The 214,819-nt window shown below is 57.2% G+C and carries 219 protein-coding genes, 3 tRNA genes, 1 pseudogene and 1 riboswitch (1 of these 224 only partly in view); of the genes and pseudogenes, 130 read left to right on the top strand and 93 right to left on the bottom strand.

The genetic code is table 11. From position 1 onward, the window contains the following. Positions 1 to 331: 331 nt before the first annotated feature. Entirely contained in the window at positions 332 to 661 is a 330-nt protein-coding gene (locus NHF56_RS09305) for a pentapeptide repeat-containing protein (protein ID WP_252803632.1), read from the bottom strand. 147 nt (positions 662 to 808) lie between these two features. Between NHF56_RS09305 and NHF56_RS09300 the strand changes: the two genes are divergently transcribed. The 10 genes from NHF56_RS09300 to rpoC all read left to right on the top strand — a co-directional run bounded on the left by NHF56_RS09300 (position 809) and on the right by rpoC (position 14,328). After that, positions 809 to 1,702 (top strand): NAD(P)-dependent oxidoreductase, encoded by an 894-nt coding sequence (locus NHF56_RS09300; RefSeq protein WP_252803631.1) that lies wholly within the window; start codon positions 809 to 811, stop codon positions 1,700 to 1,702. 275 nt (positions 1,703 to 1,977) lie between these two features. Then, positions 1,978 to 2,053 (top strand) — tRNA-Trp (locus tag NHF56_RS09295). Between the two features lie 194 nt (positions 2,054 to 2,247). After that, a complete protein-coding gene (secE, locus tag NHF56_RS09290) occupies positions 2,248 to 2,448 on the top strand; it encodes a preprotein translocase subunit SecE (protein ID WP_252804938.1) in 201 nt (66 codons plus the stop codon). Positions 2,449 to 2,467: 19 nt separating this feature from the next. After that, positions 2,468 to 2,998, top strand: coding sequence for a transcription termination/antitermination protein NusG (gene nusG, locus NHF56_RS09285; RefSeq protein WP_252803629.1), 531 nt, complete (start codon positions 2,468 to 2,470; stop codon positions 2,996 to 2,998). A gap of 110 nt (positions 2,999 to 3,108) precedes the next feature. Next, positions 3,109 to 3,537, top strand: a complete 429-nt coding sequence (rplK, locus tag NHF56_RS09280) for a 50S ribosomal protein L11 (RefSeq protein WP_252803627.1) — start codon at positions 3,109 to 3,111, stop codon at positions 3,535 to 3,537. Between the two features lie 4 nt (positions 3,538 to 3,541). Beyond that, positions 3,542 to 4,237 carry a 50S ribosomal protein L1 gene (gene rplA, locus NHF56_RS09275; RefSeq protein ID WP_252803626.1) on the top strand — a complete coding sequence of 232 codons (696 nt, stop codon included), beginning with the start codon at positions 3,542 to 3,544 and terminating at the stop codon, positions 4,235 to 4,237. 334 nt (positions 4,238 to 4,571) lie between these two features. Continuing rightward, the gene (gene rplJ, locus NHF56_RS09270; RefSeq protein WP_252803625.1) at positions 4,572 to 5,090 is read left to right on the top strand and encodes a 50S ribosomal protein L10; all 519 of its coding nucleotides are present in this window, start codon (positions 4,572 to 4,574) and stop codon (positions 5,088 to 5,090) included. A 60-nt stretch (positions 5,091 to 5,150) separates the two neighbouring features. Then, positions 5,151 to 5,525, top strand: coding sequence for a 50S ribosomal protein L7/L12 (gene rplL / locus NHF56_RS09265; protein WP_252803624.1), 375 nt, complete (start codon positions 5,151 to 5,153; stop codon positions 5,523 to 5,525). Positions 5,526 to 5,834: 309 nt separating this feature from the next. Further along, entirely contained in the window at positions 5,835 to 9,980 is a 4,146-nt protein-coding gene (gene rpoB / locus NHF56_RS09260; protein ID WP_252803623.1) for a DNA-directed RNA polymerase subunit beta, read from the top strand. 139 nt (positions 9,981 to 10,119) lie between these two features. Further along, entirely contained in the window at positions 10,120 to 14,328 is a 4,209-nt protein-coding gene (rpoC, locus tag NHF56_RS09255) for a DNA-directed RNA polymerase subunit beta' (protein WP_252803621.1), read from the top strand. Positions 14,329 to 14,409: 81 nt separating this feature from the next. On the opposite strand, the gene NHF56_RS09250 is transcribed toward rpoC, so the two are convergent. Continuing rightward, positions 14,410 to 15,273 carry a dienelactone hydrolase family protein gene (locus NHF56_RS09250; protein ID WP_252803619.1) on the bottom strand — a complete coding sequence of 288 codons (864 nt, stop codon included), beginning with the start codon at positions 15,271 to 15,273 and terminating at the stop codon, positions 14,410 to 14,412. Positions 15,274 to 15,406: 133 nt separating this feature from the next. Between NHF56_RS09250 and NHF56_RS09245 the strand changes: the two genes are divergently transcribed. Further along, positions 15,407 to 16,021: a TetR/AcrR family transcriptional regulator gene (locus NHF56_RS09245; RefSeq protein ID WP_252803617.1), complete on the top strand. Its 615-nt coding sequence runs from the start codon at positions 15,407 to 15,409 to the stop codon at positions 16,019 to 16,021. A 55-nt stretch (positions 16,022 to 16,076) separates the two neighbouring features. On the opposite strand, the gene NHF56_RS09240 is transcribed toward NHF56_RS09245, so the two are convergent. Together NHF56_RS09240 and NHF56_RS09235 are read right to left on the bottom strand one after the other, a co-directional pair. Further along, positions 16,077 to 16,364: a transcriptional regulator gene (locus NHF56_RS09240; protein ID WP_252803615.1), complete on the bottom strand. Its 288-nt coding sequence runs from the start codon at positions 16,362 to 16,364 to the stop codon at positions 16,077 to 16,079. Positions 16,365 to 16,444: 80 nt separating this feature from the next. Further along, positions 16,445 to 16,699: a hypothetical protein gene (locus NHF56_RS09235; protein WP_252803613.1), complete on the bottom strand. Its 255-nt coding sequence runs from the start codon at positions 16,697 to 16,699 to the stop codon at positions 16,445 to 16,447. Positions 16,700 to 16,846: 147 nt separating this feature from the next. On the opposite strand from NHF56_RS09235, the gene rpsL reads away from it, so the two are divergent. The 31 genes from rpsL to rplQ all read left to right on the top strand — a co-directional run bounded on the left by rpsL (position 16,847) and on the right by rplQ (position 36,079). Next, a complete protein-coding gene (rpsL, locus tag NHF56_RS09230; RefSeq protein ID WP_252803611.1) occupies positions 16,847 to 17,218 on the top strand; it encodes a 30S ribosomal protein S12 in 372 nt (123 codons plus the stop codon). A 65-nt stretch (positions 17,219 to 17,283) separates the two neighbouring features. After that, the gene (gene rpsG / locus NHF56_RS09225) at positions 17,284 to 17,754 is read left to right on the top strand and encodes a 30S ribosomal protein S7 (protein ID WP_252803609.1); all 471 of its coding nucleotides are present in this window, start codon (positions 17,284 to 17,286) and stop codon (positions 17,752 to 17,754) included. A gap of 24 nt (positions 17,755 to 17,778) precedes the next feature. Beyond that, positions 17,779 to 19,878, top strand: a complete 2,100-nt coding sequence (gene fusA, locus NHF56_RS09220) for an elongation factor G (protein ID WP_252803608.1) — start codon at positions 17,779 to 17,781, stop codon at positions 19,876 to 19,878. A gap of 69 nt (positions 19,879 to 19,947) precedes the next feature. Continuing rightward, positions 19,948 to 21,123 (top strand): elongation factor Tu, encoded by a 1,176-nt coding sequence (gene tuf, locus NHF56_RS09215; RefSeq protein ID WP_252803607.1) that lies wholly within the window; start codon positions 19,948 to 19,950, stop codon positions 21,121 to 21,123. Between the two features lie 112 nt (positions 21,124 to 21,235). Then, on the top strand, positions 21,236 to 21,544 hold the full coding sequence (gene rpsJ / locus NHF56_RS09210) for a 30S ribosomal protein S10 (protein WP_003547547.1): 309 nt from the start codon (positions 21,236 to 21,238) through the stop codon (positions 21,542 to 21,544). 28 nt (positions 21,545 to 21,572) lie between these two features. Beyond that, the gene (gene rplC / locus NHF56_RS09205) at positions 21,573 to 22,262 is read left to right on the top strand and encodes a 50S ribosomal protein L3 (RefSeq protein ID WP_252803606.1); all 690 of its coding nucleotides are present in this window, start codon (positions 21,573 to 21,575) and stop codon (positions 22,260 to 22,262) included. A 13-nt stretch (positions 22,263 to 22,275) separates the two neighbouring features. Further along, the gene (gene rplD, locus NHF56_RS09200; RefSeq protein WP_252803605.1) at positions 22,276 to 22,896 is read left to right on the top strand and encodes a 50S ribosomal protein L4; all 621 of its coding nucleotides are present in this window, start codon (positions 22,276 to 22,278) and stop codon (positions 22,894 to 22,896) included. Then, positions 22,893 to 23,186 carry a 50S ribosomal protein L23 gene (locus NHF56_RS09195; protein WP_252803604.1) on the top strand — a complete coding sequence of 98 codons (294 nt, stop codon included), beginning with the start codon at positions 22,893 to 22,895 and terminating at the stop codon, positions 23,184 to 23,186. The genes rplD and NHF56_RS09195 overlap by 4 nt, the downstream gene beginning before the upstream one ends. Before the next feature lie 11 nt (positions 23,187 to 23,197). Then, the gene (gene rplB, locus NHF56_RS09190) at positions 23,198 to 24,034 is read left to right on the top strand and encodes a 50S ribosomal protein L2 (protein ID WP_252803603.1); all 837 of its coding nucleotides are present in this window, start codon (positions 23,198 to 23,200) and stop codon (positions 24,032 to 24,034) included. Positions 24,035 to 24,049: 15 nt separating this feature from the next. Then, a complete protein-coding gene (gene rpsS, locus NHF56_RS09185; RefSeq protein WP_252803601.1) occupies positions 24,050 to 24,328 on the top strand; it encodes a 30S ribosomal protein S19 in 279 nt (92 codons plus the stop codon). Between the two features lie 2 nt (positions 24,329 to 24,330). After that, positions 24,331 to 24,720 carry a 50S ribosomal protein L22 gene (gene rplV, locus NHF56_RS09180; protein ID WP_252803600.1) on the top strand — a complete coding sequence of 130 codons (390 nt, stop codon included), beginning with the start codon at positions 24,331 to 24,333 and terminating at the stop codon, positions 24,718 to 24,720. After that, positions 24,721 to 25,431, top strand: a complete 711-nt coding sequence (gene rpsC / locus NHF56_RS09175) for a 30S ribosomal protein S3 (RefSeq protein ID WP_252803599.1) — start codon at positions 24,721 to 24,723, stop codon at positions 25,429 to 25,431. Positions 25,432 to 25,465: 34 nt separating this feature from the next. After that, a complete protein-coding gene (rplP, locus tag NHF56_RS09170) occupies positions 25,466 to 25,879 on the top strand; it encodes a 50S ribosomal protein L16 (RefSeq protein WP_252803598.1) in 414 nt (137 codons plus the stop codon). A 12-nt stretch (positions 25,880 to 25,891) separates the two neighbouring features. Then, positions 25,892 to 26,092 carry a 50S ribosomal protein L29 gene (gene rpmC / locus NHF56_RS09165; protein WP_252803597.1) on the top strand — a complete coding sequence of 67 codons (201 nt, stop codon included), beginning with the start codon at positions 25,892 to 25,894 and terminating at the stop codon, positions 26,090 to 26,092. Positions 26,093 to 26,104: 12 nt separating this feature from the next. Then, complete coding sequence (gene rpsQ, locus NHF56_RS09160) at positions 26,105 to 26,338, top strand: 30S ribosomal protein S17 (RefSeq protein WP_252803596.1); 234 nt, start codon at positions 26,105 to 26,107, stop codon at positions 26,336 to 26,338. Positions 26,339 to 26,632: 294 nt separating this feature from the next. After that, positions 26,633 to 27,001, top strand: coding sequence for a 50S ribosomal protein L14 (gene rplN / locus NHF56_RS09155; protein ID WP_252803595.1), 369 nt, complete (start codon positions 26,633 to 26,635; stop codon positions 26,999 to 27,001). 12 nt (positions 27,002 to 27,013) lie between these two features. Next, positions 27,014 to 27,325 carry a 50S ribosomal protein L24 gene (gene rplX, locus NHF56_RS09150; RefSeq protein ID WP_252803593.1) on the top strand — a complete coding sequence of 104 codons (312 nt, stop codon included), beginning with the start codon at positions 27,014 to 27,016 and terminating at the stop codon, positions 27,323 to 27,325. Then, positions 27,318 to 27,875: a 50S ribosomal protein L5 gene (rplE, locus tag NHF56_RS09145; protein ID WP_252803591.1), complete on the top strand. Its 558-nt coding sequence runs from the start codon at positions 27,318 to 27,320 to the stop codon at positions 27,873 to 27,875. Before rplX ends, rplE begins: the two co-directional genes overlap by 8 nt. A 33-nt stretch (positions 27,876 to 27,908) precedes the next feature. Next, positions 27,909 to 28,214, top strand: coding sequence for a 30S ribosomal protein S14 (rpsN, locus tag NHF56_RS09140; protein WP_252803589.1), 306 nt, complete (start codon positions 27,909 to 27,911; stop codon positions 28,212 to 28,214). Between the two features lie 12 nt (positions 28,215 to 28,226). Further along, positions 28,227 to 28,625 (top strand): 30S ribosomal protein S8, encoded by a 399-nt coding sequence (gene rpsH, locus NHF56_RS09135; RefSeq protein ID WP_252803587.1) that lies wholly within the window; start codon positions 28,227 to 28,229, stop codon positions 28,623 to 28,625. Positions 28,626 to 28,667: 42 nt separating this feature from the next. Further along, positions 28,668 to 29,201: a 50S ribosomal protein L6 gene (gene rplF, locus NHF56_RS09130; protein WP_252803585.1), complete on the top strand. Its 534-nt coding sequence runs from the start codon at positions 28,668 to 28,670 to the stop codon at positions 29,199 to 29,201. A 12-nt stretch (positions 29,202 to 29,213) separates the two neighbouring features. Further along, positions 29,214 to 29,576, top strand: coding sequence for a 50S ribosomal protein L18 (gene rplR / locus NHF56_RS09125; RefSeq protein ID WP_252803583.1), 363 nt, complete (start codon positions 29,214 to 29,216; stop codon positions 29,574 to 29,576). 150 nt (positions 29,577 to 29,726) lie between these two features. Beyond that, the gene (rpsE, locus tag NHF56_RS09120) at positions 29,727 to 30,296 is read left to right on the top strand and encodes a 30S ribosomal protein S5 (RefSeq protein ID WP_252803580.1); all 570 of its coding nucleotides are present in this window, start codon (positions 29,727 to 29,729) and stop codon (positions 30,294 to 30,296) included. A gap of 14 nt (positions 30,297 to 30,310) precedes the next feature. Next, on the top strand, positions 30,311 to 30,517 hold the full coding sequence (gene rpmD / locus NHF56_RS09115) for a 50S ribosomal protein L30 (RefSeq protein WP_252803578.1): 207 nt from the start codon (positions 30,311 to 30,313) through the stop codon (positions 30,515 to 30,517). A 14-nt stretch (positions 30,518 to 30,531) separates the two neighbouring features. Continuing rightward, positions 30,532 to 31,014 carry a 50S ribosomal protein L15 gene (gene rplO / locus NHF56_RS09110; protein ID WP_252803575.1) on the top strand — a complete coding sequence of 161 codons (483 nt, stop codon included), beginning with the start codon at positions 30,532 to 30,534 and terminating at the stop codon, positions 31,012 to 31,014. A 356-nt stretch (positions 31,015 to 31,370) separates the two neighbouring features. Continuing rightward, positions 31,371 to 32,711: a preprotein translocase subunit SecY gene (secY, locus tag NHF56_RS09105; RefSeq protein ID WP_252803573.1), complete on the top strand. Its 1,341-nt coding sequence runs from the start codon at positions 31,371 to 31,373 to the stop codon at positions 32,709 to 32,711. Beyond that, positions 32,708 to 33,358, top strand: a complete 651-nt coding sequence (locus NHF56_RS09100) for an adenylate kinase (protein ID WP_252803571.1) — start codon at positions 32,708 to 32,710, stop codon at positions 33,356 to 33,358. Before secY ends, NHF56_RS09100 begins: the two co-directional genes overlap by 4 nt. Before the next feature lie 220 nt (positions 33,359 to 33,578). Next, positions 33,579 to 33,947 carry a 30S ribosomal protein S13 gene (gene rpsM, locus NHF56_RS09095; protein ID WP_252803569.1) on the top strand — a complete coding sequence of 123 codons (369 nt, stop codon included), beginning with the start codon at positions 33,579 to 33,581 and terminating at the stop codon, positions 33,945 to 33,947. Between the two features lie 166 nt (positions 33,948 to 34,113). After that, complete coding sequence (gene rpsK / locus NHF56_RS09090; RefSeq protein ID WP_136657421.1) at positions 34,114 to 34,503, top strand: 30S ribosomal protein S11; 390 nt, start codon at positions 34,114 to 34,116, stop codon at positions 34,501 to 34,503. Between the two features lie 95 nt (positions 34,504 to 34,598). Next, positions 34,599 to 35,609: a DNA-directed RNA polymerase subunit alpha gene (locus tag NHF56_RS09085; RefSeq protein WP_252803567.1), complete on the top strand. Its 1,011-nt coding sequence runs from the start codon at positions 34,599 to 34,601 to the stop codon at positions 35,607 to 35,609. Positions 35,610 to 35,656: 47 nt separating this feature from the next. After that, the gene (rplQ, locus tag NHF56_RS09080) at positions 35,657 to 36,079 is read left to right on the top strand and encodes a 50S ribosomal protein L17 (protein WP_252803565.1); all 423 of its coding nucleotides are present in this window, start codon (positions 35,657 to 35,659) and stop codon (positions 36,077 to 36,079) included. A 463-nt stretch (positions 36,080 to 36,542) separates the two neighbouring features. Here the strand turns inward: rplQ and msrQ are convergent, their stop codons facing one another. The 3 genes from msrQ to NHF56_RS09065 form a co-directional block, all read right to left on the bottom strand. After that, positions 36,543 to 37,214 (bottom strand): protein-methionine-sulfoxide reductase heme-binding subunit MsrQ, encoded by a 672-nt coding sequence (gene msrQ, locus NHF56_RS09075; protein ID WP_252803563.1) that lies wholly within the window; start codon positions 37,212 to 37,214, stop codon positions 36,543 to 36,545. 79 nt (positions 37,215 to 37,293) lie between these two features. Beyond that, positions 37,294 to 38,235, bottom strand: a complete 942-nt coding sequence (msrP, locus tag NHF56_RS09070) for a protein-methionine-sulfoxide reductase catalytic subunit MsrP (RefSeq protein WP_252803561.1) — start codon at positions 38,233 to 38,235, stop codon at positions 37,294 to 37,296. Between the two features lie 159 nt (positions 38,236 to 38,394). After that, the gene (locus NHF56_RS09065; protein WP_252803559.1) at positions 38,395 to 38,625 is read right to left on the bottom strand and encodes a hypothetical protein; all 231 of its coding nucleotides are present in this window, start codon (positions 38,623 to 38,625) and stop codon (positions 38,395 to 38,397) included. Between the two features lie 216 nt (positions 38,626 to 38,841). Between NHF56_RS09065 and ilvD the strand changes: the two genes are divergently transcribed. Beyond that, positions 38,842 to 40,686: a dihydroxy-acid dehydratase gene (ilvD, locus tag NHF56_RS09060; protein ID WP_252803557.1), complete on the top strand. Its 1,845-nt coding sequence runs from the start codon at positions 38,842 to 38,844 to the stop codon at positions 40,684 to 40,686. 87 nt (positions 40,687 to 40,773) lie between these two features. On the opposite strand, the gene NHF56_RS09055 is transcribed toward ilvD, so the two are convergent. Both NHF56_RS09055 and NHF56_RS09050 read right to left on the bottom strand, forming a co-directional pair. Beyond that, positions 40,774 to 42,675, bottom strand: coding sequence for a methyl-accepting chemotaxis protein (locus tag NHF56_RS09055; RefSeq protein ID WP_252803555.1), 1,902 nt, complete (start codon positions 42,673 to 42,675; stop codon positions 40,774 to 40,776). Positions 42,676 to 42,970: 295 nt separating this feature from the next. Then, positions 42,971 to 44,236 (bottom strand): MFS transporter, encoded by a 1,266-nt coding sequence (locus NHF56_RS09050; protein ID WP_252803553.1) that lies wholly within the window; start codon positions 44,234 to 44,236, stop codon positions 42,971 to 42,973. Between the two features lie 400 nt (positions 44,237 to 44,636). On the opposite strand from NHF56_RS09050, the gene NHF56_RS09045 reads away from it, so the two are divergent. The 5 genes from NHF56_RS09045 (at position 44,637) to NHF56_RS09025 (ending at position 49,530) form a co-directional block, all read left to right on the top strand. After that, positions 44,637 to 46,037, top strand: coding sequence for a DegQ family serine endoprotease (locus NHF56_RS09045; protein ID WP_252803551.1), 1,401 nt, complete (start codon positions 44,637 to 44,639; stop codon positions 46,035 to 46,037). Beyond that, positions 46,034 to 47,347: a replication-associated recombination protein A gene (locus tag NHF56_RS09040; protein WP_252803549.1), complete on the top strand. Its 1,314-nt coding sequence runs from the start codon at positions 46,034 to 46,036 to the stop codon at positions 47,345 to 47,347. The genes NHF56_RS09045 and NHF56_RS09040 overlap by 4 nt, the downstream gene beginning before the upstream one ends. Before the next feature lie 70 nt (positions 47,348 to 47,417). Further along, entirely contained in the window at positions 47,418 to 48,275 is an 858-nt protein-coding gene (locus NHF56_RS09035) for a GyrI-like domain-containing protein (protein ID WP_252803548.1), read from the top strand. Beyond that, positions 48,272 to 48,895: a GyrI-like domain-containing protein gene (locus NHF56_RS09030; protein ID WP_252803546.1), complete on the top strand. Its 624-nt coding sequence runs from the start codon at positions 48,272 to 48,274 to the stop codon at positions 48,893 to 48,895. The genes NHF56_RS09035 and NHF56_RS09030 overlap by 4 nt, the downstream gene beginning before the upstream one ends. Positions 48,896 to 48,975: 80 nt before the next feature. After that, a complete protein-coding gene (locus NHF56_RS09025; RefSeq protein WP_252803544.1) occupies positions 48,976 to 49,530 on the top strand; it encodes a flavodoxin domain-containing protein in 555 nt (184 codons plus the stop codon). A 2-nt stretch (positions 49,531 to 49,532) separates the two neighbouring features. On the opposite strand, the gene NHF56_RS09020 is transcribed toward NHF56_RS09025, so the two are convergent. Next, entirely contained in the window at positions 49,533 to 50,540 is a 1,008-nt protein-coding gene (locus tag NHF56_RS09020; protein WP_252803542.1) for a DUF1883 domain-containing protein, read from the bottom strand. A 137-nt stretch (positions 50,541 to 50,677) separates the two neighbouring features. Further along, on the bottom strand, positions 50,678 to 51,886 hold the full coding sequence (locus tag NHF56_RS09015; protein ID WP_252803540.1) for an NADP-dependent isocitrate dehydrogenase: 1,209 nt from the start codon (positions 51,884 to 51,886) through the stop codon (positions 50,678 to 50,680). A gap of 257 nt (positions 51,887 to 52,143) precedes the next feature. Here NHF56_RS09015 and NHF56_RS09010 point away from each other — a divergent pair, with 257 nt between their 5' ends. Then, positions 52,144 to 52,677: a hypothetical protein gene (locus NHF56_RS09010; protein WP_252803538.1), complete on the top strand. Its 534-nt coding sequence runs from the start codon at positions 52,144 to 52,146 to the stop codon at positions 52,675 to 52,677. 19 nt (positions 52,678 to 52,696) lie between these two features. Here the strand turns inward: NHF56_RS09010 and NHF56_RS09005 are convergent, their stop codons facing one another. Continuing rightward, positions 52,697 to 53,404: an MBL fold metallo-hydrolase gene (locus NHF56_RS09005; protein WP_252803537.1), complete on the bottom strand. Its 708-nt coding sequence runs from the start codon at positions 53,402 to 53,404 to the stop codon at positions 52,697 to 52,699. A 96-nt stretch (positions 53,405 to 53,500) separates the two neighbouring features. On the opposite strand from NHF56_RS09005, the gene NHF56_RS09000 reads away from it, so the two are divergent. The 5 genes from NHF56_RS09000 (at position 53,501) to dksA (ending at position 56,883) form a co-directional block, all read left to right on the top strand. Then, positions 53,501 to 53,854 (top strand): helix-turn-helix domain-containing protein, encoded by a 354-nt coding sequence (locus tag NHF56_RS09000; RefSeq protein WP_252803534.1) that lies wholly within the window; start codon positions 53,501 to 53,503, stop codon positions 53,852 to 53,854. A gap of 51 nt (positions 53,855 to 53,905) precedes the next feature. Then, positions 53,906 to 54,751 (top strand): RNA methyltransferase, encoded by an 846-nt coding sequence (locus NHF56_RS08995; protein WP_252803532.1) that lies wholly within the window; start codon positions 53,906 to 53,908, stop codon positions 54,749 to 54,751. A gap of 4 nt (positions 54,752 to 54,755) precedes the next feature. Then, entirely contained in the window at positions 54,756 to 55,541 is a 786-nt protein-coding gene (gene murI / locus NHF56_RS08990) for a glutamate racemase (protein WP_373456270.1), read from the top strand. Positions 55,542 to 55,930: 389 nt separating this feature from the next. Further along, on the top strand, positions 55,931 to 56,167 hold the full coding sequence (locus NHF56_RS08985) for a hypothetical protein (RefSeq protein ID WP_252803528.1): 237 nt from the start codon (positions 55,931 to 55,933) through the stop codon (positions 56,165 to 56,167). 296 nt (positions 56,168 to 56,463) lie between these two features. Continuing rightward, positions 56,464 to 56,883 (top strand): RNA polymerase-binding protein DksA, encoded by a 420-nt coding sequence (gene dksA / locus NHF56_RS08980; RefSeq protein WP_252803527.1) that lies wholly within the window; start codon positions 56,464 to 56,466, stop codon positions 56,881 to 56,883. A gap of 107 nt (positions 56,884 to 56,990) precedes the next feature. On the opposite strand, the gene NHF56_RS08975 is transcribed toward dksA, so the two are convergent. Then, entirely contained in the window at positions 56,991 to 57,959 is a 969-nt protein-coding gene (locus tag NHF56_RS08975; RefSeq protein WP_252803525.1) for a flagellar biosynthetic protein FliO, read from the bottom strand. A 302-nt stretch (positions 57,960 to 58,261) separates the two neighbouring features. Here NHF56_RS08975 and cckA point away from each other — a divergent pair, with 302 nt between their 5' ends. Further along, the gene (cckA, locus tag NHF56_RS08970; RefSeq protein WP_252803523.1) at positions 58,262 to 60,868 is read left to right on the top strand and encodes a cell cycle histidine kinase CckA; all 2,607 of its coding nucleotides are present in this window, start codon (positions 58,262 to 58,264) and stop codon (positions 60,866 to 60,868) included. 99 nt (positions 60,869 to 60,967) lie between these two features. Here cckA and NHF56_RS08965 read toward each other — a convergent pair whose 3' ends face one another. The 9 genes and pseudogenes from NHF56_RS08965 to moaA form a co-directional block, all read right to left on the bottom strand. Continuing rightward, positions 60,968 to 61,798 (bottom strand): ABC transporter permease subunit, encoded by an 831-nt coding sequence (locus NHF56_RS08965; RefSeq protein WP_252803521.1) that lies wholly within the window; start codon positions 61,796 to 61,798, stop codon positions 60,968 to 60,970. Further along, positions 61,795 to 62,571 (bottom strand): ABC transporter permease, encoded by a 777-nt coding sequence (locus NHF56_RS08960; RefSeq protein ID WP_252803519.1) that lies wholly within the window; start codon positions 62,569 to 62,571, stop codon positions 61,795 to 61,797. The genes NHF56_RS08965 and NHF56_RS08960 overlap by 4 nt, the downstream gene beginning before the upstream one ends. A gap of 107 nt (positions 62,572 to 62,678) precedes the next feature. Beyond that, positions 62,679 to 63,455 (bottom strand): transporter substrate-binding domain-containing protein, encoded by a 777-nt coding sequence (locus NHF56_RS08955; RefSeq protein ID WP_252803517.1) that lies wholly within the window; start codon positions 63,453 to 63,455, stop codon positions 62,679 to 62,681. A 163-nt stretch (positions 63,456 to 63,618) separates the two neighbouring features. Then, on the bottom strand, positions 63,619 to 64,143 hold the full coding sequence (mobB, locus tag NHF56_RS08950) for a molybdopterin-guanine dinucleotide biosynthesis protein B (RefSeq protein WP_252804937.1): 525 nt from the start codon (positions 64,141 to 64,143) through the stop codon (positions 63,619 to 63,621). A gap of 30 nt (positions 64,144 to 64,173) precedes the next feature. Further along, positions 64,174 to 64,743: pseudogene (gene mobA, locus NHF56_RS08945) on the bottom strand (molybdenum cofactor guanylyltransferase); the annotation flags it as partial. A 4-nt stretch (positions 64,744 to 64,747) separates the two neighbouring features. Continuing rightward, a complete protein-coding gene (locus NHF56_RS08940) occupies positions 64,748 to 65,965 on the bottom strand; it encodes a multidrug effflux MFS transporter (protein WP_256995391.1) in 1,218 nt (405 codons plus the stop codon). 10 nt (positions 65,966 to 65,975) lie between these two features. After that, the gene (locus NHF56_RS08935) at positions 65,976 to 66,884 is read right to left on the bottom strand and encodes a DMT family transporter (RefSeq protein ID WP_252803515.1); all 909 of its coding nucleotides are present in this window, start codon (positions 66,882 to 66,884) and stop codon (positions 65,976 to 65,978) included. Positions 66,885 to 66,988: 104 nt separating this feature from the next. After that, positions 66,989 to 67,642, bottom strand: a complete 654-nt coding sequence (locus NHF56_RS08930; RefSeq protein ID WP_252803513.1) for a DUF1176 domain-containing protein — start codon at positions 67,640 to 67,642, stop codon at positions 66,989 to 66,991. Between the two features lie 21 nt (positions 67,643 to 67,663). After that, complete coding sequence (gene moaA / locus NHF56_RS08925) at positions 67,664 to 68,662, bottom strand: GTP 3',8-cyclase MoaA (protein WP_252804936.1); 999 nt, start codon at positions 68,660 to 68,662, stop codon at positions 67,664 to 67,666. 167 nt (positions 68,663 to 68,829) lie between these two features. On the opposite strand from moaA, the gene NHF56_RS08920 reads away from it, so the two are divergent. After that, entirely contained in the window at positions 68,830 to 69,186 is a 357-nt protein-coding gene (locus NHF56_RS08920) for a gamma-butyrobetaine hydroxylase-like domain-containing protein (protein ID WP_252803510.1), read from the top strand. A 15-nt stretch (positions 69,187 to 69,201) separates the two neighbouring features. Here the strand turns inward: NHF56_RS08920 and NHF56_RS08915 are convergent, their stop codons facing one another. After that, a complete protein-coding gene (locus NHF56_RS08915) occupies positions 69,202 to 69,669 on the bottom strand; it encodes a MarR family winged helix-turn-helix transcriptional regulator (RefSeq protein WP_252803509.1) in 468 nt (155 codons plus the stop codon). A gap of 139 nt (positions 69,670 to 69,808) precedes the next feature. Between NHF56_RS08915 and NHF56_RS08910 the strand changes: the two genes are divergently transcribed. From NHF56_RS08910 to NHF56_RS08900, 3 genes are all read left to right on the top strand, one after another. Continuing rightward, on the top strand, positions 69,809 to 70,690 hold the full coding sequence (locus NHF56_RS08910; RefSeq protein ID WP_252803507.1) for an alpha/beta fold hydrolase: 882 nt from the start codon (positions 69,809 to 69,811) through the stop codon (positions 70,688 to 70,690). 74 nt (positions 70,691 to 70,764) lie between these two features. After that, positions 70,765 to 71,373, top strand: a complete 609-nt coding sequence (locus tag NHF56_RS08905; RefSeq protein WP_252803505.1) for a pyridoxamine 5'-phosphate oxidase family protein — start codon at positions 70,765 to 70,767, stop codon at positions 71,371 to 71,373. A gap of 6 nt (positions 71,374 to 71,379) precedes the next feature. Further along, entirely contained in the window at positions 71,380 to 71,943 is a 564-nt protein-coding gene (locus tag NHF56_RS08900; RefSeq protein ID WP_252803503.1) for a nucleoside 2-deoxyribosyltransferase, read from the top strand. Positions 71,944 to 72,127: 184 nt separating this feature from the next. Here the strand turns inward: NHF56_RS08900 and NHF56_RS08895 are convergent, their stop codons facing one another. From NHF56_RS08895 to fumC, 3 genes are all read right to left on the bottom strand, one after another. Continuing rightward, on the bottom strand, positions 72,128 to 73,198 hold the full coding sequence (locus NHF56_RS08895) for a GGDEF domain-containing protein (RefSeq protein ID WP_252803501.1): 1,071 nt from the start codon (positions 73,196 to 73,198) through the stop codon (positions 72,128 to 72,130). A gap of 201 nt (positions 73,199 to 73,399) precedes the next feature. Continuing rightward, the gene (locus NHF56_RS08890) at positions 73,400 to 75,007 is read right to left on the bottom strand and encodes a fumarate hydratase (RefSeq protein WP_252803499.1); all 1,608 of its coding nucleotides are present in this window, start codon (positions 75,005 to 75,007) and stop codon (positions 73,400 to 73,402) included. Positions 75,008 to 75,144: 137 nt separating this feature from the next. Next, positions 75,145 to 76,530, bottom strand: a complete 1,386-nt coding sequence (gene fumC, locus NHF56_RS08885; RefSeq protein ID WP_252803497.1) for a class II fumarate hydratase — start codon at positions 76,528 to 76,530, stop codon at positions 75,145 to 75,147. Between the two features lie 140 nt (positions 76,531 to 76,670). On the opposite strand from fumC, the gene NHF56_RS08880 reads away from it, so the two are divergent. Continuing rightward, positions 76,671 to 76,841, top strand: coding sequence for a hypothetical protein (locus NHF56_RS08880; protein WP_373456269.1), 171 nt, complete (start codon positions 76,671 to 76,673; stop codon positions 76,839 to 76,841). Between the two features lie 311 nt (positions 76,842 to 77,152). Then, positions 77,153 to 78,979 carry a murein L,D-transpeptidase gene (locus NHF56_RS08875; RefSeq protein ID WP_252803495.1) on the top strand — a complete coding sequence of 609 codons (1,827 nt, stop codon included), beginning with the start codon at positions 77,153 to 77,155 and terminating at the stop codon, positions 78,977 to 78,979. A gap of 91 nt (positions 78,980 to 79,070) precedes the next feature. On the opposite strand, the gene NHF56_RS08870 is transcribed toward NHF56_RS08875, so the two are convergent. Further along, on the bottom strand, positions 79,071 to 79,751 hold the full coding sequence (locus NHF56_RS08870; protein WP_252803493.1) for an HAD family hydrolase: 681 nt from the start codon (positions 79,749 to 79,751) through the stop codon (positions 79,071 to 79,073). 153 nt (positions 79,752 to 79,904) lie between these two features. On the opposite strand from NHF56_RS08870, the gene rpiA reads away from it, so the two are divergent. The 4 genes from rpiA (at position 79,905) to NHF56_RS08850 (ending at position 83,264) form a co-directional block, all read left to right on the top strand. Continuing rightward, entirely contained in the window at positions 79,905 to 80,597 is a 693-nt protein-coding gene (rpiA, locus tag NHF56_RS08865; RefSeq protein ID WP_252803491.1) for a ribose-5-phosphate isomerase RpiA, read from the top strand. 19 nt (positions 80,598 to 80,616) lie between these two features. Then, positions 80,617 to 81,201, top strand: coding sequence for a DUF2059 domain-containing protein (locus NHF56_RS08860; protein ID WP_252803489.1), 585 nt, complete (start codon positions 80,617 to 80,619; stop codon positions 81,199 to 81,201). Between the two features lie 173 nt (positions 81,202 to 81,374). Further along, a complete protein-coding gene (gene gor / locus NHF56_RS08855) occupies positions 81,375 to 82,763 on the top strand; it encodes a glutathione-disulfide reductase (protein ID WP_252803487.1) in 1,389 nt (462 codons plus the stop codon). 108 nt (positions 82,764 to 82,871) lie between these two features. After that, complete coding sequence (locus NHF56_RS08850) at positions 82,872 to 83,264, top strand: hypothetical protein (protein WP_252803485.1); 393 nt, start codon at positions 82,872 to 82,874, stop codon at positions 83,262 to 83,264. On the opposite strand, the gene NHF56_RS08845 is transcribed toward NHF56_RS08850, so the two are convergent. Continuing rightward, positions 83,249 to 84,118 carry a hypothetical protein gene (locus NHF56_RS08845; protein ID WP_252803483.1) on the bottom strand — a complete coding sequence of 290 codons (870 nt, stop codon included), beginning with the start codon at positions 84,116 to 84,118 and terminating at the stop codon, positions 83,249 to 83,251. The two genes, NHF56_RS08850 and NHF56_RS08845, sit on opposite strands and share 16 nt — an antisense overlap. 227 nt (positions 84,119 to 84,345) lie before the next feature. On the opposite strand from NHF56_RS08845, the gene NHF56_RS08840 reads away from it, so the two are divergent. After that, positions 84,346 to 85,725, top strand: a complete 1,380-nt coding sequence (locus NHF56_RS08840; RefSeq protein ID WP_252803481.1) for a class II 3-deoxy-7-phosphoheptulonate synthase — start codon at positions 84,346 to 84,348, stop codon at positions 85,723 to 85,725. A 91-nt stretch (positions 85,726 to 85,816) separates the two neighbouring features. Further along, complete coding sequence (locus NHF56_RS08835; protein WP_252803479.1) at positions 85,817 to 86,215, top strand: GFA family protein; 399 nt, start codon at positions 85,817 to 85,819, stop codon at positions 86,213 to 86,215. A 25-nt stretch (positions 86,216 to 86,240) separates the two neighbouring features. On the opposite strand, the gene NHF56_RS08830 is transcribed toward NHF56_RS08835, so the two are convergent. Further along, positions 86,241 to 87,032: a hypothetical protein gene (locus NHF56_RS08830; RefSeq protein WP_252803478.1), complete on the bottom strand. Its 792-nt coding sequence runs from the start codon at positions 87,030 to 87,032 to the stop codon at positions 86,241 to 86,243. Positions 87,033 to 87,284: 252 nt separating this feature from the next. Between NHF56_RS08830 and NHF56_RS08825 the strand changes: the two genes are divergently transcribed. From NHF56_RS08825 to bluB, 3 genes are all read left to right on the top strand, one after another. Further along, positions 87,285 to 88,967, top strand: coding sequence for an NAD+ synthase (locus NHF56_RS08825; RefSeq protein ID WP_252803476.1), 1,683 nt, complete (start codon positions 87,285 to 87,287; stop codon positions 88,965 to 88,967). Next, the gene (locus NHF56_RS08820; RefSeq protein ID WP_252803474.1) at positions 88,964 to 89,548 is read left to right on the top strand and encodes a cytochrome b; all 585 of its coding nucleotides are present in this window, start codon (positions 88,964 to 88,966) and stop codon (positions 89,546 to 89,548) included. The genes NHF56_RS08825 and NHF56_RS08820 overlap by 4 nt, the downstream gene beginning before the upstream one ends. A gap of 29 nt (positions 89,549 to 89,577) precedes the next feature. Continuing rightward, positions 89,578 to 89,772, top strand: a riboswitch (cobalamin riboswitch). A 50-nt stretch (positions 89,773 to 89,822) separates the two neighbouring features. After that, positions 89,823 to 90,515: a 5,6-dimethylbenzimidazole synthase gene (gene bluB / locus NHF56_RS08815; protein WP_252803472.1), complete on the top strand. Its 693-nt coding sequence runs from the start codon at positions 89,823 to 89,825 to the stop codon at positions 90,513 to 90,515. On the opposite strand, the gene NHF56_RS08810 is transcribed toward bluB, so the two are convergent. From NHF56_RS08810 to NHF56_RS08800, 3 genes are all read right to left on the bottom strand, one after another. After that, positions 90,512 to 91,468: an AEC family transporter gene (locus tag NHF56_RS08810; protein ID WP_252803470.1), complete on the bottom strand. Its 957-nt coding sequence runs from the start codon at positions 91,466 to 91,468 to the stop codon at positions 90,512 to 90,514. The two genes, bluB and NHF56_RS08810, sit on opposite strands and share 4 nt — an antisense overlap. Before the next feature lie 76 nt (positions 91,469 to 91,544). Next, positions 91,545 to 92,672, bottom strand: a complete 1,128-nt coding sequence (locus NHF56_RS08805; RefSeq protein ID WP_252804935.1) for a DUF2865 domain-containing protein — start codon at positions 92,670 to 92,672, stop codon at positions 91,545 to 91,547. A 184-nt stretch (positions 92,673 to 92,856) separates the two neighbouring features. Next, positions 92,857 to 92,931: transfer RNA gene (locus tag NHF56_RS08800), tRNA-Asn, on the bottom strand. 150 nt (positions 92,932 to 93,081) lie between these two features. Between NHF56_RS08800 and NHF56_RS08795 the strand changes: the two genes are divergently transcribed. The 5 genes from NHF56_RS08795 (at position 93,082) to NHF56_RS08775 (ending at position 96,943) form a co-directional block, all read left to right on the top strand. Further along, positions 93,082 to 93,360, top strand: a complete 279-nt coding sequence (locus tag NHF56_RS08795) for a hypothetical protein (RefSeq protein ID WP_252803469.1) — start codon at positions 93,082 to 93,084, stop codon at positions 93,358 to 93,360. Between the two features lie 80 nt (positions 93,361 to 93,440). After that, a tRNA-Cys gene (locus tag NHF56_RS08790) sits at positions 93,441 to 93,514 on the top strand. A 221-nt stretch (positions 93,515 to 93,735) separates the two neighbouring features. Next, complete coding sequence (locus NHF56_RS08785; protein WP_252803467.1) at positions 93,736 to 94,389, top strand: protein-L-isoaspartate O-methyltransferase; 654 nt, start codon at positions 93,736 to 93,738, stop codon at positions 94,387 to 94,389. 204 nt (positions 94,390 to 94,593) lie between these two features. Next, the gene (locus tag NHF56_RS08780) at positions 94,594 to 95,964 is read left to right on the top strand and encodes a TolC family outer membrane protein (RefSeq protein WP_252803464.1); all 1,371 of its coding nucleotides are present in this window, start codon (positions 94,594 to 94,596) and stop codon (positions 95,962 to 95,964) included. A 202-nt stretch (positions 95,965 to 96,166) separates the two neighbouring features. After that, positions 96,167 to 96,943 (top strand): PopZ family protein, encoded by a 777-nt coding sequence (locus NHF56_RS08775; protein WP_252803462.1) that lies wholly within the window; start codon positions 96,167 to 96,169, stop codon positions 96,941 to 96,943. A gap of 66 nt (positions 96,944 to 97,009) precedes the next feature. Here NHF56_RS08775 and NHF56_RS08770 read toward each other — a convergent pair whose 3' ends face one another. From NHF56_RS08770 to folE, 4 genes are all read right to left on the bottom strand, one after another. Next, positions 97,010 to 97,966, bottom strand: coding sequence for a patatin-like phospholipase family protein (locus NHF56_RS08770; protein ID WP_373456268.1), 957 nt, complete (start codon positions 97,964 to 97,966; stop codon positions 97,010 to 97,012). Positions 97,967 to 98,123: 157 nt separating this feature from the next. Beyond that, a complete protein-coding gene (locus NHF56_RS08765; RefSeq protein ID WP_252803460.1) occupies positions 98,124 to 99,278 on the bottom strand; it encodes a PQQ-dependent sugar dehydrogenase in 1,155 nt (384 codons plus the stop codon). A 157-nt stretch (positions 99,279 to 99,435) separates the two neighbouring features. Next, positions 99,436 to 99,879: a phosphoribosyl-AMP cyclohydrolase gene (gene hisI / locus NHF56_RS08760; RefSeq protein ID WP_252803458.1), complete on the bottom strand. Its 444-nt coding sequence runs from the start codon at positions 99,877 to 99,879 to the stop codon at positions 99,436 to 99,438. A gap of 7 nt (positions 99,880 to 99,886) precedes the next feature. After that, a complete protein-coding gene (folE, locus tag NHF56_RS08755) occupies positions 99,887 to 100,504 on the bottom strand; it encodes a GTP cyclohydrolase I FolE (protein ID WP_252803456.1) in 618 nt (205 codons plus the stop codon). A 329-nt stretch (positions 100,505 to 100,833) separates the two neighbouring features. Between folE and NHF56_RS08750 the strand changes: the two genes are divergently transcribed. Together NHF56_RS08750 and yidD are read left to right on the top strand one after the other, a co-directional pair. Beyond that, positions 100,834 to 101,283 (top strand): iron-sulfur cluster assembly scaffold protein, encoded by a 450-nt coding sequence (locus tag NHF56_RS08750; RefSeq protein ID WP_252803454.1) that lies wholly within the window; start codon positions 100,834 to 100,836, stop codon positions 101,281 to 101,283. After that, on the top strand, positions 101,276 to 101,653 hold the full coding sequence (gene yidD, locus NHF56_RS08745; RefSeq protein ID WP_252803452.1) for a membrane protein insertion efficiency factor YidD: 378 nt from the start codon (positions 101,276 to 101,278) through the stop codon (positions 101,651 to 101,653). The genes NHF56_RS08750 and yidD overlap by 8 nt, the downstream gene beginning before the upstream one ends. A 17-nt stretch (positions 101,654 to 101,670) precedes the next feature. Here yidD and NHF56_RS08740 read toward each other — a convergent pair whose 3' ends face one another. After that, positions 101,671 to 102,723, bottom strand: coding sequence for a class I SAM-dependent methyltransferase (locus NHF56_RS08740; RefSeq protein WP_252803450.1), 1,053 nt, complete (start codon positions 102,721 to 102,723; stop codon positions 101,671 to 101,673). Positions 102,724 to 102,958: 235 nt separating this feature from the next. On the opposite strand from NHF56_RS08740, the gene NHF56_RS08735 reads away from it, so the two are divergent. Both NHF56_RS08735 and NHF56_RS08730 read left to right on the top strand, forming a co-directional pair. Beyond that, positions 102,959 to 104,953: a bifunctional diguanylate cyclase/phosphodiesterase gene (locus NHF56_RS08735; RefSeq protein ID WP_252803448.1), complete on the top strand. Its 1,995-nt coding sequence runs from the start codon at positions 102,959 to 102,961 to the stop codon at positions 104,951 to 104,953. A gap of 122 nt (positions 104,954 to 105,075) precedes the next feature. After that, entirely contained in the window at positions 105,076 to 105,864 is a 789-nt protein-coding gene (locus tag NHF56_RS08730; RefSeq protein ID WP_252803446.1) for a GGDEF domain-containing protein, read from the top strand. Between the two features lie 50 nt (positions 105,865 to 105,914). Here NHF56_RS08730 and NHF56_RS08725 read toward each other — a convergent pair whose 3' ends face one another. The 4 genes from NHF56_RS08725 to NHF56_RS08710 all read right to left on the bottom strand — a co-directional run bounded on the left by NHF56_RS08725 (position 105,915) and on the right by NHF56_RS08710 (position 109,608). Then, entirely contained in the window at positions 105,915 to 106,283 is a 369-nt protein-coding gene (locus NHF56_RS08725; RefSeq protein WP_252803444.1) for a hypothetical protein, read from the bottom strand. Between the two features lie 1,132 nt (positions 106,284 to 107,415). After that, a complete protein-coding gene (locus NHF56_RS08720; protein ID WP_256995390.1) occupies positions 107,416 to 107,775 on the bottom strand; it encodes an endonuclease domain-containing protein in 360 nt (119 codons plus the stop codon). A 235-nt stretch (positions 107,776 to 108,010) separates the two neighbouring features. Beyond that, positions 108,011 to 108,370: an endonuclease domain-containing protein gene (locus NHF56_RS08715; protein WP_256995389.1), complete on the bottom strand. Its 360-nt coding sequence runs from the start codon at positions 108,368 to 108,370 to the stop codon at positions 108,011 to 108,013. A 509-nt stretch (positions 108,371 to 108,879) separates the two neighbouring features. Further along, on the bottom strand, positions 108,880 to 109,608 hold the full coding sequence (locus NHF56_RS08710) for a GIY-YIG nuclease family protein (RefSeq protein ID WP_252803438.1): 729 nt from the start codon (positions 109,606 to 109,608) through the stop codon (positions 108,880 to 108,882). Positions 109,609 to 109,819: 211 nt separating this feature from the next. On the opposite strand from NHF56_RS08710, the gene thrS reads away from it, so the two are divergent. After that, on the top strand, positions 109,820 to 111,850 hold the full coding sequence (thrS, locus tag NHF56_RS08705) for a threonine--tRNA ligase (RefSeq protein WP_252803437.1): 2,031 nt from the start codon (positions 109,820 to 109,822) through the stop codon (positions 111,848 to 111,850). Positions 111,851 to 112,053: 203 nt separating this feature from the next. Here thrS and NHF56_RS08700 read toward each other — a convergent pair whose 3' ends face one another. Beyond that, positions 112,054 to 112,920 (bottom strand): hypothetical protein, encoded by an 867-nt coding sequence (locus tag NHF56_RS08700; protein ID WP_252803435.1) that lies wholly within the window; start codon positions 112,918 to 112,920, stop codon positions 112,054 to 112,056. Positions 112,921 to 113,081: 161 nt separating this feature from the next. On the opposite strand from NHF56_RS08700, the gene NHF56_RS08695 reads away from it, so the two are divergent. The 3 genes from NHF56_RS08695 to NHF56_RS08685 all read left to right on the top strand — a co-directional run bounded on the left by NHF56_RS08695 (position 113,082) and on the right by NHF56_RS08685 (position 114,992). Further along, positions 113,082 to 113,660: a nitroreductase gene (locus tag NHF56_RS08695; protein WP_252803433.1), complete on the top strand. Its 579-nt coding sequence runs from the start codon at positions 113,082 to 113,084 to the stop codon at positions 113,658 to 113,660. Between the two features lie 6 nt (positions 113,661 to 113,666). Continuing rightward, a complete protein-coding gene (locus NHF56_RS08690; protein WP_252803431.1) occupies positions 113,667 to 114,272 on the top strand; it encodes a flavin reductase family protein in 606 nt (201 codons plus the stop codon). Between the two features lie 120 nt (positions 114,273 to 114,392). Continuing rightward, a complete protein-coding gene (locus NHF56_RS08685; RefSeq protein ID WP_252803428.1) occupies positions 114,393 to 114,992 on the top strand; it encodes a hypothetical protein in 600 nt (199 codons plus the stop codon). A gap of 350 nt (positions 114,993 to 115,342) precedes the next feature. Here the strand turns inward: NHF56_RS08685 and NHF56_RS08680 are convergent, their stop codons facing one another. Next, positions 115,343 to 115,912, bottom strand: coding sequence for an aldolase/citrate lyase family protein (locus NHF56_RS08680; RefSeq protein WP_252803426.1), 570 nt, complete (start codon positions 115,910 to 115,912; stop codon positions 115,343 to 115,345). Between the two features lie 186 nt (positions 115,913 to 116,098). Between NHF56_RS08680 and NHF56_RS08675 the strand changes: the two genes are divergently transcribed. From NHF56_RS08675 to NHF56_RS08665, 3 genes are read left to right on the top strand one after another with little or no spacing between them, the layout of a single operon-like run. Then, a complete protein-coding gene (locus tag NHF56_RS08675) occupies positions 116,099 to 117,232 on the top strand; it encodes a DUF2336 domain-containing protein (RefSeq protein WP_252803424.1) in 1,134 nt (377 codons plus the stop codon). Positions 117,233 to 117,242: 10 nt separating this feature from the next. Then, entirely contained in the window at positions 117,243 to 118,001 is a 759-nt protein-coding gene (locus NHF56_RS08670) for a carbonic anhydrase (RefSeq protein ID WP_252803422.1), read from the top strand. A gap of 14 nt (positions 118,002 to 118,015) precedes the next feature. Further along, positions 118,016 to 118,777 carry a carbonic anhydrase gene (locus NHF56_RS08665; protein WP_252803421.1) on the top strand — a complete coding sequence of 254 codons (762 nt, stop codon included), beginning with the start codon at positions 118,016 to 118,018 and terminating at the stop codon, positions 118,775 to 118,777. A 13-nt stretch (positions 118,778 to 118,790) separates the two neighbouring features. On the opposite strand, the gene NHF56_RS08660 is transcribed toward NHF56_RS08665, so the two are convergent. Then, positions 118,791 to 119,228, bottom strand: coding sequence for a hypothetical protein (locus tag NHF56_RS08660; protein ID WP_252803419.1), 438 nt, complete (start codon positions 119,226 to 119,228; stop codon positions 118,791 to 118,793). Positions 119,229 to 119,305: 77 nt separating this feature from the next. Beyond that, positions 119,306 to 121,387, bottom strand: coding sequence for a DNA topoisomerase IV subunit B (gene parE / locus NHF56_RS08655; RefSeq protein WP_252803417.1), 2,082 nt, complete (start codon positions 121,385 to 121,387; stop codon positions 119,306 to 119,308). Between the two features lie 171 nt (positions 121,388 to 121,558). Here parE and NHF56_RS08650 point away from each other — a divergent pair, with 171 nt between their 5' ends. After that, positions 121,559 to 122,458: an alpha/beta hydrolase gene (locus NHF56_RS08650; RefSeq protein WP_252803415.1), complete on the top strand. Its 900-nt coding sequence runs from the start codon at positions 121,559 to 121,561 to the stop codon at positions 122,456 to 122,458. Positions 122,459 to 122,475: 17 nt separating this feature from the next. Here NHF56_RS08650 and NHF56_RS08645 read toward each other — a convergent pair whose 3' ends face one another. Further along, positions 122,476 to 123,213 (bottom strand): hypothetical protein, encoded by a 738-nt coding sequence (locus NHF56_RS08645; RefSeq protein ID WP_252803413.1) that lies wholly within the window; start codon positions 123,211 to 123,213, stop codon positions 122,476 to 122,478. A gap of 49 nt (positions 123,214 to 123,262) precedes the next feature. After that, a complete protein-coding gene (locus NHF56_RS08640) occupies positions 123,263 to 124,768 on the bottom strand; it encodes a caspase family protein (protein ID WP_252803411.1) in 1,506 nt (501 codons plus the stop codon). A 234-nt stretch (positions 124,769 to 125,002) separates the two neighbouring features. Between NHF56_RS08640 and tpiA the strand changes: the two genes are divergently transcribed. The 7 genes from tpiA to NHF56_RS08605 all read left to right on the top strand — a co-directional run bounded on the left by tpiA (position 125,003) and on the right by NHF56_RS08605 (position 133,512). Beyond that, complete coding sequence (gene tpiA, locus NHF56_RS08635) at positions 125,003 to 125,770, top strand: triose-phosphate isomerase (RefSeq protein WP_252803409.1); 768 nt, start codon at positions 125,003 to 125,005, stop codon at positions 125,768 to 125,770. Positions 125,771 to 125,911: 141 nt separating this feature from the next. Continuing rightward, entirely contained in the window at positions 125,912 to 126,400 is a 489-nt protein-coding gene (gene secG / locus NHF56_RS08630) for a preprotein translocase subunit SecG (RefSeq protein ID WP_252803407.1), read from the top strand. A gap of 380 nt (positions 126,401 to 126,780) precedes the next feature. Then, a complete protein-coding gene (locus tag NHF56_RS08625) occupies positions 126,781 to 128,418 on the top strand; it encodes a CTP synthase (protein WP_252803405.1) in 1,638 nt (545 codons plus the stop codon). 212 nt (positions 128,419 to 128,630) lie between these two features. After that, positions 128,631 to 129,017, top strand: a complete 387-nt coding sequence (locus tag NHF56_RS08620; RefSeq protein ID WP_252803403.1) for a response regulator — start codon at positions 128,631 to 128,633, stop codon at positions 129,015 to 129,017. 25 nt (positions 129,018 to 129,042) lie between these two features. Beyond that, complete coding sequence (locus NHF56_RS08615; protein ID WP_252803401.1) at positions 129,043 to 129,585, top strand: biliverdin-producing heme oxygenase; 543 nt, start codon at positions 129,043 to 129,045, stop codon at positions 129,583 to 129,585. A gap of 14 nt (positions 129,586 to 129,599) precedes the next feature. Next, positions 129,600 to 132,140, top strand: coding sequence for an HWE histidine kinase domain-containing protein (locus NHF56_RS08610; RefSeq protein ID WP_252803400.1), 2,541 nt, complete (start codon positions 129,600 to 129,602; stop codon positions 132,138 to 132,140). A 211-nt stretch (positions 132,141 to 132,351) separates the two neighbouring features. After that, positions 132,352 to 133,512, top strand: a complete 1,161-nt coding sequence (locus NHF56_RS08605; protein ID WP_252803398.1) for an acetyl-CoA acetyltransferase — start codon at positions 132,352 to 132,354, stop codon at positions 133,510 to 133,512. Positions 133,513 to 133,548: 36 nt separating this feature from the next. On the opposite strand, the gene NHF56_RS08600 is transcribed toward NHF56_RS08605, so the two are convergent. The 5 genes from NHF56_RS08600 to NHF56_RS08580 all read right to left on the bottom strand — a co-directional run bounded on the left by NHF56_RS08600 (position 133,549) and on the right by NHF56_RS08580 (position 137,435). Further along, positions 133,549 to 133,848 (bottom strand): hypothetical protein, encoded by a 300-nt coding sequence (locus NHF56_RS08600; RefSeq protein WP_252803396.1) that lies wholly within the window; start codon positions 133,846 to 133,848, stop codon positions 133,549 to 133,551. Beyond that, complete coding sequence (locus NHF56_RS08595; protein ID WP_252803394.1) at positions 133,832 to 134,128, bottom strand: DUF1883 domain-containing protein; 297 nt, start codon at positions 134,126 to 134,128, stop codon at positions 133,832 to 133,834. The genes NHF56_RS08600 and NHF56_RS08595 overlap by 17 nt, the downstream gene beginning before the upstream one ends. Positions 134,129 to 134,282: 154 nt before the next feature. Then, a complete protein-coding gene (locus NHF56_RS08590) occupies positions 134,283 to 135,524 on the bottom strand; it encodes a D-alanyl-D-alanine carboxypeptidase (RefSeq protein ID WP_252803392.1) in 1,242 nt (413 codons plus the stop codon). Positions 135,525 to 135,642: 118 nt separating this feature from the next. After that, positions 135,643 to 135,990 (bottom strand): arsenate reductase (glutaredoxin), encoded by a 348-nt coding sequence (gene arsC, locus NHF56_RS08585; protein WP_252803391.1) that lies wholly within the window; start codon positions 135,988 to 135,990, stop codon positions 135,643 to 135,645. Between the two features lie 26 nt (positions 135,991 to 136,016). Continuing rightward, complete coding sequence (locus tag NHF56_RS08580) at positions 136,017 to 137,435, bottom strand: PLP-dependent aminotransferase family protein (protein ID WP_252803388.1); 1,419 nt, start codon at positions 137,433 to 137,435, stop codon at positions 136,017 to 136,019. A 92-nt stretch (positions 137,436 to 137,527) separates the two neighbouring features. On the opposite strand from NHF56_RS08580, the gene NHF56_RS08575 reads away from it, so the two are divergent. Continuing rightward, positions 137,528 to 137,752, top strand: coding sequence for a DUF1127 domain-containing protein (locus NHF56_RS08575; RefSeq protein ID WP_252803386.1), 225 nt, complete (start codon positions 137,528 to 137,530; stop codon positions 137,750 to 137,752). An 85-nt stretch (positions 137,753 to 137,837) separates the two neighbouring features. Here the strand turns inward: NHF56_RS08575 and NHF56_RS08570 are convergent, their stop codons facing one another. The 5 genes from NHF56_RS08570 to purC all read right to left on the bottom strand — a co-directional run bounded on the left by NHF56_RS08570 (position 137,838) and on the right by purC (position 140,390). After that, entirely contained in the window at positions 137,838 to 138,227 is a 390-nt protein-coding gene (locus NHF56_RS08570; RefSeq protein WP_252803384.1) for a hypothetical protein, read from the bottom strand. 27 nt (positions 138,228 to 138,254) lie between these two features. Next, positions 138,255 to 138,926 carry a phosphoribosylformylglycinamidine synthase subunit PurQ gene (purQ, locus tag NHF56_RS08565; protein ID WP_252803382.1) on the bottom strand — a complete coding sequence of 224 codons (672 nt, stop codon included), beginning with the start codon at positions 138,924 to 138,926 and terminating at the stop codon, positions 138,255 to 138,257. 103 nt (positions 138,927 to 139,029) lie between these two features. Further along, positions 139,030 to 139,290, bottom strand: coding sequence for a hypothetical protein (locus tag NHF56_RS08560; protein WP_252803380.1), 261 nt, complete (start codon positions 139,288 to 139,290; stop codon positions 139,030 to 139,032). A 17-nt stretch (positions 139,291 to 139,307) separates the two neighbouring features. Continuing rightward, positions 139,308 to 139,550: a phosphoribosylformylglycinamidine synthase subunit PurS gene (gene purS / locus NHF56_RS08555; RefSeq protein WP_252803378.1), complete on the bottom strand. Its 243-nt coding sequence runs from the start codon at positions 139,548 to 139,550 to the stop codon at positions 139,308 to 139,310. A 75-nt stretch (positions 139,551 to 139,625) separates the two neighbouring features. Then, a complete protein-coding gene (gene purC, locus NHF56_RS08550) occupies positions 139,626 to 140,390 on the bottom strand; it encodes a phosphoribosylaminoimidazolesuccinocarboxamide synthase (RefSeq protein WP_252803376.1) in 765 nt (254 codons plus the stop codon). A 219-nt stretch (positions 140,391 to 140,609) separates the two neighbouring features. On the opposite strand from purC, the gene NHF56_RS08545 reads away from it, so the two are divergent. Beyond that, on the top strand, positions 140,610 to 140,945 hold the full coding sequence (locus tag NHF56_RS08545) for a DUF1476 domain-containing protein (RefSeq protein WP_252803374.1): 336 nt from the start codon (positions 140,610 to 140,612) through the stop codon (positions 140,943 to 140,945). A gap of 13 nt (positions 140,946 to 140,958) precedes the next feature. On the opposite strand, the gene NHF56_RS08540 is transcribed toward NHF56_RS08545, so the two are convergent. Further along, on the bottom strand, positions 140,959 to 141,516 hold the full coding sequence (locus NHF56_RS08540) for an alpha/beta hydrolase (protein WP_252803372.1): 558 nt from the start codon (positions 141,514 to 141,516) through the stop codon (positions 140,959 to 140,961). Positions 141,517 to 141,951: 435 nt separating this feature from the next. Between NHF56_RS08540 and NHF56_RS08535 the strand changes: the two genes are divergently transcribed. Continuing rightward, the gene (locus NHF56_RS08535) at positions 141,952 to 143,583 is read left to right on the top strand and encodes a long-chain-fatty-acid--CoA ligase (protein WP_252803370.1); all 1,632 of its coding nucleotides are present in this window, start codon (positions 141,952 to 141,954) and stop codon (positions 143,581 to 143,583) included. Positions 143,584 to 143,685: 102 nt separating this feature from the next. After that, positions 143,686 to 144,489, top strand: coding sequence for a DUF2189 domain-containing protein (locus tag NHF56_RS08530; RefSeq protein WP_252803368.1), 804 nt, complete (start codon positions 143,686 to 143,688; stop codon positions 144,487 to 144,489). Between the two features lie 17 nt (positions 144,490 to 144,506). On the opposite strand, the gene NHF56_RS08525 is transcribed toward NHF56_RS08530, so the two are convergent. The 5 genes from NHF56_RS08525 to purL all read right to left on the bottom strand — a co-directional run bounded on the left by NHF56_RS08525 (position 144,507) and on the right by purL (position 150,563). After that, positions 144,507 to 146,540: a TRAP transporter permease gene (locus NHF56_RS08525; protein ID WP_252803365.1), complete on the bottom strand. Its 2,034-nt coding sequence runs from the start codon at positions 146,538 to 146,540 to the stop codon at positions 144,507 to 144,509. Positions 146,541 to 146,616: 76 nt separating this feature from the next. Beyond that, positions 146,617 to 147,630 (bottom strand): TAXI family TRAP transporter solute-binding subunit, encoded by a 1,014-nt coding sequence (locus tag NHF56_RS08520; RefSeq protein WP_252803363.1) that lies wholly within the window; start codon positions 147,628 to 147,630, stop codon positions 146,617 to 146,619. 170 nt (positions 147,631 to 147,800) lie between these two features. Further along, positions 147,801 to 148,058: a hypothetical protein gene (locus NHF56_RS08515; protein WP_252803361.1), complete on the bottom strand. Its 258-nt coding sequence runs from the start codon at positions 148,056 to 148,058 to the stop codon at positions 147,801 to 147,803. A gap of 6 nt (positions 148,059 to 148,064) precedes the next feature. After that, positions 148,065 to 148,304, bottom strand: coding sequence for a BolA family protein (locus tag NHF56_RS08510; protein ID WP_252803360.1), 240 nt, complete (start codon positions 148,302 to 148,304; stop codon positions 148,065 to 148,067). A gap of 24 nt (positions 148,305 to 148,328) precedes the next feature. Next, the gene (gene purL / locus NHF56_RS08505) at positions 148,329 to 150,563 is read right to left on the bottom strand and encodes a phosphoribosylformylglycinamidine synthase subunit PurL (RefSeq protein ID WP_252803358.1); all 2,235 of its coding nucleotides are present in this window, start codon (positions 150,561 to 150,563) and stop codon (positions 148,329 to 148,331) included. Between the two features lie 294 nt (positions 150,564 to 150,857). Here purL and NHF56_RS08500 point away from each other — a divergent pair, with 294 nt between their 5' ends. Next, positions 150,858 to 152,654: a methyl-accepting chemotaxis protein gene (locus NHF56_RS08500; protein ID WP_252803356.1), complete on the top strand. Its 1,797-nt coding sequence runs from the start codon at positions 150,858 to 150,860 to the stop codon at positions 152,652 to 152,654. A gap of 211 nt (positions 152,655 to 152,865) precedes the next feature. After that, entirely contained in the window at positions 152,866 to 153,297 is a 432-nt protein-coding gene (locus tag NHF56_RS08495; protein WP_252803353.1) for an OsmC family protein, read from the top strand. A gap of 7 nt (positions 153,298 to 153,304) precedes the next feature. Here the strand turns inward: NHF56_RS08495 and NHF56_RS08490 are convergent, their stop codons facing one another. From NHF56_RS08490 to NHF56_RS08480, 3 genes are all read right to left on the bottom strand, one after another. Then, on the bottom strand, positions 153,305 to 153,751 hold the full coding sequence (locus NHF56_RS08490) for a hypothetical protein (RefSeq protein ID WP_252803351.1): 447 nt from the start codon (positions 153,749 to 153,751) through the stop codon (positions 153,305 to 153,307). A 1,589-nt stretch (positions 153,752 to 155,340) separates the two neighbouring features. Continuing rightward, complete coding sequence (locus tag NHF56_RS08485; RefSeq protein WP_252803349.1) at positions 155,341 to 156,399, bottom strand: hypothetical protein; 1,059 nt, start codon at positions 156,397 to 156,399, stop codon at positions 155,341 to 155,343. Between the two features lie 108 nt (positions 156,400 to 156,507). Next, positions 156,508 to 160,302 (bottom strand): vitamin B12-dependent ribonucleotide reductase, encoded by a 3,795-nt coding sequence (locus tag NHF56_RS08480; RefSeq protein ID WP_252803347.1) that lies wholly within the window; start codon positions 160,300 to 160,302, stop codon positions 156,508 to 156,510. 726 nt (positions 160,303 to 161,028) lie between these two features. Here NHF56_RS08480 and NHF56_RS08475 point away from each other — a divergent pair. Next, complete coding sequence (locus tag NHF56_RS08475; protein ID WP_252803345.1) at positions 161,029 to 161,406, top strand: cbb3-type cytochrome c oxidase subunit I; 378 nt, start codon at positions 161,029 to 161,031, stop codon at positions 161,404 to 161,406. Between the two features lie 98 nt (positions 161,407 to 161,504). On the opposite strand, the gene NHF56_RS08470 is transcribed toward NHF56_RS08475, so the two are convergent. Further along, on the bottom strand, positions 161,505 to 162,179 hold the full coding sequence (locus tag NHF56_RS08470) for a L,D-transpeptidase (protein WP_252803343.1): 675 nt from the start codon (positions 162,177 to 162,179) through the stop codon (positions 161,505 to 161,507). Positions 162,180 to 162,353: 174 nt separating this feature from the next. On the opposite strand from NHF56_RS08470, the gene NHF56_RS08465 reads away from it, so the two are divergent. Next, positions 162,354 to 162,641, top strand: a complete 288-nt coding sequence (locus tag NHF56_RS08465; protein ID WP_252803341.1) for a hypothetical protein — start codon at positions 162,354 to 162,356, stop codon at positions 162,639 to 162,641. A gap of 18 nt (positions 162,642 to 162,659) precedes the next feature. Further along, on the top strand, positions 162,660 to 162,944 hold the full coding sequence (locus NHF56_RS08460) for a hypothetical protein (RefSeq protein WP_252803339.1): 285 nt from the start codon (positions 162,660 to 162,662) through the stop codon (positions 162,942 to 162,944). Positions 162,945 to 162,986: 42 nt separating this feature from the next. On the opposite strand, the gene NHF56_RS08455 is transcribed toward NHF56_RS08460, so the two are convergent. Beyond that, a complete protein-coding gene (locus NHF56_RS08455; RefSeq protein ID WP_252803337.1) occupies positions 162,987 to 163,598 on the bottom strand; it encodes a TetR/AcrR family transcriptional regulator in 612 nt (203 codons plus the stop codon). A gap of 74 nt (positions 163,599 to 163,672) precedes the next feature. Here NHF56_RS08455 and NHF56_RS08450 point away from each other — a divergent pair, with 74 nt between their 5' ends. Together NHF56_RS08450 and NHF56_RS08445 are read left to right on the top strand one after the other, a co-directional pair. After that, complete coding sequence (locus NHF56_RS08450) at positions 163,673 to 164,017, top strand: darcynin family protein (protein WP_252803335.1); 345 nt, start codon at positions 163,673 to 163,675, stop codon at positions 164,015 to 164,017. Then, entirely contained in the window at positions 164,007 to 164,756 is a 750-nt protein-coding gene (locus NHF56_RS08445) for an SDR family oxidoreductase (protein WP_252803333.1), read from the top strand. Before NHF56_RS08450 ends, NHF56_RS08445 begins: the two co-directional genes overlap by 11 nt. A gap of 35 nt (positions 164,757 to 164,791) precedes the next feature. On the opposite strand, the gene NHF56_RS08440 is transcribed toward NHF56_RS08445, so the two are convergent. From NHF56_RS08440 to NHF56_RS08425, 4 genes are all read right to left on the bottom strand, one after another. Then, a complete protein-coding gene (locus tag NHF56_RS08440) occupies positions 164,792 to 165,367 on the bottom strand; it encodes a hypothetical protein (RefSeq protein ID WP_252803331.1) in 576 nt (191 codons plus the stop codon). Positions 165,368 to 165,599: 232 nt separating this feature from the next. Continuing rightward, on the bottom strand, positions 165,600 to 166,301 hold the full coding sequence (locus NHF56_RS08435; RefSeq protein WP_252803329.1) for a TIGR02281 family clan AA aspartic protease: 702 nt from the start codon (positions 166,299 to 166,301) through the stop codon (positions 165,600 to 165,602). Continuing rightward, complete coding sequence (locus tag NHF56_RS08430; RefSeq protein ID WP_252803327.1) at positions 166,298 to 166,519, bottom strand: DUF1289 domain-containing protein; 222 nt, start codon at positions 166,517 to 166,519, stop codon at positions 166,298 to 166,300. Before NHF56_RS08430 ends, NHF56_RS08435 begins: the two co-directional genes overlap by 4 nt. A gap of 9 nt (positions 166,520 to 166,528) precedes the next feature. After that, positions 166,529 to 167,314 (bottom strand): adenosylcobinamide-GDP ribazoletransferase, encoded by a 786-nt coding sequence (locus NHF56_RS08425; protein WP_373456266.1) that lies wholly within the window; start codon positions 167,312 to 167,314, stop codon positions 166,529 to 166,531. A gap of 151 nt (positions 167,315 to 167,465) precedes the next feature. On the opposite strand from NHF56_RS08425, the gene cobT reads away from it, so the two are divergent. Together cobT and NHF56_RS08415 are read left to right on the top strand one after the other, a co-directional pair. After that, positions 167,466 to 168,482, top strand: a complete 1,017-nt coding sequence (gene cobT / locus NHF56_RS08420) for a nicotinate-nucleotide--dimethylbenzimidazole phosphoribosyltransferase (RefSeq protein ID WP_252803323.1) — start codon at positions 167,466 to 167,468, stop codon at positions 168,480 to 168,482. A gap of 5 nt (positions 168,483 to 168,487) precedes the next feature. Continuing rightward, positions 168,488 to 168,865, top strand: a complete 378-nt coding sequence (locus NHF56_RS08415; protein WP_252803321.1) for a diacylglycerol kinase — start codon at positions 168,488 to 168,490, stop codon at positions 168,863 to 168,865. 35 nt (positions 168,866 to 168,900) lie between these two features. On the opposite strand, the gene NHF56_RS08410 is transcribed toward NHF56_RS08415, so the two are convergent. Next, on the bottom strand, positions 168,901 to 170,439 hold the full coding sequence (locus NHF56_RS08410; RefSeq protein WP_252803319.1) for a HAMP domain-containing sensor histidine kinase: 1,539 nt from the start codon (positions 170,437 to 170,439) through the stop codon (positions 168,901 to 168,903). 116 nt (positions 170,440 to 170,555) lie between these two features. Here NHF56_RS08410 and NHF56_RS08405 point away from each other — a divergent pair, with 116 nt between their 5' ends. From NHF56_RS08405 to NHF56_RS08375, 7 genes are all read left to right on the top strand, one after another. Beyond that, positions 170,556 to 171,161, top strand: a complete 606-nt coding sequence (locus NHF56_RS08405) for a thermonuclease family protein (protein WP_252803317.1) — start codon at positions 170,556 to 170,558, stop codon at positions 171,159 to 171,161. Next, on the top strand, positions 171,148 to 171,762 hold the full coding sequence (locus NHF56_RS08400) for a glutathione S-transferase family protein (protein ID WP_252803315.1): 615 nt from the start codon (positions 171,148 to 171,150) through the stop codon (positions 171,760 to 171,762). Before NHF56_RS08405 ends, NHF56_RS08400 begins: the two co-directional genes overlap by 14 nt. Continuing rightward, positions 171,759 to 172,397 carry a uracil-DNA glycosylase family protein gene (locus tag NHF56_RS08395; RefSeq protein WP_252803313.1) on the top strand — a complete coding sequence of 213 codons (639 nt, stop codon included), beginning with the start codon at positions 171,759 to 171,761 and terminating at the stop codon, positions 172,395 to 172,397. The genes NHF56_RS08400 and NHF56_RS08395 overlap by 4 nt, the downstream gene beginning before the upstream one ends. Before the next feature lie 67 nt (positions 172,398 to 172,464). Then, positions 172,465 to 172,953 carry an Lrp/AsnC family transcriptional regulator gene (locus NHF56_RS08390; RefSeq protein WP_252803311.1) on the top strand — a complete coding sequence of 163 codons (489 nt, stop codon included), beginning with the start codon at positions 172,465 to 172,467 and terminating at the stop codon, positions 172,951 to 172,953. 253 nt (positions 172,954 to 173,206) lie between these two features. Further along, a complete protein-coding gene (locus NHF56_RS08385; RefSeq protein WP_252803309.1) occupies positions 173,207 to 174,238 on the top strand; it encodes a glycosyltransferase family 2 protein in 1,032 nt (343 codons plus the stop codon). Beyond that, positions 174,235 to 174,675 carry a GtrA family protein gene (locus NHF56_RS08380; RefSeq protein ID WP_252803308.1) on the top strand — a complete coding sequence of 147 codons (441 nt, stop codon included), beginning with the start codon at positions 174,235 to 174,237 and terminating at the stop codon, positions 174,673 to 174,675. Before NHF56_RS08385 ends, NHF56_RS08380 begins: the two co-directional genes overlap by 4 nt. Next, positions 174,579 to 176,357 (top strand): hypothetical protein, encoded by a 1,779-nt coding sequence (locus NHF56_RS08375; RefSeq protein ID WP_252803306.1) that lies wholly within the window; start codon positions 174,579 to 174,581, stop codon positions 176,355 to 176,357. Before NHF56_RS08380 ends, NHF56_RS08375 begins: the two co-directional genes overlap by 97 nt. Before the next feature lie 141 nt (positions 176,358 to 176,498). Here NHF56_RS08375 and NHF56_RS08370 read toward each other — a convergent pair whose 3' ends face one another. The 3 genes from NHF56_RS08370 to NHF56_RS08360 all read right to left on the bottom strand — a co-directional run bounded on the left by NHF56_RS08370 (position 176,499) and on the right by NHF56_RS08360 (position 178,769). Beyond that, positions 176,499 to 177,749 carry a cytochrome P450 gene (locus NHF56_RS08370; RefSeq protein WP_252803304.1) on the bottom strand — a complete coding sequence of 417 codons (1,251 nt, stop codon included), beginning with the start codon at positions 177,747 to 177,749 and terminating at the stop codon, positions 176,499 to 176,501. 32 nt (positions 177,750 to 177,781) lie between these two features. After that, positions 177,782 to 178,171: an acyl-CoA thioesterase gene (locus NHF56_RS08365; RefSeq protein WP_252803302.1), complete on the bottom strand. Its 390-nt coding sequence runs from the start codon at positions 178,169 to 178,171 to the stop codon at positions 177,782 to 177,784. Positions 178,172 to 178,274: 103 nt separating this feature from the next. Next, entirely contained in the window at positions 178,275 to 178,769 is a 495-nt protein-coding gene (locus NHF56_RS08360; RefSeq protein WP_252803300.1) for a hypothetical protein, read from the bottom strand. Between the two features lie 89 nt (positions 178,770 to 178,858). On the opposite strand from NHF56_RS08360, the gene NHF56_RS08355 reads away from it, so the two are divergent. Further along, entirely contained in the window at positions 178,859 to 180,004 is a 1,146-nt protein-coding gene (locus tag NHF56_RS08355; protein ID WP_252803298.1) for an extensin family protein, read from the top strand. A gap of 225 nt (positions 180,005 to 180,229) precedes the next feature. Further along, positions 180,230 to 181,048, top strand: a complete 819-nt coding sequence (locus tag NHF56_RS08350) for a sulfite exporter TauE/SafE family protein (protein WP_252803296.1) — start codon at positions 180,230 to 180,232, stop codon at positions 181,046 to 181,048. Here NHF56_RS08350 and NHF56_RS08345 read toward each other — a convergent pair. The 4 genes from NHF56_RS08345 to NHF56_RS08330 form a co-directional block, all read right to left on the bottom strand. Continuing rightward, complete coding sequence (locus tag NHF56_RS08345) at positions 181,035 to 182,186, bottom strand: rhamnan synthesis F family protein (protein ID WP_252803294.1); 1,152 nt, start codon at positions 182,184 to 182,186, stop codon at positions 181,035 to 181,037. The genes NHF56_RS08350 and NHF56_RS08345 overlap by 14 nt on opposite strands. Positions 182,187 to 182,197: 11 nt before the next feature. After that, positions 182,198 to 182,695: a xanthine phosphoribosyltransferase gene (gene gpt, locus NHF56_RS08340; RefSeq protein ID WP_252803292.1), complete on the bottom strand. Its 498-nt coding sequence runs from the start codon at positions 182,693 to 182,695 to the stop codon at positions 182,198 to 182,200. 98 nt (positions 182,696 to 182,793) lie between these two features. After that, positions 182,794 to 183,636 carry a universal stress protein gene (locus NHF56_RS08335; RefSeq protein WP_252803290.1) on the bottom strand — a complete coding sequence of 281 codons (843 nt, stop codon included), beginning with the start codon at positions 183,634 to 183,636 and terminating at the stop codon, positions 182,794 to 182,796. 102 nt (positions 183,637 to 183,738) lie between these two features. Beyond that, complete coding sequence (locus tag NHF56_RS08330; protein ID WP_252803289.1) at positions 183,739 to 184,512, bottom strand: competence/damage-inducible protein A; 774 nt, start codon at positions 184,510 to 184,512, stop codon at positions 183,739 to 183,741. A 191-nt stretch (positions 184,513 to 184,703) separates the two neighbouring features. Here NHF56_RS08330 and wrbA point away from each other — a divergent pair, with 191 nt between their 5' ends. Then, positions 184,704 to 185,303 (top strand): NAD(P)H:quinone oxidoreductase, encoded by a 600-nt coding sequence (wrbA, locus tag NHF56_RS08325; RefSeq protein WP_252803288.1) that lies wholly within the window; start codon positions 184,704 to 184,706, stop codon positions 185,301 to 185,303. 58 nt (positions 185,304 to 185,361) lie between these two features. On the opposite strand, the gene NHF56_RS08320 is transcribed toward wrbA, so the two are convergent. Continuing rightward, the gene (locus NHF56_RS08320; protein WP_252803287.1) at positions 185,362 to 186,795 is read right to left on the bottom strand and encodes a deoxyribodipyrimidine photo-lyase; all 1,434 of its coding nucleotides are present in this window, start codon (positions 186,793 to 186,795) and stop codon (positions 185,362 to 185,364) included. 49 nt (positions 186,796 to 186,844) lie between these two features. Then, positions 186,845 to 187,282 carry an Lrp/AsnC family transcriptional regulator gene (locus tag NHF56_RS08315; RefSeq protein WP_252803286.1) on the bottom strand — a complete coding sequence of 146 codons (438 nt, stop codon included), beginning with the start codon at positions 187,280 to 187,282 and terminating at the stop codon, positions 186,845 to 186,847. A gap of 125 nt (positions 187,283 to 187,407) precedes the next feature. Between NHF56_RS08315 and rocF the strand changes: the two genes are divergently transcribed. Both rocF and NHF56_RS08305 read left to right on the top strand, forming a co-directional pair. Next, positions 187,408 to 188,337: an arginase gene (gene rocF / locus NHF56_RS08310; RefSeq protein ID WP_252803285.1), complete on the top strand. Its 930-nt coding sequence runs from the start codon at positions 187,408 to 187,410 to the stop codon at positions 188,335 to 188,337. A 2-nt stretch (positions 188,338 to 188,339) separates the two neighbouring features. After that, complete coding sequence (locus NHF56_RS08305; RefSeq protein ID WP_252803284.1) at positions 188,340 to 189,395, top strand: ornithine cyclodeaminase; 1,056 nt, start codon at positions 188,340 to 188,342, stop codon at positions 189,393 to 189,395. Between the two features lie 27 nt (positions 189,396 to 189,422). On the opposite strand, the gene NHF56_RS08300 is transcribed toward NHF56_RS08305, so the two are convergent. Then, complete coding sequence (locus tag NHF56_RS08300) at positions 189,423 to 191,720, bottom strand: NADP-dependent malic enzyme (RefSeq protein ID WP_252803283.1); 2,298 nt, start codon at positions 191,718 to 191,720, stop codon at positions 189,423 to 189,425. A gap of 177 nt (positions 191,721 to 191,897) precedes the next feature. On the opposite strand from NHF56_RS08300, the gene NHF56_RS08295 reads away from it, so the two are divergent. The 5 genes from NHF56_RS08295 to NHF56_RS08275 all read left to right on the top strand — a co-directional run bounded on the left by NHF56_RS08295 (position 191,898) and on the right by NHF56_RS08275 (position 196,896). Then, on the top strand, positions 191,898 to 192,722 hold the full coding sequence (locus NHF56_RS08295) for a UDP-2,3-diacylglucosamine diphosphatase (RefSeq protein WP_252803282.1): 825 nt from the start codon (positions 191,898 to 191,900) through the stop codon (positions 192,720 to 192,722). A gap of 171 nt (positions 192,723 to 192,893) precedes the next feature. Further along, positions 192,894 to 194,039, top strand: a complete 1,146-nt coding sequence (locus NHF56_RS08290) for an ABC transporter permease (RefSeq protein ID WP_252803278.1) — start codon at positions 192,894 to 192,896, stop codon at positions 194,037 to 194,039. An 8-nt stretch (positions 194,040 to 194,047) separates the two neighbouring features. Further along, positions 194,048 to 194,842, top strand: a complete 795-nt coding sequence (locus NHF56_RS08285) for an ABC transporter ATP-binding protein (protein ID WP_252803276.1) — start codon at positions 194,048 to 194,050, stop codon at positions 194,840 to 194,842. Positions 194,843 to 194,884: 42 nt separating this feature from the next. Next, on the top strand, positions 194,885 to 196,255 hold the full coding sequence (locus tag NHF56_RS08280; protein ID WP_252803274.1) for an MlaD family protein: 1,371 nt from the start codon (positions 194,885 to 194,887) through the stop codon (positions 196,253 to 196,255). A gap of 32 nt (positions 196,256 to 196,287) precedes the next feature. Next, positions 196,288 to 196,896, top strand: coding sequence for an ABC-type transport auxiliary lipoprotein family protein (locus tag NHF56_RS08275; RefSeq protein WP_373456292.1), 609 nt, complete (start codon positions 196,288 to 196,290; stop codon positions 196,894 to 196,896). Between the two features lie 119 nt (positions 196,897 to 197,015). On the opposite strand, the gene NHF56_RS08270 is transcribed toward NHF56_RS08275, so the two are convergent. Further along, entirely contained in the window at positions 197,016 to 202,145 is a 5,130-nt protein-coding gene (locus NHF56_RS08270) for a hypothetical protein (RefSeq protein WP_252803269.1), read from the bottom strand. A 488-nt stretch (positions 202,146 to 202,633) separates the two neighbouring features. On the opposite strand from NHF56_RS08270, the gene NHF56_RS08265 reads away from it, so the two are divergent. After that, positions 202,634 to 203,002 (top strand): Hpt domain-containing protein, encoded by a 369-nt coding sequence (locus NHF56_RS08265; protein WP_252803268.1) that lies wholly within the window; start codon positions 202,634 to 202,636, stop codon positions 203,000 to 203,002. A gap of 132 nt (positions 203,003 to 203,134) precedes the next feature. Next, positions 203,135 to 203,455, top strand: coding sequence for a 2Fe-2S iron-sulfur cluster-binding protein (locus NHF56_RS08260; RefSeq protein ID WP_252803266.1), 321 nt, complete (start codon positions 203,135 to 203,137; stop codon positions 203,453 to 203,455). A gap of 292 nt (positions 203,456 to 203,747) precedes the next feature. Here NHF56_RS08260 and NHF56_RS08255 read toward each other — a convergent pair whose 3' ends face one another. Then, a complete protein-coding gene (locus NHF56_RS08255) occupies positions 203,748 to 204,374 on the bottom strand; it encodes a DUF922 domain-containing Zn-dependent protease (protein WP_252803264.1) in 627 nt (208 codons plus the stop codon). Between the two features lie 120 nt (positions 204,375 to 204,494). Between NHF56_RS08255 and folP the strand changes: the two genes are divergently transcribed. Genes folP through folK form a run of 3 tightly spaced genes read left to right on the top strand, consistent with a single transcriptional unit; the run spans position 204,495 to position 206,249 of the window. Next, positions 204,495 to 205,349 (top strand): dihydropteroate synthase, encoded by an 855-nt coding sequence (folP, locus tag NHF56_RS08250; RefSeq protein ID WP_252803262.1) that lies wholly within the window; start codon positions 204,495 to 204,497, stop codon positions 205,347 to 205,349. A gap of 19 nt (positions 205,350 to 205,368) precedes the next feature. After that, complete coding sequence (folB, locus tag NHF56_RS08245) at positions 205,369 to 205,734, top strand: dihydroneopterin aldolase (RefSeq protein WP_252803260.1); 366 nt, start codon at positions 205,369 to 205,371, stop codon at positions 205,732 to 205,734. A gap of 8 nt (positions 205,735 to 205,742) precedes the next feature. Beyond that, a complete protein-coding gene (gene folK / locus NHF56_RS08240) occupies positions 205,743 to 206,249 on the top strand; it encodes a 2-amino-4-hydroxy-6-hydroxymethyldihydropteridine diphosphokinase (protein WP_373456265.1) in 507 nt (168 codons plus the stop codon). A gap of 9 nt (positions 206,250 to 206,258) precedes the next feature. Here folK and NHF56_RS08235 read toward each other — a convergent pair whose 3' ends face one another. From NHF56_RS08235 to NHF56_RS08220, 4 genes are all read right to left on the bottom strand, one after another. Continuing rightward, positions 206,259 to 206,750, bottom strand: coding sequence for a hypothetical protein (locus NHF56_RS08235; RefSeq protein ID WP_252803256.1), 492 nt, complete (start codon positions 206,748 to 206,750; stop codon positions 206,259 to 206,261). A 243-nt stretch (positions 206,751 to 206,993) separates the two neighbouring features. After that, on the bottom strand, positions 206,994 to 208,028 hold the full coding sequence (locus NHF56_RS08230; RefSeq protein WP_252803254.1) for a YcjF family protein: 1,035 nt from the start codon (positions 208,026 to 208,028) through the stop codon (positions 206,994 to 206,996). Continuing rightward, positions 208,025 to 209,497 carry a YcjX family protein gene (locus tag NHF56_RS08225; RefSeq protein ID WP_252803252.1) on the bottom strand — a complete coding sequence of 491 codons (1,473 nt, stop codon included), beginning with the start codon at positions 209,495 to 209,497 and terminating at the stop codon, positions 208,025 to 208,027. The genes NHF56_RS08230 and NHF56_RS08225 overlap by 4 nt, the downstream gene beginning before the upstream one ends. 55 nt (positions 209,498 to 209,552) lie before the next feature. Further along, positions 209,553 to 210,077, bottom strand: coding sequence for a histidine phosphatase family protein (locus NHF56_RS08220; protein WP_252803251.1), 525 nt, complete (start codon positions 210,075 to 210,077; stop codon positions 209,553 to 209,555). Between the two features lie 201 nt (positions 210,078 to 210,278). On the opposite strand from NHF56_RS08220, the gene NHF56_RS08215 reads away from it, so the two are divergent. Continuing rightward, a complete protein-coding gene (locus NHF56_RS08215) occupies positions 210,279 to 211,787 on the top strand; it encodes a helicase HerA domain-containing protein (protein WP_252804932.1) in 1,509 nt (502 codons plus the stop codon). Between the two features lie 3 nt (positions 211,788 to 211,790). On the opposite strand, the gene NHF56_RS08210 is transcribed toward NHF56_RS08215, so the two are convergent. From NHF56_RS08210 to pepT, 4 genes are all read right to left on the bottom strand, one after another. After that, the gene (locus NHF56_RS08210) at positions 211,791 to 212,120 is read right to left on the bottom strand and encodes an SMR family transporter (protein WP_252804930.1); all 330 of its coding nucleotides are present in this window, start codon (positions 212,118 to 212,120) and stop codon (positions 211,791 to 211,793) included. A gap of 127 nt (positions 212,121 to 212,247) precedes the next feature. After that, complete coding sequence (locus NHF56_RS08205) at positions 212,248 to 212,592, bottom strand: multidrug efflux SMR transporter (protein ID WP_252803250.1); 345 nt, start codon at positions 212,590 to 212,592, stop codon at positions 212,248 to 212,250. A gap of 14 nt (positions 212,593 to 212,606) precedes the next feature. Further along, positions 212,607 to 213,431 (bottom strand): D-alanyl-D-alanine carboxypeptidase family protein, encoded by an 825-nt coding sequence (locus tag NHF56_RS08200; protein ID WP_373456291.1) that lies wholly within the window; start codon positions 213,429 to 213,431, stop codon positions 212,607 to 212,609. A 165-nt stretch (positions 213,432 to 213,596) separates the two neighbouring features. Beyond that, positions 213,597 to 214,819, bottom strand: partial view of a peptidase T gene (pepT, locus tag NHF56_RS08195; RefSeq protein WP_252803247.1) — the 3' portion only. Its footprint extends 13 nt past the window's final position; 1,223 of the gene's 1,236 nt are visible here — the last part of the coding sequence; the start codon falls outside the window, past its right edge; its stop codon occupies positions 213,597 to 213,599.

The following is a 214,819-nucleotide window of genomic DNA, read 5'->3' as shown; positions in this document are numbered from 1 at the left end:
CGTCGCTTCGATTATTGAATAATAATCGCTAGCGCCGATCCGAAAGCTGCCGACGTCATTAAAGTTGTCCAATTGGCGCGCGAGCGCGAATTGGACCCGGCGCCGGCATCGTCGCTTCGATTATTGAATAATAATCGCTAGCGCCGATCCGAAAGCTGCCGACGTCATTAAAGTTGTCCAATTGGCGCGCGAGCGCGAATTGGACCCGGTGCCGGCATCGTCGCTTCGATCATCGAGTAATTCGATCCGAATGGATTGAGGAGGGCCCCGCTGGCAACGGCGGGGCTTTTTCGTATTGGAAACTGTGGTCGTGAAAAGTGAGCCGAACCTCTTATTGACTCTCTGCCAGCTTCAACAAATCGCTGACCAGATACCCATTGATCCGCATGCCTTCTATATTCGCACCATCAATCTGCACATGACTGAAGTTGACATCGTGAAAGGCGGTATGGCTCAAATCGACGTTCTTGAAGCGTGAGCCCTTCAGGTCCACGTCCTGGAAGGAATTGGACGACATGGCCAGCCCGTGGAAGGTTGCATCGCAAACGCTGGCGTTCAAGACCTTGATCTTGTCGAGGTTCACATTGGTGAAGGTGGATTCTTCCAAGTCCACGTCATCGAACTGCGATTTGGCAATCATCTGGTCTCGGATGCGCAGCATCACCATGCCCTCCGGCTGATTTCGAATCAGCGGTGATTCTCGCCTAAGTCGAAGAAATCTCCAAATTTTCAGGAAAACGTCGCAGGGGGTGACAGCTTCGCTTCAGCAGGGTAGGACCGGGCAAACAGAAAGATGCGGGAGAGTTTTATGAAAAAGCGGATTTTGTTTACCGGCGGGGCAGGCAAGGCAGGACGTCATGTTATTCCCTGGCTGATCGACAAGGGCTATCAGGTCCACAATATCGACCTGACGCCGCTTGATGTCCCAGGTGTGACCAACCTGAGCGCTGACATCACCGATTCCGGACAGATGTTCAACGCACTGTCCATGCACACGGATTTTGCTGAACTGGAGCACGGACGCGGTGTCCAGCCCTTCGATGCAGTGGTTCACTTCGCCGCTCTGGCGCGCATTCTCATCAAGCCCGACAATGAAACCTTCCGGGTCAATGCGATTGGCACCTATAATGTCATCGAAGCGGCCGTGAAGCTCGGCATCAAGAAGGTCATCATCGCTTCCAGCGAAACCACCTATGGCATTTGTTTTGCAGAAGGCGACAAGCAGCCCCATTATCTGCCATTCGACGAAGAATATGATGTCGATCCGATGGACAGCTATGGGCTCTCAAAGGTGGTCAATGAAAAGACCGCACGTGCATTTGCCGCGCGAACGGGAGCTGATATTTACGCGCTGCGCATCGGCAATGTGATTGAGCCACACGAATATGAAAATTTCCCCGGCTATCTGGATCACCCGGAAACGCGCCTGCGCAATGCCTGGAGTTATATTGATGCGCGCGACCTTGGCCAGATCGTGCACCGCTGCATTGAAAAGAACGGACTTGGTTTTCAGGTTTTCAACGCGGTCAATGACACCATTACCACACGTGAGACCGCAACTGAGATCGCCAGCCGCTTCTTCCCCGGTGTTCCGCTCAAGCACGAATTGAAACCCCGCGAGGCTTTGATCTCCAACCAGAAGATCCGCGACGTTCTGGGCTTTGAGGAAGAGCACGACTGGCGCAAATACGTTGATGCCTGAAGCCGGAGACGCTCGGCCTGCAATGGACGATCGGCCTTGCTCAAAGGCCGGTTCCGCGCGCCCGGTTGGCATGGGTTCACCAAGGGCTCTTCGGCCTGAATGCGTAGGCGGCGCTCCATGGGCTGAAAGGACACCAACCGTACCTGGGCGCGTGAAATACCGAAGGCAGTGGTAAAGCCGCTGACAAAATAATCTTTGAATTGCATTGAAAGCGCTTGTCTTTCGCAAACAAACTGAATAGAACGCGCTCGTTCCGGCCAGCGGCCAGGAACGCTAGGGGTATAGCTCAGTTGGTAGAGCGGCGGTCTCCAAAACCGCAGGTCGGGGGTTCGAGCCCCTCTGCCCCTGCCATTTCCTTAAGGCGCGCGCGTGTCGCTGCCGGGAGATGGAGACGCTGGAATGGCCGCGGTCGTTCGGCAAAAAACAGCATTAACGCAGATTGGGTCTTGTTAAACGAAGATTCGGCGTTTATGTAAGGCAAAAAACAGACACGCGGTGCGTGGGGCTGAGGTAACAGCTTTACGCGCCGTAAAGGCGTGGCATTAATGGCATCAAAAACGAACCCTTTCACGTTTCTGCAGCAAGTGCGCAATGAAACGGCAAAAGTAACTTGGCCTTCTCGGCGCGAGACGATGATCTCCACCGTGATGGTTTTTGCTATGGCCTTCATCGCCGCCGCGTTCTTTTTCGGCGCCGACCAGCTTTTCGGCTGGTTGATCGGTCTGATTTTGAACGTTGGCAGATAAATTACGGCGGAGATAGAAGATGGCGGCGCGCTGGTACATCGTCCACGCATATTCGAATTTTGAGAAGAAGGTGGCTGAGGCTATCGAGGAGAAGGCTCGCCAGAAGGGGCTTGAGCATCTTTTCGAAAAGGTTCTGGTGCCAACCGAGAAGGTTGTTGAAGTGCGCCGTGGCCGCAAGGTTGACAGCGAGCGCAAGTTTTTCCCGGGCTATGTTCTGGTGAAGGCAAACCTCACGGACGAGGCTTTCCATCTCATCAAGAACACGCCGCGCGTGACGGGCTTCCTCGGTTCCGAGTTGAAGCCGGTTCCGATCCCGGACTATGAGGCCGAGCGCATTCTCGGCCAGGTTCAGGATGGCGTTGAGCGTCCCAAGCCTTCCGTCTCGTTCGAGATCGGCGAGCAGGTTCGCGTTTCCGACGGTCCGTTCGCATCGTTCAACGGCGTCGTTCAGGATGTCGACGAAGAGCGTTCGCGCCTGAAGGTGGAAGTTTCGATTTTCGGCCGGGCAACCCCGGTTGAGCTTGAATACGGTCAGGTAGAGAAGCTCTAGCTAAACCGTCAAATCGCGTGGGAGGCGAGGGGTCTTTAGCCGGGTCTTCTTCAACCGAACCACGCAACCGCAGCCGCCGGAAGTATCCGGCATAGTGAAAAGGCAGAGAAATGGCTAAAAAAGTTGCAGGCCAGCTCAAGCTGCAGGTACCGGCAGGATCGGCAAACCCGTCCCCGCCGATTGGTCCCGCACTTGGTCAGCGTGGCATTAACATTATGGAATTCTGCAAGGCGTTCAACGCCGCGACGCAGGAAATGGAAAAGGGGATGCCGATTCCGTGCGTCATCACCTATTACCAGGACAAGTCCTTCACCTTCGCGATGAAGCAGCCGCCGGTTTCCTACTTCCTGAAGAAGGAAGCGAAGATCAAGTCCGGCTCCAAGACGCCTGGCAAGGCATCTGCCGGTTCCATCACCTCGGCTCAGGTTCGCACGATCGCTGAAGCCAAGATGAAAGACCTGAACGCTGCCGATATCGAAGGCGCAATGCGCATGGTTGAGGGCTCTGCCCGCGCCATGGGCCTGAGCGTGGAGGGCTGAGAACATGGCAAAGCTTGCAAAGCGCATTCAAAAGAATGTTGAAGGTGTTGACGCCAAGACGCTTTACGCCCTGACCGATGCAATCGGCATGGTGAAGGCTCGCGCAAACGCCAAGTTCGATGAAACCATCGAAGTGGCAATGAACCTCGGCGTTGACCCGCGTCACGCTGATCAGATGGTACGCGGCGTTGTCAATCTGCCGAACGGCACCGGCCGTTCTGTTCGCGTTGCTGTTTTTGCACGTGGCGCCAAGGCTGATGAAGCCAAGGCTGCAGGTGCAGATATCGTTGGCGCTGAAGATCTTCTCGAGATCGTTCAGGGCGGTACGATCGATTTCGATCGCTGTATCGCGACCCCGGACATGATGCCGCTCGTTGGCCGTCTCGGTAAGGTTCTCGGTCCCCGTGGCATGATGCCGAACCCGAAGGTTGGCACTGTGACCATGGACGTCAAGGGCGCTGTTGAAGCCTCCAAGGGCGGTGCAGTCGAATTCCGCGTCGAAAAGGCCGGTATCGTGCACGCCGGCATCGGCAAGGCTTCGTTTGACGCCAAGGCGCTGGAAGAAAACATCCGCGCATTTGCGGACGCGGTTATCAAGGCAAAGCCGACCGGCGCGAAGGGCAACTACGTCAAGAAGGTTGCTATTTCTTCGACCATGGGTCCGGGCGTTCGTATCGACGTTTCGTCGGTTACGGCCTGATTTTAAAGTTTTGCGGGGCGATAAGCTCTGCTGAAAAGTTTCCAGCCCTTGAGGTTAAGGGCTGGGAAATCCGGATGAAAATCCGGAAATCCTGTCCGAGATTGCGGGTGGTTTCGACCTTAATCATTGAAACCTGCATGAGACGGGTAAGAGCGAAATTTTTCGGTGCGCATGCACCAATGTTTCGGTTCGAACCTCGGTTGCCTTGTGTCTGCTTTCATGCAGCGCGAGGGGGCAGGATCCTCAAGCGTTGCTGAGGATCGACACGATCCTCGGTGGCAAAGGCAAACCGGCCAATTCTCGATAAAGAGATGCGGCCAACTGGAGATAGGCAGTGGATAGAGCGGAAAAACGCGAATTCGTCACAGAGCTGAACGAAGTCTTCAAGACATCGGGTTCAGTTGTTGTGGCCCACTACGCCGGTATCACGGTTGCGCAAATGAACGATTTTCGTTCGCAGATGCGCGCAGCCGGCGGCACCGTCAAAGTCGCGAAAAACCGCCTGGCCAAGATCGCTCTTCAGGGTACGGAGTCGGAATCTATGTCCGAACTCTTCACGGGGCAGACGATCCTCGCTTACAGCGAAGATCCCATCACCGCTCCTAAGGTTGTCATGGAATTCGCCAAGAAGAACGACAAGCTCGTTGTTCTCGGTGGTGCCATGGGCGCAACCGCGCTCGACGCCGATGGCGTGAAGTCTCTGGCTTCGCTCCCGTCGCTCGACGAGCTGCGTGCGAAGATTGTTGGCATGATTCAGACGCCGGCAACCCGCATCGCACAGGTTGTCAACGCGCCTGCAGGTCAGCTTGCTCGCGTGTTCTCCGCGTACTCAAAGAAAGACGAAGCCGCTTAAGGCGGAATTTCGCTGCTTATAAATTAACTCAGTTCGAACCGAACATAAGGAACTAGAAAAATGGCTGATCTCGCAAAGATCGTAGAAGACCTGTCCAACCTGACCGTCCTGGAAGCTGCTGAGCTTTCCAAGATGCTCGAAGAAAAGTGGGGCGTTTCTGCAGCTGCTCCTGTAGCTGTTGCTGCTGCTGGCGGCGCTGCTGCTGCTGAAGCTGTCGAAGAAAAGACTGAATTTGACGTGATCCTCGCCGACGCTGGCGCCAACAAGATCAACGTCATCAAGGAAGTCCGCGGCATCACCGGCCTGGGCCTGAAGGAAGCTAAGGACCTCGTTGAGTCCGCTCCGAAGGCGATCAAGGAAGGCATCTCCAAGGGCGAAGCTGAAGAGCTCAAGAAGAAGCTCGAAGAAGCCGGCGCTAAGGTCGAAGTCAAGTAATCTTCGGATTGCTTTGGGAGACGGTGTTTTCACCGTCTCCCATCTGCAATTTCAAAGCAATTCCTGAGAAGGCCCCAATGGTTTTCGATGGAAATTGCGGAAGAAAAGCGAAGAACGTTTTACCCAAAAGTCGTTAATTCGGCTTTTGGGTAATGGGTTCTCAAGAGGATGGTTCTCTTCTCATGGGTCAGGCAATCCGGCCTGTCGGCATGAGCGGAAAACGAGATTGGAACTCATATCGGCGGTGCTGCCTGGCCAGTGGTGACCGTCCGTTGCAGGCCCGGATGTCAAGATATTGAAGGAGCGACGATGGCTCAGACCCTTTCGTTTAACGGTCGCAGGCGCGTACGCAAGTTTTTTGGTAAAATCCCCGAAGTAGCAGAAGTTCCGAACCTCATTGAGGTTCAAAAGGCTTCTTACGACCAGTTTCTGATGGTCGACGAGCCGAATGGCGGCCGCCCCGAAGAGGGCTTGCAGGCCGTTTTCAAGTCGGTTTTCCCGATCACGGACTTTTCCGGCGCCTCCATGCTGGAATTCGTGTCCTATGAGTTCGAACAGCCGAAGTTCGACGTTGACGAATGCCGTCAGCGCGATCTGACCTATTCTGCGCCGCTGAAAGTGACGCTGCGTCTGATCGTGTTCGATATTGACGAAGATACCGGCGCGAAGTCGATCAAGGACATCAAGGAACAGTCTGTCTACATGGGCGATATGCCGCTCATGACCGACAACGGCACCTTTATCGTCAACGGTACGGAGCGTGTTATCGTTTCGCAGATGCACCGTTCTCCGGGCGTGTTCTTTGACCACGACAAGGGCAAGAGCCATTCTTCCGGCAAGCTGCTGTTTGCTGCCCGCGTGATCCCGTATCGCGGCTCCTGGCTGGACATCGAGTTCGATGCCAAGGATATCGTGCATGCGCGTATCGACCGCCGCCGCAAGATCCCTGTCACATCGCTTCTGATGGCGCTTGGACTGGACGGCGAAGAAATCCTGTCCACCTTCTATGGCAAGTTTGATTACAAGCGCGACGGCGATGGCTGGCGTATCCCCTTCAAGCCGGAAGCCCTGAAGGGCCAGAAGGCTGTTTTCGACATGGTTGATGCCGATACCGGCGAAGTCGTTGTTGAAGCAGGCAAGAAGCTGACGCCGCGCCTTCTCAAGCAGCTGAGCGAAAAGGGTCTGAAGGCTCTCAAAGCCATGGATGAGGACCTTTATGGTTCTTACCTTGCTGAAGACCTGGTCAACATGGAAACGGGTGAAATCTTCCTCGAAGCCGGCGATGAGCTGGACGAGAAGACGCTCGCCACCATTCTGGATGCCGGTTTTGATGAAATCCCGGTTCTCGACATCGACCACATCAACGTTGGCGGTTACATCCGCAACACGCTGGTGGCCGACAAGAACGAGTCCCGCCAGGATGCGCTGTTCGACATCTACCGCGTGATGCGTCCGGGTGAGCCGCCGACCATGGAATCGGCTGAGGCCATGTTCCAGTCGCTGTTCTTCGATGCTGAGCGTTACGATCTGTCCGCCGTTGGTCGCGTCAAGATGAACATGCGTCTTGATCTGGATGCCGAAGACACCGTTCGCGTTCTGCGCAAGGAAGACATCCTGGCTGTCGTCAAGATGCTCGTGGACCTGCGCGACGGCCGTGGCGAAATCGACGACATCGACAACCTCGGCAACCGCCGCGTTCGCTCCGTTGGCGAGCTCATGGAAAACCAGTACCGCCTTGGCCTGCTCCGCATGGAGCGCGCGATCAAGGAGCGTATGTCTTCCATCGAGATCGACACGGTGATGCCGCAGGATCTGATCAACGCGAAGCCGGCAGCCGCTGCCGTTCGCGAATTCTTCGGTTCCTCGCAGCTCTCGCAGTTCATGGATCAGGTCAACCCGCTGTCGGAAGTCTCTCACAAGCGCCGTCTTTCGGCTCTTGGTCCGGGTGGTCTGACACGTGAGCGTGCAGGCTTTGAAGTCCGCGACGTTCACCCGACCCACTATGGCCGTATCTGCCCGATTGAAACGCCGGAAGGCCCGAACATTGGTCTGATCAACAACCTGGCAACCTTCGCCCATGTCAACAAGTACGGCTTCATCGAAAGCCCGTACCGCAAGATCGTGGACGGCAAGGTGACGGACGAGGTGATCTACCTCTCCGCCATGGAAGAAGCCAAGTACTATGTGGCACAGGCCAACGCCAACATGGACAAGGACGGCTCGTTTGTTGACGAGTTCGTGGTTTGCCGCCATGCCGGCGACGTGCAACTTGCTCCGCGCGAAATGATCAACCTGATGGACGTTTCGCCAAAGCAGCTCGTGTCCGTTGCAGCCTCGCTCATTCCGTTCCTGGAAAACGATGACGCCAACCGCGCGCTCATGGGCTCGAACATGCAGAAGCAGGCTGTGCCGCTCTTGCGTGCAGAAGCACCATTCGTCGGTACAGGCATGGAATCGGTTGTGGCCCGTGACTCCGGTGCCGCTATTGCCGCCCGTCGTGGTGGCGTGGTGGACCAGGTGGATGCGACCCGTATCGTTATCCGCGCAACCGAAGACCTCGATCCGTCGAAGTCGGGCGTTGACATCTACCGGTTGCAGAAGTTCCAGCGTTCGAACCAGAACACCGCCATCAACCAGCGCCCGCTGGTGCGCGTTGGCGACGTTCTGAACAAGGGCGATATCATTGCTGACGGTCCTTCGACCGATCTCGGTGATCTAGCTCTGGGACGCAACGCGCTCGTCGCGTTCATGCCCTGGAACGGCTACAACTACGAAGACTCCATTCTTCTGTCTGAACGTATCGTTAGCGATGACGTCTTCACCTCGATCCATATCGAGGAATTCGAAGTCATGGCCCGCGACACCAAGCTTGGTCCGGAAGAAATCACCCGCGATATTCCGAACGTTTCCGAAGAGGCTCTGAAGAACCTCGACGAAGCCGGTATCGTCTATATCGGTGCTGAAGTTCAGCCGGGTGATATCCTCGTCGGCAAGATCACCCCGAAGGGCGAAAGCCCGATGACGCCGGAAGAAAAGCTTCTTCGCGCTATCTTCGGTGAGAAGGCATCCGACGTTCGCGACACCTCCATGCGCATGCCGCCTGGCACGTTTGGTACGATCGTTGAAGTTCGCGTTTTCAACCGCCACGGCGTTGAAAAGGACGAGCGTGCAATGGCGATCGAACGCGAAGAGATCGAACGTCTTGCCAAGGACCGTGATGACGAACAGGCCATCCTCGACCGCAACGTCTATGGCCGCCTGATCGAAATGTTGAACGGCAAGACGGCCGTTGCAGGTCCGAAGGGCTTCAAGAAGGGCGGCGCGCTGAACGAAGACGTCATTAAGGAATATCCCCGCTCGCAGTGGTGGATGTTTGCCGTTGAGGACGAAAAGGTTCAGGGCGAAATCGAAGCGCTCCGTGGCCAGTACGATGAATCCAAGTCGCGCCTTGAACAGCGCTTCATGGATAAGGTCGAAAAGGTCCAGCGCGGCGATGAAATGCCTCCGGGCGTGATGAAGATGGTCAAGGTCTTCGTTGCTGTTAAGCGCAAGATCCAGCCGGGCGACAAGATGGCCGGCCGTCACGGCAACAAGGGTGTGGTTTCCCGCATTCTGCCGATTGAGGACATGCCGTTCCTCGAAGACGGTACCCATGTTGACGTCGTGCTGAACCCGCTTGGCGTGCCTTCGCGCATGAACGTTGGCCAGATTCTGGAAACCCACCTCGGTTGGGCTTGCGCCGGCATGGGCAAGCAGATCGGCGAGATGTTGGATGCCTATAAGGAAACCAACGATATCAAGCCGCTGCGTGACACCATCGACAGCGTCATGGGCACCGGTCCGAAGGGCGAGCCGATCAAGGACTACGACGATGACTCCATCGTCCGCCTCGCCGAGCAGACCCGTCGCGGCGTGTCCATCGCAACACCGGTCTTCGACGGTGCTGTGGAAGCCGACGTCAACGAAATGCTGGTGAAGGCAGGCCTGAAGGAATCCGGCCAGTCGACGCTTTATGATGGACGTACCGGTGAACAGTTCGACCGTCAGGTGACTGTCGGCTACATCTACATGCTGAAGCTGAACCACCTTGTGGACGACAAGATCCACGCCCGTTCGATTGGTCCGTACTCCCTCGTTACCCAGCAGCCGCTGGGTGGTAAGGCGCAGTTCGGTGGCCAGCGCTTCGGTGAAATGGAGGTCTGGGCGCTTGAAGCATATGGTGCTGCCTACACGCTGCAGGAAATGCTCACCGTCAAGTCGGACGACGTGGCGGGCCGTACGAAGGTTTACGAAGCCATCGTACGCGGCGACGATACGTTCGAAGCGGGCATTCCCGAATCCTTCAACGTTCTCGTGAAGGAAATGCGGTCTCTGGGTCTGTCGGTGGAGTTGGAAAATTCCAAGATCGATCCGGCGGTCCCGCCAGCTGGCGAACTGCCTGACGCAGCCGAGTAAAATTTTGAAAAGTTGCGTGCGCCATAAAATCGGCGCACGCGTTTCTCATCTTTTTAAAAAAGCGGAGAGGCGGCACCCGGGTATCAACGCCGCCAACCCGTGAACCGAGAGCTCTTGATGAGCCTCAAAGGAGACAGACATGAACCAAGAGGTCATGAATCTTTTCAATCCCCAGGCACCTGCGCAGGTCTTCGATTCCATTCGAATCTCGATCGCGAGCCCGGAGAAGATTCTCTCCTGGTCCTACGGCGAAATCAAAAAGCCGGAGACGATCAACTACCGTACCTTCAAGCCGGAACGCGACGGTCTTTTCTGCGCGCGCATTTTCGGGCCGATCAAGGACTATGAATGCTTGTGCGGCAAGTACAAGCGCATGAAATACAAAGGCATCATCTGCGAAAAGTGCGGCGTTGAAGTGACACTTTCGCGGGTGCGCCGTGAGCGCATGGGCCATATCGAGCTTGCCGCTCCCGTGGCGCATATCTGGTTCCTGAAGTCTCTGCCGAGCCGCATTTCCACGCTGCTCGACATGACGCTGAAGGATGTGGAGCGCGTTCTCTACTTCGAAAACTACATCGTGACCGAGCCGGGCCTTACCTCGCTTCAGGAGCACCAGCTGCTGTCTGAAGAAGAGTACATGATTGCCGTCGATGAATTCGGTGAAGATCAGTTCACGGCCATGATCGGTGCCGAAGCCATCCATGAGCTTCTGGCTTCGATGGATCTGGAAAAGATCGCTGGCGATCTGCGTTCTGAACTGGCCGACACCACGTCGGACCTGAAGCAGAAGAAGCTGATGAAGCGCCTGAAGATCGTCGAGAACTTCCTGGAATCGGGCAACCGTCCGGAATGGATGATCTTGAAGGTCGTTCCCGTGATCCCGCCGGACCTGCGTCCGCTGGTTCCGCTCGATGGCGGTCGTTTTGCCACATCCGACCTCAACGACCTCTACCGTCGTGTGATCAACCGTAACAACCGTCTGAAGCGTCTGATCGAGCTTCGTGCACCGGGCATCATCATCCGCAACGAAAAGCGCATGCTGCAGGAATCTGTGGACGCGCTGTTCGACAACGGTCGTCGTGGCCGCGTCATCACCGGCGCCAATAAGCGTCCGTTGAAGTCGCTGTCCGATATGCTGAAGGGCAAGCAGGGCCGCTTCCGTCAGAACCTTCTCGGCAAGCGCGTCGACTATTCGGGTCGTTCGGTCATCGTGACGGGTCCGGAACTGAAGCTGCACCAGTGCGGTCTGCCGAAGAAGATGGCGCTCGAACTCTTCAAGCCGTTCATCTATGCCCGTCTTGACGCCAAGGGCTACTCCTCAACCGTCAAGCAGGCCAAGAAGCTGGTTGAAAAGGAAAAACCGGAAGTCTGGGATATTCTCGACGAGGTTATCCGCGAGCATCCGGTTCTCTTGAACCGCGCACCGACGCTGCACCGCCTGGGCATCCAGGCCTTCGAACCGATCCTGGTTGAAGGCAAGGCAATCCAGCTGCACCCGCTCGTCTGCACGGCCTTCAACGCCGACTTCGACGGTGACCAGATGGCTGTTCACGTGCCGCTCTCGCTGGAAGCCCAGCTCGAAGCACGCGTTCTCATGATGTCGACGAACAACATTCTGCACCCGGCTTCCGGCGCGCCGATCATCGTTCCGTCGCAGGACATGGTTCTTGGTCTCTACTATCTCTCTATCATGAACGAGAACGAGCCGGGCGAAGGCATGGTCTTCTCCGACCTCGGCGAATTGCAGCACGCGCTTGAAACCAAGACCGTGACCTTGCACGCCAAGATCAAGGGACGTTTCAAGACGGTCGATGAAAACGGCAATCCCGTTTCCAAGATCCATGAGACGACGCCGGGCCGTATGCTGATTGGAGAGCTTCTGCCGAAGAACGTCAATGTGCCGTTCGACATCTGCAACCAGGAAATGACCAAGAAGAACATCTCCAAGATGATCGACACGGTCTACCGTCACTGCGGCCAGAAGGACACTGTGATCTTCTGTGACCGTATCATGCAGCTGGGCTTCTCCAACGCATGTAAGGCCGGTATTTCCTTCGGCAAGGACGACATGGTGATCCCGGATGCGAAGGCGAAGATCGTCGGCGAAACCGAAGCACTCGTGAAGGAATACGAGCAGCAATACAATGATGGTCTCATCACCCAGGGCGAAAAGTACAACAAGGTTGTCGATGCCTGGGGCAAGGCGACTGAAAAGGTCACCGAAGAGATGATGGCCCGCATTAAGGCTGTCGAGTTCGACGAAACCACCGGCCGTCAAAAGCCGATGAATTCGATCTACATGATGTCGCATTCCGGTGCGCGTGGTTCGGTCAACCAGATGCGTCAGCTTGGCGGTATGCGCGGCCTCATGGCCAAGCCGTCGGGTGAAATCATCGAAACGCCGATCATTTCGAACTTCAAGGAAGGCCTGACCGTGAACGAGTACTTCAACTCGACCCACGGTGCCCGTAAGGGTCTTGCAGACACCGCCTTGAAGACCGCGAACTCCGGTTACCTGACCCGCCGTCTCGTTGACGTCGCTCAGGATTGCATCGTCAACCAGGTCGATTGCGGCACCGACAAGGGCCTCACCATGACGGCGATCGTTGACGCCGGTCAGGTTGTGGCTTCGATCGGTCAGCGTATCCTCGGCCGCACGGCGCTCGATGACATCGACAACCCGCAGACCGGCGAGCGTATCGTCGATGCCGGCGTCATGATCCTCGAGCCGCATGTGGCGGAAATCGAAGCGGCCGGCATTCAGTCCGTTCGCATCCGTTCGGCACTGACATGTGAAGTACAGACGGGCGTCTGCTCGGTCTGCTACGGTCGTGACCTTGCACGCGGTACACCGGTCAACATGGGTGAGGCTGTGGGCGTTATCGCCGCTCAGTCCATCGGTGAGCCGGGCACCCAGCTGACCATGCGTACCTTCCACCTTGGCGGTACGGCAACGGTTGTTGACAGCTCGTATCTGGAAGCGTCCTACGAAGGTACGGTTCAGATCAAGAACCGCAACATGCTGCGCAACTCCGATGGCAACCTCGTTGCCATGGGCCGCAACATGGCGATCACCATTCTGGATGAACGCGGCGTTGAGCGCTCCTCGCAGCGTGTCGCCTACGGTTCGAAGCTGATGGTTGACGATGGTGACAAGGTCAAGCGCGGCCAGCGTCTGGCCGAGTGGGACCCCTACACCCGTCCGATGCTCACCGAAGTCGAAGGCACGGTGGAGTTCGAAGATGTTGTCGACGGCGTTTCCGTTCTGGAATCGGCCGACGAAAACACCGGTATCACCAAGCGTCAGGTTATCGACTGGCGGTCTACGCCGCGTGGTACGGACCTGAAGCCTGCCATCGTCATCAAGGACAAGAAGGGCGAAGTTGCCAAATTGTCCCGCGGTGGGGAAGCCCGCTTCCTGCTGTCCGTGGATGCAATCCTGTCGGTTGAGCCGGGTTCTAAGGTGTCCCAGGGCGACGTGCTTGCACGTGTGCCGCTGGAAAGCGCCAAGACCAAGGATATCACCGGTGGTCTGCCGCGTGTTGCCGAGCTGTTCGAAGCACGTCGTCCGAAGGATCATGCGATCATCGCCGAAATCGATGGTACGATCCGCTTCGGTCGCGACTACAAGAACAAGCGCCGCATCATGATCGAGCCTGCTGAAGATGGTGTCGAACCGGTCGAATACCTGATCCCGAAGGGCAAGCCCTTCCACCTTCAGGATGGCGACTACATCGAAAAGGGCGACTACATCCTCGACGGCAACCCCGCACCGCACGACATCCTGGCGATCAAGGGCGTGGAAGCGCTTGCTTCCTACCTCGTCAACGAAATCCAGGAAGTCTACCGTCTGCAGGGCGTGGTCATCAACGACAAGCACATCGAAGTGATTGTTCGTCAGATGCTCCAGAAGGTCGAAATCACCGACGCCGGTGACTCCACCTATATCGTCGGCGACAACGTCGACCGTATCGAGCTGGAAAGCGTCAACGACCAGCTCATCGAAGAAGGCAAGAAGCCCGCTTACGGCGATCCGGTTCTGCTGGGTATCACCAAGGCGTCGCTGCAGACACCGTCCTTCTTCTCCGCGGCCTCGTTCCAGGAGACGACGAAGGTGCTCACCGAAGCAGCGGTGGCCGGCAAGACCGACACGCTGCAGGGCCTGAAGGAAAACATCATCGTGGGTCGCCTGATCCCGGCCGGTACAGGCCGCACGATGACGCAGATCCGCCGCATCGCCACCTCGCGCGACGATATGATCCTCGAGGAGCGTCGCAAGGGAACAGGTGCGGAAGACGCAGCCCCGATGCTGGCCGACATGGCCAAGGAAGTCGAAGCGGGCGAATAAGCCAGGTTTTGAATGATCGAATGAAAACCGCCGGGGGCAACTCCGGCGGTTTTTTGCTTGTGGTAAGGATATGCCTTCAGATCAATGTATGTCGAAAGCAGTTCTGAAAGTCTCTATGACTTTATCTACTGATCGGCGGGTCGCTTCCTCATTGTATTTGAAAACGACTTTGCCACCTTTGCCACGGTGGCTGTAGGGATCTTCCCCCACGCGATCCTCGCCCTTTTTGTCGAAGCTGTGATGCGCACCTGGCAGCACCAGAACATCGATGCGATTCTGCTCTGATCGAGGGAGGGTTTTTACCAGGTCGGGGCAGGCACTTGCACTGTCGTCGTATTGGTCCTCTGCGCCGACGATGATTTGAACGGACGTATCCGTCAGATCCTTGAAATCGTAACCCGGCACTTTGTTGTAGATCCAGCAAACCGGGTAGACGGGGATGGAGGCTTTGAAGCCGGCACCTTCGGTCACATATGGATCGTTGTACTTGTGCGTCGCCACAAGCATGGATGCGACGCCCCCAAAGGAGAATCCGATAACACCGATTTTCGTAGCGTCGATGTCGGTTTGCTTCAAAAGCCAAGCGCGCGCGCCATAGACGTCCGGCAGCGTTTCCATAACCGTCTGAGGCCGATCGGCGGCATCGCCGGCCATCCCGCGTGGAAACCACTCGTCGATTGCAATTGACGCTATGCCGGCTTCTGCAAGCGCGTCCTGATATGCTTCCTCGCGCACACTGACACCGCCCGAACCATGAAGTACCACGACGGCGGGCATTGCCTTGCCCTCCGTAACCGGTGCCGGAGGGCGGACGAAGCGCCCGGACACCGTGAGTGAAGGTTCAGCCAGCGTTGGAAACTGCACATAGTTGATGCGATTTGTATAATTGTCCGCAGCCATGACCACAGAGCCTAAGCCCGCCGATGCGATGGTGACGATTGCCAATTTACAGAAAGGCTTCCCGATAGAAATGGACGGGAGTGCCGGCGTCTTGCAAGTGAACATGTATTCCTCCTTGAATTTGCAGTCAGCAGAGAAGCAAAGTATGTGGTCACTCAGCCAATTCGGGGACTCGCATATGGCAATGAAGAAGGCGGAAAGGCTCAACCCCCGCAAGAAGCCGCATCAGACGCGATCATCCGCCACGGTGGACACATTGCTGGAGGCTGCTGCTCGCATTTTGCAGGAGGAGGGACTGGAGCGATTCAATACCAATCGCATTGCTGAGAAGGCAGGCTTCAGCGTCGGCTCGCTCTATCAATATTTCCCCTCCAAAGAGGCGATGTTGACAGCCTTGATAAGGCGCGAACGTGCGGCCCTTCTGGAGGACATTCACGCAACAGCCGATGCTGGCCGCAGCCTGCCGTTTGGTCAGATCGTGCGCTGGCTCGTGGCCTGCGCTGCGCGCCATCAGATGAACAACCCGGAACTTGCCCGCCAGCTGGAATATGCCGAAGAGCATCTACCGTTGAATGACGAAGCCAGAGAACTGAACTTGAAGATTGTTGCCACAGTGGAACAGGTGCTGGCTGAAAACGCCATCAGCGATGCGGGTATCAAGGCCCGTGACGTGGTTGCGCTGACCCGCGGGATCGTCGATGCTGCTGCACTGGCCGGCGAGAGCGATGAAGAGGCAATTGCTGAACGGGCGTTTCGCGCAGTCGCCGGTTACATAGGGCTCACAAGCGACTGAGGACCATCAGCCCGCCAACTGCGGGCCGATGCGTTGAGATGCAATGCGGCCGCTTTTAATCAAACTTGATGATGGCAATCTCGCCTTCGATGGCCCCCTGATAAGCAGACGCATGGGGTTCATCCACCGGCTCTTCGTCCAGCGTGCCGATCTGGTCAAGCTCGGCCTCGATGAAGCCTTCTTCGGCCAGCGCATTGAGCGCATTGCGCACGGCAGTGTCATCATCGGGCGCGACCAGCATCACGTGAATGTCGATCGCCTCGTCTTCCTGCATATAAGCCTTGCCGATGATGATGAAGACCATCGGTGAGTCGTCTTTGTTATCGTTGTCGGGGAATTCCATGAATGGGGTCCTCTGATTCCTTTGCCGGAAAGGAATCGCATTCCCTCAGTCCGGCAGTCATTGCAATGCTCTTATGCGAGTCATATAGGGATCGAGCGTGAAAACCACCCCAAAAGACCAATTTGGCGTCCTTCACGGGCTAAATCCTTGCCAATGCCTGCAATTGCGGGGTTCGCGCAGAAGATTATTTGCGCGCAGGTCTTGACGAAGGGGAGGGGAGGCAGTAAACCCCGCGCCATCGGAGCCAATGTGAGGTCAGGCTTTTCGGGGCGACACGCCCTGAAGTTCGCTTCAAACAGGGTTTCAAAAAGCACGCTGAAGACCGATTGCTGCATGCAAGACGCCTGAAAAGGTGTCCTCTGCTTTTGACGGGCCTTCTCCTTGAGGAAAAAGGGGATCGGCCTCGTTTTGCGCATGAAGGCACAGTCGAATGGTTCCGCCCGCAAGGGTCAACGAGATTAATTGTCTAAAGGGATGGTTGTATGCCTACCGTAAACCAGCTGATCCGCAAGCCTCGTCAGGCACAGGTTAAGCGTAATAAGGTTCCTGCACTTCAGGAAAACCCGCAGAAGCGTGGCGTTTGCACCCGCGTTTACACCACGACCCCGAAGAAGCCGAACTCGGCGCTTCGTAAGGTTGCCAAGATTCGCCTGACCAATGGCTTTGAAGTCATCGGCTATATCCCTGGCGAAGGTCACAACCTGCAGGAACACTCCGTTGTGATGATCCGCGGCGGTCGTGTGAAGGACTTGCCGGGCGTGCGTTACCACATCATCCGCGGCGTTCTCGATACCCAGGGTGTCAAGGACCGCAAGCAGCGCCGCTCCAAATACGGCGCGAAGCGTCCGAAGTAAGAATTTTTGGGCGAGGGGCTTTGCGGCCCCTTGGTTCAGTTAGCAACAGTTGAGAGACGAAGAATATGTCCCGTCGCCATAAAGCAGAAAAGCGCGAGATCAACCCGGATCCGAAGTTCGGTGATCTCGTTGTTACCAAGTTCATGAATGCCATCATGCTGGACGGCAAGAAGTCCGTCGCTGAAAGCATCGTTTACGGCGCTTTCGACAGCGTTGAAGGCAAGGCAAAGCAGCCGCCGCTGGACGTGTTCCATTCGGCTCTGGAAAACGTTGCTCCGCACGTTGAGGTTCGCTCCCGCCGTGTTGGTGGTGCAACCTACCAGGTTCCGGTTGATGTTCGCCCTGAGCGCCGCCAGGCCCTCGCTATCCGTTGGTTGATCGCTGCTGCGCGCAAGCGCAACGAAACCACGATGGTTGATCGCCTTTCCGGCGAGCTGCTCGATGCAGCAAACAACCGTGGCTCCGCTGTCAAGAAGCGTGAAGACACCCACAAGATGGCAGACGCCAACCGCGCGTTCTCCCATTATCGCTGGTAATCCGAGAAAGAAGGCAGTCCCAAAATGGCTCGCGAATATAAAATCGAAGACTACCGCAATTTCGGCATCATGGCACACATCGATGCTGGTAAGACCACGACAACCGAGCGTGTTCTTTACTACACCGGTAAGTCGCACAAGATCGGTGAAGTTCACGATGGCGCTGCCACGATGGACTGGATGGAGCAGGAGCAGGAGCGCGGCATCACGATCACGTCTGCTGCAACCACGACCTTCTGGAAGGGTCGTGACGGCAACATGCGCCGCTTCAACATCATCGACACCCCCGGCCACGTTGACTTCACGATTGAGGTTGAGCGTTCGCTGCGCGTTCTCGATGGTGCGATTGCACTTCTTGATGCAAACGCCGGTGTTGAGCCGCAGACGGAAACCGTATGGCGTCAGGCGGACAAGTACAATGTTCCGCGCATGATCTTCTGCAACAAGATGGACAAGACTGGTGCCGACTTCTACCGTTCGGTTTCCATGATCAAGAGCCGTCTTGGTGCAACGCCTGTTGTGATGCAGCTGCCGATCGGCGCTGAAAGCGACTTTGCTGGCGTTGTCGACCTGATCGAGATGAACGCGCTTGTATGGCGTGACGAGTCGCTCGGCGCTCAGTGGGATGTCGTTGAAATCCCGGCTGACCTGAAGGAAAAGGCTGAAGAGTACCGCGAAAAGCTCATCGAGACCGCTGTCGAGATCGACGAAGCTGCAATGGAGAACTACCTCGAAGGCAAGATGCCTTCGAACGACGAGCTCCGCGCGCTGATCCGCAAGGGTACGATCAACGTTCAGTTCTTCCCGATGTTCTGCGGCTCCGCCTTCAAGAACAAGGGCGTTCAGCCGTTGCTCGACGCTGTTGTCGACTTCCTGCCTTCGCCGATCGATGTTCCCGCCATCAAGGGTATCGATGCGAAGACCGAAGCTGAAATCGAGCGTCATGCCGATGATGCCGAGCCGCTTTCCATGCTCGCATTCAAGATCATGAACGACCCCTTCGTTGGTTCGCTCACGTTCTGCCGCATCTATTCCGGCAAGCTGGAAAAGGGTGTGTCCCTGATGAACACTGTCAAGGAAAAGCGCGAGCGCGTTGGCCGTATGCTTCAGATGCACTCCAACTCCCGTGAGGACATCGAAGTGGCTTACGCTGGCGACATCGTTGCTCTGGCTGGCCTCAAGGACACCACGACCGGTGACACGCTCTGCGATCCGCTGAAGCCTGTTATCCTGGAGCGCATGGAATTCCCTGAGCCGGTTATCCAGATCGCGATCGAACCGAAGACCAAGGGCGACCAGGAAAAGATGGGCCTCGCGCTCAACCGCCTGGCAGCTGAAGATCCTTCGTTCCGCGTCAAGACGGACGAAGAATCCGGTCAGACGATCATCGCAGGCATGGGCGAACTTCACCTCGACATTCTCGTTGACCGTATGCGTCGCGAATTCAAGGTTGAGGCAAGCGTTGGTGCGCCGCAGGTTGCTTACCGCGAAACGATCACCAAGACCCGCGAAGAAGACTACACGCACAAGAAGCAGTCCGGTGGTACCGGTCAGTTCGCTCGCGTGAAGATCATCTTCGAACCGAACCCGGACAGCGAAGAATTCGTCTTCGAATCCAAGATCGTCGGCGGTGCTGTTCCCAAGGAATACATCCCGGGCGTTCAAAAGGGTATCGAAAGCGTTCTGTCTTCCGGTCCGCTCGCTGGCTTCCCGATGCTGGGTGTCAAGGCAACGCTCATCGACGGTGCATTCCACGATGTTGACTCCAGCGTTCTCGCCTTCGAAATCGCCTCGCGTGCCTGCTTCCGTGAAGCAGCCCGTCAGGCCGGTGCTCAACTTCTCGAGCCGATGATGAAGGTCGAAGTTGTAACGCCTGAAGAATATGTCGGTGACGTGATCGGCGATCTGAACTCCCGCCGTGGTCAGATCCAGGGGCAGGAAGCACGCGGTGTTGCCGTTGTTCTCAACGCATTCGTGCCGCTGGCAAACATGTTCAAGTACGTGGATAACCTGCGCTCCATGTCGCAGGGTCGTGCGCAGTATTCGATGGTCTTCGATCACTATGCGCCGGTACCGTCCAACGTGTCGCAGGAAATTCAGGCAAAGTATTCCGGTCAGAAGTGATTGGAATACAACCCTAAACGTTTTGTAAAGTTTCTCGCCTGACGGCGAGGCAAGAATGGAGAGCCGGAGATGGCAAAAGGAAAATTTGAGCGCACTAAGCCTCACGTAAACATTGGCACGATTGGTCACGTTGACCATGGCAAGACAAGCCTGACGGCAGCGATCACGAAGTATTTCGGTGACTTCAAGGCTTACGACCAAATTGACGCGGCGCCTGAAGAAAAGGCGCGCGGCATCACCATTTCGACGGCACACGTTGAGTATGAGACGGAAGCCCGTCACTATGCCCACGTTGACTGCCCCGGCCACGCCGACTACGTGAAGAACATGATCACCGGTGCTGCCCAGATGGACGGCGCGATCCTGGTTTGCTCTGCCGCTGACGGCCCGATGCCGCAGACCCGCGAGCACATCCTGCTTGCCCGTCAGGTTGGCGTTCCGGCCATCGTCGTGTTCCTCAACAAGGTTGACCAGGTTGACGACGAAGAGCTTCTGGAACTCGTTGAGCTTGAAGTTCGCGAACTTCTTTCCTCGTACGAATTCCCCGGCGACGATATTCCGATCGTCAAGGGTTCTGCTCTTGCTGCTCTTGAAGACAGCGACAAGAAGATCGGCGAAGACGCAATTCGTGAACTGATGGCTGCTGTTGACGCTTACATCCCGACGCCTGAGCGTCCGATCGACCAGCCGTTCCTGATGCCGATCGAAGACGTGTTCTCGATCTCGGGTCGTGGTACGGTTGTGACCGGCCGTGTCGAGCGTGGTATCATCAAGGTTGGCGAAGAAATCGAGATCGTTGGCATCAAGCCGACCTCGAAGACGACCTGCACGGGCGTTGAAATGTTCCGCAAGCTGCTCGACCAGGGCCAGGCTGGCGACAACATCGGCGCGCTGCTTCGCGGTGTTGACCGTGATGGTGTTGAGCGTGGCCAGATTCTCTGCAAGCCGGGTTCTGTAACGCCGCACACGAAGTTCAAGGCAGAAGCCTACATCCTGACGAAGGAAGAAGGCGGCCGTCATACGCCGTTCTTCACGAACTACCGTCCGCAGTTCTACTTCCGTACGACGGACGTGACGGGCATCGTGACGCTTCCGGAAGGCACGGAAATGGTTATGCCTGGCGACAACGTGACCGTTGACGTTCAACTGATCGTTCCGATCGCGATGGAAGAAAAGCTTCGCTTCGCTATCCGCGAAGGCGGCCGCACCGTCGGCGCCGGCATCGTCGCTTCGATCATCGAGTAATTCGGTATCAACTAATCTCCGGGTTCGCGCAGTCCCGTGCGAACCCGGTAATAATAACAAAGGTTTGTCACCAGCCGGTGGCTGGTTGAAAAGCACAACAAGGACAAGTCGAATGAACGGCCAGAATATCCGCATCCGCCTCAAGGCGTTTGATCATCGGATCCTCGATGCCTCCACGCGCGAAATCGTTTCGACGGCAAAGCGCACGGGTGCGAGCGTACGCGGTCCGGTTCCTCTTCCGACACGGATTGAGAAATTTACGGTCAACCGCTCACCCCACATTGACAAGAAGAGCCGCGAGCAGTTCGAGATGCGCACCCATAAGCGTCTTCTCGACATCGTAGATCCCACACCGCAGACAGTTGACGCGCTGATGAAGCTCGACCTGGCCGCCGGTGTTGACGTCGAAATCAAGCTGTAAGCTTGATCCTGAGGGAAGGAATGAACCGATGCGTTCAGGAGTGATTGCACAAAAGGTGGGTATGACACGCGTCTACAACGACGCGGGTGAGCATATCCCGGTAACAGTTTTGCGCATGGATAACTGCCAGGTGGTAGGCCAGCGCACAGAAGACAAGAATGGCTACACGGCAGTTCAGCTGGGTGTAGGCCAGTCCAAGGTCAAGAACACGTCCAAGGCAATGCGCGGCAACTTTGCAGCCGCTGGCGTTGAGCCGAAGGCCAAACTCGCTGAGTTCCGTGTTTCTGCCGACAACCTGATCGAAGTAGGCGCCGAACTGACGGCTTCCCATTTCGTTGCAGGTCAACTGGTAGATGTCACGGGCATCACGCAGGGTAAGGGCTTTGCCGGTGCCATGAAGCGCCACAACTTCGGTGGTCTTCGCGCAACCCACGGCGTGTCCATTTCGCACCGTTCGCACGGTTCGACTGGTTCCAACCAGGACCCGGGCAAGGTTTGGAAGGGCAAGCGCATGGCTGGTCATATGGGCCAGACGCGCGTCACCACCCAGAACCTGGAAGTTGTTTCGACCGATGAAGAGCGTGGCCTTATCCTCGTGAAGGGCGCTGTTCCCGGTTCCAAGGGCGCATGGATCCTCGTTCGCGATGCAGTCAAGTCCGGTACCCCGGAAAACGCACCGCGTCCGGCTGGTCTCCGTGCCGCTCAGGCAGCAGAATAAGGAGCGCGCTGAGATGGATCTCAAAGTACAAACGCTCGCAGGCAAAGAAGCCGGAACCGTTTCGCTCTCCGATGCGATTTTCGGTCTGGAGCCCCGCGAAGACATTCTGGCCCGCATGGTGCGCTATCAGCTCGCCAAGAAGCAGCAGGGCACACACAAGACCCAGACCCGCGGCGAAGTTTCCCGCACGGGTTCCAAGATGTACAAGCAGAAGGGTACGGGCCGCGCTCGTCACCATTCGGCACGTGCACCGCAGTTCCGTGGCGGTTCCGCTGCTCACGGCCCGAAGGTTCGCGACCATTCTTTCGATCTTCCGAAAAAGGTTCGCGCCCTGGCTCTGCGTCATGCGCTGTCTGCCAAGGTCAAGTCTGAAGACCTGATCGTTCTCGACGATCTGGTTGCCAAGGACGCCAAGACCAAGGAACTGACCGGTGCATTTGCAGGTCTCGGTCTGAATAACGCTCTTATCATCGGCGGCGCCGAGCTGGACAGCAACTTCAAGCTCGCTGCATCGAACATCCCGAATATCGATGTTCTGCCGGTTCAGGGCATCAACGTTTACGACATTCTGCGCCGCGGCAAGCTCGTGCTTTCCAAAGCTGCAGTTGAAGCTCTGGAGGAGCGGTTCAAATGACTGATCTTCGCCACTATGATGTGATCCGTACACCGTCGATCACGGAAAAGTCGACGCTGGTCTCTGAACAGAACCAGGTCGTATTCAATGTCGCCAAGGACGCCACCAAGCCTGAAATCAAGGCTGCTGTGGAAGCGCTCTTCGGCGTGAAGGTCAAGGCCGTCAACACGCTCGTCCGCAAGGGCAAGGTAAAGCGTTTCCGCGGCATCACCGGCAAACAGTCGGACGTCAAGAAGGCAGTCGTCACACTCGTTGACGGTCAGTCTATCGACGTGACCACCGGACTGTGAGGTAAAGAACAATGGCTTTGAAAAACTTCAACCCGACGACACCGAGCCAGCGTCAGCTGGTCATCGTTGATCGCTCCGGCCTTCACAAGGGCAAGCCGGTCAAGGCATTGACCGAAGGCCTGTCCAAGAAGGGTGGCCGCAACAACCTCGGCCGCATCACCACCCGTTTTCAGGGTGGCGGTCACAAGCGTACCTACCGCCTGGTCGACTTCAAGCGTCGCAAGTTCGACGTTGAGGGTACGGTCGAGCGTCTGGAATACGACCCGAACCGCACCGCGTTCATCGCGCTCGTCAAGTATTCTGACGGTGAGCTGGCCTACATCCTCGCTCCGCAGCGTTTGGCTGTCGGCGACAAGGTCATCTCCACTGAAGGCGCTGCTGACGTGAAGCCGGGCAACACCATGCCGCTCGCTAACATGCCGGTTGGAACGATCGTTCACAACGTGGAAATGAAGCCGGCCAAGGGTGGTCAGATCGCACGCTCTGCAGGCACCTATGTTCAGCTCGTTGGCCGTGACCAGGGCATGGCGATCCTTCGCCTGAACTCCGGTGAACAGCGCCTCGTGCATGCTTCGTGCCTGGCAACTGTTGGCGCCGTATCCAACCCGGACCACGGCAACACCAACGATGGCAAGGCTGGCCGTTCGCGCTGGCGTGGCAAGCGTCCGCATGTTCGCGGCGTCGTCATGAACCCGGTTGACCACCCGCATGGCGGTGGTGAAGGCCGCACCTCCGGTGGCCGTCACCCGGTTACGCCTTGGGGCAAGCCCACCAAGGGCAAGCGCACGCGCTCGAACAAGACGACCGACAAGTTCATCATGCGCTCGCGTCACCAGAAGAAGAAGTAAGAGAGGTAGTCTGAAATGGCTCGTTCAGTTTGGAAAGGTCCGTTTGTTGACGGCTATCTTCTCAAGAAAGCTGAGAAGGTTCGTGAAGGCGGCCGCAACGAAGTAATCAAGATGTGGAGCCGTCGCTCCACCATCATGCCGCAGTTCGTCGGTCTGACGTTCGGCGTCTACAATGGCCAGAAGCATATCCCGGTCTCCGTGTCCGAGGAAATGGTTGGCCACAAGTTCGGTGAATTCGCTCCGTCGCGGACCTACTATGGTCATGGCGCGGACAAGAAGGCTAAGAGGAAGTAACAATGGGCAAGGCAAAAGCCGAACGCCGGCTTAAGGACAACGAAGCACAGGCAATCGCCCGTACGCTTCGCATCAGCCCGCAGAAGCTCAATCTCGTTGCAGCTTCTATCCGCGGCTTGAAAGTAGACCGCGCGCTCGCCGAGCTTGAATTCTCGCGCAAGCGTATCTCCGACCAGGTCAAGAAGACTCTTGAATCTGCGATCGCGAACGCGGAAAACAACCACGATCTCGACGTAGATTCGCTGATCGTTGCAGAAGCATATGTCGGCAAGTCGATCGTCATGAAGCGTTTCCACGCTCGTGGCCGTGGCCGCGCTTCGCGCATCGAAAAGCCGTTCTCGCACCTCACGATCGTTGTTCGTGAAGTCGAAGACAAAGAGGAGGCCGCTTAAATGGGTCAGAAGATTAATCCGATCGGCTTCCGCCTCGGCATCAACCGCACCTGGGACAGCCGCTGGTATGCAGACGCCGGTGAATACGGTGAGCTCCTGCACGAAGATCTCGCAATCCGCGCCTATCTTCTGAAGGAACTGAAGCAGGCTGGTATCGCCAAGGTCGTTATCGAGCGTCCGCACAAGAAGTGCCGCGTCACGATCCACTCGGCACGTCCGGGCCTGATCATCGGCAAGAAGGGTGCAGACATCGAAAAGCTGCGTCGCAAGATTTCTGCGATGACGAATTCCGAAACGCACCTCAACATTGTTGAAGTTCGCAAGCCGGAAATCGATGCAACGCTCGTTGCACAGTCGATCGCTCAGCAGCTGGAACGCCGCGTTGCTTTTCGTCGCGCCATGAAGCGTGCCGTTCAGTCCGCAATGCGTCTTGGCGCCGAAGGCATCAAGATCACCTGCGGTGGCCGTCTCGGCGGTGCTGAAATCGCACGTACCGAATGGTACCGCGAAGGCCGCGTTCCGCTTCACACGCTGCGTGCCGACATCGACTACGGTGTTGCCGAAGCAGAAACCGCATTCGGTATTTGCGGCATCAAGGTCTGGATCTTCAAGGGCGAAATCCTTGAGCACGATCCGATGGCTTCCGAGCGCCGTGCAACCGAGACTGACAACCAGGGCGGCTCCTCGAACCGTCGCCGCGAAGACGCTTAAGCCGTCTTCCGTTGCCTGTTGGAGATAAAATAAAATGTTGCAGCCAAAGCGTACGAAGTACCGCAAGCAGTTCAAGGGCCGCATCCATGGCGTAGCCAAGGGTGGCGCAGAGCTTGCATTCGGTGAATACGGTATCAAGGCACAGGAACCCAACCGCGTGAACGCACGTGAGATCGAAGCGGCCCGCCGCGCGATCACCCGCTACATGAAGCGTGCCGGCCGCGTGTGGATCCGCATCTTCCCAGACGTTCCGGTCACCTCCAAGCCGACCGAAGTCCGTATGGGTAAAGGTAAGGGTTCTGTTGATTACTGGGCATGCAAGGTCAAGCCTGGCCGTATCATGTTCGAAATCGATGGCGTCAGCGAAGAAATTGCTCGTGAAGCACTTCGCCTCGGTGCCGCAAAGCTCTCTGTCAAGACGCGCTTCGTACAGCGCATTGCAGAGTAAGGAGTGAGCGAAATGAAAGCCTCAGAAGTTCGCGCAATGAGCGCCGACCAGCTGAATGACGAGCTTGCAAAGCTGAAGAAAGAGCAGTTCAACCTGCGCTTCCAAGCTGCAACGGGTCAGCTTGAGAAGTCTTCGCGCATTCAGCAGGTTCGCCGTGATATCGCGCGCATCAAAACCATTGCAGGCCAGAAGGCCGCTGAAGCCAAGGCCTAAAGGAAGAAGACCATGCCTAAACGTATTTTGCAGGGTGTTGTCGTAAGCGACCAGAATGACAAGACGGTTGTTGTCCGCGTTGAGCGTCGTTTCGCTCACCCGTTGATGCAGAAGACTGTTCGTCGTTCGAAGAAGTATAAGGCGCACGACGAGAACAACCAGTACAAGGTTGGCGATACCGTATCCATCGAGGAATGCGCGCCGATCTCCAAAGACAAGCGCTGGACGGTTGTTGCCGCCCAGTGACTTTTTCGGGTTTTTCCCCTGAACCACTTGCGTTTGGGGAAAAAACCTGTATGAAGCAGCGCTAACAGCGCAGAACGCTCGGGAATCGGGCGTTCTTTTGCTTTTCCGCGCGAGGCAGGTCCTTTTTGGGGAAACCACCTTGGCAAGATCTTTCCCGCGCGAAACTACAAGGTGTGTTTGTGGGCCGAAATTCGGTTTCGGTTCGAGGCACGCGTTTTGAATCCAGTCCATAAGCTGGAGTAGGGGCCCTGATGGGATCCAACCGCTCCAGTCAATAATAGAAGGCGACCTGACATGATTCAGATGCAGACTAACCTCGACGTGGCCGATAATTCCGGCGCACGTCGTGTCATGTGCATCAAGGTGCTGGGCGGCTCCAAGCGCAAGTACGCTTCCATCGGCGACATTATCGTTGTCTCCGTCAAGGAAGCTATTCCGCGCGGCCGCGTTAAGAAGGGTGACGTGATGAAGGCTGTTGTCGTGCGCACAGCCAAGGACATCCGTCGTCCCGATGGCAGCGTGATCCGTTTCGACACCAATGCTGCTGTTCTCGTTGACAACAAGAAAGAGCCCATCGGCACCCGTATCTTCGGACCGGTTCCGCGCGAACTCCGCGCCAAGAGCCACATGAAGATCATCTCGCTGGCTCCTGAAGTACTGTAAAGGACGAGACAGATGCAGAAGATCAAAAAAGGCGACAAGGTTGTCGTTCTCGCCGGCAAGGACAAGGGTTCCTCCGGTGAAGTTATTCGCGTCATGCCGAAGGAAGGCCGTGCGGTCGTTCAGGGCGTGAACATGGTGACCCGTCACCAGAAGCAGACCCAGGCCCAGGAAGCTGGCATTGTCCGCAAGGAAGCCTCCATCGACCTGTCCAACCTCGCAATCGCCGACCCCAAGGACGGCAAGCCGACCCGCGTTGGCTTCAAGATTGAAGGTGACAAGAAGGTTCGCGTGGCAAAGCGTTCGGGAGTAGTAATCGATGGCTAAGGCAGCATACGAGCCCCGTCTCAAGACTGAATATAACGATCGTATCCGCAAGGCGATGCAGGAGAAGTTCTCCTACGCCAACGAGATGATGATCCCGAAGATCGAAAAGATCGTTATCAACATGGGTGTTGGTGAAGCGACAGCCGACTCGAAGAAGCCTTCGAATGCTGCGTCCGACCTGACGGCAATTGCCGGTCAGAAGGCCGTCATCACCCGTGCACGTAACTCTATCGCCGGCTTCAAGGTCCGCGAAGGTATGCCGATCGGTGCGAAGGTAACGCTTCGTGGCGCGCGCATGTATGAGTTCCTCGACCGTCTCGTGACGATTGCGCTTCCGCGCGTTCGCGACTTCCGCGGTCTGAACCCGAAAAGCTTTGACGGCCGTGGCAACTTCGCCATGGGCATCAAGGAGCACATTGTGTTCCCGGAAATCAACTACGACAAGGTTGACCAGATCTGGGGCATGGACGTCATCGTTTGTACGACGGCGAAAAATGACGACGAAGCTCGGGCTCTTCTGAAAGAGTTCAACTTCCCGTTCCGCCAGTAACCGTAACGGCAAGCGTAGAGAAGGAAAACGAATATGGCGAAAGTCAGCGCAGTTGAAAAGAACAAGCGCCGCCGCAATCTGGTTTCCCGTGATGCTTCCAAGCGCGCAGCGCTGAAGGCGATCATCAAGAACCAGGAGCTTCCAATCGAGGAGCGCTTCAAGGCAACCCTGAAGCTGGCAGACATGCCGCGTAATGGTTCCAAAACCCGCATTCGCAACCGTTGCGAAGTGTCCGGACGTCCGCGCGGTTACTACCGCAAGCTCAAGATGTCTCGTATTGCACTTCGTGAACTTGGCAACTTCGGCAAAGTGCCGGGCGTTGTGAAGTCGAGCTGGTAAGGAGACGGGCACATGGCTATGACTGATCCTTTGGGTGATATGCTCACCCGTATCCGCAACGGTGCTGCTCGCCGCAAGTCGTCTGTAACGACTCCGGCATCCACGCTCCGTGCACGCGTTCTCGATGTGCTTCAGGCTGAAGGTTACATCCGCGGCTATTCCGAAACTGCCTTTGATAACGGCAAGAAGGAACTGACCATCGAGCTGAAATACTATGAAGGCGCTTCCGTGATCCGTGAGATCGGCCGCGTTTCCAAGCCGGGCCGCCGAGTTTATGTCTCGGTCAAGTCCATTCCGCAGGTCGCGAACGGTCTCGGCATCACTATCCTTTCGACTCCGAAGGGCGTGATGGCTGATCACCAGGCTCGCGAACAGAATGTTGGTGGCGAGGTTCTCTGCTCTGTCTTCTAAGGCAGGGTAGAGGTCTCCATAACGAACAGACAGGTTTGAAATATGTCTCGTATCGGTAAAAAACCCGTTCAGGTCCCTGCAGGAGTGACGGCCTCGGTTGATGGCCAGACGGTATCTGCAAAGGGCCCGAAGGGCGAGTTGAAGTTCGTCGTCAACGACGAAGTGCTCGTTAAAATGGAAGACAACGCTGTTGTTGTATCGCCTGCTTCGCAGACGAAGGATGCACGGTCCAAGTGGGGCATGTCCCGCACGATGATCGAAAACATCCTGACGGGTGTGAAGGACGGCTACGAGCGCAAGCTCGAAATCAACGGCGTTGGTTATCGTGCGGCCATGCAGGGCAAGAACCTGCAGCTGTCGCTCGGTTTCTCCCACGAAGTCGTTTACGAAGCCCCGGACGGCATTACGATTGCTTGCCCGAAGCCCACGGAAATCACCGTGACCGGCATCGACAAGCAGCAGGTCGGCCAGGTGGCTGCGGAAATCCGCAAGTACCGCGGTCCTGAGCCCTACAAGGGCAAGGGCGTTAAGTACGCTGAAGAGCGGATCGTCCGTAAGGAAGGCAAGAAGAAGTAAGGAGCACCGGATATGGCTAGCAGGAAAGAAACTCTTGTGCGTCGCGCCAGCCGCGTGCGCCGTCAACTTAAGAAGGTGGCCAATGGTCGCCCGCGCCTTTCGGTACACCGTACCGGCCTGAACATCTATGCTCAGGTGATCGATGATGTTGCCGGCCGCACGCTGGCTGCAGCGTCCACGCTTGATGCAGGCCTCAAGGGCTCGCTCAAGAGCGGCGCCAATATCGATGCAGCCGCTGCTGTCGGCAAGCTCGTTGCAGAGCGTGCGGTCAAGGCTGGCGTCAAGGATGTTGTGTTCGATCGTGGTGCATTCATCTATCACGGCCGCATCAAGGCCCTGGCGGATGCTGCCCGCGAAGGCGGATTGCAGTTCTGATCAAGATTTTGCCCGGCTGATCCGTCAGCCGGGCAGATTGCGGTTTTCCGCAGCTTAAACCGGATCGTCTGATGTTCTTCTTTAGGAAGGGCAGGGCGGTCCATTATTCAGTTTGCCGATTGCACCCGGAAAAGAAAAAGGAACAGGACAATGGCACAGGAAAGACGGGCAAAGCGCGAAGAGCGCAACGACCGTGAAGAGCGCGATAGCGAATTCGTCGACAAGCTTGTCGCGATTAACCGCGTCGCTAAGGTTGTTAAGGGCGGTCGCCGTTTCGGTTTTGCTGCTCTCGTCGTTGTTGGCGACGGTAAGGGCCGCGTTGGCTTCGGTCACGGCAAGGCCCGTGAAGTGCCGGAAGCCATCCGCAAGGCGACCGAATCTGCCAAGCGCGAAATGATTTTCGTTCCGCTGCGCGAAGGCCGCACACTGCACCACGACGTGCATGGCCGTCACGGCGCCGGCAAGGTTCTGCTGCGTGCAGCCAAGGCTGGTACCGGTATCATCGCCGGTGGTCCGATGCGTGCCGTTTTCGAAACGCTCGGCATGCAGGACGTTGTCGCCAAGTCGACCGGTTCCTCGAACCCCTACAACATGGTTCGCGCAACATTCGACGCACTGAAGCACCAGGTACATCCGAAGGACATCGCAGCGCAGCGCGGCATCAAGTATGCAACGCTTCAGTCTCGCCGTGTGGCCGCCGGTATTGCTTCTGAAGAATAAGGGAGAAATGCACTATGGCTAAGAAAGCTACTGCTGCTAAGAAAACCCTTGTTGTCGAACAGATCGGCTCGCCGATCCGTCGTCCGGAAGTTCAGCGCAAGACGCTGATCGGTCTCGGTCTCAACAAGATGCACAAGACCCGTGAGCTGGAAGACACGCCCGCAGTGCGCGGCATGATCGCAAAAGTCAGCCACCTCGTTCGCGTCGTCGAAGAGAAATAAGGAAGGTCTCTAAGATGAAACTGAATGAAATCAAGGACAACGAAGGCTCCATGCCTTCCAAGAAGCGCGTAGGCCGTGGCATTGGCTCGGGCACTGGCAAGACCGGTGGCCGTGGTGTCAAGGGTCAGAAGGCGCGTTCGGGCGTTGCTATCAACGGTTTCGAAGGCGGCCAGATGCCAATCTACCGTCGTCTGCCGAAGCGTGGCTTCAACAACATTTTCGCCAAGGATTATGTTGAAGTGTCTCTGGCCCGCCTGCAGGCAGCCGTGGACGCCAAGAAGCTCGACGCCAAGACGGTTGTGACTGCCGAAAGCCTGAAGGCTGCTGGCGTCATCAGCCGCGTCAAGGATGGCGTACGCGTCCTGGGCGATGGCGAGCTGAAGGCGAAGCTGAAGCTCGAAGTTGCCGGCGCATCCAAGTCTGCTGCAGAAAAGATCGAGAAGGCCGGCGGTTCGCTGACCATCCTCGGCGCTGCTGCAGAAGCCGCTTCCGAGTAAGTTTGAATTTGATCGCCCGGTGGTCTTCCCATCGGGCGATTTTGCTCCCATATGAGAGCCTCACGTAAGCGGTGATCCCACTGCTTTCAATTCCATGCATGATCAGCGAGATCGCATCCCGGTTTTCCGCTTGGGATTGCCTGGAACAGACTAGGCGGGTGAGGCCCCGGTTGTTCTTCCGGTTCTGGCCCCAGCCTTTTTCAAATGGGCCGTTGACGTTTACCCCATCAAACGACATAAGCCTGTGCGAGATAAAGTTTCTAGGCTGCTGAGCGGTTCCCTCGCTCGGTGGCTATTGCCAACAACTGCCTGCACGGTGTCTTAAGGGAGCGCCATGTGGGTATGCGGAGAAATCAATGGCTTCTGCTGCTGAACAACTGGCTTCCAACCTGAATTTCTCGACCTTTGCGAAGGCTGAGGATCTGAAAAAGCGTCTTTGGTTCACGCTGGGCGCGCTGCTCGTTTATCGCCTCGGCACCTATATTCCGCTTCCCGGCATCAATCCGGAAGCCTTTGCCAATGCGTTCCAGAGCCAGAGCTCGGGTATTCTTGGTCTGGTAAACATGATGGCGGGCGGCGCGGTGCAGCGCATGGCCATCTTTGCGCTGGGCATCATGCCCTATATTTCCGCCTCCATTATCGTGCAGCTCATGACGTCGGTGATTCCCTCGCTCGAAGCGCTGAAGAAGGAAGGCGAGCAGGGCCGCAAAATCATCAACCAGTACACCCGTTACGGCACGGTGCTTCTGGGCGCCATGCAGGCCTACGGCATTTCTGTCGGTCTTGAGAATGGCACGGGAATCGTTGCTGATCCGGGTTGGTTCTTCAAGCTTTCGACTGTTGTTACGCTGCTGGGCGGCACCATGTTCCTGATGTGGCTGGGCGAGCAGATTACCTCGCGCGGTATCGGCAACGGCATTTCGCTGATCATCTTTTCAGGCATCGTGGCCAACCTGCCGCACGCCATTGTCGGCACGCTTGAACTCGGCCGCACGGGCGCTTTGTCGACCGGAATCATCTTGGGTGTGATCGTCGTTGCGATCGCCGTGATCGCGTTGATCGTATTCGTTGAGCGCGCCCAGCGTCGTCTGCTGATTCAATATCCGAAGCGACAGGTCGGCAATCGCATGTTCCAGGGTGATACGTCGCACCTGCCTTTGAAGCTCAATACATCCGGCGTGATTCCTGCGATTTTTGCTTCTTCACTGTTGCTTCTGCCGGCAACGCTCGCAGGCTTCGCCAATAACGGGAATATGCCCACCTGGGCGACGACCATCATATCCGCTCTCGGCCATGGTCAGCCGGCTTATATGCTGCTTTATGCGGCGCTCATTGCCTTCTTCTGCTTCTTCTATACGGCGATCGTGTTCAATCCTGCCGATACAGCCGATAACCTGAAAAAGCACGGTGGTTTTATCCCGGGCATTCGCCCCGGCGAGCGTACCGCACAGTACATTGACTATGTGCTGACGCGCATCACCGTTGTCGGTGCCATCTACCTGGTTTTCGTCTGCGTGCTGCCGGAAGTGCTCATTGCTGAGACAGGTGTCCCATTCTACCTTGGTGGTACATCGCTTTTGATTGTTGTCAGCGTTACCCTTGATACTGTAGCACAGATACAAGGTCATCTGATTGCCCAGCAATATGAAGGGCTGATCAAGAAATCGAAGCTGCGCGGAGGAAAGAGGGGGAAATGAGACTGATTTTGTTAGGACCGCCGGGCGCGGGTAAGGGTACCCAGGCTCAGCGGATTGTGGAAAAGTATGGCATTCCACAGCTTTCCACTGGCGATATGCTTCGCGCGGCCGTGGCTGCGCAAACAGAGATCGGCAAGCAGGCCAAGGCGCTCATGGATGCCGGTAAGCTGGTGTCTGACGATGTGGTAATCGGTATCGTTTCCGAGCGAATCGATGCTGACGATTGCGCCAAGGGCTTTATCCTCGACGGCTTCCCGCGCACCTTGGCACAGGCTGACGCCACCGAAGCCATGCTCGCCAGAAAAGGCGTGAGTCTCGACAAGGTGATTGAAATTCGAGTCGAAGACGAAGTCCTGGCACAACGTATCGCCGGTCGGTATACGTGCGCAAACTGTGGCACCGGTTATCACGACACCAACCTCAAGCCGAAGGTTGAGGGTGTCTGTGACAAGTGCGGTTCGACAGAGTTCAAGCGTCGTCCTGACGACAACGCCGAAACTGTGATGACCCGCCTGCAGGCCTATTACAAAGAGACATCGCCGCTGATTGGCTACTACTATGCCAAGGGCAAGCTCGTGAGCATTGATGGCATGGCAGCCATTGAAGATGTCACGGCGGAAATCGACAAGATTCTGTCCTCTCTCTGAGAGGGCAAAATAATCTGGCGGCAATGGTTGCAATTTTGCAGTGATTCCGCTAAGAACCGCGCCAACTCGTGACAAATGAGCGATCGGCGCGGGCTTCAGAACAAGAAGTCCGGGTACGGTCGTTTTGACATGTTGCGGCTTCAATCGAACAAGTGGCCCTTTTGGGGTTGAGAAACGAACACCAGCTGCCGTGAGGCACCTGGCAACAAGGAGAATAGACGTGGCACGTATAGCTGGCGTCAACATCCCGACTGCAAAGCGCGTCATCATTGCGCTTCAGTACATTCACGGGATCGGTCCGAAATTCGCACAGGAGATCGTCGAGAAGGTTGGTATCCCGGCTGAGCGCCGCGTTCACCAGCTCACAGATGCTGAAGTTCTTCAGATCCGTGAAACGATCGACCGCGACTACCAAGTTGAAGGTGATCTTCGCCGTGAGACTTCCATGAACATCAAGCGTCTGATGGACCTTGGTTGCTATCGTGGTCTTCGTCATCGCCGCTCGCTGCCGGTTCGCGGTCAGCGTACGCACACCAACGCCCGCACCCGCAAGGGTCCGGCAAAGGCGATTGCCGGCAAGAAGAAGTAATGTCCCGCTTATAGACGGGATGAGGGGCCAGCCCATCGGTTGGCCTCTTTTTGAGTTTGGGCATAACGTTGCCCGAAGAGGTTGGGGCGCTTTTGTCTTTTGGTGAAAACGTCCCGGTGTAGCCGCTGGAATTACGGCGGCGCTGAGATCGAAGAAAGGAAGATCTATGGCCAAAGAAGCCACACGTGTTCGCCGTCGCGAACGCAAGAATATCTCGTCGGGCGTAGCCCACGTCAACTCGACTTTCAACAACACGATGATCACCATCACCGACGCACAGGGCAATGCAATTGCCTGGTCGTCTGCTGGTGCGAAGGGCTTCAAGGGTTCGCGCAAGTCGACCCCGTTTGCTGCTCAGATCGCCGCTGAAGACTGCGCCAAGAAGGCTCAGGAACACGGTATGAAGTCGTTGGAAGTTGAAGTTTGCGGTCCGGGTTCCGGCCGTGAGTCGGCTCTGCGCGCTTTGCAGGCTGCCGGTTTCACAATCACCTCCATCCGTGACGTGACTCCGATCCCGCACAATGGCTGCCGCCCGCGCAAGAAGCGCCGCGTCTGATCATTCACCAAGCCGGTGACGGTCCCACCCGTCCGGCGTCCAAATCTCGGCCGTTACGATTGGATGGTAGCGGCGAATGGAAGGTAAAGTAGAACATGATTCAGAAAAACTGGCAGGAACTGATCAAGCCGAACAAGGTTGAGTTTACCTCTTCCGGCGCGACGAAGGCAACCTTGGTTGCCGAGCCGCTGGAACGTGGCTTTGGCCTGACGCTTGGCAACGCGCTTCGCCGCGTACTTCTGTCGTCTCTGCGCGGTGCAGCAGTCACCGCTGTGCAGATCGACGGCGTGCTGCATGAATTCTCCTCCATTCCTGGCGTTCGCGAGGATGTGACGGATATCGTGCTGAACATCAAGGAAATCGCCATCAAGATGGAAGGCGATGACGCAAAACGTATGGTCGTGCGCAAGCAGGGTCCGGGCGTTGTGACGGCTGGTGACATTCAGACGGTTGGCGATATTGAAATCCTCAACCCTGACCATGTGATCTGCACCCTCGACGAGGGCGCTGAAATCCGCATGGAATTCACCGTCAACAACGGCAAGGGCTATGTGCCGGCCGAGCGCAACCGCGCAGAAGATGCACCGATCGGTCTTATCCCGGTCGACAGCCTCTATTCGCCGGTCAAGAAAGTGTCCTACAAGGTGGAAAACACCCGTGAAGGCCAGGTTCTCGACTACGACAAGCTGACCATGTCCATTGAGACCAACGGCTCTGTCACCGGCGAAGACGCAATCGCGTTTGCTGCTCGCATTCTTCAGGACCAGCTCGGTGTCTTCGTCAACTTCGACGAGCCGCAGAAGGAAGCAGAAGAAGAAGCCGTTACCGAACTTGCGTTCAACCCGGCACTTCTCAAGAAGGTCGACGAACTGGAGCTTTCCGTTCGTTCCGCCAACTGCCTGAAGAACGACAACATCGTCTACATCGGCGACCTGATTCAGAAGACCGAAGCAGAAATGCTCCGCACTCCGAATTTCGGCCGCAAGTCGCTCAACGAGATCAAGGAAGTTCTCGCTTCCATGGGCCTGCACCTCGGCATGGAAGTGCCTGCATGGCCACCGGAGAACATCGAAGATCTCGCCAAGCGGTATGAAGATCAATACTAACAGATCAAACTACGGATCAGACGGTCCGCAAGTGAAGGAGAATAGCAATGCGCCACCGTAAAGCAGGCCGCAAGCTGAATAGAACCCACAGCCACCGCAAGGCAATGTTTGCCAACATGGCGGCTTCGCTCATCACCCATGAGCAGATCGTAACCACGCTTCCTAAGGCGAAGGAAATTCGTCCGATCGTTGAGAAGCTCGTGACCCTTGGCAAGCGCGGCGACCTGCACGCTCGTCGTCAGGCGATCAGCCAGATCAAGGATGTCGACGCTGTTTCCAAGCTGTTCGATGCCATTGCATCGCGTTACGCAACCCGCAACGGCGGCTACCTTCGCATCATGAAGGCCGGCTTCCGTCAGGGCGACAATGCGCCGATGGCTGTCATCGAGTTTGTTGACCGCGACGTTGACGCCAAGGGCGCTGCTGATAAGGCTCGCGTTGAGGCAGAGGCTGAAAGCGAAGCTGCTTAATAGACAGCGGGAAGCTATGAATAAAAAGGGCCGGGTGCTGAAAAGCATCCGGCCCTTTCGCGTGATACATGATTGAATGGACGAAAACCGCGCGCTCGTGGCTTGTGGCTTGGTTCCAGACACGAAGAAAGCCGGGCGCTGCGCACCCGGCTTTCTGAAAAATTCTTGCCGCTTCTGAAAGTCTTATGACTTAGCGACGGTAGTCAACGGGGCGCTGAGTGAAGCCGCGGCGTTCCTGTTCAACAAAAAAGTTGAAGAAGTGAACGAAGGCATTGCCCTGATTTTTTCTGCGACGAAATTTAAGCATTTCGCACATCCTTTAAGCACGAGTTCATTTGAGTGATCAGATACGCTTTGCATGAAATTTGTGCAAGTGCTTAGCAATGCGATGTTTCCTGAGCTGTTATGCGTGCAAATCAGGGCTGGCTAATGTTTTGCGCTGAAAATATAGGCTGCTTATTATTTAAGCTTTTGCCTGGTCGCTTTTCCTTCGCATAGTATTCTGTTTGCGCCATTTCATGATCCGCGGCTTGAAAACGCGGAAAAGCAGCAAAATCACCGTCAGTGCGACGTAAATCGCCTGTTCGATGGTGAGCGTCTTTGTTGAGAGGACAAAGTGCAGTGTTCCGGCAGCGACAACAGCATAGACCAGCTTGTGCAGCTTGGACCAGCGCGAGCCGAGTTTACGGATCGAATAGGTGTTGGAGGTAAGCGCCAGCGGGATCAGCATGACAAAACCCGCCATCCCGATGGTAATATACCAACGCTTGGCAATGTCTTCGACGATACCGGAAAGGTTCATGCCCCGATCCAGCGTGACGTAGACGGTGAAGTGGAAAAGCACATACCAGAAGCCCAAAAGACCGAGTGCCCGCCGGTAAGCGATCAGCCGAATGTTGAAGAGAACCATCAGCGGTGTGACGGCAAGCGTCGCCAGAATGAACCGGAGCGCCCAGATACCCAAAAGGTGCTCGAAGGTACGCACCGGGTCTGCACCCAGATCCCCCACCGCGCCCAGATAGAAGTACCATGCTGCCGGCATGAGCCCAACGACGTAAAGCGCCCAGATCTTCACCGGCCGCCAATTGAAGGGGCGTGAGGAGGTTGCTGTTGCGTTTCGGCTTGTCGATGCCATCTTCCGCTACGCTTTCCCCAGCGCCCGGTTGTTCGTGGGTTGGGCGCTGGTTTTTGAAACAATCGAAGTTTGTGCGGGCTTAGAAATAGGTGTTGATCAGGTCCATGCCACTGTAAAGGCCTGCGACCTCATCATAGCCATTGAACATCAGCGTATCGCGGCGGCCCGAAGAGAAGAAACCCTTGTCCTCGCCGATGCGCCGCTCAGTCGCCTGGCTCCAGCGCGGATGGTCACGGTTGGGGTTCACATTGGAATAGAAGCCGTATTCATTCGGTGCGGCCTTGTTCCATGTGCTCGGCGGCTCATTTTCCACCAGCGAAATACGCGTGATCGACTTGATGCCCTTGAAGCCGTATTTCCATGGCACGACAAGTCTGATCGGCGCGCCGTTCTGGTTTGGCAAATCCTCGCCGTAAATGCCGACAGCCATCAGGGTTAGCGGATGCATGGCTTCGTCAAGGCGCAGACCTTCAACATATGGCCAGGGCAATGGCTGGAAGACGCCGGACTGTCCCGGCATTTCATCCGGGCGCACCACGGTTTCGAACGCCACATATTTTGCAGACCCCAAAGGTTCTGCCTTCTTGAGAAGTTCGGAAAGCTGAAAACCGTCCCAGGGTATGACCATCGACCATGCTTCCACACAGCGCATGCGGTAAATCCGCTCTTCAATCGGCATGGAGGAAAGCAGGTCTTCGAGGCCGATCTCCATTTCGTTTTTCACCAACCCATCAATCTTGATCGACCACGGTCGCGGATTAAACGAGCCGGAATAGCGCGAGGGATCTTCCTTGCCCGTGCCGAATTCGTAGAAATTGTTGTAGGTGGTAACGGATTCCTTTGGTGTGACCGCTTCATCGCCGGCCATATTCCTGCTGTCAGCAACCTTGAAGTCTGACGCGCCTGCAGCAGAGGGGAGAAGGCCCGCTGCCACCGCACCGGCTACAAATGTGCGTCGGTTGAGATAGACGCCTTTCGGCGTGATTTCCGATGATGGAATGCGCGGCGGGTGATAAACCATTTTGAAGTCCTTCCTGCGTCTCCGCATGCGTCTCTGATCGACCGTATTGGTTAAACGGGGTCAAGCGACGCAAAGTTTCAGAACGGTATGAAATCAAAACAACCCATCACGTGAAAGGGGGTGCTCAACCACATTTTCGTGTTCGCCTTGTGAGGTGCGTCAGTTGCCGCCTGTCAGGGTGGCGAAGAGCGTATTCAGATAGCCGTCAGGCATCGCAAACCACAAAATGACCAACGCAAGCGCTGCAATCGCCAACCGCTGCACAAACGCTGTCGAAACACGCGGCGCGCCTTTCGGAGCCTGTTTCTTTTCAGCCTGCGCTTTTTTGTCGGCCGTCTTTTTCCATTGTTTCATATCGACAATGTTGGGCCGTTCTTCCTTGTCTGACATTTTATCACCCGTTGGTCTCTCCACGCACATTGGTGCCAAAACCTTGCGATTGGCTTATCATGCCACCAAATTTAACGCCACGCACCGTACCGCTTTGGGGAAAACCGATAGTGACAGAAAATCGGTGTTGCGTTAGGACAGCCCCAGAAAAGCAAGGCGTTCCCGGCTGAAAAGCGGCGTTTGAACGCCAGAATGAAACAAATTGAGGAAACGATAATGCCTGCATTCCGCTCCAGAACCTCCACCCATGGCCGCAACATGGCAGGTGCGCGTGGCCTTTGGCGCGCCACCGGCATGAAGGATGGCGATTTCGGCAAGCCGATCATCGCGGTGGTGAACTCTTTCACCCAGTTTGTGCCCGGTCACGTTCATTTGAAAGACCTCGGCCAACTCGTTGCGCGCGAGATTGAGGCAGCCGGCGGTGTGGCCAAGGAGTTCAACACGATTGCCGTCGACGACGGTATCGCCATGGGCCATGACGGCATGCTCTATTCGCTGCCCAGCCGCGAGATCATTGCCGACAGCGTGGAATATATGGTCAATGCGCACTGCGCCGACGCCATGGTCTGCATTTCCAACTGCGACAAGATCACCCCCGGCATGCTGAATGCCGCCATGCGCCTCAATATTCCGGCGATCTTCGTGTCCGGTGGACCAATGGAAGCCGGCAAGGTCGTGCTGAATGGCAAGACAAAGTCGCTCGACCTGATCGATGCAATGGTTGCCGCAGCCGATGATAAGGTTTCCGATGCTGACGTGCAGGCCATTGAGCGTTCCGCTTGCCCGACCTGCGGTTCCTGCTCCGGCATGTTCACGGCAAACTCGATGAACTGTCTGACGGAAGCGCTCGGCCTTTCGCTGCCCGGCAACGGCTCGACACTGGCGACCCACGCCGACCGCAAGCGTCTCTTTGTGGAGGCCGGCCACCTGATCGTCGATCTGGCCCGTCGCTACTACGAGCAGGACGACGAAAGCGTTCTGCCGCGCAACATCGCCACCAAACAGGCCTTTGAAAACGCCATGTCGCTGGACATCGCCATGGGCGGCTCCACCAATACGGTTCTGCACATCCTCGCGGCTGCCTATGAAGGCGGCGTCGATTTCACCATGGATGATATCGACCGTCTGTCGCGCAAGGTACCGTGCCTGTCGAAGGTCGCACCGGCCAAGAACGACGTGCACATGGAAGATGTGCACCGGGCAGGGGGTATCATGCGCATCCTGGGCGAACTCGAGCGCGGCGATCTCATCAACCGCGATTGCTCGACGGTCCACGAGGCGACGATTGGCGACGCCATCGACCGTTGGGATATCACCCGCACAAACTCCGAAACCGTGCGCAATTTCTTCAAGGCAGCCCCGGGCGGCATTCCGACCCAGGTTGCCTTCAGTCAGGAAGCACGCTGGGACGACCTTGATACCGACGGCGAAAAGGGCGTCATCCGCTCGGTGGAAAACCCCTTCTCCAAGGACGGCGGTCTGGCCGTATTGAAGGGCAACATCGCTCTCGACGGCTGCATCGTGAAGACTGCAGGTGTGGATGAATCCATCCTCAAATTCACCGGCCCCGCAATTGTCTACGAAAGCCAGGATGCTGCCGTGAAGGGTATCCTGTCCAACGAGGTGAAGGCAGGCGACGTCGTCGTTATCACCTATGAAGGTCCCAAGGGCGGTCCGGGTATGCAGGAAATGCTTTATCCGACCAGCTATCTGAAATCGAAGGGCTTGGGCAAGGCCTGCGCGCTCATCACCGATGGTCGGTTCTCCGGCGGCACGTCGGGCCTTTCCATTGGCCACGCCTCACCGGAGGCCGCGCAAGGTGGCACAATTGGCTTGGTGCGCACCGGCGATATGATCGAGATCGATATACCGAACCGCACGATCAATCTGGCAGTGCCCGAGTCCGAACTGGCCACCCGCCGGGCTGAACAGGATGCCAAGGGCTGGAAGCCTGAAAAGCCGCGCAAGCGCAATGTCACGACCGCTTTGAAGGCCTACGCTGCATTTGCGGCCTCGGCCGACAAGGGTGCCGTCCGCGTCCTGCCGGATGACTACGCCTGATCGAGGCGTTTGATAAAGCGATCAGCTGAAAATGAAAACGGCGCCCGAGAGCGCCGTTTTCTGTATCATTGGAAAAGAAGCAGTCCCTTATGCAGCCTTTGATGGGACATGGCCTTTGTCGTTCGACAGCTTGAAACGGGCGAGCGCGGCATAAAGCTGCCCGACCTCGGTTGCGAGCACCTGGCTGGAGGCGGTGGTTTCCTCGACCATGGCAGCATTCTGCTGCGTCATCTGGTCCAGCATGTTGATGGAGGCGTTGATCTCGCCAATCCCGACGGACTGTTCCTGCGCTGATCCGGCAATGGATTCAACATGCGCTTTCACGCGATCGACGAGGTCTTCGATCTTACCGAGCGCTGTGCCGGTATCCTGCACAAGGCTAACACCACCACGTACCTGTTCTGCCGATGTGTTGATCAGAACCTTGATTTCCTTGGCAGCGTTGGCTGAACGTTGCGCGAGCTCGCGAACCTCCTGGGCGACCACCGCAAAGCCGCGACCGGCTTCACCAGCGCGCGCCGCTTCGACACCGGCATTCAGGGCAAGAAGGTTGGTCTGGAAAGCGATTTCGTCGATCACACCGATGATCTGATTGATTCGATTTGACGATTCCTCAATCTGGCCCATCGCGGTGATGGCGTTTTGGACGATTTCACCCGATTGCGACGCGCTTTTCTGCGTGTCGGCCACCATACGGCTTGCTTCTGCAGCGCGCTCGGATGCATTGCGCACAGAGGCGGTGATTTCATCAAGCGCCGCCGCCGTTTCCTCCAGCGAAGCCGCCTGTTGTTCGGTCCGCTTCGACAGGTTCTGCGAAGAACCGGACAGTTCGTCCGAGTTACCCCGTATGTTGGCGGTCGCGTTGTGAATATCCTGCATGGTCGAGCGCAGGGTCTTCATGCTGGTGTTGACGTTTTTCTGCAGTTCGGCAAATGCACCGTTGAAGCTGCCGCGCATCTCCTCGGTCAGGTTCGCATCGGCGAGAGCCGCCACTACACGGCGTACCTCGAAAATGCCTTTGTCGACAGTGGAGAGCAGGGCGTTAACGCTCTCTGCAAACTGGGCAAGGGCCTCGTCTTCATATTTTTTTGTTATACGATGGCTGAAATCGCCAGCAGCGGCTGCTCCGACCACTTCGCTGATATTGGCCTGGAGATCTGCACTTTGCTGGTGCAATGCCTCTTCCTGAGCCTTCATGCGACGCATCGACTTTTCGCTGTCACGGAAAATCTCAAGCGCCCGTGCCATTTCGCCGATTTCGTCTCCGCGATTGCCATCGATTGTCTCGCCATCAAGGTCGCCCTTGGCCAGTCGGCTCATGACGGCTGTCAGGCTGCGAATGGGTTTTGTGATTCCGCGCTGTGCAATCGTGAAGGCCACAAGCGCTCCGAGAACGATAAAGCCGATTGCTGCGGCAATCAGCGCCGTCATCGTGATTTGCGAGAGTTCAATGGCCCAGTTTCGTGACTGAGCCAGCGTGTTGGCCGAATAGGTTGAATAGGCCTTCACTGTCGTCGTTACAGCCTTTTGACCTTCCAGAGCTGTATTCAAAGCGGCAGCAATCGCTTCTGGGTCATCACCCCCAGTCGTCGTCGCCGTGGCCACCATCGCACGAATCGTATCGAAATAGCTGTTGAGCGCGGATCTGATGTCCTCCAGCAGTTTCTTCTCTTCGGCATCCGCAGTCGATTCAATGATGGGAAGGCGTGCCAGCATTTCGGCAACGCGACGGTCGGTCTGTTCTGCAAATTCTGCAGCATCCTTGGGCGCCATTGCCAATTGATAGGTCATCCGGCTGATGGCAACGATATCAACCCGCAGATCCATTGCCTCGCGGGCAACAACTTCGCGGGCGCCGACATCTTGAAGAGCATGGCTCATGGATCGCAGCCCCTGAATGCCGACACCGGCAATGAGCAGGGACGCAAGGCCCATGAAAGCTACAACGATACCAATCTTGGTTCGTATTTTTACTTGGTTCAGGTTCATTGTTATTCCTTGGGAGGTGGGAAGTATCTGAACAAATCGATGCAATTTGTCTGGTTATTAGTTGTAATGGGTAACCAAAAAATAAACCGACGATTGCCGCGCAGCTAAAACTGTCGGGGGGACACCAGAAAATAGAATTCGCGGCTTCGATAAAGCCTGCGCGGCATTTGTTACATTCGGCAGAAGATACGCCGTCGAAACAAACCTCCCAAAATCAAATGGCCTCCGCGTAATGGAGCACGGAGGCCATTTGAATTCAGGATTGATCAATTCCGCCCTTGCGGCTCTGGCCTGCTTACGCGGCGGCGGGTTTTTCATTTACACCCTCGGGATTGTGCCCCATCTCATAGCCTTGCGGCGTTGAGAGCGGACTGTTGCCCGAGAGAATTGTTCCATATTCGCCGCGCTCATCCACCGGAATGGCAGCCCGCGCCCGCGAGCGGAGGATCGCGTAGGCGGCGACGAAAAGATGCGCTGTCATGGTGATCAGGAAGAGCGCATACGGACCGAAGGTCGACATGACCGGACCGCCCAGCGTCGGCCCTATGATCGTGCCGATGCCGAAGACCAGCAAAAGTCCGCCGGAAACCTTTACGTAGTCTTCAGGATTGGCAAAGTCGTTGGCGTGCGCCACCACGATCGGGTAGAGCGTGTTCGCCATACCGCCGTAAAGCGCCACCAGAACAACGAGGTAGACGAACTGGGTGGGCTGGAATGCAATCAGGCTCAGAGCCGTTATCGCCGATATCATGGCAATGAAGGCCAGCACATAACGGCGGTCTGTCATGTCCGAAAGCTTGCCCGCAGGTATTTGCAGCAACGCGCCGCAGAAAATGGCTGCCGAAACCATGATTGCGATATGGCCTTGGCTGAGCCCGATATTGCCGCCGAACACAGCAGCAAGCGTGCCGAATGCACCATTGGCAATCCCGATCAGCAATATGCCAACCACGGCCACGGGAGAATTTCTGTAAAGCGCACGCAGATCGAGCTTCACAGTATTCAATGGTTTGGGAGAAGCAGCCTTCGAAAGCGTGGTCGGCAGCATGGCAATGCAATAAAGTACGCCGGAGGCCATGAACAGAAACGGCGTCATCACGTCGCCGGTCGAAATGAGCAGCTGGCCTGCCACGACACCGCTCAAATTGATACCGAAATAGAGTGAAAACACGGTGCCGCGGCTTTCATTGTCGGCGCGTTCATTGAGCCAGCTCTCGATGATCATCTGCACCCCGGCCGTGGCAAAACCCGTGGCTGCGCGCAGAATGACCCATGCCGTCTGATCAACGAACATGCCGGTAATCAGCGCCACAATCGCGATCAATGATACAAAACTGGAAAATGCTCGGACATGGCCGACACGCTTCACGACCGCCGGGGCCAAAAAACAGCCCAGCACGAAGCCCGATGCCCAGGACGTGCCGAGCAGGCCGAGCATGGTGGTGCTGTAACCTTCCGCCGTGCCGCGCACGGGAAGCAGAAGACCGTGCAGGCCGTTGGCGAGAAAAAGGAAGAATGTCCCTGTCAAAAGGGCGAGAATCTGAAGCAGGTTACGTCTCATTATAGGGCCGTTAAAACTGTTAGATTAGTCGAGCTGGGTCCCGGCTGAGCGGCGAGCCCATGGTTCGATTCGGGTTTGCTTTGTTATTGCGCGCGATAACGTGGCGCCGCAGGCTTGGCATCCGTCAACATGACAAACGCGATAATATCGGATCATAGTAGCGAATCGTCTTCAATCAAGTTTCGAGGTTTTGAGATTGTCGGCTTGTTCTTTTAACCCTGAATCCGCCGGGAAGTTCCGTGGTGCGCTTCAAAACAGAACATTACAAACTTTTAAGCTTGTCTGCCTTGCAAATGCTTGATCTCTCTTTCATCTGCCTGAAGGCAGAAGCGGCAGCCGCCGTTTCATTTTGAGCAAAAGAAACTTAGATATAGACAGAATAATCGTCAGGGAGTTCCGCATGCCACGTCCCGCTGGTCTGATCGCCGCATCTTTGTCCGCATTTTTTCTGCTCGTTCCGCAGGCCTATTCCGAAAATGCCAGACAACTGCCGCAAAGCCAGGCCGAGGTGCAGCTCTCCTTCGCGCCCTTGGTCAAGCAGACCGCGCCCTCGGTGGTCAATGTCTATGCCGAGCGCATGGTGCAGCGCCGCTCCATCTTCGACGACGATCCGTTCTTCAGCCAGCTTTTTGGTGGCCGCGCACCCGGCCGCACCGAGAAACAGTCGTCGCTGGGCTCAGGTGTGATCGCCTCCACAGACGGCTATATCATCACCAACAACCATGTGATTGAAGGCGCTGATGAGGTGAAGGTCGCCCTCGCAGACGGGCGCGAATATCCGGCCAAAATTGTCTTGAAGGATGATCGGGTCGACCTTGCAGTGTTGAAGGTCGATACCGACGACAGTCTGCCGCCGCTGCCGATCGGGGACTCGGACGATATCGAAGTCGGCGATCTGGCCCTGGCCATCGGCAATCCCTTTGGCGTCGGTCAGACAGTCACGAATGGCATTGTGTCCGGTCTTGCCCGCACCGGTGTCGGCGTCTCTGACTTCGGCTTTTTCATTCAGACGGACGCATCCATCAATCCGGGCAATTCAGGCGGCGCATTGATTGATATGCGCGGCGAACTTATCGGCATCAATTCGGCGATCTTCTCCCGAAGCGGCGGTTCGAACGGCATCGGTTTTGCCATTCCCTCCAATCTTGCCCGCGTGTTCCTGGCTGCAGCAGAGCGCGGCGACAAGAGCTTTGAGCGCCCCTATATCGGTGCCGAGTTTTCCACCTTGACCGCCGATATGGCCGAAGCGCTTGGCCTTGAGCACGCCGGCGGCGCATTTGTCACCTCCGTTGCCGAAGATAGCCCCGCCGCTGAGGCCGGTTTGCAGCAGGGCGACGCCGTTGTCGCCATGAATGGCCATCCCGTCGAACATCCCGATGCGCTGGGATATCGCCTCCTGACCGCCGGTCTTGGCACGACAGCCGATCTGACCGTGATGCGCGACGGCAAGGCGCGCGAGGTTACGATTTCGCTGGAGCGCGCACCGGAGACCGTGCCGCGCGATCAGCGCGTGCTCGAAGGACGAAACCCGCTCTCCGGTGCCGAAGTTGCCAATCTTTCACCCCGCGTTGCGCAGGAATTGAGGATGGGCAACAAGCTGAATGGCGTGGTTGTCGTTGATGTCCAACGCGGCTCGCCGGCAGGCCGTGTCGGTTTTCAGCCGCGCGATATCATTGTCTCGCTCAACGGCGTGGAGGTGAGCAATACGCAGATGCTGCAGTCGCTACTTGATGAGAATGCAAACGGTTGGCGTGTGGTGATCGACCGTGACGGTCAGCGCATAAGGCAGCTTTTCCGATGAGTGATCTTTTCGGCGTCAATGAACCAGCCGAGATGGCGGAGAAGAAGCCGCTTGCTGAACGTTTGCGCCCGAAATCGCTTGCCGAAGTGTCCGGCCAACCACATCTGACGGGGCCGGATGGGGCACTCAGCCGCATGATCGCTTCGGGTTCTCTGGGCTCGATGATATTCTGGGGACCGCCGGGCACGGGCAAGACCACCGTCGCGCGTCTGCTATCAGGTGAAACCGGCCTTGCCTTCGAGCAGATATCGGCGATCTTTTCCGGCGTTGCCGATTTGAAGAAAGTGTTTGAGACTGCGCGTGCCCGCCGCATGTCAGGCCGCCAGACTTTGCTGTTCGTGGATGAGATCCATCGTTTTAATCGCGCCCAACAGGACAGTTTTCTGCCCGTCATGGAAGATGGCACTGTTATCCTGGTTGGCGCCACCACGGAAAATCCGTCCTTTGAACTGAATGCCGCGCTGTTATCGCGCGCCCGCGTCTTGACCTTCCGTGCACATGACGAGGAAAGCCTCAGCGAACTTTTGAAACGGGCCGAAAGCGTCGAAGGCAAGCCGTTGCCGCTGGATGAAGAGGCGCGCGCGTCGCTGATCCGTCTGGCCGATGGTGACGGGCGCGCTGCGCTGACGCTGGCCGAAGAGGTTTGGCGTGCAGCACGGGCAGGGGAGGTTTTCGACCCGCAGGGCCTTCTCGGTGTGGTGCAGCGCCGTGCGCCCGTTTACGACAAGGGGCAGGATGGCCACTACAATCTGATCTCCGCTCTTCACAAATCTGTCCGCGGTTCCGACCCCGATGCAGCCCTTTATTATCTCGCGCGCATGTTCGACGCCGGGGAGGACCCGCTTTATCTTGGCCGCCGCCTTGTGCGCATGGCCTCAGAGGATATCGGGCTTGCCGATCCCCAGGCGCTCGTGATCGCCAATGCGGCCAAGGATGCATACGAATATCTGGGCTCTCCGGAAGGTGAGCTGGCACTGGCCGAGGCTTGTGTCTATCTCGCCACCGCGCCGAAATCCAACGGCGTCTATGTCGCCTATAAGGCTGCCATGCGCGCTGCCAAGGAGCACGGCTCCCTCCTGCCGCCGAAAACGATCCTCAATGCGCCGACAAAGTTGATGAAATCGGAAGGCTACGGCGACGGCTACCGTTACGACCACGACCAGCCCGATGCTTTCTCAGGGCAGAATTACTTTCCCGAAAAGATGGGCAGGCAGACATTCTACGATCCACCCGAACGTGGCTTCGAACGCGAAATCCGCAAACGTCTCGACTGGTGGGCGAAGCTGCGCCGTGAGCGTGGAGAACCTTAAACCTTCAATTCAGCAAGATTTGTCAAATCCGTTTATGCTTGTCTCGCCACGTCTTGAAACGGAGTGACACATGACGGAAGAACGCGATTGGGCGCGCTATCAGGATCGGTTGAGCCGGGTTACGGATTACATCTACGCCCATCTCGACGAAGAGCTGAATTTTGAACAGTTGGCGGATGTCGCTTGCCTTTCACCCTGGCACTGGCATCGGGTTTATCGCGGTGTCTTCGGCGAAACGGTAACGTCTACAGTGCGCCGGCTGCGGCTTCATCGTGCCGCAGGCCAATTGGCCAACACGGATCTGCCGGTGGCCGAAGTGGCAAAGCGTGCCAGCTATCCCAATGTCCAGTCATTCACCCGCGTCTTCAAGGCTCAACTGGGCATGGCCCCCGCTGCCTACAGGGCAGGCGGAAGCCACACCAAATTCGAGCAGAAATTTTCCATTGGAGATGAGAAATTGTACGACGTGGCATTCAAAAAATCCGGCGACATCCGTCTGGCCGGCATTGCCCATCAGGGCGACTATATGGAGGTCGGCAAGGCCTTTGAAACCTTGCTTGGCTTGGTCTATTCGCAAAACCGCTTTCAACCCGGCATGCAGATGGCAGGGATGTATTTCGACGATCCCGATATTGTGCCGGTCGACAAACTGCGCTCGATGGCATGCCTCACGGTGCCGGAAAGTTTCGAGGTGACTGCGCCATTGCAGGAAACACGCCTGACAGCAGGCCTCTATGCAATTCTCACACATAAGGGACCTTATGCGGATATGCCGAAAGCCTATCGCTGGTTTTTCGGCGATTGGCTGGCAACATCGGAAAAAGAGCTGGCGGATAAGCCGTCATTCGAACTCTATCTCAATAACCCGCGCGAGGTTGCACCTTCCGAACTGTTGACCGAAATATGGATGCCGTTGGAAGGGGAATGATTTTGGAAAAGGTCGATTTCAAAAAGACGCTGAAAACGCTCTATGCGCCCCCAAAGAACAAGTTCGTCGAAGTTGAGGTGCCGGCGCTGAACTACTTGATGATTGACGGGATCGGCGATCCGGGAAAGGCTAAAGCCTATGCCGAGGCGTTGGAAACGCTTTATCCCGTGGCCTACACCCTGAAATTTGCAAGCAAGACAGAGCTTGGGCGCGATTATGCGGTGCCGCCCCTCGAAGGTCTTTGGTGGGCAGATGACATGAACGCGTTCGTGGCAGGCCAACGGGATCAGTGGCGCTGGACAATGATGATCATGATCCCGGATTGGATCGATGCCGCTATGGTTGCCGATGTGGTAGAGCAGGTGAAAAAGAAGAAATCGCCGCCCGCCATGGGTAAGCTTCGCATGGAAAACCTCGCGGAAGGCCGCGTTGTGCAGATCATGCACATAGGTCCCTATAGCGAGGAGGCGCCGGTTCTGGCGAAGCTGCACAATGAGTACATGCCTTTGAACGGTCTGACCTTCAACGGCAAGCATCACGAGATTTATCTCGGTGACCCGCGCCGCACAGCACCTGAAAAATTGAAGACGGTGCTGCGTCAACCGGTTCGCTCTGCCTGAAGCGCAGCGAAATTGATTAAGGTCAATGCCGCCCCTGCCCAATGTGCTTTCATGGCTCCAGTCACGAAAGGAATTGCACCATGAAAGCGCTCATCATCTACGCGACCGTCGAGGGTCAAACCCGCAAGATTGCTGAAACCTCTGCGCGATATCTGGAGGAGAATGGTTGGTCGGTCAGCCTCATGAATGTTTCTCAGCAGTTTGAGTTTGCGCTGGAGCGTCCCGACGCTGTTCTTCTGATGGCACCCGTCCATGCAAACGACTACACGTCCGACTTTATCGAATTTGTCAGACGGGAGTCCTCATGGCTGAACAGCGTGCCATCAGCCTTTGTTTCGGTCTCGCTTTCCATCCACAGCCAGTTTGAAGATGAGCGCACAGCCGTTGTCGAATTGCCTGAAACGCTATCGATCTACACGGGCTGGCGACCCTCCATGGTACATCACGCAGCCGGCGCGCTCCGGTTTGGAGAATACGACTTCTTCAAACGGCTGATGGTGCGCTACATGGCAACGCGTGAGGTCAAAACGGCCGACAAGAGCCAGAATCACGAATTCACCGACTGGGATGCGCTGAAAGCCTTCGTTCAGGACTTCGCGAATTCTGTCAGCGGCAAATCGGTCGCGGCCGGTTGATTTCAGCCGGTGGCGTACTGAACGGAATTGCCTTCCATGCTTTCATGGTAGGCATTGCACTGGTTGCGGCCGTTGCGCTTGGAGGCATAAAGCGCGGTATCCACCTTTTGGTAGAGCATCTCCGGCCCATTGGATTCCACCGCCATGCACAGCCCCATTGAAATGGTCACCGGCCCATAGACCTGTTTGGTTCCGGGGTCGCTGATTGTGGCCTTTTCGACTGCAGTGCATACCCGGTCTGCAATCTGCATTGCCGTGCTGCGACCCGCATCGCGGATGATGAAGCCAAACTCCTCGCCGCCGGTTCTGGCAACGAACGTGTTGCCACGCAGGTTGTCTATCAAAACCCTGGCAACACTGCGCAACACAAGATCGCCAACCGGATGGCCATAGGTATCGTTGAACGATTTGAAGTGATCAATGTCTCCGATCACAAGAGCCGTCTGTTCAAGGTTATCCGCCGTGCTGAAAATCGCTTTCATCTGCATGTCGAAGGCACGCCGATTGTTGAGGCCGGTCAACGCGTCAGTGTTGGCCAGACGCTTGTATGTATCGAGTTCGCGCCGGATGTCTTCAATATCGTCCGGCGCATCTGCCATATTTTCCATGATGCGTTCTGCACCATTGGTGTCTGCGTTGATGTCGCCAAGCGCCCGTGCCGCAGTATCGGCCAGAAATGCCCGGTCCACCGGCATGGTTGCCTGCATCTGACGCGCGGAGGTGAGATGACCGGGAACGATGGTCTTGACGCTGGAATTGGCCAGTGCCGGAAGTCCATCCATGTCAACCACAAGGTGCCAATGTCCCCCTTGCGGAACGACCAGGCGTGTCGGCGAAATCTTGGCCAGACCACCGAGAAATTTATGCGGCTTGAGTGTTTGGAAAAGTTTGAAATTGCGCCCATCAAGCAAGCGCACATTGTTGATGCAGGAAAGCGTGACTTCCACGACAGTCCCCGCAGGTTGTGCCTTCAGATCATAATGTGTGTAGCGAAATGCTTGTTTGGTCATATCTTGCCTGTCCCTAAAAATTATCGATAAGATATGACTGTCCGCCTTAAAACAAAGTTACTTATCCGCGCACTTTCGAGAAAGAAAAAACCCGACCAGAGGCCGGGTTTTATTAGCGTTCTACAATATAGTTGGCTTTACATGGCCTTCTGCAGGTTCTCGTCGATCTTGTCGAGGAAACCGGTGGTGGAAAGCCAAGGCTGGTCCGGCCCGATCAACAGCGCCAGGTCCTTGGTCATGTAACCGGACTCGACGGTTTCGATGCAGACCCTTTCGAGCGTGGAGGCAAAACGGGCAAGTTCGGCATTGTCGTCGAGCTTGGCGCGGTGGGCGAGACCACGCGTCCAGGCAAAGATCGATGCGATCGAGTTGGTGGAGGTTTCCTGACCCTTCTGGTGCTGGCGATAGTGACGGGTCACTGTGCCGTGTGCGGCTTCAGCTTCCACCGTCTTGCCGTCCGGCGTCATCAGAACAGAGGTCATCAGGCCGAGCGAGCCGAAGCCCTGTGCCACGATGTCGGACTGCACGTCGCCATCATAGTTTTTGCAGGCCCAGACATAGCCGCCGGACCACTTGAGCGCTGCAGCAACCATGTCGTCGATCAGGCGGTGTTCATACCAGATCTTCTTTTCTTCGTACTGCGCCTTGAATTCGCTCTCGTAGACTTCCTGGAACAGATCCTTGAAGCGTCCGTCATAGGCCTTCAGGATGGTGTTCTTGGTGGAAAGATAGCAGGGAACGCCGCGCATCAGGGCGTAGTTCAGTGAAGCACGCGCAAAGTCGCGGATGGAATCGTCGAGGTTGTACATTGCCATGGCAACGCCGGAGGAGGGTGCGTCAAACACTTCATGTTCGATCTCCTGGCCGTCTTCGCCGACAAACTTGATCGTCAGCTTGCCCTTGCCGGGGAAGCGGAAGTCGGTGGCGCGATACTGGTCGCCAAACGCATGACGGCCAACGATGATCGGCTGGGTCCAGCCGGGAACAAGACGCGGCACGTTCTTCATGATGATCGGCTCGCGGAAGATCACGCCGCCGAGAATGTTGCGGATCGTGCCATTCGGCGAGCGCCACATTTTCTTCAGGTTGAACTCTTCAACGCGGGCTTCGTCCGGCGTGATGGTCGCGCATTTGACACCCACACCATGCTTGTTGATGGCGTTTGCCGCGTCGATCGTGATCTGGTCGTTGGTCTCGTCACGCTTTTGAACGGAGAGGTCGTAATATTCGAGGTCGATGTCGAGATAAGGCAGGATCAGCTTGTCCTTGATAAACTGCCAGATGATGCGTGTCATCTCATCGCCGTCCATTTCGACGACGGGGTTCGCTACCTTGATCTTGCTCATATATCAGCCTCTTTCATTAAAGCGGGTTGTATCGCGCGGAAGACCCGCGTTGTTTCCGCTGCGCTATAGCATCTGGAATGTCCAACGCAAAGGCGCAGATCGGCAAAAAGCGGCAAAAATGAAGGGTCCGAAGCAGGGCGGGCGGTGTGAGGCGAGTTGACGCTAAACCTTTCTCACGCTTGCAAGCGAACGAAAAATGGCTATCGCTTTTTGTGCCGGAGAGTCGGCGCCTGATCCAATCCGTTTGAGCTGCCAAGATGTTTGAAAAAATCCTGTCCGCATTTGCCATCCTGCTCATCTGCTCGGGCAATGCATTTGCCGTTGACGCCGATCCCATGGTGCCCGTCAAGACCGTGGTCAACATCGCTGAAAAGACCTTCGATGAAAATGCGGAAAAAGATCCGAGCGCTGGCGATTACCTCACGTCCAAAGTGCTGAAAGCGAATTTCTCGTCGGCGTTTGTGGATGCCTTCGAGCGTGGCTCGAAGCGGGCTGAGGAGAATGATGAGCCTTTTATCGATTATGATCCGGTCAGTGGCGGACAGGATAGCTGCCCCCTGAAAGACGTGACCTATTCTGCCCCGGTCGAAAAGGATGGCGCCTATGAAATCACCATCCACTTCAAGTCGATTTATTGCTTCGGTCACGAATTTGCCGACGAAGTGGATCAGACTCGCTTTCGTGTGGTCATCGAAAACGGCAAGCCACTGATCGATGATATTACCAACGTTTTCCCCGATACCGACCCGATTTCCGTTCGCCAGGTGATGGGCGATTTTCTCGAGGAATAACCGGTGAAGACGGCGGCTTTCAAAGCCGTCGCAATCTCTGGATATGCTGGCTGATCTGCGTGCTGCCAAGCGTGGCGCCGTGGCCGATGTGAAAATGCGTCGAACCGTTGTCGATAAGCCTTTGCAGCTGATCCGCCACCAGCCTTGGATCATCCTCAAACGGCGGCCTTTTTGGATGTTTCAGCCTGATGATACCGCCAAGCAGAATGCCTGAAGCGACGAGATCACTGACCAGGGCGTTGCCGTTATCAAGAAGGACCGAAAGGGAGCCTTCCGTGTGGCCGGGCGTAAATTCCACATGCCCCTCTATGCCGAATTCCCGGAGCGAAAACTGTTCAAAACCCGCAAGCTCTATGTCAGCTTCGAAGGCGTCATAGGGCGCTGCCGCAAGGCCGGTCGCCTTGAACAACCGTCCGAATGGACCCGTCGGGCAATAGTGAATTTGCTTGGTATGATTGTAATAGAGCCGATCAGCCTGATGTGCGAGGATCGGTGCACCGGTCAGCTGCCGCAGCCGTGCTGCAGCCCCGGCATGATCGACATGGGCATGGGTAACGATAATCAGCTTGACGTCGCTCCAGTCCTTGCCGTCGCTTGCCAGCGCTGCGTGGAATTTCCCTGCCATACCCGGCAAGCCAGTATCGACGATGACGGCACCGCTGTCGGTTGAAATGACAAAGGCATTGATCATGTATAGTGGCGCAATCGGGACTCTGATGATACGCATGCTGTGCTCCTGTTGTTTCGGAAGCACTATCTATTTGTCTCAGACCGCGTTTGAGAAGAATGCACTTTTTTCTTCGCCACGCACCTGGAGGTAAGTATGGACTTTGCAGATTGGCACCGCCGCGACCCGCTCAACTGCCCGGCAGTGCGCGCACTTCAAACCATCAGCGGCAAGTGGAAGCCAGCCATTCTCTACTTTCTTTTTGAGGATACGCAGCGTTTTTCGCAGCTGCAAAAACGGCTGCCGGATCTCAGTCATAAGATGCTGACGCAGCAATTGCGGGAGCTGGAGGAGGCCGGTGTGATCTCGCGCCGGGTCTATCCCACAGTGCCGCCAAAGACAGAATATTCACTCACCCCTGCCGGACGCCAACTCGACAGCATTTTCATCGCGCTCTTTCAGTGGGGCGAGGCCAATCTGAATACACGGCAAGAGGCTCTGACGCTTTGATTTTGCCCATGAAGTGTGCAAGGGAACGCCAAACAGTGAGAAAGGCTTAACATGGCGGGCACGCACGGCAAGCGCGAGATGATCGCAGAAGGACCGGCAGTCATTCTGGTTCATCCGCAGCTGGGGGAAAATATCGGTATGGTCGCACGCGCCATGGCCAATTTCGGCCTGGCTGAACTGCGTCTGGTCAATCCGCGCGATGGCTGGCCCTCTGAAAAAGCCCGCTCTGCCGCCTCCAAGGCCGATCATGTCATTGACGGCGCCAAGCTTTACACATCGACGGAAGAGGCCATTGCTGACTTGAATTTTGTGTATGCTACGACTGCGCGCGACCGCGACGGCTTCAAGCCGGTTCGCGGCCCGGCAACAGCATCGGCGACGCTGCGCACGCGCTTCGCTGCGGGGGAAAAGACCGGCATCCTGTTCGGACGCGAAAAATCCGGTTTGACCAATGAGGAAGTGGCGCTTGCCGACGAAATCGTCACATTTCCGGTCAACCCCGCTTTCGCTTCGCTCAATATTGCCCAGGCCGTACTTCTCATGTCCTATGAGTGGATGAAAAGCGGCATGGAAGGCGATGAGGCGCTTCCTTTCCAGGCTGTTGAACAGCAGCCGGCGACCAAGGCCGACCTGCAGGGTCTGTTCGATCACGTGGAAGAGGCGCTCGATGCCCGCGGCTATTTCCGGCCCGCCGACAAAAAGCCAAAATTGATCGAGAACTTGAGAACGGTTTTCACAAGACCGTCCTTTACAGCGTCTGAAATCAGCGTGCTTCGTGGCGTCATTTCCTCGCTGGACCGCTTCACGCGGGATAATCCACGCGGGGCGGGGTCACCCAATCGCGCCAAGAAGCCGAATTTGCGCCCGCGCGGACCGGATGGTCACATCAAGGAATAGGCATTTGGAAGAAAATCCCGTCCTCATTTTCGACAGCGGAATCGGTGGACTGACCGTGTTGCGCGAGGCGCGGGTTCTGATGCCGGAACGAAATTTCGTCTATGTCGCCGACGACGCCGGCTTTCCCTATGGAAGCTGGAATGAACCGGAACTCAAAAGCCGCATTCTGGCGCTTTTTGAAGATCTGCTGGCGCGCTTCAAGCCGGTCGTTGTCGTCATTGCGTGCAACACGGCATTCACTCTGGCGGGGGCGGCGCTTAGGCAGACATTCCCGGAGATGACCTTTGTCGGTACGGTGCCGGCGATCAAACCGGCGGCCGAGCGCACCCGCTCCGGTCTGGTCTCGGTTCTCGCAACCCCCGGAACCGTCAAGCGCGCCTATACCCGCGACCTGATCGAATCCTTCGCCTCCCAATGCCATGTCCGTCTTGTCGGCTCACAGAACCTCGCCGCCATGGCCGAGCGCTATGTGCGGGGAGACGCGATCGCCGATGAAGATGTCCGGCGTGAAATCAGCGAATGTTTTCTCGAAAAGGACGGCCGCAAAACCGACATCGTCGTTCTTGCCTGTACGCATTATCCCTTCATGGCCAATACGTTCCGCCGCCTCGCACCCTGGCCGGTAGACTGGCTGGATCCCGCCGAAGCCATTGCGCGGCAGGCCCGCCGTCTTGTGCCGACAGTCAATCACCTGAAATCCGGAGACATGCCGGACATCGCATATTTTACCTCCGGCGAGACGGATTTTGCGACGAGGCGGCTGATACAGGGATTTGGACTGCAGGTTTGAAGCGCGCGCTTTGTGTTTGTGCTTTCTGTGCAACATTGATGTTTCAATACCGTCTGAGCGGTCATTCCAGATTGTACTTTCTTCAAACTGTTGTACCTTCCAGCCGTTCTTGAAGCACCAACAGGAGGTCTCGAAATGGCAGGCATGATCAATGCATCCGTTCAGTTTCGTTCGGCTGACCTTCTGCGACGTCGACTTCGCATCGTGCTTTCGGTCTATTACCGAGCAAACTGACGTCTTGAACTGCGGCAGAACCTGCCGCTTGGCCGAAACCTCAACTCTCTGACATAAACCACAGGTCTGTTATCCGCCGGAATCCGTCTTCCGTGCGCTGACGCCTGTTCCAAACGATGAAGGGATCAGTGCGTCTTGCGCCTGATAACACGCTTATGAGCTACGATATTTCTGAAAACCGGCCCGCATTGCGGGGAGCCATTGATTCTATCCTGGATGCGCACGGTCTCTGGCGCCTGCTGCTGGCTCTGCCGGTCGTTCTGGTGCAGCGGTCCAAACAAAATGAGCTGCTCGATCTGGAGCATCTGGATGCGCATCTGAGAAAGGATATGGGTTTGCCGCCGCCACCTGGGAAAAACATGCCGCGGCCTCCCGATCCCTGGCGCTTTTGAGGCGTTTCTCGCAGTTCAGAGGCGAGTCTGACACGAAAAGCGGGACTTGGCGGAGTGAAAACGCTTTCGTTCCGCCCGTTTCCACATCCTGAAGCTCTGGGCAAAAAGCGCAACTCAATAAATGCCGATTGTGAAAATTGCATAACAATTTGTCATTTATATTCAGCGTCTTGCATCTAATTTGTGCAAACTGTGAATTTCGCCTCCGACGCTAACTATATAGGCACTCTTTGCTTGAATTGATGGTTGGATGTGGCTATACACGCCCATCGGTTGATTTCGTCAGGAGGTGGGCCTTGAGTGAGAATATCAATCTTGATGACTATGTTCTCTCGGAAGACGAAGAGTTCATGAATCCAAATCAGCGCGCCTATTTCCGGGCAAAGCTGATCAACTGGAAAAACGACATTCTCCGCGAGGCGCGTGAAACGCTGGACCATCTCGCGGAGGAAAGCGCTAACCATTCTGACATTGCTGACAGAGCATCCTCAGAAACAGACAGGGCAATCGAATTGAGAGCCCGTGACCGTCAGCGCAAGCTGATTTCCAAAATCGATGCAGCGCTCGCGCGTATTGACGATGGGACATACGGTTATTGTGAAGAGACCGGTGAGCCGATCAGCCTCAAGCGGCTGGACGCCCGCCCGATCGCGACACTGTCGATTGAAGCGCAGGAACGTCACGAGCGCCGCGAAAAAGTCTATCGCGACGAATAAGAATTCAGCCTGCCAGCGCCTTCCAAAGCGCTGGCAGGCTGAAAACGCTTGATCGCGCGTCTACTCTCAAAATACTGCCCTGCAATCGATCGCCTTCGCAGGCGCTTTTATTTCTGTTTCCGCTGCAATTCGTCGAGAATCAGGCGGACCCTATCCTCCAGATCATCCTCATCGGAATGCTGCTGCGGCATACGTTTGGCCACTGCAGCAGCCGTGGCTGCCTGCGCCGGCGGCTGGCTGCGCTCCGTTATGGGCGGAGACCAGGTTTTTGCCGGCTGCACCTGTGGTGTCTGTGAGGCCGGAATGTCACCCGCCTGCGGTCGTCCATCAAGGACGCGGCTAAACGCGCTTTCGCGCATATTCGCAGCCGTCGTCGGCGCGCGGCTCTGATGGGGGCGAGGTTGCGGCGGTGGCGTCGTCGTCGGTTGGACGGCGTCTTCGCCGAGAAGCCGCTTGCGCGCCGCCTCAAGAATGGCCTCTGCGGCTTCCTGTTTCAGCCGCGCTTCCAGTTCATCCTCGGCCGGTTCGCTGCGGGCAAAAGATTGTTGCGGATTCCGCACCTGACCAGCACGCGAAGGTTCAAAGGCTTCTTCGGTTTGGTAGTCGCGGGAAAGGGCAGCAGCTTCAGGCCCGTAGGCATAGTCATCGTCCTCGAAGGGCTGCCTTGTCTGCTGGCGCGGCGCGTGCGTCTCCTGGCGCATCTGTTGCTGTGCGGGTCTGCGCGGCTGCTGACGGGGCTGTTCCGGCATTTTCGGCTGAACGGGCGCTGCACTTTGGGTGCGCGGCTGAGTTTCAGCGACGGCCCCATGGTCTTTGGTTTCGACAACGAGGTCGGCGGGGCCGCCGATCATGATCAGATGCTCAACATTATCGCGGCGCACCAGGATCAAGCGCCTACGCACGTCGAGCGCCACCGATTCCACCACGGCGAGACGGCGCTGCGAACCCGTTCCAGGCAGTGCGAAAAAGCGCGATTTGCGGTTCTTGATGATCCACAGGATCATAGCAAAAGCACCAAGTGCAACGCCCACGCCAACAAAAGCCGGCAGCAGCTGTCCTGCAAAATCGATATCCATCTTACCTTATGCCCCGCATCGCGATAGCAAAGCTTTGTTGTGATTTGCCAGCCAGTGCAAGAGCCGAGCAGACATTTGCGGTAGAAAGTAACAGCTAAGTTGCCGCAGCCTAGCATTACAGGCTTGATTTCGTGTCATGAAAGCCGGGCAAAACTCTCCATCGGGCTTGCGCAAATGGCCTAATCTCTGTGAATTGTAACCAATGGCGATTGATTCCCGAAGCATACTGCGCCGTTGGCAACAACGGCGCGTAAACGCCGTAAGGCCAGCCGTTCGGGACCTGGAATGCCAGCGAGGAATGGATGACTGAATTCAAACAGGCAAGCGACTATAAGGTGCCGGCGGTCGAAAAAGCGGTTCGCCCCGGTGCAATCCTTCGTGTTGCCCTTCTGGCCCTTGTCTTGACCGCCACCACCGGCGCCTTCATCCTGTTTCGCGATCAGCTTGAAAATCAGGTCGTGCTGGGTGTGCTGGGCGTCCTTGCCATGGTCGGCATCTTCTTCCTTGTATCGGCTTTCATCGGCTTTATCGAGATCATGCCGCAGTCGCGGCAGGACGAGCTTGCCCGTGCCTTTCTGGATGGCCATCCCAACGGCGCGCTGATTACCGGGCGCAAAGGCAATATTATCTATGCCAACAAGGCCTATGCCGCACTCACCGGCAGCCAAGGCAAGAAGGCCGTGCAGTCGCTCGAAACGCTGCTTTCCCATCATGCCGATTCCAACGAGGCGCTATACCGGCTCTTTTCATCGCTGCGGGAAGGCAAGTCCGGCTACGAAGAGTTCCGGCTTCCCAAACCGCTCGGCGGCGGCGCGGATATCAATGCCGGCGGCCACTGGTATCGCTTGAGCGCCCGCGTTCTGCCGCTGGAAGATTCGGCCAAGAACCCGCTCTACATCTGGCTGATCAGCGATATCACCCGCGAGCGTGATACGCAGGAGAGCTATTTCCGCGAATTGCAAAGCGCAATCGACTATCTCGATCATGCGCCCGCGGGCTTCTTCTCCTCTGACCGCCGCGGCAAGATCCAATATCTGAACGCCACGCTGGCCGACTGGCTTGGCCTTGACCTGACATCATTCCATCCGGGCTCCTATGCCATCGGCGATCTTGTCGCGGGCGAGGGGCTGGCGCTCATCCAGTCCGTGTCGCCCGATCCCGGGCACAAGAAGACGGCAACGCTCGATCTCGACCTGCGCAAGGTCAACGGACAAAGCCTGCCGGTGCGGCTTGTGCACCAGGTGGCGCTTGGGCGCGATGGCAAGCCGGGCGAAAGCCGCACCATCGTGTTGGGCCGCGAGCCGCAAGCGGCCAACGACCAGAACGATTCAGCGGCTGCAGCACGCTTCAACCGCTTTTTCAACAACACACCGATGGCCATTGCCTCGGTGGACGGCAACGGACGTATCCTGCGCACCAATGCCTCGTTCCTGCGCATGTTCTCCAGCGTCGTATCGCGCGACGAGATGGAAAAGGGTGCCTTGTTCGAGCTGGTTGTCGCCGAAAACGACCGGCAAGCTCTCGCCTCTGCGCTCGACAGCGCCCGCGGTCGCCAAAGCGATATTGCACCTTTCGAATCCCGCCATCCGGTCGAAGAAGGTCGCTATTTCCGCTTTTATGTGAACGCCGTCATTGACCAGAGCGATGAAGCGCCCGAAGAGGCCGCCATCATCTATGCGGTGGAGACCACCGCGCAGAAAGAACTCGAACAGCAGATGGCGCAGACGCAGAAGATGAATGCGGTCGGCACGCTGGCCGGTGGCATCGCGCACGACTTCAACAATGTGCTGACCGCCATCCTTCTGTCTTCCGACCACCTGCTGCTGCAGGCCCGTCAATCGGACGCGACCTTTGCTGATCTGATGGAAATCAAGCGCAATGCCAATCGTGCGGCGGTGCTGGTGCGTCAGCTTCTGGCCTTCTCGCGCAAACAGACGATGCGCCCCACCGTGCTCAATCTCACCGACGTCGTCGGCGACTTGCGCATGCTGGTCGATCGCCTGACCTCGACCAACGTCAAGCTCGAAATCGATTATGGTCGCGACCTCTGGCCGGTCAAGACAGACTTGTCTCAGTTCGAGCAGGTCTTGATCAATCTCTGTGTCAACGCCCGCGACGCCATGCCGGAAGGCGGCACGATTACCATTCGCACCCGCAATGTGCAGGCTGGCGACGTGGCGGATATGAACCTCCGCGGCTTGCCGCCGGAAGATTTTGTCATGGTCGCCGTAGAGGATACCGGCACCGGCATGTCGCAGGAGATCATGGACAAGATCTTCGAACCCTTCTTCACCACCAAGGAAGTGGGCAAGGGGACAGGCCTTGGTCTCGCCATGGTCTATGGCATCGTCACCCAGTCGGGCGGTTATATCTTCCCCGAATCCGAAGTCGGCAAGGGTACGATCTTCCGTCTCTTCCTGCCGCGCTTCGTTCCGGAAGTTCAGCCCGTTCAGACCATCGAAGGTCAGGTCGTGGCGCAAGCTGCGCCAGCACCGGCAGCTTCCTCTGCGAAGGACGAGGACATTGACCTCACTGGCAAGTCAGCCGTCGTTCTTCTGGTTGAAGACGAAGAGGCCGTTCGCCGCGGTGGCAAGCGCATGCTGGAAACCCGCGGCTACGAGGTGCACGAAGCCGGCTCCGGCGTCGAGGCGCTTGAGGTCATGGAAGAGCTTGAGGGCAAGGTCGATATTGTGGTTTCCGACGTTGTCATGCCGGAGATGGACGGCCCGACGCTGCTGCGCGAACTGCGCAAGACCTATGGCCCCGACTTGAAGTTCATCTTCGTGTCCGGCTACGCCGAGGACGCCTTCGCCAAGAACCTGCCGGAAGACGCCAAGTTCGGCTTCCTGCCCAAGCCCTTCTCGCTTAAGCAGCTCGCCGCTGCCGTGCGGGAAATGCTGGACAGCTGATCGGCAAAAGGAATCTGAAAACAGCGCTTTACGGCGCAATCCGGAATCATTTTGCAAGCAACTTGAATCAGTTTCTCAAGATCAGCGACGGTGGCCAGTTCACCGTTTCAAGTGCCGTGTCAGCCGGTTGTCGAGCTTTGCCAGTATGTTGCGAATGACCTCGACAATGATCAGGTAGAAGATCGCGGCCCAGAGGTAAGCCTGGAAATCGAAGGTCTTGGAATAGGCATATTTTGTCACGCCCATCAGGTCATAGACAGTGACAATGGCCACGATCGCAGACCCTTTGATCATCAAAATGACCTCGTTGCCATAGGGACGTAATGCGACGATCAGGGCCTGCGGCATGATGATCTTCACGAAGGCCACGCGCCGGCTGATCCCGAGTGAATCGGCTGCCTCACGCTGTGACTTCGGAACACTCTCGATTGCCCCGCGAAGGATCTCAGCCTGGTAGGCGGCAGTGTTGAGCATGAAGGACAGGAACGCACAGTTCCAGGCATCGCGAAAGAACCACCAAAGCCCGATCGCGTCGATCTCGTCGCGAAAGCTGCCGACGCCGTAATAGATCAGAAACAGCTGTGCAAGCAGCGGTGTAGAGCGAAACACATAGACATACAGGTAAGCCAGCGTGCTCACGAACGGGTTCCTCGACATGCGGGCGAAAGCGACGGGAACGGAAAGAACCGCCCCGGCCAGAATGGATATTCCCACCAGCGACAATGTCACCCAGACGCCGGAGAGATAACGGTCGCCATATCGCGCAACCTTCTCTTCAGACCATCCAGCGATCACCATATAGATCAGATTTGCAAAGAGCGCCGCCCAGACAAGGAGAAGCGTCACGCCGATGACACGCGCCCAAGTCAACCCCTTTTTGGGTGGTGGAGGCGCAGGTTGCGGCGGTATCAGATCCGAGGCGTACATCACCGCTCCTCCGCTTTCCTGGCCCACTTATCTGTCCGCGAAAGAACGCCTGACGAGAGCAGCGACAGCAAGAGGTAAATAAGACAGGCAATGCCGTAAAACAGAAACGGCTCTTTCGTTATCCTGGCCGCGATACCTGCCTGCCGCATGATATCGGGCAAGCCAACGATGGAGACGAGCGCCGTGTCTTTCAGGAGCACCATCCAGAGATTTCCAAGGCCGGGCAGGGCGATGCGCACGAGTTGCGGCAGAACAATCAGGATCAGCGTTTTCCGCCGACCGAGGCCCAAGGCTTCTCCAGCCTCGTACTGGCCTTGGGGGATTGCCTGAAAGGCCGATTGCAGCACCTCTGAACAATAGGCCGAAAACACCACCGCCAGTGCGGCCATACCGGCTGCGAATGCATTGATATTGATCGTCTCGTCAAAACCGAGCAGGGAAATCAGGCTCTGGATGGCGATCTGCAAGCCGTAATAGACGATGAAGATCGTGAGAAGTTCGGGAAGGGCACGAAAGATCGTGGTATAGAGATTGACTGACAGCTGCAGGTAGCGGTCTTCGGCGCGCTTGGCCAAGGCAATGAGAAAGCCGAGTACCAGCCCGATTGGCAAGGTCGCTACGGCCAGTGAAGCGGTGACCCAAACACCGAAAGCAATTTCGTCCATCCAGCCTGCGTCGCCACAGGAAAGAAGACCGCTGCCAAAAAGCGTGAAAAAGCCAAATCGACCGCATAGCGGATCGATCACGTGACCGAATGCGGAGAGTATTTCACTCATCCATTTTCCCCGAACACTGCCTTAAGGCAGTTCTTGTTCTTGTCATAGTCGGACAAAAAAGGCGGAAGGGCAACCCTTCCGCCTGATCGATGGCATACAGGGCGAGCTTATTCCCCGTACACGTCGAAATCGAAATACTTGTCGTTGATTTCCTTGTACTTGCCGTTGGCGCGGATCGCCGCGATGGCGTCGGTGAACTTAGCTGCCAGCGGATCGCCCTTGCGCACGCCAATGCCGGCACCTGCGCCGTTGATTTCAGGATCGATCGGCAATGTACCGAGGATCTTGCAGCATGCGCCGGCATCGCTGTTGACCCACTCGCTCAACACCACCACGTCGTCGATGACGGCGTCCACACGACCGTTTTCCAGATCAAGCTTATATTCGTCAGCCGTGGGATACATCTTCAATTCCGCAGAACCGAGATGGGCTTCTGCGTAGTTGGAATGCGTTGTCGAGCCCTGCGCGCCGATCACCTTACCGGCAAGCGCCGCGTCGGTTGCTTCTGCAATGTCGGAATCCTTCGGCACGGCAATCGCCGGCGGTGTATTGTAATATTTCTTGGAGAAGTCGATCTGCTCAAGGCGCTCCGGCGTGATCGACATGGATGCGATGATTGCGTCAAACTTTTTCGCCTGAAGGGCAGGGATCATGCCATCCCAATCGTTTGTCACGAATTCGCACTCTGCCTTCATTTCTTCGCAGAGAGCCTTTGCAATATCGACGTCAAAACCTGTCAACGTGCCATCAGCCTCAAGGTTGTTGAAGGGCGGGTAGGCGCCTTCCGTACCGATGATGATCTTTTCGCCGTCGGCAAGTGCTGACCCTGCGACAAGGCTGAGCGCCGTCGCTGCGGCAAAGGCGAGTTTACGGGAAATCTTCATGTTATCCTCTCTGTTGGTTGGCGCCGGTTTTCATATTTTGTGTCGACGCGCAAATGAAGCTTTTGCTTCACCTTGGCCCGGAGTTTCATATTGTTTGTGAATAAAATGCAACAGAATTTGATAATATAGGCGGATTTTTTTGATCGCTTGGAAAAAGTTCCACTCAGCGGCGGCGCAAATTGCAGGTCCGTTCCACGAAATCGGCAAGGGCTTGTGTGTCGTCAAGATCAAAGACAGGCAAATCCGCATTGTCGACCGGATGGTCAGCTGCAATCGCCTTGATCCAAGGGTCTTGCGGCGCAAGCGGCGTCGTGTTCTTGGCATCCAGACGGCGTGCTTCTATCTTTGGAACAGGCTCACGTTTGTAGCCCTCGATCAGCACCAGATCGCATGGCGCTATGCGCGCCAGAATGTCGTCAAAGGCCGGTTCCGGCGCGCCGCGCAATTCATGCATGATCGCAAAGCGTGTGCCTGAAACGATGGTGACCTCATGTGCACCCGCCTGCCGATGGCGGAAACTGTCAGCACCGACCTTGTCGATGTCGAAGTCATGATGAGCATGTTTGATGGTCGAAACCTTGTAACCGCGTGCCGTCAGTTCTTCCACCAGGCGCACCGTCAAGCCGGTCTTGCCGGAATTTTTCCACCCTGCGATACCAAGCACGGGCGGTCGGGAAGAGGAGGCCACACGCTTTTCCGCTTCCGCGAACTCTGCCGGCGTATTGATATTGAAAAACGGGTTTTCAGCGCCGATGGCCGGGCTGAACTCCACCATTTTCAAGTTGTTTGCCGCAGCGAAAGCCATGATCGAGCGATGACCGTCGCCTGCAAGCCAATCGGCCAGTTTGCCTTTCAGCTTGATCGGCCAAAGTGCGAATGCCGGCTCCGGGCGTCCCTGCCACATGGCCATTGCAATCATTGTTTCATCGTCGCAGGCCGCGGCGAGGCGCGACGCCAGATTGGCAGGGAAAAACGGCCCATCCGTCGGCACACTCAGCATATGAGTCGCACCCCCGACAGTCGACGAAACCGCATCCAGACCGGCGAGAATTCCAGCAAGCGGGCCTTGAAAACCGCCAACAGTGTCGGTCACCAGCGGGAAGCCGCAATTTGCAAGCTCGGCATCGCCGCTGTTGATGAAAACAGGCTCATGCCCTGCCGAGCGCAATCTGTCGGCGATAAAGACGGCCAGCGGTCTGCCCTCGATCTCCATCAACGCCTTGTTGCGACCCATTCGGGTGGATCGCCCCCCGGCGAGGACTACGGCCGCAATTGTGCTCTCAATCATCGTCTCACCGCGCCAATGCGCCCTCTCGTCGGTCAATCGACCAAACATAGAGTGTGGATGCAAGCGACAAAATGCCGGTCAGAAGCATGATCCCGAGCAACAGCAATGCACCACGCTCGGGCGTCAGCAATGCGCCGGTGATCGCGGCCAGAAGGGCTGCCCCACCGATCGTCACTGCGCCGCCGAGACCTGATGCCGAGCCGGCAAGATGTGGCCGCACACTGACCATCCCCGCGTTTGCGCTGGGCAGGGTCAGGCCATTGCCAAATCCAATCAGGGTCAACGGCCCAAAAAAGCTGACGGCAGTGTGGTAACCGAAGGCAAAGAGAAGAAGGCTGGTCAAAATGCCAAGCGTTGCGGAAACGGCGCCAGATGTCATCATGACGTTGACGCCGGCGGTCGCGGCAAACCGGCCGGAAAGAAAATTGCCGACAATATAGCCGATGGCCGGCACCGCCAGAGCATAGCCAAGAAGCGCATCTTCAAGCCCCAGCGTCGTGGAGCCCACATAGGGCGCACCGCCCAAGAACACGTAATAGCCGCTGGTGGTGAAGGTGGCCGTGAACGTGTAGCCCCAGAAGCGGCGCGAGCCGAAAAGCTCGGGCCAGTCGCGAAATTGCCTGGAAAAGGAGCTTGATGGATTGGCGTTGGTTTCGCCAAGATCAAAATAGGAAAGGATAAGGACGACAAGCCCCATCGCTGCCTGGCTGATAAAGATTGCCTGCCAGCCAAACTCGCTTCCCAGATAGCCACCGGCAACGGGGCCAACCATGGGAATGAGTGTCATGCCCATGGTGACATAGCCGATCATTGAGGCTGCCTTTTCCATCGGCACCATGTCGCGCACCACCGCGCGCGAAAGCACCATGCCGCCGGTCGCAATTGTTTGAATGACGCGAAAGAAAAGGAAAAATTCGATCTGTGAGACGGCGGCGCAGGCAAGGCTTGCCACGATGAGGATGATGAGCGAAGTCAGATAAACGGGGCGACGCCCATAGCGGTCGGACAAGGGACCGATAATGAGCTGCACAACGGCTGTCGCGCCAAGAAAGGCGGACACGGACAGCTGCATCGTGGCGTAGCTGGCGCCAAACCAATCAGCCATGCTGCTGAGTGCCGGCAGGTGCATGTTAGTGGCCAGTGCCCCAAGCCCCGCCATGAAAATCAGGGTTGTTATATTTGGCGGCGTCGAACGCACAAGGAATTTCGATTGGGTTTTCAAACACTACCTCTCAATGCATGACGCGCGGCGCGGACTTCTGCGCCAACTCGCGCGTGCGCAGCTTGTTTTCCCGGTAGAACGTGTAAAGACCCGAGACAATAACGACGGCTGCACCCGACAACATGAATTTGTCCGGCAGACTGCCGAACATGAAAAAGCCAAGCAGGATCGCCCATAGCAAGCCGGTATAGCGGAACGGCGCAATGAACGAAACCTCACCAATCCGCATGGCAGCAATCAGAGACTGATAACCGATCAGCAGAAAAACGGATGCAAGCGTCAGACGCAGAAGATCACCGAGCGTCATCGGCTGCCAGCCACCCAGCGGCACAATGAGCAACGCGCCAAGCGATGTGATCGACACGGTGGTAACAAGCGTTACGAAAAGGGAAGGAATGTGCTGAGGCACCCTGCGCGTCAGCAGGTCGCGTCCAGCGGCAAAGATCACGCTGATGAAAACAAGAATGGAGGCTGCGTCGAAACTTGCTGCACCTGGCCGAATGATGATCATCACGCCGACAAAACCGATAATGATGGCGCTCCAACGCCGCCAGCCAACGGACTCGGCAAAAAAGATGGCCGCCCCAAGTGTGACGGCAAGCGGAATGAACTGGACGATTGACGCCGCAATGGCCAGCGGCACCACCGCAAGCGCCAGGATATAGGTCATCGTCGCGCACATTTCCGCGCCGACACGAAGCAGAAGAATCGGATTGCCGATGGTTTTGAGTGGACGCAGCGCGCTGAAATGCGCCGCCATGGCAAAAATCAGAACGCTGGAAATAATCCCGCGCACGAAAATGATCTGCCCGGTACTCAGTGTATCCAGCGTGGATTTCACCAGCGCATCGTTGATCGTATAGCCTGCCATGGCCATCGACATGAGGATAGAGCCCTTGATATTGTTGGAAAGCACCATTTTGAAGTCAGGCCTGCGGAATCGAATTTGACGCGACAATATAGTAAGTATGCTTCGCGACAACAGAATTCGTCAGTCTGCGCTATCAGAGCAAGGGAGGGCTATCAGTTCTGCAACTGATAAATCGTATAGGACTTGTCCAATTGCTCCTCTGAAGGATCGTCCAGATTGGCTTCATAGGTTGGATCGACGGTGAAGTCCTGTAGCACGAACTGGCCGTTTTCAAATTTCCAGGTTCCCGAGGACCATGCATCGCCCAGGCCGCGCCACTTGTTGAAACTGGTAAGCGTCATTGTCTCGGGATCGAAGCTGGGATTGACCAGAAGAAGCTCTGCACTGAAACCTTTGAGCGTGGGCTCTCTTTCCAGTTTGGTCATCGTATCATCCCCATCTTCATAGGCATAGTCGAAGAGAGGCATCGGCAGGGCGATCAGCGAGGCCGGGGAATCTTTGTTGGCAAATAGATAGGCAACAATAAAATTATAGGCACCTGCGGCGCAGAACACTTCATAGAGCGTTCCTTCGCGGTCTTCGCCAGCGGGATCGTAGGACGTGTCTTTCCACTTCAGCAGGTAGGCTTTGTCCTGAAAATAGTCGCCGTCGGCGTTCTGCTCGGCGTCGCAATTCTCCCCCAAAGCCGCAAGCATCTGCGCGCGCGCTGCCCCCAGCTCAGAATCGTCGTCCGCAAGCGAAGTGCCTGCAAAAGCCATGCTGAAAGAGAAAAGGGCGGTAACCGCCAAGCCCGTCAGTGATCGCATTGTTTCCCCCAGAAAACTGTGTCAGCCGCCTGTCATGCTCATATGACGTTCAACAGCCGGTTTTTTATTCTGGCGATTGATGTCAAAATCATGTCCCAGAGGTTTCCGACCGATCGCCTCGTCGATAGCATTCAAAAGCAATTCGTTGCCCTCCGAAGCTCTCAGCGGCGCGCGCAAATCGGCCGCATCTTCCTGCCCCAGGCACATGAACAGCGTTCCCGTGCAGGTCAGGCGCACCCGATTGCAGCTTTCACAGAAATTATGCGTCAAAGGCGTGATGAAGCCCAACCGCCCGCCGGTCTCCTGAACCTCGACATAGCGGGCAGGGCCTCCGGTCTTATAAGGAATGTCGTTCAGCGTATAGCGCTCGGAAAGGCGTGCGCGCACTTGCGAAAGCGGCAGGTATTGGTCCGTTCTGTCTTCGCTGATGTCGCCAAGCGGCATGGTTTCAATGAGCGTGAAATCCATTCCCCGCCCATGCGCCCATTCCAGCATTTGCGGAATTTCGGCCTCGTTGAAGCCTTTCAGCGCAACAGCGTTGATCTTGATCTGAAGCCCGGCCTTCTGGGCAGCGTCCAGGCCCGCCATCACCTGTTCCAGGTTGCCCCAGCGCGTGATGCTGTGGAACTTTTCCGGATCCAGCGTATCGAGCGAAACGTTAATCCGCCGCACGCCAGCCTCGGCAAGCTCTTCGGCAAAACGCGCAAGCTGCGTCCCATTGGTCGTTAGCGTCAGCTCGTCCAGTTCGCCGTTCTTCACCTTATCGCCAAGAGCACGAACCAGATACATGATGTTCTTGCGCACCAGTGGCTCGCCGCCGGTCAGCCGGATCTTGCGCACCCCGCGGCTGATGAAGGCGGAACAGAGACGCTCCAACTCTTCCAATGTCAGAAGATCGCGTTTCGGCAGAAATGTCATGTTTTCCGCCATGCAATAGGTGCAGCGAAGGTCGCAACGGTCGGTCACCGAAACGCGCAGATACGTGACGGCACGACCGAACGGGTCAATGAGCGGCGCCATCCTGTCAGCTCTGATCTCGGCTACGTGATCGTTCACTTTGCTTCCTCCGGGTGTCGGAATTTTCTTTTTAATGTCGTAGGCTCTGACCCTTGCGTCAAGAGCCAGCAAGCCGCAAATAGGGCCTTTGACCCGATCATGAAAGCCTGCCTGCAGAAAGTGACGCAAAAATGAGCGATGTCTGGCCCCAGTCCCTGCGTGTCTCCAAGGATCGCAAATCACTCACAATCGCATTCGATGACGGGCAGAGTTTTTCATTGCCAGCCGAAATGCTGCGTGTCCTCTCTCCTTCAGCGGAGGTGCAGGGCCACGCGCCGGACCAGAAGGTGACGGTGCCGGGTAAACGCAATGTCGAGATCGTTTCAGTCCAGCCAAACGGTAACTATGCCGTGCGCATCGGCTTTGACGATATGCACAACACCGGCATCTATACATGGAGATATCTGCGCGAACTCGGCGAACGCGGCAACGAACTCTTTGCCGCTTATGAGCAGGAATTGCGAGAGAAGGGCCTGAGCCGGGATTGAGTGGGAATCCGCAGATTATTTTGCGGCTTTTTCCCTTGCGATCAGAAAACCTGTGAGATTTTCCATCGTTTGCGCCACAGATTCGCATTGCGGCAAGCTGACCTGTCCCATCACCTCTTCAATCAAGGCCGTTTGCAGGCGCATGGCATCTTCGGCAACCTTGCGTCCCTTATCGGTGAGTGAAAGACGCAGAACCCGTTTGTCTGCCGCATCGCTGCGCCGTTCGATCAGTCCCTTTTTCTCCATATGGGGTAGAAGCATGCTCATGTTGGAGCGACCGACAAGCAGTTTGCGCGCAAGCTCTTGCTGGGTCATTCCCTCAAAACGGTAGAGATTGGCAAGAATATCCAAATGCGGAAGCTTGATGCCGAACTTTGCAATTTCTCGCGCCAGTGCCTGATTCATCATCTGACAGCCACGACCCACAGCCACCCAGGTACGAAACCGGGGGTTATCCCACGGGAAATGATTGCTGCTATTCAAGGTCTGCCTCTGCCAATTCTCTTTCCGAAAGTCTTACCGTCTAAAAATACAATCTTCCACCCCTGTATGACATAGTGCTTGAAAAATGTTCAACAGTGCACAATAATGTTCAACATTGAACAAAGTTTTGGAGAGCATCATGTCGCGTCGACTCACCCGCTTTATTGGAAAGTTGATCAACGCCGTAGGCTGGGTCTCGCCGACATTCGGCGGCCGTATGGCTTTCTATTTGTTCTCGCGAACCGCAACGCGCACGCCAAAGAGCGACAAGGAAAAGGCGGTCATTGCGGCGGCGATACCGGTTTTCGCGCAGGCGCAAACGCGGACGGTCGTGCTTTCAGAGGGAAAAGCGGTGGCGCATGTCTTTCCGGCCAAAGCTGCGAACGGCGGGCCTCGCGTTTTACTCACCCATGGTTGGAATTCCAGCGCCCTGTACATGGTTGGCATGATTGAAGGGCTTCGTTCTGCTGGAGCCGAAGTCGTTGCACTCGATCTTCCCGGCCATGGAGCATCGCCTGGAAGACGCCTGCATGCTGCGCTTGCGGTTGAAGCGATTTCCAAGACCTGCGAGCAGCTTGGCCCCTTTGATTTGATGGTTGGCCACTCTTTCGGCGGTTATATGACTGTGGCCAGTGTCCGCGGCGTTCTGCAGGGGCTTTATAAACCGCAGCCTCGCAAGGTTGTCACCATAGCCTCGCCCTCAGACGTGCGCATTGTTTTTGGTCGCTATGTCAAAATGCTGGGATTGTCGAAATCGGTGCACAATGGCTTGATCAGCAGGATAGAAGCGATTTCGGGCCGTAAGGTTGAGGACTTTTTTGGTCCCAAAATGCTTTCGGAGGCCGGTGTTGAGGCTCTCGTCCTCCATGCGGAAGATGACAAGGAAGTCGACGCCAATGCCGCGCGCCAATACGCTGATGCGGGGCCGCAGGTGCAGTTGCAGTGGTTGAACGGCCTTGGCCACCGCCGCATTGTCAATTCGCCTGAAGCAATTGTCGCGGTAACAAGTTTTGCCGCCTGAAGGCTGCTTTCCGCTTGCGCCCGCCGCTTGCCGCAGTAAAACTCTGCCCGCGTTTGGCAAGCCAGGGGGCGATCATGAAGACTGTTCAGTCGGTAGCGGAATTACAGGCGGCATACGGCATGCCCGGCAAGACCTCTCTGGTGAAAGTCACTGCGGCACTCACCCCTGAATATCGACGTATGATCGAGGCGTCTCCGTTTCTCGCCATCGCCACGGTCGGCGAAGAGGGAACGGATTGCTCGCCGCGCGGCGATGCCGGCAGCGTCATTCATATCGAAGATGAAAAGACCCTCTACCTGCCGGATTGGCGTGGCAACAACCGCATCGACACGCTTGCCAATATTGTGCGTGATCCGCGCGTATCGCTGATGTTTCTTATCCCCGGTTCCACCTCGGTGATGCGGGTCAACGGCCATGCTGTTGTGACAATGGACGAGACGGTGACCAGCCGCTTCGAAATGGATGGCAAACATCCGCGTTCCGTTGTGGTCATTGGGATTGACGAGGTCTATTTCCAGTGCGCGCGCGCCGTGATGCGTGCAGACCTCTGGAATCCTCAGAAATTTCACGACCCCAAATCTCTGCCCACCGCTGGCGAGATGACCAGGGCCGCAGAAGCTGGTTTCGACAGCCAAACCTATGATCGAGAGTGGCCAGAACGCGCTGCCCAAACCATGTGGTAATCAAATATGAAAATCTATCTCGCCGGGCCGGAAGTCTTCCTGCCCGATGCAAAGGATGTTTTGCGCCTGAAGGCAGACATGGCGCGCGGTTACGGTTTCGAACCGCTTGCACCGGGCGACAATCAGATCGAAACCTCAGGCACGCGCCGCGAGATGGGCTATAAAATCAATGGCTTTGACGAAGCCCTGATGGATGCAGCCGATGGCATCATTGCCAATCTAACCCCGTTCCGTGGCCCGGGAGCCGATCCGGGGACCTGTTACGAGGTCGGTTACATGTGCGCCAAAGGCAAGGCTGCTTTCGCTTATACCAATGATGCCAGAACTTATTTCGAACGCGTCTCCGATCTGAATGACGGGAAACTGAGCGATGCCTCTGAGGGCCGCTTTTTCGATGCCGAAGGACTGGCGGTCGAGAATTTCGATATGGCTGAAAACCTGATGCTTGTCGGCGGTATCGAACGCCGGGGTGGCAAGGTCATCACCCATGCCGCGGCAGCAGACGCCCGCTATACCGATTTGGCAGCTTTTGAGGAGTGCCTGCGCCTGATGGCGCAAGCGCATCTTTGAGTTTACGGCCCGATCGATTTCCAAAGAAAAGCCAGCAAGATCACCCTGATCGACCTTCTGCCGAGGGCGCTTGCGCTGCTGGAGATAACGCTGTTTCAGCGGGAAATGACCGGTCGTCTCTATGACGCACTCGCCGAAATCTCAAAGCAAAGGCGGGAGGCGGTCGTTTTCAGCTGAGTCGTGCCTAACGGCGGTAAAGCATCCAGGTCTTGTTGCTTTCCTTTTTCATGCCGTCTTCAAACATTCTGACCTGATTGCGGCCATCATTCTTGGCACAATAAAGGGCAATGTCGCTCTTGCTGTAGAGTTCATTCGGCTCGTCAGCTTCCGACGCCATGCAGATGCCGAGCGACATGGTGACAGGACCATAATCGACGCCTGTCTTGGAGTTCTTGAACGGGGTTGCAGCCAGTGCCTTGCGGATGCGCTCGGCAATCTGCATAGCTTCAACGTCTGAATTGCCCTCGATGACGATGGCGAATTCTTCACCCCCGGTGCGGGCAACAAACACATCGCGGCGAACATTGGCACGGATGATATTGGCCACCGTTGCCAGAATCTTGTCGCCGACGGGGTGGCCAAACGTATCGTTGATCTTCTTGAAGTGATCAATATCACCGATGACGAGCGCGGTAACGGAGCGATTGGTCTGGCGATTGTAGATGGCCGCGAGCTTTTCGTCGAAGGCACGGCGGTTTGAAAGCCGCGTCAGCGAATCGGTGTTGGCGATGCGCTTGTATTCGTCCAGTTCCTGGCGAACCTTTTCCATTTCGACGGATTTCTTGACAACGGACTCAACGGCCTTTTCGCCTTGCGCCATCGTGTCCCCGGTGGCCTCGGAGAGCACGCCAATCGCATTGCGCAGAATTTCGACACTGGCGCTGTTCTTGTCGGAGATGCGCGAAACAGTATCGCCAAGCAGCTTGTTGTAGCTTTCCAGCGAATTCTGCTCCTGCTTCAACACGCCGAGCAGCCCCTCGAGTTCAGAGACAATTTTCGAGTGAGCACCATCGAGCGCGTGTGGACGGTTGGTGTTGAAATACTGCTGGCCAATGGCGTCCAGCTCTTCTTGCGTCGCCTTGTTTCCAAGCGCTGCAAGGTCTTTTGTCAATTTCGGGTTGGAGCCGATGTAAGCTTCGTAAAACAGTTCGTAATTGCGCGGAATAGGCGCGACGCCCATTGTGCGCATTGCATAAGTCACCTGCGCGGCGATATCAGGCAGCTGCACCTTTTTTGACGCCGTTGCCGTCTTCATCGGCAGGTTCTCCGTAAATTCTATTGATGCCCCATCCATAGTTTTTAGGTCCAAACCGTTTTAAAACTGTTAACAATAACCCGCGCAACACACCCGGATGTTCAAGGCAAAGATAGAATTGATTCATGAAATAATATTTAAGCGGCGCATGAAAATACGCCGCTTAAATTTGATTGTAGCTAGATTTAGTGATGTGTATTTTCAGGACAAATTGAGTTCCTTGAAGAAATCATTGCCCTTGTCATCAATAACAATGAACGCAGGAAAATTCTCGACCTCAATTTTCCACACGGCTTCCATGCCAAGTTCTGGAAACTCCAGCACCTCGACCTTTTTGATACAATCCTGTGCCAGCCTGGCTGCAGGTCCGCCGATCGAGCCGAGGTAAAAGCCGCCGTGTCGAGCGCAGGCATCGCGAACGGATTTCGAGCGATTCCCCTTGGCGAGCATCACCATCGACCCGCCGAAAGACTGGAATTGATCGACATAGCTGTCCATCCGGCCTGCCGTCGTTGGACCGAAGGAGCCAGACGGCATGCCTTCAGGCGTCTTGGCGGGGCCGGCATAATAAACCGGATGGTTCTTCATATAGTCCGGCATTTCGCCACCAGTCTCCAGAATGTCCCGGATTTTGGCATGCGCCAGGTCGCGCGCCACGATGATGGTGCCGGTCAATGAAAGCTGTGTCTTCACCGGGTGTTTCGTAAGCTCGGCGAGAACCTCCTTCATCGGGCGGTTGAGGTCGATCTTCACCACATGTTCCGAGAGTTTGCTCTCGTCAATGTCCGGCATATATTTCGACGGATCTGTTTCAAGTTGCTCGATGAAAATTCCGTCCTTGGTGATCTTGCCTTTGGCCTGGCGATCTGCCGAACAGGAAACGCCAAGCCCGATTGGCAGCGACGCACCATGGCGCGGCAGGCGGATGACCCGCACGTCATGACAGAAATACTTGCCGCCAAACTGCGCGCCGACGCCGAGCGATTGCGTCAACTTGTGAATTTCCGCTTCCATCTCCAGATCGCGGAACGCGTGGCCTTTTTCAGAGCCCTCGGTTGGCAGTTCATCGAGATAGCGGGCAGAGGCAAGTTTGACTGTTTTCAGGTTCATCTCTGCCGAAGTGCCGCCGATTACAATGGCCAGATGATAGGGGGGACAGGCTGCCGTCCCTAACGTGAGGATCTTCTCCTTGAGGAACTCAACCATGCGGTCATGCGTCAAAAGGGAAGGCGTTGCCTGATACAGAAAGGTCTTGTTGGCCGAGCCGCCACCCTTGGCCATGAACAGGAAATTGTATTCGTCAGTGCCGTCTTCATAGATGTCGATCTGTGCGGGAAGATTGTTCTTGGTGTTCTTTTCTTCAAACATCTTCAAGGGCGCAAGCTGCGAATACCGCAGGTTCTTGCGCTCATAGGCATCCAGCACGCCCTTGGCCATGGCCTCATAGTCGCCGCCTTCGGTCCACACACGCCGGCCCTTCTTGGCCATCACAATGGCCGTGCCGGTATCCTGGCACATGGGCAGAATGCCGCCCGCTGCAATATTGGCGTTCTTCAAGAGGTCGTAGGCCACAAAGCGATCGTTCTCGGTCGCTTCAGGGTCTTCGAGAATGTTCTTCAACTGCTGCAGGTGGCCTGGTCGCAAAAGGTGGTTGATGTCGGAAAGGGCTGTTTCCGCCAGAAGCCGAATGCCTTCCGGCTCCACCGTCAGGATGTCCTGTCCCTTGAAAGTGTCAACCGAAACATAGTCGCTTGAAATCTTGCGGTAGGGGGTCTGGTCGGGCCCAAGGGGAAACAGGTCGTCTGCCATGTGCGTAAAGTCTCCGGTGTCTCAGATGAGGTGAAGACTGTCTAACGGCCTGATATTTAAAATGCAATTGCCACAAGATCGGCCCGCAAACATTCAAACGGTTTAGTTTGCAGTCGATCTTGCGGCGATGGCGAATTTTACCCGATCATCTTCTCCGGCCGCACGATCGTGTCGTAATCGGCTGCACTCACGAGACCGCTTTTCAGCGCCTCTTCGCGAAGCGTCGTGCCGTTCTTGTGGGCCGCCTTGGCGATATTGGCCGCATTGTCGTAACCGATCTTGGGGGCGAGCGCGGTCACCAGCATCAGCGAGCGCTCCAGCCCTGCCTTGATATTGTCCTCGCGCGCTACAATGCCGTTGACGCAATGTTCGGTGAACGAGAGGGCGGCGTCGCCGAGCAGTTGCACCGACTGCAGGAAATTATAGGCCATCATCGGATTGTAGACGTTCAATTCGAAATGGCCCTGGCTGCCGGCAAAGGTAATGGCGGCATGGTTTCCGAATATATGCGCTGCCACCTGCGTCAGGGCTTCAGCCTGCGTGGGGTTCACTTTGCCGGGCATGATCGATGATCCCGGTTCGTTTTCGGGAAGCGACAATTCGCCAAGACCGGCGCGGGGACCCGAGCCAAGAAAACGGATATCATTGGCAATTTTGAAAAGTGCCGCCGCTGCAGCGTTGATCGCTCCATGGGCAAAAACCATGGCGTCATGCGCAGCCATCACTTCGAACTTGTTCGGCGCGCTCACAAAGGGAAGGCCGGTTAGTTCCGCAATCTGGGCCGCAACCAGATCGGCAAAGCCTTCCGGTGTATTCAGCCCTGTGCCGACAGCCGTGCCGCCCTGCGCCAGATCCATCAATCCGGGCATTGTCGCGCGGATGTTACGAATGGCGGTACCAACTTGCGCGCAATAGCCGGAAAACTCCTGGCCGAGCGTCAGCGGCGTCGCATCCTGCGTATGCGTGCGGCCGATCTTGATGATGTGGGCAAATTCCTTGGCCTTGTTGTTGAGTGCGATGTGCAGCTCCCCCAGCGCCGGCAGCAGATGCCCGTTGATCTCCATCGCCGCCGCCACATGCATGGCGGTTGGAAACGTGTCGTTGGAAGATTGACTCATATTCACATGGTCATTCGGGTGAACCGGCTTCTTCGATCCCATCTTGCCGCCCAGGATTTCAATGGCGCGATTGGAAATGACCTCGTTGACATTCATATTGGTTTGCGTGCCGGAGCCTGTTTGCCAGACCGAAAGCGGAAAGTGCTCGGAAAGCTTGCCGGATGAGACTTCGCGCGCGGCTTTGACAATCACATCGCCAATTTCGGGTTCGAGAACACCAAGCCGCATATTGGTGCGCGCCGCAGCTTCCTTGATCAGGCCCAGCGCGCTGATAATGGCATGCGGCTGCTTCTCCCAGCCAATCTTGAAATTCGTCAGCGATCGCTCCGCCTGCGCCCCCCAGTATTTGTCCTTTGCAACGTCAATCGTGCCGAATGTGTCCGTCTCCTTGCGGGTCGCCGTCATAATAGTCTCCTGGGAATGGATTGGGATTTAGCGATGGGGATTTGATTTTATGAGACAAATATAGGCACGCTTTTCCGCAGGCAGAAGTTGAAAAGTGAAAAAAAGATTGAAAGCTTCTTTTGGAAATAAGGAAAAGAAGAGTGCGATGGCCGCGCTATTGGTTCACGGCGTCCGCGTCTTTCGTCAAGCCGGCGGTTACATTGGCCCGCAGCTTTTCCAGTACGCTTGCCGGAATTCGCCCACTCGATATGCCCATTTTTGTGCTCTCGCGGTTTGCCGGTGCCGTTCTGGCATGGGCGTTCTGCCTTTAGCCACTACGGACGCAAGCAGAGCGCCAGAACGCAGCAGCATAAGGGCTTTTGCCGCTTTCCGGTCACAATTTTTTGTTCGCCATGTGGTCGCCCTGCCACAGGATTGTTAAGTCAAATTTAAGGCTGCATATTTATCAATTGTTTAGGCAAGGCTTTGCCATCGCGGCCCTATGCCTGCCACTGGGATTTTGCGCTCAGAATAAAGCGCGCGCCCCAGCCGTATCCTTTCTATTCCGCCGGTGATCGGATAGTGTTTGCGCCGGTTCGGATATTGGGGTGCCGCAACAAACATGACGAGGAAGCTTTAGATTATGAAATTGATGACGAAAGCAGCGGCGATGGCCTTGGCGACCTGCACGATAGCAGCGGCGCAGCCGAGCGACGCGAATGCAGCACGAACACTTTTGGACCTGCTGCGGGGCAACACCGGCTCAGAAAAGACCTCCAGCCGGGACGGGCGCGAGACCGTGGATGTTGATCCAGAGCCGATTTCACGTGTTTCGTCGCCGCGTTACTACACTTACAAGGCCGATAGCTTCCGTGCCTTGAATATTCCAGCCTTCGTCGAGCCGATGGTCACGGGTTCCGTTTCCAATGATTCTGCGACCCCCGAAGCCGCCAGTCTGCCGATTATCGTGAAGACAGATGGCGATATCGCGAAGGTGATGGAAGCCTATTATCAGAGCGAAGCCGACTATCTCTGGATCGAAGGCGATGCTGTTCTCGATCGGGCCAAAGCGGCAATGGATCAGCTTGCAAAAGCTGATGAAGTTGGCCTCGACCCGCAGGATTACGCCGTTGAAATGCCCGATCTGACCGGTGACGCGGTTCAGCGCCGTCAGCAGCTCGCGACTTTCGAATTCAAGCTCACCGCCGCAGCACTGATGTATATTCAGGACAACCAGCGCGGTCGCATCGATCCAAACAGGATTTCCGGCTACCACGATTTCAAGCGCAAGAGCGTTGATTTGGCGACCGATATCAAGATCCTGAAAAATGCAGCCCGCGTTGACCGTTATCTCGCTTACCGGGTGCCGAAGAGCAAGCATTTCGAAGAACTTGTCGCCGAGCTTGCCCGCCTGAAACAGGAAATGGGCGATCCCGATGACCGCGTTGAGATTGCCGATGGCACGCTGATCAAACCCGGCCGTTCCAGCGATCAGCTTCAGAACGTCGTCAAGGGCATCGTGAAGAACGCCTCGGACGATCTCAAGCTCGAACATGCTTTGACGCTCGCCGATTACAAGCAGACGGATGAATATTCCCAGCCGCTGGTGGAGCTTGTTGAAGCCTTCCAGAAGGAAAAGGGCTTGCATCCCGATGGCGTTGTCGGACCGGCAACAATCCGCAAGCTCGTGGGCGGCGACAGTATCCAGGACCGGTACAACAAGGTCGTTTACGCCATGGAGCGTGCGCGCTGGCTGCCGAACGAGCTTGGCGACCGCCGCGTATTCATCAATGAGCCTGCCTACCAGGCCTATTATTTCCAGGACGGCAAGGAACAGCTTTCCATGCGCGTCGTGATCGGCAAGACGAGCAACCAGACCTATTTCTTCCAGGACGAGATCGAGACTGTCGAGTTCAACCCCTATTGGGGCGTTCCACGCTCGATCATCGTCAACGAGATGCTGCCCAAGCTGCGTCAGGACCCGTCTTATCTGGACCGTCTCGGCTATGAAGTCTCCTATCAGGGCCGCCGCGTCAGCTCCACCTCCGTTGACTGGTACAAGACCGCAAGCGTCGATGTTCGCCAGCCGCCCGGAAACAGCAACGCGCTGGGTGAGTTGAAGATCCTCTTTCCCAATTCGCACGCCATCTATATGCATGACACGCCGTCCAAGAGCTTTTTCAAACGCGACGTTCGTGCGCTGAGCCACGGCTGCGTGCGTCTGGCCGATCCGCGCGCGATGGCCAGTGCGGTTCTGGGTGTGGGCGAGGGCGAAATTGCCCGCCAGATCGCCGATGGCCAGAACAAGCAGGTCAATGTTCCGCACAAGATCCCTGTCTATGTCGCCTATTTCACCGCCTGGCCGGACAAAGACGGCAAGGTCGAGTATTTCGAGGATGTCTACAAGCGTGACGAATACCTGCAGCGGGCGATCGATGCGACCGACAAGGAACGCCATTCAAACGTCTGATGCCTGATCAGTCATGAGCCACAAGAGAGCCGGTCGCGCGCAATCGCGGCCGGCTTCTTTATATCCCGATAGGTGACATCACCGTGAACGTTCAGCCTTTTGGCGTCAGCAACTGGCGAACGAGATCGACAGTCAGCTCATCGAAATGCTGGATGACATGCGTGGGCGAAAATGTCTCAATGGGCAGATCGGTATAGCCGAACGGCACCCCGATGGACGGGATGTGCGCATTGGCCGCTGCCTTGATATCGTTGATGCTGTCGCCGATCATCACGGCATGAGGAAACGTGCCTCCCGCAGCCGCAATCGTCCCGAGCAGGTGACCAGGATCCGGTTTCTTGACGCTGAATGTGTCTCCACCCGTGATCGCATCAAACCAGCTCGTCATGTTCATGAGATCCAGCAGCGGACGCGCCAGCGTTTCCAGCTTGTTGGTGCAGACCGCCAGTTTGAAACCTTCGTCTTTCAGCCGCCCAAGAGCCTCAATGACACCCGGAAAGGGTGTGCATTCGCCAGGCATCTCCTCGAGATAATGGGCAATGAAAATATCCAGAAGCTCCGGCATCCTTTCCGGATCGAGTTCGGCGTTGCGCAGCGCATAGGCCCGCTCAATCGTGGCTCTTGCACCTTGGCCCACCAGAAAGGTGACGTCTTTATAGTCCACCGGCTCAAGGCCTTCGCGCGCAATCACATGATTGAGGCTCGCCATGATACCGGGTGCGGTATCCAGAAGCGTCCCGTCCAAATCGAATACGATGACCGGCTGCAACATCATTTGCCCCCAAAAATATCTGCTCTTCGCAATAGGCGGTTGCCCCTTTGGGTGCAAGGCAACAGCGGGGGAGAAAAGCGCATTTTTGCTTTCGTTTGGCTCAAAGCCCGTGTAAAAGCGCGGGCAACGCAACGGAAGAAGGGTACTTGGCGTATGGACGCCCGCCAAATGAAGATCAAAGCCGCTGAGGTGGCGCTCTCCTATGTCGAGGACGGCATGCGCCTTGGAATTGGTACAGGTTCAACCGCGGAAGAGTTTGTGCGCTTGCTGGCCGAAAAAACCGCCGAAGGCATGAATATCGAGGGTGTTCCCACATCCGAACGCACCGCGCGACTTTGCCTGGAGCTGGGCGTACCCTTGAAATCGCTCGATGAACTGCCCGAACTGGACTTGACCATTGATGGTGCCGACGAAGTCGATCACCAGCTTCGTCTTGTCAAAGGTGGAGGCGGAGCCCTGTTGCGGGAGAAGATAGTGGCTGCGGCGTCCCGGCGGATGATCGTGATTGCCGACGAATCGAAGGTGGTCGATTGCCTGGGCGCTTTCCCGCTTCCCATCGAGGTCAATCCGTTCGGATTGACGTCAACGCGCATGGCCATTGAGAAGCTGGCCGCCTCCATGGGCTTGAGCGGTGAAATCGAGTTGAGAAACAATGGCCGCGAGCCGTTTATGACCGATGGCGGCCACTTTATTCTCGATGCATCTTTTAGCCGCATTCCTGATGCAGAGGCATTGGCAAACAGCCTGAATGCCATTCCAGGTGTCGTGGAGCACGGCTTGTTCATCAATCTGGCGTCTTTGGCTGTTATTGCCGGTCCGGCGGGCGCAAAGACGCTGACGAAATAAACGGGAGCATTGTAACCTAATGATTAAACTTGCGGATATTGGCCGCTTTGTCATCCTTTCAACGGTTGTCGCCGGTGTCGGGTTTGCTTCGATTGCACGTGCCGAAGATATAACCCCCGAGCAGGAAAAAGCAGCGCGCGCTGCACTTGATGCTCTCAACGCGACTGAACCCTTCGACAACATCCTGCCGCAGATCGCTGAACGCTTGAAGGCAAACTTCATCCAGACCTCGCCCAACCAGCAGGACGTCATCGTCAGTACGGTGGACGAAAATGCGCTGGCTCTGGCTGGTCGCCGTGGCGATCTCGAAAAGGAAGCTGCTGCCATCTATGCGCGCACCTTCACAGTCGAAGAGTTGAATGCCATCACCGCCTTCTTCAGCTCCGATGTCGGGCAGAAGTTTTTGAAAGACGTTCCGCTCGCCAATCGTGAAATGTACAAGGCCGCCGATATCTGGGGTGCCGGCATCGAACGCGATCTCGTCAATGAGAGCGAGAAGGAACTGCGCAAATATCTTCAGCCGCAGGAAGGCGACGCTGCTGCAACTGACGGCGCTGCGGCGGCCGATGGTGCTGCAACCGACGGCCAAAATACCGGCAACTGAACCGTTGCCCGCATTCTTCCGAAGCCCGGTTTCAGCCGGGCTTCTTTTTTGCTGTGAATTCTAGTCACGTTTCGCTGATCTTGGCCCGGTGCACTTGCATCCTTTCATGCCTTATCCCAAATGCAGCAGAACAACTTCGCCCATCTTAGTCAGTTCAATTAGGAGAGCCGCTCATGTCTTCATACGATTACGATCTTTTTGTTATCGGTGGCGGATCGGGTGGCGTCCGCAGCGCGCGCCTGGCGGCTGCGATGGGCAAGAAGGTCGCGATTGCAGAAGAGTACAGATATGGCGGAACCTGTGTCATCCGCGGCTGTGTTCCCAAAAAGCTCTTTGTCTATGCCTCTCAATATCCTGAACATTTTGAGGATGCCGAAGGATTCGGCTGGAGCGTTGGCGAAAGCCATTTCGACTGGAAGAAACTGGTCGCGGCGAAAGATCGGGAAATTACCAGGCTTGAAGGTCTCTATCGTAAAGGATTGGACAATGCCGGAGCCGATATTTTCGAAAGCCGCGCAGAGCTGGTGGACGCCCACACGGTTCGCCTGACGGCGCTTGACAAGAATGTCACGGCTGAACGCATCCTCATCGCAGTGGGCGGCACGCCCAACCCGCACGAGGCGCTGCCCGGCCACGAACTTTGCATCTCTTCAAACGAGGCATTCCATCTGGAGGAACTGCCCAAATCCATCATCGTTGCAGGCGGTGGTTATATTGCCGTCGAGTTTGCCAATATTTTCCATGGCCTGGGTGTTGAAACCACACTGGTTTACCGCGGCAACGAAATTTTGCGCAACTTCGATAATGACATGCGTGCGGGCCTGCAAAAGGCGATGGAGGCCAAGGGCATCCGTATCGTCCTGCGGGATGTTTTCGAAACGATCAATGAAACGGATGACGGGCTTCTGGTCGCGCATACGAGGGCAGGCGAGAAGCTGGTTGCCGGCCAGATCATGCTGGCGCTTGGCCGCGACCCGAACACGAAGGGTCTTGGTCTGGAAAATGCTGGTGTCGAAGTTGATCACAAGGGAGCCATCGTCGTTGATGAATATTCCCGCTCCAACATTCCATCGATTTTTGCGATCGGCGATGTCACAGACCGCGTTCAGCTGACACCGGTCGCCATCCATGAAGCCATGTGCTTCATCGAGACCGAATTCAAGGGCAATCCGACGTCGCCGGATCATGACCTGATTCCGACTGCGGTCTTCTCGCAGCCGGAGATTGGCACTGTAGGCCTTTCGGAAGAGATGGCAGCGGAGAAATACGACGAACTTGAAGTCTACCGCGCCGAGTTCCGCCCCATGAAGGCAACGCTTTCCGGTCGCGATGAGAAGACGATCATGAAACTCATCGTCAACGCCGCCGACAGAAAGGTTGTCGGCGCCCATATTCTGGGTCATGAGGCCGGCGAAATGGCTCAATTGCTGGGAATTACCCTCAAGGCGGGCTGCACGAAGGACGACTTCGATCGCACCATGGCGGTCCACCCGACTGCATCGGAAGAGCTTGTAACCATGTATTCGCCGAGCTACCGGGTGAAGAATGGCGAGCGCGTCTGAGATTTTAAGATTTGCGACACGCGGTAATTAGCCGCGTTTCGCCAAGCTTGGCGCAAGGTTGAAACCGCAAGTTGTGTTCGTTCCTTTATTCTTTTGGGGAGAAGCACGATGAAGGTTGGATTCGAACTGAACGCATTCAATTTCCATTTAAGTCCTGCTGCCGAACGTCGTCATCAGCAGGCCGAAGACTTTTCAAGCCTAATCGAGCAACATGCGCGAAAAGTGATGGTACCTGGCTCTTTGCAGGACGACGACGAACCAGATGATAACACAGTTGAGACCGACGCTACGATGGACAGCAATGACCGATCTGGAATGGAGTCGGCGGAAAAGCTCATGATTGAAATGCGCGCGGCAGGCGATGGCGGCATGCAGGGTGAGGGCGGTCAGTCCGCTGCCCAAGGCCAGGCAGATGGAAGCGCTGCCGCCGAAGCCATGAAAAACCAGACCCATATGGCTGAAGAACTTGAATACAAAAACAAGCTTCAGGCCGCGACGTAATCTCCCTGCTTCAGCCAGGCAATCGCGACCGGCCAGAGCGTGTCTTTGAACCTGGAGCGGAAGAAGCCGAGATGGCCGACCGGGTGGCCGGCCTCGCGTGGATCGATCCTCCAGCGTTTGATGTTGGCATTGGGGTAATATTTCAAAAGGGCATTCTCCGAGGCCGGTGTCCCCCAATTGTCGTCTTCGGCACTGATGGCAAAAATCGGGGTTTTCACCGCCGCGCTCATGGCAGGCGCATTGAGTGTTTTATCGTCGAAGAAATATTCCGGTTTGAGGCACCAGCGGCCCCATTCCAGGAACACGCCGCCGGGCAGTCGGCTGCCGAGACCGAAAGATTCGGGGAGGTGTCCAATGAGACTTGCAACGGGCATCCCCACGACGCGGATCCGAAGCCATTCTTTCCAGCCGCCGTTGAAGTTGCGCCAATAACCCGTCATCGGCGCCAGCATCACAAAACGCGAATATTGGTCGGCGCGACCGCTCAGGCCCAGCGTCTGCGATCCGTAAGACTGCCCAATGCCGACGATCTCATGTTCCGGCGCAATCGCTTTGAGATAATCAAATGCGGAAGGGATATCGAGTAGAGCCCAATCCCGCATCCTGATTGCGCGGTCCGATAGGGAGGTGTTGCGATAGCCGCCGGTGCCTCTATAGTCGAAGGTCAAGACCGCCTTGAACCCGTGCTCGGCGACGAGCGTTTCGGCAAAATTGCGGTAGTAGCCGCGCGGTACAGCGGTCGCACCGCAGATTAACACCAGTGGTCCGCTTCCCGCACCGCGAAAAAGGGTGCCTTCCAGGCCGAAGCCGTCCGATGCGGAGATTGAAATCTCCTCGGTTGATGTCCCGTTCATAAATCCAGTCCTCCCAGAGCAAGAGGACTATAACGTTTACGTGCACGTAAGAATCAAGCGGTTTCTTCCGAGTTTTTTACGTACTAAATCGATTATATCGGGCTCGGTTTAGGCCCTTGGATATCGCTTGCCATGCTCCGATGGCTTTGCAAGCCGAATTGAAATGTCTATAAGGCGCTCACCTTGCGCGGCCTGAGCTGCGCCCAATGAGAACTAGGTGAAGTAAAATGGCTGAGAAATGGACACCGTCGAGCTGGAGGCAGAAGCCGATCCTTCAGGTTCCGGACTATCCCGATCAGGCAGCGCTCAAGGTTGCCGAACAGCGTCTTGCAAGCTTTCCGCCGCTGGTTTTTGCCGGTGAGGCGCGTCGGCTGAAATCGGCACTGGCAGATGTTGCCAATGGCGATGCATTTCTGCTCCAGGGCGGCGATTGTGCCGAGAGCTTTGCAGAACACGGCGCTGACAATATCCGCGACTTTTTCCGCGCATTCCTGCAGATGGCCGTCGTCTTGACCTTCGGCGCGCAGCTGCCGGTCGTCAAGGTTGGCCGCATTGCGGGCCAGTTCGCCAAGCCGCGCTCGTCGAACACAGAAAAGCAGGGCGATGTCGAACTGCCAAGCTATCGTGGCGACATCATCAACGATATCGCCTTCACGCCGGAATCGCGCATTCCCGATCCCGAGCGCCAGATCATGGCCTATCGCCAGTCGGCTGCCACGCTCAACCTTCTGCGTGCCTTTGCAATGGGTGGATATGCCAACCTCGAAAACGTGCATCAGTGGATGCTCGGCTTCGTGAAGGAATCCCCGCAGGGCGAACGTTACCGCAAGCTCGCTGATCGCATTTCCGAAACCATGGAGTTCATGCGGGCCATCGGCATCACCTCCGAAACCAATCCGCGTCTGCGCGAAACCGACTTCTACACCAGCCATGAAGCGCTGCTTCTCGGTTACGAGGAAGCGATGACCCGCGTCGATTCCACCTCCGGCGAATGGTACGCAACATCCGGTCACATGATCTGGATCGGCGACCGGACACGCCAGCCCGACGGTGCGCATGTTGAGTATTTCCGCGGCATCAAGAACCCGATTGGTCTGAAATGCGGCCCCTCGCTGCAGCCTGATGAACTGATCAAACTGATCGACATCCTGAACCCGGAAAACGAAGCCGGTCGTCTGACCCTCATTTGCCGCTTTGGCTATGACAAGGTCGCCGACCATCTGCCGGGTCTTATCCGCGCGGTGGAGAAGGAAGGCCGCAAGGTTGTCTGGTCCTGCGATCCCATGCACGGCAACACCATTTCGCTGAACGGCTACAAGACCCGACCGTTCGAACGCGTCCTCAGTGAAGTGGAAAGTTTCTTCCAGATCCACCGCTCCGAAGGCACCCATCCGGGCGGCGTTCATTTTGAAATGACCGGCAAGGATGTGACCGAATGCACCGGCGGTGCGCGGGCGCTGACGGGCGACGATCTGGCCGACCGCTACCACACCTATTGCGATCCCCGCCTCAATGCTGATCAGGCGCTGGAATTGGCCTTCCTTCTGGCCGAGCGGATGAAGGAAGCGCATGACGAAAAACGGGCTATGTCGTCCGTCAGAGCATAAGAAACGCTGAACCTTATCGTCAGCAAATTGAACTTGAAGCGTGAAGGGCCGGCAGCGATGCTGGCCCTTATTGGTTTCAGAAGGTGCACAGATGACAGAAACGGGACGAGGGGCCTGCCTTTGCGGCGCAGTGCGGTTCAGCACATTTGGAAAGCTGCGCGCAGTCTCGGCCTGCCATTGCTCGCAATGCCGCAAACAGTCAGGTCACTTTTGGGCCGCGACCGACGTATTGGAAAACGAGCTTGAACTGCACGATGCAGACAATCTCTCCTGGTATGTTTCCACACCCGGCTACCGTCGCGGCTTCTGCAAGACCTGCGGCTCGCTCTTGCTTTGGAAATGCGAGGCATCGGACAAGATTTCAGTCAGTGCCGGCAGTTTTGAGAGCCCAACCGCGCTGAAACTTGAAACGCACATCTACTGCGCGGACAAGGGAGACTATTACGAAATTTCGGACGGCGTGCCGCAGTTTGAGCAAGGCTGCAAATAGCGGCTCTTGGTTGCCGTCTGCCTGCTCAGCCAGAAGCGCCCATTCCGGCTTCGCAGCAAACCCGTCCGTTTTGGCCTGCCCAATGAAATGCTTCATCGACCATTTCGAACTTGATGGCTTGACGCTGGAAGTGGTCGCGCACAAACCGTTCCGAAATCCAGAAGTCGCCGCGCCGCCTCGGTTTATCCCAACCCAAAAGGCCCATGTCCTCGCACTTTCTGAACATGCGCTTGATGTTGGACGCAGAGATGTTGAACATGTCCGCGAGGGCAGGGGTGCTCAATGGCCCGATTCTAACGTGATCCTCGTGAGCGACGAGGCTCTCCAGACGGGTGATTATGAAGTGAATCAGCAGTCCGCCGACGTCGGAATCCAGGAAAAAAGCCATGGAAGGCGGTGGCCGCATCCACTCTTCATCATCGAGAATTCGTTTGATCATTCGGGGCTGGGCCAAGAAGATAAGCTCGGGATTTTTCTCCGAGAGAACGACTCTCTTGCCGCCATCCAGGTCGTCCAGACAGGCAAGATGGCTATTGTACCAGCGGCGCATACCCGCCTCTGCGAGTTGCGTTGGCTTGAGCAGTTTTAGCCTTTTGTCGGGTCGGTCGTCCACGATTTCCAGAAACTTGTACGCAACCAGTTCAGCCAGATAAGCACTGGCCGTATTGCGGCTCACCGTCCCATATTGCACCATCACGTCCAGCAAACGGCCCGGCCTCAGGCCAGAGACATGATCGTCAGCATTTCGCTCTTTGCTCAATGCATAGAGCGCATGCGTCATCAGCCACTTTTTGTAAGAGGCCAGCAAACGGGCCATACGCGGATTTTCCGCATGAACCTGAAGTAATTCACCGGCGATACGTTTTTCGGTGTCGAGAAACTGTGGTGCCTGTGCAATCTGAAACCGGCTCAAAATCGGCGTTTCACTTCTGTGGGAAGCGCGCACGTCTGCCGTGATATTTCGATCTACAGATTCCATGTTCAAGTTATAATACGTAAGTAAAGAATGGCAAAAGCAAAGCCCATTCTTCGCGCTTCAATTCCTCATCTTTCATGTTAAAAGGCTGGCATGACAAAGACATCCCCCACCGCCGATATTTTGCGTATTGCCTCAGCCCAGCTCAACCCGACCGTGGGCGACGTAAAGGGCAATCTTGAGCGTGCCCGTGAAGCCCGCGCAGACGCTGCCCGCCAAGGCGCAGACCTGATTGTCTTCACCGAGCTCTTCATTTCCGGCTATCCGCCTGAAGACTTGGTTCTGAAGCCTGCTTTCCTGGCCGCCTGCGATGCGGCGATCAACGAATTGGCCTCAGAAACAGACGATGGCGGTCCCGGTGTGATCATCGGATATCCGCGTGAGAGCAAAAAGGGCCGGCACAATTCCGTCGCCGTGCTCGACGCCGGCAAGGTCACCGCAATCTTCGATAAGGTCGACCTGCCCAACTATGGCGAATTCGATGAGAAGCGCGTTTTCGTCGCCGGTGAAATCTCGGGTCCGGTCAATTTCCGCGGCGTGAGGATTGGCATTCCCGTCTGCGAAGACATTTGGGGCGATCTCGGCATTTGCGAAACGCTCGCCGAAAGCGGTGCTGAAATTCTCATCGTGCCAAACGGTTCGCCCTATTACCGCGGCAAGGTGGATGTCCGCCATCAGGTCGTTTTGAGGCAGGTCATCGAAACCGGCTTGCCGATGCTCTATATCAATCAGCTCGGCGGCCAGGATGAACTCGTCTTCGACGGCGCGTCTTTCGCCTTCAACGCGGACAAGACGCTGGCATTCCAGATGAGCCAGTTCGAGGAAGCCATTTCGATCTCCACGTGGAGACGCGGCGATAACGGCTGGACCTGTGGCGATGGGCTCATGTCGAAAATTCCCGAAAAGGAAGAGGCCGATTATCGCGCCTGCGTGCTGGGTTTCCGTGACTATGTGAACAAGAATGGCTTCCGCAATGTTGTGCTGGGCCTTTCCGGCGGTATCGATTCGGCCATTTGCGCAGCCATTGCCGTTGATGCACTTGGCGAAGAGCGTGTCCGCACCGTCATGATGCCCTACCGCTATACCTCTAAAGAATCGCTTGCTGACGCCGAAGCCTGCGCCAAGGCGCTCGGCTGCCGTTACGATATCGTGGCGATCGAGGAGCCGGTGGTGGGCTTCAACGCAGCGCTCGCCGAGCTTTTCGAGGGAACCGAAGAGGGCATCACCGAGGAAAACCTGCAGAGCCGCGCCCGCGGCATGATCCTCATGGCCATTTCCAACAAGTTTGGCTCAATGGTGGTCACCACCGGCAACAAATCGGAAATGTCGGTCGGCTATTGCACGCTCTACGGCGATATGAACGGTGGCTTCAACCCCATCAAAGACCTTTACAAGATGCAGGTTTACGCGCTGTCCGCCTGGCGTAACACACAGGTGCCGCCCGGCGCACTCGGCCCCTCAGGCGAGGTCATCCCGCAGAACATCATCGACAAGGCTCCCTCCGCGGAACTGAGGCCTGACCAGACCGACCAGGATTCGCTGCCGCCATATCCGGTGCTGGATGATATACTCGAATGCCTCGTCGAGAAGGAAATGGGAACCGCAGAAATCATTGCCCGCGGCCACGATGAGGCAACGGTTCACCGCGTGGAACATCTTCTCTACATTGCCGAATACAAGCGCCGACAGTCGGCTCCGGGTGTCAAAATCACAAGGAAGAATTTCGGCCGCGACCGCCGTTATCCGATCACCAACCGGTTTCGTGACCGCGGATGATCCGCGACACCAAGGAAAGCTACGGCCTCGTCACGATCCTGTTTCACTGGATCATGGCGGGGCCGTTTTTCTATCAATTCTGGCTGGGTCTTACCATGATGGGCGAATTGGACGTGGCCGCACGCGATGCCATGCGCGCCCAGCATATATCCTTTGGCCTCCTCATCCTGTTTTTATGGGTGGGCAGGGTGGCATGGCGACTGGCGTCCAAAAAACCGGAATTACCCGCTGGCATGGAAAGGAATCTGCGGCCCATAGCACGCCTTTCCCATTGGGCGCTCTATGGTCTCCTGATGGTGACGCCGCTGGCAGGCTGGGCCATTCTCTCCACCAAAGCCTTTCCGCAATATGCGCATTTCTTCAGCCTCTTTTCGATGCCGCGCCTGCCGCTTACCCCATCGCCCAATGCATCCGGCGTCTGGTCGGGCATGCACGCATTTCTGGCCTATATGCTGCTGTTTCTGGCTTTGGTGCACATGCTGGCGGCCTTCCGCCATCAGTTCCGCGACAGGGATGGGTTGCTGTCCCGCATGCTTTGGCCCGGCGTACGCCTTGCCGAGAAGAGTTCGGATCAGCCCTGAACCTGGCTTGTCAATTCTCCTTTTGGGTGCCAGTTTCGGTTTCGTCAGGTGCCCGCGTAAGTGGGAGAATCGGGAAGCCGGTACCAGTCCGGCGCGTGCCCAACGCTGTGAAGGGGGACGCGAAAACGAGCAGGGGTAAACCCACACCACTGGCTGAAGCCGGGAAGGTGTCGTTTCGCGGACGATCCCAAGCCAGAAGACCGGCCTGTCAAAGATAGATCGCGCCTGCGTGGACGGCAGGGCGGTTGGCATGTGTTCCAAGGGGAATAAGACCATGCTCGACAGAAAAGCCGGACCGATGGTCCGCACGCAAGCCTTTGCGCCAGATGACCTTTCAGCTGTTTACCGCGCCATCGAAACCCGCCGTGATGTGCGCGGCCAGTTTCTCGAGAAACCACTGCCGGAAGATCTCATCTGGCGGCTTTTGTCTGCAGCGCACCATGCGCCCTCTGTGGGTTTCATGCAGCCGTGGAACTTCACGCTGGTGGAAGCGGGGCCGGTGCGCGAAAAGGTATGGGAGGCCTTTTCCCGCGCCAACGAAGAGGCCGCCCAAATGTTCGAGGGCGAAAAACAGACCCAATATCGCGCCTTGAAGCTGGAAGGCATTCGAACTGCACCTTTGAATATCTGCGTGACGTGTGATCCTACACGTGGCGGCACGGTGGTGCTCGGCCGCACCCACAATATGCGTATGGATGCCTATTCCACCGTCTGTGCCGTGCAGAACCTCTGGCTGGCCGCGCGCGCCGAAGGCGTGGGTGTGGGATGGGTCAGCATCTTCCACGAGGCGGACATCAAGGCCATTCTCGGCATTCCAGATCACGTCGAGGTCATTGCCTGGCTCTGTGTGGGCTATGTCGATGAACTGTACCGGGAACCGGAACTCGCGGTCAAAGGCTGGCGGCAACGCCTGCCGCTGCAGGATCTGGTTTTTCGCGATGCATGGGGCCAGTTGGACGGTGGCTAGCCCGGAACAATATCCAGATACCAGATCAAGAGGCTCAGCGTGAAGAAGGAAACGACGGTCGTCAAAAACATGGTGATGGCCGCCGTCTTTTCCTCGCCATAACGACCGGCCAGAATAACGTAGATGCCCATCTGCGGCAGTGCTGCCATGATCAGTGCTGCGTCAAACAGTTCCCGCGAGGCCGTCACAATGCCCAAAGCGGCAAGCATTGCAAAGCCTGCCAGAAGACCGAGCGGATGAACGATGAGCTTGCCGAAGGCGATCACGAGAACGCGCAGATTAAGGCTGCCTTCCGGCAGCAGTGCGAGATTGCCGCCAATGATGATCAGTGAGGGAGCCGCTGCTGAAAGCGCCATCAATTCAATGGGCCTGCTGATGATCGGCGGCAAGTCGATATTGGCAAGCGAAATGCCAAGACCGATCACCATGCCCACCATCAGCGGATTGGTGGCAAGCCGCTTGAATATCTGGCCAATGAGCTGACGTTTGTTCAGTCCGCCACCACGCCCGCTTTCGGCAAGCGCCATCACCGCAGGCAACATCACGATGTTTTCAACAATCATGTTCAACGCCAAAGCCACAGGCGCGACGGTTGGCATGATCAGGTGCAGGATCGGAAAGCCGATAAAGCCGCTATTGGAACCGGACGATCCCATCGCTGCAAAGGCGCTGACTGTGGCGTCCTTTCGCCAAACGAGGCGGCTGATGACGTAACCATAGGCAAAGGCAATCGCTGTCCCGATAATATAGGCACCTGTATAGGCCGTATCGAAGATGTCGCCGAAATGCCGTGTCGCAATCGTGTTCAGCAGAAGCGCGGGCAGGGCAAGGCCCATAATATAGCGCATCAGCGCTGCAAGCTCGGCTTCACCCAGGAATCGGCTTCGCACGGCAATGTAACCGCAGGCAATCAGGATAAAGACGACGCCTGTGACGCTGAATACACTTAACATATCGGCCTGAATGGGAGTTCAAAGAGGAGAGTTTGGCGGAAGATAGGCGAAGAGCCTTGTCTCTTACAAGCAAAACCTATGTGCCATCTGAGATGGGGCCGTCTGAAATGGCGCCAGTGGCAGGGTTGGCGAGATCAAGCGAGGATTCCTCGGGCAGAAATTCAGGCCCCACCTTGCGAATGTTGACCGCATCCGGGTCATAGGGGCGCAACTTCATCAGCGTTGCCCCGCTCTCGGCAGGAAGCGAATCGCGAAGCCCGCTTTTTTCCCGGAGGTCCGCGATGGAGGACTGATCGGTCTTCTCCGTCTTGGCGACAGCCTGACCGCCTTCGCGCCGCAGCATCTCGCGATAATAGGCGGAAAAATTGCAGCTGCAGGCTTTCGAACTGTTGGGCTGACCGTTGCGGTATTTATAGGCAAACGGCATCTCCTCATAAGGGGTGCCGTTGACCGTGGACATCATCTGGCCGCTCTCCTGGCTGTAAAGCGCGTGGTAGAAAAGCTGCGTCGAAACCCCGGGGCACATCATCGAACAGACCTGCGCATCACGGGCAAAATCGGCAGGTGTTGCGTTTGAAGAAATCGGAAAGAAGCCACCGTCACAGGTGCGCACACACACAGTGCGCAGATTGCCGTGTTCGCCCACGCCGCCAAGCGAGGTTATCTGGTAGCTTTGTGGTTCTGCATCGTTGAGCTGACGCAGCGTTTCCGGCGTCGAAATGGAATTATAGGCAAGTTCGATTTGTTTCTGCGGTTGATCACCGGCAGTCTCTTCGGCGTCCTTCAGCCCATTGCATCCATTCGCCTCAAGTGAGGCCAGAATACGTTTGCGTGCTGACTTGGAAAGCGAAGGCGAAACAAGGCTTTTTCTCTGGCGCTCAAGCGTCTCGAGATTCCTCTCCATGCGGTCAAGCGTGGTGGAAAGCAGCTTGCAATTCTGTGCATTGGCTCCGCCGAACACGATAACCGATCCTGAGGAACATCCGAGACTGCGCAAATCACTTTGCACCTTGCGCATTTCCCGCTGTTGTCGGGTAATCGCCTGCGAATATTTCCGCGCAGACTGAGTATTTCCGATCGTCACCGTCGCTGAAGAGAGCTTGGCGTTCAGACGCTGGCAAATGGTTGCCGCCTCGCTGCCGACAGGCCAGAGAGCCGCCAGAAGCAGGGCTGAAATAGCCACCTTCTTTGCCACGTTACGCATATACAAGTTCCGTCTCCGACCTTTGAGAACCTATAGCGGTTAAAAACGAACATATCGTTATCGTGCCACAAATGAGGCGTTCAGGCGAGCACTCCGCCCAATGAGCAAGATGCTCAACGCCATCGGAAGGCGTCTGAGAAACAAAAAAGGCCCGCGCCGTATGGCTGCGGGCCTTTCATGAAACTGGCTCCCCGGGTCGGATTCGAACCGACGACCTATCGATTAACAGTCGAGTGCTCTACCGCTGAGCTACCAGGGAATATCGCCGTGCGGCGAATTGAGTGCGCTGATACATAGGCTTGATCGATTTGCCAAGCGTTTTTTCAAAAAAAAACGATCATCGGCAAAATTGGCCGTTGAAAAGCCATCGTGGTCAACCACCTCTAGGGCTTACCAGACAGCGGGTTCGATGACAAAATCCCAAAAAAGCTTTTTCGCATTCAATTCGCAGAGCCGCATCGTGCGGGTGGGCAAGCGCGAATATGCGCTGCCGCGTTCGCGCATGATGCGAATCCTGCTTGGACTTGTCTTGATCATCTGCGGAACTCTTGGCTTCTTGCCGGTCCTGGGCTTCTGGATGCTGCCGCTCGGTCTCCTGATTCTGTCCTATGAGTTCCATCTCATCCGGCGACTGCGCCGGCGAATGATCGTCTGGTGGCGTCGGCGCAAGGGCACGGCTCGCGAATAAGATGATTTGCGAATTTTCCTCTTGCGGTTTTTCTATAATCATTCTACATCGCCGCCACCACCCGATATGATTATACGGACGGCCTCGTGGCGGAGTGGTTACGCAGAGGACTGCAAATCCTTGCACCCCGGTTCGATTCCGGGCGAGGCCTCCAATTTTTTCCCAATCGAAAAACGCGCCATCCCGCTGGGCGGAATTTTCTGTTGATGACTGTGTCACAACCGACAACAGGCGCGACTTTTTCGCATCACTTGGCTTTGCGCGCTTGAAAGCCGTCATTGTGGGGACTAATAGACCTGTTAAAGAAAAGTGAATGCGTTCGGCCATCAAAAAGCGGTGCCGGGCGCTCCGCAGCATGCAATTGGGATTTGCGACATGATCGATTTTGAAGCCGCGCGGAACCGTATGGTCGATAACCAGATCCGTACGACCGACGTCACCTCACACTCCGTTTTGTCGGCGTTTTTCTCTGTGCCGCGTGAGGCTTTCGTTCCCGCTGAAAAGGCGGCGCTCGCCTATATCGATGACGATATTCAGGTGGCCCAAGGCCGTTACGTCATGGAGCCGTCGCCGCTTGCAAAGCTCCTGCAGCTTGCCACCATCACCAAGGACGATTTCGTCCTCGAAGTTGGCGCTACAACCGGTTACGTTTCAGCGCTTTTGTCGCTCATTGCCGGTTCCGTCGTGGCTCTTGAAAGCGATGAGACGCTGGCATCCGTGGCAACCGCCAAACTCGCAGAATTGGGCTATGACAATGTCGCGGTGGTCACCGGGGATCTCGAGGCAGGCTATCCGGATGAAGCGCCCTATGACGTGATTATCCTTGATGGCGCAGTGGAAGAGGTGCCGGCGGCGCTTCTCGAGCAATTGCGCGATGGTGGCCGGCTGGTTGCCGTCATCGGTTACGGAAATGCCTCCACTGCGAAGCTTTATGTGAAGGAAAACGGCACGGTATCCGAGCGTTTCGCGTTCAATACGTCGGTCAAGCCGTTGCCAGGCTTCCGCAAGGCGGAAGAGTTTGTGTTTTGATGCTGTTTGCGGGCATTTAATCAGGACTGATTGAACCTGTTGCTCATTGGCAACGACCTTGTCCTTTAAATGTTCGTATAAGGGCGAACGGCTTGAGGCGGCGATTGTTCCTCCTCAAGTTTGGTGCTGTATCTTGAGTCTGTTTTCTCGAGCGCGAAGGAGCAAATGCCCACGCGCTTCTTTATGCCAATTTGGAGTTATGCCGTGAGGGACGTTCGAAAACACCTGCTTGCTGCCGTTTTTCCTCTTCTTCTTCTTGCACCGGCAGCAAGTGCGGAGACCATCAGCGGCGCAATGGCAAAGGCTTATGCCAACAATCCGGATGTGAATGCGGCGCGTGCTGGCCTTCGCGCAACGGACGAAGGCGTCACCATCGCCAAGGCGGGCTACAGGCCGAAGATTTCAGCAAATGCATCAGCGTCCGAAACGCGGCTTTATGACATTGGCGGCGTTTCCGGCCTCGATAAAAGCTCTCGGTCATCCTCGTATGGGCTGTCCATTACGCAAAACATCTTCGATGGCTTTCAAACCTTGAACAGCATTCGCGCGGCGGAAGCAAATGTCTATGCCACCCGCGAAAGCATGCGGGCAACGGAGATGTCGATCCTGCTCGCCGCCGCACAGTCCTATGCCAATGTCGCGCGCGATCAGCAGATTGTGTCGGTGCGCCAGCAGAACCTCGGCTTTCTGAATGAGCAGCTCAAGGCCGCCAATGCCCGCCTGGAAGTGGGCGAGGGCACGCGAACCGACGTTTCCCAGGCGCAGGCTCAATTGGCAGCAGCAAAAGCGCTTCTCGCTGCCGCCGTTGCGCAGTTGAAATCGAGCAAGGCGGTCTACATGCAGATCGTCGGTACTGAAGCAACCGGCATTCGCCAGCCTGGTCCGGTATCTGCCGGTATTCCGGCTAGCGTGGATGCCGCTGTTGCCACTGGCATGCGCGATCACCCATCTGTGCTTGCTGCCATGCACGGCGTTGATGCCGCTGGCTATAACGTCAAGACCGCGGAAGGCAGCATGTTGCCGGGTGTTAGCGTTACCGGGGCGCTCGGCCGCAACTACAATAGCCTGACGTCCTCATCGACCTACAACAGCGCGAGTATCACGGCACAGCTGAATGTTCCCATTTATCAGGGCGGCGCAGAATACGGCCAAATTCGCAGGGCCAAGGAACTCCTCAGCCAGAGCCGCATTCAGGTCGATTCCGTCCGGCTTTCCATTCAGCAGCAGATTGTGTCGGCCTATGCCGCCTTGGAGGCCGCCCGTGCTGCCATCGAGGCAAACCGTGCGCAGCTTTCAGCCTCCAATCTGGCACTGTCCGGCGTTATTGAAGAGCGCAATGTAGGCCAGTCGACCACGCTTGATGTTCTCAATGCGCAGCAGTCGGTCTTGAACGCCAAGGAAAGCCTTGCAAGCGCGGAGCGCGATGCTGTTGTCTACAGCTATTCGGTCCTCGCTGCCATGGGTCACCTGACTGTTGCCAGCCAAGGTCTGAATGTTGCCGAATACAAGCCGGAAGAGCATTATGAGGCCGTCAAGGACGCATGGTTCGGTCTGCGCACGGTCGGCGACCGCTAAATCTGGTCAAGGACTGTTTCTCAGACCTTGTTAAAATTCCCTGAATCTATCCACAGCTTCGGCCACAAAACTGTGTATCAATATGAATAGTTGATTCGCGGCGATTGTTTCGTGAATCGGTTATCCTATTGTGGCACATAGGCCATCGCGGCGGCGATTGGCTTTTTGTAACTGCGTATGATTTTGAAAAACGGGGATGAAAATGGCTCAGCCAAGTGTAGCGCGTGAACCGTCAATGGAAGAAATTCTGGCGTCCATACGTCGGATTATCGAGAGCAACGAGCCGGATAATATCCAACCGAGCGAGGCTGTTGCTGCGCCAGAGCCGGAAAATCAGGAAACCGCCGAGCCGCAATCTTATGAAGCGACCATCAGTGCGCCTGCTGCGGAGCTGAGCGTTGTGAATGACGAGGATGATGGCGATATCCACCTGACGGTTGACGAAACATTCGAAGTCGAGCCGGAACAGGCAGAAGAGCAGCCGCAGGTGCAGGCTGCACCGGTTTCCGAGCCTCAGCCGGCCGCGAAGCCGAGCACACTTGCCGACGTGGCCGCGCGCGTGCGCTCCCATGCAGAAATCGCGAAGGCGGCCCCGCAATCGATGGCAACAAGCAGCCCTTTGACCACAAGCCGGATGCAGGGCCTGCCGGCCGGCAGCACACCGGCAAAACCGGCGCAAGCCCAAACCGCACCCGCTGCACCGGCACCCGAAAATACCGGCGGCCAGGGCAACGCCGTTGCCAAACTCGAGACGAAACTGCAGCATATCGTTTCCGAAGCAACCGAGGATAAGGTCGCTCGCTCGTTCGATGAGCTGGCCGCCGCGCTCCATGCCGAGCCGCAGCGCAGTCTTGACGAGATCGCAGAGGAAATGCTGCGTCCCATGCTGCGCGAATGGCTGGACGACAATCTTCCATCTTTGGTGGAGCGTCTGGTGCGCGAAGAAATCGAGCGCGTTGCGCGCGGACCGCGCGGTTAATCCAGCAGTTCACATCTGATCTGACAGGAAGAGGTGTGGCGCACGCGCCTCTTCGAGACCTTCCGCTCAGCGGGCCAGAATTTCCTGCATCCGCTTGATTTCGCCGATTTTCGCCTTCGTTTCGGCATAACCGCGATTGATGGCTTCATCTGCCCGGTGGAATTCGGAAAGACCGATATCGCCAAGGCGCGGGTGAAGCGAAAGATCCGGCGGGTCTCCGGCAAGCCGCGCCCGCGAAATCCGGTCCTGGATGATGTTAAACGCTTCCACCATCACCGTGGTCACGCCGTAATGCGTCTGCTGACCGTCCACCACACGCTCTTCCGGCAGGTTATCGGGGCTGGCATTATGCTTGACCACTGCAGAGCGGCCGTAAAGGTCATAGTGCAGGTTGATAGCCACCACCAGCGGCTCTTCATAGGCCCGGCACACTGAAACCGGTACCGGATTGACCAGCGCACCATCGACCAGAACCCGATTGTTGGTCCTCACCGGTTCGAAAATGCCGGGCAGGGCGTATGACGCGCGGATGGCCGTAATCAGCGAACCGGAATGCATCCAAACCTCGTGACCGGTCGTCAGTTCTGTCGCGACCGATACGAATGGGCGGTCGAGATCCTCGATCTTAAGACCGCTTAGATGTTCCTGCATGCGTTTCGTCAGCCGCAATCCACTCAACAGCCCGCCGCCGCCAATTGTGAAATCGAGAAAAGCGGCCATTCGGCGCATGGTCAGCGAACGGGCAAACGCCTCAAGTTCGTCCAGCTTTCCGGCGAGATAACAACCGCCCACCAACGCGCCGATGGACGTGCCGGCAATCATGGAGATCTTCACTTTTTCTTCGTCAAGCGCCCTCAGCGCGCCGATATGGGCCCAACCGCGTGCGGCCCCGCCGCCGAGCGCAAGTGCAATGCCGCGCGGCTCATTTTTGCTTGGCTCGATCATGTTTTGGGAAAGAGGCGGGCCGCCCGGCTCTGCCGCCATTGCTGTTGTCACACCGTGTCTAAAATTCCAGTTCAGCATTTCCAACCTCGAGAGGCAAAACGGGCGCCAATGTTCAATTAACGCCCGTCTTAGGTTTCAATTTCGTGAATCAGCGGGAAAAATCCCTAAAAATGTCCAAGAATAACGCAAATGCCTCTCAAAAGTGCTTTTCTGTGCGACTTTGATATTGATGACCTTAGTCTCCTTGCCGGCTAACACGGATCAGTTCGCCATCGCTTTCATCGGTCAGCAGCAACACGGCCCCATCGGGTGCGACCTTCACGTCGCGCAAGCGACCGAATGCATCGGCAAACAGGTGCTCCTCTTTTTGCACAGCGCCGTCAGGACCGCGTTCAAGCCTTGAGAGAAGCTGAAACTTCAGCGCTGTGACCAGAAAATCGCCCTCCCATTCCGGAAACATCTCGCCGTGATAGACCGCCAGTGCACCCGGCGCGATGGATGGGTCCCAGTAATAGTAGGGCTGCTCATAGCCTTCCGCCTCTGTGCCTTTGCCGATTTTTGCGCCGGAATAATGCCTGCCATAGGAAATGACCGGCCATCCGTAATTCTTGCCCTGCTGCGGAAAGTTGATTTCGTCGCCGCCACGCGCGCCGTGTTCCACCACCACGATCCTGCCGGTCTCAGGATCGATATCGATGCCTTGCGGATTTCTATGGCCTTTGGACCACATGCCGGGCAGCCCCATTGCGCCGCGGGTAAATTCGACTGCGGGGTAGGGTGTTCCGTCCGCTTTTAAGTGGATCACCGCGCCAGCGTAATCTCCAAGATCCTGCGCCCGCTCACCATCGCCTCTTTCGCCAAGCGTCAGAAAAATATCGCCATTATCGGCCAGGGCGATGCGCGAGCCAAAGTGGTGGCCGGTCTGTGTCCCTTTATTCATCTCAAAAAGCTTTTCAACGTTTTCGAGCTGGGCCTCGTCTTCGCTCAACACTGCGCTGAAAAGTGCGGTTCCTTGTCCGCCGGTCATCGGAATGGAGGCCGTGAAATAGAACTGCCGGCTTTGAGAAAAATTGGATGGAATGGCAATGTCGAGCAGTCCACCCTGTCCGCCGACAAAGAGGTCCGGCAGCCCTTCGATCGGCTCGGAAATGGCCCCGTCGCGGATGATGCGCAGCCGACCGGGGCGTTCGGAAACAATGTAGGCACCATCGGGCAGCACCTCCACCGACCAGGGGTGGTCCAGTCCATCGGCAAGCACGTCTGTCTTGAGCGCGACTTCATCCGAACTGAATTCTGCACTCAAGGCATCCGTTCCACCCATTGCCAGAAAACCACTCAACACAAACCCGGCAAGTCTGCCGCTGCGCCCAAATTGCTCGATTCCTGCCATCGTGCTCTCCTTTTCTCCTGAATTGTAGGTAGGTCACCGCACGAAGAAGGCAAGAAGAGGGAGGCGAAGTCATTTTAATGTGATCGGGACGCGCGAATTGAGGCCTGTGAAATTCACCGGCGGACCGATTGACCTGATCAAGTGATGTAACGAAAGTCTACGCCTTGTAGACGTCTTCGGGGTCAAAATGCCGTTCGTCATCGGCGATTTCGAGCTTGGCATCGCCGTCTTTGAACGTCGCCACCCGATAGAAGCAAGACCTGCGCCCGGTGTGACATGTCGCATCATGACCGGCGACCGAAACTTTCAGCCAGATCGCATCCTGGTCGCAATCGGTACGCAATTCCTTCACCGTCTGCAGATTGCCGGAGGTCTCACCCTTTTTCCAGATCGCTCTGCGCGAGCGACTGTAATAATGCGCAATTCCGGTTTCCAGCGTCAGCGAAAGCGCTTCAGCATTCATGAAGGCAACCATCAATAGCTCGCCGTCGCGCTCATCGGTCACGACAGCGGTCACAAGCCCGTTCACATCGAATTTCGGCGTAAAGGCCGCGCCTTCTTCCAATGCGGCCTTGTCCTTCGCGGGAGAAGAAAATTCCATGAACGTCTTACTTTCCGCTTCGTGCCATGGTCATGAAACGCGCCTGCAGGGAGGCATCTTCCTTGAATGCGCCGGTAAAGGTTGTCGTCAGTGTGGTGGAACCCTGTTTCTGAATACCGCGCATCGACATGCACATGTGCTCGGCTTCCACAAAAACAGCAACCCCCTTGGGGTCCAGCGCATCCTGGATAGCATTGGCGATCTGGGATGTCATGGATTCCTGCGTTTGCAGCCGACGGGCATATATATCGACCGTCCGGGCTATCTTGGACAGACCCAGCACCCTGCCATCGGGAAGATAGCCGACGCTTGCCGTGCCAATGATCGGGACCATGTGGTGTTCGCAATGGGAGTGGAAGGGAATATTGCGGACAAGCACCATGTCGTCATAGCCCGCCACCTCTTCGAATGTGCGGCCAAGCACATCTGCGGCGTCCTGATCATAGCCGGAAAAGAGCTCACGATAGGCTTTTGCGACGCGCCGTGGGGTATCCAAAAGGCCTTCACGCGAGGTGTCTTCGCCCGCCCAGCGCAGCAAGACGCGTACTGCGTCTTCTGCTTCTTCCTGCGTGGGACGGGAATTGTCTTTGGCACTCAGCGCCAGCTTTTGCACGATGGCATCCATCACGAATCTCCGGGGCCTCTTCCCAAATCGGTTTGAGGCACGGTTGTTACATTCTGCCTAAGGGGCCAAAACGAGTCATGTCGTTTACGGCATGTGCCTCATTACGTCATGAACTGCAAACTGGATTGCAGCAAAATGTACTCCTCTGACAAAAGCTGCAGCGCCACCTTGCATTCTGAGCCTTTGCACACGAATTATTATATAGTGGTCAACATCAATCAGAAAAAGGTCTAAAAGCGCCCGTTAGAGGGCGCGGGGAGAAAAATCATTTCCCCGAAAGCTGTCGCTGATGCAGATTGATGTTTCGAACGGAATGCGGAGTCACAGACGTGGACGACATATATAACGCCAAAATTCTGGATTTTGCGGGCAATATTCCGCGCATCGGAACCCTTGATGACGCGGACGCCGAGGCGATGGCCCATTCCAAACTATGCGGTTCGCGCGTCAAGGTCTGGCTGAAAATGAACGACGGCCATGTGAGTGATTTTGCTCACGACGTGAAGGCCTGCGCACTCGGTCAGGCATCCTCCTCTATCATGGCCCGCCACATCATCGGTGCGACGCCGGAAGAACTGCGTCAGGCGCGCAAGGACATGCTGGCCATGCTCAAGGAAGGCGGCGAGGGCCCAACCGGCCGTTTCGAGGACATGCGCTATCTGAAGCCTGTCAAGGATTACAAGGCGCGCCACCCTTCGACCATGCTGACATTCGATGCGGTCTGCGACTGCCTGGATCAAATTGAAACGGCTGGAGTTGCGTTCGGGGCGCATGTGTAAAGACCACAAACATTCCCGTCCGATCGGCTATTCGTCAACCTCACGCAACTGGCAGGGCGCGTTTCCCAAGACCCCCGGTCGCCTCCTGGGGTTAGGGCTGATCAGGTTGTACCAACTCACGCTCTCCGGCTTTATAGGCCAGTCTTGTCGTCACATGCCCACATGCTCCGAATATGGCTATGAAGCCGTTGCAAGGCACGGGCTCTGGTCCGGCGGGTTCATGGCGCTTTTTCGGTTCATGCGATGCGGTCCCGGCGGTACCTGGGGTTATGACCCCGTGCCGGAACGCCTGGAGGCGCGGCTGCACTGGTGGACGCCATGGCGCTTCTGGAATTTGAAAAGCGGGGCCGAAGATCAGACCCCGCTTTGAGATAGACGGCCTCGATATCAGTCGGCGATCTTCCGGAGTTTCGCGTAGCAGATATAGCGGTTCTCTCCGAAAAACACGTCCGCCTTCACCTTGTTCCGGTCCACCGAGGCGTTGATGATGTCCCACATATCGTCTTCGCTGCGGAAGATCAGCTGCCAGTTCATGAAGGTTTCCATGTAGCCGTCGGTGCCGACTTCATCGCTGAAATTGGCAAACAGAAATTCGCCGCCAACCTTCAGCATTTCGACCAGACGCTGCGTCAGGCGAATGGCCACTGCGCGCGGCAGATAATCATAAAGCCCGGCAGCATAGGCGAGATCAAATTTGCCAATCTTGTACGACCGTCTCAGAAGTCCCGATACGCTTCCATTGATGGCTGTAATCAGCGAGTTCTGATGTTTTTTCTCAACGAGTTCAACGCTTTCCGTATCCTGGTCAAGCGCGATCCAGCGTTTCAGCGTTCCGGCCTTCAGCGCTTCTGACAGTTCAGCTTCGCGCAGGTGTCCGCAAGCAACAGCCAGAATTTCCGCGCCGTCGCATACCCGCTTTGCTGTAGCATCCACCGTATGCGCAAGAATGTCGCGACGTTCACGGCCGGCCACGCAAGGCGGCGTGTTGCTGGTATAGGCGTAAATGGCTCGCCCAAGCTCGGTCGACTGCGCCAAGATTTCTCTTGTGCTCTCATGATGGTAGAGGAGGTCGATCAGCCCCGCGTCGCCCGAATAACCGCGCGGCTTTGTAAACGACCAGTTCGTGAACGGATCCTGGAAAATATACTCCCCGAGCGGATGGCCCTGGGCGACTGGCACCAGGTGTTCCCAGACTTCCGGTGCGCATTTCTCGCGCAAGGCATGAAGCCGTTCGCCGAGCCGGTCGGTAATCTCCGCCGCTGGTTCGCCATTGGCAAACGAGCGCCGGCTCATTTCCAATATCAATATCAGCTCCAACTGCCGGTCGCCGAGTTGGTCGGCGTCAATCTGATCGCTGAGTGTGCCGATATGCTCCTTGATGAGAGCCGGCGTTATGAGACTGTGTTTGTCGATTTCAAAATTCATATTCTCTACACGCATCTTGGTACATCCCCGTCCACCACGAAAAGTTGTAGCGACTTAATCGGCGTAACGCGAGAACATGTTTAACAAATGGTTAATTTCATGGGGATGGTTCGAGCGATTTTGATGACAATTTGCAAACTGCCATCTTTAACGCGAATTTAGCGCTCCATGTTTCATAATCGTACTGTTGTAGCGAATTTGTACAGGCACCCAGATCCTGTCTTTTGTTGTTTGAAGGTAACCGGTCGGCATGAGCGACAGTGAGATGCAGATAACCGACGAGCTTGTGAGACGTGCCAAGAGCGCGGCCGGCAACGCGTGGTGGGAAGGGCAGGACCCGGTTCTGAGGCAGGTGCTCGACGAGCGCAACGAGAAGCAGAATTTGCGCCTCGCACGCTTTGGTTTGTGGGCTGCCGCAATCACTTATGTGAGTTTTGGTTTCTCCGACATCTACCTGCTTCCCGATGTCGGCAGTCTGGTCTTTCTGTTCCGGATAGGCCTTGCCATCGTGGTGCTTTCGCTGTTGGAGACAGGCATTTGGCTGCGGTTGCCCTTGAAGGCCATTCAGGCCTTTTCCGCCATGGCCATTCTGGCCTCGGCATTCGGTTGGCTGTTCATCTCCATCACCTCGTCTGAACGCCAGTTGGCAGCCGAATACACCATCTTCGGCACGATTTTCATCCTGGCCACAAACCTCTTCTTCAATTTCCGTTTTTCGCTCGCCGCAGCGTCATCCTCAATTGTGACTGCAGGTTGTATATACGCCACAACCAGCATGATCGACGTGGATTTCAAGACCAAGTTCATCCACGTCCTCTTCTTCACGACATCGCTGACATTCTCGCTTTATCTCGCATGGCGCCTGAGCCATGAGCGTTACCATACTTTCGTGAATTCGCTGCAGGCGCAGATTCAGGAGCAGGTGGCGATCGAGAAGGGCCGGCAGCTCAAGAAAATTGCCGAAACCGACCCGCTGACCGGCATGTTGAACCGACGCGCGCTGAGCCAGGAGTTTTTCGCCCTCAAACGCAGCGAACTCGCGCTTGGCAAGCATATCGGCGTCATTCTTATCGATGTCGACTTTTTCAAGCGTTACAATGACAGTCTGGGGCACGATATCGGCGATGAATGCCTGATCCGACTGTCGCAGTGTTTCCAGGAAACGGCTTGTGCCTATCATGGCGTCGCAGGCCGTTATGGCGGAGAGGAATTTCTCCTTCTTTGCTCCGTGCGCGACAAGGAGGAACTGGCGACCGTTGCCAAGGCGCTTTGCGACGCCGTGGAAGCGCTGAAGATTTCCCATCCGGACCGGCCCGACAAGCGCGACATTATCACCATCTCTGCCGGCGCGACGATGACCGAGACCGAAGGCGCGATGGAACTGTCGGTGCTGCTGCAGCAGGCGGACCGCGCGCTCTATGCTTCCAAATTCGCTTCCCGCGCGACCTTCACGATCTACGATCCGGAAGCCGTTCACATGCATGCCTCGCGGCAAAACCTGGCGCTGCTGCTCAGCGAGGCGGTGGAGCGCGAACTGGTTTCTCTCGTTTACCAGCCGATCAAGGATGCCCAAACCGGCAAGCTCCTGGGTCATGAAACGCTGATGCGGCTGCGTGATTTCGACGGCACACCGATCCACCCGCCTGTTTTCATTCCTGCCGCAGAGCAGACCGGCGCCATTGTCGAACTCGGCAACTGGGCCATCGAGCAGGCTTTGACGGACCTGTGCGTGGAGGACAACGACACTTTCGTGACCGTCAATGTCTCCGCCGTTCAGCTCAAAACCCCCGGATTCCCGCTGAAAGTGGCCGAAATCCTGTCCAGTCTCGGTGTTCAGCCGCACCGGCTGGCACTGGAGGTGACGGAAGGCATCGACATCTATATGGAGGTCGAGGCGCACCGCAATATCGAGAATCTCAAACGCCTCGGCGTGCAGATCTGGCTCGACGATTTCGGCACCGGTTTTGCCGGTCTCGCCTGGCTCAACCGGTTCCGTTTCGACGCCGTCAAGATCGACCGCAGCTTTCTGGTCGAATGCCAGTCGGAGCAGGGTCTCAGCCTGCTGGAAGACATGGTGCGTATGCTCAAGCATCAGAAGTTCACGGTGCTTGTGGAGGGGGTCGAAACCGGCGAACAGCGCGCGCTGTTGAAGCAGCTGGGTGTCGATCTGATGCAGGGCTACCATCTTGGCATGCCTGCGCCCATCGAGAAGGTGGAACGCCGCAAAGCGCGCGGTCGCGGCTGATGCGCGCGACGACGGACGCGCAGACCGACCCGCTAAATTTAGGGATCGCTTGAACATAGACAGTTAGGAATTGTGTTGCAAAATGTAACCTCCCGTCTTTCGGACGTCTTTTTGGAGCGCGCATGGGCAAAACCTTTTTCAACAGCGTTGTCGACACGCCCCAGGATGCGCGGCGTCAGCTTGTGAGGACTACGATCATTGCAGCGCTGGTCTTTTCGCTGTTTATCGGGTTGGCGACCTCCTATTTCGATCCTGACCATGTCTGGAGAATCTTGGCCATCAGCGTGCCGGCAGAGATGCTGACCACCATCGTTGTTGCAGGGCTTCACATACGCCAGTCGTTGGAAGGGGCCGAGAGCCGCGCCCGCTACCGTTATCTCAGCGCCCACGATCACCTCTCGGGGCTGAAGAACCGCCACAGCTTTCTCGATGCATTGAAGTCTGCGCGCGCAGCCGAGGCACCCGGCTTCTTCATGATCGCCGACCTCGATCACTTCAAGGCGATCAACGACAGCTATGGCCATGCTGCGGGCGATGCGGTGATCAGGGGCGTCGGTGCGCTGCTGTCCAACCACGATGCAGGCCGGCTCGGCGGCGAGGAATTCGCTATCATCCTCCAGGCAAAAACGGCCGACGACGCCAGGGCAAAGGGCGAGGCGATCCTTGCCGACATGGCCGCGCTCGAATTTCCGGTCGATCACCCGCACGGCAAAATTCGCGTGACCATGAGCGCCGGTATTGCGCCGCTTGACCCCCAAACCGACCTTCGCGAAACCTACAAGCTGGCAGACGCCGCGCTCTATTCGGCCAAGGTGTTCGGCCGCAACCGCGTGTTTCTCGCAGGTGAAGTCCCCGAAATCCCGGGCTCCCAACCGCTGATGAAACGCAAGACCGACCGCTTCTCGGCCTGACGCCCGCCGTATTTCGTACGCCCCTTGCATGGAGGCGCGAAACGTCAAGCTCACCGTTCAAGCTCCGCATAGGCCGCATCCCATTGCTCGTCCGTGATTTTGGCCTCGGCGTCGGGGTCTTCGGCAAGCACCTGCGCTTCATAGCGGTCCATTTCATCAATCATCCGTTGACGCCCGGCCTCATTGCGGATGCAGGGTGGAAAGCGATTGTAGTAATTCTCCCCATAGGTCTCGGGCGCATGTTCGCCCAGACAGGCCCGCGCGCGCCGGCACTTGGGCAGGTGGCAGAAGGTGTAATTCTCCAGCGCTGTGGTGAAGAACCGGAAAACGCGCTGGCTATTGCGGAAGAATCTGCGGTCTCCCTCGCCAACTTCCACCGGCTGAGGCTCGGCCGCTTCCATCCATTCTTCCCTTTTCATGGCATTTCTCTCCTTGTCTGATCGGATCATGGCAGCACAATTTGGCCGGCGGTTTCCCGTCAGGTTCACTCCGGCTTTCAATGACCACGCTTTGCCTGTCTCGGGCGCGTGAAACCGGAGAGCCGCGCGGCGCGCCGCCTCTGTTTTTTAAGTAATATGGCACCGCACACACGCGGCCCATCAAGACGTTTGCGGCATGGGCTGTCCGGCCCGGCCTGAATGCGGAACTGCTTCGCTGCATTGGTGAAACCACCAACTTGCACGGCGGACCCGAACCGACCCCTGGGACAACAGGGGAAGGGGGAAGCCTGTAACGGCGGCAGGTTGCCCTGCCACAGCGTTCCACACCCCCTGGAGAGAAGCCACACGTTACGGCTCCCACCCAGGCGTCTCCTTCCGCCTGAGGCTGACCGTCTCACGACCCCATCCGGCAACGGAAGACCTTCAGGATAAGGGGTGGGGCGCAAGCGGGGAAAAACGGGGGTGGATTTTTTTAAGGCGTGGGATTTTTTGTGACGCGGAATTGTTTTGTTTCAATGGGTTAGCGGGAATGGTGGAATCAAAATCTGAGCGAAGAGCAACGATTTTTTCCCCGTTTTGCCTCGCCCCGCCTGCGGGGGCGAAGGAGTCGCCGCACTCTCCGCATCCGTCCTCTCCCCTTGTGGGAGAGGATAGCCCGTCCACACGAAGCAAAGCAGAGTGTCTGGACGCGCTTGGTGAGGGGTGAAGAGTTGGGGGCCTGAATTACCCCTCACCAAGTTCACCACGCCAATCGCCTTCGGCTCTTGGGGTGAACTATCCTCTCCCACAGGGGGAGAGGAGCCGCCGCACCCTCCGCATCCGTCCTCTCCCCCTGTGGGAGAGGTGAGCCCGTCCACACGAGGCGAAGCGGAGTTTCGGACGCGCTTGGTGAGGGGTGAAGAGTTGGAGGCCTGAATTACCCCTCACCAAGTTCACCGCGCCAATCGCCTTCGGCTCTTGGGGTGAACTATCCTCTCCCACAGGGGGAGAGGACGGGCGCGGAGGCTGCGGCTCTTTCCTCCTCTCCCCTTGTGGGAGAGGATAGCAAGTCCACACGAAGCAAAGCTGAGTGTCTGGACGCGCTTGGTGAGGGGTGAACTGCACATAACCGCTAAGCCGGAGGAAGATTCAATTTTTCCCGGATTTTGCGAACTGCAAAGTCCAAGCCATTTTCGATCTCGTCATTCCAAAACCGCAACGTTTGGAAACCTTCAGCCGCGAATGTGGCATCGCGCAGCGCATCACGTTTGCTTTCCGCATGCTGGCCGCCATCAACCTCAATGATGCATTTGGCCTCAAAGCAGATGAAATCAACAATATAGCCTTTAAGGGGAACCTGCCGCCGAAATTTCAACCCGCCCATGCGCCGGTCTTTAAGCTGATTCCAGAGCAACGCTTCGGCCTTGGTGCCATCGCCACGCATGGCGCGAGCGTATTCACGATGCTTGGGCGGAGGTTTGTGGTGCGGCATAAGGGAAATGTGTCGCAGCTAAATGCATTTGACAACCATTTGTTTCACCCCTCACCAAGTCCACCACGCCAATCGCCTTCGGCTCTTGGGGTGAACTATCCTCTCCCACAAGGGGAGAGGAGCCGCCGCACCCTCCGCACCCGTCCTCTCCCCCTGTGGGAGAGGATAGCCCGTCCACACGAAGCAAAGCTGAGTGTCTGGACGCGCTTGGTGAGGGGTGAACTATACATAACCGCTAAGTCGGTGGAAGATTCAATTTTTCCCGGATTTTGCGAACCGCAAAGTCCAATCCATTTTCGATTTCATCATTCCAAAACCGCAACGTTTGGAAACCTTCAGCCGCGAATGTGGCATCGCGCAGCGCATCACGTTTGCTTTCCGCATGCTGGCCGCCATCAACCTCAATGATGCATTTGGCCTCAAAGCAGATGAAATCAACAATATAGCCTTTAAGGGGAACCTGCCGCCGAAATTTCAACCCGCCCATGCGCCGGTCTTTAAGCTGATTCCAGAGCAACGCTTCGGCCTTGGTGCCATCGCCACGCATGGCGCGAGCGTATTCACGATGCTTGGGCGGAGGTTTGTGGTGCGGCATGTGAGAAATGTGTCGCTGTCATATGCATTTTGCAACCATTTGTTTTACCCCTCACCAAGTTCACCACGCCAATCGCTTTGGCTCTTGGGGTGAACTATCCTCTCCCACAGGGGGAGAGGAGCCGCCGCACTCTCCGCATCCGTCCTCTCCCCTTGTGGGAGAGGATAGGAAGTCCACACGAAGCAAAGCTAAGTGTTTGGACGCACTAGGTGAGGGGGGTAAAGAGTTGGGGGCCTGTATTACCCCTCACCAAGTTCACCTCGCCAATCGCCTTCGGCTCTTGGGGTGAACTATCTCTCCCACAAGGGGAGAGGAGCCGCCGCACCCTCCGCACCCGTCCTCTCCCCTTGTGGGAGAGGATAGGAAGTCCACACGAAGCAAAGCTAAGTGTTTGGACGCGCTTGGTGAGGGGTATAAAGCCGCTACTCTCCGGGGTGTTCGAGGATCGATGCGGCAACTTGTGTTTGGATGGTAGGGTCAAGTCAGACTATGACGGTGGGGTTTTTCGCTCACCATATCTTTCGCCAGCGCTTAAACGCGGCGATCTCTGATTTGGTTAGCCTAAACCACTCGCCGCGTGTCCTTTTGTCCGCAAAACGTTTATGCCAATAGAACTCCACGCCCTGTGGATCGTCAGTTAGAATCGAGTGAACCAATTCTATTTCCTGTGGCAGTTCGATCTGAACTTGCCTGCCGCGTTTATTCAGAGATGTCGTGTACCCAATTTTGTAATCGCTGCCGTGCTTTTGGAGATATACGTAACCTTTAGCCGAAGCTTCGTTGCCCTCGGATATTAAGCCGTCGACAGGTTTTTGGTATTTTCTGGCAAGCTCCGCAATTTTTGTTTTGCCTTTTTGCATTGCGAATTCCGCTAGGCGCTCCGCTAATTTTGGCATAGGCCAACGCGCCTGAATGGTCTTTGGCGAAACGTGGCTTCCTAAACGTGGAACTTCATAATCCAGATCACCCGTGGTTGGAAAACGCCCTAATTTCTCAGAAACTTGCAATACTGTGTCCAGTAATTCCTCGTCGGAATAGGCTTTTTGCAGTGTGTTGGGAATAAAGCCAGCTTCAATTAGTGCATCGCTCCAGTTTCTCCATATTCTGCTGCGCCATTCGTGTTTCTTAATTCCGGTGACGGATTCAAATTTGGTCATGCCTGGTGGGCGGCCACCATTATCCGCCGCGATACTCTTAATGCTATTAAGTATCTCCTGCCGAACTAAGTCGAGTTCCATGCCACGTCCCTTTTTTGATTTATATAGAACGTATTTTCAGATGGATTGGAAGTCGCTGCGGCTAGGCTCGCTTTTACTAAAGCGGCGGGTAACCCCTTGCCCCACCCCCCAAATCCCACTATACCGCCTCCACCCATCGCCGCCTCAAATCGCGGCAAACCACCAACCACCCGCATTCGTAGGCGGGACTGGATGAAGGAGACTGAAAACCATGTCTATTTCCCTGATTTTTCCCGATGGTTCTGAACGTTCATACGATGCTGGTACGACCGGCCGGGATGTGGCGGAATCGATTTCCAAATCTTTGGCCAAGAAGGCTGTGGCGATTGCCATTGATGGTGAGCTGCGTGATCTTGCCGATCCCGTCACCAATGGCAAGATCGAGATTGTGACGCGCACGGACCCCAAGGCGCTGGAGCTGATCCGGCATGATGCGGCGCATGTGATGGCGGAAGCCGTGCAGGAGCTTTGGCCCGGCACGCAGGTGACCATTGGTCCGGTGATTGAAAACGGCTTTTATTACGACTTCAAGCGCGTGCATCCCGATACGCGCGAAGACTGGCCGTTTACGCCGGAAGATCTGCCGAAGATCGAAAAGCAGATGCAGAAGATCATCCAGCGCAACGCGCCCTTCGTGAAGGAAGTGTGGAGCCGCGAGAAGGCGCGCGACACCTTTGCCGATATGGGCGAGGCCTATAAGGTGGAGCTGGTGGATGCGATCCCGGAAGATCAGGACGTCAAGATCTACAAGCAGGGCGACTGGTTCGACCTTTGCCGCGGGCCGCATATGGCCTCCACGGGGCAGATCGGCACGGCCTTCAAGCTGATGAAGGTGGCGGGTGCCTATTGGCGCGGTGATTCGTCGAAGCCGATGCTGACGCGCATCTATGGCACGGCCTGGGCCGAGCAGAAGGACCTCGACAACTATCTGCATATTCTGGAAGAGGCCGAAAAGCGCGACCACCGCAAGCTTGGCCGCGAAATGGACCTGTTCCATTTCCAGGAGGAGGGGCCGGGCGTTGTTTTCTGGCATTCCAAGGGCTGGCGCATGTTCCAGACGCTGACGGCCTATATGCGCCGCCGTCTGGCAGGGGTTTACGAAGAGGTGAACGCGCCGCAGGTGCTTGATGCATCGCTGTGGGAAACCTCCGGCCACTGGGGCTGGTATCAGGAAAACATGTTTGCGGTGAAATCGGCGCACGCGCTGACGCATCCGGACGACCCGGAAGCCGACGACCGCGTGTTTGCGCTGAAACCCATGAACTGCCCCGGTCACGTGCAGATCTTCAAGCACGGCCTGAAGAGCTATCGCGACCTGCCGATCCGTCTCGCCGAATTCGGCAATGTGCACCGCTACGAGCCGTCAGGCGCGCTGCACGGGCTGATGCGCGTGCGCGGCTTCACGCAGGACGACGCACATGTGTTCTGCACCGACGAGCAGCTGGCCGCCGAATGCCTGAGGATCAATGATCTCATTCTTTCGGTCTACGAGGATTTCGGCTTTGGCGAGATCGTCGTGAAGCTCTCCACGCGGCCTGAAAAGCGCGTGGGCTCGGATGAGCTTTGGGATCGCGCCGAAAGCATCATGACCGAGGTGCTGAAGACCATCGAAGCCCAATCCGGCGGCCGCATCAAAACCGGCATTCTGGAAGGCGAGGGCGCGTTTTACGGGCCGAAGTTCGAATATACGCTGCGCGACGCCATTGGCCGTGAATGGCAGTGCGGCACCACACAGGTGGACTTCAACCTGCCCGAACGTTTCGGCGCATTCTATATCGACCAGAACTCCGAAAAGCAGCAGCCGGTGATGATCCACCGCGCCATCTGCGGCTCCATGGAGCGGTTTCTCGGCATTCTGATCGAGAACTTCGCCGGTCACATGCCGCTGTGGTTCGCACCGCTGCAGGTGGTGGTGGCAACGATCACGTCTGAAGCCGATGGTTATGGCGAAGAGGTGGCCGAAGCGCTGCGCGATGCCGGTCTCCACGTGGAGACAGACTTCCGCAACGAGAAGATCAACTACAAGATCCGCGAACACTCGGTCGGCAAGGTGCCGGTGATCATCGTCTGCGGCAAGCGCGAGGCCGAAGAGCGCACGGTGAATATCCGTCGTCTGGGCTCGCAGAACCAGACCTCGATGACGCTGGATGAGGCGATTGCATCGCTGATGGAAGAGGCAACGCCGCCGGACGTGAAGCGCAAGCTGGCGGCCAGGGCGGCGAAAAAGGCTGCGGCTGTATAAATTTCGACCAATCCTCTCCCGCCAATCCTCTCCCCTTGTGGGAGAGGATAGGAAGTCCACATGAGGCAGAATGCCGAATGTCGGGATGCACTTGGGTAGAGGGGGCTTTATCAGCGGTAGACTACCCCTCATCAGCAATTTCTAACACTTAGCTTGCGCTAAGATGTTGAAATTGCGTCCTCTCCCACAAGGGGAGAGGAAGCTCAGTCCTCGACCTGTGCGCCATCGGCCAGCAGCACCTCGACATCGGAGTTGCGGCCGGCTGTCACCTCGAAATCCTTCTGGTAGATTTTTTCCTTGTTGCGGGCAATCGCTGTGTAATTGCCCTCGGCCAGCACCATGGAGGGGAAGGCCCCGACATTGGTGGCCAGAAGATCGCCGGAGGCGGTCAGGATCGACCAGGCCGTGTCGGCAATGGCTTCGCCGCCGGCATTGGCCACCAGCTTGAAGGTCACGCGGGCCGCACGGTGTTCGAGTGTTGCTTCGGTGATCTTGCCGGCGCTCACCTGCATATCGGCCTGCACCACTGCGTTCACATGGCCATATTGGGAGACCACGTGATAGGTGTCGGCATTCAGCCGTACCACGGTGTCGGGCCGGATGTCCTTGGCCACCAGCACCCGCTCGCTGTCACCGGAGGGGGCGCTGGCATAGATCGAGAATGTCAGGTCCGAATCGGGGATCGGCATATCGTCGCCGGTCTCGGCATGCAAAAGCAGGCCACCGGCATCAAGAACCAGGCTCTGGCGGGCCACAGGTGCACCTTCCCAGATGCGCAGCTTTTTGGTCGCAGCCGCCCGCCCGAAAGCGGCATTGATGAAATATTCGCCCGGCGGCAGCTGGAAAACGCTGACCCCGCCTTCTGCAGAGGCGACCAGCGGCAGCTTGCCGTCCTCACCGGGAATGGCGGAAAAGACCCGCCAGGCAAGGCCCTCCTGCAGCGGCGGCGCGCCCTCTTGCAGGTGTGCCTCCACCTCCACGCTGCTCAGCGTGTTCTGCGAAGGGGCAATCCGCTCGATGGCCGAAAGCCCGTCTTCGGAAATCTGCTGGGCGAGAGCGGGAACGGTCATTCCCCACACTGCGGCGGCAAGAATAAAAACAACACTTGCCGTATGTCCTGGTCCGTGTTTCAAGGCACTCACTTCATTCATGCCGTTCAGTTTCAGCGTCTATTGAACGGTGTCATGTCATTTTCATGTCAGTCACGCTGAATTACAGGAAGACGAACACGATGAAAACAGAAATCCGGCTTGCCGATTATCTTGAAACCCGCCGCTCCACCCCAGCCTTCCAGATGCGTGAGCCGGGACCGTCGCGCGAAGAGATCAAGGATATCCTGAAACTCACTGTCAGGGTTCCCGATCACGGCAAGCTCGCCCCCTGGCGCTTCATCGTCTATCGCGGCGCAAGGCGCGCCGAAATCGGCGAAGCGCTGTTGAAGATGCGGCTCGAAAAAGAACCCGATCTCTCCCAGGACCTGGTTGAGGTCGAGCGCACCCGCTTTACCCGCGCCCCGGTAGTAATCGCCGTCATTTCCACGGCAGCACCCCATTTCAAGATCCCGGAATGGGAGCAGGTCATGTCTGCGGGCGCGGTCTGCCTCAATCTCCTCATGGCCGCCAATGCCAATGGTTACGCTGCCAACTGGCTGACCGAATGGTTCGCCTTCGATGAAGCCGCCTATCCGCTTCTCGGCGTCAACGCGGGCGAGAAGGTTGCAGGCTTCATTCATATCGGCTCGACCGACTTTCCAAACACCGAACGCCCGCGTCCGGCGCTGTCGGATGTCGTCACCTGGCAAGGGGAGTGAACGCGCATGTTCTACGAAGAAGGCAACAGACCGGAAATTCTGGCCCATGATCCCTTCAAGGCGATCGTTTCACCGCGCCCCATCGGCTGGATTGGAACGAAAGGCGAGGATGGCAGCATCAACCTGGCTCCCTATTCCTTTTTTGCGCCCTTGTCCGATAAGCCGAAGCTGGTGATGTTTTCCTCCACCGGCCGCAAGGACAGCCTGCGCAATATCGAGGAAACCGGCGTCTTCACCTGCAACCTCGCAAGCCATGACCTTCTGCACCAGATGAATGCAAGTTCGGCTCCAGCGCCTTACGAATTCGACGAATTCGGCTTTGCCGGCCTCACGGCCGTTCCGGGCAAACTGGTCGATGCGCCCTATGCCGCAGAAGCCTATGCCGTTCTCGAATGCAGGGTGGTTGAGATCAAGCCGCTGAAGGGGCTGGGTGGCGAAGCCTCGCAAAACACCATGATCATCGGGCAGGTGGTCGGCACCCATATCCGCGACGAGGCCATCCGCGATGGCCGTCTCGACATGGCAAAGGTGCGCCCCCTCGGCCGCCTCGGCTATTTCGACTACAGCGAATCCGGCGATGTCTTCGAACTGATGCGTCCGACGTGGAAATAAGTCCGCGTCAAAACCAGATCACGAGATAGAACCGATGGGAGAAATCAGGAATTGCAACCGGATGTCTAAGACAGTAGTCTGAAGTTGTGGGCTTGCCAGTATGTCTTGAGGGGGGCTACAATGCGCACTGCTATATTTGCTTTTTTCTTGGCTTTGTTGTGCGATACATCTGCGCATGCTGCTGGCGATAATAGCGACACAATATTATGGACCGAAGTTGGTAGTTGGACCGTCGCTCTCGACAAGACAGTAGGAAACAAATGCTTCATCGTAACGAGCTTCGAAGGCGGCTACGTCCTTCGTCTTGGGTTTAGCCAGGACGGAGCTGTAAACCCTGCTTATATGGCAATTGCCAGTGTGGATTGGAAGTCGCTTGATGTTGGCAAAGACTATGAACTTTCCATTCAGTTTGATCGTAACTCTCCCTGGACTGCAACCGCTACCGCTGTGATGTTCGGAGGAGAGGATGGTACGGTTGCACTGTCCATCGGCTTAGACAAGATAGCGTTTTTCGAGGAGTTTGCTCGAAAACTGGGTGTGCGGCTTTTCTACCAAAACAAACAGATTGCACATTTGAGCCTGCGTGGATCCTCCCGCGCCATTGTCGAACTCATGAATTGCCAGAAGACTGTGAACGAATATCTCGCCAGCCAACCAGAGCAAAGAGATCCGTTCGACGATGCAACACCGAAAAAGGCCAAGGACCCTTTTGCTACTTAGGGTCAGGACCTATTAATTTATGGCGTTGCGCGAGAGCAGATTTTTCGAGTGGCAAGGAGAAGTCGCGCAGGAAATATGTCGTATTTTCAAGCGTCTTCGACGCAGCCAATCGGGAAAGCTGCCTCGCCCTTCGGGTTGGATAAAATGCATCCATCTGTTGGAAATGCTGCTGCGACAAGGCAATAAGCCTTCTCTTGCACCATTTCCCGCCATCTGAACGCATTTTATCCAACGCAACACCACAAATTAATAGGTCCTGACCCTAGGAGGCGCGGCTTTCCGAGAACCGCGTTTGTTCGTCTTACATGCATATTGGAAAAGCTGAATTAGCGAGGGTCTATATCAGAGCTTTAAATTACCGCGCCGTCAAAACCTCGGCTGGCGATCTCTTGAAAGAAACTATCCATATTTTCTGTGGTCTGCTGATCTGAATCTAAGAGGGCAGGCACACTCGCGGCGCTTGCAGCCAAAAGCAATGTGTTCTGTGCCTGCATTACAGGGTGGGCTGCCGGGTTCAGGTGCAAAGCCGCGCCAAGCCGCTTTCCATCAAAGACGAGGGCGCGCAGGCGCGGATGTCCTTTAGCGATGTCTGCGGCATTGAGGATGGAAAGAGGCGTTTCGAGGCTCGCAATCAGGCCCAATGTTCCCTCGTCCCTGTTGGCTTCGGCTTCTCCGACAGCCATCAGCGCCGAACACATTTCCATATTCGCACGGCTCTCAATGCAGCGGACGTAAAGGCCTGCGATGCCACTGGTTGCGGCTTTTTCAATGAATGCGGTCTGTTCGTCGCCGGTGCCGGGAAGGGGGCATTCAAGCCAGAGCCCGTTCCCCGCATCGACCGGAAAGCCCTCTGCATTTAACAAAGGCTGCCTGACGTCAGTCTGCTGTCCCGTATTGACTGCCCCTCGTAGAAAAATCACCAGCCAACCTCAATTTTCAAAGACTTAACTCAATACGAACACCCTCGGAAACACTATTCCAAATGGGTCTGACCGGCAATTGAACACCTCAAAACCTGTTAAAATTCATGGTGAACCAATCATAAACTTTTGCGCGCTATTCTTCTTAGGGTTGGCGAGGAAACTCGCGTGTAGAGGGCGTATCTTGTGATTGTAGACGATTTCCTGTGTTGGGTAGAGACTGCAAAGGCTGCGGATCGGATCAGGGCTGCGAATGCGCTGGGCCGGGCTTATGTGGAAGACCGTTTCGATGAGCGTGAGCGCCGCGTTGCCGAAATGGCGCTTGCCTGTGTCCTTGATGATTCAAACAGTGCTGTTCGTCTCTCTTTGGCCAAGGCGGTTGCAAGCTCACCCAAAGCGCCACGCGGCGTCATCTTGACGCTGTGCGATGATCAGTTGGAAATCGCCTGCACCATCATCACGCAATCGCCGGTTCTGACCGATGACGATCTGGTCGATCTGGCCGCCAAGGGCAGCTCGGCCCAGCGTGTCATGATCGCCTCGCGCAGCCGGGTTGCGCGACCGGTCTCTGCCGCCATTTGTGAAATCGGACGTGCGCCGGAAATGCTGCAGCTTTTGCAGAACCCCGGTGCGCAGCTGAATGCAGCAGCACTTTCGCGCATTGCAGCGCGTGCCGGCGATGACGCTGAAATTCGCAACCTGCTTCTGGAACGCGCCGATCTGCCGGCTGCGGCACGCCATATGCTGGTCGAAAAGGTCAGTCAGGCACTGGCTTCGTCCGGCCTTATCTGTTTTGCAGTTGGCAACAAGCGTGCAGGCGAGGTGGTGCGCGAAGCACGCGAAAACGCCATGGCCATTGTCGCCGGCGCGCCCGAACAACGCGACCTTGCCGAATTTGCAGAACATCTGCGCGAAAAGGGAAGCCTCACACCGGCCTTCCTGATGCGCACCCTCTGCGTCGGCTATGCCGAATTCTTCGCCGAAGCGCTCGCCAATCTATCCGGTCTGACCTCGCGCCGGGTGCGCGCCATTTTGGCCGAAGGCCGGGAGCATGCGGTGCGCGCGCTGATCGAAAGCGCCGGCTTTGCCCGCGACATCTCTCCGCTTTACGTGGAATGCATCATGCTGTGGCGCAAGCAGGGTGCAGGCCCTGCAACCGATATCAATGTCGCCAGCGCGCTGGTGGACTGGGCGCGCACGAAAAACGATCTGTCCGATTCCGCCCAGAGCCTGCTCGACCTTGCTGAAAAGATCGGGATCGAACAAATGCGCCTGTCGGCCCGCCAGTATGCGGCCCGCGTCACCGACCAGGCAGCCTGAGGATGCGGCGATGAAACGGCGCTCCTTTCTCAAAGGTATGATGGTTCTGGGCTCCTGCCAGGCCTGCGCCAGCCTTGGCATCGCCGGCAGCGGTCACGATGATTGGAGCTACAAGGGGCGCAAAGGGCCTGAACACTGGGGCAAGCTAAGCCCTGAATTCAGCGCGTGCTCCGCCGGCTCCCGACAATCGCCCATCGATATAAAGGGCACGATCAAGGCTGATGTCGAGCCGTTGAACATCCTGTGGCAGCGGTCGAGCGTCAAAATGGTCAACAACGGCCATACAATCCAGGTCAATGTGCCGCCGGGCAATATGCTGATCCGCAGCGGAAAATTCTATGAATTGCTGCAGTTTCATTTCCATGCGCCGAGCGAACACACGGTCGATGGCAAATCCTATCCCATGGAAGTGCATTTCGTGCATCGGGAAAAGGATAGCGACAACCTCGCGGTTCTGGCCGTGTTCATGCAGGCCGGCATGCCCAATGTGGCCTTTGGGTCGCTGGCGGCGCAGTTCCCCATGCGCGAGGGTGAGGAGGTTCAAGTGGGCCGCGTGAGCCCACGCGAGCTTCTGCCGGTTTCACTGGAATATTGGCGCTATGAAGGATCGCTGACAACACCGCCCTGCAGCGAGATCGTGACATGGCTGGTCGCCCGCCAGCCGGTGCGGGTGGATGGCGGTGACATCATGCGCTTCGTCGGCATCTATAACGGCAATTCGAGGCCGGTGGTCGGGGCGAACCGGCGCTTCATTCTCTCATCGATCTGAGCGGGGAGACAGTCTTGCATCGGCGGACATTTCTAAAAGGTTTGGCATTGACGGGCGGATGCGCCGCATGCAGCAGCCTTGCACGTGCCTCCGGCAACATACCCTGGAACTACGCCGGTGACCGGGGACCGGAAAAATGGGGCGATCTGAATTCCACCTTCAGAACCTGTTCGCTGGGTGCGCAGCAATCGCCGATCAATATTACCGGCGCAATTCGCGCTCAAATCGAGCCGCTGAAACTCGACTGGAAAGTCACCGCTGCCGAAATCGTCAATAACGGCCATACGATCCAGCTTGATTTGCCGCCCGCCAGCACGTTGACCCACAACGGTCGAGACTACAGCCTGGTCCAGTTCCATTTTCATGCGCCAAGCGAACACCAGATTGACGGGCGCGCCTTTCCCATGGAAATCCATTTCGTGCACAAACATGCCGAAACCGGCGATCTGGCGGTCCTTGGAGTTTTGGTGAGCACGGAGGGTGGCGAGCCGAACATTCCGCTCTCGCAGCTCAGCGCCATTTTTCCCCGCAAAAACGGGCAGAAAGGCAAACTCGAAAAGGCCGATGTTTCCAAACTGCTGCCGCCGAGTCTGGAATACTACACGTATGAGGGATCGTTGACGACGCCGCCTTGCAGCGAAATCGTCACCTGGTTCGTGCTCAAAACACCGCTGATTGCTGACCCCCGCGCCGTTAAACGGTTTACAGCACTCTACAAGGGCAATGCACGACCGGTCGTTCCGACAAACAGACGATTGATTCTGGAGTCGAGCTAGCCTCTGACCCGGTTCAGTGCAGCTTTCTCACCACCCAGGAGTAGCTGTCCTTCACCACATGGACGGGCTTGTCGATCAGCACTGATTTGACACTGTTGGTGAGCGGGGCTGCCTTGTCGGCGAGGTTTGACATCAGCTCGACCAGCGTGCGCGGGCTCTGCTCTTTGGCATCGGGTTCCGGCGGTCCGGCTTCGGTCAGTTCTGCGGCAGCGGAAGGCTGCGCTTCCGGCGCGTTCGGTTGTGCAGACGCAACAGTCGTCTGTGTCTGGCAAACGGCAACGATCACCGGATAGTTGACGTTGGAATAGGTCTGCAGCTCGCCTTCGGAGGCAGCATCGCATTCGGCGACCGTGTCCCATTTCGGCTGGCTTTCAGCCAGCATCACGCATTGCGAGCCGGAATCGTCGCATCCCATGATGCTCATGACTATGAGTGCTGCCTGTACCTGCATGTTTTGCCTCGCCTTGATCTGAATGGGTTATCTGATGCCAATATTACAGAACTAAGGCAAGGCTTTCGATATACGCATCAGATATCCAGATTTTCAGCAAAGGCGGCGCGGTCCTGAATGAAATGGAAGCGCGCTTCCGGCTTGTTGCCCATGAGCGCGTCCACACTGCCGCGTGTACCCTCGACATCCTCATGGTCGATTTCCACGCGCAGAAGCGAGCGGGTCTTCGGGTCCATGGTGGTTTCTTTAAGCTGCGGCGCGGTCATTTCACCCAAGCCTTTGAAGCGCCCGATCTCAATCTTGCCGCGGCCGGTGAGTTCCTTCTCGATCAGCTCGGCACGGTGCGCATCGTCGCGGGCATAAAGGGTCTTGCCGCCCTGGCTCAGACGATAAAGCGGCGGAACGGCGAGGAAAAGATGCCCGCCACGGATGAGGTCCGGCATTTCCTGATAGAAAAAGGTGATCAAAAGGGTTGCGATATGGGCGCCGTCCACATCCGCATCGGTCATGATGATGATGCGTTCGTAGCGCAGATCCTCGTCGCGATATTTTGTGCGCGTGCCGCAGCCGAGCGCCTGAATGAGATCGGCAATCTGCTGGTTGGCCGAAAGTTTGTCGCGTCCGGCACTCGCCACGTTGAGGATCTTGCCGCGCAAGGGCAGGATCGCCTGGTTCATGCGGTTGCGCGCCTGTTTGGCCGAGCCGCCAGCCGAATCACCCTCAACGATGAAGAGTTCAGCGCCCTGTGCCGTGTTCTGCGAGCAGTCTGCGAGCTTGCCGGGCAGACGCAGCTTGCGCACGGCAGACTTGCGGTTGACTTCCTTTTCCTTGCGGCGGCGCATGCGCTCTTCGGAACGTTCGATCACCCATTCCAGCAGCTTGTCGGCCTCATTGGGATTGCCGGCCAGGAAATGGTCGAAGGGGTCCCGCAGCGCGTTTTCAACAATACGCTGTGCTTCGACCGTCGCCAGCTTGTCCTTCGTTTGACCGACGAATTCCGGCTCGCGGATGAAGACGGACAGCATGCCGGCAGCCGAAATCATCACATCTTCGGAGGTGATATTGGCCGCGCGCTTGTTCTGCTTGAGTTCGGCGTAGTTCTTCAGACCCTTGGTGAGCGCCAGCCGGAAGCCGGCCTCATGCGTGCCGCCCTCGGGCGTCGGGATCGTGTTACAGTAGGAGCTGATGGTCGCATCGCCGCCATACCAGGTGACGGCCCATTCCAGCGCACCGTGGCCACCGGTCTTTTCCGTGCGTCCGGCAAAGATTTCGCGGGTGACCGTGAATTCCTTGCCAAGTGAGGCCTGCAGATAATCTTTCAGACCGCCGGGGAAGTGGAAGACCGCCTTTTCGGTAATGTCGCTGCCCTCTGGAATGATCGAGGGATCGCAACTCCAGCGGATCTCGACACCGCCGAAGAGATAGGCCTTGGAACGCGCCATGCGGAAAATGCGCTCGGGCAGGAATTTCGCCGCGCGCCCGAAAATCTCCGCATCCGGATGGAAACGGATACGCGTGCCGCGCCGGTTGGGGGCAGCCCCCACCTCCTGCAGCGGACCCTGCGGCAGGCCGCGCGAGAACGTCTGTCGGTAAAGCTTCTTGTTGCGGGCGACTTCGACTTCCAGAAGATCGGAAAGCGCATTGACGACCGATACGCCCACGCCGTGCAGACCGCCTGAGGTCTCATAGGCCTTGCCGTCGAACTTGCCGCCGGCATGCAGCTTGGTCATGATCACTTCAAGCGTCGACTTGCCGGGAACCTGCGGATGTTCTTCGACGGGAATACCACGGCCATTGTCGGTGACCGTCAGGAAGCCTTCGGCGTCCAGATGCACTTCGATGAAATTGGCGTGACCGGCAACGGCTTCATCCATCGAGTTGTCGATGACTTCGGCAAACAGGTGATGCAGCGCTTTTTCATCCGTGCCGCCGATATACATGCCCGGACGCATGCGCACGGGCTCAAGCCCCTCAAGCACGCGGATGGAGGACGCGCCATAATCGTCGCCGCTGGAGGCGCGTGGTGGCGCAGGTGTCGTGCTGGCGGTCGGCGCAGGCGCCACGCTCTTGGGCGCGGGGGCCTTCTCCGGTTCGTTTTTCTCTTCCAGTTTTGCTGCGGACGCCGCAAGTCCGGCAAAAAGGTCGTCGGAATTATCCATGTCTTTTGTACAATTTCCTGTTCAGGCGGGCCTGATTTCCTCGTAACGTGATTTCGCGAATCGCAGGGATTTTGCCAGAATCACCCAACAAAGGCCATTTTGGAGCTGATTTGAGAATCGCTTGGCGCAACCGCAATGGCAAGACGGCTGCGGGACGGGAACGGAAGAGTAATGCAGGTGTCCACAAAGAATTTCGCTTTCAAGGCCTTGAATATGGCTTTGAGTACGGCTCTTGCAACACTTATTGCCTTTCCGCTGGCTGCCGGACCCAGGCTCAAATCCTTCAAGGACGATCTCTTCGCCTATCCCGGCATACTCGAAATGCGCGACAATGGCGACTGGATCAAGGTGGATTACAGCAAGCAGCGCGATATCTATGGCCGTGACGAGGTGCCGCTGAGCAAGGTGAAGGGCAAGTATATTTCCCGCTGGGGCTCGTTCAACGACCAGTTCGAGACAGTCACCCTGCAGGGCCGCACCTTCGACGTCTACCATGCCGGCAAGGTGCGCGGGCAGAATTTCACGGTCATCTTTATCCACGGGCGCGGCGTGGACAACAAGCTGGCGGCCAACGACTATCGCTTCGGCGGCAATTTCAACCGCATCAAGAATCTGGCGGTGGAAAATGACGGGGCCTATATGGCGCCCACCATCAAGTCCTTTGACGCGGTGGGGGTGGCCGATACAGCGGCTCTGATCCGCACAGCGAATGCGGCCTCACCGGGCAAACCCATCGTGATTGCCTGTGCATCCATGGGCGCAATCATCTGTGCAGGGATTGCCCGCGACCCGGCGGTGGCTCCCCTTTTGAAGGGGATCATGATTATGGGTGGCGCGCCCGATCCAGGTTTCCCGACAACGGCAGCCCACAGCCAGAAAGTACCTCTGGTGATCACCCATGGTTCATGGGATTCGGTTTACAAATGGCAGGATCAGGAGAGCATCTACAACAAGCTTCACGCGGAAGGCTATCCGACCCGTTTCGTGCTGTTTGAAACCGGCAAACACGGCTCGCCGATCCGCATGACCGACTGGCGTTCGGAATTGAACTGGATTTTCGCCCATAAGTGAGAAGCTGCTTTTGCGGGTCAGCTGGAGCGCAGCAGCACCTTCGTCGAGCCGACCGCCGTTGCAATCGTCTGATAATGGGCAAGGCGCGCCTGCGAATTTTCCGCCGAGCGCAAAAGTTCGGTGCGCGCTTCTTCGATAACCGCGCGGGCCTGCGACATCGCGTTTGCCAGCCTGTCACGCCTGACGGCGCGGTAGCGCTGCGCCTTCTTGAAGCGCCGGTTGGCATTGGGCTTCTTCTCAAGAGTGGGCGCGCGCGTGTCGGCATTTTGCCGGACGATACGATCAAGCGCACTGCTGGCCTTGAGGAGGATCTGGCGCGCCTCACGATAATCGCTGCCACGCGGCAGCGACTTGGCGATCAATTCGATATTCCGCCGCAGACAGTCGATGCGATAGACCTCGTCGTAGCGTCCACATTCATCGACGGTGGCATCAAAGTCCTTGGCAATCTTGCCGGTCATCAGCCAGCTGAGATCGACGTGTCCAGGTCTGGAGCCGCTATCGCTCGGCGTATCGCTGCCGCCTGCAGGCGTATCGCCGGTGCCGACACCCGCGCCGCCGCCGGTGTCGCCGCTTCCGGTGTTACCCCCGCCGGTATTGCCCCCACCATTGTTGCCGCCCGCACCGGGCGCTGCCTGGGTCGGAATGAGAAGGGTGCCAAATGCAGAGTGATCCGCTGCAGCGGGCAGGGGGCGCGGCAAAGCTGCGAGCGCAGGCTGGACCTCAGCCGCCACAAGCGAAACAACCAGTGTCAATGCCAGGCCTCTTTTGATGGAATAGGCTTTCAAGTCACTGATCCCCCAATCAGACCGGTTGATTGCCAAAGGCGAGGCTCATGCTGCGCTGGGTGCCTTTGCCGAACGCACCGTCGATGGCCCCGGCGTAAAAGCCATTGGCTTTCAGAAGCGCCTGCAGCGCCTTGCGGGTGGCCGGCTTGAACTGTTCGGGCCGGCGCGAAAGCTGATCCAGCACGTCGCTGACACCGGAACGCAACGAGTCATAAAGATATTGGGCTGCATCCTCCGGTGTCTTTCCGGGAACAAGCCCGTCATCGATGAGAGCGGCGGTGTTGTACATCGCCTGCGGATGGCGCAGATCAGCTGCCTGCAGGAAGAGCTGGATGGCTTTCCCCGCATCGCGCTTCAAACCCTCAGCGCCCTGAAAATACAAAAATCCGAGATCGTTGATCGCGTCTGCGAAGCCGAGATCGGCGGACTTCCTGAACAGTCCCAGCGCCTTTGCGAAATCACGCTCGGTCCCGATGCCTTTCTCGTAAAGCTTGCCAAGTTCGAACATGGCCTCGCTGTCGCCTTTTTCCGCAGCGGACGAGAAGAAGCGGAAGGCCTTGTCAGGATCGAATTTTGCGCTGTCGGGGTTCAGCGACATATAACCGAGACCCATGAGCGCACGCGCGTCACCCTGGTTTGCCAGTGAGGCAAGCTGCATTTCCTGTGCAGGGGCGAGCGAGCCCCAGGCCTGTCTCCGGTCGGTGATGGCGGCAATCTGATCGTCGCCGCCGGCCAGGAAATAGGGGATGCTGGACAGCGAGCCATAAAAATGCGGCTCCTGCTGGTTTCCCGTCTCAAGCATTACTTCATCGCGAACCCTGCGGAACATCATGCCGATTTCTGTGCCATTCGCAGGCAGTTGATCAATCAATGCGGCTGCAAACGGGCTGTGACCGCCCTTGCCGTCGAAAGCGATTTCGCCGGCCTTGGCTGCGTAGACCACCAGCGTGCCTTGTTGCGGAGAGGGCGGCGCAAGCCCGCCCTGGCGCAATTCCACGTCGTCAAGGCGGCTGATTTTCTCGATATCGTTTTCCGGCAGGTTCAAAAACGGATTGTTGCGGCAGGAATCGAGAATGACCACGCGCAAACGGCGGGCATTGTTCACGGCCTCCAGCAGATTGGTGACGGTGATCGCCCGGCTGCCGATTTCAGAGGCCCGCGTCAACTGAATGTCGGTCGGAATGAGATAATTCTGCCCGGCAATTTCGACACCGTGACCGGCGTAATAGACAAGCGCGATATCCGCCGTTTCCGCGCGGAAGGAAAACTGGTTGACGGTTTTCACAAGGTCACGCAGTTTCTGATCAAGCGAAAATGTGACCTCGAAACCAAGCGTCTCCAGCGTGCGGCCGACGGCTTCTGCATCGCTGGCGGCATTCACCAGAGGGTTGACGTTTTCATATTTTGACATGCCAACCACAAGCGCGATGCGTGCGGAGGCAAATGCCCATGCGGGCAGGCAAAAAATGGTCAGCGCCAACAGGCCGACAGCGGCCATACGACGATGAAAAGGGGCATTCATGATGTCAGTCCTCTATGTCCCGCAAGCAATACGCCCGACACTCCCCTGCGACAAAACGCGCCAAACCTTTAAAATATTCGCCGTTGCTTAAGAATAGTCGGCTTTAGGCAGCAAGTCACTCCTTTGCTGACAGTGCTTGCGACAAAGCAGAGCGCCGGTTTCGCAATAGCGCTTTCCAATGGTGGTGCATTTTGCTAGTGCAGCGGCAAGTTCAATGCTGATAGAGGAATATCCATGACGCCTGAAGTCCGCCCTTTGGTTGCCGGAAACTGGAAAATGAACGGCACCCGTGCCGCCTTGGATGAACTGAAGGCGATTGCCGAGGGTGTTTCTTCCATCAATGCCGACATTGGCACGCTGATCTGCCCACCTGCGACACTTCTCTATGTCGGTACGGCTCTGGCCACTGACAGCCCCTTGGAAATCGGTGCGCAGGATTGCCATGAAGCTGAAAGCGGCGCCCATACAGGCGATATTTCCGCTGAGATGATTGCTGATTGTTTCGGCACCCATGTGATTGTCGGCCATTCGGAGCGCCGTACCGACCACGACGAAAGCGATGAACTGGTCAATGCCAAGGCGAGGGCAGCCTATAGCGCCGGCCTGGTCGCCATTATCTGCATTGGCGAGACGGAAGCCGAGCGCAAGAGCGGCAAAACGCTGGATGTGCTGCGCAGCCAGTTGGCCGGTTCCGTTCCCGATGAGGCGACAGACGACAATACCGTGATTGCCTATGAGCCTGTCTGGGCGATCGGCACCGGTCTGACGCCATCTGCCGGCGATGTGGAAGAGGCACACGCCTTCATGCGCGCCGAGCTGGCGAACCGCTTTGGCGACGAGGGCAAGAAAATGCGCATTCTCTACGGCGGTTCGGTCAAGCCCGGCAACGCGGTGGAATTGATGGGCATTGCCAATGTCGATGGCGCGCTTGTGGGGGGTGCGAGCTTGAAATCGGCAGACTTCCTCGCCATCTGCAAGGCCTATGAAACGCTTCAATCCTGACGGTGGGGCGTTTTGCCATTCACTTTAACGGTGTTCTTGTCGCTTGAGGGCTTGGAATGCCGGGTTGGCTCGTGTAAAGAGCCGCCAGATTTCTGACATTATTTGCCGCAGGGTGCCGCCCGGGCAAAGGAAAACGGACCTATGCAAACCGTATTGATTGTAATTCATCTGATGATTGTGCTGGCACTCGTCGGCATCATTCTCATCCAGCGTTCAGAAGGCGGCGGCCTTGGTATCGGAGGTGGTTCCGGCTTCATGTCGGCCCGCGGCGCGGCCAACGCGCTCACCCGCACGACAGCCATTCTGGCGACGCTGTTCTTCGTCACCTCGCTGGCGCTCGGCATTCTGGCCCGTTACGATTCCAAGCCGACGGATATTCTGGACCGCATTCCGCTTCAGCAGGAAGGTCAGCAGAACGGCATCCTCGATTCCTTGGGTGGCGGCAGCAGCCAGACACCGGCAGCTGATCCGAATGCTGTTCCGACTGAAAGCGGCGCGCAGGCTCCGGTGACCCAGACACCGGCGACTGAGGCACCTGCAAACCAGGCTCCGGCAGAAACGCCGGCAGCGGGAACGCAGACCGCTCCAGCCGATGATGCCAACGGAGCAACCGTTCCGACCGGCAACTGAGTTCGGCGCAAATATTCAAAAACCGGCGGCCAGCCAAACTGACCGCCGGTTTTGCTTTGGAAACAATCGAACCTATGGGCCGCACCTGTCCTGAAGCATTGGCTTCACACGGACCGGCAAAGCCATGTGGTAAGAGCAGTGAGAATCGCGTGTTCATAATGCCCGCAAGGGCGTTGCGACCGTGAGGACAAGACACGAACCCTTGTGGTTCGCAAGCCCGACCGGGCGTCGGCCAGCCTTGGCCGCACCGTCCGTAAGTCAGCCCGTCAGGGCGTTGCGACCGTGAGGACAATATCAATGCATTCCATCCACCGGATTTTCGGTTTGCCGGAAATTTGGGGGTAGCGGAATCAGACGTTTGAAGGTATCCGGTAAATCCCATGGCTAGATACGTTTTTATCACAGGCGGTGTGGTTTCCTCTCTGGGAAAAGGCATCGCATCCGCAGCTTTGGGAGCCTTGTTGCAGGCCCGGGGATACCGGGTTCGCCTGCGCAAGCTGGACCCTTATCTCAATGTAGACCCCGGCACGATGAGCCCGACACAGCACGGTGAAGTGTTTGTGACGGATGATGGCGCCGAAACGGACCTCGACCTCGGTCACTACGAGCGCTTTACCGGGCGCTCAGCCACCAAGACCGACAACATCACCACGGGGCGCATCTACAAGAATATCATCGACAAGGAACGGCGCGGCGACTATCTCGGCGCGACCGTTCAGGTGATCCCGCACGTGACCAACGAAATCAAGAATTTCGTGATCGAGGGCAACGAGGATTACGATTTCGTGCTCTGCGAAATTGGCGGCACGGTGGGCGATATCGAGGCGATGCCGTTCATGGAGGCGATCCGCCAGCTGGGCAACGACCTGCCGCGCGGCAATGCCGTTTACCTGCACCTGACACTGATGCCTTACATACCGGCCGCCGGCGAGTTGAAGACCAAGCCGACCCAGCATTCGGTGAAGGAATTGCAGGCGCTCGGTATCCATCCCGATATCCTGCTGGTGCGCGCTGACCGTGAAATTCCAGAAGCCGAGCGCAAGAAACTGTCGCTCTTCTGCAACGTGCGTCCGTCTGCCGTGATCCAGGCACTGGATGTGTCTTCCATCTACGATGTGCCGCTGGCCTATCACAAGGAAGGCCTGGACGACGAGGTTCTGGCTGCCTTCGGGATCGACCCGGCACCCGTTCCCCGCCTTGAGCCATGGGAAGAGGTCTCCGAGCGTATCAAGACGCCGGAAGGCGATGTCACCATTGCCATCGTCGGCAAATATACCGGTCTGAAGGATGCTTATAAGTCGCTGATCGAGGCGCTCTATCACGGTGGCATTGCCAATCGCGTGAAGGTCAATCTGGAATGGATTGAATCGGAAGTCTTTGAGAAGGAAGACCCCGCACCCTGGCTGGAAAAAGTGCACGGCATTCTGGTGCCGGGCGGCTTTGGCGAGCGTGGCGCGGAAGGCAAGATCAATGCCGCCCGTTTTGCCCGTGAACACAAGGTGCCTTATTTCGGTATCTGTTATGGCATGCAGATGGCAGTGCTGGATGCCGCGCGCAATCTGGCCGGTATCACCGATGCCGTATCCTCGGAATTCGACACCAAGCATGGCACGAATGTCGTAGGTATCATGACGGAGTGGCTGAAAGGCAATCAGCTTGAAAAACGCTCCGCCGATGGCGATCTTGGCGGCACGATGCGGCTCGGTGCCTATCCGCATCCGCTGAAAAAGGGCTCGCTGATTTCCGACATCTATGGCTCGACGGAAGTGTCCGAACGCCACCGTCACCGTTATGAGGTCAATATTGCCTATCGCGAAAAACTGGAAGAAGCCGGTCTCGTCTTCTCCGGTATTTCGCCGGACGGTCTGCTGCCGGAAACGATCGAATATCCGCGCGATGTCCATCCCTGGTTCATCGGCGTTCAGTATCATCCGGAGTTGAAGAGCCGTCCGCTGGAACCGCATCCGCTCTTTGCGAGCTTCATTGAAGCCGCCAAGACGCAGAGCAGGTTGGTTTGACGCGCTGTTGCAATCTTATAATTGGCCAGAGCGAGGCGTTGCGCAGTATTAACGGCTGCGCAGCGCTTTTTTACTTGTTGTTAACTTAAATTGACCGACGATTAATGCAACGAGATAATTTTCAATTGGCCGGAACTAATTCTTGCTTGCCCCGTTGTTTGATTTGAGAACAACAAAGAACGGCTCTTTTGAAGAGTGTCGGAGAATGATATATGGCTGGCGTTTACAAAATGGACGGATCGCTTCAGGTCTTGGTGGTGGAAGACGAGCCCATGATTGCGTGGATGCTGGAAGACGCCATCACCAGCCTCGGATGTGATGTCGTCGGCCCGTTTCCATCCGTGCGTGAAGCACTGAATGCGCTGGAGAATGAGCGCCCCAAGATCGCGCTCCTGGATGTTAACCTGGTGGATGGCGAAGTATACCCGCTGGCTGACAGGCTGCACGAACTCTCCGTACCGCTGATTTTCCACACGGCCAATGTGCGGGGCGATGATCTTGCCACGCGCTATATGAATTCGCAGACGGTGATGAAGCCCTCGGACCCGACGATGCTGGAGAGCGCCATCAACGCGGCAAAGGCTCAGCTTTCCGCGTGAGCGGGGCTGTCGCGGCAGAGTCTCAATGGACGATATTCTTCAAGCACTCAGGAATTCCACCGGTTCTCTCCACAAGGAATTGGATGATGCGGTAATGACCGCGCCGATCACCTCGGCTGCCGGATATGAGCGTTTTCTGAACATGCACGCCCGTGTGCTGCCGGCTGTTGAAAGCTGGATGGCCTCTCAACCGCTTTATCACACCTTGCCGGCTGCAAGCGCCCGCCTGCGCAGTGAGGCGCTGACACGTGACCTTGAGCAGATGGGCATTTCAGCACCAAAGGTCATGCCTATGTCTTTTTTACAAGACAGAACATCCGTCCTTGGTATCTCTTATGTCCTGGAGGGATCGAGACTAGGCGGCGCGAAGCTTGCCCAGGTGATCAAATCATCCGGCAAGACCTATCCCGTTTCTTTCCTTCAGCACGGGCAGGGTCAGTCCTACTGGAAGTCCTTTCTGGCGTGGTTGACTGCGCGAGACGAGACGCCCGAAAATGCAAGAGAGGCCGCTGATGCGGCTGTCAATCTCTTCAAAGCATATCTTCAATCTGCTCACCTTTCCCGGTGAAGTAAGGCTAATACGTGACGGAAAATGTTGATTTAACGAATTGTGATCGCGAACCCATCCACCTTCTGGGGAGAGTGCAGACGTTTGGCTTCCTGGTTGCGGTAACGCGAGAGTGGAAGGTGTCACACGTTTCAGAAAACATTTCCGACTTCGGTCCTTTCAAGGCCGGTGATCTGCTCGGTCAGCCGATCCGCCAACTGCTTCCATCGGAGATTATTCACCGCGTGCGAAACCGCCTGCAGTTTTTGCGCCCGCGGCGCGGCGTCGATGTCGTCTACGATATCGAAATGATCGGCAGCGATAAGAAATTCGACATATCCGTCCACGCGATCGACGAGTTTATCGTCATGGAATTCGAGCCGGCCGATGCGGGTGACAATCTCGCCAGCGATATTTCCAATGTGCGGTCAGCCATTGATCAACTCGCCAACAATCAGAAGCTCGACCTGCTTTACAAACAGTCTGTCCGCTTCATCAAGATGATGACCGGCTTTGATCGCGTCATGCTCTATCAGTTTGACATCGACGGCAGCGGTATCGTGACCGCCGAAGCGTTGAAGCCCGGCATGGAGCCATATCTGAACCTGCGCTATCCGGCGACCGATATCCCCAAACAGGCGCGCGCGCTCTATATTGAAAACCCGATCCGCCTGATCGCCGATGCCACGCATAATGGCGTGAATATTCTGGCTGCCGGCGATCAGGACACCAGCCTGCCATTCGATCTGTCGGGAAGCCGCCTGCGCTCAGTCTCTCCCATTCACCTGGAATATCTGCGCAACATGGGCGTGGCAGCCTCCATGTCGATTTCGCTGATCATCAATGGTCAGCTGTGGGGGCTTTTTGCCTGTCACCACGAGGCGCCTTACGTTCCCACCATGCGGCAGAGAAATTCTGCGCTGCTTTTCGGCCAGATGCTGTCATTGCTCATCGAAACGAAACTCTCTGCCATGGAGCGGGAAAACGACGAACGCGTTTCCGAAATCACCACTGACATCTCCAGGTCCATTGCCGCCGGCTCGGTGGCCGTTGAAGTACTGGTTTCCTCTGCGAAAGCCTTTTCCGGCATTCTGAGGGCGGATGGATTTGCAGTGGTGCAGGAGGGCAGGGTCATCTCGGGCGGCACTGTGCCGGAAAACGAAGATATCCACGCCATCTGCGATAAGCTGAACACGCTGCCGGGCAACGAGGTCTTTTCAACGAACAACCTGACGGATTTTATCGAAGCCGCCGCAGCCTATGTGGACAGGGCAGCCGGCTTCCTGTCCATCCCAATCTCCCGTTCGCCGCGCGATTATATCCTGTTTTTCCGGCAGGAGACCGTGAGCCAGGTCAACTGGGCCGGCAATCCTGACAAACCTGTCGTTTCCGGTCCCAATGGTGATCGCCTGACCCCGCGCAAGAGCTTTCAGGTCTGGCAGCAGACCGTAAAAGGCCAATCAGCCGCATGGCTGCCGAAAGACATAAGAGCGGCTGCCCATCTTCGCGTCATGCTGCTTGAGGTGGTGTTGCGATTGACCGATGAGGCCGGGCAGGAACGAAAAATCGCCGCTGAGCGCCAGGAAGTGCTGATTGCGGAACTGAACCACCGGGTGCGCAATATTCTGGGCCTTGTGCGCGGCCTCATTCACCAGTCGGTGGCAGGCGAAGAGAGCGCCTCCGAATTCGTGAGGAAGCTCGACAGCCGCGTTCAGGCGCTTGCCCGTGCACATGACCAGATTACCCGCCAGAACTGGAGCCCCACACCGTTCCGCCAGTTGATCAAGACGGAAGCCGAAAGCTATCTGGTCGGAAAACAGGACCGTGTGTTGGTCACCGGACCCATCATTCTGCTTTCGCCGCAGGCCTTTTCATCAATCGCGCTCGTCATGCATGAAATGCTGACCAACTCGGCAAAATACGGCGCAATTTCCGACACCAAGGGCAGGATCGAAATTGCGCTGAAGGTCGAGGATGACGGCATGCTGTCCATCTACTGGGTCGAAATCGGCGGTCCACCTGTGGTCGAGCCGACACGGCGCGGCTTCGGGTCAACCATCATTCACCGCACGGTGCCTTTCGAACTCGGGGGCGAGGCCGATATTGCCTATGAACCCGATGGACTGAAGGCGCGCTTTAGCATTCCCGCACAGCACTTCACCGTGGCCACGCGGGCAGAGACGTTGGCCGGCGAAACAAGAGAGGCAAGGTCAACCGCATCCAACGTTCCTTCCCGCGTCTTGATTGTCGAAGACAATCTTCTGATTGCCATGCAGGCGGAAGAAGCTTTCCAGAAATTGGGGTGCAAGGACATTGTCATCGCGCCCACGCTGAAAACCGCCCTGGATGCGCTGGGCGACGACAATGCGGCGTTTGACTTCGCGCTCCTGGATGTAAACCTTGGCACCGATACGAGTTTCGAGGCCGCGCGCCGTCTGAAGACGCTGGGCATCGATTTTGTCTTCGCCTCCGGCTATGGCGACACGGTAAAACTGCCGGACGACATCATGGATTCCAACTCGATCGGCAAACCCTACGACAGCGATATCATCGCCGGCCTGTTTGGTGCAGCTTAGCCCCGCCGGGCAGAATGCAGGAGAAGGGAACTGGGCAGCTATCGCCAGCATGGAAATCTATAAGCTCAACGCGGTTGCACAAAGCTCGCCCACATATTCTCGTTCCCTGTTCTAACGGAATACCGTTTGTGAAGATGTGAATTCTATGATTAGAGTAACTATCTGTTTTCACACTGCCGGCGCGCTTGCGCGGCCACGGAGGTAACTTGACATGGATGCACGTATCGTTGGCTGGGGCCATACACCCTTTGGCGCACTGAAGGACAAAACGTTTGAAACCCTGATTTTGGAGGCTGCCGCCGAGGCGCTTGATCATGCAGGGCTTTCAGCCTCCGATGTGGATGCCATATGGCTCGGCCATTTCAACAACGGCATGGTTCCGGATGCTTTTCCGTCTTCGCTGGTTTTGGGTCTTGATGACGCATTACGCTTCAAGCCGGCCACGCGGGTTGAAAACGCCTGTGCCTCCGGTTCTGCCGCCGTCTATTCTGCCCGCGATGCAATCCGCTCCGGGCGCATTCGTACCGCGCTGGTGATCGGCGCGGAAAAGATGACGAGCAAAAACACGGCAGGCGTCACCGAGGCCCTGGCTGGCGCGTCTTATCAGACGGAGGAAGCGGGCGTCACCTTTCCGCAGATTTTCGCTCGATTCGCCCAGACCTATTTTCAGGCCTTTGGCGATCATTCCGAGACGCTGGCACGGATTGCCGCCAAGAACCACGCTGCAGCACTTGATAATCCGTTGGCGCATCTGCGCAAGGATATCGGCTTTGCCGCCTGCAATACCGTGAGCGAAAAGAATCCGATGATTGCAGCGCCGCTGCGCATGACCGACTGCTCGCTGATCAGCGACGGCGCGGCGGCCATGGTGATGGTAGCCGATGACATGGCAGACGATTTTCCGCGTGCCGTGGGCTTCAAGGCCGCGGTGCACGTCAACGATTTCCTGCCTATGTCACGACGCGATCTTACCCGCATTGAAGGGGCTGAACAGGCGTTCAAGCGCGCGTTTGCCGAGGCTGGCGTGACCGTGGACGATCTTGATCTTGCCGAAGTGCATGATTGCTTCACCATCGCCGAGCTTCTCATCTGCGAAGCGATGGGGCTTGCCGAAACCGGCAAGGGCGCGAAACTGATTGCAGATGGCGCCACGGCAAAGGGTGGACGCCTGCCGATCAACCTCTCCGGCGGCTTGAAGGCCAAGGGACATCCCGTTGGCGCAAGCGGCGTGTCCATGCATGTCATTGCCGCCCGTCAGGTGACCGGAACGGCAGATGCCATGCAGGTGCCGGGCGCTGAACTGGCCGCTGTTTTCAATATGGGCGGTTCCGGCGTTGCCAATTATTGTTCTATTCTTGAGGCGGTTCGGTAATACCTGAAGCCTTGTTTATCCGCCGTCCGGTGCCTGTCAGGCGGCGGAATCAGGGATAAAGCCCAGCACAAAGGCGACCACCTTTTCTGACGACATTTCGCAGGGTCTGAGTTGGAGCGCGCCGTTGGACAAACGGTAAGCGTTGAAGCTCACGATGTCACTTCCGCCAAGCTCTTCCGCATAAAGCCAGATACGCTTCTGGTCATCGGAACGTTTGAGGGTGACGCCCCACCGTTTGCCGCCGAAATATCCTTCTGCGTAACGGTCGGGCAGGGCGGCAAGAGAATTCTGGAAAAGTGGTTCTTCGGAGGCAGGCACCTTAGTGGGGACCGGCACCAGCCTGGTCTGTCGGATTGGAAAGCCTGATCGCGCAACCGCCGCGATGCGCATGGGCATGTTCCACCAAAAGCCGCCAGCGACCGGCGCGCGGCACGGTGAGGTGGCGCTTCGGTTTCAAGATGGCATCAATAGGAATGCGGTCGGCGGGCGTCAGCGGTGTTGCACCTGCACTGTCAGAAACAAGCCGTATAGCTGCGGGCGTTGCCAGCACGACTTCCACGCCGGTTCCGGCGGGAAGTTCGCCGAGATCGAAAGTGCTGAAAGCGCAATCACCCATTGCTCGCTCCTGATCGTGTCCAGAAAATATCATAGGCCGCGAAAATTAAGAAATTCTCTGTAGCCGACGAATGTGCAAAGTTCTGTGATGAACGTGTTAACGGGTCGCTTGTTCCAGTGCCCTGCGTCGGCTGAACAGAGCCGTCATGGGTCTGTCAACCATTGACGCTATTGGCAAGCACAAGGCACTGATAGGCGCGCCGCTTCAGGTCCTGACACGCGGAATGCGCCGCACTCTGATCGGAAAAGCCGGAAAAGCGGGCGCGGTAAAGTGTCTTGCCGTTTGAGAGAACAGGTTGGGAATAGGCGGTTACCGCGGCAAGGCTGTCTGCAACGGCGCTGCGCGCTTCCTGCAGAAGGCGCGATGCGGCGCGTTCGCTGTCAACGGCTGCAATCTGGATTTCCCAACCGCCGGAAGAGGCGGTGTTTACGACCGGGGCCGGCGGCCTTGGCGTGGCAACGGCGGCACTGACTGCCTCGCCCGGTCGAAGCGCAGGGGTGGGCGCGACAAAGGCATTGACCACCACCAGAGCCGGTGCATTGAGACCCGGACGCTCAAGCGGGATTGGAACCTCGAAACGCGGGGTCCTGTGCCGGGAAGCCAAGGGCAAGGCAGCATCGAGAAGTTCGGCCATGCGATCATCACGGCTTTTCGCAGTGCGGCCACCCAGGACAACGCCGACGAGGCTTTTTCCGTCACGTTGAACGGCAGTAACGATATTGAAGCCAGAGGCATTGATGAAGCCGGTCTTGATGCCGGTCATGCCGCGATAACGGGCCATCAGGTGGTTGTGACCGCGAATGCGCTTGCCGCGGAAGACGAAGGAGCTTTGCGAAAAGAGCTTGTATTCCTCGGGATAATCTCTGATGAGCGCGAGACCGAGTTGGCCGAGGTCGCGCGCCGTGGACATCTGTTTCGAATCCGGCAGGCCCGATCCGTTGCGGAATGTCGTGTGCCGCATGCCGAGCTTCTGCGCACCTGCCGTCAGATAGGAGCCGCAACTGCTTTTGCCGGAGAGATAGTCGCACATGGCTTCCGCCACGTCGTTGGCCGAGCGCACGATCATGGCATTCACCGCCTCGCGCACCGTGAAATGGTGACCTGCACGAATGCCGAGCTTGAGCGGAACCGTGGCAGCGCCGCGTTTGGTCATGACGATCTTGCTGTTCCAGCCGATGCGATCGGCATGAATGGCCTCGAATGTCTTGTAGAGCACCATCATCTTGGTGAGCGATGCGGGGTAATTTCGCTGATCGGCATTTTTGGAGAGAAGCGTCTTGCCCGAATTGGCGTCGATGACGAGATGCGCATAGCCGGCAAAGGCCTGCTGGGCAGGCAGCGCAACAAGGGCCGCGAGCGCAAAGACGCGCGCAAATCTTCGAAATGATCTGGTCATGGTGTCCCGTCCTGTTCCAGTCCGGTACAACTATAAGCATCCAAAAAAGGTCAGGAAATGTTCAGACCGCAGAACCTGCATCTAGGCTTAACACGCCGTTAAGCTTTGCGGATGCGCGTTAAAGAATCTCCTGCACCAGCTCTTTCGGGCGGCAGAGACGCACACCCTTTTCCGTAATCACGACGGGGCGTTCGATCAGGATCGGATTGCCCATCATCGCATCCAGCAACTGGTTGTCGCTCAGGTTCTCGTCGTCGAGTTTCAGCTCTTTGTAAATTGCTTCCTTGCGGCGCATCAACTGGCGCGGCTCCATCTCCTGCGCCACGAGAATGCGCACGAGTTCCTGTCGCGTCGGCGGATGCTTCAGATATTCGACGATCTGCGGCTCGTGGCCTGCCTCGCGGATCATGGCGAGCACAGTGCGCGAGGTGGAGCATTTGGGATTATGCAGGATCGTGACATTCATCGGACAGGCACTCTTAAATTCTCGTTTCAGGCCTCCGTGTCATACCCCGCAGGACCATCGTCGAGGAGGGCGCGCAGCGTTTTCAGCCCGTTTTCAACATCTTTCCGGTCAACAGGCGAGGAATAGCCGATGCGCACGGCGTGATGAACACGGTTGGAGCGCGCCGATTTGAACTCGTCCTCGTCGTCGAGAAGAATGTCCCGGTCGAAGGCTGCCTGCTTGAATGTACCCGCGTGCCAGGGCTCGGGCAGCGCCAGCCAGAAAAACGGAATATTGGGCTTGGTGCGCAGCGGAATACCGGCAAAAACCTTGTCCACGATCTTGCCGCGTTCGGCATTTTCAATGAGCACCTGCTTGCGCACGGATTCAGCCGCACCGCTCAAGACGAGCGACGCGCAGAGTTCCGCCAGCAGAAACGGCATGCCGCCGGTGACCAGCTTGTGGGTGACCTTGAGGCGAGAGGCAAAATGCGGCGGACAGGCAACCCAGCCGCCGCGCACGCCTGCTGCCACCGACTTCGACAGCCCACCGACATGGAACGTCTTCTCCGGCGCAAGTTCAGCCAGAAGCGGAATACCATCCTGGGCCATCTTGCCGTAGAGATTGTCCTCAATCAGCCACACATTATATTGCCGCGCGATCTCGGCAAGCTGTATGCGCCGTTCCAGCGGAATGGTAATCGCTGTCGGGTTCTTGGCAGACGGCATCATGAAGGCGGCTTTGGGATGCTTCTGCGCACACATGCGCTCAAATTCCTCAGGGACGATACCCTGTTCATCCGTTTCCATCAGCGCAATGCGCCGCCCGATCATGGTTGCGCTTCTGGACGACTGCGCATAGGTCAGTTCTTCAAAGGCGATATAGTCGCCCGGCTGGGAAACGGCGGCGATGATGGCATTGAGGCCGGCATGCGCACCGAGAACGGGGACAATGTCGCGCAATTCCGGTTTCCAGCTTTCCGTGGAAAGCCAGCGTTGCCCCGCTTCCAGCCAATGATTGGGAACGGTGCGCGTGTAACTGGAGACCTCGGTGCTGTATTCCTGCACGATCCGGCGCAGAAAGACCTCCATCATCCGGCTCTGGCCGATATCGGGAGCCGCGGTCGTGTCGAACCGTAATTTGCCGGGCAGGGGCGTTTCAGCCCGCGTTCCGGCAAAATGGGCAAGCAGAGGATCGCCCACAGCAGCCTCGGCATTGTCATTCTCACCGAGAACGTAGGTTCCGCGCCCAACCTCGCCGCTGACAAGGCCGCGTTCGCGCAAGAGCGCATAGGCACGTCCGATTGTGCCGATTGTCACCTTTATGTCATACGCAAGATCGCGCTGCGGCGGCAGTTTTGCCCCCGCAGGCAAGACGCCCTTGTTGATGTCCGATTCGATCTGATCGGCGAGGCGAACATAAATAGGGCCGGGGCCATCGGGAATTGCAGGAAGCCAATTTGTCATGGTGACAATTTTTATATTGCATCCCTTCGGGAGTCAATACATAAGACGCTTAGCCCAATCGCGGGTAACAATTTCGTGAAAGGTACAAGGCAATGAAGACAATTACAGGTACAATTCAGACATCCCCCAGCGCACCTGCCGGGACAAAGAACGTGTTTGGCCGTGTGATTGCCGTTGCCAAAAGCCTCGGATGGCGTCTTGAGCGCCAACGCAGCCGCATGCAGCTTGCCGAACTGACGGATGACGAGCTGCGCGACATCGGTCTGACACGCATGCAGGCGCGCTCTGCCGCCGAAAAGCATCTGTTTCAGGATTGATGGAGTTTCCCCGCCGGTCCCAATGCGCCGGCTTCTTCCCGGGTTTGCGGTTTGTCTGCTGCCCGGGATTTTTATTGTCCGCCGTTCATGCCCGGCAGCCGGCACCGCCGCGCGCCCAATGATTGACATCGGCGGTGATGCGCGCTGACAGCGTGTCCTGCATCAATGGCCCGAAGGCTTCAAGCTTGGCGGGATTGCCCTCGGCTTGCACGACAAGGGAGGGAAGGGCAGTGGGCGCAGCACTCTTCACCAAAAGAATGCGCGGGCGGCCGGAAAACGAATTCAGTTCAGGTGCCAGCCGGTAGGCTGCAAAGGCGGGATCCTTCGATTTAAACCAGCAATCGCGCGCACCCAGCGCAACGCGCTCCATGACCGGCAATGCGGCGGTGCTGCGCGCTGGCTTTTCTTCCGATTGGCAGGACGAAACAAGCGCGGCGGTCAGAGCGACCGCACCAGCGCGGGTTAATGCATGCATTGCAGTGTCTCCCACGCGCGCGCTCAATCAGGCCGCGATCACATTGAGTGCTGACGCAAAAAGGCCGCGCCCGTCGGTACCGCCGTGTGCGGATTCGATCAGGTTTTCCGGATGCGGCATCATGCCGAGCACATTGCCCTTTTCGTTGACAATACCGGCAATGTCGTTGATCGAGCCGTTCGGGTTGGTGCCTTCGGCATAGCGGAAGACCACCTGTCCCTTGTCCTCGATTGTCTTCAGGGTTTCGGGATCGGCGAAATAATTGCCGTCGTGATGAGCCACCGGGCAGCGGATGATCTGGCCTTTTTCATAAGTCTGGGTGAAGGCCGTTGTGGCATTGGCCACTTCCAGCTTCACTTCTCGGCAAACGAATTTCAGCGATGCATTGCGCATCAGCGCGCCGGGCAGGAGACCGCTCTCGACCAGAATCTGAAAGCCGTTGCAGACGCCGATCACCTTCACGCCCTGTTCCGCCTTTTCACGGATCGCCTGCATCACCGGCATACGTGCAGCAATCGCCCCGCAGCGCAGATAGTCGCCATAGGAGAAGCCGCCCGGAATGACGACGAGATCGACATCGGGAATTTCCGTTTCCGTCTGCCAGACGGTGATGGGGGGCGTACCGGAAATCTTGGTCAACGCCGCAATCATGTCGCGGTCGCGGTTAAGGCCGGGAAGCTGAACGACAGCAGATTTCATGACAGGCTCCAAATTGCCGTAAATGGTTCTGTTCAATCGGCTTTATTTGCCGTTTCGACACGGGTCAATAGATCGCGCGGCATTCGCGCACGCACGGCACCGATTAGTTTTCCGGATCATATTGGCTCTGGCTGCGTTCAGCCAGCTCATGCAGCTCAAGACGCCGCTCTATGCGCGCCAACCGATCCGAATGATTACCAAGGATGCCGTAGATATTGTGAATGTCCTGATGGACTGAAACGAGGGTACCGCGAATGGCGTTGACCTCAAGCTTCAGTTCGCGAACGCCGTCCTTGACATCGGATATGTCGGTCTGCATCCGCTTCAAAAGCTCATACATCAGTTCATTGGTCACTTCAGTCATCGGCGCATCCGCAACTGTCACGCGATGCTAATAGTGTAATTCTCGATCACCGTGTTGGCCAGCAGTTTCTCGCACATGTCTTTCAGATCGGCTTCGGCCCTGGCCTTGTCGGAACTGTCGATTTCCAGATCGAAAACCTTGCCCTGGCGAACCTGACCGACGCCCTCGAAACCGAGCGAGCCGAGCGCGCCTTCGATGGCCTTGCCCTGCGGGTCCAGAACGCCGTTTTTCAACGTAACGGTTACGCGTGCCTTGATCACTGCTTCAGTCCTCAAATTCATTGTGTTCAACAAAAATCAGGCCGTCTGACTGCGCCCGATTATGGTTGATCTGCCTTACTTTACCAAAACCGGGCCGGTGCCGCGCACGGGCTCGTTTTCACCGATGATGCCGAGACGGCGGGCGACCTGCTGATAGGCCTCCAGAAGCCCGCCCATATCCTTGCGGAAGCGATCCTTATCCAGCCGTTCCTGGGTCTCGATGTCCCACAGACGGCAGGAATCGGGAGAAATCTCGTCGGCAAGAACAATCCGCATCATGTCGCCTTCATAAAGGCGACCGCATTCGATCTTGAAATCGACCAGCTGAATGCCGGCACCGAGAAACAGGCCGGAGAGGAAGTCGTTGCAGCGGATGGCGAGCGCCATCATGTCATCCAGTTCCTGCGGGCTTGCCCAGCCGAAGGCGGTGATGTGCTCTTCAGAGACCATCGGGTCATTCAGCGCATCGTTCTTGAAGTAGAACTCGATGATCGAGCGCGGCAGCACCGTGCCTTCCTCGATGCCGAGCCGTTCGGAGAGCGAACCGGCGGCCACGTTGCGCACAACGATCTCCAGCGGAATGATTTCCACTTCCTTGATCAACTGTTCGCGCATGTTGAGGCGGCGGATGAAATGGGTGGGAATGCCCATCTTGTTCAGGTGGTTGAAAATGAACTCGCAAATGCGGTTGTTCAACACACCCTTGCCATCAATAATCTCATGTTTGCGGGCGTTGAAGGCTGTTGCATCGTCCTTGAAAAACTGGATCAGGGTGCCGGGCTCGGGTCCTTCATAAAGGATCTTGCCCTTGCCTTCATAAATGCGTCGGCGACGGCTCATGTGGATAGGTACCTGTCTGGTCGGCTCGCGGGGAGGTGGAGAGCCGAAATGTTATCTCTTAATTCGGTGCAATAGCCGAAAAGCTGGCATTTCACAATCGGCTTTGCCCGCCTTCCCCCGAAAACCGAAGTGTCAGCGAAGGGCAGCTTGAATTCTCCCAAGCCATTTTGGCTTTATTGCGTTATGATAACAGAAGGAGGAGCGTCGAGGGAGGTTGACATGACGATTTTCGACGATCGCGAAAATGCTTTTGAAAGCAAGTTTGCGCATGATGAGGAAATGCGCTTCAAGCTGGAAGCCCGGCGAAACCGGCTGCTGGGCATGTGGGCCGCCGGCATTCTGGGCCTGCAAGGCGACCAGGCCGAAGTCTATGCCATGGAAGTGGTTGCCGCTGACCTGGCGCATACCGGTCAGGATAATGTGCACGACAAGATCAGCCGCGATTTCATTGGCGCCGGTGTTGCGATTCCCTCCGGCGAAATCAGGGCACGGATGAATGAGCTTCTTGCCGCAGTGATTGCCCAGGCCGGCGAAAGCGTTGACCGGGTCGCCTGACGGCGATGCCGTGTCAGTCGGCTTTCAGGTGCTTCATGAATTCGGCAAACACCATCGTGCCTTCGGGCCACGGTCCATGCCCGGACTCGGCATTGATGTGTCCCGATTCACCAGCATCCAACAGATAAGAACCCCATGCGTTGGCAATATCCCCGGCATGCTCGAACGAACCGAAAGGGTCGTTGCGGCTGGCAACCGTCATCGACGGGAAGGGCAGCGGGCTGCGCGGGTAGGGGCCGAACGTCATCAGGTGCTTGGGCCTGATTTTCGGATTGTCTACCTCGGGCGGGGCGACGAAAAACGCGCCGGCGACCTTCTTCTTGAACTCTGGTATGGCATGGATGGCTGTTGGAATGCCGAGCGAATGCGCCACGATCACCACCGGCTTCTCGCTGGCATTGACCTCTTCGACCATACGCTTGACCCAGTCTTCGCGCACCGGCTTTGACCACGCCTCCTGCTCCACGCGCCGCGCGGTCTTGAGTTTCTGTTCCCAGCGGGTTTGCCAGTGGTCGGGACCGGAATTGGTGTAACCCGGAACGATCAATATGTCTGCTTCTGATACTTTCATGCCCGATATGTGTTCGCTGAGAGCCGTTTCGTCAAGTTCGGCCTTGCACTCTTCGCTGTGACAGGGGTGTTAATACCATTGACCGATGATGAGAACCCACATGTTGAGAGCTGGAACGGTCGTCCACGCAGGAAAATAACGAAGAGCGATGAGCGATGCGTGAGCATCGGGCCGAGCATTTTGACGCCGGCAGCGGCCACGGGCCGGGCTGTTTTCTCCTGGCCGAAAGACAAAAGCGCTCCGGTCACATGGGTTCTCATCATCGGTCATTGGTATAAATTGTTGATACGGCAAGAATGGCATATTTTGATCAAACGAAATCTTCGCGTCAGAGGGATTGACAAACAGGATTGTTCAACCATGCTCAATTCTGACTTGGTTGCGCCGAGGCTTCCTATACGTTAGATTTTATTGAAATAATCTTGGGAGGATTACATGCTGGGATTGATGCAAGATTGGCCGATGTTGTGCCATCGGGTGATCGATCATGCGGGTCTTTATCACGGCGGTCGCGAAATTGTGTCGCGCTCCGTTGAAGGCCCCATTCATCGCACAAATTATAAAGAGGTCCGCGAACGTTCGCTGCAAATGGCCAAGCGGCTTGAGAAAGATGGTATCAAGGTCGGCGACCGGATGGCTACAATGGCCTGGAACACCTGGCGTCATCTGGAAGCCTGGTTTGGCATTACCGGTGTTGGCGCGATTTATCACACGCTCAATCCACGCCTGTTTCCAGATCAGATTGCCTGGATCATGAATGACGCGGAGGATAGGTTTCTCTTCGTTGATATCACCTTCATGCCGCTGATCGAGAAGATCGCGCCCATGGTGCCGTCGCTGGAAAAGGTGATCGTATTTACCGACGCAGCCCATATGCCCGAAACGGCACTGCCGAATGTTGTGGCCTATGAAGACTGGCTTGCCGAGGTCGACAGCGATTTCGAATGGCTGGAGCTGGATGAAAAGACGGCCGCGGGCATGTGCTACACATCGGGCACGACTGGCGATCCCAAGGGGGTTGTCTATTCACATCGCTCCAACATCCTTCACTCTTACATGGCTGTTCAGCCGGACATGATGAACCTCGGTTCGTCTGACCGCATGATGCCGGTTGTTCCCTTCTTCCACGCCAATGGATGGGGAACGGCCTTTTCCTGCCCGATGGTGGGTGCGGGTATGGTCATGCCCGGACCCGGCATGGATGGTCAGTCGATCTATGAGCTACTGAGCGAGGAACGCGTGACTGTAACGGCGGCTGTGCCGACAGTGTGGCTCAGCCTCTTGCAACATCTTGATAAATCAGGCGGCGACCTGCCGGACCTGAAGTCGGTGATCATCGGCGGCTCGGCGGCTCCGCGCTCCATGATCAAGGCGTTCAAGGAGAAATACGATGTGGACGTTCTGCATGCCTGGGGCATGACGGAAATGAGCCCGATCGGCACCATCTGCTCGCTGAAGCCGGAATATGCCGCGCTGGAAGGCGACCAGCGCTATGACATTCTCACCAAACAGGGCCATCCGCCCTTTGGCGTGGAAATGAAAATCACCGACGACGACAACAAGCCGATCGATTGGGACGGCAAGTCCTTCGGACGGTTGAAGGTGCGCGGCCCGGCGGTGGCGTCCAGCTATTACAAGAACCGTGGTGCCGAACAGTTCGATGAACGCGGCTGGTTTGACACTGGCGATGTGGCCTATATGGACCAATACGGCTACATGCAGATCACCGACCGTTCCAAGGACGTGATCAAGTCCGGCGGCGAATGGATTTCCTCCATCGATCTGGAAAACCTTGCGGTCGGCCATCCGGAAGTCGCCGAAGCAGCCGTGATCGGCGTTCATCATCCCAAATGGGATGAGCGTCCGCTTCTCATCATCGTGAAAAAGGACGGGGCCAATCCGAGCAAGGAAAGCATTCTCCAATTCATGGATGGCAAGATCGCCAAATGGTGGATGCCGGACGACGTGATCTTCGTCTCCGAAATCCCGCATACGGCAACCGGCAAGATCCTCAAGACCAAGCTGCGCGAGCAATTGAAGGACTACAAGCTGCCCGGCGCCGCCTGATTGAAAGAACGGTCTCACACCATTGTGAGGCCGCTCATGCGACATCCAGCCGCACCTGTGCTATAGTCCTCCCATCCGATAACTGCCTGATGGGAGGACGTTATGGCTGGTTTTCATATATTGACGAATGAAGCTGGCGCTTTGGAGCAACCCGAAGTCGCCAGAATTTCGCTTCGCGACGTTTACGAGGCATTAACGCTCGGTGTTGAGGATTTCCTGCGCAAACCCTCGCACTACGTTTTCCTGTGCATGATATATCCCGTGGCCGGCGCGCTGATGATCAGCTGGAGTGCTGGGCAGAACCTGCTGCCGCTTATCTTTCCGCTGATATCCGGTTTTGCGCTGCTCGGACCCCTGATTGCCATCGGTCTTTATGACATGAGCCGGCAGATCGAGGCGGGCAAAGAGCCGCATTGGCGCCAGGCGCTGGAGGTGCGGCACACACCCGCCTTCCTGTCCATTATCGCGATGGCAAGCTATCTCTTCGCCGTCTTTCTCGCCTGGCTTCTGGTGGCAAGAGGGCTTTACGAAGCCCGCTTTGGCCTGGAAGAAGGCCTGACGCTGCAGACCTTCGTCAACAATGTATTCTACACCGAAACCGGTTGGCAGATGATGATCGTCGGCGATCTGATCGGCGCTTGTTTTGCGCTGCTGGTGCTGGCAACCAGCGTCGTTGCGTTTCCCCTGCTTCTGGAGCGGGATGTCGGCGCGGTCGCAGCCATCGCCACCTCGGTGCGCGCGACTTTGAAAAATCCGGTTCCGGTCATCGCCTGGGGCGCAATCGTATCGGCCCTGTTGGTGGTTGGCATGATCCCGTTCCTGGCAGGTTTGGCCATCACCATGCCGATCCTCGGCCACGCAACCTGGCACCTCTACCGCAAGCTGGTGCCACGCGTTCAAGGCTGAAACCTGTCTCCTGACACTCAGGCGGCGGTCTTGCCGCCCCTGAGCTGCATCACCAGCACAGGCGCAAACAGCAATGCGCCAATGGCCATCGTCTCCAGACCCGGCGCGATGAAGAGGAAGGATGTGAGGCCAATCCATATCCGCTGCCAGTAGCTGATCTTGCCGAACAGATAACCTGAAAAGGCAATGCCGATCAGCGCGATTCCGGAGGCGGCACCAATCAGCGTGATAAAGAAGGACGGCCAGGTGAAGCCGTCGGCCACCAGAAGCAATGATGGCGAGTAGACGAAGACGAATGGCACCAGCGCCTTGGCGATGCCGAGTCGGAAGGCGGCATTGCCGGTGGTAAACGGGTTTGCGCCCGCAATACCCGCCGCTGCATAGGCCGCAAGCGCCACGGGCGGCGTGATATCGGCCAGCACCCCGTAGAAGAACACGAAGAAATGCGCCACCAGCTGCTGAACCTGAAGCTGCTGGAGCGCTGGGCCGGCCACCGCGACCAGGATGATATAGGTGGCGGTGGTGGGAATGCCCGCACCCATGATGATGCAGGCAAAGGCAATCAGCACCAGCGAGAAGAACAGCGTCCACTGTTCCAGCGCAATATAGCTCAACGGCCAAATGGACGAGAAGAGCCCGCCGACATCGGACGCGGTCTGCACGACCATATAGCCGAGACGGAATCCGACGCCGGTGAGCGTGACAATGCCGACGATGATGCCGACGCAGGCAGCCGCCGCACCAACGGCAATCGTGTTTTTGGCGCCATCGCCCAGCGCATGCCAAAGGTCGCGCAACGTCAGCCGGTTATGCGGCTTGAGGAAGCCGACAACGACACAGGCGATAATACCGTAGACGGCGGCAAAATCCGGCGTCCGGCCGGCGAGAATGAAATAGACGAGAAGGATGAGCGGGACGAGCGAAAGCCAGTTTTCCTTCAGGACGAGAACAATATCCGGCATCTCATCCTTGCGCAGACCGCGCAGGCCGAGCTTTTTGGCTTCCAGATGCACCATGATGAAAATGCCGAAATAGTGCAGGGCAGCCGGAATGAGGGCGGCAGCGAGAATATCGCGCAGCGGCACCTGCAGATATTCCACCATGATGAAGGCGGCAGCTCCCAGCACCGGCGGAGTGATCTGCCCGCCCGTTGATGAGGTGGCTTCCACAGCGCCGGCGAAATGCGGCGGATAACCGATGCGCTTCATGGCTGGAATGGTGAGCGCGCCGGTGGTCACCGTATTGGCGATGGACGAGCCGGAAATGGAACCCATAAAGGCAGAGGCGAAAATCGCGACCTTGGCGGGTCCACCCGAATAGCGGCCTGCCAGAACCATGGCGAGATCAATGAAAAGCTGCCCCAGCCCGATGCGGGTTGCCAGAACCCCAAACAGGATGAACAGGAACACATATTGCGCCATGACGCCAATCGCCACGCCGTAAATGCCCTGATTGGTCATGTAGAGGTGATTGATGAGGGCAAGCCAGCTGGCGCCCCCATGTTTCAATGCACCAGGCATATAGGGTCCGAAAATCGCAAAGCCGATGAAGATGAGGGAAATGATCGGAAGTGTGGGGCCAATCGAGCGGCGCGCGGCTTCAAGCGTGATCACGACAAGTGCGGTGCCGAGTAGAATATCCGACTGTGACGGATTGCCGACGCGCTCAGCCACAACGGCCGGCGGCAGGAGCGGCAGATAGATCGCTGCAGCAACGGCGAGAATGCTGAAAATGATATCGGGGATCGCCACCCCATCGAATCGGTACCATGCCGATGGTGCAATACCGGGCGCGGTGGCGCGCTTGAACGGGAAAAGCAGAAATGTGAGCCCAAGCACAAAGGAGAGGTGAATGCCGCGGTGAAGAAGCTCTGGCACATTGCCAAAGCCGGAGGCATAAAAATGATAGCAGGACATGGCGACCAGAATGGCCGAAACGACAAAGCCCATGATCGGGCCGAATGTGCGAACGGCCGTTTCCGGGTCGTATTTGCGTTCAATTTCTTCCAGCTCGGCGGCTGTGAGCGTGCGCTCCGGCTCAAGGTCTGCCATTATATTTATCCGTTATTTCCCCAATGCATCAAGCCCGGCGAATGGAACCGCCGGGCCTGTTTTTCAAAGTGTTGGCTTACTTGAGTACGCCAGCTTCCTTGTAGAACTTCTCAGCACCCGCATGCAGCGGAACGCCGAGACCGTCAAGCGCGCTGTCAAGCGTGATGACCTTGCCCTTGGCATGGCCGCCGTCAAGCAGCTTGCGGGTGTTTTCGTTCCACAGCGCCTTGGTGATGTTGTAGATCAGCGTGTCGTCGGCCTTGGCGCTGGTGAGCCACTGCGCGCCGACCGCCACGGTCGAAACATCACCGTCCACACCCTCATAGGTGCCACCGGGAATATCGCTGACGGAGAAGAAGTTGTATTTGCTGGTCAGGGCTTCCGCGCTCGCACCGTCGATGGGAACAAGCTTGATCGGTGCCGAGGATGCAAGCTCGACAATGGCACCTGTCGGATAACCGCCAACGAAGAAGAAAGCGTCCAGCTTGCCGTTGCGCAGCGCATCGGAAGAGGCATCAGGCTTCAGGGCTTCGACTTCGATATCGGACTCGGAAAGGCCGGCGGCCTCGAGAATAAGCTTGGCATCAACATAGGTGCCGGAACCCGGCTCGTCGAGTGAAACGCGCTTGCCCTTCAGGTCTGCGACGGAATTGATGCCGCTCTCGGCAGACGCAACGAGGTGGATATGTTCCGGGAAGAGGGCTGCAATGGCGCGCAGGTCTTCTGCCGGTGGTTTGCCTTCCATCGTGCCGGTGCCGGAATAGGCCCAATAGGCAACGTCAGACTGTGCAAAGCCCGAATTGCGCAGGCCGGAAACGATGGCGTTGATATTATCGACCGAGCCGCGAGACGAAACCGCGGACGCAATCAGGCCATCCACGCCGCAGCTGCCGCCTTCATCGCAGGGACGAGAGCCCGGCGGCTTGGAAATCGCATTGGCGATCACACCGCCGACCGGATAATAGGTCGCGCCGGTTCCGCCGGTGCCGATGGTGAAAAACTGGATATCCTGGGCCTGTGCACCAAACGAAACGCCGGCGGCTGTGATGGCGCCGAGCGCGAAAGATTTTGCGGTTTTGATTAGATTCATAGTGTCCTCCTGTGCAGGGATCAGGCCGCGATGGGGATAAAAGAGGTTTTATCCAACCATCCGACCGTGATGGAAACAGTAGAGGTGTTTTTCGCCTGCAGCGCAACCCGCAAAGCGAAAAGTCAAAAGAATTGAACACATTCCGCAATTGGCTCGCGGGCTGACGGGCGTCAGGTTTTCCGGCGTTTGGCTGCCGAGGAACGGCGGGTCGAACGGGTGCGGGTGGTTTTCGTGCGCGCAGTGGGTTTGCGGGCCGTGGTCTTTTTGCGCGTCGTGCGGCTTGTCGTTTTTCTGCGCCGCCTGCGTTTGGGAAGACCGAGTTTGTCAGTGATCGTATCGCTGATTTCGCGGCTGACTTCGCGTGTGATGGAGTTGACGACACCCTTGACGACGGTGTCCATCAACTCACCCATCAAGCCTTTGGCCATTTCGGATCAGGCCTGCTCAGGAACAGACGTTTGCAATGCGAGTGCATGCAGCACGCCGCCCATATTGCCCTTCAGCGCATCATAGACCATCTGATGCTGTTGAACGCGGGACTTGCCGCGGAAAGCCTCGGCCACGACTTCGGCCGCATAGTGGTCGCCGTCGCCGGCCAGGTCGCGAATCTTGACATGTGCACCGGGGATTCCGGCTTTGATCAGTTCTTCGATTTCACCAGGCTTCATTGCCATGAAGGTGTTACTCCAATTGCCCTGTTATTCGGCGGCGGCGAGCGCTTCGCCGCCTTCCATGAACTGAGGAAACCACGATTCATGGGCGTTGCGCAATTCCTCAATTGTGACGGAGATCAGGTCATCCACCACCAGCGCATGGCCTGAGACCTTGCCCAGCCGCCGGAACGGCACGCCGGCACCCTCTGCATTGCCGCAGATGAAGCCGGCCATATCGGATGCGACCGTAATGACATAGCGTGCCTGATCTTCGCCAAACAGGTTGGCATGCGGCAGACCGTTTGCATCGGAAAGCGAAATCTCCGCACCCTTGTTTGACGCGATGGCCATTTCGGCCAGCGCCAACGCCAAACCGCCAGAGGAAATGTCGTGGACGGAAGAAACCAGATCGTTCTGGATAAGTCCCCGCACGAAATCGCCATTGCGGCGTTCGGCAAAGAGATCGACCTCCGGGGCAGGGCCCTCGCGCATGCCCAGAATATCGCGGGCATAGATGGACTGGCCAAGATGCGCGCCATCAAGCCCGATCAGGATGATTTCATCGCCCTCATTGGCAGAACCGATGCGCGCCATCTTTGACCAGTCGCTCATCAGTCCGACACCGGCAATCGTCGGCGTCGGCAGGATCGCTTCGCCGAAGGTCTCATTGTAAAGCGACACGTTGCCCGAAACGATGGGGAATTCCAGCGCCTCGCAGGCCTCGCCAATGCCTTTGATCGCCATCACGAACTGGCCCATGATCTCCGGCTTTTCCGGATTGCCGAAGTTGAGGTTGTCGGTGGCTGCCAGCGGCAGCGCGCCGGTGGCCGTGATGTTGCGCCAGCACTCGGCAACCGCCTGCTTGCCGCCCTCGTAAGGGTCGGCTTCCACATAGCGCGGGGTTACATCAGAAGAGAAGGCGAGCGCCTTGGTAGGATGCGTATCGACGCGCACAACACCCGCATCGCCGCCCGGCAATTGCAGCGAATTGCCCTGGATCAGCGTGTCATATTGCTCGTATACCCAGCGGCGCGACGACTGATTGGGCGAACCAACAAGGTTCAAAAGCGCAATATTGTAATCGGACGGCACCGGAAACTGATGCGCTTCCATGGGCGGATATTTGCCGGGCTCCTTCCAGGGGCGATCATATTCGGGCGCTTCGTCGCCCAGTTCCTTGATCGGCAGGTTCGCAACCTCTTCGCCTTGATGAAGGACGCGAAAACGCAGGTCGTCCGTGGTTTTGCCGACAATGGCGAAATCCAGACCCCATTTGACGAAGATGGCCTTGGCGACCTCTTCCTTGGAGGGTTCGAGAACCATGAGCATGCGCTCCTGGCTTTCCGACAGCATCATTTCGTAAGCCGTCATCATCTCTTCGCGCACCGGAACCTGATCAAGGTTCAACTCGATACCGAGATCGCCCTTGGCACCCATTTCGACGGCAGAGCAGGTGAGGCCCGCAGCGCCCATGTCCTGGATTGCGATCACGGCGCCTGTGGCCATCAGCTCAAGGCAGGCTTCCAAGAGGCACTTTTCGGTAAAGGGGTCGCCGACCTGGACGGTGGGACGCTTTTCCTCAATCGTTTCGTCGAACTCGGCAGAGGCCATGGTCGCGCCACCAACACCGTCACGGCCTGTCTTGGCCCCGAGATAAACGACCGGCAGGCCAACACCCTTGGCTTCGGAGAGAAAGATGCCGTCAGCCTTGGCAAGGCCTGCTGCAAAAGCGTTGACGAGAATATTGCCATTGTAGCGGGCGTCGAACTCCACTTCGCCGCCGACAGTCGGCACGCCAAACGAATTGCCATAGCCGCCGACACCGGACACGACGCCGGAAACGAGATGCTTGGTTTTAGGATGGTCCGGCGCGCCGAAGCGCAGCGCGTTCATGGCCGCAATCGGGCGTGCGCCCATGGTGAAGACGTCGCGCAAAATTCCCCCGACGCCGGTCGCAGCACCCTGATAGGGCTCGATATAGGAGGGGTGGTTATGGCTTTCCATCTTGAAGACAACCACGTCGCCATCATCGATATCCACCACACCGGCATTTTCGCCAGGCCCCTGGATCACCCGCGGACCCTTTGTCGGGAGTGTCTTCAGCCACTTCTTGGAGGATTTATACGAGCAGTGCTCGTTCCACATCGCGGAAAAAATGCCAAGCTCTGTAAAGGACGGTTCACGCCCGATCAGCGCCAGAATGCGCTCATATTCATCGGGCTTCAGGCCGTGGGCTGCAATGAGTTCCGGGGTGATGGGCTGATGATTGGGAATATGCATGGTGTCCGGTTCAGTCGCGTGGAGAAAGCTTTGAGGAGGGCTATAACGCATGCAGCCTGGAAGTGCGAGGGGGAATTGAACGGATCAACAGGCGCAAGCCAGCTGAATTCACGATCTGCCGCCCATTGTCCATGCAAAACGGTATCCTGCCGCACGATGGAGGTGAAAGAGACTGTTAACGCCTTTTCACTAAAATCTTCGACAATAGTACTATTTATCTTTGGGGGTATCATGGCGCGTCTGGCTCTTCGTTTTCGGCGTCCCGTCTTGAAATTTCGTCGGCCTGGAATCGGCGTGTCCTTGATCGCAACGATCGGCATTCTGGTTGCCGTCTCTGCGGCAGGAACATGGGTGTCCGTGGCGGCATTCAAGGAGATCGGAAGCCGCAACGCCCAGATTATCGACAGCTGGATGCCCAGTATTGCCCTGTCTAAGGACATTGACATAGCGGTGCGAGCGTTGCGTGAGGCCTATGCCAAGAATCTTTTGGCAGAAGACGCCGCGGGCAAAAAAGCTGCCGAGAAGGATGTGGCGAGCGCCAACGACCACCTCCAGCAGGTGATTGCCGCCTATACCGCGACGGTCAGCACCGAGGCCGAGCAGAAGCTTCTCGATGACCTGCAGGTGCAGCTTGCCGCCTATAACAAGATGGGCAAGACGCTGCTGTTTTATTCCTCCATCGGCAAGGATGCCCAGGCGCGCCAGTATCTGGCCAGCACCAGCAGTATCGGCAACACGATCGGCAAGATCACCGGGGAGATCATCGCGCTCAACGGCAGCGGCGCAAAAGCCGACGGCGCCGAGGTTCAGGACCTGATCGTTCAAAGTGAAAAACTGGGTTACGCGCTGGCGGGTCTGGCCGCTCTGGTGGCGCTGGCCGCCGGCATTTTCGCAGTGCGCGGCATCGGCATGCCGATCATTCGCATTACCGCCTCCATGCGCAAGCTTGCCGATGGCGACACGCATCTGGAAATCCCCTTTTCCGGCCGCTCCGACGAGATCGGCGCCATGGCCGGCGCTGTCGAGGTATTCCGTCAGGCAGCCTTGACCAACAAGCGGCTTGAAGCGGAAGCCGAGGAAAACCGCAAACGTGCCGAAGCCGCCCGCATTGCCGACCAACAGGAGGCTGAGGCCCGCGCCGAGGCCCGTTTGAGCGAGGCGACCTCCGGCCTTGCCGCAGCTTTGAACCGGCTGGCGTCCGGCGATCTGAGCTTCCAGATCACCGAACGCTTTGCACCCGAATTTGAGGCGCTGCGCGCCGACTTCAACACCTCCGTGCGGCAGCTCAGCGAAACGCTGGCCGAAATTGCCCAGGTGGTGGAGGATGTGGATTATGGCAGCCGCAGCATTGCCGAAAGTGCAGGCGATCTTTCCCGCCGCACCGAGCAGCAGGCTGCATCGCTGGAAGAAACGGCAGCCGCGCTGGATGAAGTGACGGCCAATGTGCGCCAATCGAGCGAGCGCACACAGGAGGCCCGCGGCATTGCAGCACGCGCCAACCAGTCGGCCAACCAATCGGCCGAAATCGTCATGCAGGCTGAACAGGCCATGGGCCGCATCGAAGACAGCGCCGGCCGCATCGTCAACATTATCAGCGTGATTGACGAAATTGCCTTCCAGACCAACCTTCTGGCGCTCAATGCGGGCGTGGAAGCCGCCCGCGCCGGCGAGGCCGGGAAGGGCTTTGCCGTGGTTGCCCAGGAGGTGCGCGAACTGGCGCAACGTTCGGCTGCCGCCGCCAAGGAAATCAAGACGCTGATCGAAAACTCCTCCAGCGAGGTGGGAACCGGCGTCAAACTGGTGCGCGACGCAGGAGCCGCACTGACGGAGATCGGCGGCTTTATCGTCGATATCAATGCGCATGTGGATGCGATTGCCATTGCTGCGCGCGAACAGGCCACGGGGCTTGGCGAGGTCAATACCGCCGTCAACCACATGGACCAGTCGACCCAGCAGAACGCTGCCATGGTGGAGGAATCGACCGCGGCCTCGAGCGCGCTGGCCGGTGAGGCTGAAACCTTGCGCCGGCTGCTCGCCAAGTTCCAGCTGGCACAACACGACATTGCTCACCATCAGGGCCGCGCCGCCTGAGCAAAAAATTCAAACAAGCCTCTCGAAACCGGCGTTCTGCGCCGGTTTTTTCGTTCGCGGCCAGAGGCGCGAATGCCAGAGCATCATCCGACCGGAGTGAAGCGAGGATCGACAAGATTATGCTTCGAGCTGAAGAGCCAAGGAACCTGGATGCGTCCCATGCGTTTGAAATATCGGACGTCTATTTTTCAGAAGCAAAAGGAGATTTTTCATGGCGATCAAGAAACACGGTTCGGCACATTGGACGGGTGGTCTGAAGGACGGTCGCGGACTTGTTTCGCTGGAAAGCGGCGCGATGAAGGATCAGCCTTATGGCTTCAACACCCGTTTTGAGGACAAGGCCGGAACCAACCCGGAAGAGCTGATCGGTGCTGCCCATGCTGCCTGCTTTTCCATGGCGCTGTCAAAGGCTGTGGAAGAGGCCGGCCAGAAAGCCGACACGATCGAGACAAAGGCTGTCGTGTCGCTCGACAAGCAGGGCGATGGTTTTGCCATTACCCATATCGAACTCAACCTCGTCGCCGTCATCGCCGGCATGGATGAGGCCAAGCTGAAGGAACTGGCAGAAGCCACCAAGGATGGCTGCCCGGTGTCCAAGGCGCTGAAGGCCGTGCCGATGACGCTGAATGTGAAATTCGGCTGAAGCACGATCAGTCTTTCCAGCTTTTGATGAGTTTCTGGGTGGCGGCGTGCTCTGCCGCGACCTCCGCACGGAAGGCGGCCAATTCAGCCGGGCTGATCATCGGCGTACGATAGCGCCGCAGAAAGGCGCGAAACGCATGGCCCTCGGCTTCGCCGCGGGCCACACGCATTTTGGCGATCTTGATGGCGACCGTTTCGATGTCCCGTGTTGCCGGATCGGTGGCCGGCGTGGCGCGGTAGGTGCCGTTCAGCATCGACAAGACGGTGCTGTTCACCTCGATCAATGTGTCGACGCAAAGCGGCAAGGTGCAAAGTGGTGCCGTCGCCTTCATCTGAGCGGCGCAGCGACGCGCCCGCCGGCAGCGCGGCAACGGACAATCGACAACCGGCGCCCCATAAAAATCCGCCATGGCGCGTAGAATGCTGTCAATGTCTGGCGGGGATTTCTCTGTCATGTCAATGGCTTCCTTTCCGTCATCCTCGGGCCTGACCCGACCATCCAGCCTTTGCGCCATCCGATGGACTTGCGCCTGGATCCTCGGGTCAAGCCCGAGGATGACGGCGTTTGTGGTTGGCGCGGTGTCAAACAACGTCTTTCCCTTTTTCTGCACCTCAACCCCGGCAAGCTTTCCGCTTCCGGGTTTCGCAGCATTTTCTCGTTTCGACCCATTCAGGATCGGATGGGGCGTTTTGTGCGCCACATTGTTGTTAGTTTATGATGCGCACAAAGCGCCCCGCTTTCGCAGTTGATCCCGTGACGTCCGCATCTCTGCCCGCCGCACCATTTGCGATCACGACGGTTGCGTGGACTTCGCAAAGCCGCCCACGTTTGACGTGGTCAAACACGGATAAGCTTGGCTTTGCCTTTTTGGTGGTGCATGTGCCTTTCGCCCTGCAATGCAGGGGGGACATGCGCGCACACCGAGGGCCGTTTGGTGTGAACCCATCAGACCCGACCCAAGGGGAATGCATGTCTCACGGACCCAATGGCGAAGGTTCACGTCTTCCCTCCACCACCAGAACCGATCCCGCTCGCCACAGCGCCCTGTGGTGTATCCGTGCGGGACGGGGGTATTATGAGCATGGTTTGAGAGGGCGGGGATGAAATGGCGTTATGTGGTTGTTTTTATTTGCGTGGGGGTCGCGTTTATCCCCGTTTTGGGCTGCCCCTGGTCTTCTCCCCTTGGGGAGAAGGTGGGCCGAAGGGTCGGATGAGGGGTTCTCATGAAGTCGCAGTGGGAACCCCTCATTGTCACGCTGCGCATGACATTTCTCCCCAAGGGGAGAAAACAGGTCGGGCTTGCGGAAGCCTCAATGGTCAGCCCTCACGGCCCAAGGAGCCGCCTTGGCGGCGTCTCGAAGGGCGAGGGCGGGTTGTTGCAAGAGTATCGGGCCAGCGTCGCCCTTCGAGGGTCGCTACGCTCCCACCTCAGGGTGAGGCTGGAGGGAGCTTTCGCTTCGCCCGCCGTCATGCAAGATCAAGTCCGGGATGACGGAGGAGAGCTGATGGCGCGGCCTTTTCCTCTCCCCTTGTGGGAGAGGATAGCAAGCCCCAAGAGCCAAAGGCGATTGGTCGGCGCGCTTGGTGAGGGGCATTTGATTTTGCACTCTGACCTTTACCCCTCACCAAGTGCGTCCAGCGTTCAGCGATTGCTTCACGCGGACTTACTATCCTCTCCCACAGGGGGCGAGCTGGGGTTGTAGCGCGTTCATGCCGGAGGTCTCCGATGGCACAAGTGGAACGGTTTGGCGGCGGCAAGTGTGGAGCAATATATTCGGATGAGGGGTTCTCAGGCCCGTGCAGTGGGAACCCCTCATTGTCATGCTGTGCATGACATTTCTCCCCAAGGGGAGAAAGCCACGCCGTGCTTGCGGCAGCCACAATGGTGAGCCCTCACCCTGAGGTGCCGCTTTGGCGGCGTCTCGAAGGGCGAGGGCGGGTTTGTTGGGTTTGGTATGAGGCCAGCCTCGTCTTCCGAGGATCTTAATACTGCAAAAAAATGGGCTGGGTTGGAATTCTTGCCTTCAAACATGGCAAAAATATTCACGGTGCTCGTAAAGTGCGGTAATATTCGTAAAATAAGTCAGCGCATTTCAAGCTCGATCCGAGTAGAATTCGATCTTTCATCGTTTTTTGACTTCGTTGTACAATCTTGTGAGACAATCTTGTTTTTATTACATTTATGTCGCTTTCGGATATGCCGAGTGCAGTTCCCAAAATCCTTCGGATATCTGTATGATCCCTGGGCTCTAGAATATCTAGATTAGCATCGTGGAAGGCCATGCCCAAGAATACTAGCTGTCGAGAAGACTTTATTTTGTCACGGATTTGCGCCAGTGAATCCTGATCGTCTATCTGTTCTGAAAATGTTCTTATTAGTCGTGAGGCACCGTCTAGGTGGACCGCGTTTAGCCAGCCGTATTCATTTTTTATGTGCGGAGAATTCTGCCAGGGAAGCGATCCGACAGTGCCATAGGGGTGGATGAAGGTTGCAGAATTTACAATGTCTGCCGCCGCTGCTGAATCGAGCCCGTAGTAATTTTGTATCGCGTGATACAAAAAGAACTCCAATGACCGATCATAATTGAATGTTATGAACGTTACGTTGTTGAAAAAATTGGAGATATTATTTTTGCCTAGGCCTTCGGAAAGGGTCTTGAATAAACCATCATACCAAGTCTGCTGGAGCGTTCCCCACCGAATTGTTGGTTTTGAACCTGAATTTTGCGGAGCTAGCGCTGAAGTGCTCTCCGCCTGCGTAATGGCCTTGACGATAGCCAGTTTAGCCATTGTTTCAACTGCGTCATCTTGTTGGTTCTCAACAAAATTATCTATTGAAATTGCTTGATCAATGGCATCTTTGATGTGCCTTGCTCCGCTGATGTGGCGGTTGAATTCATCTACTTGCTCGCGTGTATCTAAACCGGTTTTCCTGCGCAGCGCTTCGGTAATTTGAAGATCTCCGCTGATTTGTTCGCGTCCGTACTCGTATCGGATATCTAGCAGTCGTTTTATGATTGATTTAAGTTCGGCCCCAAGTGGCATGCCGATTTCATAGCTGGCACCAGCTCCTATAATAAATGTTGTCGGAACCTGGTACATTTCACCTCACAAAAGCAATCTCCCCGCGGCGAACCCAATCACCGCGGGGAGAGTTTAGTCTAATCGTTCAACTTGCCAATCAGGTTTCACACGTTATCCGCGTAAAACTCAGCTGCACCCACTCGTCGCACCGCAGGTATCGCACTTTTCGCAAGTCCCGTTGCGCACCATGGTGAAGTTCTGGCACTCGGAGCACATGTTGCCGGTGTAGCCTTGCATGATTGACTTCATCCTGCGGTCGGCTTCTAGCTTTTTGGCGTCGGTTTTGGCTTGTGAGGCGTCTGCGGCGGCCTTGTCGGTGAAGAGGGCCGTCACTTCCTGTTGGTTTTCGGAGGCGATTTCCTCGGCGAACTCTTCGGCGCGTTCCTCATAGTCCCGCTTGAAGGCGGTGGCCTCTTCGGCTGTCGCGACGGCTTCGATCTTGCGGGCGGCAGCGGAGCCGCCGAAGGCCGTCACGTTGGAGGCGCGGGCCGTGGCCGGCGCTGCCGTTGCCGAACCCTTCGGCTCGGACAGAGGCGCATGCGCGCCGCCGGTGATGACCGTTGGCTTGTGGCCGCGGGTCCAGCCCGTCGAGATCAGGTTGGTCTTGCCTTCCTTGATGCCCTTGCCGAGTGCGGTGTTGCCGAAATCGGACGTGTCCACATGGGCCAGATCGTTGCGGCCAAGGTAGGAGACGGCGAGTTCACGGAACACGTAGTCGAGGATGGAGGTCGCCGACTTGATCGCGTCGTTGCCCTGAACCATGCCGGCCGGCTCGAACTTGGTGAAGGTAAACGCCTCCACATATTCTTCCAGCGGCACGCCATATTGCAGGCCAAGCGAGATGGCGATGGCGAAGTTGTTCATCATGGCACGGAAAGCCGCACCTTCCTTGTGCATGTCGATGAAGATTTCGCCGAGACGGCCATCGCCGAATTCACCCGTGCGGAGATAGACCTTGTGACCACCAACGACAGCCTTCTGGGTGTAACCCTGACGGCGGTTCGGCAGCTTTTCGCGGTCGCGAACGATCTTTTCAACGATGCGCTCGACGATCTTTTCGGTCACCTGGACAGCCTGGGCAGCCGTCGGGGCGGCAACCAGTTCCTCAATGATATCGTCCTCATCATCCTCATCTTCGATGAGCGAGGCGTTGAGCGGCTGGGACAGCTTGGAGCCATCACGGTAAAGCGCATTGGCCTTCAGACCGAGCTTCCAGGAGAGCATGTAGGCTTCGCCGCACTCATCAACAGTGGCCTCGTTCGGCATGTTGATGGTCTTGGAAATCGCACCCGAAATGAACGGCTGGGCTGCCGCCATCATGCGGATGTGGCTTTCAACGGAGAGGTAACGTTTGCCGATCTTGCCGCAGGGGTTGGCGCAATCGAAGACGGGCAGGTGCTCGTCCTTCAGGCCCGGCGCGCCTTCCAGCGTCATGGCACCGCAAACGTGGATATTGGCAGCCTCGATGTCCTTCTTCGAGAAGCCGATATGCTCCAGAAGGTTGAAGGACATGTCGGACAGCTGCTCGTCGGAGACTTTCAGCGTGTCTTTCAGGAAGTCGGCACCGAGCGTCCACTGGTTGAAGACGAACTTGATGTCGAAGGCAGCCTTCATCGCGCCGTTCAGCGCTTCGATCTTTTCATCGGAAAAGCCCTTGGCCTTCAGCGAGCCGGGGTTGATCGCCGGTGCCTGGTTCATGTTGCCGTGACCGACAGCGTAAGCTTCGATTTCGGCAATTTGGCTTTCAGAATAGCCGAGCGAACGCAGCGCTTCGGGAACCGCACGGTTGATGATCTTGAAGTAACCGCCACCGGCAAGCTTCTTGAACTTCACGAGCGCGAAATCGGGCTCGATACCGGTCGTGTCGCAATCCATGACGAGGCCGATCGTGCCGGTCGGCGCAATCACGGAAACCTGCGCATTGCGGTAGCCGTGCTTTTCGCCGAGTTCCAGCGCCTGATCCCAGGCCGCCTTGGCATGGGTGACGAGGTCGGTGTCGGTGCAATCGGCATGGATGAGCGGAACCGGATTGACGGCAAGGCCCTCATAGCCGCTCGCCTCGCCATGGGCTGCACGGCGGTGGTTGCGGATAACACGCAGCATGTTGTCGCGGTTCGGTTCAAAGCCGGGGAAGGTGCCGAGTTCGCCGGCCATTTCGGCAGAGGTGGCGTAAGCCACGCCGGTCATGATGGCGGTGAGCGAACCTGCAATCGCACGGCCTTCAGCGCTATCGTACGGAATGCCCGACGACATGAGGAGGCCACCGATATTGGCGTAACCGAGGCCGAGCGTGCGGTACTCATAGGAGAGCTGCGCGATCTGCCTGGATGGGAACTGCGCCATCATGACGGAGATTTCGAGAACAATGGTCCACAGACGAACGGCATGCTCGTAATCAGCAATATTGATGTTCTTTGTGGCCTTGTCCTTGAACTGCATGAGGTTCAGCGAGGCCAGGTTGCAGGCCGTGTCGTCGAGGAACATGTATTCCGAGCAGGGGTTGGACGCACGGATGCGGCCCGCTGCAGGAGACGTGTGCCAGTCGTTCATCGTGGTGTTGAAATGGATGCCCGGATCAGCTGACGCCCATGCGGCATAGGAAATCTTGTCCCACAGCGCACGTGCATTCAGCGTCTTGACGATCTTGCCGTCCTTGCGGGCGGTGAGATTCCAGGTGCCGTCATTTTCGACAGCGCGCAGGAAGTCGTCGGTGACCGAAATCGAGTTGTTCGAATTCTGGCCGGAAACGGTGAGATAGGCTTCTGAATCCCAGTCGGTGTCATAGGTCTTGAAGTCGAGATCCTTGAAACCCTGTTCGGCGAACTGGATGACGCGCTTGATGTAGTTTTCCGGAACGGAATTTTTCTTGGCTGCGCGGATTTCGCGCTTCAGCGCCGGGTTCTGGTTCGGGTCGAAGCAGGCGTTGTTTTCCGCTTCGCAGTTCACGCAGGCCTTCATGATGGCCTTCAGGTGCTGCGCAACGATCTTGGAACCGGTGACGAGGGCGGCAACCTTCTGCTCTTCCTTCACCTTCCAGTTGATATAGTCCTCGATATCGGGGTGGTCGATATCGACCACAACCATCTTGGCTGCACGGCGTGTGGTGCCGCCCGACTTGATTGCGCCAGCTGCGCGGTCGCCGATCTTGAGGAAGGACATGAGGCCGGACGACTTGCCGCCGCCGGAAAGCTTTTCGCCTTCGCCACGAACGTTGGAGAAGTTGGAGCCCGTGCCGGAGCCGTATTTGAACAGACGCGCTTCACGAACCCACAGATCCATGATGCCGCCTTCGTTGACCAGATCGTCTTCAACGGACTGGATGAAGCAGGCATGCGGCTGTGGATGCTCGTAAGAGCTCTTGGACTGGGTCAGTTTGCCGGTAAAGGGATCGACATAGAAATGGCCCTGGCCGGGACCGTCAATGCCATAGGCCCAATGAAGGCCGGTGTTGAACCACTGCGGGGAATTGGGCGCAACGCGCTGGGTGGCGAGCATGTAAGCCAGCTCGTCGCGGAAGGCGAGCGCATCGTCTTCAGAATTGAAGTAGCCGCCCTTCCAGCCCCAATAGGTCCAGGTACCGGCCAGACGATCAAAAACCTGCGCGGCGGAGGTTTCAGAACCGTAGCGCTCGTCCTCGGGCAGCTTCTTCAGCGCCTTTTCGTCTGCAACCGAACGCCACAGCCAGGAGGGAACATCATTTTCCTCGACCTTCTTCAGAACGGCGGGAACGCCAGCCTTGCGGAAATATTTCTGTGCGAGCACATCGGTCGCGACCTGACTGAACTGGGCCGGCACATCAATATCTGGTGCCTGGAAGACGATGGAACCATCAGGATTACGGATTTCGGAAATCGCCTTGCGGAATTCGACTTCCGCGTAGGCTGACTGTCCAGCTTTGGTAAAACGGCGTTCAATGCGCATCTTTAATCTGTCCTATAAGTTGCCGCGGCCCACCCAAACGGCGGACACAAGTTTCCCCGATCCGGCCACGTTGGTTGCCCGCGCAGCCGAAAGCTCAGTCCCTGTTTTGAGGAGAGAGACTCATTTGGTCTTCTCCTGTATCTTGTGGAGAGGTTCGCTGCAAATAACTAAATATAGTATTAACAGCTTAAAATTGCCAGCCCCAAAACATGCGTTTCAGCGGATTGCAGACACGAAAAAACCCCTTGGCACCACGCAGTTCATCCGCGCATGCGCCTCTTGATGAGTTCGCCCTTTTTTCGTGATTGACCGGCCTTTAAACGTTTCCGATCGCGCCGCCGCCGCAACGTAAAAACCATGGTGTTCGTTTGATCCGATTCGGTCAAGGGCTAGTTTGTGACAGATTTACTAAGCCCAATATGTTGTGTGGGGGTTGTGGAAAACGGGGAGAAAAAAATACCGCCCAATTTTCAGAGGCTTGGCAAAGCGTGTCTCGAAAATGATGCCGACGGCGAGGCTCTATCTGAAATTTGAGGGGTAAAAAGCGAGGGGACGCGCCCGATTATTCCACAGAGTGCGCAGCATGTTGCATCGTCTCAGCGGCGCACGGTCTGAGTGGAAGATATAGCCCCTGATGGCGCTTCAGCAGCGGCCCTGCAACAACATATTGATGGGGAATTGATAATTGATATATTCGCTTGGTTGAGTTCACCCTGGGAGGGGGAAATGAGGGGAATCGCATTCTTATTCTTTGTGTCTGCCGTCATCTATGTGCTGGCGGGCATGATTTTGGGCATTGAAATGTCTGCCAGCCAGGATCATTCGTTCGCGCCGGTGCATGCGCACCTGAACTTGATCGGCTGGGTGACGATGGGCATGTTCGGTATCTACTATCATCTCGTTCCGGAAGCGGGCGAAAGCGGGCTGGCCAAAGTGCACTTTGCCATTGCCACAATCGGGCTGTGGCTGATCGTGCCGGGCATTGCGCTGGCCATCAGGGAAGTGACGGAAGTGCTTGCCATTGCCGGCTCCTTCCTGACCGTTCTCTCGCTGGCGCTGTTTCTCTTTATCGTTTTCAAAACAAGAAAGCCGGCGATTGCCTGAACTGACGACTTGGTAGATTGGGCGTTCCACCATATCGAATGGAGAAACCGCGCGAAAATCTCGCGCGGTTTCTTGATTCCTGGAGCTCTTGATCCGGCTCAGACCACCGGGCCGCTTGCTGGAAGAATGACGACACGCGTGCCGACGGGAACGCGATCGTAGAGGTCGATGATATCCTGATTGAGGAAGCGCACGCAGCCGGACGACACCATGGTGCCGATGGTCCAGGGCTCGATTGTGCCATGCAGACGGTAAAGCGTGTCCTCGCCGTTGCGGTAGAGATAGAGGGCGCGTGCGCCAAGCGGATTTTGCGTGCCGCCCGGAAGACCATCTGCCAGCGGACCGTAACGGTCTGGCTCACGTTTGATCATGCTCTGAGTGGGGCGCCAGGACGGCCAAGCCGCCTTGCGCGCAATGCGCGCTTCTCCTGTGAGGCTGAATGCCTGCTCACGCGCCACACCGACGCCATAGCGAAGTGATTGGCCATTGTCCATCAGCAGATAAGCAAACCGCTCCGACGGATCGACGACAATGGTGCCGGGGACATCGTTGATCGGCTGATAGTTGACGAGCTGCCGGTAAAATTTTGGTTTGATGTAACTGAGATCGACGGCGGGAACCGGAAATGGTTCGGTTTCGATGGCCGCATACATGTTGCGGTAATAGGGGTCTTCCCGTGGCTTTGGCGCAACCTGTGCCGAACGCCTCTCAGAAACGCATCCGGACAGAACAAAAGGTGCGGCAAGCATGAAGTGGCGTCGGGTGAAAGTCATTGAAAGTCCTTAAAGAGCTGGATTACGCGTAGACAACGCAAAGATCGGACTTTGGTTCGCGAGAATTTTGGCAAAACTTAAGCCTTGCGCCTTAAAATCGTCTCGACATGGCCGCGGGAAATGCATGTAGTGGCACAACTGCATCGCTGCGCGGCCCTTCCGGGGGACGATATAATGGAAACTGCTGCTTCAACGCTTGCCGAATTTACCCATGTGCGAATCATCATCGGCATGGTGACCGGCCTCAGCATTGCACGGCTTCTCAATGGCGCGGCGCGTTTCGTTCAGCATCCAAAGCGTGATCAGGTCTATGGCATCCACATCGGCTGGACCATATTTCTCTTTCTCGCGGTCGTTCATTTCTGGTGGTTTGAATTCTCGCTGGCGAAATTGCCGCGCTGGACATTCGACAAATATGTCTTCGTGCTCTTTTATGCCGCGCTTTTCTTCTTCGTCTCCTAGATCCTCTATCCCGACAAGATGGAGGAATATGAGGGCTATCAGGACTACTTTCACGAACGGAAGGGCTGGATATACGGCCTTTTGTCACTGATCTTCCTCGTCGATATCGCCGATACGATGATGAAGGGTTATGAGTATTTCGGAACGGTGGGCGTGCTCTATCCGGTTCGCCAGATCGGCATGGTCATCCTGATGCTCGCCGCGATCCGCATCAAAAACGAGCGGTATCAATGGTTCGTGCTGCTCGCCGCGATCTTGACCCATACATGGCTGATATATGTGGACTTCGAGGTTCTGAGTTGATGTTGCGGCAGGAGCGCGTGGCCAGAAATCGGCGCTCCGGCGTTAACCGCGCATGCGGTCGAGATAGCCGAGGACAGCCGCTTTAATGCGCGTAATCAAGGCTGACGCATCACTGTCGCCTGCCTGGCTGGACGCATCCATCATGCCGCGCGCCATGCCGACGATGTCACGCGCGGCAAGGGTCGCATTGGCGATATCTCTGTCGGCGAGAACCTTTGCGATCTCGCCACCGATTTCCGCCTTAAGCTGCGCCGTCTCCTGATCAAGCGGCAGATAGGCTTCGGCATATTCCAGTGTTCTGGAAAGGACAGGCCGCTCCAGATAATGGCGCAAGGCCGCATTGAGCAGGCGTTCGACAACCGTTTCAAGCGAAAGTGCGCGATGATCTGCCGCCACACGTCGCATATCGGCCAGAAGCTCTTGGCGCTTGCGGTGAAGCAGGCCTGCCAGAATAGCCTCCTTGGAGGGAAAATACTGGTAGAGCGAGCCGACGCTGACACCGGCGCGCTCGGCTGCAAGATTGGTGTTGAGCGCGGCCAATCCGGACTCTTCCAAAATGCGAGCAGAGGCTTCGTAAATGGCATCGACGGCAGCCATGGAACGCCGCTGAACGGGCATTTTGCGCGGATGAATGGCAGCACGGTCGGTCGACATGGAATGCGAGTCCAGAATGTGAGTTATTACTCGTATACTCCTGGCCGTAATCCAGTGCAACAAAGGAGCGGCTGATGCCTTCTGCAAAATACACGATCTTCATGCTTTTGACGGCCAGGCCCGAATGGCTGCGGCTGACACGCGACGAACGCAGCCGTATCGCCGGTGAGGCGCTTGAAACGGCGATGGCTGGACTCAATGTCAACCATCGGCACTTCGACGCCGAAGCATTCAGCGCCTTTTGCAGCGATGTGGCGGTCTTCGAAACAGGCAGCCTCGGCGACTATTATTTCACGATTGAACGGCTGCGCGACACGCCTTTCTTCGCTGTTCCCTATTTTGATGTCGTGGCGATCATTCCCGCAATCGAAGACGGTTTTGCGCAATTCGAAAAGAGCGAGGCAGCACATGCGGTTTGAAGGTCGAAAGGTATTGGTGACGGGCGGTAGCGCAGGCATTGGCCGGGCGCTGACGGCGGAGTTGGTTTCAGCGGGTGCCAACGTGGTGATCAGCGGGCGCAATCGCGCGCGGCTTGATGCTGTCTGCGCTGAACATCCGGGCCGGGTGAGCGCCATTGTGGCGGATTTTGCCAATCCACAGGATGTGACCGCGCTTTGCCGGCGCATTCGCGATGAACATAGTGACATCTCTGTCGTGATCAACAATGCCGGCATTCAGGAGCAGATCGATTTCTTTTCAACAGACCCGGACACGATTGCGCAGACCGCACGCATCGAGACGGAGGTGAATTTCAACGCCGTTGTCGATATATGCGCCGCGATGATCCCGCTTCTGCGGCAGGAGCCACAGGCGGCAATCGTCAATATCTCCTCCGCGCTCGGGCTTGTGCCGAAGAAGTCCGCGCCGGTTTATTGCGCCAACAAGGCAGGCCTGCGCGCCTTTACGAAGGCCCTACGCTATCAGGCGGAAGACGCTGGAACGACCATCCAGGTGACTGACGTGATCATGGCGCTGGTGGAAACCGGCATGACGGCGGGCAGGGGCAAGGGAAAGCTGACCCCGGACGCCGCCGCCAAAGAGGTGATACGGGGGCTGATCCGCGGGCGGGAGGAGATTTGGGTGGGCAAGACGAGATTGCTCAAGGCAATATACCGAATCTCACCGGCTCTGGCGGAATCCATGTTGCGGAATGGTTAGAACGGCCTGACCCTGCGGACTGTCTTTACGTGCAGTCAAAGCGCGCCAACGCGGATACCCACTGTGATCGCGCCGATGGGTGTTCCGCCGGCGTCGGTAATCGTCATCGAGACCTGCGATTGAATCTGCTGGGTGGATGCGTCCTTCTCTGCTTGATCGACAAAGAGCACATCGGTTCCCGTGCCGAACGTTTTCTGGAATTTGGCCTCGTCACCTTGCCAGTAATCCGAGGTTATTTCGCTCTGTCCGACATTGAGGCCCCTGTTATCCATGACGAAGATTTCGGTGATCGTGCCGCCGGCGGCCTCCTGCTTCTCCATGAGGAACTTCGAAAGCTCCGTCGAGAGAACGCCATTGATCATGTCGGACGGACCTTCGTGCACTTCCTTGCGCCATGCCTCGTCCAAAGCTTCAATTCCGGCTTGATTGAGGCCGGCGTGATTTCGGTTCTGTGCGAGGATAGCATCGATGACCACCGGATCGGACAGCCATGGTTTGACCTGCATGTTCATGAATTCCGTTGCGTGCGCGACATGAGCCTCTTCACCAAAAGCCGGAAATGCAGCACCGTGCGAAAGAAGCGCCAATGCGAGAACTCGATGGAGTTTCATCGTCAGTCTTTCCTGTTTGTCGGCTTCCAATGATCGCCGGGGCGGAAACGCTCCGTCTCCAACGGCTGTTTTCGGTCTCGTTCATGCCGAATTTCCGACTTCAGATATTGGAGAAGACTTCATTAACCGTGTTTAAAGACTGACTAGCTGAAATTAGTGATATGCGCCTCGGCGAAGCATCAAAAAACAACGGGAGTAGGTGATTGTGCCTCGGTTGCGAGGATCATTCAATCTAATCCGTAAGCCGCATCTCGTCCGGCTCCATGCGGATGGATGAAAGGCTGGACAGGAAGTTCATGCCGAGAAGGCTTTGGTGCAGGGCACCTTCTGGAACAATGTTGACGGCGACATCCTTGCGCACAATGGGACCGATGGCAATTTGCGGGACGGTGGCCTTGGCCGCAAGCGCTGGGCCATTGGCAGTCAGGATGTGCTGATCGAATGTCCGCTGATCGGGGTTGAGACCGATGCGTTTTGCATCGTCATAACTGAGCGCGATCTGGCTGGCACCGGTATCGACCAGCATGGTCACCGGCTGATTGTCGATATCGGCCACCAGCATGAAATGCCCGTCTCGGCGCTTGCGGATCACCACCTCCTGGCGCCCGTCCACCGTTGTCAGAACGAAAGGATTGCCGGGAAGAAGTTCGGCGGCAAGCCGCATGCCCGCATCGCGTGCGTCGTTGCGGTAGAGATAGGCGGTGACGAGGACCAGCGCGATCAGCGTCCAGATGCCGAGATATTTGATGTTTTGGCCGAGCCGCTCGCGCGAGGCGAGAATACCCGCCCCGATGATCGCGGCAATCGGCACCAGATAGACGACATCGGCAAAATCGTCGTTCGACATGCCGAAAGTCTGGCCACCGTTATGATTGATGATCAGCAGAAGCAGGCCGCCGCCGAGAATGCCAAGCACGAGGACGAGCGGGTTCATTGCTCCGACCTTTCGCGCGCGATGCGTTGACGCCTCGTTTCACGACGCGGTCTTCGCTCAACAGTCTCCATGCGGGCGGGCAACACTGTCATGATCGCACGCCGTTCGGCATCAGTGAGGCTCGCCCACGAACCGATTTCCGAAATCGTGCGCCCGCAACCAAAACAGAATCCGGTTTTGTCATCAATCGAGCAGACGAGGATACAGGGTGATTCCATGGCGAGCTTCTATGAAAGCAGTGCAGCCACCAGAAGCACCGCAATTGCGGCAAGCTGTTGGCAGGCACCAAGCGTATCGCCCGTATGACCGCCAATCTTGCCTTTTGTAAGACCGGAAAAAACGTAAGCAGCAGCAAAGGCAGCGGCGATCATAAGGAGTGTCGTGACCTGACCGGTGACGGGAATGCACAAAAGGAAAGCGAGGATGACGCCGGTGAAGGATGCAAGCGCTACGGCACCGTTCTGCGGTTGGCCAGCTGACGCCGCAACGCCGTCGCTGCGTGCGGGGACGGTCAGTGACCAATGAACCACCATGGCCAAACGCGAGAGCATTTCCGCGGCCAGAAAAATGAGCGTTGCTGTTGCCGCCAAGACCTGCTCGGCAAGGGAGGCGAGTGCACTGGCGCGCAGACCGAAGGACAGGATAAGTCCGGCCACGCCGTAGGCCCCGGAGCGGCTGTCATGCATGATCTCGAGAATACGCTGCTTGTCGCGCCCGCCCCAGAACCCGTCGGCGGTATCGGCAAGCCCGTCCTCATGCAGCGCGCCGGTGATGAGCGTTTGTATGGCAAGAGCGACAAAGGCCGAGAGCAGGGGGCTGGCATCGCTCATGAGAAAGAGCCAAAAGGCAAAGGCCGCCGGCAGGCTGATGATGAAGCCCGCGACCGGAAAGGCCCTGACCGTGCGGGTGAGATCGAAAGCACCCTCGCCAAAAAAGCCCGAAGGCATGGGGATGCGGCTCAAGAAGCCCATGGCCCGGATGATGTCGCCGAAATATCCGCTCAACCTCCACACTCCCCCTTGTGACGTTACCAGTTGCCGCAACGCCGTTTTTAACGTTGCTCTCCGCCGCGCCTGCCAATAGAAAGCGGCATTGATACTGCCCCGCTAGAATGCTGAATCGCGGTGAAAATACAAGCGCCGCCAAGACAGGAAGATTGGCCATATGAACGCCACAGGCATGCCCTTTGACGATTTTCGCACGCTCTTGAAGAACCTTCCGGGCCCGGATACCCCAGCACTTGCCGCCGCAAGAGCCCGTGACAGTCAATTGACCAAACCGCCAGGCGCGCTGGGACGTCTGGAGGAAATTGCCATGTGGCTGGCCGCATGGACCGGCAAGGCCCCGGCGGTCAATCGCCCGCTTGTGGCAATCTTTGCCGGCAATCACGGGGTGACGAAAAATGGCGTCACACCGTTCCCGCCCGAAGTGACCAAACAAATGGTGGAAAACTTTGCAGCCGGCGGTGCCGCGATCAACCAGATCTGCGCAACGCACGATCTCGGCCTGAAAATTTACGATCTCGCGCTCGATATCCCGACGGGAGACATTACCCGGGAAGCTGCCCTTTCCGAACGCGACTGCGCCGCCACGATGGCCTTCGGCATGGAAGCACTGGCTGGTGGAACGGACCTGCTCTGCATCGGCGAAATGGGGATTGGCAATACGACGATTGCCGCGGCAATCTTCTATGCGCTCTATGGTGGGACAGCGCAGGAGTGGGTGGGACCGGGGACCGGCTCCGAAGGCGAGATCCTGAAGCGCAAGATTGAGGCTGTGGAAAAGGCCGTTGCCTTCCATAAGGATCACCTCAACGATCCCCTGGAAATCCTGCGCCGCCTCGGCGGTCGCGAGATTGCAGCGATGGCCGGTGCCATTCTGGCCGCACGCATGCAGAAAGTGCCAGTGCTGATCGACGGTTATGTGGCAACAGCCGCCGCTGCGGTATTGAAAGCCGTTGAACCGTCCGCGCTTGACCACTGCCTGATCGGTCATGTTTCTGCTGAGCCCGGCCATATCCGCGCGATTGAAAAGCTCGGCAAGACGCCGCTTCTGGCGCTCGGCATGCGGCTGGGCGAGGGGACCGGGGCAGCGCTTGCCGCCGGCATTGTCAAGGCTGCCGCTGCCTGCCACACCGGCATGGCGACCTTTGACAGCGCAGGTGTTTCCAACAAGGACTAGGCCCGATGACCCAGCCCAATGAACCACCCTTCAAGAAAGAAACCGGGTTCAGACATTTTCTCGCAGCGGCACGCTACTCGTGGCAGGGCTTTTGGCGCCTGGTCAAGGAATCTGCGTTTCGCCAGGAACTGGCCGCCTTTTTCGGCGGTCTCCTCATCCTGCTCTTCTGGGGCGTGGGGCTTGATCGCCTGCTGATCTTCACCGTGCTGATGCTGATCCTCTTTGCGGTCGAGGCGCTGAATACGGCTGTTGAAGAGCTGGTAGACCGTGTCTCGCCGGAATATTCCAAGGCAGGCAAACACGCCAAGGATTTAGGTTCCTTTGCCGTGGCCTGTCTGATCGGCGCGAATGCGATCTATTTTCTGTGGGCGCTTTTCTTCTAGCGGCGAGGCCGGCAGATATTCGCCATGAAGGTCGGTCAGGCAAATGTCGGGTTTCGACGTTTGTTGGCCCGAACCTCTTCGACTGCCGCCACGCTCTGGAGAACGCGTTTGGCCGGCAGGATGGCGATGACCTCTGTGCCTTCGCGCAGCTTTGATTTGAGGACAAAATCACCGCCATGTTTAGCCAGAAGCGCCTGGACGATCGGCAGACCGAGGCCAGTTCCCTGTTCTGCGCTCTTGATGGCGATGGAACCCTGACCAAATGCGGAGAGCACAACAGGAATTTCGTCTTCCGATATGCCGGGGCCATTGTCCTTGATCGAGACATACTGCCCGCCACCGGCCGTCCAGCCGACCTTGACGGTGATCTCACCGGATTGCGGGGTGAATTTCACGGCATTGGAGAGCAGGTTGAGCACGATCTGGCGCATCGATTTTTCGTCGGCCCAGACAGCGGGCATGCCCGGTTCAAACTGTTCGTTGATGCGGATGCTCTTGTTGTTGGCTTTCAGTTGAACCATGCCGATGCAGTCTTCGGCCACATCCGTGAGCGATACGGCGGTTTCCTGCAGTTCGTAGCGTCCGGCCTCGATGCGGGAAAGATCGAGAATCTCGTTGATGAGATTCAGGAGGTGCTTGCCCGAATTGTTGATGTCGTTTGCATATTCCTTGTACATCGGGTTGTTGAGCGGTCCCATGACTTCGTTCGACATGACTTCCGAAAAGCCGAGAATGGCATTCAGCGGCGTGCGCAATTCGTGGCTCATGGAGGCCAGGAAGCGGGATTTGGCGAGGTTGGCATCCTCGGCGCGCCGACGTGCCTCATCTGAAACCGCCTTGGCAACCTCGAGTTCGGCAATCAGATCGTCTTTCTCGGACCGGAAGGACATGATCTGGCGACCGGAACGCTGCAGCCTTCCGGTGACATAAACAAAAAACGTGGCGGTGGTGGCCAGAGTGGCAACGAGACCCATATCCAGCGCATTCTGGCTGAGCCATGTTTGAAATGTCAGTGCGGCCACAGTCGGCACGAAGATTGAAAGTACCGCGCCGCGCAACATGAAGGCCGACATCGCGCTTGCCGCCAGTGCAACAAGCAGGGAAGCACCCTTATAGGCCGTGAAGGCCATGGGAACACAGTTCGTGCAAGCTTGCAGAGCAAAGAGCGCCCAACAGATGCCCATGGCGGTCTGCATGAGATTGAGACGCCAAATCCAGCTGCGCGCATTATCCTGTGTTACCGCTTTTCCGGACTTGATTGCTCTGATTGCGAAAACATGGAGCGCATGCAACGTGAGGGTGAAGAGCGCCCACTGGAAATGTCCGGTGGACGTGCCAAGCCAAAATCCGGCCAGGGTGATCAATCCAACGAGAAGCGGAATGGCTGCAGCACTCTGCAGGGCCGAATCGAGATAAAGTTCGATGAATTCGTGCTCGAAATGCGACAGTCCGTCGCCGCCATTCTGCAGGCGGGAACGGGTCGAGCGGACAGCCTTCAACACCTCGCTGTTGCGATGGTGCTTTGTCTTATCGACAATAATCTTGTCCGGCGACGATTTCACGTCCATACGCATTACTATTGCCTACCCCGATTACGCGCGCGATCAAAAACGTAAACGGAAATCGTTAAGAAGATGCTTCCGGAAAGGAATCGTTTTCCATGAGCGGGAACCGCGCGGGGAGACCTCTTGTGCACAGAAAATCGAATCGTGTCAGTTCTCTACGCAGCGTTGTTACAACTGTTGCATTTCTGTTTTTGCTGGCCCTGATTGCCGCAGAACTGTCCCGAAACGAACCGCATGAGTTGATGGGCCATGCCGGCGTGAGCGACGGCGACACCTTGACGCTGAATGCGCAGCGCGTGCGTCTCAAGGGGATCGATGCGCCTGAACTGCAGCAGCAATGCGAAAGAGATGGCAAGAATTGGCCATGTGGTCTGGCAGCGCGCATGGCACTGAAGAAGAAGCTTGGCGGCAAGGAAATTCGTTGCAGCGGCACTGCATTCTATCGATATGGCCGCCTGTTGGCTTTGTGCGCTGCAGGCCGCAAGGACTTCAATGCCTGGATGGTGCTTCAAGGCTGGGCGGTGGCCTATGGCGGCTACGCACGCGAGGAAGCGCAGGCCAGACAGGCGGGGAAGGGCGTCTGGCAAGGCACATTCGAACGTCCGGAGGTCTGGCGGCGAAACCGGCAGGCTGCGGATGAAGACAATGAAAGGCTTGTAATACCTTTCCTCTGCGCCAAATTTGGTGTCTTGTGCGCTGAAACAGGAGGAAACGAGAATGAAACTTTTTGATGGGGGCAGGGCACCCAATCCGCGTCGTGTTGACATTTTTTTGCGGGAAAAAGGAATCGAAATCGAACGTGTGCCGGTCGACATGGGTGCGCTTGGTCACAAGGCTCCGGAAATTACCGCGCTTAACCCGCTGCAGCGCCTGCCTGTGCTGCAACTCGACGATGGCACGGTGATCTGCGAGAGCGTTGCAATTTGCCGCTATTTCGAGGAAATCCATCCCGAACCCAATCTTTTTGGTGCGACCCCACTTGAACGGGCGCAGGTGGAAATGTGGAACCGCCGCGCTGAGCTGAGTTTCTTAGGCGCCGTTGCCGCCGCCTTCCGCCACATCCACCCTGCCATGAAGGAATGGGAGGTGCCGCAAGTGCCTGAATGGGGCGAGGTGAACAAACCGAAGGCGGTAGAATTCCTGATATTCCTGAATAGCGAACTTGCCGGACGCGACTATATTGCCGGCGATCGCTTTACCATCGCCGATATCACCATGGCGGTTGGTTTTGACTTCATGAAGCCTGCGCGCATTACCTGTCCGCCGGAGCTGGAAAATGTTCTGGCCTGGCATCAGCGCGTTGCTGCGCGGCCCTCCATGTCGGTGACATGAAGAAAGATCACCCAGACAGGGTTGCTGCACTGGAAACGGTGATTGCCGCCTGCCGCATATGCCGCGAAGCACCGCGACCGAATGCGCCACCGTTGCCGCATGAACCGCGCCCGGTGGCCGTTCTCTCCAGCCAGGCGCGCATTCTCATTGCTGGCCAAGCACCGGGCCTGAAGGTGCATGAGACGGGAATAACCTTCAACGATGCCTCGGGAAACCGGCTGCGCGACTGGCTGGGCGTCGACCGGGAGACATTCTACGACCGGTCGAAATTCGCCATCGTGCCGATGGGCTTTTGTTTTCCGGGCTATGACGAAAAAGGCAGTGACCTGCCGCCACGTAAGGAATGTGCCCCAACGTGGAGGCAAGCGGTGATAGCCGCAATGCCGCAGGTGGAGCTGGTGCTGGCGATCGGCCAATATGCGCAAGGCTGGCATCTGGGCGAAAAACGCCTGAAAAGCATGACGGAAACGGTGTTGAACTGGCGCGCCTATCTGGGTTCGAATGCTGAAGGTCCGAAGGTTTTGCCGCTGCCGCATCCAAGCTGGCGCAACACCGGCTGGCTGAAGAAAAACCCCTGGTTTGAAGAAGAGCTGCTGCCCGTCTTGAAAGCGCTTGTGCGAGACTATACGGAATGAAATAATATTTCTCACACGCGGTCGGAATCACGGCTGCGATAGGATATCTTTTCGAAAGGGTTTTCGATTGGACCGTTTGGACCGAAAAATTCTCCGGCTCCTGCAGGAGGACACGACGCTTGCCGTAGCCGACCTTGCCAAGAAGGTGGGGCTTTCCACCACACCCTGCTGGCGGCGCATTCAAAAGATGGAAGAAGAGGGCGTCATCCGTGGCCGCGTTGCGCTTCTGAACCCGGAAAAAGTGAACACCAAGGTCACGGTTTTTGTTTCCATTCGCACCAACATGCATTCGCAGGAATGGCTGAAGCGTTTTTCCGAAGTGGTCGGCGAGTTTCCCGAAGTGGTCGAATTCTACCGAATGAGTGGCGATGTCGACTATCTCCTGAAAGTGGTCGTACCCGATATCGCCGCCTATGACGCCTTTTACAAGCGCATGATCTCCAAGATCGAAATCCGCGACGTCTCTTCGACCTTCGCGATGGAGCAGATCAAATACACAACCCAACTGCCGCTGGACTACATGCTGCTGGAAGCGCCGAAATCGGGCGAAGCGTGAATGACCGCAATGGTTTCCTTCGCGGTGGCCATAGTGCTCCACGCCGTCTCCCAGTGGCCAACAGTGTGGCAAACAGCGGTCCTTCAGGCGCGTTTATAGCGAGGGAAGCCGACAGAAGGCCAGTGATCCAGACCATCTGAAAAAAAATTAGTGAACCGACGGCCTCAGGGCACGGCAAGTTGAGGCTGCATTAAGCATCGGTTTACGCAAAAGGTGCACAGTCCAACCGAACATAACCCGCGCAGGTTTAGTGATGTCGGAACTGGCCCGTCCTTTGAAATTGTCGATTGTTGCCCCGTGTTACAACGAGGAGCTGGTGCTTGAGGAGTTTTGCCGCCGCGCTGTAGGTGTCGGACATTCTGCAGCCGAAGGCTCTTTTGAGGTGGTGCTTGTAGATGACGGCTCGAAGGATGGGACCTGGGATGCGATTTGCGAACAGGCAAAACGCTACCCGGAGATCGTCGGCATCAAACTGATGCGCAACCACGGACACCAACTGGCGGCAACCGCAGGACTTTCTCACGCCGGTGGTGAGCGCATTCTGCTGATCGATGCTGATCTGCAAGATCCGCCGGAACTGCTTCTCATGATGATGCCCGTCATGGACAATGGAGCCGATGTCGTTTACGGGCAGCGCCAGAGCCGACAAGGGGAGACCTGGTTCAAGCTGGCTACGGCGAAGGCATTTTACCGTATTTTGCCGTGGCTGGCCGACACCGAGATTCCGCGCGACACCGGAGATTTTCGCTTGATGTCCCGTCGCGTTGTTGACCTGCTGATGGCCATGCCGGAGCGCGATCGTTTTTTGCGCGGAATGGTTAGTTGGGTGGGTGGAAAACAGGTTGCGCTTCCCTATGAACGTCATGAGCGCTTTGCCGGCTCAACCGGCTATCCGCTCGCAAAAATGATCAGTTTCGCAACCGACGCAATTACCAGCTTTTCAGTCAAACCTCTTCGCCTTGCCGCCTGGCTCGGCTTCTTCTCTGCCCTGGCTGCTGCCGGGATGGCAGTTTATTCGATCTGGCGCTGGGCTTCAGGGGAGACAGTCTCTGGCTGGGCGAGCACGATGGTCGTGATGACGTTTTTCAGTGCAGTACAGCTCCTCACGCTCGGCATCATGGGGGAATACATCGGGCGACTGGTTCAACAGGCAAAAGGCCGACCTCTTTTCATGGTTGACCAGATCATTGGAGATCGAGAGACAATTCCTTCGCATTTGCATCGGCCAAATTATGAGGAAGAAGAAAGCGTCCAACCGCGTTTGGCGACGTCGAGGCGTCAGTGACATTGTTTCAGATGAGACCAATCCCGCTCAGCGAGATCGCAACGTTTACGCGATATGCGATGACAGGTCTGGCCAACACGGCCGTTGATGCCTCCTTTTTTTCTGTCCTGGTTTTGACCGGCGTTCCACCAAGTGCGGCCAACCTCCTTGGCTTCCTTGCAGGTGCGATCAACAGTTTTGCCATGAACCGGCATTTTACCTTCCGCGACCACAATAGCAGCAGTTTGATGGAGACATTGAATACACTTGCCGCATTTGCCTCGGTCACCGCATTTTGCAGCGGCATAACGTATATCAGCTTCGAAGCTGTAAGACCCTATTTTGGAATTGCGAGCGCAAAGTGCTGCGCAATCGCTCTCACAGTGGTCTGTGGTTACCTGTTGAACCGGTTTTTTGTCTTCAGACGCAGGGTCAGTCCGGAAGAAAAAGTACAATGACAGAAGGATTGAACCGCGACGGGAGGCTGTTGCTTGGCGGTGCAGTTGGCGCTTACTTGGTTTTCGTCCTGCTCATGGTTGTGCTGGTCGATATGCCACCGCTGCTAGACTATCCAAATCATTTCTCACGCATCTGGCTGCTTTCCGGCGGTGTCGATCTGGCACCTTTGTCATCGATGTACGAGATAGACTGGCAGCGGGCGTCAACCAACATCGGGATCGACCTTGTGGCGTTTTGGCTCGGGCCGACATTGGGCGCGGAGGCAATCGCCAAGTCAGCGCTATATCTGGCGATTGTTTTGCCGCCGCTCGGCGCGATTGCCCTGAGCCGAACGGTGTTTGGGCAGTGGAGCCTCTGGCAGATAGGGATTGTCTTCGCATCCTGGTGTGCCACGATGATGGGCGGTTTCTTGAACTTTCAGATCAGCCTCGGTCTGGCACTCCTGTTTGCTGCCGCCGATTTGAAGCTTCGCCGCTTCGGGCAGATCGTTATCTTTCCCTATCGAGTTCTCGCCTTCGGCCTCATATTGGTGGACCATATTTTTGGCGCATGTTTCTTCGCCCTGATCGTGGGCGCGCTTTATGTGAGAAACATAAAGGACGTATTTGCAGACAGAACCGCGTTTTTGCGATTTTTGCTGCAAATGCTGCTGGCCGCCGCGGCATTTGCTATCCCTCTGGCGACTTTCCTTTACGCGGATTCCGCCTTGCTGACGGATCAAGCTGATCCGGCAGGCGTGGTTTGGAAACACTCACTGGCGATGCAAGTTGCAAATCTCTTGTCGGCACTGGAATCCTACTATCTCTTGATCGATGTATTATTCGCAAGCCTGATCCTGTTGGCCGTAGGAAGATTGAGAAAGAATGCTGGAGGTGAGATACACCATGGCTTGTTGCTTGCGATGCTGCTCTTGCTGTTGATCGCAATCGCCTCGCCACTCCACGCAGCCGCAACCGGCTGGATCAGTTGGCGTTTTCCAATCATGGCCCTGCTTCTGGCATTTGCGATGTATCTTCCGCCGCCACTGGTAACCCGGCGTGACCTTGCCGTCGTTGCCGTCCTTCTATTGACCGCTACATTTGGGCGAACCATCTGGGTCGCAGGGAATTGGTATATGTACCAATCCGATGTGCGCGATGTGAGAACCGCGCTCGCTGACGTTCCTGCTGGATCAGCTGTTTTGGGAACACGTTACGGCCTATGGATGAGCCCGTCACCAGCGTTCTCCGCACGTACGAGTTCCTGGGGCTTCGATACCTACAGGCATCTGACGACATTGGCTGTCCCTTATGCCAAGTCTTTCGTGCCAACCCTCTTCACTGCGAAGGGCAAGCAGCCGATCAAGGTTAAATCCGCCTGGATCGATTCTGACGTGCCAGAGGGAAACCTGATTCCGATTACCGCACTGGCATGCAACAACATTCCATTGAACATGTATCTAAGCGACCGACCTGATCCGGAATGGCGAAAGAAATTTGACTTCCTTCTCGTGTTCAACGCGGACGTACCCGAAAACCCAGAGCGCTTCGTTCCCGGTGGACTGACGCTTGTTCGAAAGACGGATTTTGTTGAATTGTACAAGGTGAGCAACCAAAGCTGGCTTGCCCCGCAAAATGCCGAATACCAACAGACTTGTGAAAAGCTGCTGGACCAGGCGAAGCAATATTTCAGCGCAAACTGAGCTCGACGTCTGAAGCTCCGATTGACTTGAGAATTGCTCAATATGCGCGGGTTTCCGTGCCGATGTGAGGCCTCGGACGCCGACGTATTGCGCGCCTTCAAGGCCACATCAACCATCAAAGCCTGAAATAGGCCAACCATCTCACCAGGTGAGATCGAGCCGTTCGAGACCGTGAAAATGGTAGACGTCTTTCACGGTTGGGGGTTCCTTCCGCTTCAGGCCGGGCAGACGGGAAAACAGGATCGGCAGCGCGATCTGCAGTTCCAGGCGGGCAAGCGGTGCGCCGATGCAGAAATGGATGCCGGCGCCGAAGGAAAGGTTCTGGCCTTCATCGCGATCGGGTTTGAAGCTGAGAGGATCGGAGAACTTTTCGCCGTCGAGATTGGCAGCTGCCAGGATGAGGCCGATCTTGTCGCCTTTCTTGAACGGAATGCCTTCGATTTCCATGTCTTCCAGAACCCAGCGCTCGAAAATGTGAACCGGGGCGGAAATGCGGAAACACTCCTCCACCGTGCGCTCGGTTGCCGTCTCGTCACGGAAGAGGTCGGCAGGGTCGAAGCCGCTTTCCAGAATGATGTTCACGGCGTTGCCGATCTGGTGGACGGTCGCCTCGTGACCGGCATTCAAAAGGACGATTGCCGTGGAGACGAGTTCATCCTCGCTCAGGATTTCGCCGTTTTTGTCCGGCTGCAGCATGAGGGTAAGAAGGTCGTCTTTGGGGGCCTTGCGCTTTTCCTCTGCCAGTTCCAGCACGTAATCGGCAAATTCCTGCGCGGCCTTGTTGGCGCGATGCTCGTCTTCCTCGGTCTTGCCGAACTGGTACATGCGCACATAATCATGCGACCAATCGAGCAACTGACGGCTCATGGAGACCGGAACGCCCATCATGCGGGCAATGATGGTGACGGGGATAATCTCGGCAAATTCGGCCAGCAGCTCCACTTCGCCGCGTTTTTCAAATCCGTCGATCAGCTGATGGGTGAGGGCCTCTATATCGGGGCGCAGTTTTTCCACATGGCGGGACACGAAGGCACGATTGACCAATTTGCGCAGCCGTGTGTGTTCCGGTGGCTCAAGCTCGAGAAGCGACTTCGACTCGGCGCGGTCAAATGCCGCCAGATGCGGACAGGCGGGCGGCAGGCCAATGTCTTCGCGGCTTGCAACATGGGTGATCTGGCGGCCCAGCCGGCGGTCGCGCAACAGCGCATTCACCTGCGCATAGCCGGAAAAGTACCATTGCTTCTGTTCCTTCCAGAAGAAGGTGGGTGTCTCGGCATGCAGCGCGGCATAGGCAACATTCGGGGCACCGAAAAAGGCGTGGGCACGGGCGTCAAGGGAGACGTGGCGTGTTTCAGGGTCGATGTGCAGAAAGGACTGTGTGTTCATGCCCATTCGCTAACCGATTTTGACCGTTTGGAAAAGAATTATTCTTCGGCCGGGATCGGTGTCGGCTTGCCGTCCTTGTCGAGTGCGACCATGACGAATTGCGCGTCGGTGACCTTTTGCATCAGGTCGCTGAGATAGCGCTGCGCCCAGACCTCGATTTTCAGCGTCATGGAGGTGCGTCCGACACTCTGGATGGAGGAATAGACGCAAAGCGTATCGCCGATTTTCACCGGCATGGCGAATTCCATTTCCTTCACCGCTGCAGTGACGACGCGGCCCCGCGCACGCTCTGCAGCGGCAATGCCGCAGGCAAGGTCCATCTGCGCCATCACCCAGCCGCCGAAAATATCGCCGGCTGCATTGGCGTCACCCGGCATGGCGAGGGTTCGCAGTGTCAATTGTCCGGTGGGGGTCGTCTGTTCGGGCATGGGCGGGCATTCCTTCAAATTCGCACTGGAGACACATTGAGGTTTCGCACGTTGATGTCAAATCGCATGCCTCTCTATCCTCAGCCGTTTTGAAAAGCACAGCTCAGTCCGAGCAGGCATCAACCACCTCGGCAATGGCACCCGTTGCGCCGGACAGCGGAAATTCGAGGGCGGGAATGTCGTCTGATATGCTCGAAACCGAAAGGCTTGCACCGTCGTTCTGTGTCAGCAGTTTGAAGAGTGGGCCGTCGGCAGGCAGATCCACGATCAATGTGCCATCCATGGCCTGAAAGGAAAGCGTGGTTTCAAGCGATTGGCTGCCCACGGAAAAGCGGTAGGATCCTTGATAATCCAGTCCGCCGTTTGGAAGCGTGTCGAGCGCGGCGCTGTCGACTTGCAGATCCATGATATCGCCGATGCACTGGATGTAGAGGGCCGTGTGCTCACCGGTGCAGATCGAGGCGGTCATGGCTTCACCACCCTCGGTCTCCCAGACCGCCGTCTCCCATGTGCCGCAACTGGATTGCGCTGCCGCCTGGGTGGCCCAACACCCGGCAATGGTGAGGAAAATGAGCAGTCCAGACATCCTTCCGAGCATGAAAGCCTCCCGCGAAAGGTATTGTTAAAACTTGGTTGATAAATTGCACCGGATTGAATTGTTTTGCGTAACCGGGGTGTCATCCAGTCATGGCGTATACACCTTTTCTCCCAAGGTCTCTATTATCCGTTGTTCTGATGGCGGGGCTGACGTCCTGCTACGATGATCTGGCACCGCCGGCGACCCTCGGGCCGAGCGTGCGCGCCGCACCGGTAACGACCAGCGCACCGACGCAAGTTTCCTATGCCGCGCCGGAAAATCCGGTCAGCAAAGCTGCAGGTGCTGTCGATTATTTGAACACACCCAACCTGGCTGGCGTCAAAAACGACAGGCGGACCACTGCACCGCTGGATCAGACCGAGGTGGCGACCTACAGTGCGCCGCCGGAAGTGAACATGGATGGTGCGCTCGGGCTTTCGACGAATGCAGCGGGCGAGCCGCAGATTGCCGAGGCCAATACAAGCGAGCCGGTGATTGGCGGCATCGGAACGGATCGCCTGGTCAACGAGAACAGTCAACAGACATCTGCCGGCGGCAACCTTTGGGAGGGCCAGCCGCTGGTGATTGGAACGCCACCAAACCCGCCGGCTGCAGAACCGGAACAGATTGCCTTCAATCCAGGAAACCCCATTGTCGAGCCGCAGGCCGCACCGCAGACACGGCCTCAAAATGTGATGCCCGCCTCGGAGCTGCGCTGCCGGGCGGAGTTGAAACGGCTCGGTGGTGTCTTCAAGGAACTGCCGCCCATTCATGATAGCGCCAGTTGCAACATTCCCTATCCGTTGAAGCTGGAGGCCGTTTCCGGCGATATTGATGTCAAACCGGATGCGACGTTGAATTGCCAGATGGCGCTGACTTTTGCCAAATGGGTGAAGGACGAGGTTGTGCCGGCGGCGCGCATCCGCTATCTTTCCGGCGTCAAATCCATTCGCCAGATGTCGTCCTACTCTTGCCGTCGCATGAATTCGAGCTCGAGCAACCCCTGGTCGGAACATGCCAGCGGCAATGCGATTGATGTCGGCGAGATCACGCTGAACAACGGCAAGGAAATCGACGTGCGCAAGAAAGGCTTCTTCGCCTTCCGCGAGAAGGGTCTGCTCAAGGCTGTGCGCTCGGATTCCTGCAAGTATTTTAACACGGTGCTTGGGCCGGGAAGCGACCGGCACCATAAAGACCATTTCCATTTCGACTTAAGAGACCGCCACGGTGGCAAGCGGTACTGCAGCATGGGCTGAAAAGAAGCAGCCCCAAAAAAAATGACCGGTCGGGGGACCGGTCAAAAGTTGCGTCTTGGGGTAGACACAATGGAAGCAGGACGGTGTCCAGGGCGTATGGACAAGTCGATAGCGGCCAATAATTGAGAGCCACAGTACCGTCCTGAGCCAATGTGTACTTGCTGGCGGTTTCACTTTTGTGACAAGGCTTTATCCATCTCGTGTTTTTGGTTGTGGAGTGGGATAATGCCGCCAATTGAAGAATTGCTGATGTTTGCGGTGGCGCTGGCTGGCGCCGGCGCGGTGGCCGGCCTGTTGGCGGGCCTGTTCGGGATCGGCGGCGGCGCGATCCTCGTTCCGGTCTTCTTTCAGGTCTTCGGGCTTCTGGGCGTGGACGAGGCGGTGCGCATGCATCTTTCGGTGGGAACATCGCTTGCCATCATCGTTCCGACCTCCATTCGCTCCTATATGGCCCACAGGGCGCGCGGCGCGGTGGACGAAAAATTGCTGAAGGGCTGGGTGATTGCCGTGCCTGCCGGCGCACTCATTGCAGCGGCAATCGCAGCCGATGCATCCAGCTTTACGCTCAGGCTGATATTCGCGTTGATTTCACTGCTGATCGCCTTCCGGATGATCTTCAACCGTGACCATTGGCGCATCGGCGACGATTTGCCGAAGAACCCGGTGCGTTTTCTGGTTGGTGTCCTGATCGGCGTTCTTTCCGGCCTGATGGGGATTGGCGGCGGGGTTTTGAACAACACGTTCATGACGCTGTTCAACCGCCCCGTTCATCAGGCGGTGGCGACGTCGGCGGGGGTCGGCGTCTTGATTTCCATTCCCGGCCTGATTGGCTACGTGATTGCCGGCTGGGGTGAACCCGGACTGCCGCCGCTCTCGACTGGCTTCATCAACTGGATTGCCGTTGCCATGATCGTGCCGGTGACGCTGCTGGTCGCGCCGCTCGGCGTGAAACTGGCGCATGCCATGACCAAGCGTCAGCTCAATATCGGCTTCGGCATTTTCCTGATTCTGGTATCAGCGCGCTTTTTCCTCAGCCTGATTTGAGCGGCTTGAGCGCGGCTTCCCGCAGGATCATATCGCCGGTTTCTCCGCCAATCCGGCGGGCGATGGCAAGCGTGCTGTCGCGCCCGTCCTCATTGAGCGAAAGTGGTAGCTTTTTGAGGAAGTGAAACTGCCGATAGGGGATGGAATAGGCCGGCAGCGCATAGACCGCACCGCAGCGCGCCGCCGCCGCCAGGATGAATGCGATCTTGTCGGCGCGTGTCACGTCTGAGACCTTCGCCGTCAGCACGCGGTTCTTCAGTTCCAAGAGCTCGCGGTTTTCCAACGCAACAATATGCGGCAGGATGGCATCAAGCGCACTGTCGCTTAACGCCTCAAGCTCTCTGTCCAAGCCGTCCAGCTCCAGCGTGCAGCCATGGCTGAAACCGCGTCTGATCACCCATTGGGAAACGCCCAGTTCGCCACGGCGAACCGTCAGGCCCTTGTCGTTTCTGATATCCAGCGTCTTCCAATATTTCAGAAAGCCCTCGGATTTCAGAATATTGGCGGAAAAGGACAAGGCATAGGACGCATAATAGAAATTGCGGCGGCTGCGGTCGATCTGCCACGCAATGGCCTTGTAGTCGTTCGGATTGGCGCGCGGCATGATATTGTTGTAGGTCGCGCAGGCAAAATCGACACCAAGAGCGCGTGCGCGCGCAAACCAGCTCTCGGTTTGCGGAACAAGCCAGCAGGAGTCGTTGAGCAGCCAAAGCCGGTCAAGCGTCTGAAGCCGCTCTCTGATGTGTAGAACGCCATCGCGATAACCGCCGAAATCGTAACCGATGTTCGGGCGTTCGATGATCAGGCTGGTTCGCCCGTTCAGTTTGTCGCGGTCCTGCGCTGAGAGGGCGACATTGGAAACGATCACCGGCGATATTCCGGCGTCGCGCATTGCTTCAATCGCCGCGAGATGGGATTCCTGAACACCCCTGGAGGGAAAGATCAGGTAAATGCAAACCTCATTGCCAAAAGGTACACTGCCAGCGGTCTGCACAATTTTCCTGGCTTCCACCCGGTCGTACCAGCGGCGGAAATAAACCCGGCGGATGATCTCCAGCGGCGTTCCGAAAATCTTCCTGAAAACCCGCTTGATTTCGCGCAGGACTTTCCAGCCCGGTATTTTCCTGATCGTCGCCACCGGCTAAGCCTTCAGCCCTGATGCCCGTCGGCAATCGGTTTCTGATAGGTGAATCCCATGTCCCAGGGGAAGTAGATCCAGGTGTCCTGGCTGACCTCGGTGACGAAGGTATCGATGGTGGGAACGCCCTTCGGCTTTGCGTAGACGCAGGCGAAATGAGCGTTCGGCACCATTTTGCGCACCTGGGCGGCCGTCTTGCCGCTATCGGTCAGGTCGTCGACGACGAGGACCCTTTCACCGCCATTTTCCAGAAGTGGTTCGGAAATGCCCTTGAGCACGGCCATGTCCCCCTGGGTGACATAATCGTGATAGGAGGCGATGCAGACGGTGTCGATGAGGCGGATATTCAGCTCGCGCGAAATGATGGCTGCCGGGACAAGCCCGCCACGGGTGATGCACACGATGGATTTGAAATCCCGGTTGAGGCCAGCCAGACGCCAGGCCAGCGCACGCGCATCACGGTGAAACTGATCCCAGGAAACGGGGAAAGCTTTTTCGGGCAGGGACATCGGCAGGCTCCAGACGATCTCATCATAAAAAAACGTGCGCAGGCATGTCCCGCGCACGATATTTCATTTGCCAATATTGCTCCGCTTTTGCAAGCGCTTCAGCGTGACATCAATGTCAACGTCGTCATCGAGTTCAAAAGCGTGCTTGTGGCACCACCGAAAAGGCGCTCGCGAAGGCGCGAATGTGTGTAGGCACCCATGACCAGAAGGTCTGCGCCAATATCGGAGACACGGTTTTCAATCACCGCCCCAACGGGCGTACCGCCGGAGACGATGTTATTGACATTGACTTTCACACCATGGCGGGCAAGCGTGGAGGCCAATTCAGACCCGGCGAGGTCTGCGCTCTGCGACGGATTGTTGCGCGCGTCCACAGAGAGGATCTCGATCTCCTTGGCACCGGTGAGAAGCGGAAGCGCATCGAAGGCCGCACGCGCAGCTTCGCGCGAACCGTTCCAGGCAATGACAGCACGCTCGATCGGCTTCGGTGTCTTGAGGATATAGGGCACCATCATGACCGGGCGTCCGCATTCGAAAATCAGAAGCTCGATATCGGAACGCTGTGCGCTCGGCGTGTCATCGTCAATCTGCCCGCAAATGACCAGATCGGCGCTGCGGGCGCTGTCGATCACGCCGCTGGAGCTGAAGCCGCCGGCGGTGAGGAACTTGCGCCACTCGAAGGAGATGCCCTCGCGTTCGAGACGGGCGCGGAAAATCTCCTCAATCTTGTCGGCGCGTTCCTGGGCGGCTTCCTGCATGGCGGCAATGGCCGATGCACTCGGCACTTCCATGGGCGCGTAGATGAACACCTGCTCAGGGGCTTCCGCAAAAAGGCCGATGAGATGTCCGCCGGATTGGTTGCAGAACATGATAGCGGTTTCAATGACGCCGGCTGCAGTGTCGGGATCGTTGAGAACGGCGAGGATTGTCTTAGCAGTCATGGGGAGCCTCCCTCGTTGATTATGCTTATAGTCTTGAACCCACACCATGCATCCCGTCTTTGATCTTGGTCAATTGCAGCGAGGCCAAGATCATCGACGTCATCAGGATTTGTTGTCGCTTTTTTCCTGTTCCTTGCGTGCCGCCACCTCAAGCAGCATGGTGTCGACCGCAGCCGTGGCTTGGCTCAGCATATGTTCATCCCGCGACCGGATGACGATTTCCGTGGAGAAGCGCTTGCCATCGAACTTCGGATAGGAGCCGATGGAGGTGAGGGGATGGGCCTTCTGGATTTCGGCGAGCGGCAGGCCGATATCCCCCTCGCCAAACGGTGACACAACCATCTGACTGATCGTTTTCGTGCCGGCCGCCAATGTCGGAATCAAGCCTTCCAGCATCGCCTGGAAAACCGAAGGCACACCGGCCATGACATAGACATTGCCGATATTGAAACCCGGCGCGACCGAAACCGGATTGGCGATGTGGCGTGCGCCGGCGGGCATGCGGGCCATGCGCTGCCGGGCTTCAGTAAACGGAACGTCGCGGCGTTTATACATGTCACCCAGAAGTGCCATGGCATCTTCATCGTGCAGGCATTCGACCCCGAAAGCCACCGAAATCGCATCGGCGGTAATGTCATCATGGGTCGGACCGATGCCGCCGGAGGTAAAGACATAATCATATTTTGCCCGAAGCGCGTTGACGGCCTCGACAATTGCTGCCTCTTCGTCGGCCACGATGCGGACCTCCTTCAGGTCGATGGCGGCAACGGTGAGAACATCGGCGAGATGACCGATATTCTTGTCTTTGGTACGTCCGGACAGGAGTTCGTCTCCAATCGCCAGCATGGCGGCGGTTACAATGCGTTCTTCGCTCATATGGGTTCTCGTTTTGCTTTTCGTGCAAGATGCTGTGCGCAGTGCCGGAATGCAAGTGTTGACAAATTTCATGCGTTGGACGGCGAAGGGGTAAACAGTCTGTTTCGTGATTGCTGACTATCCATTCTCGCCAGCCATTCCTATGTCTCGACCCATAACCGTTTCAACCATCAAGAGATCGGATTTTCAAAATGGCAAAAGTTCTTGTTCTTTATTATTCCGCCTATGGTCACATTGAGACAATGGCCAAGGCGATTGCAGAAGGCGCAAAGGCAGAAGGTGCAGACGTGACCATCAAGCGGGTTCCCGAACTGGTTCCCGAAGAGGTTGCCAAGGCTTCCTACTACAAGATGGATCAGGAAGCGCCGATCGCGGACCCGGCTGAACTCGACCAGTACGACGCCATCATCGTTGGTGCCGGCACGCGTTACGGCACGATGGCGTCGCAGATGCGCAACTTCTGGGATCAGACCGGCGCGCTGTGGGCAAAGGGCAAGCTGACCGGCAAGGTCGGTTCTGTATTCACCTCGACCGCGACTCAGCACGGCGGCCAGGAATCGACGATCCTCGGCTTCATTCCCACATTGCTGCACCACGGCATGGTTGTTGCAGGTCTGCCTTATGCATTCCAGGGTCAGATGGGCCTTGACGAAATCAAGGGCGGTTCGCCCTATGGCGCTTCGACAATCACCGATGGCGACGGTTCGCGTCAGCCTTCCAAGGTGGAACTTGATGGCGCGCGCTACCAGGGCTCCTACGTTGCCAAGCTCGCAGCGAAGCTCAGCGCCTGATCTGAACGATCCGTTCTGATGATCGGCCCGGTCTCTGCGAAAGCGGATGCCGGGCTTTTCAGTCCTTGGTCGCCTGAAAGGCTTCGAGCGCCCGATCGCGGGCCTTCGCGTGGTCGACGATCGGCTCGGGATAGTCTTTGCCCAGTTTAAGGCCGGCATCGGAAAGAACAGACTTCGGTGCTGCAAACGGCTTGTGAAGGTACTTGTTCGGAAGCTTGGCGATTTCCGGCACAAACCTGCGAACATAGTCGCCGTCGGGATCAAACTTCTCACCCTGCAGAACCGGATTGAAGATGCGGAAATAGGGCGCAGCATCCGCGCCTGATCCCGCAACCCATTGCCAGCTTGCCGTGTTCGAAGCCGGATCGGCGTCCACCAGCGTGTCGCGGAACCACGCCTCGCCATGGCGCCAGTCGATCATCAGGTCCTTGATCAGAAATGAAGCGACAATCATGCGCACGCGATTGTGCATCCAGCCCGTCTGCCAGAGCTGGCGCATACCCGCATCGACGATGGGATAGCCCGTTTGACCTTTCGTCCAGCGGTCAAAAGCCTTCTCATCAAAATCCCAGGCGAAGCCCTTGAAACGGTCATTGAACTCGGCGGACTTCAGGTCCGGGAAGTGGAAGAGCAGGTGCCAGCAGAACTCCCGCCAGACCAGTTCCTGCAGGAACTTCTGTGTGTCACTGTCCTGTGACTTCAGGGAGGAAACCGCGTGCCAGATCTGCAAAGGCGAGATTTCGCCGAGCGCGAGATGGGGAGAGAGACGCGATGTTCGGTCTTTGGCGGGAAAATCGCGACCGTCCTTATATTTGCGGATCGTACCGTCAAGGAAGTCTTCCAGCGCCTGGCTTGCACCGGATTCACCAGGTGTCCAATATCCGCTGAAATCGGCAGCCCAATTCGGTTTTTCAGGAAGCAGGCTCCATGACTTAAGGTCCTCGCTCTCGGGATACCTTTCAGGTGCCGGAATTTTACCTGGGGCGGGGTGAGGGCCACCCATTGGTGCCTCGGCAGAAAACGCCTTCCAGAACGGTGTATAGACGCGGTAGAAGCCGCCGGTCGTTGTCTTCAAACGGCTTGGTTCGTGCAAAAGGTTGGCACCGAAGCTTATGGCTTCAATATCCCGTGACCTGAGCGTTTCCTTCAGCACCGCATCCCGTTCACGTCCGGCCTTGTGGTAGCGGCGGTTCCAGTAGACGGCGGTTGCGCCGGTCTCTTTCACGAGCTTTCCGACAATCGCGTTCTGATCGCCGGATTTCAGGATAAGCCGGTTACCGGTCTTCTCGATCGATTTGCCGAGCGCTGCGAGAGAATGATGAAGCCACCAGTCTTGTGCCGCTCCAAGCGCGCCGGCGTCCGGGTCATCCTTCTCTCGTATATAGACGATGACGATGGGTTGGCAGCGCTGCATGGCTTCATGCAGGGCAGGGTTGTCTGCAAGTCGCAGATCACGGCGAAGGAGAACGACAGTCGGTGTCTTATCGGACATGGTGTTTCGAACCTTTTTTAAGGTTCTACGGGTTCAATCCTGGTTCGGATCAGAGCCGGGCATGCGTGGATTTGGGCGTGGCCAGCAAAATATTGGTTTCTGATGTGGAAATGCCCGGAATGCGCCTGATCTTTTCCAGCACGGTGTCGAGCTGGATCAGGCTGTCTGTGCCGATTTCGGCGATAAAGTCCCATTTGCCGTTGGTCTTGTGGATTGCGGTCAGTTCGGGAAAGCTGCCGAGGTAAGCACCGACACGATCGCCGGACCCGCCGGTCACCTCGATCAACATCATGGCTCTGACGGGTGCCTCGAAGGCATCGGCGCGCAGAATGACCGTGTAACCGATAATGTCGCCATCCGCCTCCAGGCGCTCCAGCCGGCTGCGCACGGTGGCGCGCGCAAGGCCCGTCTCCAGGGCGAGGTCGGAAACGCTGCGCCGCCCGTTCTGGCGCAAGAGGGTGATGAGCTTCTTGTCTGTTTCGTCCATAGCGAATTCCAGAATGAAAACAGGAATGATCAAAATGATAAATCAAAACGCTCGAACTGACAATTTGATATGTTCAAACCGCCAAGAGAGGCCTCTATCTTTGACAAAAGACAGGAGGTTGGCGAATGGAAAACACGAATTGCATTCTTTTGGGCGCACCCGTGGAAAGTGGTGCCGGACGTGGCGGTTGCGCCATGGGTCCTGCGGCCTATCGCACTGCCGGTCTGCCGGACGCTTTGCGCGAACTTGGCCATCGGGTGGAAGACCGCGGCGATATCCGCCCTGCCGGCACGCGCAATATCGTGCATGGCAACACCGTGTTGAAGGCACTTCCTGAATATGCGGCATGGACCGAGGCGATTGCCGAGGCGGTTTATGAGGCGCGCAATGACGGCATGCCCATTCTGGCAGGCGGCGACCATTCCATTGCGGCCGGTTCTGTGACAGCGCTTGCCCGCCATGCTGCCGAGAATGGCCGCCCGTTCTTCGTACTCTGGCTCGATGCGCATCCGGATTTCCACACGTTCGACACCACGACGAGCGGTAATCTGCACGGCACGCCGATGGCCTATGCCTCCGGCCTGAAGGGTTTTGGCGATGCCATGCCAAAGGTCTCAGCCCCGGTGAAGCCGGACAATATCTGCATGATGGGCATTCGAAGCGTCGATCCCGCAGAGCGCAAGGCGCTGTCCGAAAACGGCGTGACCGTCCACGACATGCGCGCGATTGACGAACATGGCGTGGTGCCGCTCTTACGCGCCTTTCTTGAAACGGTCGAGGCTGCCGGCGGCGATCTGCATGTGAGCCTTGACGTTGATTTTCTTGACCCCGCAATCGCCCCTGCTGTCGGCACGACCGTACCCGGCGGCGCGAGCTTCCGCGAAGCCCATCTGATCATGGAAATGCTGCACGACAGCGGCCTCGTGACAAGCCTTGATCTTGTTGAACTCAACCCTTTCCTCGACGAGCGCGGCCGCACGGCCATGCTGATGACCGACCTTGCCGCAAGCCTGATGGGCAAGCGCGTGATGGACAGACCAACCAGGAGCTTTTGATCATGGATAAACTCAATATCGTTCCCTTCGTATCCGTTGAAAACATGATGCGCCTGGTCAATGCCATCGGCCCGGAACGCTTCATGAAGGAACTCGGTCTGGTGATCGAAGACGACTTCCGCCGCTGGGAAAGTTTTGACAAGGTGGCGCGCATTCCCTCGCACAGTGCTGAAGGCGTGATCGAGCTGATGCCGACCAGCGACGGCGAAGTTTACGGCTTCAAATATGTGAACGGCCATCCGAAGAATGCCCGCAGTGGTCGCCAGACGGTGACAGCCTTCGGCGTGCTCTCCGATGTGGCAACGGGTTATCCGGTTCTCCTGAGCGAAATGACGATTTTGACGGCGCTGCGCACTGCGGCAACGTCGGCCACTGCTGCCAAGTTTCTGGCCCGCAAGAATGCGCGCACAATGGCGATCATCGGCAATGGAGCACAGTCCGACTTTCAGGCAATCGCCTTCAAATCAATCCTCGGCGTCGACAAGGTTCGCCTTTATGATATCGACCGTTCCGCAAGCCTGCGTTTGGCGCGCAATTTGGTGGGAACCGGCATTGAGGCGGTGATTTGCGAAAGCGGCGCAGACGCGCTGGAAGGAGCAGACATCGTGACCACGGTGACGGCTGACAAACAATATGCAACGGTGCTGAACGACAATATGGTCGGCGAGGGCATTCACATCAATGCGGTTGGCGGTGACTGCCCCGGCAAGACCGAACTGCAAAAAGAAATCCTGCTGCGCTCGGACATTTTCGTTGAATTTCCGCCGCAAACCCGCATCGAAGGCGAAATCCAGCAATTGGACGACGATTATCCCGTAACCGAACTGTGGCAGGTCATGGCGGGCGAAGCTGATGGCCGCAAATCCGACCGCGCCATCACGCTGTTCGATTCCGTTGGCTTTGCCGTGGAGGATTTTTCGGCCCTGCGCTATGTGCGGGCCAAACTGCAAGAGACCGGTCTTTTTGAAGAGCTGGACCTGCTCGCGGACCCGGATGATCCGCGCGATCTCTTCGGTATGCTGCTGCGCGCAAAGGAACGTGAAAAGCTGGCGGTCTGAGCGCCAGCTTTACGTTACGTCAGGCCTTCATTCCGCGGGGTGCGAGGCCTCTACAACGGCAAGCGTTGCCATATTCACCACACCACGTGACGTAACGGAAGGTGAGAGAATATGCGCCGGCATGGCTGCGCCCAGGAGGATGGGGCCGACATGCAGGCTTTCCGTCATGGTCTTGACGATGCCGAGCGTGATGTTGGCAGCGTCCAGGTTCGGGAAGACAATGAGATTGGCTTCGCCGGTGAGCGTCGTGGAGGGCATGACGCGGCGGCGCAATTCTTCCGATATGGCTGAATCGCCGTGCATTTCACCGTCGACTTCCAGATCGGGCGCGCGTTCGCGAAGCAGCGACAAGGCACAGCGCATCTTCGCGGCACTATCCGAATCGCGTGACCCGAAATTGGAATGCGAAACGAGGGCGGCACGCGGCGTGATACCAAAGCGGCGGATTTCCTGGGCAGCCAGGATGGTCATTTCCGCGATTTCTTCCGCCGTTGGGTCCTGCGACACATAAGTGTCGGTGAAGAAGGTTGCGCCACGCTGCGAGATCAACAGGCTCATAGCGGAAAAATCGGTGATGCCCGGTTTCTTGCCGATGATGAGCGAGACTTCACGCAGATGGCGGGCATAACGGCCTTCGACACCGCAGATGAGCGCATCCGCGTCACCACGGCGCAAAGCCAGCGCGCCGATGACAGTTGTATTGGTGCGCACGATGGTGCGCGCAGCTTCTGGGATCACCCCCTTGCGGCCCACCAGCGCAAAATACTCATCCACATATTCGCGGTAGCGCACATCGGATTCCGGGTTGACGAGATCGAAATCTTTGCCCGGACGAATTCTGAGACCGTACCGCTCAAGACGCGCATTGACGGGACCGGGGCGACCGATGAGCACCGGCTCGCCCACGCCTTCTTCGAGAAGCACCTGGGCGGCGCGCAACACGCGTTCATCCTCGCCTTCGGCAAAGATGACACGCTTCTTGCGTGCGGTCTTGGCGGCGGCAAAGAGCGGCTTCATGATGAGTCCGGAGCGGAAGACGAAGCGGTTCAGCTGATCGAGATAGGCGTCGAAATCAGTGATCGGGCGCATGGCCACGCCGCTTTCGGCGGCCGCCTTTGCAACTGCTGGCGCAATGCGCAGGATGAGACGTTGGTCGAACGGCGAGGGGATCAGGTATTCCGGACCGAAGGTCGGCGTATCGCCGGAATAGGCCCGCGCGGCCACATCCGATGGCTCTTCGCGGGCAAGCGCTGCAATGGCGCGAACGGCGGCAAGCTTCATCTCCTCATTGATGGTGCTGGCACCGCAATCGAGCGCGCCGCGGAAGATATAGGGGAAACACAGGACATTGTTGACCTGGTTGGGGAAATCCGAGCGACCCGTGCAGATCATCGCGTCCGGGCGAGCAGCACGGGCAAGATCCGGCATGATTTCGGGAGTGGGATTGGCAAGCGCCATGATGAGCGGCTTTTCCGCCATCTGGTTCAAGAGGTCCGGTTTCAGCACTCCGGCAGCTGATAGACCGAGGAACACGTCGGCGTCGCCAATGGAGTCAGCCAGCGTGCGATTGCTGGAGTCCTGCGCATAAACCGATTTCCACTCGTCCATCAAAGTTTCGCGGCCTTTATAGACCAGGCCTTCGATATCGTGGACCCAGATGTTTTCGCGCGTGGCACCGAGCGCCACCAGCAGATTGAGGCAGGCGAGAGCCGCCGCACCCGCGCCGGAGGCAACGATCTTGACCTTGGCGATGTCCTTGCCTGCCAGTTCCAGGCCGTTGAGAACAGCGGCTGCAACGATGATGGCCGTGCCATGCTGGTCATCATGGAAGACCGGAATATTCATCTTTTCGCGCAGCTGGCGCTCGACCTCGAAACACTCCGGCGCCTTGATATCTTCCAGATTGATGCCGCCGAATGTCGGCTCCAGTGCCGAGACCACCGTGACCATGTGGTCGACGTCCGACGCATCCACTTCGATATCGAAAACGTCGATACCTGCGAATTTCTTGAACAGAACGGCCTTGCCTTCCATCACCGGCTTGGAGGCGAGCGGGCCGATATTGCCCAGCCCAAGAACGGCGGTGCCGTTGGAAACGACGCCGACGAGATTGGCGCGCGCGGTATAGGCGGCGGCGGCTTCCGGCTCGGCCTGGATGGCAAGGCAGGGGGCGGCAACACCCGGTGAATAGGCAAGCGCTAAGTCGCGCTGGTTGCCGAGCGGCTTGGTCGCCTGGATTTCGAGTTTTCCGGGGCGGGGATATCGGTGGAAAAACAGTGCCTGTTCGTCAATATCGCCCTTGTTGGCCGCTCTTTCCGTTTCCATGCTGCCCGCTCTCCCCGAGGTTATTCAATCGTTTGATTTCGCTCTCATTAGGCCGATTTTACAGCCAAATCCATAGCTGACTGCGCCTTTATGCATGGCAGCTGTCGGTAGCCTGTCATTTTCCTGCAACAAGACTCTGTTTTTAGGAGGCTGAGTTGAACAAGAGGCTGGCGCGAGATGGCTGAAGAAATCGCTTGCAGAAAATTCCGGACAATTTTCATTTCGGACGTACACCTTGGCTCGAAGGCGGCAAAGGCCGATTTTCTGATCGACTTCCTGCGCTATCACGATGCCGATACCTTTTACCTCGTCGGTGATATCGTCGACGGCTGGCGCCTCAAGCGCAGCTGGCATTGGATACAGACCTATAACGACGTTGTGCAAAAGCTGTTGCGCAAGGCGCGTAAAGGTGCGCGCATCATCTACATCCCCGGCAATCACGATGAGTTTCTCCGTGATTTCCCCGGCATGCATTTCGGCGGCATAGAAGTGGCGCTCCGCCATGTTCACGAAGGTGCAGATGGCCTGAAATATCTGGTTCTCCACGGCGATGAGTTCGACGTGGTGGTGCGCAATTACCGCATTGTGGCCTATCTCGGAGACTGGGCCTACGACACCGCCATCGCCATCAACCGCGGTCTGGCGGCGCTGCGCCGGCTTCTCGGCTTGCCCTACTGGTCCTTTTCGGCATGGGCCAAGCTGCAGGTGAAATCGGCAGTCAATTTCATCGGCGAATTTCAGAAATTCGTCTCAGAAGAAGCACGCCGCAACAATGTCGATGGCGTGATCTGCGGTCATATCCACCACGCCGTGATGGAAGACATGGATGGCATTCGCTACATCAACACGGGCGACTGGGTTGAAAGCTGCACCGCCGTTGTGGAGCATTTCGACGGACGAATGGAACTCATTCACTGGGTGCCGGAATTGAAAGCGGCCCCCCGCACCGACAAGGTGATTGAATTGCCGGCACGGACCCCCAAGAAGGTGGAAGCCGCCTGAGCTATTGGGGCGCGGTATAAGGCTGCGTCCATCTATCTGTTGCCGCAGTGCCTCACTCCGGCACAGGTTCGACACAGCCATGGGCACATTCACGACCGTGGCCGATAGTATTCCGCATCGTCGACCGATATAAGCAATGTGTTGCGTAATGCAGAATCAGAGTGGCGTGGAATGGCTATATCCGAAGCGCCTGCCAGCCTTAGTGCGGACAATGGCAGTGCCGACACGATATGTACCTTGAGATTTGAAGGCGACTGGCGTCAGTCGGCTATCTCTGACAGCGCCAAGGCTCTGGATTTCGGCAATGTGAAATTCACAGCCGAGCGTGTGGAATTCCAACTCGAAGCGGTCGAGCATTTGGACACCTCCGGCGCCTGGCTCGTGCGCCGCCTGATGAACGAGGCCCGTGCCAAGGGCTATGAAACCATCCTCAAGGCCAGTGACCGCCACACCCAGCTGATCGAAGGCCTGCCCGACGAACTGGCCAAGCCGCAGATAGAAAAGAAACACAGGACGCTTTTTCAGCGCATTTTCGAACCCGTCGGTATATCCGTCGAAGAACTGTGGCGCGACACGCTCTCGGGCATGAACATTCTGGGCTCTGCCGTTCAAGGCGCTCAGCTGAAGCTCGGGCGTGGTTCTGGCGTTTCGCCGGCTTCCATCGTCACCCATCTCGACCGGATGGGCGTGCGTGCCGTCCCGATCATTGTATTGATGTCGTTTCTCATAGGCGCGATCATCGCCCAGCAGGGTGCCTTTCAGCTGCGCTATTTCGGTGCGGAGATTTTTGTCGTCGACCTCGTCAGCATTCTGCAATTGCGCGAAGTGGGCGTGCTCTTGACCGCGATCATGGTTGCGGGCCGCTCCGGCAGTGCGATCACCGCTGAACTTGGTTCGATGAAAATGCGCGAGGAAATCGACGCGCTCACCGTGATGGGGCTGAACCCGGTCGGCGTGGTGATTTTTCCGCGCCTTGTGGCGCTGACGATTGCGCTTCCACTCCTGACCATCGTGGCGAACTTTGCCGCACTTCTGGGAGCCGCCGTTGTCGCCTGGGCTTACTCGGGGATCACGTTTGAAGTGTTTCAGGTGCGCCTGCAGGGTGCCATCGACTACACAACCATCGCTTCCGGTCTCATCAAGGCGCCGTTCATGGCGCTCATCGTCGGCATCATTTCCGCGCTTGAGGGCATGAAGGTGGGCGGCAGCGCCGAATCGCTTGGTCATCACGTGACGACAGCCGTGGTGAAATCGATCTTTATCGTCATCCTCGTGGATGGGCTTTTTGCCATGTTCTACGCGGCAATCGATTTTTGAGGGGCGGGATGACGGACCAGCCGGACAATCGCGATATTATTCTTTCTGCCCACGGGATCACCGTGGGCTTCGGCGATCAGATCGTGCTGGAAAACCTCGATCTCGATGTACGCAAGGGTGAAATTCTGGGCTTTGTTGGAGCCTCAGGAACCGGCAAATCGGTCTTGATGCGCTCGATCCTCGGACTGATACCGCGCCGCGCAGGCACGATTGCCATCGATGGAGCCGATTACGACAAACTGAGCGCCAATGAACGCATGGAAGTGGATATGCGGCTTGGCGTGCTTTTCCAGCACGGCGCACTGTTTTCCTCGCTGACGGTGAAGGAAAATATTCAGTTGCCCATGCGTGAATATCTCGATCTTCCCAAATGGATGATGGATGAATTTGCCCGGCTGAAGATACAGCTTGTTGGCCTTGCCCCGGAAGCTGCGGACAAATATCCCTCCGAACTGTCAGGCGGCATGATCAAGCGTGCGGCACTTGCCCGTGCGCTGGCGCTCGACCCCGACCTGGTTTTCCTCGACGAGCCGACCTCCGGTCTCGATCCGATCGGCGCTGCCGAATTTGACGATCTGATTGCGCGCCTGCGCGACACGCTGGGGCTGACCGTCTATATGGTGACGCACGATCTGGACAGCCTGTTTTCGGTGTGCGACCGGATTGCGGTGCTCAGCCAGAAAAAGGTCCTGGTGGAAGGAACGATTGATGACATGCTGGCATTTGATGATCCGTGGGTAAAATCCTATTTTCGTGGTAAACGCGCCCGTGCGATTGTGCCCGGCGACGGAAACAGGCAATAGTGGAGCAGGCGAACCGGCGCTGTGCCGGCCAGTGAAGGCGATATGGAAACTAAAGCGAATTACGCAATTGTTGGATTTTTCACCGTGGCTGTCATGGCCGCGGCCTTCGCCTTCGTGTTCTGGATGTCGCAATATGGCCGCAGCGGTCCGACAGCCGAACTCATCGTGCGCATTCCAGGCTCGGCAAACGGGCTGAGCGTGGGCTCGCCGGTGCGGTTCAACGGTATTCAGATCGGCTCGGTGCGCAGCCTCGTGATCGATGCATCCGATCCCGAATATTCGGTCGCTTTCACCAGCGTCTCCGCCGATGCGCCGATCTACCAGAGCACCAAGGCCATCCTGGAGGTACAGGGCCTCACAGGTTCTGCCTATATCGAACTTTCCGGTGGGCTGCCGAGCGAGCAGAACATTCTGCGCCAGGCGGAAGAGAAGGGCACGCGGGCCGAAATTCTGGCCGAGCAATCGAGCGTGACCAACCTTCTGGCGACAGCCGACAAGATCCTGAAGAAGGTCGATGTGGCGGTGGGCGATATCCAGGAATTCGCCACAACCGCGAAAGGGCCGCTGACCCGCACGGTGCAGAACGCCGAGGAGTTCTCGCAGGCACTTGCGGACAATTCCGACGGTATCGATACGTTCCTCAAGAGCGTAAGTTCGCTTTCGACAACCATTGAAGGCCTGTCAGGCCGGCTCGATTCCACGCTCTCCGCCGCCGAAGGTCTTCTCAAATCGGTGGACACGCAAAAGGTCGACAACATTCTCGCAAACGTCGACAAGGTGACGAAGGACTTTGCCGATGCCTCCGGAGACGTGAAGCAGACGCTCGCGACTTTCAATAAAGCGGCGCAACAATTCGAAACGGTTGGCAAGCAGGCCAATGATGCGCTGGTCCGTGTCGACAAGCTTCTGGCTGCCGCCGATCCTGAAAAGGTGGGGACTGCGGTTGACAATGCAGCTGTTGCCATTGCCGATGCGCGCGAGGCCGTCGCCTCTATCAAGGGTGTTTCCGACGATGTGGCCAAGCGCCGCGAGGAGATCGACCGGGCGATTGGCGATTTCACCGAAATGGCGAACAAGCTCAACAGGTCTTCGAACAAGGTGGATAGTATTCTCACCAAGGTTGACAACCTGTTGGGCTCCGATGACGCCAATTCGCTCTTCGTGCAGGCGCGCGAGGCGCTGGATGCCTATAAGAAGGTGGCCGATACGCTGAACGCGAGAATCGGTCCGATTGCCGACAACCTGCAGACTTTCTCCGGAACGGGACTGCGCGGTGTGGAAGCGCTGGTGCAGGATACGCGCCGCACGATGCGCAGTCTGGAAAACACGATTTCCAACTTTGACCGTGATCCGCAGCGGCTGCTATTCGGTGGCGATGAAGTGAAAACCTATGATGGACGCAATCGGCGCTAGTGCTTATCTTGCCGCCCAAAAGGGGACATGAAATTTTGAGGTTTCGTTTTTCTCATAAAAGAGTTTGGCTGAACACGGTTGCGCTGGCCTTTGTGGCGGTGGGTGCCTTTGGCTGTGCCTCGTCAGCCCCGAAAGACACTTATGGCCTCTCGCTGGGCGATGTACCGCAGCAGGGTCGGATGGCGCAGGGTCGTCAGTTGCTGATTACCGAGCCAACGGCCGTCAAGACGTTTGACAGTGAAAACATCGTCATACAGGTCTCCCGCCAGGAATATCAGTATCTGGGCGAAAGCCAGTGGAGCGACCGATTGCCAAAGGTGGTGCAGCTGAAACTGGCACAGGCCTTTGAAGCCTCCGGTCGTGTCGGCGGTGCCGGACTACCGGGCGATGGACTGGCGATCGACTACCAGATCCAGACCACGATCCATGCCTTCCAGATCGACGCGACGAGCAAAGCGGCCATCGTGGAAATTGCTGTTCGCGTGCTCAATGACCGCAGCGGAACGGTGCGCGCACGCAATGTGTTCCGCGCCGTTGTGCCAGCATCCGGCAGCAGCAATCAAGCATATGTGAAGGCGCTTGACGCCGCCTTTTCCAAGGTCTCTTCCGAGATGGTCAACTGGGTTTTGAAATATATCTGAGGCGCAGGAATTGCGTCACGATTGGACAAAAGAAAACCGCCGGTTTTGGACCGGCGGTTTTTTGTTGGTGTCCGCAGTTGCGGTGAGAACATCGGGCGACTATCGCCCGAGGCTCTAATTCAGTTGAAGCGACCTGCAGCGTGGGCCAGCATCGTGTAGACCTTGCCCGTATCCGAGGTCAGATAGGACTGCGTGATCGACTTGTCGCGGTCGTTGCGGGCGACATCGGCAAGCAGATTCTCGAAATCGGCAACATAGCGATCCACAGCAGTGCGGAACTCCGGCTCCTGATCGTACTTGCGCTTGATTTCGTCAAAGGTCTTCTGGCCCTTCAGCGTATAAAGCCTGCGGGTAAAGACGTCGCGCTCACCGCGCTGGTAACGCCGCCACAGTTCCACGGATGCATCGTGGTCAATCGCGCGGGCAATGTCGATGGAGAGCGAATTGAGCGACTCGACGACATGTTGCGGATTGCGGGCTGCACCGGTGCGCGAGCTCTGCGAAGCCTCATTGCGGGGACGTCCGATCTGTGCCTCTTCGCGCGCAGCACCGCGGATGAGATCGCTGATCCAGCCGCTCTGATCGCCCTGTTGACGCTGCGGTGCCGGTGCGCGCGGTTGCGCAGGCGCTGCAACAGGCGCGGGGCTTGATGCGGTGAAGCTTCCGCGCATTTCCGGAATAGCCGGAGCCGGCGCTTGCGCCGGGGCAGACTGGGGCGCCGGAGCCGGTGCCGCTACCGTCTGCTGAACCGCCGGGGCTGCTGCGGCTTGTTGTACGGGGGCGGAGTGCGCCGGCGTAGACACTTCAAGCTGCTGCTGCGACTTGCCGACGATGCGGGAGAGATCCTGCAGGGCCTGGATCTGTTCCGACACGGCCCGGCGCATGGCCGCTGCACTTTCCTTGGTCTCTTCCGGCAGGTCGAATGCGCCGCGGCGCAGTTCCGAGCGGGTCATGTCGAGTTCCTTGCGGATATCGTCGGCAGACTTGCGGATTTCGCCCGTGGCACCGGCGAAGCGTTCGATCGCATCTTCGATGGCTGTGCGCAGCGCGTTGCGCATCTCGTTTGCGGCGCTGTTCGACTTCTGGCCGGATTCGTTCAGCATACGCTCGATATCCGACAGCGATGCGGCAATGCCAGACCGAAGGCGCGAGGCGACTTCGCTGGCCCGTTCTTCGGCTTGCGACATGCTGCTCTCGAAGGCAGACGCGGTTTCGTTACCAGCGCGTGACAGGATATCCTTGAGGTTTTCGGCTGTCGAACGAGCACGGTTTTCCGCCTCGGCCATTGCGCGGTTGGCGTCGGCATAAGAGGATTGAACGCTGTCACGCAAGGTGCTGGCGAACTGGCCAGAACGCGCTTCCGCCGAATCGAACGCACCTTCGATCATGCCGCTCAACGCCCGCATCGTGCCCTCGATCTCTTCAGAACGCTTGACCAGACCGATGGAGAGATCGCGCAGCGCATCCTGGCGCTCGGACAATGTGGAGGCAAGGTTCGATTGCGCTGCGCCCAGCAGATCGGACGCCTGAGAGAGAACGCGTGAATGCTCGTCGAAACGGCCGGTAATGCCGGCAACCTGGCTCAGCGTGGCATCCGAAATATTGCTCAGCTTTTCCGCCTTGCCCTCGAGAAGACGCGAGGCTGCAGACAGCGTATCGGAAATCTTTCCAGCCTGCTCGCCGAAACGGCTTGCCGAGGCATTGAGCGTGTCGTCAATGCCTGCGAAATGGTAGGCCGCATCGTCAATGACGCGAGAAATATCGGCATTCGAGCTCTGCAAACGCTCAATCAGCGAGGACACACTGCCGCGCAGGCTGTTTTCGGTGGCAGCCAGCATGCCGGCCGTTTCCTCGGTCTTGGCCGAGATGGCGGCGAGCGTTTCGCTGGAGCGCGAGCTGATGGCGGCGACCAGCGCCTCGTTTTCCTTACGGATGCGATCGGCATTCTCGCGGGCAGCCGCAGCGACACGGCCAGCAATCTCGTTGCCGGTCTGCGCCAGTTGGTCGATGGCGGGACGTGCCTTGCCTTCGATGATTTCATTGAGCTCAGATGCGCGTCCAGCCAGCATCGAATTCAGCTCGCGGGTTGATTCATCCAGCGTGCTGCGAATCGAGCTGTTGCGCGCTTCAAGCGCCTTTTCGCTCTGCGACAGGCTGTCAGCAATGCTGGAGGCATGCTGTGCCGCACGGCTTTCGCTTTCCTGCAGACGACCGGCAAGCGCGCTGACGCGGGCTTCGAGCTCTTCGCTCATGCCGGAGCCTGCCTTGGCGACGCGTTCCACCGCGCTTGCCGCCTGATGATCGATATTGCCGATGGTGGACGAAACGGTTTCACGCAGCGATGCGGCCAGATCGGCGGCCTTTGTATCGATGGTTCTGCCCACCGCATCCATACCGCGGTTGAGCGCGTTGTCCATGGTTTCCATACGCTCGGCAAGCCGTGCTGTACGCTCATCCAGCGTCTCGGCGAGACGGTTGGCTGCCTGTTCGCTCGACTGCTCGATGCCTGCAATGCGCTCGTCCAGCGTACCGGCCACCCGTTCGCCGGCGCTGTTGGCGGCATTTGTCAGTGCTTCTGCACTTTCACCGATCCGCTGGCCTGCAGCGTAAATCGCACCTTCCACCTGTTGACCGATTTCGGATGCGCGAGTGGTTGCCCCCTGAAGAGCGGCGTCAATATGCGCCGACAGGCCTTCTGCCGCGGACGTGACCTTTTCAGCACCGCCAGACATGGTTTCCGCCAGCTTGCTGGCGCTGGATTCAAGCCGCGACTGAAGCGAAGCGGTCTGATCTTCCAGGCTCATTTCGATCATGCCGGCGGATGCGGCAAGCGAAGCGCCGATAGACGCGGACTGTTCGTTGAGCGAGTTGCCAATACGATTGATACTGTCATCGACCATACGACCGATATTGTCTTCGCCGTTACGGAAGGCATTTTCGATCGCGCTCGTGCCTTCACGCATGGAGGCTGCAAAGGATTCGCTGCCGCGTCCGACGATCTCACCGAGACGTGCGGTGTTTTCGCCGAAGATGGATTCGGCCCGTTGGGTGCCGTCACGAAGCGATGCGGTGAGGGCCTCGTTGCCCTGCGAAATGATGCTTTCGATACGCCCGGCATTTTCGCCGAAGATTGTCTCGGCCCGTTCCGCGCCCTGTTCGAGCGACTCTCTGAGCGTGTCGGATGCAATGCCGATGGAAATCTGCATGCTGGCGGTGCGTTCGTCGAAGGCTTCGGCAATCTGCTTGTGCGTTTCCGTCACGCTGCCGGCAATGCGCTCCACGCCGCTGTCCAGGACCCCGTTCAGGCGCGCGCTGTTGGTGGCAAAGCTTGCCTCGACGGTGTCGACCTTGGAGGAGATAACAGCATCGGCGGCTTCGATATGGTTCGAAAGACGTGTTTCGAGCGTCTCGAACTTCGAAGACATGGCCGAATCTGCGGCTTCCAGCTTGCTGTCGATTGACGCTTCCATGGCCTCGCGGGACGACTGCAGGCCGCCAAACAGCGCATTGGAGCGTTCCGAGAGAACGGTGTCGATCTTCGAATGGGCGTCGGCAATCGTACCGGCCATTTCATCGACATGCTTGCCGACGGCCGCCTCGATCATCTCCTGGCCGGTGCCAAGCGCGGTCGCCAGACCGATAGAATGATCAGTGAGGGTGGAACCAAGCCGGTCGATGCTGGACGTCAGGATGCTGTCCATCTCGTCGCGGCCACCGGTCATCGTTTCGCTGATCTGGGCAAGGCTCTGTGCAAGCTTCTCACTCAGCGAACCCGAGCGCTGATCAAATGCGCTGGTGAAGGCTGCAATGCTCTCGTCAAAGCCGGTGTTCAATTGGCCGATCGACGCCTGCAGACGCTCCTCGATGAAGCCGGTGCGCAGATCAATATCCATCACAGCTTCGTCGCTGGACGACTTCAGGCTCTGGCGGAAGCTTGCGCCCTTTTCGTCCAGTGCGGAGTTCAGCGAATTGATCAGCTGATCGAGGCCGGAGGTGATCGCCTCCTGGCCGGCACTCATGCTGTCGTTGAAGTCGCGCGTGCGGGCAATCAGCGTTTCGTTGAGCTGCATGGTGCGCTCGGCAAGCGCCTGGTTGAGCCGCTCGGTATTGGCGTCAATGGACGAGGCGCGGGTCTCGAATTCCGCCAGAAGGTTCTTGCCGCGTTCCGAAAGCGTGCTCGAAAGCTCTTCCAGACGGGTGTCGAACTCGCTGGCGAGCGCAACGCCGGAAGAGTTCAACGCCGCAAGAAGGTCGTCGGTATGGGACGTGAGCAGAGAGCCTATGGACTGGGTGGCCGATTCCGCCTTCTCCATAAGCAGGCCAGCGCGCGTATCCACCATGCGGGCGAAAGCCTCACCTGAGGTGGCAAGCTGCGTGCCGAGCACTTCCGTCGCATTCTGCAATTCGCCCTTGATCTGTTCATGGGCACCCGAGATGGAGGAGCGCAGACGTTCGGCGTGATTGATAATGGCCTCGCGTTCACTTCCCAGGTCGCTGACCAACGAGCGTACGCGAATTTCGTTGTCACTGTAGCTGCGCTCAAGCGCATTGATTTCGGAGTGAACCAGGGTTTCCAGTTCAGTGGCGCGGGCAATCGTGCGTTCAATGCCTTCATTCATGGCGCTGACTTCGCGGCGCACGGCCTGGCCGATGGCGAGAATACGGTCGGAGGCTGCAACTTCAGGCTCGGCAAGGCGGAGCGCCACCTCCGCCATGGAGCGGGCAGCGCCGCGCATTTCCTGCGAACGTGCAATGACGATGCCGAGCCCGACGAAGAGCACCATCGGCATGAGAATACCGATAAACAGGCCCATGAAGCCCGGCAGTGAAATAAGCCCCTTCAGGCTCGTCACGGCAAAGATTTCAGGTGTCAGAACGAGATAGCCCACGCCAAGGCCAAAGACCAGCCAGGCCAGCGACAGAAGAACGGCGTTGCGCACGGTGGCGCGGCCCGAACGGCCTTCCAGCGAGCGCAGGATCAGACCGGCATTGCCGCCATTGGGATCGTTGGCAGGCTTATGGGAAGGGGCGCGTGGCACGGGTTCGGGTGCCAACTCGCGTGCGGCATCCGCCTTTTCGGACTTTGCCGCTTCGTTATTGCTGCCTGCCTGAGCCATGTTTTCATCCACTTTCTGGCGACTTTTCTGATCCGCCGGGTCTTTAAATTCGCCGAAGTCGATTTGCAGCGCCTTTTCAAGCGCGTCCATCGCTTCCTGATCGGCCGTTTCGTTGCCCATTGTATTCGCCATACGCATTCGCCTCGTACACAATGCCTGTCGACAACTCGCGAAAGCTGCTCACAAACGCATTTTCGCTCTCAAGAACCGGTTCACCGCCAATGAACCAGCCTTGACTAATCTCTAAACCTTCACTGACTAGCCCGATTTAGAGCCCAGTCCTAGTCTTCAACCTTCACTATCCACCGTAAATGTTGGTATTTGCGACTGAATTCAGGCCTCCGCACCAGTTTTAAGATGCCCCGAAAAAACAGAGCGTCCCGTGTTGGCACATTAATGCATTTTATGACCCCGTTTGGAGTCCCCATATTCTCAAGGCACCACCCGACGGGACGGAAACGCTAACGTTAAAGGAAAAAAGGTAAATCTATTCCGTCATTTACCGCTTATTAACCATGACTTAAGTTTTTTGGGTATCGGCGGGCACTGTTAAGCCTATCGCGATGAAACGCCGATTAGACTGTAGTTCCTGACAATTATAACAAAAAGAGGACAGGCAGATGGCAGCGTATAATGTAGCATTCGACGGCCCGGTTTCGATCAGCGGCGGTCAGCATTCCAGAAGCAACCCGATCGATCTGGTACATTTGGCACGCCAGACCATGGGTGACAGAGACCTCGAACTGGAAATCCTGATGACATTTGCGCGCCAGGCGCGGCAGGTGGTCGGTGAGTTCGCGTCCTGCAGCAACGATGCCCGCGTGAAGGCCGCGCACCGTCTGAAGGGTGCAGCAGAAGCCGTCGGCGCTTTTCATGTGTCGGATGCCGCAGCCGAAGTGGAAAATGGTGCGCTCGATGCCGCCCATATTGCCAAGATCGGTGCTGCCGTTCTGGAAGCTGAAAACTTCATCTTGAAGATTTGCCGCTGACAAAAAGCCGAGACTGTTGCAACGCGAATGAATTTCGCGGCAACGTCTTCCCAATTCATGGCAAAATAGTTATGCCGGGAGGTGGCCCAAGAAGCCGCCTCCCGAAACGTTTTACAGTATCTGGATCCCGGAATGACCAAGCTGATTTACATTGCATTTGACGGTACGCGTTTTGAAATCGACGCCCAGGATGGCTCAACCGTCATGGAAAACGCTGTCAAAAACGCCGTGCCCGGCATCGAAGCCGAGTGCGGCGGTGCCTGCGCATGCGCCACCTGTCATGTCTATGTCGATGAGGAATGGGTGGAAAAGACCGGAAGCCCCGAGGCGATGGAAGAAGACATGCTGGATTTTGCCTCCGACCTGCGGCCGAATTCACGCCTGTCCTGTCAGATCAGGGTGACACCGGAGCTTGACGGGTTGACTGTGCATCTGCCCGAGAGCCAAGGCTAAGCCGACACGATGACAGGGCAAAAAAAGCCTCGCTCTTCGGCTTTCGTCGAGCGAGGCTAGGCGGGCGCGCATGCGGACGAGGGAGGGAACGTCCGGTTTGGTAACCGCGCGCCAGGAGAACAACGCAAACTCAACTGAACAAATGTAAACCGCCACTTTCGGACACGAAAAGTATTACATTCGGAAAGTTGCATCTACTGCTACATATACTACCCTAAACGTCGGGGATTGATTCAGCTTCACGCAAGTTTTGCACAAGTTTTGACAGTCGAAGCTTACCAAATTGGCGTTTTCACCGCGATACATGTTTGCTGCGGTTCTTGAGCAGGCGAATCATACGCTCTTCAAAATGCGAGGATTCCAGCTTATCGAAGCGGTTTTGTTCCCGGTCGTGAGCGGCGATCTCGCGGGCGACTAGTTCTTCTGCCCGTGCTTCCAGGATTTCGCAGTTGCTTGCAGACCCAAGCTTGCCCAAGATCTTTTCCATCTTGCGGGCGTAGGAGCGCGCAATTTCCGCGTGGCGATCCTCATGGCGTTTGATGTCTGACGACAGCGTGTCCCAGATGAAGCGAAGGTCGGCATCGGCATGGTTGCGATAACGCCAGCGGGGAAGAATAATCTTTACGTTCAGGTTCACTTTCACATGCGAAACGGTGCACCGGCGCGACGTCGCCGAATAGGTCATTTCGTAAGTGAACCTGATCTGAGTGAGGCCCGGGTGGTTTTGCCCGGAATGCGAGCTCTTTGGTCCACGCGTGGCAAGCTCACGATCAAGCGCATCCGGCGTTTTGCCGCCGATATTGAAATAGGAGTAGGACTTTGAAATCGAGGTTTCGGCATTCGCCTGACAGCCACAGGTCGTCAGAACGAAGGGAATAAGCAGTGCTGCGCCGCAGAACCGGCGCGTTGAGTTGATCATAACCCGATTGGCCCATTGAATTTTCCCGGACCTTGCTGCATAGCCGGGACACGCGCAAGCGAAATTAAGCCATAGCGCCGATAAAATGCGCCGAAACGGGACGGCGAGGAGTAGGACCCGATGAGAAAAACGCTGGAACCTTTCAAGCCGGCTCGCTGGCAGCTTGCCCATGGCCGTTTTCTCGAATTGGGTCCCCGCGGCCATATCATGGCGATTGTCAACGTGACACCGGATTCCTTTTCCGATGGTGGCCTCTATGCCGGCGCTGAAGCAGCCATTGCCCATGCTCTTGTCTGCCAGGAAGAGGGGGCTGCCATTCTCGATATCGGCGGCGAATCCACGCGGCCCGGTGCCGACGAGGTCAGTGCGGACGAAGAGCTGGCACGTATTCTACCCGTCATTAGAACATTGGCCGAGAAGACCGATGCGCTGATTTCGGTGGACACCTACCGCGCCTCGACCGCGCGCGCAGCCATTGAAGCGGGCGCGCACATCATCAATGATGTCTGGGGTCTGCAGCGGGAACCGGACATTGCCGATGTCACTGCTAGGACAGGGGCAGGGGTCTGCATCATGCATACCGGACGAGGGCGCACACAACGGGCTGATATCGTGGAAGACGAACGCGCGTTTTTTGCAAAGTCGCTGGACATTGCGCATAAGGCTGGTGTCGCGCCGGAACATATCGTCCTCGATCCCGGTTTCGGGTTTGCCAAGGAAACGACGGACATCAATGTCGAACTGATGAACCGGTTCGGAGAACTCTTCGAACTTGGCTATCCGCTTCTGGCCGGAACCTCGCGCAAGCGGTTTCTAGGCAACCTGACGGGGCGAGAGGCCGCGGAAAGAGATGTGGCGACGGCCGCGACAACGGCTCTATTGCGGATGGCAGGCGCGGCGATTTTCCGCGTCCATAATGTCAAAGCAAACCGCGACGCACTTGCCGTCGCCGATGCCATGATTGAAATGCGGTAGACGAGCGGAGGCCGCCCAAATGACACGCTATACAATCCATATGAAAAACTGCGCATTCTTCGCGCGCCACGGTGTCTTTGAGGAAGAGGCTGTCCTGGGTCAGCGCTTTTTTGTCGATGCGGTCTTCGATGTGGAACCGGACCACGCGCTGGATGAGGACCGGCTGGAGGGTACGGTTGACTATGGCGCAGTCTTCGTGACCATCGAAAAGGTGATCACCGGCAAGCGCCGCTTTCTGATCGAAGCGCTGGCCGAAGATGTGGCAAAGGCAGTCTGTGCCGAGTTTCCACAGATCCTCAAAGCACGTATCACCGTGCGCAAGCCGAATGCGCCGGTGCCAGGCGTGATCGACTATGTCGAGGTCAGCCTCGATTATGTGCCTTGAAACCGGCCATGGCGGTAAAGGCAAATATCGGACTGGGGGGAAATATCGGCGATCCGCGCGCCGCGATGGCGGCTGCACTTCGCCAATTGGATGCACATGCCGAATGCGGCGTCACCAATGTTTCGCGCCTTTACCGTACGCCACCCTGGGGCAAGACGGATCAGGCCTGGTTCTTCAATGCTGCGGCAGAGATTGAAACGAGCCTGGCGCCGGAGGCTCTGCTGGACCTTTGTCTCGATATTGAGCGTGGCATGAAGCGAGAGCGCGTGGTCCGCTGGGGTCCGCGAACGATCGACCTTGACGTGCTGACATATGGCGACAGTGAAATTCGCAGTGACCGGCTTTCCGTGCCGCACCCGCATCTGCATGAACGCGCCTTCGTGCTGATGCCGCTTTGCGATTATGCAGGTGATCTGGTGATCGCGAACAAAACCGCCAGCGCGTGGCTCACGTCAGCCGACACGGCGGGAATTGAAGTGGCAGACGAAGACCGCCAATGGTGGAAGGCTGCCTGAAGGGACAGCCTACTGGTTGGCAGCGGCAACGTCTTCCAGATTGCGGTTCAGGGTCATGCCGATAACGGGGACATAGGTGTCCTCCACCTTGATCGAGATCGTGACATTCAAGATGTCGGCACCCTTCATTCGGGCAATCATCGCGCCGGTCAGGTTCTTGCGGTTGAGACCGACAATCACCTTGTTGCCGCTCACGTTACCGGAGATGATGTCGAGCCCCTTGCCGTCTGCGCCGTCCAGGAACGTACCCTTGTAGGTATTGCCAGCGCGCGCGATGGTCGCCTTCATCGGCTGGTTGAAAATGCCGACGCGGCATGTGCCGTCCAGAACGAGACCGGCCTGCCCGGCAGGGTTGGGCTCACCCTTGAGGTCACAATTGAACTTCGTGCCCTTGTATTTGCCGGCAACAATTTCGCCAGGCCCTTTCCAGTTTCCGCCTGCCTTGGAGAAAAAGACGTTATCGCCTGCTTCTGCTGACGAAACGGAGGCCAAGGCTGCCATGGAAAACGCGGCAAACGCGGTGGAAATTCTGGATATGCTGGACACGGTGGCAACCCTCAACATGCGGCAACTGGATACTGCCACAAAAGATGAATGATATTGGTTAATGGTCCGTTGCCGGTCAAGTGGCCGATACCCTGGACGACGTCGCAATGCTTCTGGCGACGCGCTTGAAAACTACACCGATTCAAGAGCTTGCGATAGGGGGAAGACTTCGTGAGTTTTTTCTAATGTGCAGGGTTTTCAGCTGCTTTTTTCCGAGATGCGAATCGCGGTCAGAAAATCGGTCACTTTTGGCCGCTTTTCTGCCACAAACTCCATTGGGCGGGCCAGCTCCATGGCGGCAACACCGACGCGCGCGGTCATCAGGCCATTGGCAACACCTTCGCCGAGTCGGGCTGAAATTTTCGAGGCGAGCCCATGGCCAAGGACCTGCTGAACAAGACTGTCGCCAAGCGCGATCGTTCCGGTCACGGCGAGATGGGCGACCACGGCGCGCAACAGTCGGATCAGGCCGAAGAAGCCGGGCCGCCCGCCGTAAAGCGCAGACAAGGCCCTGACGAGCCGGGCCGCTTCAAAAAGCACATAGCCAATATCGGTGAGTGCGCGCGGGCTGATGGCGGTGACCACTGATACACGCCGCGCCGCATTGGAAATGAGCCGCCGCGCTTCCCGGTCGAGCGGTTTCATCAGTTCCATCTCGGCCAGCCGCACCAGACCGGCGCTATCCATGAGGTCATCCATGGAATCGTCAATGACGGCGCGCCCGCCCGCCGTCTGTGGTGTTGACGCGAGATGATCACAAAGCGCCTTGACGGCAGCTTTCGCCTCTTTTTCGCCGGTCGTTGGAGAGATGTCCGCAAGGCGGGTGCGCAGCTGTTCGACGTTGCGAAGGCTGGCCAGCCCCCAGACTTCGCGCGCCACGATACCGATGACGGCTACCACGAGCACGCCGAGTGCCACCGCAGCGGTATAGCCGAGCCAGTCGGACCGGCTGAAGAGATTGCGGATCAGCTGGTCGGCCCAAAGACCAAAGGCAAAGGACAACACCACGCCAAGCGCGGTACCGGCAATCTTGAAGAGGGGAAAGCGTTTTGGCGGCGGCGGCACGTCTGGCAGCGATGTGGCCTTGTCCGGTTCGGCAAACGGGTCTTCCGTTTCATGAACAATGTCCAACGTGCCCTCAAAGGTCTGCGGTGGACGCGACGGCGAGGCTTTCGGCGCATCATCCAGCGCAAAAGCGGCGGGCCGGCGATGTTCGCTTTTTTTCTCCGTCATGCCAATTCATCTCCGATGAGAAACTGTAGCGCCCGGTCGAGGCGGATATGCGGCAGGCTGACCTCAAGCGCGGCCTTGCCGGTTTCCGGTTCGGGCGGACGGAAGCGCACAATGTTGATCGCAGGCTTATCATCCTCACCATGATCGGCCACATGAGAGAACAACAGCCCCGGTTTTTCCGGCAAGTCACCCGGAAAGACGGCGGTGGTCTTCTTGCCGTCGAATGTCTCGCCATTGATGGTTTCGCCGGCAATGGGGGTGCCGGTAATCACCGGCAGGTCATGGCCGTTGCTGCGCACCCGCGCTTCCTTTGTTGCGCGCACGGATGCCATGGCAAGCACATCGATGCCGGCACCGGTCGAGCCGATGCGGGAAAGCGCACGCTGCACGATGCGGCGTGTGATGGCCTCCAGCCGGTCATGGCTTTCGTGGTGCAGGTGATCGGCCTTGGCCGCGGCAATCAGAACCTTGTCGATGTGGCGGGTGAAGAGGGAGGACAGGAAATCATTCTCTCCGATGCGGAATGTGGAGAGGATTTCGACAAGCGCTGCCTCCAGATCATTGATGGCTTCCGGCCCGCGGTTGACCGCACTCAACGTATCGACGATGACGATCTGCCGGTCGAGCCGGGCGAAGTGATTGCGAAAGAAGGGTCTTACGACCACATTTTTGTACGCTTCGAAACGCCGCTCCATCATTGCCTGGAGAGAACCTTTGGGCGGTGTGCCCTCTGCAAGACGGGTGAGTGGCGCAAATGTGAGTGCAGGCGAACCTTCAAGATCCCCCGGCATAAGAAAACGTCCCGGCGGCAACATGGATAGCGCATGTTCATCCGCCCGGCAGGCCCTCAGATAATCCGCAAAGGCGGCTGCGATTTCGCGAACGGCACTTTCGTCGGCAGGCGCTGACGGATCAAGCTTGTCGGCAAGCTCACGCCATTGCGCGGCCAGCGGAGCACGGGCGGCGTTCTTCGACAATGTGTCTGCCTGCCGCGAAAACGCGGTAAAATCCTGCTGCAAAAGCGGCAGGTCGAGCAGCCACTCGCCGGGATAATCGACGATATCAAGCGAAAGCTTGCCCGGACGGAACACACGGCTCCAGCCGCTGGCGCTTTCAAAATGGATTGTGAGCCTCAGTTCGGAAATCGCGCGGGTCGATTGAGGCCAGATGCGCTTTTCGATCATGTCGACAGCGTGGTCTTCATATTGAAAACGCGGCACAGCATCATCCGGCTGCGGGTCGAGATGGACCGACGATATGCGCCCCGATTGCATGGCTTCGAAAAGCGGCAGGCGGCTGCGGTTTAAAAGAGCGTGGACGAGAGCGGTGATGAAGACCGTCTTTCCCGAACGAGAAAGGCCGGTCACGCCGAGGCGAATGGTGGGATCGGTGATATCGCGTGCGCGGTCTGTAAGATTATGCAGCGCAAGCGCTGCTTCATCGCCAATCGTCGTCAGAAAAGATGCCAAATCCCATCACCCGAAAATGTCTCGTGAAATCCATATATGCGGGAGAGGGCGGCTTTTAAAGGGCGGAGGTCGGCTGATAGAAATGGTCGAGATGCCATTTGCTGTCGCGCCCCGAGCCGGCTTCGCGATGCAAAATGGCAATGGCTCCCGTGGTGTAACCGAGGAAGTCCTGCTCCTGGCCATGCACCATGAAGGCAAATATATCTTCGATCATGGGATTGTGGCCGATGATCATGAGTGGCCCGCCCTGTTCGTGCGAGGTTACGATGTCCGCATAAATCGGCAGACCGCCATCGTAAAGGTCGCCATCGAAGATGACATCTGGCTTGCCCGTCCAGCGCTTTTCCAGCTCGACCAGCGTATCCCGACAGCGTGCCGCAGGCGAACAAAGCACCCGTTCTGGCATGATGCCCAATTCGGTGATGCGTTCGGCCATTTCGACCGCCTCTGCCTGACCGCGCGCATCAAGCTTGCGGTCAAGATCGTTCTCGCCAGGTTCCGGCCATGCCGCATGGGCGTGGCGCACCAATATGATTGTCGAGTGTTCGCGTTCCATGTCCGTGGCGGGTTCTGTTTCCATAGGTATTACAGTCCATTGTGCTGTCTCGAATTGCAAGGGTGGTTTTGTCTTATGGTAAAGAGCCATCAATGAGGCGGGCAGGATTGTTTCTGTGGGTTTTGGCGCAAACGGTCTGGCCTTGGCATTTGATGTGCTAAAAGTCCGGCATTCCTTTTCCGGGAATCAAGAAGCAGCACATCATCAGTGAAGAAAAGGCGGGACGTGACGGCGCGTATCGACATGGGAATGGCCAGCGGCTCCTCAATGGGGCTCGATCTGGAAGAATTGCTCGCAACACGCCTGTTGGTGCAGGGCAATTCCGGATCGGGAAAGTCGCACCTGTTGCGCCGGCTTCTCGAGCAGAGCGCCGAATGGGTTCAGCAGGTGATCATTGACCCCGAGGGCGACTTCGTGACGCTGGCCGAGAAATACGGCCATATTGTCGTTGACGGCGAGCGCACCGAGGGCGAGCTCGTCGGAATTGCCAACCGTATCCGTCAGCACCGCGTATCCTGTGTCTTGACCCTGGAAGGGCTGGACGTGGAAAACCAGATGCGGGCGGCGGGCTGGTTTCTCAATGGCCTGTTCGATGCTGACCGCGATTATTGGTATCCGGCTCTGATCGTGGTGGACGAGGCGCAGATGTTTGCCCCTGCCGTTGGCGGCGATGTGCCGGACGACGCACGCAAACTGTCGCTGGGCGCCATGACAAACCTCATGTGCCGCGGCCGCAAACGCGGATTGGCCGGCGTCATCGCCACGCAGCGGCTCGCCAAACTGGCCAAGAACGTGGCCGCGGAGGCCTCCAACTTCCTGATGGGCCGCACGTTTCTCGATATCGATATGGCGCGCGCCGCAGACCTTCTCGGCATGGAGCGGCGTCAGGCCGAAATGTTCCGCGACCTGCAACGCGGCGCATTCGTGGCGCTGGGACCAGCGCTCTCGCGCCGCCCGGTTTCGGTCAATATCGGCCCGGTGGAAACATCGGCGCGTTCCTCGAGCCCGAAACTGATGCCGCTGCCGGATGCCAAGCCGGATGTGGATGTCGAGGATCTGATCTTCACGCCCAGCGCCGACGAGCTTCGCGATCCGCCTAAACGCCGGCCCGCGCCACAGCCGCGACCGTCCACCGATATCCTGGCTGAACTGTCACGCGCGGCACCCGCCGCCGCTCTGGAGACAGTGCCTGAGCGACCGGCGGCGGCAGCGCTTGACCCGGCTGAGCGGGAAGAACGGCTGAACGCGGTTCTGGATGAAATCCTGAGCAATCCGGACGCCGGTTTCCGCTCCGACGCAGAACTCTATCAGGATTTTCTGGTGCGCGCGCGTATGCGCCGCATTGCCGGTAACCCGATGTCGCTTTCCGACTTTCGCCGCCGCGCGGCCATCAGCCGTTCCGGCGTGGATGAAGAAACGGCCCAGAGCGAAGCATGGGGCAAGGTGCTGGAACTGTCTGGCCGCGTGACCGACGATCTGCAGGGCGTTTTCCTGTTGATGGCAAAGGCCGCCCTCTTGGGCGAGCCATGCCCGCCGGATGCCGCGATTGCGCGCGTTTACGGAACACATTCGGCGCGCCGCGCCCGCCGGCTTCTGAGCTATTTTGAAGAGCAGGGGCTGATCGTGCTGCATACGGATTTTTCAGGCAAACGCATTGCCGCTTTCCCCGATCTGGACGCGGAGACGGCTCCCGGCAATCCAGACGCCGCCGACGAGGTGCTGGCGGCGGAATAGATATCAATGCGTTATACTGTTGGAAAACAGGTTGACGATCAAAATGCCGACGATAATGAAGCCAAGCCCGATGACCGCAGCCAGATCAAGATGCTGGCGGAAGGCAAACCAGCCGATGGCCGAAACCAGCACGATCCCGAAGCCGCTCCAGATCGCATAGGCGATGCCGACCGGAATGGTGCGCACCGACACGGACAAGAGATAGATCGCCACAGCATAGCAGATCAGGCAAAACACGGTGGGCCAAAGCCGGGTGAACTGCTCGGTATTTTTCAACAGCGATGTGCCGACGACTTCAAAGACGATTGCGGCCAGAAGCACGGCGTAGGTCATGATGGGCTGCGGCATGGAAGATCCTGAAAGGCCTGGAGAGATTTTTGCGCACATTGTCCGGCGCACGAACCCAGCCATAGCGCACCCGAAAATCTTGCGCCAGAACAATTCTACAAGAACAAGTTTCTCAGTGTGAGCCGCTGCTGGAAAACAGGTTGACGACCGTGATGCCTGATACGATCAGCCCAAGGCCGATGATGGCGCCGGCATCCAGCGTTTCGTTGTAGAATATCCAGCCGATCAACGCGACAATGACGACGCAGGCCGCACTCCAGATCGCATAGGCAATACCCACCGGCATGGTTTTCAGGGAAAGCGTCAAAAAGTAGATTGAGCCGATGAAAAGCGCGAGACAGAGAATGGTCGGCAGCGCACGCGTAAACTGTTCCGATTGCTTGAGCAGGAACATCCCGAAAACCTCGAGAACAATGGCAGCAAATAAAGCAGCATAGGCGGCAAGCGCTGGCGACATGGAGGGGGTCTCGTCTACTTGTCTGCCACCTGTGCCGAGTGGGGCTTGCCGAGGTATTTGTCGAGAAGGCCGGCCATCTCCTTGTCGCGCTCAGCGGCTGTCTTGCCGCCCATGACCACGGCAACGACTTCCTTGCCGCCGTTCCTGGCCGAGGTGACGAGATTGTAGCCTGAGGCTTCCGTGTAGCCGGTCTTGATCCCGTCGACGCCCGGATAACGCTTCAACAGGCCGTTGTGACCGCGCAGCTTCATGCCGCGGAAGGTCATGTATTTCTCCGAGAACAGCTTGAACTCTTCCGGATAGTCACGCTTGAGCGCTATGCCGAGTTTGGCCATATCGACAGCAGTGGTCACCTGGTTGGGGTCGGGTAGACCGGCGGGATTGGTGAAGACCGTGTCACGCATGCCCAGTTGATGCGCACGCTCGGTCATCAACTTGCCAAAGGACGCCTCCGAACCGGCCAGATGTTCACCCATGGCGACAGCCGCATCATTGGCGGAAATCACGATCATGCCGAGAACGGCCTCCTTGACCGTGATGGTGCGGCCCGCACCGATGGCAAATTTGTAAGGGTCCTTGCTTTCGGCATTTTCGGACAGAACGATCTTGCTATCCCAGGAAAGCGCGCCCTTATGCAGCGCCTCGAAGGTCAGATAAAGCGTCATCATCTTGGTGAGCGAGGCCGGATAGACCAGCGCATCGGCATTTTCAGATTCCAGTATCTGTCCCGATGTCGTATCGACGATCACATGGGCCGTATTGGCGTGGGCAAGCGAGGCGGCAAGCAAAATGGTGGCACCGAGGGCCGCGCCGGCGGCCTTGGCAAAAATGCGCAATATCATGATCTGTCCCGATAGTTTGGTCGGCTTTTTGTTTTAAGCGGCCTTTAAGCGTCAAGGCAAGGCCGCAATTTCCTGTCGCCCATGATCAAGTTTCATGGCCCTTTTGCGGCGCTGGCCTTTTTCACGACAACATGCCGCAGGTTTTCAACACCCGGTTCGAAATCAGGCTGCCTTTTCCTCCCAGATCTTCATCAGTTCCACGATCGTCTTGACTGCCTTTTCCATGTCCTGAACGCTGATCCATTCGAGTGGCGAGTGATAGGCATGGCCGCCGGTGAAGATGTTGGGGCAGGGCAGGCCCATATAGGAGAGGCGCGAACCGTCTGTGCCGCCGCGAATACTGCCAAGCCGGGGCTCCATGCCCGCGCGCCGCACGGCTTCAACGGCATAATCGACGATCTCCGGGTTCTGATCGAGGACCGCCTTCATGTTGCGGTACTGCTCGCGAACGGAGAAGGTGTAGGTAGAGCCCGGATAATCCGCCATCACCGACTGCACGATGTTGCGAACCAGATCTTCTTTTTCCGTCAGACCCTGATCGTTGAAATCGCGGATGATGAGGCCGATATGGGCTTTTTCCATCGCGCCGCTCAGGTCTGTCGGGTGAATGAAGCCCTCTTTGCCGCTGGTGCGTTCAGGCGAAACGCGGCGCGGCAGGCGGGCGATAATGTCGCCTGCAATCTTGATGGCATTTTCCATCTTGTCCTTGGAATAGCCCGGATGCATGGCAACGCCGGTGATCGCAATATCGACGGCGTCGGCAGAAAAGGTCTCGTTTTCGATGCCGCCAGCTGTGCCGCCATCCATTGTATAGGCAAAGCGCGCGCCGAGTTTTTCGAAATTCACCTTGTCGGCGCCGCGCCCGATTTCCTCGTCCGTGGTGAAAAGCAGCTTCATCGTGCCGTGTTTCACATCCGGATTGTCGAGAAAGAACTGCGCGGCAGACATGATTTCCGCAATGCCGGCCTTGTCATCAGCACCAAGCAGGGTGGTGCCGTCCGTTGTGACGATATCGTGGCCGATCTGGTTCTTCAGTTCCACCTGACTTTCAACGCGGATGACCTGATTGCTATCGCCCGGCAATCGGATGTCACCGCCCTGATAGTTCTTCACCACCTGCGGTTTGACGCCGGTACCGGAAAAATCAGGCGCAGTGTCCATATGCGAGCAGAAGCAGATGACCGGCACATCCTTGTCCGTGTTGGCGGGCAGCGTTGCATAAACATTGCCGTGCTCGTCCAAATGCGCATCCGTCAAGCCCATGGCGAGGAGTTCTTCAACAAGAACGCGCCCGAGGTCTTTCTGCTTTTCCGTGGATGGCTGCGCCGAAGACGTGGGGTCGGATTGGGTGTCGATCTGAACGTAACGGAGGAAGCGGGAAAGGA

The sequence above is a fragment of the Rhizobium sp. L1K21 genome (assembly GCF_024055895.1).
Classification (GTDB): domain Bacteria; phylum Pseudomonadota; class Alphaproteobacteria; order Rhizobiales; family Rhizobiaceae; genus Ensifer_A.
This window is presented reverse-complemented; position numbering and strand designations above follow the sequence as displayed.

Excerpts from the sequence above, each read along its gene's own strand:
- purC (WP_252803376.1), bottom strand. The coding sequence starts at position 140,390 with ATGAGCCGTCGCCGACGCATTTATGAAGGCAAGGGCAAGATCCTTTAT.
- NHF56_RS08960 (WP_252803519.1), bottom strand. The coding sequence starts at position 62,571 with ATGAGTGAAATACTCTCCGCATTCGGTCACGTGATCGATCCGCTATGC.
- NHF56_RS08570 (WP_252803384.1), bottom strand. The coding sequence starts at position 138,227 with ATGCATGCATTAACCCGCGCTGGTGCGGTCGCTCTGACCGCCGCGCTT.
- NHF56_RS08485 (WP_252803349.1), bottom strand. The coding sequence starts at position 156,399 with ATGTACCAGGTTCCGACAACATTTATTATAGGAGCTGGTGCCAGCTAT.
- NHF56_RS08365 (WP_252803302.1), bottom strand. The coding sequence starts at position 178,171 with ATGCCCGAACAGACGACCCCCACCGGACAATTGACACTGCGAACCCTC.
- NHF56_RS08805 (WP_252804935.1), bottom strand. The coding sequence starts at position 92,672 with ATGCGTAACGTGGCAAAGAAGGTGGCTATTTCAGCCCTGCTTCTGGCG.
- NHF56_RS08305 (WP_252803284.1), top strand. The coding sequence starts at position 188,340 with ATGGATAAACTCAATATCGTTCCCTTCGTATCCGTTGAAAACATGATG.
- NHF56_RS08730 (WP_252803446.1), top strand. The coding sequence starts at position 105,076 with ATGGGCAAAACCTTTTTCAACAGCGTTGTCGACACGCCCCAGGATGCG.
- NHF56_RS09025 (WP_252803544.1), top strand. The coding sequence starts at position 48,976 with ATGAAAGCGCTCATCATCTACGCGACCGTCGAGGGTCAAACCCGCAAG.
- arsC (WP_252803391.1), bottom strand. The coding sequence starts at position 135,990 with ATGAATGTCACGATCCTGCATAATCCCAAATGCTCCACCTCGCGCACT.
- msrQ (WP_252803563.1), bottom strand. The coding sequence starts at position 37,214 with ATGGCATCGACAAGCCGAAACGCAACAGCAACCTCCTCACGCCCCTTC.
- rpsH (WP_252803587.1), top strand. The coding sequence starts at position 28,227 with ATGGCTATGACTGATCCTTTGGGTGATATGCTCACCCGTATCCGCAAC.
- fumC (WP_252803497.1), bottom strand. The coding sequence starts at position 76,530 with ATGACGGCGACCCGCAAGGAGACGGACACATTCGGCACGATTGACGTT.
- NHF56_RS08385 (WP_252803309.1), top strand. The coding sequence starts at position 173,207 with ATGTCGGAACTGGCCCGTCCTTTGAAATTGTCGATTGTTGCCCCGTGT.
- NHF56_RS08260 (WP_252803266.1), top strand. The coding sequence starts at position 203,135 with ATGACCAAGCTGATTTACATTGCATTTGACGGTACGCGTTTTGAAATC.
- rpmC (WP_252803597.1), top strand. The coding sequence starts at position 25,892 with ATGAAAGCCTCAGAAGTTCGCGCAATGAGCGCCGACCAGCTGAATGAC.
- rplR (WP_252803583.1), top strand. The coding sequence starts at position 29,214 with ATGGCTAGCAGGAAAGAAACTCTTGTGCGTCGCGCCAGCCGCGTGCGC.
- NHF56_RS08735 (WP_252803448.1), top strand. The coding sequence starts at position 102,959 with ATGAGCGACAGTGAGATGCAGATAACCGACGAGCTTGTGAGACGTGCC.
- NHF56_RS08290 (WP_252803278.1), top strand. The coding sequence starts at position 192,894 with ATGGCTATATCCGAAGCGCCTGCCAGCCTTAGTGCGGACAATGGCAGT.
- NHF56_RS08835 (WP_252803479.1), top strand. The coding sequence starts at position 85,817 with ATGACAGAAACGGGACGAGGGGCCTGCCTTTGCGGCGCAGTGCGGTTC.
- NHF56_RS08615 (WP_252803401.1), top strand. The coding sequence starts at position 129,043 with ATGGACGATATTCTTCAAGCACTCAGGAATTCCACCGGTTCTCTCCAC.
- NHF56_RS08765 (WP_252803460.1), bottom strand. The coding sequence starts at position 99,278 with ATGGCAGGAATCGAGCAATTTGGGCGCAGCGGCAGACTTGCCGGGTTT.
- rpsS (WP_252803601.1), top strand. The coding sequence starts at position 24,050 with ATGGCTCGTTCAGTTTGGAAAGGTCCGTTTGTTGACGGCTATCTTCTC.
- NHF56_RS08445 (WP_252803333.1), top strand. The coding sequence starts at position 164,007 with ATGCGGTTTGAAGGTCGAAAGGTATTGGTGACGGGCGGTAGCGCAGGC.
- NHF56_RS08220 (WP_252803251.1), bottom strand. The coding sequence starts at position 210,077 with ATGGAAACAGAACCCGCCACGGACATGGAACGCGAACACTCGACAATC.
- rpsG (WP_252803609.1), top strand. The coding sequence starts at position 17,284 with ATGTCCCGTCGCCATAAAGCAGAAAAGCGCGAGATCAACCCGGATCCG.
- NHF56_RS08890 (WP_252803499.1), bottom strand. The coding sequence starts at position 75,007 with ATGGCAGACGACCTGTTTCCCCTTGGGCCCGACCAGACCCCCTACCGC.
- NHF56_RS08575 (WP_252803386.1), top strand. The coding sequence starts at position 137,528 with ATGAAGACAATTACAGGTACAATTCAGACATCCCCCAGCGCACCTGCC.
- NHF56_RS08465 (WP_252803341.1), top strand. The coding sequence starts at position 162,354 with ATGGAAACTGCTGCTTCAACGCTTGCCGAATTTACCCATGTGCGAATC.
- rpsQ (WP_252803596.1), top strand. The coding sequence starts at position 26,105 with ATGCCTAAACGTATTTTGCAGGGTGTTGTCGTAAGCGACCAGAATGAC.
- NHF56_RS08650 (WP_252803415.1), top strand. The coding sequence starts at position 121,559 with ATGCAGGTGTCCACAAAGAATTTCGCTTTCAAGGCCTTGAATATGGCT.
- NHF56_RS08840 (WP_252803481.1), top strand. The coding sequence starts at position 84,346 with ATGGCTGAGAAATGGACACCGTCGAGCTGGAGGCAGAAGCCGATCCTT.
- yidD (WP_252803452.1), top strand. The coding sequence starts at position 101,276 with ATGTGTAAAGACCACAAACATTCCCGTCCGATCGGCTATTCGTCAACC.
- folE (WP_252803456.1), bottom strand. The coding sequence starts at position 100,504 with ATGGATGCCATCGTGCAAAAGCTGGCGCTGAGTGCCAAAGACAATTCC.
- NHF56_RS08785 (WP_252803467.1), top strand. The coding sequence starts at position 93,736 with ATGATCGATTTTGAAGCCGCGCGGAACCGTATGGTCGATAACCAGATC.
- tuf (WP_252803607.1), top strand. The coding sequence starts at position 19,948 with ATGGCAAAAGGAAAATTTGAGCGCACTAAGCCTCACGTAAACATTGGC.
- rpsE (WP_252803580.1), top strand. The coding sequence starts at position 29,727 with ATGGCACAGGAAAGACGGGCAAAGCGCGAAGAGCGCAACGACCGTGAA.
- folB (WP_252803260.1), top strand. The coding sequence starts at position 205,369 with ATGACACGCTATACAATCCATATGAAAAACTGCGCATTCTTCGCGCGC.
- NHF56_RS08285 (WP_252803276.1), top strand. The coding sequence starts at position 194,048 with ATGACGGACCAGCCGGACAATCGCGATATTATTCTTTCTGCCCACGGG.
- NHF56_RS08330 (WP_252803289.1), bottom strand. The coding sequence starts at position 184,512 with ATGAGCGAAGAACGCATTGTAACCGCCGCCATGCTGGCGATTGGAGAC.
- NHF56_RS08410 (WP_252803319.1), bottom strand. The coding sequence starts at position 170,439 with ATGCGTATGGACGTGAAATCGTCGCCGGACAAGATTATTGTCGATAAG.
- NHF56_RS08725 (WP_252803444.1), bottom strand. The coding sequence starts at position 106,283 with ATGAAAAGGGAAGAATGGATGGAAGCGGCCGAGCCTCAGCCGGTGGAA.
- rplV (WP_252803600.1), top strand. The coding sequence starts at position 24,331 with ATGGGCAAGGCAAAAGCCGAACGCCGGCTTAAGGACAACGAAGCACAG.
- NHF56_RS08895 (WP_252803501.1), bottom strand. The coding sequence starts at position 73,198 with ATGAAGACGGCAACGGCGTCAAAAAAGGTGCAGCTGCCTGATATCGCC.
- NHF56_RS08605 (WP_252803398.1), top strand. The coding sequence starts at position 132,352 with ATGGATGCACGTATCGTTGGCTGGGGCCATACACCCTTTGGCGCACTG.
- NHF56_RS08335 (WP_252803290.1), bottom strand. The coding sequence starts at position 183,636 with ATGACTGCTAAGACAATCCTCGCCGTTCTCAACGATCCCGACACTGCA.
- NHF56_RS08720 (WP_256995390.1), bottom strand. The coding sequence starts at position 107,775 with ATGCCGCACCACAAACCTCCGCCCAAGCATCGTGAATACGCTCGCGCC.
- NHF56_RS08875 (WP_252803495.1), top strand. The coding sequence starts at position 77,153 with ATGAAATTGATGACGAAAGCAGCGGCGATGGCCTTGGCGACCTGCACG.
- NHF56_RS08715 (WP_256995389.1), bottom strand. The coding sequence starts at position 108,370 with ATGCCGCACCACAAACCTCCGCCCAAGCATCGTGAATACGCTCGCGCC.
- NHF56_RS08370 (WP_252803304.1), bottom strand. The coding sequence starts at position 177,749 with ATGGGCATGAACACACAGTCCTTTCTGCACATCGACCCTGAAACACGC.
- NHF56_RS08770 (WP_373456268.1), bottom strand. The coding sequence starts at position 97,966 with ATGCTGAACTGGAATTTTAGACACGGTGTGACAACAGCAATGGCGGCA.
- NHF56_RS08510 (WP_252803360.1), bottom strand. The coding sequence starts at position 148,304 with ATGGCAATGAAGCCTGGTGAAATCGAAGAACTGATCAAAGCCGGAATC.
- NHF56_RS08795 (WP_252803469.1), top strand. The coding sequence starts at position 93,082 with ATGACAAAATCCCAAAAAAGCTTTTTCGCATTCAATTCGCAGAGCCGC.
- NHF56_RS08660 (WP_252803419.1), bottom strand. The coding sequence starts at position 119,228 with ATGCAGGTACAGGCAGCACTCATAGTCATGAGCATCATGGGATGCGAC.
- rplC (WP_252803606.1), top strand. The coding sequence starts at position 21,573 with ATGCGTTCAGGAGTGATTGCACAAAAGGTGGGTATGACACGCGTCTAC.
- rplP (WP_252803598.1), top strand. The coding sequence starts at position 25,466 with ATGTTGCAGCCAAAGCGTACGAAGTACCGCAAGCAGTTCAAGGGCCGC.
- rplA (WP_252803626.1), top strand. The coding sequence starts at position 3,542 with ATGGCAAAGCTTGCAAAGCGCATTCAAAAGAATGTTGAAGGTGTTGAC.
- NHF56_RS08900 (WP_252803503.1), top strand. The coding sequence starts at position 71,380 with ATGAAAATCTATCTCGCCGGGCCGGAAGTCTTCCTGCCCGATGCAAAG.
- msrP (WP_252803561.1), bottom strand. The coding sequence starts at position 38,235 with ATGGTTTATCACCCGCCGCGCATTCCATCATCGGAAATCACGCCGAAA.
- NHF56_RS08530 (WP_252803368.1), top strand. The coding sequence starts at position 143,686 with ATGGCTGGTTTTCATATATTGACGAATGAAGCTGGCGCTTTGGAGCAA.
- NHF56_RS08315 (WP_252803286.1), bottom strand. The coding sequence starts at position 187,282 with ATGGACGAAACAGACAAGAAGCTCATCACCCTCTTGCGCCAGAACGGG.
- NHF56_RS08820 (WP_252803474.1), top strand. The coding sequence starts at position 88,964 with ATGATCCGCGACACCAAGGAAAGCTACGGCCTCGTCACGATCCTGTTT.
- wrbA (WP_252803288.1), top strand. The coding sequence starts at position 184,704 with ATGGCAAAAGTTCTTGTTCTTTATTATTCCGCCTATGGTCACATTGAG.
- NHF56_RS09245 (WP_252803617.1), top strand. The coding sequence starts at position 15,407 with ATGGCAATGAAGAAGGCGGAAAGGCTCAACCCCCGCAAGAAGCCGCAT.
- rplB (WP_252803603.1), top strand. The coding sequence starts at position 23,198 with ATGGCTTTGAAAAACTTCAACCCGACGACACCGAGCCAGCGTCAGCTG.
- NHF56_RS08495 (WP_252803353.1), top strand. The coding sequence starts at position 152,866 with ATGGCGATCAAGAAACACGGTTCGGCACATTGGACGGGTGGTCTGAAG.
- NHF56_RS08870 (WP_252803493.1), bottom strand. The coding sequence starts at position 79,751 with ATGTTGCAGCCGGTCATCGTATTCGATTTGGACGGGACGCTTCTGGAT.
- NHF56_RS08430 (WP_252803327.1), bottom strand. The coding sequence starts at position 166,519 with ATGGAATCACCCTGTATCCTCGTCTGCTCGATTGATGACAAAACCGGA.
- NHF56_RS08455 (WP_252803337.1), bottom strand. The coding sequence starts at position 163,598 with ATGTCGACCGACCGTGCTGCCATTCATCCGCGCAAAATGCCCGTTCAG.
- secG (WP_252803407.1), top strand. The coding sequence starts at position 125,912 with ATGCAAACCGTATTGATTGTAATTCATCTGATGATTGTGCTGGCACTC.
- NHF56_RS08975 (WP_252803525.1), bottom strand. The coding sequence starts at position 57,959 with ATGGATATCGATTTTGCAGGACAGCTGCTGCCGGCTTTTGTTGGCGTG.
- NHF56_RS08740 (WP_252803450.1), bottom strand. The coding sequence starts at position 102,723 with ATGCGTGTAGAGAATATGAATTTTGAAATCGACAAACACAGTCTCATA.
- purQ (WP_252803382.1), bottom strand. The coding sequence starts at position 138,926 with ATGAAATCTGCTGTCGTTCAGCTTCCCGGCCTTAACCGCGACCGCGAC.
- NHF56_RS08415 (WP_252803321.1), top strand. The coding sequence starts at position 168,488 with ATGACCCAGCCCAATGAACCACCCTTCAAGAAAGAAACCGGGTTCAGA.
- fusA (WP_252803608.1), top strand. The coding sequence starts at position 17,779 with ATGGCTCGCGAATATAAAATCGAAGACTACCGCAATTTCGGCATCATG.
- secY (WP_252803573.1), top strand. The coding sequence starts at position 31,371 with ATGGCTTCTGCTGCTGAACAACTGGCTTCCAACCTGAATTTCTCGACC.
- rpsK (WP_136657421.1), top strand. The coding sequence starts at position 34,114 with ATGGCCAAAGAAGCCACACGTGTTCGCCGTCGCGAACGCAAGAATATC.
- NHF56_RS08490 (WP_252803351.1), bottom strand. The coding sequence starts at position 153,751 with ATGACAGAGAAATCCCCGCCAGACATTGACAGCATTCTACGCGCCATG.
- NHF56_RS08905 (WP_252803505.1), top strand. The coding sequence starts at position 70,765 with ATGAAGACTGTTCAGTCGGTAGCGGAATTACAGGCGGCATACGGCATG.
- NHF56_RS09040 (WP_252803549.1), top strand. The coding sequence starts at position 46,034 with ATGAGTGATCTTTTCGGCGTCAATGAACCAGCCGAGATGGCGGAGAAG.
- NHF56_RS08595 (WP_252803394.1), bottom strand. The coding sequence starts at position 134,128 with ATGGGTGATTGCGCTTTCAGCACTTTCGATCTCGGCGAACTTCCCGCC.
- rpoC (WP_252803621.1), top strand. The coding sequence starts at position 10,120 with ATGAACCAAGAGGTCATGAATCTTTTCAATCCCCAGGCACCTGCGCAG.
- NHF56_RS08270 (WP_252803269.1), bottom strand. The coding sequence starts at position 202,145 with ATGGCGAATACAATGGGCAACGAAACGGCCGATCAGGAAGCGATGGAC.
- NHF56_RS08825 (WP_252803476.1), top strand. The coding sequence starts at position 87,285 with ATGACAAAGACATCCCCCACCGCCGATATTTTGCGTATTGCCTCAGCC.
- hisI (WP_252803458.1), bottom strand. The coding sequence starts at position 99,879 with ATGGAATTTTCTTCTCCCGCGAAGGACAAGGCCGCATTGGAAGAAGGC.
- NHF56_RS08620 (WP_252803403.1), top strand. The coding sequence starts at position 128,631 with ATGGCTGGCGTTTACAAAATGGACGGATCGCTTCAGGTCTTGGTGGTG.
- NHF56_RS08640 (WP_252803411.1), bottom strand. The coding sequence starts at position 124,768 with ATGAATGCCCCTTTTCATCGTCGTATGGCCGCTGTCGGCCTGTTGGCG.
- NHF56_RS08440 (WP_252803331.1), bottom strand. The coding sequence starts at position 165,367 with ATGAAACTCCATCGAGTTCTCGCATTGGCGCTTCTTTCGCACGGTGCT.
- NHF56_RS09005 (WP_252803537.1), bottom strand. The coding sequence starts at position 53,404 with ATGCGTATCATCAGAGTCCCGATTGCGCCACTATACATGATCAATGCC.
- NHF56_RS08230 (WP_252803254.1), bottom strand. The coding sequence starts at position 208,028 with ATGACGGAGAAAAAAAGCGAACATCGCCGGCCCGCCGCTTTTGCGCTG.
- NHF56_RS09050 (WP_252803553.1), bottom strand. The coding sequence starts at position 44,236 with ATGAGACGTAACCTGCTTCAGATTCTCGCCCTTTTGACAGGGACATTC.
- tpiA (WP_252803409.1), top strand. The coding sequence starts at position 125,003 with ATGACGCCTGAAGTCCGCCCTTTGGTTGCCGGAAACTGGAAAATGAAC.
- NHF56_RS08775 (WP_252803462.1), top strand. The coding sequence starts at position 96,167 with ATGGCTCAGCCAAGTGTAGCGCGTGAACCGTCAATGGAAGAAATTCTG.
- rocF (WP_252803285.1), top strand. The coding sequence starts at position 187,408 with ATGGAAAACACGAATTGCATTCTTTTGGGCGCACCCGTGGAAAGTGGT.
- NHF56_RS08295 (WP_252803282.1), top strand. The coding sequence starts at position 191,898 with ATGGCTGAAGAAATCGCTTGCAGAAAATTCCGGACAATTTTCATTTCG.
- rplO (WP_252803575.1), top strand. The coding sequence starts at position 30,532 with ATGAAACTGAATGAAATCAAGGACAACGAAGGCTCCATGCCTTCCAAG.
- folK (WP_373456265.1), top strand. The coding sequence starts at position 205,743 with ATGGCGGTAAAGGCAAATATCGGACTGGGGGGAAATATCGGCGATCCG.
- NHF56_RS08520 (WP_252803363.1), bottom strand. The coding sequence starts at position 147,630 with ATGAATCTAATCAAAACCGCAAAATCTTTCGCGCTCGGCGCCATCACA.
- NHF56_RS08300 (WP_252803283.1), bottom strand. The coding sequence starts at position 191,720 with ATGGAAACGGAAAGAGCGGCCAACAAGGGCGATATTGACGAACAGGCA.
- NHF56_RS08400 (WP_252803315.1), top strand. The coding sequence starts at position 171,148 with ATGAAACTTTTTGATGGGGGCAGGGCACCCAATCCGCGTCGTGTTGAC.
- NHF56_RS08700 (WP_252803435.1), bottom strand. The coding sequence starts at position 112,920 with ATGACCGTTCCCGCTCTCGCCCAGCAGATTTCCGAAGACGGGCTTTCG.
- bluB (WP_252803472.1), top strand. The coding sequence starts at position 89,823 with ATGCTCGACAGAAAAGCCGGACCGATGGTCCGCACGCAAGCCTTTGCG.
- rplK (WP_252803627.1), top strand. The coding sequence starts at position 3,109 with ATGGCTAAAAAAGTTGCAGGCCAGCTCAAGCTGCAGGTACCGGCAGGA.
- rplL (WP_252803624.1), top strand. The coding sequence starts at position 5,151 with ATGGCTGATCTCGCAAAGATCGTAGAAGACCTGTCCAACCTGACCGTC.
- NHF56_RS08850 (WP_252803485.1), top strand. The coding sequence starts at position 82,872 with ATGAAGGTTGGATTCGAACTGAACGCATTCAATTTCCATTTAAGTCCT.
- NHF56_RS09085 (WP_252803567.1), top strand. The coding sequence starts at position 34,599 with ATGATTCAGAAAAACTGGCAGGAACTGATCAAGCCGAACAAGGTTGAG.
- NHF56_RS08590 (WP_252803392.1), bottom strand. The coding sequence starts at position 135,524 with ATGACCAGATCATTTCGAAGATTTGCGCGCGTCTTTGCGCTCGCGGCC.
- NHF56_RS09195 (WP_252803604.1), top strand. The coding sequence starts at position 22,893 with ATGACTGATCTTCGCCACTATGATGTGATCCGTACACCGTCGATCACG.
- NHF56_RS08625 (WP_252803405.1), top strand. The coding sequence starts at position 126,781 with ATGGCTAGATACGTTTTTATCACAGGCGGTGTGGTTTCCTCTCTGGGA.
- NHF56_RS09100 (WP_252803571.1), top strand. The coding sequence starts at position 32,708 with ATGAGACTGATTTTGTTAGGACCGCCGGGCGCGGGTAAGGGTACCCAG.
- NHF56_RS08535 (WP_252803370.1), top strand. The coding sequence starts at position 141,952 with ATGCTGGGATTGATGCAAGATTGGCCGATGTTGTGCCATCGGGTGATC.
- NHF56_RS08955 (WP_252803517.1), bottom strand. The coding sequence starts at position 63,455 with ATGAAGATTTCCCGTAAACTCGCCTTTGCCGCAGCGACGGCGCTCAGC.
- rpmD (WP_252803578.1), top strand. The coding sequence starts at position 30,311 with ATGGCTAAGAAAGCTACTGCTGCTAAGAAAACCCTTGTTGTCGAACAG.
- NHF56_RS08695 (WP_252803433.1), top strand. The coding sequence starts at position 113,082 with ATGAAAACAGAAATCCGGCTTGCCGATTATCTTGAAACCCGCCGCTCC.
- NHF56_RS08830 (WP_252803478.1), bottom strand. The coding sequence starts at position 87,032 with ATGGCCCGTTTGCTGGCCTCTTACAAAAAGTGGCTGATGACGCATGCG.
- thrS (WP_252803437.1), top strand. The coding sequence starts at position 109,820 with ATGTCTATTTCCCTGATTTTTCCCGATGGTTCTGAACGTTCATACGAT.
- NHF56_RS08360 (WP_252803300.1), bottom strand. The coding sequence starts at position 178,769 with ATGCTCGGAAGGATGTCTGGACTGCTCATTTTCCTCACCATTGCCGGG.
- rpsJ (WP_003547547.1), top strand. The coding sequence starts at position 21,236 with ATGAACGGCCAGAATATCCGCATCCGCCTCAAGGCGTTTGATCATCGG.
- parE (WP_252803417.1), bottom strand. The coding sequence starts at position 121,387 with ATGGATAATTCCGACGACCTTTTTGCCGGACTTGCGGCGTCCGCAGCA.
- NHF56_RS08480 (WP_252803347.1), bottom strand. The coding sequence starts at position 160,302 with ATGCGCATTGAACGCCGTTTTACCAAAGCTGGACAGTCAGCCTACGCG.
- NHF56_RS09305 (WP_252803632.1), bottom strand. The coding sequence starts at position 661 with ATGCTGCGCATCCGAGACCAGATGATTGCCAAATCGCAGTTCGATGAC.
- NHF56_RS08995 (WP_252803532.1), top strand. The coding sequence starts at position 53,906 with ATGGCGGGCACGCACGGCAAGCGCGAGATGATCGCAGAAGGACCGGCA.
- NHF56_RS08350 (WP_252803296.1), top strand. The coding sequence starts at position 180,230 with ATGCCGCCAATTGAAGAATTGCTGATGTTTGCGGTGGCGCTGGCTGGC.
- NHF56_RS08515 (WP_252803361.1), bottom strand. The coding sequence starts at position 148,058 with ATGGCCAAAGGCTTGATGGGTGAGTTGATGGACACCGTCGTCAAGGGT.
- NHF56_RS08545 (WP_252803374.1), top strand. The coding sequence starts at position 140,610 with ATGACGATTTTCGACGATCGCGAAAATGCTTTTGAAAGCAAGTTTGCG.
- rpsL (WP_252803611.1), top strand. The coding sequence starts at position 16,847 with ATGCCTACCGTAAACCAGCTGATCCGCAAGCCTCGTCAGGCACAGGTT.
- NHF56_RS08910 (WP_252803507.1), top strand. The coding sequence starts at position 69,809 with ATGTCGCGTCGACTCACCCGCTTTATTGGAAAGTTGATCAACGCCGTA.
- NHF56_RS08265 (WP_252803268.1), top strand. The coding sequence starts at position 202,634 with ATGGCAGCGTATAATGTAGCATTCGACGGCCCGGTTTCGATCAGCGGC.
- NHF56_RS09240 (WP_252803615.1), bottom strand. The coding sequence starts at position 16,364 with ATGGAATTCCCCGACAACGATAACAAAGACGACTCACCGATGGTCTTC.
- NHF56_RS08540 (WP_252803372.1), bottom strand. The coding sequence starts at position 141,516 with ATGAAAGTATCAGAAGCAGACATATTGATCGTTCCGGGTTACACCAAT.
- NHF56_RS08205 (WP_252803250.1), bottom strand. The coding sequence starts at position 212,592 with ATGTCGCCAGCGCTTGCCGCCTATGCTGCTTTATTTGCTGCCATTGTT.
- NHF56_RS08280 (WP_252803274.1), top strand. The coding sequence starts at position 194,885 with ATGGAAACTAAAGCGAATTACGCAATTGTTGGATTTTTCACCGTGGCT.
- NHF56_RS08355 (WP_252803298.1), top strand. The coding sequence starts at position 178,859 with ATGGCGTATACACCTTTTCTCCCAAGGTCTCTATTATCCGTTGTTCTG.
- NHF56_RS09235 (WP_252803613.1), bottom strand. The coding sequence starts at position 16,699 with ATGCAGCAATCGGTCTTCAGCGTGCTTTTTGAAACCCTGTTTGAAGCG.
- NHF56_RS08930 (WP_252803513.1), bottom strand. The coding sequence starts at position 67,642 with ATGCGATCACTGACGGGCTTGGCGGTTACCGCCCTTTTCTCTTTCAGC.
- NHF56_RS09065 (WP_252803559.1), bottom strand. The coding sequence starts at position 38,625 with ATGTCAGACAAGGAAGAACGGCCCAACATTGTCGATATGAAACAATGG.
- gpt (WP_252803292.1), bottom strand. The coding sequence starts at position 182,695 with ATGTCCCTGCCCGAAAAAGCTTTCCCCGTTTCCTGGGATCAGTTTCAC.
- nusG (WP_252803629.1), top strand. The coding sequence starts at position 2,468 with ATGGCGGCGCGCTGGTACATCGTCCACGCATATTCGAATTTTGAGAAG.
- NHF56_RS08210 (WP_252804930.1), bottom strand. The coding sequence starts at position 212,120 with ATGACCTACGCCGTGCTTCTGGCCGCAATCGTCTTTGAAGTCGTCGGC.
- NHF56_RS08525 (WP_252803365.1), bottom strand. The coding sequence starts at position 146,540 with ATGGCAGACCTTGAGCCGGAGCGCACGCTCACAGCCGCCGAGCTGGAA.
- rplD (WP_252803605.1), top strand. The coding sequence starts at position 22,276 with ATGGATCTCAAAGTACAAACGCTCGCAGGCAAAGAAGCCGGAACCGTT.
- rpsC (WP_252803599.1), top strand. The coding sequence starts at position 24,721 with ATGGGTCAGAAGATTAATCCGATCGGCTTCCGCCTCGGCATCAACCGC.
- NHF56_RS09015 (WP_252803540.1), bottom strand. The coding sequence starts at position 51,886 with ATGAGCAAGATCAAGGTAGCGAACCCCGTCGTCGAAATGGACGGCGAT.
- NHF56_RS09020 (WP_252803542.1), bottom strand. The coding sequence starts at position 50,540 with ATGACCAAACAAGCATTTCGCTACACACATTATGATCTGAAGGCACAA.
- NHF56_RS09030 (WP_252803546.1), top strand. The coding sequence starts at position 48,272 with ATGATTTTGGAAAAGGTCGATTTCAAAAAGACGCTGAAAACGCTCTAT.
- rpiA (WP_252803491.1), top strand. The coding sequence starts at position 79,905 with ATGGACGCCCGCCAAATGAAGATCAAAGCCGCTGAGGTGGCGCTCTCC.
- NHF56_RS09055 (WP_252803555.1), bottom strand. The coding sequence starts at position 42,675 with ATGAACCTGAACCAAGTAAAAATACGAACCAAGATTGGTATCGTTGTA.
- folP (WP_252803262.1), top strand. The coding sequence starts at position 204,495 with ATGAGAAAAACGCTGGAACCTTTCAAGCCGGCTCGCTGGCAGCTTGCC.
- gor (WP_252803487.1), top strand. The coding sequence starts at position 81,375 with ATGTCTTCATACGATTACGATCTTTTTGTTATCGGTGGCGGATCGGGT.
- NHF56_RS08580 (WP_252803388.1), bottom strand. The coding sequence starts at position 137,435 with ATGACAAATTGGCTTCCTGCAATTCCCGATGGCCCCGGCCCTATTTAT.
- rplN (WP_252803595.1), top strand. The coding sequence starts at position 26,633 with ATGATTCAGATGCAGACTAACCTCGACGTGGCCGATAATTCCGGCGCA.
- rplQ (WP_252803565.1), top strand. The coding sequence starts at position 35,657 with ATGCGCCACCGTAAAGCAGGCCGCAAGCTGAATAGAACCCACAGCCAC.
- rplF (WP_252803585.1), top strand. The coding sequence starts at position 28,668 with ATGTCTCGTATCGGTAAAAAACCCGTTCAGGTCCCTGCAGGAGTGACG.
- NHF56_RS08255 (WP_252803264.1), bottom strand. The coding sequence starts at position 204,374 with ATGATCAACTCAACGCGCCGGTTCTGCGGCGCAGCACTGCTTATTCCC.
- NHF56_RS08320 (WP_252803287.1), bottom strand. The coding sequence starts at position 186,795 with ATGTCCGATAAGACACCGACTGTCGTTCTCCTTCGCCGTGATCTGCGA.
- NHF56_RS09045 (WP_252803551.1), top strand. The coding sequence starts at position 44,637 with ATGCCACGTCCCGCTGGTCTGATCGCCGCATCTTTGTCCGCATTTTTT.
- rpsN (WP_252803589.1), top strand. The coding sequence starts at position 27,909 with ATGGCGAAAGTCAGCGCAGTTGAAAAGAACAAGCGCCGCCGCAATCTG.
- NHF56_RS08935 (WP_252803515.1), bottom strand. The coding sequence starts at position 66,884 with ATGGTGCTTTCCAACAATATCAAGGGCTCTATCCTCATGTCGATGGCC.
- NHF56_RS08810 (WP_252803470.1), bottom strand. The coding sequence starts at position 91,468 with ATGTTAAGTGTATTCAGCGTCACAGGCGTCGTCTTTATCCTGATTGCC.
- NHF56_RS08710 (WP_252803438.1), bottom strand. The coding sequence starts at position 109,608 with ATGGAACTCGACTTAGTTCGGCAGGAGATACTTAATAGCATTAAGAGT.
- NHF56_RS08235 (WP_252803256.1), bottom strand. The coding sequence starts at position 206,750 with ATGGCAGCCTTGGCCTCCGTTTCGTCAGCAGAAGCAGGCGATAACGTC.
- NHF56_RS09035 (WP_252803548.1), top strand. The coding sequence starts at position 47,418 with ATGACGGAAGAACGCGATTGGGCGCGCTATCAGGATCGGTTGAGCCGG.
- cckA (WP_252803523.1), top strand. The coding sequence starts at position 58,262 with ATGACTGAATTCAAACAGGCAAGCGACTATAAGGTGCCGGCGGTCGAA.
- NHF56_RS08985 (WP_252803528.1), top strand. The coding sequence starts at position 55,931 with ATGAGCTACGATATTTCTGAAAACCGGCCCGCATTGCGGGGAGCCATT.
- NHF56_RS08470 (WP_252803343.1), bottom strand. The coding sequence starts at position 162,179 with ATGACTTTCACCCGACGCCACTTCATGCTTGCCGCACCTTTTGTTCTG.
- NHF56_RS08435 (WP_252803329.1), bottom strand. The coding sequence starts at position 166,301 with ATGAACCCGCTCGTCCTCGTGCTTGGCATTCTCGGCGGCGGCCTGCTT.
- rplX (WP_252803593.1), top strand. The coding sequence starts at position 27,014 with ATGCAGAAGATCAAAAAAGGCGACAAGGTTGTCGTTCTCGCCGGCAAG.
- rpoB (WP_252803623.1), top strand. The coding sequence starts at position 5,835 with ATGGCTCAGACCCTTTCGTTTAACGGTCGCAGGCGCGTACGCAAGTTT.
- NHF56_RS08860 (WP_252803489.1), top strand. The coding sequence starts at position 80,617 with ATGATTAAACTTGCGGATATTGGCCGCTTTGTCATCCTTTCAACGGTT.
- NHF56_RS09300 (WP_252803631.1), top strand. The coding sequence starts at position 809 with ATGAAAAAGCGGATTTTGTTTACCGGCGGGGCAGGCAAGGCAGGACGT.
- cobT (WP_252803323.1), top strand. The coding sequence starts at position 167,466 with ATGAACGCCACAGGCATGCCCTTTGACGATTTTCGCACGCTCTTGAAG.
- NHF56_RS08395 (WP_252803313.1), top strand. The coding sequence starts at position 171,759 with ATGAAGAAAGATCACCCAGACAGGGTTGCTGCACTGGAAACGGTGATT.
- NHF56_RS09000 (WP_252803534.1), top strand. The coding sequence starts at position 53,501 with ATGGACTTTGCAGATTGGCACCGCCGCGACCCGCTCAACTGCCCGGCA.
- NHF56_RS08690 (WP_252803431.1), top strand. The coding sequence starts at position 113,667 with ATGTTCTACGAAGAAGGCAACAGACCGGAAATTCTGGCCCATGATCCC.
- NHF56_RS08450 (WP_252803335.1), top strand. The coding sequence starts at position 163,673 with ATGCCTTCTGCAAAATACACGATCTTCATGCTTTTGACGGCCAGGCCC.
- NHF56_RS08685 (WP_252803428.1), top strand. The coding sequence starts at position 114,393 with ATGCGCACTGCTATATTTGCTTTTTTCTTGGCTTTGTTGTGCGATACA.
- purL (WP_252803358.1), bottom strand. The coding sequence starts at position 150,563 with ATGCATATTCCCAATCATCAGCCCATCACCCCGGAACTCATTGCAGCC.
- moaA (WP_252804936.1), bottom strand. The coding sequence starts at position 68,662 with ATGGCGCCGCTCATTGACCCGTTCGGTCGTGCCGTCACGTATCTGCGC.
- NHF56_RS08560 (WP_252803380.1), bottom strand. The coding sequence starts at position 139,290 with ATGACTGAAGTGACCAATGAACTGATGTATGAGCTTTTGAAGCGGATG.
- NHF56_RS08920 (WP_252803510.1), top strand. The coding sequence starts at position 68,830 with ATGAGCGATGTCTGGCCCCAGTCCCTGCGTGTCTCCAAGGATCGCAAA.
- secE (WP_252804938.1), top strand. The coding sequence starts at position 2,248 with ATGGCATCAAAAACGAACCCTTTCACGTTTCTGCAGCAAGTGCGCAAT.
- rplE (WP_252803591.1), top strand. The coding sequence starts at position 27,318 with ATGGCTAAGGCAGCATACGAGCCCCGTCTCAAGACTGAATATAACGAT.
- NHF56_RS08475 (WP_252803345.1), top strand. The coding sequence starts at position 161,029 with ATGAGGGGAATCGCATTCTTATTCTTTGTGTCTGCCGTCATCTATGTG.
- NHF56_RS08845 (WP_252803483.1), bottom strand. The coding sequence starts at position 84,118 with ATGAACGGGACATCAACCGAGGAGATTTCAATCTCCGCATCGGACGGC.
- NHF56_RS08670 (WP_252803422.1), top strand. The coding sequence starts at position 117,243 with ATGAAACGGCGCTCCTTTCTCAAAGGTATGATGGTTCTGGGCTCCTGC.
- NHF56_RS08460 (WP_252803339.1), top strand. The coding sequence starts at position 162,660 with ATGGAGGAATATGAGGGCTATCAGGACTACTTTCACGAACGGAAGGGC.
- ilvD (WP_252803557.1), top strand. The coding sequence starts at position 38,842 with ATGCCTGCATTCCGCTCCAGAACCTCCACCCATGGCCGCAACATGGCA.
- NHF56_RS09010 (WP_252803538.1), top strand. The coding sequence starts at position 52,144 with ATGTTTGAAAAAATCCTGTCCGCATTTGCCATCCTGCTCATCTGCTCG.